The sequence below is a fragment of the Gammaproteobacteria bacterium genome, from assembly GCA_013816845.1.
Lineage (GTDB): Bacteria > Pseudomonadota > Gammaproteobacteria > DSM-16500 > DSM-16500 > Aquicella.
Map to the genome: position 1 here is coordinate 461,374 of JACDDU010000001.1, position 230,686 is coordinate 692,059.

Annotated in this window: 199 protein-coding genes and 7 tRNA genes (2 of these 206 running past the window's edge); 109 read left to right on the top strand and 97 right to left on the bottom strand. The window is 38.3% G+C overall.

Annotated elements, in window-relative coordinates:
• The 3 genes from smc to H0W64_02175 all read left to right on the top strand — a co-directional run.
• Positions 1-2,017, top strand: the 3' portion of a protein-coding gene (gene smc / locus H0W64_02165) for a chromosome segregation protein SMC (protein ID MBA3660510.1). 1,496 nt of this gene lie to the left of the window's left edge; the window shows 2,017 of its 3,513 coding nt (coding positions 1,497-3,513); the start codon falls outside the window, past its left edge; its stop codon occupies positions 2,015-2,017.
• Between the two features lie 8 nt (positions 2,018-2,025).
• Complete coding sequence (gene ligA / locus H0W64_02170) at positions 2,026-4,056, top strand: NAD-dependent DNA ligase LigA (GenBank protein ID MBA3660511.1); 2,031 nt, start codon at positions 2,026-2,028, stop codon at positions 4,054-4,056.
• Between the two features lie 79 nt (positions 4,057-4,135).
• Positions 4,136-5,500: a hypothetical protein gene (locus H0W64_02175; GenBank protein ID MBA3660512.1), complete on the top strand. Its 1,365-nt coding sequence runs from the start codon at positions 4,136-4,138 to the stop codon at positions 5,498-5,500.
• A gap of 116 nt (positions 5,501-5,616) precedes the next feature.
• On the opposite strand, the gene H0W64_02180 is transcribed toward H0W64_02175, so the two are convergent.
• Complete coding sequence (locus tag H0W64_02180; protein ID MBA3660513.1) at positions 5,617-7,314, bottom strand: bifunctional diguanylate cyclase/phosphodiesterase; 1,698 nt, start codon at positions 7,312-7,314, stop codon at positions 5,617-5,619.
• A gap of 30 nt (positions 7,315-7,344) precedes the next feature.
• Positions 7,345-8,844 (bottom strand): EAL domain-containing protein, encoded by a 1,500-nt coding sequence (locus H0W64_02185; GenBank protein MBA3660514.1) that lies wholly within the window; start codon positions 8,842-8,844, stop codon positions 7,345-7,347.
• Between the two features lie 289 nt (positions 8,845-9,133).
• On the opposite strand from H0W64_02185, the gene H0W64_02190 reads away from it, so the two are divergent.
• Complete coding sequence (locus H0W64_02190; GenBank protein MBA3660515.1) at positions 9,134-11,260, top strand: hypothetical protein; 2,127 nt, start codon at positions 9,134-9,136, stop codon at positions 11,258-11,260.
• Between the two features lie 16 nt (positions 11,261-11,276).
• Positions 11,277-13,241 carry a GGDEF domain-containing protein gene (locus H0W64_02195; protein ID MBA3660516.1) on the top strand — a complete coding sequence of 655 codons (1,965 nt, stop codon included), beginning with the start codon at positions 11,277-11,279 and terminating at the stop codon, positions 13,239-13,241.
• A 66-nt stretch (positions 13,242-13,307) separates the two neighbouring features.
• On the opposite strand, the gene udk is transcribed toward H0W64_02195, so the two are convergent.
• Entirely contained in the window at positions 13,308-13,976 is a 669-nt protein-coding gene (gene udk, locus H0W64_02200) for a uridine kinase (protein ID MBA3660517.1), read from the bottom strand.
• Complete coding sequence (locus H0W64_02205; GenBank protein ID MBA3660518.1) at positions 13,973-14,548, bottom strand: Smr/MutS family protein; 576 nt, start codon at positions 14,546-14,548, stop codon at positions 13,973-13,975. Before H0W64_02205 ends, udk begins: the two co-directional genes overlap by 4 nt.
• 178 nt (positions 14,549-14,726) lie before the next feature.
• Here H0W64_02205 and H0W64_02210 point away from each other — a divergent pair, with 178 nt between their 5' ends.
• From H0W64_02210 to H0W64_02230, 5 genes are read left to right on the top strand one after another with little or no spacing between them, the layout of a single operon-like run.
• Positions 14,727-15,614, top strand: coding sequence for an Hsp33 family molecular chaperone HslO (locus H0W64_02210; protein MBA3660519.1), 888 nt, complete (start codon positions 14,727-14,729; stop codon positions 15,612-15,614).
• Positions 15,615-15,622: 8 nt separating this feature from the next.
• Positions 15,623-16,678 (top strand): efflux RND transporter periplasmic adaptor subunit, encoded by a 1,056-nt coding sequence (locus H0W64_02215; protein ID MBA3660520.1) that lies wholly within the window; start codon positions 15,623-15,625, stop codon positions 16,676-16,678.
• Complete coding sequence (locus tag H0W64_02220) at positions 16,675-19,728, top strand: efflux RND transporter permease subunit (protein ID MBA3660521.1); 3,054 nt, start codon at positions 16,675-16,677, stop codon at positions 19,726-19,728. The genes H0W64_02215 and H0W64_02220 overlap by 4 nt, the downstream gene beginning before the upstream one ends.
• Before the next feature lie 2 nt (positions 19,729-19,730).
• Positions 19,731-20,288: a septation protein IspZ gene (locus H0W64_02225; protein ID MBA3660522.1), complete on the top strand. Its 558-nt coding sequence runs from the start codon at positions 19,731-19,733 to the stop codon at positions 20,286-20,288.
• Entirely contained in the window at positions 20,281-20,547 is a 267-nt protein-coding gene (locus H0W64_02230) for a BolA family transcriptional regulator (GenBank protein ID MBA3660523.1), read from the top strand. The genes H0W64_02225 and H0W64_02230 overlap by 8 nt, the downstream gene beginning before the upstream one ends.
• A gap of 1 nt (position 20,548) precedes the next feature.
• Here the strand turns inward: H0W64_02230 and prmB are convergent, their stop codons facing one another.
• Complete coding sequence (gene prmB, locus H0W64_02235; protein ID MBA3660524.1) at positions 20,549-21,463, bottom strand: 50S ribosomal protein L3 N(5)-glutamine methyltransferase; 915 nt, start codon at positions 21,461-21,463, stop codon at positions 20,549-20,551.
• A 141-nt stretch (positions 21,464-21,604) separates the two neighbouring features.
• On the opposite strand from prmB, the gene nagZ reads away from it, so the two are divergent.
• From nagZ to H0W64_02260, 5 genes are read left to right on the top strand one after another with little or no spacing between them, the layout of a single operon-like run.
• Positions 21,605-22,648, top strand: a complete 1,044-nt coding sequence (gene nagZ, locus H0W64_02240) for a beta-N-acetylhexosaminidase (protein MBA3660525.1) — start codon at positions 21,605-21,607, stop codon at positions 22,646-22,648.
• A gap of 26 nt (positions 22,649-22,674) precedes the next feature.
• Complete coding sequence (locus H0W64_02245) at positions 22,675-23,244, top strand: hypoxanthine-guanine phosphoribosyltransferase (GenBank protein ID MBA3660526.1); 570 nt, start codon at positions 22,675-22,677, stop codon at positions 23,242-23,244.
• Positions 23,245-23,263: 19 nt separating this feature from the next.
• Positions 23,264-24,058 carry a DUF1189 family protein gene (locus H0W64_02250; GenBank protein ID MBA3660527.1) on the top strand — a complete coding sequence of 265 codons (795 nt, stop codon included), beginning with the start codon at positions 23,264-23,266 and terminating at the stop codon, positions 24,056-24,058.
• 32 nt (positions 24,059-24,090) lie between these two features.
• Complete coding sequence (locus H0W64_02255) at positions 24,091-26,565, top strand: acyl-CoA dehydrogenase (GenBank protein MBA3660528.1); 2,475 nt, start codon at positions 24,091-24,093, stop codon at positions 26,563-26,565.
• The gene (locus tag H0W64_02260) at positions 26,528-28,627 is read left to right on the top strand and encodes a sulfatase-like hydrolase/transferase (GenBank protein MBA3660529.1); all 2,100 of its coding nucleotides are present in this window, start codon (positions 26,528-26,530) and stop codon (positions 28,625-28,627) included. Before H0W64_02255 ends, H0W64_02260 begins: the two co-directional genes overlap by 38 nt.
• Positions 28,628-28,907: 280 nt before the next feature.
• Here the strand turns inward: H0W64_02260 and H0W64_02265 are convergent, their stop codons facing one another.
• Positions 28,908-29,822 carry an alpha/beta hydrolase gene (locus H0W64_02265; protein MBA3660530.1) on the bottom strand — a complete coding sequence of 305 codons (915 nt, stop codon included), beginning with the start codon at positions 29,820-29,822 and terminating at the stop codon, positions 28,908-28,910.
• Positions 29,823-30,259: 437 nt separating this feature from the next.
• Here H0W64_02265 and H0W64_02270 point away from each other — a divergent pair, with 437 nt between their 5' ends.
• Together H0W64_02270 and H0W64_02275 are read left to right on the top strand one after the other, a co-directional pair.
• The gene (locus tag H0W64_02270; protein ID MBA3660531.1) at positions 30,260-30,589 is read left to right on the top strand and encodes a hypothetical protein; all 330 of its coding nucleotides are present in this window, start codon (positions 30,260-30,262) and stop codon (positions 30,587-30,589) included.
• Positions 30,590-30,836: 247 nt separating this feature from the next.
• Positions 30,837-31,307, top strand: a complete 471-nt coding sequence (locus tag H0W64_02275) for a hypothetical protein (GenBank protein MBA3660532.1) — start codon at positions 30,837-30,839, stop codon at positions 31,305-31,307.
• A gap of 401 nt (positions 31,308-31,708) precedes the next feature.
• On the opposite strand, the gene H0W64_02280 is transcribed toward H0W64_02275, so the two are convergent.
• Complete coding sequence (locus H0W64_02280; GenBank protein MBA3660533.1) at positions 31,709-32,236, bottom strand: hypothetical protein; 528 nt, start codon at positions 32,234-32,236, stop codon at positions 31,709-31,711.
• A gap of 409 nt (positions 32,237-32,645) precedes the next feature.
• On the opposite strand from H0W64_02280, the gene H0W64_02285 reads away from it, so the two are divergent.
• The 3 genes from H0W64_02285 to H0W64_02295 all read left to right on the top strand — a co-directional run bounded on the left by H0W64_02285 (position 32,646) and on the right by H0W64_02295 (position 34,464).
• Positions 32,646-33,425, top strand: a complete 780-nt coding sequence (locus H0W64_02285; protein MBA3660534.1) for a polysaccharide deacetylase family protein — start codon at positions 32,646-32,648, stop codon at positions 33,423-33,425.
• 213 nt (positions 33,426-33,638) lie between these two features.
• On the top strand, positions 33,639-34,001 hold the full coding sequence (locus tag H0W64_02290) for a hypothetical protein (protein MBA3660535.1): 363 nt from the start codon (positions 33,639-33,641) through the stop codon (positions 33,999-34,001).
• A 157-nt stretch (positions 34,002-34,158) separates the two neighbouring features.
• Positions 34,159-34,464 (top strand): hypothetical protein, encoded by a 306-nt coding sequence (locus tag H0W64_02295; GenBank protein MBA3660536.1) that lies wholly within the window; start codon positions 34,159-34,161, stop codon positions 34,462-34,464.
• Positions 34,465-34,776: 312 nt separating this feature from the next.
• Here H0W64_02295 and H0W64_02300 read toward each other — a convergent pair whose 3' ends face one another.
• A complete protein-coding gene (locus H0W64_02300) occupies positions 34,777-35,994 on the bottom strand; it encodes a hypothetical protein (protein MBA3660537.1) in 1,218 nt (405 codons plus the stop codon).
• A gap of 455 nt (positions 35,995-36,449) precedes the next feature.
• On the opposite strand from H0W64_02300, the gene H0W64_02305 reads away from it, so the two are divergent.
• The 4 genes from H0W64_02305 to H0W64_02320 all read left to right on the top strand — a co-directional run bounded on the left by H0W64_02305 (position 36,450) and on the right by H0W64_02320 (position 42,066).
• The gene (locus H0W64_02305) at positions 36,450-38,597 is read left to right on the top strand and encodes a hypothetical protein (GenBank protein MBA3660538.1); all 2,148 of its coding nucleotides are present in this window, start codon (positions 36,450-36,452) and stop codon (positions 38,595-38,597) included.
• A 167-nt stretch (positions 38,598-38,764) separates the two neighbouring features.
• Entirely contained in the window at positions 38,765-40,378 is a 1,614-nt protein-coding gene (locus H0W64_02310; protein ID MBA3660539.1) for a DUF1189 family protein, read from the top strand.
• Positions 40,379-40,509: 131 nt separating this feature from the next.
• A complete protein-coding gene (locus H0W64_02315) occupies positions 40,510-41,208 on the top strand; it encodes a hypothetical protein (GenBank protein MBA3660540.1) in 699 nt (232 codons plus the stop codon).
• 471 nt (positions 41,209-41,679) lie between these two features.
• Positions 41,680-42,066, top strand: coding sequence for a hypothetical protein (locus H0W64_02320; GenBank protein MBA3660541.1), 387 nt, complete (start codon positions 41,680-41,682; stop codon positions 42,064-42,066).
• 139 nt (positions 42,067-42,205) lie between these two features.
• On the opposite strand, the gene H0W64_02325 is transcribed toward H0W64_02320, so the two are convergent.
• The 5 genes from H0W64_02325 to H0W64_02345 all read right to left on the bottom strand — a co-directional run bounded on the left by H0W64_02325 (position 42,206) and on the right by H0W64_02345 (position 47,937).
• Positions 42,206-42,937, bottom strand: coding sequence for a L,D-transpeptidase (locus H0W64_02325; GenBank protein ID MBA3660542.1), 732 nt, complete (start codon positions 42,935-42,937; stop codon positions 42,206-42,208).
• 435 nt (positions 42,938-43,372) lie between these two features.
• Positions 43,373-44,356: a hypothetical protein gene (locus tag H0W64_02330; protein ID MBA3660543.1), complete on the bottom strand. Its 984-nt coding sequence runs from the start codon at positions 44,354-44,356 to the stop codon at positions 43,373-43,375.
• Positions 44,357-45,028: 672 nt separating this feature from the next.
• On the bottom strand, positions 45,029-45,469 hold the full coding sequence (locus H0W64_02335) for a hypothetical protein (protein MBA3660544.1): 441 nt from the start codon (positions 45,467-45,469) through the stop codon (positions 45,029-45,031).
• Between the two features lie 137 nt (positions 45,470-45,606).
• The gene (locus H0W64_02340) at positions 45,607-46,905 is read right to left on the bottom strand and encodes an NAD(P)/FAD-dependent oxidoreductase (protein ID MBA3660545.1); all 1,299 of its coding nucleotides are present in this window, start codon (positions 46,903-46,905) and stop codon (positions 45,607-45,609) included.
• Positions 46,906-46,983: 78 nt separating this feature from the next.
• A complete protein-coding gene (locus H0W64_02345) occupies positions 46,984-47,937 on the bottom strand; it encodes a hypothetical protein (GenBank protein ID MBA3660546.1) in 954 nt (317 codons plus the stop codon).
• 301 nt (positions 47,938-48,238) lie between these two features.
• Between H0W64_02345 and H0W64_02350 the strand changes: the two genes are divergently transcribed.
• Genes H0W64_02350 through H0W64_02360 form a run of 3 tightly spaced genes read left to right on the top strand, consistent with a single transcriptional unit; the run spans position 48,239 to position 54,055 of the window.
• The gene (locus tag H0W64_02350) at positions 48,239-50,677 is read left to right on the top strand and encodes an acyl-CoA dehydrogenase (GenBank protein ID MBA3660547.1); all 2,439 of its coding nucleotides are present in this window, start codon (positions 48,239-48,241) and stop codon (positions 50,675-50,677) included.
• A gap of 19 nt (positions 50,678-50,696) precedes the next feature.
• The gene (locus H0W64_02355) at positions 50,697-52,013 is read left to right on the top strand and encodes an acetyl-CoA C-acetyltransferase (GenBank protein ID MBA3660548.1); all 1,317 of its coding nucleotides are present in this window, start codon (positions 50,697-50,699) and stop codon (positions 52,011-52,013) included.
• Positions 52,010-54,055, top strand: coding sequence for an enoyl-CoA hydratase/isomerase family protein (locus H0W64_02360; protein ID MBA3660549.1), 2,046 nt, complete (start codon positions 52,010-52,012; stop codon positions 54,053-54,055). The genes H0W64_02355 and H0W64_02360 overlap by 4 nt, the downstream gene beginning before the upstream one ends.
• Positions 54,056-54,133: 78 nt before the next feature.
• Here H0W64_02360 and H0W64_02365 read toward each other — a convergent pair whose 3' ends face one another.
• A complete protein-coding gene (locus H0W64_02365) occupies positions 54,134-55,402 on the bottom strand; it encodes an MFS transporter (protein MBA3660550.1) in 1,269 nt (422 codons plus the stop codon).
• Between the two features lie 19 nt (positions 55,403-55,421).
• A complete protein-coding gene (locus H0W64_02370) occupies positions 55,422-55,979 on the bottom strand; it encodes a thioredoxin family protein (GenBank protein MBA3660551.1) in 558 nt (185 codons plus the stop codon).
• Between the two features lie 119 nt (positions 55,980-56,098).
• On the opposite strand from H0W64_02370, the gene H0W64_02375 reads away from it, so the two are divergent.
• Positions 56,099-57,454 carry an outer membrane protein transport protein gene (locus tag H0W64_02375; GenBank protein MBA3660552.1) on the top strand — a complete coding sequence of 452 codons (1,356 nt, stop codon included), beginning with the start codon at positions 56,099-56,101 and terminating at the stop codon, positions 57,452-57,454.
• Positions 57,455-57,528: 74 nt separating this feature from the next.
• On the opposite strand, the gene H0W64_02380 is transcribed toward H0W64_02375, so the two are convergent.
• From H0W64_02380 to H0W64_02390, 3 genes are all read right to left on the bottom strand, one after another.
• A complete protein-coding gene (locus H0W64_02380; GenBank protein MBA3660553.1) occupies positions 57,529-57,903 on the bottom strand; it encodes a hypothetical protein in 375 nt (124 codons plus the stop codon).
• Positions 57,904-57,977: 74 nt separating this feature from the next.
• The gene (locus H0W64_02385; protein MBA3660554.1) at positions 57,978-58,388 is read right to left on the bottom strand and encodes a hypothetical protein; all 411 of its coding nucleotides are present in this window, start codon (positions 58,386-58,388) and stop codon (positions 57,978-57,980) included.
• A gap of 40 nt (positions 58,389-58,428) precedes the next feature.
• Entirely contained in the window at positions 58,429-60,078 is a 1,650-nt protein-coding gene (locus tag H0W64_02390) for a LysM peptidoglycan-binding domain-containing protein (GenBank protein MBA3660555.1), read from the bottom strand.
• A 249-nt stretch (positions 60,079-60,327) separates the two neighbouring features.
• On the opposite strand from H0W64_02390, the gene H0W64_02395 reads away from it, so the two are divergent.
• The 20 genes from H0W64_02395 to H0W64_02490 all read left to right on the top strand — a co-directional run bounded on the left by H0W64_02395 (position 60,328) and on the right by H0W64_02490 (position 77,916).
• Positions 60,328-61,140, top strand: a complete 813-nt coding sequence (locus tag H0W64_02395) for a class I SAM-dependent methyltransferase (GenBank protein MBA3660556.1) — start codon at positions 60,328-60,330, stop codon at positions 61,138-61,140.
• A 6-nt stretch (positions 61,141-61,146) separates the two neighbouring features.
• Positions 61,147-61,596 (top strand): ribonuclease HI, encoded by a 450-nt coding sequence (gene rnhA, locus H0W64_02400; protein ID MBA3660557.1) that lies wholly within the window; start codon positions 61,147-61,149, stop codon positions 61,594-61,596.
• Entirely contained in the window at positions 61,596-62,321 is a 726-nt protein-coding gene (dnaQ, locus tag H0W64_02405) for a DNA polymerase III subunit epsilon (GenBank protein MBA3660558.1), read from the top strand. The genes rnhA and dnaQ overlap by 1 nt, the downstream gene beginning before the upstream one ends.
• 185 nt (positions 62,322-62,506) lie before the next feature.
• Positions 62,507-62,596, top strand: a tRNA-Ser gene (locus H0W64_02410).
• 28 nt (positions 62,597-62,624) lie between these two features.
• Entirely contained in the window at positions 62,625-63,278 is a 654-nt protein-coding gene (uvrY, locus tag H0W64_02415) for a UvrY/SirA/GacA family response regulator transcription factor (protein MBA3660559.1), read from the top strand.
• Positions 63,279-63,361: 83 nt separating this feature from the next.
• Complete coding sequence (uvrC, locus tag H0W64_02420) at positions 63,362-65,185, top strand: excinuclease ABC subunit UvrC (GenBank protein MBA3660560.1); 1,824 nt, start codon at positions 63,362-63,364, stop codon at positions 65,183-65,185.
• Between the two features lie 4 nt (positions 65,186-65,189).
• Complete coding sequence (gene pgsA / locus H0W64_02425; protein MBA3660561.1) at positions 65,190-65,801, top strand: CDP-diacylglycerol--glycerol-3-phosphate 3-phosphatidyltransferase; 612 nt, start codon at positions 65,190-65,192, stop codon at positions 65,799-65,801.
• Positions 65,802-66,063: 262 nt separating this feature from the next.
• Positions 66,064-66,139, top strand: a tRNA-Gly gene (locus tag H0W64_02430).
• 39 nt (positions 66,140-66,178) lie between these two features.
• Positions 66,179-66,249 (top strand) — tRNA-Cys (locus H0W64_02435).
• Positions 66,250-66,336: 87 nt separating this feature from the next.
• Positions 66,337-66,421: transfer RNA gene (locus H0W64_02440), tRNA-Leu, on the top strand.
• A gap of 65 nt (positions 66,422-66,486) precedes the next feature.
• Positions 66,487-66,822: a ferredoxin family protein gene (locus H0W64_02445; protein ID MBA3660562.1), complete on the top strand. Its 336-nt coding sequence runs from the start codon at positions 66,487-66,489 to the stop codon at positions 66,820-66,822.
• A gap of 46 nt (positions 66,823-66,868) precedes the next feature.
• A complete protein-coding gene (gene tsaB, locus H0W64_02450) occupies positions 66,869-67,606 on the top strand; it encodes a tRNA (adenosine(37)-N6)-threonylcarbamoyltransferase complex dimerization subunit type 1 TsaB (GenBank protein ID MBA3660563.1) in 738 nt (245 codons plus the stop codon).
• Positions 67,607-67,676: 70 nt separating this feature from the next.
• Positions 67,677-72,521 carry an NAD-glutamate dehydrogenase gene (locus H0W64_02455; GenBank protein ID MBA3660564.1) on the top strand — a complete coding sequence of 1,615 codons (4,845 nt, stop codon included), beginning with the start codon at positions 67,677-67,679 and terminating at the stop codon, positions 72,519-72,521.
• 10 nt (positions 72,522-72,531) lie between these two features.
• The gene (locus H0W64_02460; protein ID MBA3660565.1) at positions 72,532-73,422 is read left to right on the top strand and encodes a haloalkane dehalogenase; all 891 of its coding nucleotides are present in this window, start codon (positions 72,532-72,534) and stop codon (positions 73,420-73,422) included.
• A 47-nt stretch (positions 73,423-73,469) separates the two neighbouring features.
• On the top strand, positions 73,470-74,489 hold the full coding sequence (locus tag H0W64_02465; protein MBA3660566.1) for an aspartate-semialdehyde dehydrogenase: 1,020 nt from the start codon (positions 73,470-73,472) through the stop codon (positions 74,487-74,489).
• Positions 74,486-74,815 (top strand): hypothetical protein, encoded by a 330-nt coding sequence (locus H0W64_02470; protein MBA3660567.1) that lies wholly within the window; start codon positions 74,486-74,488, stop codon positions 74,813-74,815. Before H0W64_02465 ends, H0W64_02470 begins: the two co-directional genes overlap by 4 nt.
• A 93-nt stretch (positions 74,816-74,908) precedes the next feature.
• On the top strand, positions 74,909-75,685 hold the full coding sequence (gene truA / locus H0W64_02475) for a tRNA pseudouridine(38-40) synthase TruA (GenBank protein MBA3660568.1): 777 nt from the start codon (positions 74,909-74,911) through the stop codon (positions 75,683-75,685).
• Positions 75,686-75,740: 55 nt separating this feature from the next.
• Positions 75,741-76,610 (top strand): acetyl-CoA carboxylase carboxyltransferase subunit beta, encoded by an 870-nt coding sequence (locus tag H0W64_02480; protein ID MBA3660569.1) that lies wholly within the window; start codon positions 75,741-75,743, stop codon positions 76,608-76,610.
• Positions 76,611-76,657: 47 nt separating this feature from the next.
• Positions 76,658-77,503 (top strand): SPOR domain-containing protein, encoded by an 846-nt coding sequence (locus H0W64_02485; GenBank protein ID MBA3660570.1) that lies wholly within the window; start codon positions 76,658-76,660, stop codon positions 77,501-77,503.
• Positions 77,500-77,916: a YjbQ family protein gene (locus H0W64_02490; protein MBA3660571.1), complete on the top strand. Its 417-nt coding sequence runs from the start codon at positions 77,500-77,502 to the stop codon at positions 77,914-77,916. The genes H0W64_02485 and H0W64_02490 overlap by 4 nt, the downstream gene beginning before the upstream one ends.
• 42 nt (positions 77,917-77,958) lie before the next feature.
• Here H0W64_02490 and H0W64_02495 read toward each other — a convergent pair whose 3' ends face one another.
• Positions 77,959-78,648 (bottom strand): UDP-2,3-diacylglucosamine diphosphatase, encoded by a 690-nt coding sequence (locus H0W64_02495; protein MBA3660572.1) that lies wholly within the window; start codon positions 78,646-78,648, stop codon positions 77,959-77,961.
• Between the two features lie 138 nt (positions 78,649-78,786).
• Here H0W64_02495 and H0W64_02500 point away from each other — a divergent pair, with 138 nt between their 5' ends.
• The 10 genes from H0W64_02500 to H0W64_02545 all read left to right on the top strand — a co-directional run bounded on the left by H0W64_02500 (position 78,787) and on the right by H0W64_02545 (position 86,496).
• Positions 78,787-79,320, top strand: coding sequence for a hypothetical protein (locus H0W64_02500; GenBank protein ID MBA3660573.1), 534 nt, complete (start codon positions 78,787-78,789; stop codon positions 79,318-79,320).
• A gap of 148 nt (positions 79,321-79,468) precedes the next feature.
• Positions 79,469-80,140: an adenylate kinase gene (adk, locus tag H0W64_02505; GenBank protein MBA3660574.1), complete on the top strand. Its 672-nt coding sequence runs from the start codon at positions 79,469-79,471 to the stop codon at positions 80,138-80,140.
• 10 nt (positions 80,141-80,150) lie between these two features.
• On the top strand, positions 80,151-80,606 hold the full coding sequence (locus H0W64_02510; GenBank protein MBA3660575.1) for a DUF2147 domain-containing protein: 456 nt from the start codon (positions 80,151-80,153) through the stop codon (positions 80,604-80,606).
• A gap of 227 nt (positions 80,607-80,833) precedes the next feature.
• Positions 80,834-81,949 (top strand): ABC transporter permease, encoded by a 1,116-nt coding sequence (locus H0W64_02515; GenBank protein MBA3660576.1) that lies wholly within the window; start codon positions 80,834-80,836, stop codon positions 81,947-81,949.
• Entirely contained in the window at positions 81,946-82,740 is a 795-nt protein-coding gene (locus tag H0W64_02520) for an ATP-binding cassette domain-containing protein (protein ID MBA3660577.1), read from the top strand. The genes H0W64_02515 and H0W64_02520 overlap by 4 nt, the downstream gene beginning before the upstream one ends.
• Complete coding sequence (locus tag H0W64_02525; GenBank protein ID MBA3660578.1) at positions 82,730-83,554, top strand: MCE family protein; 825 nt, start codon at positions 82,730-82,732, stop codon at positions 83,552-83,554. Before H0W64_02520 ends, H0W64_02525 begins: the two co-directional genes overlap by 11 nt.
• Complete coding sequence (locus tag H0W64_02530) at positions 83,551-84,177, top strand: membrane integrity-associated transporter subunit PqiC (GenBank protein MBA3660579.1); 627 nt, start codon at positions 83,551-83,553, stop codon at positions 84,175-84,177. The genes H0W64_02525 and H0W64_02530 overlap by 4 nt, the downstream gene beginning before the upstream one ends.
• A gap of 132 nt (positions 84,178-84,309) precedes the next feature.
• The gene (locus tag H0W64_02535; GenBank protein ID MBA3660580.1) at positions 84,310-85,431 is read left to right on the top strand and encodes an SGNH/GDSL hydrolase family protein; all 1,122 of its coding nucleotides are present in this window, start codon (positions 84,310-84,312) and stop codon (positions 85,429-85,431) included.
• Between the two features lie 275 nt (positions 85,432-85,706).
• Positions 85,707-86,129, top strand: a complete 423-nt coding sequence (locus H0W64_02540; GenBank protein MBA3660581.1) for a hypothetical protein — start codon at positions 85,707-85,709, stop codon at positions 86,127-86,129.
• A gap of 127 nt (positions 86,130-86,256) precedes the next feature.
• Positions 86,257-86,496: a hypothetical protein gene (locus H0W64_02545; protein MBA3660582.1), complete on the top strand. Its 240-nt coding sequence runs from the start codon at positions 86,257-86,259 to the stop codon at positions 86,494-86,496.
• Positions 86,497-86,601: 105 nt separating this feature from the next.
• Here H0W64_02545 and H0W64_02550 read toward each other — a convergent pair whose 3' ends face one another.
• Positions 86,602-87,009 (bottom strand): hypothetical protein, encoded by a 408-nt coding sequence (locus tag H0W64_02550; protein ID MBA3660583.1) that lies wholly within the window; start codon positions 87,007-87,009, stop codon positions 86,602-86,604.
• 165 nt (positions 87,010-87,174) lie between these two features.
• On the opposite strand from H0W64_02550, the gene H0W64_02555 reads away from it, so the two are divergent.
• Positions 87,175-87,663 carry a hypothetical protein gene (locus H0W64_02555; GenBank protein ID MBA3660584.1) on the top strand — a complete coding sequence of 163 codons (489 nt, stop codon included), beginning with the start codon at positions 87,175-87,177 and terminating at the stop codon, positions 87,661-87,663.
• 13 nt (positions 87,664-87,676) lie between these two features.
• On the opposite strand, the gene H0W64_02560 is transcribed toward H0W64_02555, so the two are convergent.
• On the bottom strand, positions 87,677-88,807 hold the full coding sequence (locus H0W64_02560) for a hypothetical protein (protein ID MBA3660585.1): 1,131 nt from the start codon (positions 88,805-88,807) through the stop codon (positions 87,677-87,679).
• 232 nt (positions 88,808-89,039) lie between these two features.
• Here H0W64_02560 and H0W64_02565 point away from each other — a divergent pair, with 232 nt between their 5' ends.
• Together H0W64_02565 and H0W64_02570 are read left to right on the top strand one after the other, a co-directional pair.
• Positions 89,040-91,712, top strand: coding sequence for a PAS domain-containing sensor histidine kinase (locus H0W64_02565; GenBank protein MBA3660586.1), 2,673 nt, complete (start codon positions 89,040-89,042; stop codon positions 91,710-91,712).
• A gap of 107 nt (positions 91,713-91,819) precedes the next feature.
• Complete coding sequence (locus tag H0W64_02570) at positions 91,820-92,080, top strand: hypothetical protein (GenBank protein ID MBA3660587.1); 261 nt, start codon at positions 91,820-91,822, stop codon at positions 92,078-92,080.
• Positions 92,081-92,099: 19 nt separating this feature from the next.
• On the opposite strand, the gene H0W64_02575 is transcribed toward H0W64_02570, so the two are convergent.
• Positions 92,100-92,759, bottom strand: coding sequence for an endonuclease/exonuclease/phosphatase family protein (locus H0W64_02575; GenBank protein MBA3660588.1), 660 nt, complete (start codon positions 92,757-92,759; stop codon positions 92,100-92,102).
• Positions 92,760-93,074: 315 nt separating this feature from the next.
• Positions 93,075-93,662 carry a DUF4142 domain-containing protein gene (locus tag H0W64_02580; GenBank protein MBA3660589.1) on the bottom strand — a complete coding sequence of 196 codons (588 nt, stop codon included), beginning with the start codon at positions 93,660-93,662 and terminating at the stop codon, positions 93,075-93,077.
• Positions 93,663-93,974: 312 nt separating this feature from the next.
• On the opposite strand from H0W64_02580, the gene H0W64_02585 reads away from it, so the two are divergent.
• The gene (locus H0W64_02585; GenBank protein MBA3660590.1) at positions 93,975-94,733 is read left to right on the top strand and encodes a hypothetical protein; all 759 of its coding nucleotides are present in this window, start codon (positions 93,975-93,977) and stop codon (positions 94,731-94,733) included.
• Positions 94,734-95,093: 360 nt separating this feature from the next.
• A complete protein-coding gene (locus H0W64_02590; GenBank protein MBA3660591.1) occupies positions 95,094-97,253 on the top strand; it encodes a hypothetical protein in 2,160 nt (719 codons plus the stop codon).
• 485 nt (positions 97,254-97,738) lie between these two features.
• On the opposite strand, the gene H0W64_02595 is transcribed toward H0W64_02590, so the two are convergent.
• The 5 genes from H0W64_02595 to H0W64_02615 all read right to left on the bottom strand — a co-directional run bounded on the left by H0W64_02595 (position 97,739) and on the right by H0W64_02615 (position 100,482).
• Complete coding sequence (locus H0W64_02595) at positions 97,739-98,398, bottom strand: GNAT family N-acetyltransferase (protein ID MBA3660592.1); 660 nt, start codon at positions 98,396-98,398, stop codon at positions 97,739-97,741.
• A gap of 382 nt (positions 98,399-98,780) precedes the next feature.
• The gene (locus H0W64_02600) at positions 98,781-99,419 is read right to left on the bottom strand and encodes a hypothetical protein (GenBank protein ID MBA3660593.1); all 639 of its coding nucleotides are present in this window, start codon (positions 99,417-99,419) and stop codon (positions 98,781-98,783) included.
• A gap of 145 nt (positions 99,420-99,564) precedes the next feature.
• Complete coding sequence (locus H0W64_02605; protein MBA3660594.1) at positions 99,565-99,705, bottom strand: helix-turn-helix domain-containing protein; 141 nt, start codon at positions 99,703-99,705, stop codon at positions 99,565-99,567.
• 61 nt (positions 99,706-99,766) lie between these two features.
• On the bottom strand, positions 99,767-99,952 hold the full coding sequence (locus H0W64_02610) for a DUF190 domain-containing protein (GenBank protein MBA3660595.1): 186 nt from the start codon (positions 99,950-99,952) through the stop codon (positions 99,767-99,769).
• Positions 99,953-100,272: 320 nt separating this feature from the next.
• Positions 100,273-100,482, bottom strand: coding sequence for a hypothetical protein (locus H0W64_02615; protein MBA3660596.1), 210 nt, complete (start codon positions 100,480-100,482; stop codon positions 100,273-100,275).
• Positions 100,483-100,911: 429 nt separating this feature from the next.
• On the opposite strand from H0W64_02615, the gene H0W64_02620 reads away from it, so the two are divergent.
• Together H0W64_02620 and H0W64_02625 are read left to right on the top strand one after the other, a co-directional pair.
• Positions 100,912-102,192, top strand: coding sequence for a glycoside hydrolase family 16 protein (locus H0W64_02620; protein MBA3660597.1), 1,281 nt, complete (start codon positions 100,912-100,914; stop codon positions 102,190-102,192).
• Positions 102,193-103,218: 1,026 nt separating this feature from the next.
• Positions 103,219-104,250, top strand: coding sequence for an aldo/keto reductase (locus H0W64_02625; protein MBA3660598.1), 1,032 nt, complete (start codon positions 103,219-103,221; stop codon positions 104,248-104,250).
• Between the two features lie 41 nt (positions 104,251-104,291).
• Here the strand turns inward: H0W64_02625 and H0W64_02630 are convergent, their stop codons facing one another.
• The gene (locus tag H0W64_02630) at positions 104,292-105,791 is read right to left on the bottom strand and encodes an SH3 domain-containing protein (protein ID MBA3660599.1); all 1,500 of its coding nucleotides are present in this window, start codon (positions 105,789-105,791) and stop codon (positions 104,292-104,294) included.
• Positions 105,792-106,013: 222 nt separating this feature from the next.
• Here H0W64_02630 and H0W64_02635 point away from each other — a divergent pair, with 222 nt between their 5' ends.
• A complete protein-coding gene (locus tag H0W64_02635) occupies positions 106,014-106,910 on the top strand; it encodes a hypothetical protein (GenBank protein MBA3660600.1) in 897 nt (298 codons plus the stop codon).
• Here H0W64_02635 and idi read toward each other — a convergent pair.
• Both idi and H0W64_02645 read right to left on the bottom strand, forming a co-directional pair.
• The gene (idi, locus tag H0W64_02640) at positions 106,897-107,448 is read right to left on the bottom strand and encodes an isopentenyl-diphosphate Delta-isomerase (GenBank protein ID MBA3660601.1); all 552 of its coding nucleotides are present in this window, start codon (positions 107,446-107,448) and stop codon (positions 106,897-106,899) included. The genes H0W64_02635 and idi overlap by 14 nt on opposite strands.
• Positions 107,445-108,350, bottom strand: a complete 906-nt coding sequence (locus tag H0W64_02645; GenBank protein MBA3660602.1) for a hypothetical protein — start codon at positions 108,348-108,350, stop codon at positions 107,445-107,447. The genes idi and H0W64_02645 overlap by 4 nt, the downstream gene beginning before the upstream one ends.
• 55 nt (positions 108,351-108,405) lie before the next feature.
• Here H0W64_02645 and pgi point away from each other — a divergent pair, with 55 nt between their 5' ends.
• Entirely contained in the window at positions 108,406-110,052 is a 1,647-nt protein-coding gene (gene pgi / locus H0W64_02650; GenBank protein MBA3660603.1) for a glucose-6-phosphate isomerase, read from the top strand.
• Between the two features lie 32 nt (positions 110,053-110,084).
• On the opposite strand, the gene H0W64_02655 is transcribed toward pgi, so the two are convergent.
• The 16 genes from H0W64_02655 to H0W64_02730 all read right to left on the bottom strand — a co-directional run bounded on the left by H0W64_02655 (position 110,085) and on the right by H0W64_02730 (position 129,501).
• Positions 110,085-111,464, bottom strand: a complete 1,380-nt coding sequence (locus H0W64_02655) for an alkaline phosphatase family protein (GenBank protein ID MBA3660604.1) — start codon at positions 111,462-111,464, stop codon at positions 110,085-110,087.
• Between the two features lie 15 nt (positions 111,465-111,479).
• Entirely contained in the window at positions 111,480-112,703 is a 1,224-nt protein-coding gene (eboE, locus tag H0W64_02660; GenBank protein ID MBA3660605.1) for a metabolite traffic protein EboE, read from the bottom strand.
• Positions 112,700-113,923, bottom strand: coding sequence for a 3-dehydroquinate synthase (locus H0W64_02665; protein ID MBA3660606.1), 1,224 nt, complete (start codon positions 113,921-113,923; stop codon positions 112,700-112,702). Before H0W64_02665 ends, eboE begins: the two co-directional genes overlap by 4 nt.
• 152 nt (positions 113,924-114,075) lie before the next feature.
• Positions 114,076-114,978: a UbiA-like protein EboC gene (eboC, locus tag H0W64_02670; GenBank protein ID MBA3660607.1), complete on the bottom strand. Its 903-nt coding sequence runs from the start codon at positions 114,976-114,978 to the stop codon at positions 114,076-114,078.
• A 39-nt stretch (positions 114,979-115,017) separates the two neighbouring features.
• Positions 115,018-115,941, bottom strand: coding sequence for a TatD family hydrolase (locus H0W64_02675; GenBank protein ID MBA3660608.1), 924 nt, complete (start codon positions 115,939-115,941; stop codon positions 115,018-115,020).
• 29 nt (positions 115,942-115,970) lie between these two features.
• Complete coding sequence (locus H0W64_02680; protein ID MBA3660609.1) at positions 115,971-116,867, bottom strand: EboA domain-containing protein; 897 nt, start codon at positions 116,865-116,867, stop codon at positions 115,971-115,973.
• Between the two features lie 109 nt (positions 116,868-116,976).
• On the bottom strand, positions 116,977-118,455 hold the full coding sequence (locus H0W64_02685; protein ID MBA3660610.1) for an aspartate kinase: 1,479 nt from the start codon (positions 118,453-118,455) through the stop codon (positions 116,977-116,979).
• 11 nt (positions 118,456-118,466) lie between these two features.
• Positions 118,467-119,504, bottom strand: a complete 1,038-nt coding sequence (locus H0W64_02690; GenBank protein ID MBA3660611.1) for an aspartate-semialdehyde dehydrogenase — start codon at positions 119,502-119,504, stop codon at positions 118,467-118,469.
• A 409-nt stretch (positions 119,505-119,913) separates the two neighbouring features.
• Positions 119,914-120,981, bottom strand: coding sequence for a hypothetical protein (locus tag H0W64_02695; protein ID MBA3660612.1), 1,068 nt, complete (start codon positions 120,979-120,981; stop codon positions 119,914-119,916).
• 23 nt (positions 120,982-121,004) lie between these two features.
• Positions 121,005-121,421 carry a GAF domain-containing protein gene (locus H0W64_02700; GenBank protein MBA3660613.1) on the bottom strand — a complete coding sequence of 139 codons (417 nt, stop codon included), beginning with the start codon at positions 121,419-121,421 and terminating at the stop codon, positions 121,005-121,007.
• The gene (locus H0W64_02705) at positions 121,414-122,535 is read right to left on the bottom strand and encodes a hypothetical protein (GenBank protein ID MBA3660614.1); all 1,122 of its coding nucleotides are present in this window, start codon (positions 122,533-122,535) and stop codon (positions 121,414-121,416) included. Before H0W64_02705 ends, H0W64_02700 begins: the two co-directional genes overlap by 8 nt.
• Positions 122,528-122,968 carry a GAF domain-containing protein gene (locus H0W64_02710; GenBank protein ID MBA3660615.1) on the bottom strand — a complete coding sequence of 147 codons (441 nt, stop codon included), beginning with the start codon at positions 122,966-122,968 and terminating at the stop codon, positions 122,528-122,530. The genes H0W64_02705 and H0W64_02710 overlap by 8 nt, the downstream gene beginning before the upstream one ends.
• A complete protein-coding gene (locus H0W64_02715; protein ID MBA3660616.1) occupies positions 122,955-124,508 on the bottom strand; it encodes an MFS transporter in 1,554 nt (517 codons plus the stop codon). Before H0W64_02715 ends, H0W64_02710 begins: the two co-directional genes overlap by 14 nt.
• Positions 124,509-124,566: 58 nt before the next feature.
• The gene (locus H0W64_02720; protein ID MBA3660617.1) at positions 124,567-125,322 is read right to left on the bottom strand and encodes an SDR family oxidoreductase; all 756 of its coding nucleotides are present in this window, start codon (positions 125,320-125,322) and stop codon (positions 124,567-124,569) included.
• Between the two features lie 633 nt (positions 125,323-125,955).
• Entirely contained in the window at positions 125,956-128,349 is a 2,394-nt protein-coding gene (gene ppsA / locus H0W64_02725) for a phosphoenolpyruvate synthase (GenBank protein ID MBA3660618.1), read from the bottom strand.
• A 57-nt stretch (positions 128,350-128,406) separates the two neighbouring features.
• Positions 128,407-129,501 (bottom strand): hydroxymethylglutaryl-CoA synthase family protein, encoded by a 1,095-nt coding sequence (locus tag H0W64_02730; GenBank protein MBA3660619.1) that lies wholly within the window; start codon positions 129,499-129,501, stop codon positions 128,407-128,409.
• 356 nt (positions 129,502-129,857) lie between these two features.
• On the opposite strand from H0W64_02730, the gene H0W64_02735 reads away from it, so the two are divergent.
• Positions 129,858-131,153 carry a hydroxymethylglutaryl-CoA reductase, degradative gene (locus H0W64_02735; protein MBA3660620.1) on the top strand — a complete coding sequence of 432 codons (1,296 nt, stop codon included), beginning with the start codon at positions 129,858-129,860 and terminating at the stop codon, positions 131,151-131,153.
• 2 nt (positions 131,154-131,155) lie between these two features.
• Here the strand turns inward: H0W64_02735 and H0W64_02740 are convergent, their stop codons facing one another.
• From H0W64_02740 to H0W64_02755, 4 genes are all read right to left on the bottom strand, one after another.
• Positions 131,156-132,355, bottom strand: a complete 1,200-nt coding sequence (locus H0W64_02740) for a DEAD/DEAH box helicase (GenBank protein MBA3660621.1) — start codon at positions 132,353-132,355, stop codon at positions 131,156-131,158.
• A 181-nt stretch (positions 132,356-132,536) separates the two neighbouring features.
• Positions 132,537-134,984, bottom strand: a complete 2,448-nt coding sequence (locus H0W64_02745; GenBank protein MBA3660622.1) for a hypothetical protein — start codon at positions 134,982-134,984, stop codon at positions 132,537-132,539.
• Positions 134,985-135,182: 198 nt separating this feature from the next.
• Positions 135,183-135,542, bottom strand: a complete 360-nt coding sequence (locus H0W64_02750) for a DUF1304 domain-containing protein (GenBank protein MBA3660623.1) — start codon at positions 135,540-135,542, stop codon at positions 135,183-135,185.
• 27 nt (positions 135,543-135,569) lie between these two features.
• The gene (locus H0W64_02755) at positions 135,570-136,148 is read right to left on the bottom strand and encodes a hypothetical protein (protein MBA3660624.1); all 579 of its coding nucleotides are present in this window, start codon (positions 136,146-136,148) and stop codon (positions 135,570-135,572) included.
• A gap of 172 nt (positions 136,149-136,320) precedes the next feature.
• Between H0W64_02755 and H0W64_02760 the strand changes: the two genes are divergently transcribed.
• From H0W64_02760 to H0W64_02785, 6 genes are all read left to right on the top strand, one after another.
• Positions 136,321-136,545 (top strand): hypothetical protein, encoded by a 225-nt coding sequence (locus tag H0W64_02760; protein MBA3660625.1) that lies wholly within the window; start codon positions 136,321-136,323, stop codon positions 136,543-136,545.
• The gene (locus tag H0W64_02765; GenBank protein MBA3660626.1) at positions 136,545-137,864 is read left to right on the top strand and encodes a site-specific integrase; all 1,320 of its coding nucleotides are present in this window, start codon (positions 136,545-136,547) and stop codon (positions 137,862-137,864) included. Before H0W64_02760 ends, H0W64_02765 begins: the two co-directional genes overlap by 1 nt.
• A gap of 121 nt (positions 137,865-137,985) precedes the next feature.
• The gene (locus tag H0W64_02770) at positions 137,986-140,253 is read left to right on the top strand and encodes a hypothetical protein (protein ID MBA3660627.1); all 2,268 of its coding nucleotides are present in this window, start codon (positions 137,986-137,988) and stop codon (positions 140,251-140,253) included.
• Positions 140,254-140,263: 10 nt separating this feature from the next.
• Positions 140,264-140,914: a hypothetical protein gene (locus tag H0W64_02775; protein ID MBA3660628.1), complete on the top strand. Its 651-nt coding sequence runs from the start codon at positions 140,264-140,266 to the stop codon at positions 140,912-140,914.
• Positions 140,915-141,103: 189 nt separating this feature from the next.
• Positions 141,104-141,361: a hypothetical protein gene (locus tag H0W64_02780; GenBank protein MBA3660629.1), complete on the top strand. Its 258-nt coding sequence runs from the start codon at positions 141,104-141,106 to the stop codon at positions 141,359-141,361.
• A 98-nt stretch (positions 141,362-141,459) separates the two neighbouring features.
• Positions 141,460-141,873 carry a hypothetical protein gene (locus H0W64_02785; GenBank protein MBA3660630.1) on the top strand — a complete coding sequence of 138 codons (414 nt, stop codon included), beginning with the start codon at positions 141,460-141,462 and terminating at the stop codon, positions 141,871-141,873.
• 56 nt (positions 141,874-141,929) lie between these two features.
• Here H0W64_02785 and H0W64_02790 read toward each other — a convergent pair whose 3' ends face one another.
• Positions 141,930-143,003 carry a DNA-binding protein gene (locus tag H0W64_02790; protein MBA3660631.1) on the bottom strand — a complete coding sequence of 358 codons (1,074 nt, stop codon included), beginning with the start codon at positions 143,001-143,003 and terminating at the stop codon, positions 141,930-141,932.
• A gap of 177 nt (positions 143,004-143,180) precedes the next feature.
• Here H0W64_02790 and H0W64_02795 point away from each other — a divergent pair, with 177 nt between their 5' ends.
• From H0W64_02795 to H0W64_02805, 3 genes are all read left to right on the top strand, one after another.
• The gene (locus tag H0W64_02795) at positions 143,181-144,194 is read left to right on the top strand and encodes a tyrosine-type recombinase/integrase (protein ID MBA3660632.1); all 1,014 of its coding nucleotides are present in this window, start codon (positions 143,181-143,183) and stop codon (positions 144,192-144,194) included.
• A 233-nt stretch (positions 144,195-144,427) separates the two neighbouring features.
• Complete coding sequence (locus tag H0W64_02800) at positions 144,428-144,583, top strand: hypothetical protein (protein MBA3660633.1); 156 nt, start codon at positions 144,428-144,430, stop codon at positions 144,581-144,583.
• A 14-nt stretch (positions 144,584-144,597) separates the two neighbouring features.
• On the top strand, positions 144,598-145,161 hold the full coding sequence (locus H0W64_02805) for a disulfide bond formation protein B (protein ID MBA3660634.1): 564 nt from the start codon (positions 144,598-144,600) through the stop codon (positions 145,159-145,161).
• Positions 145,162-145,356: 195 nt separating this feature from the next.
• Here the strand turns inward: H0W64_02805 and H0W64_02810 are convergent, their stop codons facing one another.
• Genes H0W64_02810 through H0W64_02825 form a run of 4 tightly spaced genes read right to left on the bottom strand, consistent with a single transcriptional unit; the run spans position 145,357 to position 147,363 of the window.
• Positions 145,357-146,052, bottom strand: a complete 696-nt coding sequence (locus H0W64_02810) for a hypothetical protein (protein MBA3660635.1) — start codon at positions 146,050-146,052, stop codon at positions 145,357-145,359.
• Complete coding sequence (locus H0W64_02815) at positions 146,022-146,711, bottom strand: hypothetical protein (protein ID MBA3660636.1); 690 nt, start codon at positions 146,709-146,711, stop codon at positions 146,022-146,024. Before H0W64_02815 ends, H0W64_02810 begins: the two co-directional genes overlap by 31 nt.
• Positions 146,680-146,850, bottom strand: a complete 171-nt coding sequence (locus H0W64_02820; GenBank protein ID MBA3660637.1) for a hypothetical protein — start codon at positions 146,848-146,850, stop codon at positions 146,680-146,682. The genes H0W64_02815 and H0W64_02820 overlap by 32 nt, the downstream gene beginning before the upstream one ends.
• Positions 146,851-146,874: 24 nt before the next feature.
• The gene (locus H0W64_02825; GenBank protein ID MBA3660638.1) at positions 146,875-147,363 is read right to left on the bottom strand and encodes a hypothetical protein; all 489 of its coding nucleotides are present in this window, start codon (positions 147,361-147,363) and stop codon (positions 146,875-146,877) included.
• Between the two features lie 195 nt (positions 147,364-147,558).
• Between H0W64_02825 and H0W64_02830 the strand changes: the two genes are divergently transcribed.
• Together H0W64_02830 and H0W64_02835 are read left to right on the top strand one after the other, a co-directional pair.
• Positions 147,559-148,275: an SDR family oxidoreductase gene (locus H0W64_02830; GenBank protein ID MBA3660639.1), complete on the top strand. Its 717-nt coding sequence runs from the start codon at positions 147,559-147,561 to the stop codon at positions 148,273-148,275.
• 138 nt (positions 148,276-148,413) lie between these two features.
• Positions 148,414-149,145: a hypothetical protein gene (locus tag H0W64_02835; protein MBA3660640.1), complete on the top strand. Its 732-nt coding sequence runs from the start codon at positions 148,414-148,416 to the stop codon at positions 149,143-149,145.
• Between the two features lie 102 nt (positions 149,146-149,247).
• Here H0W64_02835 and rpsA read toward each other — a convergent pair whose 3' ends face one another.
• The 15 genes from rpsA to uvrB all read right to left on the bottom strand — a co-directional run bounded on the left by rpsA (position 149,248) and on the right by uvrB (position 166,116).
• Entirely contained in the window at positions 149,248-151,023 is a 1,776-nt protein-coding gene (gene rpsA / locus H0W64_02840; GenBank protein ID MBA3660641.1) for a 30S ribosomal protein S1, read from the bottom strand.
• Between the two features lie 53 nt (positions 151,024-151,076).
• Positions 151,077-151,811 carry a (d)CMP kinase gene (cmk, locus tag H0W64_02845; protein MBA3660642.1) on the bottom strand — a complete coding sequence of 245 codons (735 nt, stop codon included), beginning with the start codon at positions 151,809-151,811 and terminating at the stop codon, positions 151,077-151,079.
• Positions 151,808-154,354, bottom strand: a complete 2,547-nt coding sequence (gene gyrA, locus H0W64_02850) for a DNA gyrase subunit A (protein MBA3660643.1) — start codon at positions 154,352-154,354, stop codon at positions 151,808-151,810. Before gyrA ends, cmk begins: the two co-directional genes overlap by 4 nt.
• 171 nt (positions 154,355-154,525) lie before the next feature.
• Positions 154,526-156,190, bottom strand: coding sequence for an AMP-binding protein (locus H0W64_02855; GenBank protein MBA3660644.1), 1,665 nt, complete (start codon positions 156,188-156,190; stop codon positions 154,526-154,528).
• Between the two features lie 40 nt (positions 156,191-156,230).
• A tRNA-Pro gene (locus H0W64_02860) sits at positions 156,231-156,304 on the bottom strand.
• Positions 156,305-156,429: 125 nt separating this feature from the next.
• Positions 156,430-156,846, bottom strand: coding sequence for a MerR family transcriptional regulator (locus H0W64_02865; protein ID MBA3660645.1), 417 nt, complete (start codon positions 156,844-156,846; stop codon positions 156,430-156,432).
• Positions 156,797-157,126, bottom strand: a complete 330-nt coding sequence (locus H0W64_02870; GenBank protein MBA3660646.1) for an integration host factor subunit alpha — start codon at positions 157,124-157,126, stop codon at positions 156,797-156,799. Before H0W64_02870 ends, H0W64_02865 begins: the two co-directional genes overlap by 50 nt.
• A gap of 1 nt (position 157,127) precedes the next feature.
• Positions 157,128-159,503 (bottom strand): phenylalanine--tRNA ligase subunit beta, encoded by a 2,376-nt coding sequence (pheT, locus tag H0W64_02875; protein MBA3660647.1) that lies wholly within the window; start codon positions 159,501-159,503, stop codon positions 157,128-157,130.
• A gap of 25 nt (positions 159,504-159,528) precedes the next feature.
• Positions 159,529-160,542 (bottom strand): phenylalanine--tRNA ligase subunit alpha, encoded by a 1,014-nt coding sequence (pheS, locus tag H0W64_02880; GenBank protein ID MBA3660648.1) that lies wholly within the window; start codon positions 160,540-160,542, stop codon positions 159,529-159,531.
• Between the two features lie 176 nt (positions 160,543-160,718).
• Positions 160,719-161,093 carry a 50S ribosomal protein L20 gene (gene rplT / locus H0W64_02885; protein MBA3660649.1) on the bottom strand — a complete coding sequence of 125 codons (375 nt, stop codon included), beginning with the start codon at positions 161,091-161,093 and terminating at the stop codon, positions 160,719-160,721.
• Positions 161,094-161,144: 51 nt separating this feature from the next.
• Positions 161,145-161,342 (bottom strand): 50S ribosomal protein L35, encoded by a 198-nt coding sequence (rpmI, locus tag H0W64_02890; GenBank protein ID MBA3660650.1) that lies wholly within the window; start codon positions 161,340-161,342, stop codon positions 161,145-161,147.
• Positions 161,343-161,402: 60 nt separating this feature from the next.
• On the bottom strand, positions 161,403-161,921 hold the full coding sequence (infC, locus tag H0W64_02895) for a translation initiation factor IF-3 (GenBank protein MBA3660651.1): 519 nt from the start codon (positions 161,919-161,921) through the stop codon (positions 161,403-161,405).
• Between the two features lie 12 nt (positions 161,922-161,933).
• A complete protein-coding gene (thrS, locus tag H0W64_02900; protein ID MBA3660652.1) occupies positions 161,934-163,850 on the bottom strand; it encodes a threonine--tRNA ligase in 1,917 nt (638 codons plus the stop codon).
• An 81-nt stretch (positions 163,851-163,931) separates the two neighbouring features.
• Positions 163,932-164,003 (bottom strand) — tRNA-Val (locus H0W64_02905).
• Positions 164,004-164,103: 100 nt separating this feature from the next.
• Positions 164,104-166,116 (bottom strand): excinuclease ABC subunit UvrB, encoded by a 2,013-nt coding sequence (gene uvrB / locus H0W64_02910; protein ID MBA3660653.1) that lies wholly within the window; start codon positions 166,114-166,116, stop codon positions 164,104-164,106.
• 160 nt (positions 166,117-166,276) lie between these two features.
• On the opposite strand from uvrB, the gene H0W64_02915 reads away from it, so the two are divergent.
• From H0W64_02915 to H0W64_02935, 5 genes are all read left to right on the top strand, one after another.
• Positions 166,277-167,479 (top strand): pyridoxal phosphate-dependent aminotransferase, encoded by a 1,203-nt coding sequence (locus H0W64_02915; protein MBA3660654.1) that lies wholly within the window; start codon positions 166,277-166,279, stop codon positions 167,477-167,479.
• A 387-nt stretch (positions 167,480-167,866) separates the two neighbouring features.
• Positions 167,867-167,939: transfer RNA gene (locus H0W64_02920), tRNA-Asn, on the top strand.
• Between the two features lie 46 nt (positions 167,940-167,985).
• Entirely contained in the window at positions 167,986-168,858 is an 873-nt protein-coding gene (prpB, locus tag H0W64_02925; GenBank protein MBA3660655.1) for a methylisocitrate lyase, read from the top strand.
• Positions 168,855-169,976, top strand: coding sequence for a 2-methylcitrate synthase (gene prpC, locus H0W64_02930; GenBank protein MBA3660656.1), 1,122 nt, complete (start codon positions 168,855-168,857; stop codon positions 169,974-169,976). The genes prpB and prpC overlap by 4 nt, the downstream gene beginning before the upstream one ends.
• A gap of 1 nt (position 169,977) precedes the next feature.
• Positions 169,978-171,426 (top strand): bifunctional 2-methylcitrate dehydratase/aconitate hydratase, encoded by a 1,449-nt coding sequence (locus tag H0W64_02935; protein ID MBA3660657.1) that lies wholly within the window; start codon positions 169,978-169,980, stop codon positions 171,424-171,426.
• Positions 171,427-171,917: 491 nt separating this feature from the next.
• Here H0W64_02935 and H0W64_02940 read toward each other — a convergent pair whose 3' ends face one another.
• The 4 genes from H0W64_02940 to H0W64_02955 form a co-directional block, all read right to left on the bottom strand.
• Complete coding sequence (locus H0W64_02940; protein ID MBA3660658.1) at positions 171,918-172,538, bottom strand: hypothetical protein; 621 nt, start codon at positions 172,536-172,538, stop codon at positions 171,918-171,920.
• Positions 172,539-172,676: 138 nt separating this feature from the next.
• On the bottom strand, positions 172,677-173,306 hold the full coding sequence (locus tag H0W64_02945) for a CvpA family protein (protein ID MBA3660659.1): 630 nt from the start codon (positions 173,304-173,306) through the stop codon (positions 172,677-172,679).
• A gap of 69 nt (positions 173,307-173,375) precedes the next feature.
• On the bottom strand, positions 173,376-174,122 hold the full coding sequence (locus H0W64_02950; protein ID MBA3660660.1) for a glycerophosphodiester phosphodiesterase: 747 nt from the start codon (positions 174,120-174,122) through the stop codon (positions 173,376-173,378).
• A gap of 18 nt (positions 174,123-174,140) precedes the next feature.
• Positions 174,141-175,835 carry a hypothetical protein gene (locus tag H0W64_02955; GenBank protein MBA3660661.1) on the bottom strand — a complete coding sequence of 565 codons (1,695 nt, stop codon included), beginning with the start codon at positions 175,833-175,835 and terminating at the stop codon, positions 174,141-174,143.
• Between the two features lie 148 nt (positions 175,836-175,983).
• On the opposite strand from H0W64_02955, the gene mfd reads away from it, so the two are divergent.
• The 5 genes from mfd (at position 175,984) to H0W64_02980 (ending at position 186,928) form a co-directional block, all read left to right on the top strand.
• Positions 175,984-179,427, top strand: coding sequence for a transcription-repair coupling factor (gene mfd / locus H0W64_02960; protein MBA3660662.1), 3,444 nt, complete (start codon positions 175,984-175,986; stop codon positions 179,425-179,427).
• 85 nt (positions 179,428-179,512) lie between these two features.
• Positions 179,513-180,460 (top strand): DMT family transporter, encoded by a 948-nt coding sequence (locus H0W64_02965; protein MBA3660663.1) that lies wholly within the window; start codon positions 179,513-179,515, stop codon positions 180,458-180,460.
• A 1-nt stretch (position 180,461) separates the two neighbouring features.
• Positions 180,462-183,110 (top strand): PD-(D/E)XK nuclease family protein, encoded by a 2,649-nt coding sequence (locus H0W64_02970; protein MBA3660664.1) that lies wholly within the window; start codon positions 180,462-180,464, stop codon positions 183,108-183,110.
• Positions 183,107-186,484 carry a UvrD-helicase domain-containing protein gene (locus tag H0W64_02975; protein ID MBA3660665.1) on the top strand — a complete coding sequence of 1,126 codons (3,378 nt, stop codon included), beginning with the start codon at positions 183,107-183,109 and terminating at the stop codon, positions 186,482-186,484. The genes H0W64_02970 and H0W64_02975 overlap by 4 nt, the downstream gene beginning before the upstream one ends.
• Before the next feature lie 60 nt (positions 186,485-186,544).
• A complete protein-coding gene (locus H0W64_02980; protein ID MBA3660666.1) occupies positions 186,545-186,928 on the top strand; it encodes a hypothetical protein in 384 nt (127 codons plus the stop codon).
• Positions 186,929-187,087: 159 nt separating this feature from the next.
• Here H0W64_02980 and H0W64_02985 read toward each other — a convergent pair whose 3' ends face one another.
• The 5 genes from H0W64_02985 to serC all read right to left on the bottom strand — a co-directional run bounded on the left by H0W64_02985 (position 187,088) and on the right by serC (position 190,804).
• Positions 187,088-187,909, bottom strand: coding sequence for an NAD(P)-dependent oxidoreductase (locus H0W64_02985; GenBank protein ID MBA3660667.1), 822 nt, complete (start codon positions 187,907-187,909; stop codon positions 187,088-187,090).
• 71 nt (positions 187,910-187,980) lie between these two features.
• Positions 187,981-188,523, bottom strand: coding sequence for a hypothetical protein (locus H0W64_02990; GenBank protein ID MBA3660668.1), 543 nt, complete (start codon positions 188,521-188,523; stop codon positions 187,981-187,983).
• Complete coding sequence (locus H0W64_02995; GenBank protein ID MBA3660669.1) at positions 188,513-189,349, bottom strand: prepilin-type N-terminal cleavage/methylation domain-containing protein; 837 nt, start codon at positions 189,347-189,349, stop codon at positions 188,513-188,515. Before H0W64_02995 ends, H0W64_02990 begins: the two co-directional genes overlap by 11 nt.
• Positions 189,295-189,672 (bottom strand): prepilin-type N-terminal cleavage/methylation domain-containing protein, encoded by a 378-nt coding sequence (locus tag H0W64_03000; GenBank protein MBA3660670.1) that lies wholly within the window; start codon positions 189,670-189,672, stop codon positions 189,295-189,297. Before H0W64_03000 ends, H0W64_02995 begins: the two co-directional genes overlap by 55 nt.
• 43 nt (positions 189,673-189,715) lie before the next feature.
• Positions 189,716-190,804: a 3-phosphoserine/phosphohydroxythreonine transaminase gene (serC, locus tag H0W64_03005; protein MBA3660671.1), complete on the bottom strand. Its 1,089-nt coding sequence runs from the start codon at positions 190,802-190,804 to the stop codon at positions 189,716-189,718.
• Between the two features lie 88 nt (positions 190,805-190,892).
• Here serC and H0W64_03010 point away from each other — a divergent pair, with 88 nt between their 5' ends.
• Positions 190,893-191,522: an NAAT family transporter gene (locus H0W64_03010; GenBank protein MBA3660672.1), complete on the top strand. Its 630-nt coding sequence runs from the start codon at positions 190,893-190,895 to the stop codon at positions 191,520-191,522.
• Positions 191,523-191,531: 9 nt separating this feature from the next.
• On the opposite strand, the gene fumC is transcribed toward H0W64_03010, so the two are convergent.
• The 3 genes from fumC to H0W64_03025 are packed head-to-tail and all read right to left on the bottom strand — an operon-like array spanning position 191,532 to position 196,898.
• Positions 191,532-192,926 (bottom strand): class II fumarate hydratase, encoded by a 1,395-nt coding sequence (gene fumC, locus H0W64_03015; protein MBA3660673.1) that lies wholly within the window; start codon positions 192,924-192,926, stop codon positions 191,532-191,534.
• A 44-nt stretch (positions 192,927-192,970) separates the two neighbouring features.
• Complete coding sequence (gene pepN / locus H0W64_03020) at positions 192,971-195,634, bottom strand: aminopeptidase N (GenBank protein MBA3660674.1); 2,664 nt, start codon at positions 195,632-195,634, stop codon at positions 192,971-192,973.
• Positions 195,635-195,662: 28 nt separating this feature from the next.
• On the bottom strand, positions 195,663-196,898 hold the full coding sequence (locus H0W64_03025) for a hypothetical protein (protein ID MBA3660675.1): 1,236 nt from the start codon (positions 196,896-196,898) through the stop codon (positions 195,663-195,665).
• Positions 196,899-197,005: 107 nt separating this feature from the next.
• Here H0W64_03025 and ubiG point away from each other — a divergent pair, with 107 nt between their 5' ends.
• Both ubiG and gph read left to right on the top strand, forming a co-directional pair.
• Entirely contained in the window at positions 197,006-197,710 is a 705-nt protein-coding gene (gene ubiG / locus H0W64_03030) for a bifunctional 2-polyprenyl-6-hydroxyphenol methylase/3-demethylubiquinol 3-O-methyltransferase UbiG (protein MBA3660676.1), read from the top strand.
• 11 nt (positions 197,711-197,721) lie between these two features.
• Positions 197,722-198,375 carry a phosphoglycolate phosphatase gene (gene gph / locus H0W64_03035; GenBank protein ID MBA3660677.1) on the top strand — a complete coding sequence of 218 codons (654 nt, stop codon included), beginning with the start codon at positions 197,722-197,724 and terminating at the stop codon, positions 198,373-198,375.
• A 17-nt stretch (positions 198,376-198,392) separates the two neighbouring features.
• Here gph and pncA read toward each other — a convergent pair whose 3' ends face one another.
• Positions 198,393-199,013, bottom strand: a complete 621-nt coding sequence (gene pncA, locus H0W64_03040) for a bifunctional nicotinamidase/pyrazinamidase (GenBank protein MBA3660678.1) — start codon at positions 199,011-199,013, stop codon at positions 198,393-198,395.
• A gap of 126 nt (positions 199,014-199,139) precedes the next feature.
• On the opposite strand from pncA, the gene H0W64_03045 reads away from it, so the two are divergent.
• Both H0W64_03045 and H0W64_03050 read left to right on the top strand, forming a co-directional pair.
• Positions 199,140-200,033, top strand: a complete 894-nt coding sequence (locus tag H0W64_03045; GenBank protein ID MBA3660679.1) for a folate-binding protein YgfZ — start codon at positions 199,140-199,142, stop codon at positions 200,031-200,033.
• Positions 200,030-201,652, top strand: coding sequence for an NAD+ synthase (locus H0W64_03050; GenBank protein ID MBA3660680.1), 1,623 nt, complete (start codon positions 200,030-200,032; stop codon positions 201,650-201,652). The genes H0W64_03045 and H0W64_03050 overlap by 4 nt, the downstream gene beginning before the upstream one ends.
• A gap of 152 nt (positions 201,653-201,804) precedes the next feature.
• Here the strand turns inward: H0W64_03050 and H0W64_03055 are convergent, their stop codons facing one another.
• Positions 201,805-202,569 carry an outer membrane protein assembly factor BamD gene (locus H0W64_03055; protein ID MBA3660681.1) on the bottom strand — a complete coding sequence of 255 codons (765 nt, stop codon included), beginning with the start codon at positions 202,567-202,569 and terminating at the stop codon, positions 201,805-201,807.
• A gap of 101 nt (positions 202,570-202,670) precedes the next feature.
• Between H0W64_03055 and rluD the strand changes: the two genes are divergently transcribed.
• The 5 genes from rluD (at position 202,671) to H0W64_03080 (ending at position 208,907) form a co-directional block, all read left to right on the top strand.
• Entirely contained in the window at positions 202,671-203,654 is a 984-nt protein-coding gene (gene rluD, locus H0W64_03060) for a 23S rRNA pseudouridine(1911/1915/1917) synthase RluD (protein ID MBA3660682.1), read from the top strand.
• Positions 203,655-203,685: 31 nt separating this feature from the next.
• Positions 203,686-204,420, top strand: a complete 735-nt coding sequence (gene pgeF / locus H0W64_03065) for a peptidoglycan editing factor PgeF (GenBank protein ID MBA3660683.1) — start codon at positions 203,686-203,688, stop codon at positions 204,418-204,420.
• 70 nt (positions 204,421-204,490) lie between these two features.
• On the top strand, positions 204,491-205,858 hold the full coding sequence (locus H0W64_03070) for a Do family serine endopeptidase (GenBank protein MBA3660684.1): 1,368 nt from the start codon (positions 204,491-204,493) through the stop codon (positions 205,856-205,858).
• A gap of 135 nt (positions 205,859-205,993) precedes the next feature.
• Positions 205,994-207,433: an amino acid permease gene (locus tag H0W64_03075; protein MBA3660685.1), complete on the top strand. Its 1,440-nt coding sequence runs from the start codon at positions 205,994-205,996 to the stop codon at positions 207,431-207,433.
• A 232-nt stretch (positions 207,434-207,665) separates the two neighbouring features.
• On the top strand, positions 207,666-208,907 hold the full coding sequence (locus H0W64_03080; protein ID MBA3660686.1) for a hypothetical protein: 1,242 nt from the start codon (positions 207,666-207,668) through the stop codon (positions 208,905-208,907).
• Between the two features lie 6 nt (positions 208,908-208,913).
• Here the strand turns inward: H0W64_03080 and H0W64_03085 are convergent, their stop codons facing one another.
• From H0W64_03085 to H0W64_03105, 5 genes are read right to left on the bottom strand one after another with little or no spacing between them, the layout of a single operon-like run.
• Positions 208,914-209,228: an STAS domain-containing protein gene (locus H0W64_03085; GenBank protein MBA3660687.1), complete on the bottom strand. Its 315-nt coding sequence runs from the start codon at positions 209,226-209,228 to the stop codon at positions 208,914-208,916.
• 3 nt (positions 209,229-209,231) lie between these two features.
• The gene (locus tag H0W64_03090; protein ID MBA3660688.1) at positions 209,232-209,849 is read right to left on the bottom strand and encodes an ABC transporter substrate-binding protein; all 618 of its coding nucleotides are present in this window, start codon (positions 209,847-209,849) and stop codon (positions 209,232-209,234) included.
• On the bottom strand, positions 209,833-210,372 hold the full coding sequence (mlaD, locus tag H0W64_03095; protein MBA3660689.1) for an outer membrane lipid asymmetry maintenance protein MlaD: 540 nt from the start codon (positions 210,370-210,372) through the stop codon (positions 209,833-209,835). Before mlaD ends, H0W64_03090 begins: the two co-directional genes overlap by 17 nt.
• Positions 210,372-211,154 carry a lipid asymmetry maintenance ABC transporter permease subunit MlaE gene (gene mlaE, locus H0W64_03100; GenBank protein ID MBA3660690.1) on the bottom strand — a complete coding sequence of 261 codons (783 nt, stop codon included), beginning with the start codon at positions 211,152-211,154 and terminating at the stop codon, positions 210,372-210,374. Before mlaE ends, mlaD begins: the two co-directional genes overlap by 1 nt.
• Entirely contained in the window at positions 211,151-211,957 is an 807-nt protein-coding gene (locus H0W64_03105; GenBank protein ID MBA3660691.1) for an ABC transporter ATP-binding protein, read from the bottom strand. The genes mlaE and H0W64_03105 overlap by 4 nt, the downstream gene beginning before the upstream one ends.
• 255 nt (positions 211,958-212,212) lie before the next feature.
• Here H0W64_03105 and H0W64_03110 point away from each other — a divergent pair, with 255 nt between their 5' ends.
• From H0W64_03110 to H0W64_03140, 7 genes are all read left to right on the top strand, one after another.
• Complete coding sequence (locus tag H0W64_03110) at positions 212,213-213,184, top strand: KpsF/GutQ family sugar-phosphate isomerase (GenBank protein MBA3660692.1); 972 nt, start codon at positions 212,213-212,215, stop codon at positions 213,182-213,184.
• Positions 213,181-213,714 (top strand): HAD-IIIA family hydrolase, encoded by a 534-nt coding sequence (locus tag H0W64_03115; protein ID MBA3660693.1) that lies wholly within the window; start codon positions 213,181-213,183, stop codon positions 213,712-213,714. The genes H0W64_03110 and H0W64_03115 overlap by 4 nt, the downstream gene beginning before the upstream one ends.
• A gap of 5 nt (positions 213,715-213,719) precedes the next feature.
• Complete coding sequence (lptC, locus tag H0W64_03120) at positions 213,720-214,286, top strand: LPS export ABC transporter periplasmic protein LptC (protein ID MBA3660694.1); 567 nt, start codon at positions 213,720-213,722, stop codon at positions 214,284-214,286.
• Positions 214,270-214,773, top strand: a complete 504-nt coding sequence (gene lptA, locus H0W64_03125) for a lipopolysaccharide transport periplasmic protein LptA (protein ID MBA3660695.1) — start codon at positions 214,270-214,272, stop codon at positions 214,771-214,773. Before lptC ends, lptA begins: the two co-directional genes overlap by 17 nt.
• Before the next feature lie 5 nt (positions 214,774-214,778).
• Positions 214,779-215,504 carry an LPS export ABC transporter ATP-binding protein gene (gene lptB / locus H0W64_03130; GenBank protein MBA3660696.1) on the top strand — a complete coding sequence of 242 codons (726 nt, stop codon included), beginning with the start codon at positions 214,779-214,781 and terminating at the stop codon, positions 215,502-215,504.
• A gap of 17 nt (positions 215,505-215,521) precedes the next feature.
• Positions 215,522-215,788: an HPr family phosphocarrier protein gene (locus H0W64_03135; protein ID MBA3660697.1), complete on the top strand. Its 267-nt coding sequence runs from the start codon at positions 215,522-215,524 to the stop codon at positions 215,786-215,788.
• Between the two features lie 245 nt (positions 215,789-216,033).
• Positions 216,034-216,954, top strand: coding sequence for a hypothetical protein (locus H0W64_03140; protein ID MBA3660698.1), 921 nt, complete (start codon positions 216,034-216,036; stop codon positions 216,952-216,954).
• An 8-nt stretch (positions 216,955-216,962) separates the two neighbouring features.
• On the opposite strand, the gene H0W64_03145 is transcribed toward H0W64_03140, so the two are convergent.
• Genes H0W64_03145 through tldD form a run of 3 tightly spaced genes read right to left on the bottom strand, consistent with a single transcriptional unit; the run spans position 216,963 to position 220,949 of the window.
• Positions 216,963-218,114, bottom strand: coding sequence for a protein kinase family protein (locus H0W64_03145; protein ID MBA3660699.1), 1,152 nt, complete (start codon positions 218,112-218,114; stop codon positions 216,963-216,965).
• A gap of 15 nt (positions 218,115-218,129) precedes the next feature.
• A complete protein-coding gene (gene pmbA / locus H0W64_03150; GenBank protein ID MBA3660700.1) occupies positions 218,130-219,473 on the bottom strand; it encodes a metalloprotease PmbA in 1,344 nt (447 codons plus the stop codon).
• 30 nt (positions 219,474-219,503) lie between these two features.
• Positions 219,504-220,949, bottom strand: coding sequence for a metalloprotease TldD (tldD, locus tag H0W64_03155; GenBank protein MBA3660701.1), 1,446 nt, complete (start codon positions 220,947-220,949; stop codon positions 219,504-219,506).
• A 283-nt stretch (positions 220,950-221,232) separates the two neighbouring features.
• Between tldD and H0W64_03160 the strand changes: the two genes are divergently transcribed.
• On the top strand, positions 221,233-221,622 hold the full coding sequence (locus H0W64_03160) for a hypothetical protein (GenBank protein ID MBA3660702.1): 390 nt from the start codon (positions 221,233-221,235) through the stop codon (positions 221,620-221,622).
• Positions 221,623-221,811: 189 nt separating this feature from the next.
• Here H0W64_03160 and H0W64_03165 read toward each other — a convergent pair whose 3' ends face one another.
• Both H0W64_03165 and H0W64_03170 read right to left on the bottom strand, forming a co-directional pair.
• Positions 221,812-224,856: a mechanosensitive ion channel gene (locus tag H0W64_03165; GenBank protein MBA3660703.1), complete on the bottom strand. Its 3,045-nt coding sequence runs from the start codon at positions 224,854-224,856 to the stop codon at positions 221,812-221,814.
• Positions 224,834-226,072: an MFS transporter gene (locus tag H0W64_03170; GenBank protein MBA3660704.1), complete on the bottom strand. Its 1,239-nt coding sequence runs from the start codon at positions 226,070-226,072 to the stop codon at positions 224,834-224,836. Before H0W64_03170 ends, H0W64_03165 begins: the two co-directional genes overlap by 23 nt.
• 115 nt (positions 226,073-226,187) lie before the next feature.
• Here H0W64_03170 and H0W64_03175 point away from each other — a divergent pair, with 115 nt between their 5' ends.
• Positions 226,188-227,567, top strand: a complete 1,380-nt coding sequence (locus tag H0W64_03175) for an L-serine ammonia-lyase (protein MBA3660705.1) — start codon at positions 226,188-226,190, stop codon at positions 227,565-227,567.
• Between the two features lie 69 nt (positions 227,568-227,636).
• Here the strand turns inward: H0W64_03175 and pssA are convergent, their stop codons facing one another.
• Positions 227,637-228,404, bottom strand: a complete 768-nt coding sequence (pssA, locus tag H0W64_03180; protein ID MBA3660706.1) for a CDP-diacylglycerol--serine O-phosphatidyltransferase — start codon at positions 228,402-228,404, stop codon at positions 227,637-227,639.
• A gap of 18 nt (positions 228,405-228,422) precedes the next feature.
• Positions 228,423-229,391, bottom strand: a complete 969-nt coding sequence (locus H0W64_03185) for an RluA family pseudouridine synthase (GenBank protein ID MBA3660707.1) — start codon at positions 229,389-229,391, stop codon at positions 228,423-228,425.
• Positions 229,392-229,850: 459 nt separating this feature from the next.
• On the opposite strand from H0W64_03185, the gene H0W64_03190 reads away from it, so the two are divergent.
• On the top strand, positions 229,851-230,686 hold the start of the coding sequence (locus tag H0W64_03190; GenBank protein MBA3660708.1) for an Rne/Rng family ribonuclease. Its footprint extends 1,855 nt past the window's final position; the window shows 836 of its 2,691 coding nt (coding positions 1-836); its start codon is at positions 229,851-229,853; the stop codon falls past the right edge of the window.

Genomic DNA, 230,686 nt, shown 5'->3' on the forward strand with positions numbered 1-230,686 from the left:
TTTACAACAAACTGCACTAGGAAAACGCAACAATCCATCTCATGATTGGATCGTCGCGCATCAGTTAGATACTAAAAACCGGCTTGCTCAACATATTGAAGTAGAAAAAGGCTGGGAATTTGCTGTAGAAAAAGTTTTAGGTTCGCATTTACAAGCTGTCTGTGTTGATTCATTAGAAAATATTACCAATCATTTAGATGATTTTAAAAATGGCAACTTATGTGCGTACGTTCCTATTGAGGCACCTACATTCACTGAAGCAAAACCCAACAAGAGTGGTTTGCTTGCAACAAAAATAAAATCTGATTTGCCTGTTCAAACTTTGCTAGCTGGAGTTTACGCAGCAGAAACAATGGAAGAAGGCCTCGCCTTATGTGAAAAGTTAGAGGCTTTTGAATCTGTCATGACTAAGGACGGGATTTGGCTCAACCGTTCTTGGTTAAAAATTCTTAGGGAAGAAGATCCAGCCGTTGGTGTATTTCAGCGTGAACAAGAATTGAAACAATTGGCTCTACGAATTGAACAAATGCAAGTAACGCAAGAAGAGCTTGAAAAAAATATTAGTTTGCGTCGTGATCAACTTCAAAAACTTGAATTACAGCGAGATACTCTTACCCAAAGCCATAGTCAACAACAAGCAAAATCAGCACAACTCCTTGCGCAGCAGAAAATGAAACAAGAGAGAATCGCCGAGTTAAAACTTCAGTCGGAGCGGTTTTTACATGAACAAGATGATACGCATGCTCAATTACAGCAAACAGATACAGATCTTAAAATTGCGAAGAATGCTTGGCAATCTGCATTAACCCAATTGGAAGAGCAAACTGGAACCCGTGAAGCGTTAACCAAAGCAAAAGAAAACAGTCGACAATTATTTCAAAATTTACGCCAGGAAGTTAATCAAAATAAAGAACGAGTGCATGAATTTGATATCAAATTACAAACTTCACTTTCGCAGCAAGGAGGCTTGCAACAAAACATAACCCGGTTGCATGCGCATCTAGCTTCATTGAATGACCGTAAAATAACATTAAAAAGTGAACTTACTTCAATGCCGCCCCTTGAAACGATTAAAAAGTCGTTGACCCGTGCATTAGATAAACATGTGAGTATGGAAGTTGAATTAAATACTGCGCGTAGTGGGGTCGAAACATTGGACCAAGATTTTCGTCACTTGGAAGAAAAGCGTCAAATCATCGAGAAAGATATTAATAAAATTCGAACTTTATTAGAATCCTTACGTCTTGAGTGGCAAGGTTGGAAAGTGAAATCGGATACGATTTTAGAACAATTAAAAGAAACCGCCTTTAAATTAGAAGATATTTTAAAAGAGTTACCCCAAGATATTAAACCAGATGAATGGCAAATTAAGTTGGATCAAGTTGTCCAACGTATTGCGCGATTAGGGCCCATCAATTTAGTTGCCATTGATGAGTATGCAACTTGTCTTGAGCGTAAAGAATATCTAGATAGGCAAGTGGCAGATTTACAAGGTGCGCTTGCTACGTTAGATGAGGCCATTAGCAAAATTGATAAAGAAACCAAAATACGGTTTAAAGAAACTTTTGATAAAGTTAATGAACGTTTCCAGGAACTTTTTCCTACTGTTTTTGGTGGCGGTAAAGCCTCCTTAGAACTGACGAGTGATAATCTTCTTGAAGCGGGTGTCACAACCATGGCGACCCCACCTGGCAAACGTAATAGCACTATTTATTTGTTGTCGGGCGGTGAAAAATCTTTAACTGCAATCGCGCTTATTTTTTCTATCTTTCATTTAAATCCCGCACCCTTCTGTTTACTTGACGAAGTTGACGCAGCGCTTGATGACGCAAACGTTCTCCGGTTTACCCGTTTAGTTAAAACGATGGCGGATAAAACGCAATTTCTTTTTATTAGTCATAACAAATTGACTATCGAAATGGCAGAACACTTAATCGGGGTAACGATGAATGAGCCAGGCGTTTCTCGACTGGTTAGTGTCGATATTGAAAAGGCGATTAGTTTAGCAGGGTCTTAGAAGAGTGTATGAATAAAAAAAACTCTAATAACAAAGAAAATCCGCAAGTTAAAATCGCGGCACTTCAAGCCAAGATTAATGAGCACAATTATCAATACCATGTGCTTGCTAATCCGCTGATAAGCGATGCGCAATACGATGAACTTTTTGAACAATTAAAAGAACTCGAGGCACAATTTCCTGAATTTGTGACTTTTGATTCACCGACACAACGTGTGGGTGCTGCGCCCCTAAAAGCATTTAAGGAAGTGCAACACGATGTTCCCATGCTTTCGCTTGATAATGCTTTTACCGATCAACAAATTGAAGCATTTGATCAACGCATTAGAGAGAAATTACATTCGGAGCAATTGATCGAGTATATCTGTGAACCTAAACTCGATGGTGTTGCAATTAGCTTACGCTATATTCAGGGCGTGTTGTCCCAAGCCGCAACCCGAGGCGATGGATCCCGAGGCGAAGATGTTACTGAAAATATAAAGACCATTAAAATGGTTCCGTTGCGCTTACGGGGTAGCAATCTACCTGATGTATTAGATGTTCGTGGCGAAGTATATTTGCCGCTTAAAGGATTTGAGAAATTTAATGAAGCGGCACGTAAGCAAGGAGAAAAAGAATTTGCTAATCCGCGCAATGCAGCTGCTGGTAGTTTGCGACAATTAAATTCTAAAATTACCGCCCTGCGACCCTTAGAAATTTTTTTTTATGGGACGGGTCTTGTTCAGGCTGGAAAATTTCCTGAGCGACATAGTGATGTACTAAAGCAATTAGCTGATTGGGGATTACGGATTAATCCTTTAATTAAAGTGGTTCGTGGTTTTGAAGCTTGTTTGCAATTCTATCAAAAGATTTTAAAAACCCGCGTGACGCTGCCTTATGAAATTGATGGTGTCGTCTATAAAGTGAATCATCTCGCTCTACAAAAAAAATTAGGATTTGTAACGCGCGCACCGCGCTTTGCCATTGCGCATAAATTCCCCGCGGAAGAAGCTTTCACAACGATTACTGATGTTGAATTCCAAGTGGGTCGCACGGGTGCACTAACCCCGGTTGCACGCCTTACCCCTGTTCATGTACGTGGCGTTACAGTGAGCAATGCAACTTTACACAATATGGATGAAATAAACCGCAAGGATATTCATATTGGCGATACCGTCATCGTACGGCGTGCAGGTGATGTCATTCCAGAAGTTTTTGCTGTCATTAAGGATAAAAGACCACCCTCTGCTAAAAAAATTATAATGCCCCACCAGTGTCCAGTGTGTGGCTCTGCCATTGAACAAATCGCCGGCGAAGCGGTGGCAAGATGTAGCGGGGGATTGTTTTGTAGTGCGCAACGTAAGGAAGCCTTGCGTCATTTTGCTTCTCGACATGCTTTTGACATAGAAGGACTTGGCGAACGGTTAGTTGATCAATTAGTTGAAGCTAATTTGGCTCAAACGATTGCAGATCTTTATCATCTCAAGCTCGAGGATTTAATTAATTTAGATAGAATGGGGAAAAAATCTGCAGAAAATTTATTAAAGGAATTGGAGAGCAGTAAGTTAACCACATTTCCTCGCTTTTTATATGCTTTAGGAATTCGAGAAGTAGGTGTTGCAACCGCAAAGCAACTTGCTTTGCATTTTAATACCCTAGAAAATTTATTAGATGCATCCGTCGAGACTTTGCAAAATGTTTCTGATGTAGGCCCGATTGTCGCAGCTCACGTAGCGCATTTTTTTCATGAACCACATAATCGCAAAGTAATTCAACAACTTCTTGATGTTGGAGTCAACTGGCCCAAGCTTGAAAAACAAACTGATTTGCCTTTAACAAGCCAAACATTTGTTATCACCGGCACATTGATCTCTATGTCTCGTGACGAAGCCACCGAACGTTTAGAATCATTGGGTGCTAAGGTTGCCAATAGTGTTTCAAAAAAAACAAGTTATGTTATCGTCGGCTCCGATGCTGGCTCTAAACTAGAAAAAGCTAAAACATTAAACATTCCCTGCCTCGATGAAGAGAGTTTCCAAGATTTTATAAAAAACTTGTAATATGATATAATAACACACAATAAAAATTCTAATTTATTCAACACCTTCATAATAAAAATTAAAGTGGTGGGTTCATTTCATGCTCAGAAATCATTTCATTAGATATACGCCCGAGAAGATTGAGGAATCGAAAGCGGCATTGCAAGGGTACGCTGTTCAAGCTCAGCAATTAAAGTATGTTTTGCAAAGGCGAGGGGTGAACAGTGAGTTGTTTGCCCATTATAATGCACTTAAGCCCCCATTAGCGGTTGGGCCGTTAATCAAAAGTCTTCAAGATACTCGCTATACCTATTCAGGAACGAATAACTTACTGGAAATTTTGAAAGCAATTAATGAAGAAGCTCTTCATTTAAAACATCTCGAAGAAAACGCCACTGCTTTTCTTCAAAATTTATCTTTAACGCCGGACTCCGCGTCTCAATGTTACGAATCAAAAGCGAAAGCAGAAGCCGAAGTAAACAGCATAGCGGAAAGCATTAAGAAAAAGTTTATAAAGTATAGAGAAAATTATGTCGTAACTGATGATGAAATTTATCAGCATGTTTTTAACATTGAAGCAAGAATAGATTCTATTTCACGTCATCAGTCAAACCGTAATTGTGGCGTTGGGGATTATACTTTGCAAGAACGCTACGTTTTATTATGTGGTTATTTGTGGAGCCTCATGTATTTAATTCATAATGGCTCATTCAATGAAACCCAAAGTGCGTTTGAGGAAATGTATTTGGACTTGATTAGTCAAATTCATTTGCCGTTCAATTTCCGCTATTTACCCCATTTAACTTGCGCAGATTTTTTTAGAAATTTCAAAGACGATCCTAAACAATATTTAATCTTTAATCCCAATGATTTCTCAGAACAAAGAATTAATGATTACCAACAATCATTGAAAAAAATTCGCAATGAAATTCAAAAGAGTAACGAGGAAGATCTTCTCTGTCTTCAGGGGGAGTCCTTAGCTAATGCGATTGAACTTGAAAATAAACATACATTAAAGAAATTTGAATCTTTAAATCCTGCGCAAAAAAAACAGTTTGCTTTTCACTTAGCGTCATATACCACTATATTGAACCAAGCCACCCAAGCTTTGAAAGATAGAAATCCTGCAAGTCACATTTTCGGTAGTATTAGAGATTTAAATGGGCGCGGGGACGTTTCAGCTGCCGTTAAAGGTGCTGCGATAGGTTTTGGCGCATTACTACTGATTGGATTAGGCATTACTGTTTGTATTGGAACCTTTGGTGCAGCATCACCGGTCGGTTTAGCGGGCATGGGGTTAGGCGCACTCATTCTTTTAAAAGCTCTTGGTGTAACCAGTATTGTTAGTGGCTCCCTCTTATTAGTTCCAAGCATTTGTTTTTTTAAAAAGGCGCCTAATCAAGGCGTATATCGAGAGGCAAAATTATTCGAAGCGGCAAACAAAATGGTTACGCCTCGAGCTTAATTAAATAATACTGTCTAATTAATCTAATCCTCTAGAGGAATATTTATACCTACAAATAGAGAGAACTCTTTTACTTTTTCTTATTTATAAAGGTAGGAAAAGTTTGCAGGTTTTATTTACGCAATCACTTCACCTTCATGGTTATTTTTCTTAGTGAATTGGGTGATAATTTTACTTGCCGGCAGCGGTCGACTTAAAAAATAACCCTGGATAAGATCGCAATTACGTTCAGCAAGATATTGGATTTGTTCAATTGTTTCTACTCCTTCTGCGATGACTGCTAAATCGAGATTATGAGCCAAGGCTATAATGGCACTGGTAATCGCCATATCATTTTGATTGTGGGGAATACCTTTAATAAAAGTCTGATCTATTTTTAAAATACTCAAAGGAAATTGCTTTAAATAACTGAGTGATGTGTAACCTGTACCAAAATCATCGATTGAAATCCGCACGCCCATCCCATGAATAGCATTGAGTCGATTAACATTAGCTTGTATATTTTCCATTACTGCCGTTTCAGTAATTTCAATTTCTAACATTGTGGGATCAAGTTCGGATTCTTTTAACGCATCCTCAACCATTTTTACAACATCTTGATGATGAAATTGTTTGGGAGAAATATTGACAGAGACACTGATAGGATTGTACCCATTAAGTTGCCAGGAACGACAGGCTTTGCAAGCTTCGCGAAGTGCCCATTCGCCAATAGGAATAATTAGTCCCGTTTCTTCAGCAAAGGGAATGAAAGTTTCAGGACCCACGACGCCAAGTTCAGGATGATGCCACCGAATCAATGCTTCAACGGATCGAATAACGCCTTGTTCTAAATCCAGTTGGGGTTGGTAATAGAGTGTTAGCTCATTGTTTTTCAGTGCGTTCCGTAACGAAGATTCTAACTTAACATGCTCATAAGCGGCGAGAAACATTTCATGGCGATAAAATTGGTAAATCCCACCACCTTCGTGCTTAGCTTTATATAAAGCAATATCAGCATGATTTTGTAAGTCTTCTAAGGATTCACCATCATTTGGAAAAATAGCAACACCAATACTTGCAGAAAAATTGATAATTTCTCCATCAATGATAATTGAAGGTTTGCACACTTGAAGTAATTTTTCCGCAACAGGTCCTGCAAGTTTAGGATGATCAATGTCATTTAATAAAACAATAAATTCATCACCTGCCAGTCGGGTAATGGTATCACCCGCACGTAATGTATTCATAAAACGTTGACTAATTTCTTTTAAAATTAAATCACCGCGCACTTGACCTAGGCGTTCATTAATTTCTCGAAAGTGATCAATATCCACCAATAAAATAGCTAATACTTTACTGTGGCGTTCAGCGTGTTTGATCGCTTTATTTAGCAATTCATTAAAAAAAACACGGTTTGGAAAAGCTGTCAAAGGATCTTGATGGGAAGCAAGGGTAGGTGCTGAAAGATTATCTCTAATTTTAAAAGATTTTACCGACTCTCTCGTAGTGGTAGGTGATTGACGTTGAGATGAATCTATAATAACGGGATGATCTTCAGTGGAAGTCATTATTTTTGCAGGTAATATTTTATTTAAATCTTTTAAATCTTTTAAATCTTTTAAATCTTTTGTGAGTATTCGGGCTACGAGCCAAGCAACATAAGAAATTGCAATAGCTGAAAATAATTCTGCGATTAAAAAATAATTAAGAAGTAAAGCATCCCCTCGGTGTGCCGGTAAAAACCGTTGTAAAATAAAAAGTATGATAAACGAAGTTAAAGTAATTACGATTCCACTTGTTAAGACTAAAATCATAATTTTAGTTTTTAGGTGCATAAATTCTCTTAGACAACATCCTAGTTTAAATTAAAATAGTATGCCTTCTCTCAGTTTGACTAATTGATGGGTAATCGTATCGGCATCTTGAGGATGCCCCAAATAATAACCTTGCAAAATATCACAATCCTGAAGGGTTAAGTACTCGGCTTGATTGGCAGTTTCGACTCCCTCGGCTATCACTTCAAGCCCTAGATGATGAGCAAGGGAAATAAATGCGTTAGTAATAGCAGTATCATTTGGCGTATCTGGTGTGCCCTTAATAAAAAGTCGATCAATTTTCACTGCAGTAAGCGGAAAGTGTTTAAGTTGGCTAATAGAGGTATAGCCTGTGCCAAAATGGTCGAGCACAATTTTAACACCTAATCGATGAATGTCTGCCATAATTTTCCCAGCATTATCCGTATCAGACATAATTGTTGATTCATTAATCTCAAGTGTTAAATAAGAAGCTGTTAACAGTGAAATACGTAGTGCATGACGAATGAGTGGGACAAAGTTCGGGTGATAAAATTGTTTGGCAGAAATATTCACTCCAATATCAATGTGTTCATAGCCTTCATCTTGCCAATATTTATTAACCTTACATGCTTGCAGAATTGCCCATTCTGAGATTTTAACAATTAATCCAGTTTCTTCTGCTAATGTTATAATTTGCGCAGGAGGAACGTTGCCAAGGGTGGGGTGATTCCAACGTAATAAGGATTCAACACCTGTAATGCTTCCTGTTTTTACGCGAATTTGAGGTTGGTAATAAAGGGATAACTCATTTTTTTCTACAGCTTTTCGAAGCTCGTTTTGTAATTCCAAAAAAGTTTGTGCGAGTTGATTCAACTCGGCATCGTAAAATTGGAAACTGATGTTTGAATCGTTGCGAATTTTATCAATAGCAGAATTGGCTTTTTGTAAAAGTTCATCAACCTCTAGACCATCATGAGGATAAAGTGCAATGCCAATTTTAGCGCTTAGTTTTATATTGTGATGATTACGCTCAAATGGTGTTTTAAAAGTGTGTAAAATTTTTTGTGCGACTGAGCTTGCAAATTTTTCTTGACCAATATCACTAATTAAAATGATAAATTGATTTTTTGCGGGTTGCATTATAATATCTTCAGCACGCAAAGTCGCAAGAATACGTTTTAAAATTTGTGCATTCAAATCGACATTTTCTTCATGCAAACGTTCAATCTCAATTAATAAAACAGCATTTGATTTATTGTGGCGCTTTGCATAATTATTTGATTTACTAAATATTTCATTAAAGAAAAGTTGATCTGGCAGGAGGAGTTCTTGTTTTGATGCAACTTCGTTGTGTGGTGAAGGAGAGGCTTGTTGTATTGAATCTGCCTTGTTTTCCACAGGCTGCGATTGTTTTGCTGAAGTGAGTGTCCCAGTAGCCCAAAGCGTAAACAAAACACACAGGGGGGTCAGAATGGAAAGAAGGAGGGGCGAGTAGGCTTTTATGAGGATAATAATAAAACTTAACCACACAAGGCTTAAAAGAAAAATCTTGTCAGCCCGGATTCGCATTCTTCCTCCGATAAATCAACTACTTCCGGTTCTTTATTCAGCGAATGGTTGATGAGGTCTCATTCAGCATTAAAATTACCCATAAAATCATCATATCATGCTTCTTGCTACCCGCACATTAGCCAGATATATTAAAATTGTAACTTGATGAATCTAATACTTGAAGTAGGTGATTTTGGCTGACGAGGCGCAAAATAAATCAAGGGCTTATCGTTCCTGAATTTAAGTGCATTTAGAATAGTTAAATGTAATACCTCATTCAAGTATATTTATGGCGGATTAATTTTTTATGCGGAGAAAAGGACGATCTGATCTCAAAGATCCACCCATAAAAGGTCACGTCGAAGATTTTAAGATCTTGCTCCGTTATATTAATCATTTAGCTAATCATAAGCTTGGATACCCTGTCTCCTTACTCACTTACTTAGGTGTCGTTGATAATAAAATTTTAGGGATTGAACCTAACAGTTTAGCGAATGTTTTGTTAAACAATGTAGGTGATCCCTTTAAAGATTCTGAAACCTCACTGATGGAAGTTAAAAAGCATGAACGCGATCTTATTTCTATATTAGAAAGACATTATGGCTTAAAACCTCAAGGTGCTCGGGGCTATGTGACAACGGGTGGAACCGAAGGAAACTTTGCCGGTCTTTGGTGGTCCAAGCGCTTCCTCATTAATAGCGCTTTACCTAAGTTAATTAATTCTGATGATCAAATTAAAATCCAATTAAAGGAAGAATTAGATTTAACTGTAGCGTTGGGTAAAATATCCAAAACTGATCATAAATTAATAAATGAATACCTTCAAAAAATTATTGATTTAAAAAATACGGTCGCTTTAAAACGTAATACCGTACAACAGTTATTAACCCCCACGGTATTTTTCACTAAAGGTCACACCCATTATTCCATTCCTAAAATTTCAGAAATTTTACATTTAAATATTCGCCCGGTTGAAGCCAATAAAGATGGCTCAATGAATTTAGAAAGTTTTAAAAAGGAATTAATTTTAAATCGCGGTGCTTATCCTGAAAGTGCGATTGTTGTCATTGCAAACATTGGTACAACCATTACTGGTGCAATTGATGATGTTCCTGGAATTTATAAAATTCTGAGATCACTCCCTCATAAACCTTTTTTTACTATTCATCTTGATGGGGCACTCACTGGATTTGTTATGCCCGTTATCAAACCTTTTGGAGAGGTTGAGAATTATTTTGGGGCGATTGGTGTTAATACACTTGCGGTTTCTGCACATAAGTATCCAGGATTGTCGCAACCGTGTGGTATTCTTTTAGCACGAAAAGAATTTTTTGCGAAAGCGTTCGAAAAAAGTGAAAGAAGTATTGATTACGTCGGTAATATTCTTGATGTAACGATTACAGGTTCTCGATCGGGTTTGAATGTGCTGATGTTTTATAATGCGCTTCATAGTCTGGGACTTCATAAAGATCAGAAAAAACTTACAAGAATGGTACAAGAAAATCTTGCTCGCGCGCGTTATCTCTATCAAAGGTTAAAAGAAATTTATGGTGCAGATGAAGTTTATTATCCTTACCATTTTAATGTCATCTTCCCGCGGCCTTCGAATACGATTGCTAAAAAATATCAACTGATGCTGACTGGGGATCGCGCAACCATTTGCGTTTTAACGAATGTTACAAAGGAATTGATCGATCAATTTATTATTGATTTGCAACTTGATAAGGAGGTTTATATGAATAAGAAAGTACTCGACAAATCTGATTTAAGTATTGAAACCTTAACCCCAGCTCATGCTAAATCAACCACTGATTTATTAGTAAGAAGTTTCTGTGATAGTGAACCCATTACTAAATCGTTAAATATCGCTTATGAAGATTACGAGCCTTTTGTGAAAGAAGTTGTCCAAAAAGCCACGAAAGAAGGATTGAGTAAAGTAGCTGTAGATAAACAAAATCGTGTTATTGCGTGTACTATCGCTGAAGATTTGTCTGATCCCTTCATCCCCAAAATTGCACACTACCCCCGGTTACGTCCTGTTTTTGCGTTGATTGAAGAATTGTCTCGGCCCTTCACAGGTGGGAAAAAATTTCTAAAGGGTAAAATTGCTCATGTGTGGATTGCGGCAGTGGATCCTGAATTTCGTGGACAGCATCTATTTGTAGGGGTTGACATGGCGTGTATCGAAAATGCAGCACGCAAAGGTTATGATTTTGCCTATGCAGAATTTACCAATCCTGTAAGTGAAAACGTTACGCATCAATTCAGTGTTTTACAGTTATGTAACCGCATTAATCTCAAAGATTTCAAATTAGGTAATCAACAACCCTTTGAAGAAGTGGAAGGTGCGGCAACTTCATATGTTGCAGCGATTAGGCCTGGTGTTAAGCTTGATGCATTAGAACGCGTTTATACAATCGAAGAAGTTTATTAACCAGGACTAGGAAATAATGGATATAGATGTTGATCAAAGGCAAGTAACCCAGGATGAAAAGCTACAAATAACTCAGCAAGTCAAAGCTGAATTAGTTGATCATCTTTATGAGGGCTGCTTGCCGGGGACTATCAGTGGTGTCGTCATCAGCATTGCATTATTTCTAATTTATTATAAACAGGCTCAGACTTTCTGGCTTTTAGCCTGGCTTGCTTTTTTTAACCTCATGATGGTTGCTTTAACAGGGCTTTATTATTTATATATCCGTCATAAATCAATGTTGTCTTTACAAAATTGGGAATGGGCTTACGTAGGATTAATGGCAGGATGTGCGATTGCATGGGTTCCTGGTATTTTTTTACTTCCACAGGATTTTACGCGCCAATATTTAGCCCTTACTACATTTTTTTTAGCAACGACTGGTTATGCTACGGGATCGATCGGCCAATTTGGTTTGTGTGTTTTAACGCTCAACATCATGTTGCTTCCATTAATGGCATGGAGTTTTTATCAAGGGGGTCTTTTTTATAACATCATCGGTGTTTATTCTCTCATTTATATGGGATTTATGATTGGAATTAATTTACGAAGTACCCGATGGTTTAAAGAGTCTCTTAAGCTAAAATTGGAAAATACATTGGTTAGCTATCAAGCTAACCATGACTTATTAACTGACTTACCCAATCAACGTTTACTTCCTCAATATGTCGAATCAAGTATCGAATTTGTGCAAAAATCAAATCAGACTTTTGCCCTTGTTTGTTTTTCATTAAATCGAATGGAAGTCATAGAAGACAGTTTAGGTGCGCAAGCGGGTAACGCCATTATTCGCTCTGTATCTGATCGGCTTAGTTTACTTCTGCAGCAGTTACAAAAATCTCAGAATGCCCCGCGCGTTATTACAACAATTTCGCGCAAAGATACTTTCAATCTTGTATTTGTACCTATGGAAGAAAGTGAAGTGATGAAGTATGTAGAACAACTTTTTTCTATTTTAGCTGACCCTTTTTATTTAGAACAACGTAGTGTTCGGATGACTGCAAGTATTGGCATTAGTCTCTATCCAAAAGATGGGCTAAGTACCCAAGCCTTATTAATTAATGCAGATGCAGCCATGCTTTCTGCAAAACAGTTTGGTGGTAATCGTCTTGAGTTCTATCGTGAAGAAATTAATGCTCAATTACCGAAACAATTAGAGCTTGAATCAGATTTGCATACTGCGTTACAAAATAAAGAGTTTCAACTTAATTATCAGCCTCTTATCGATATTGAAACGCGGCAAATATATGGGATGGAAGCTTTAATACGTTGGCCACATGCAATTCATGGCTTTATTTCACCCATGCATTTTATTCCGATTGCCGAAGAAACAGGTCTTATTATTCCTATCGGTGAATGGGTGCTCCAAGAGGCTTGTTTCCAAACCAAACGCTGGCATGACATGGGTTTTAAAGGATTAAAAGTTGCAGTTAATTTAGCCGAAAAACAATTACGTCATGAAAGCATTATCGATACCATTAAACGTGCCATTTTATTAACAGGCATCGATCCACTTTGCCTGGAATTGGAAATCACTGAAACTGCAATTTTAGATGAGAAAGTCATTCCCATCATTCAGCAAATAAAATCGCTAGGTTTGTCGCTTGCGGTTGATGATTTTGGTACAGGCTATTCTGGCTTGAGTTACCTTAAACGTTTTTCAGTGGATAAACTTAAAATCGATCAATCTTTTATACGTGATATTCCTGATAATAATGACAGCATGACCATTGTCTCTGCAATCATTGCTATGGCAAAAGAGTTAAAATTGAAAACGCTTGCAGAAGGGGTTGAGACACTAGCGCAATTAGATTTTCTTACTATTAAAGGTTGCGATTTCGCACAAGGGTATTATTTTAGTAAACCGGTTCCTGCCAATCTTTTTACTGAGATCTTAGAAAAGCAAAAAAATGCCATGCGGAATATTGAAGCCGAAAAATAATGTTTACTTTGAAGGTAACGACATCTAAGAGGTAAGATAAAATCTTAGATGTCGTTTGAAGTTTATTTATCGCTTATCATCCACGGGTGGAATCGAGGCATTATTGCGGAGATCACCTAGTAATTCACGCATTTTTGCTTTAATCATATCGATGGCAATTCGGTTGCCGCCACCACGAGGAACTATGAGGTCTGCATAACGTTTAGAAGGATCAATAAATTGCAAGTACATCGGTCGGACTGTTTCTTCGTACTGCTTCAAAACTGAATCCAATGTCCGCCCGCGTTCTTTAATATCTCTTTTTAAGCGCCGAATTAAACAAATATCTAATGCGGTTTCCATAAAGATTCGGATATCCATTAATTCGCGTAACTGTTTTTCGACAAATAATAAGATACCTTCTAATACAATAATGGCATGTTGACCAATCCGTCTCGTTTCACGTTCACGTAAATGCATGGCATGATTGTAAATGGGAACTTCAACGGTTTTACCCATTTGCAATTCCATAAGATGTTGATAAAGCAGTTGATGGTCGATGGAGTCAGGATGGTCATAGTTAATTTGCGCGCGTTGTTCAAAGGGAATATTACTATGATCTTTGTAATAAGAATCCTCTGAAATAACGACGACTTGATCCGTGCCTAGCTCATTGACAATTGTATTTGCTAATAAACTTTTCCCCGAGGCAGAAGCGCCAGATATACCAATGATGATGGGACTTTTTCGATTCAAAATAAGTCTCCTTTATTTTTGTCGTTTTGTGTGTAAGATAATTGTTTTAATAAAACATAAATTGCACCACGGTTACCGTGTAATGGTGCAGCAGAGCAAAAAGCTAAAACATTTTGTATGTCACGTAGCCAGAGATTCAATTTATTCTTTAAAATCGGCTTTTGGCTATGATGGCCTTTGCCATGAATAATCAGCACTACTCTAATTTCTTGACTCAAACATTGTTTTAAAAAATGAATCACTGCATTCCGAGCTCCCTCAGAAGTTTCACCATGAAGGTCCAAAATTGCTTCCACATTATATTGACCTTTGCGTAATTTGCGAAGAAATTTATCAGCAATACCCGGCTGCTTGTAGGAAAGAAATGATTCGCTATCGACTTCAGCTAGGGAGGCTGTTTCATTTAAGACAAAATCATCATGAGGGTCTTGGGGGGTATTTAAGGGTTGCGTTCGCACTAATACTTTTTTGGGAGCAAGTTTTACTTTTTTTTGTGTTAAAGGTTTTGTACCAGCAACTGCTTGATAAAAAGCATCCAAATCTTCTTTTGTAATTTTAGTTTTTTTGGACATGAAAAATACAATCCATATCGCGCTCCGTCTGTTTAAAATATTCTACCTTTTACAGCTGGGAAAAGGTTAAAAAATCAACGTTTGAGATGGTAAAATCTTCGCTTTTTGCGTATCATTGTGCATCCCATCATGGGACGAAATTGCTTTAGATTACCCTAACCCTTGCGGAAATAAACTCATGAATAATAGCGATTTTATTCAAAGATTTTTATTTGAAACCTTACCCGTTCGTGGGGAATATATTTTTCTTCACCAATCCTATCAAACGATAATCGCCCAACATGAGTATCCCCCAGCGATTAAACGCTTACTTGGAGAAGCTTTAGCGATTAGTGGGATGTTAAGCGCTATCATTAAATTTGAAGGACGACTTACCGTACAATTTCAGGGAAAAGGTCCATTAAAGTTATTATTAGCGCAATCGGATCATCAATTTAATTTACGCGGGCTGGCGCAATGGAGCGAAGACCTTACTTATGAACAATTAATGCAATCGCTTCATGAAGGGATTCTCGTCGTTATGGTCGATCCGTTTAAAAGCCAAAATCGTCAGCAAGGTGTAGTGGAATGGCGTGGAAATTCATTGGCCGAGTCGATTGAACATTATTTTCGCGTTTCAGAACAACTTCCTACTACCATCCATTTAGCTGTGGATGACCAATCGGCCGCAGGATTTTTGTTACAACCTATACCTGGCAAACGCGATAAAATTATTTTAGAAGAGGAAGAAATCGATGCTTATCATCTTAAAGCCCAAAACCTCAATTTAAATCCGACAAGTCTACTTAAAGGTGATTTGCAAACTTTATTACCAAGTCTCTTTCCAGAAGATGAATTAAGAATTTTTGATAAACACGCTGTAGCTTTTAAATGCACCTGTTCAAGAGAACGTAGCGGCGAAGCAATCTATATTTTAGGCCGGGCGGAAGCAGAGGCAGAGTTGAAGGATAAGCAAGTTATTACTGTTACGTGTGATTTTTGTAATCAAGAATTTAATTTTGATCGTCATGATGTGGAATATATTTTTATCTCCCATGAAGAACCACCTAACGCAAACTTACATTAGTGCATCCTATGATAAAGTATAAAAAAATTTGTATCGTATTGTTTGGTTTGATAGCTTTGCTAGTTGTTTGGTTATATATAAATCATTCCGTAAAAGCTGCAAAAATTGAAAACCCATCTGTGTGGGTGTCAGCAGTGAAAGTAAAACCATCTCAATTGGAACGCAAAATAACAGCGGTTGGAACATTATTTACTCGGAGTGTAGAAATTACACCAGAAGTCGCGGGACATATTAATGCAATTTTATTTCAAGATGGTGTTGAAGTAAAAGCTGAAATGCCTTTATTTAAATTTGAGGATGCAATCTATCAATCTAAATACGAATTAGCTCAAGCTAAGTTTTCTTACAGTAAAAATAAATACGAGCGAATTAAAATACTGAGTACAAAAGGCATCGTATCAAAGCAAGCGTTGGATGAAGCTGAAGCTGAGTATAAAGAGAAAAAAGCTGATGCGGATGAGAGTCGCGTTATGCTTAGTAAAATTAAATTAACAGCACCTTTCGACGGTATATTGAGTCGAAGTAAAGTAAATATTGGTGAATTCGTTACCATCGGTCAAAGTTTAGTGACCCTTACTGATACAACCCATTTGCGTGTTGAATATCATGTACCTGAGACTTTCCTTCGTTATATTAAACCGGGTCAACCTGTCCAAATTACCACACCCGCCTTTCCTAATAAAAAATTTTTTGGAAAAGTTGCCTACATTGCTCCTACACTAAATTCAGATAATCGGTCTCTTTCCCTTTATGCGGAAATTGAGAATCCAAAGCATGAATTATTATCGGGGATGTTTGTGAATGTTGAACATTCATTAGGAAATAGTGAGCATATTTTATTGATTCCTGCGCGCAGTTTAGTACCAGGCTTAGAAGGCGAACAAGTGTTTAAAATTGTGGATCGAAAAGCCCAGCCTGTACCCGTTGAAGTCGGTACGCGACTTGCAGCTGAGATACAAATTGTCAAAGGATTAAGCGCAAATGATATTGTCATCACGGATGGGCAATTAAAAGTTAAAAAAGGTTTGCCCGTTGAATTCAAATTAGAAGACCGCACATCGTGAACTTACCTGGATTTTGTATTCACCGACCCGCTTTTACGATCGTCATTAGTCTCCTATTAATCATTGTTGGCGTGATTGGCTATATGAATTTGCCGATTCGCTGGATTCCGAGCGTCATCCCACCTGAGGTTAGTATTCAAACAGCGTATCCCGGGGCAAACGCTAAAATAGTTGAGAAAGATGTTACTAAAGTTATTGAAGAAATGTTATCAGGATTGAGTGGCGTTGAAACGCTTACTTCTGCAAGTCGTCAAGGCGAATCACAAATTTCAATTACCTTCAAACTTGGTAAAAATATGGATACAGTGGTGGAAGATGTGCGTAGTAGCATTGAACGAGTGCGAGGTATTTTACCACGAGAAGCGGAAAATCCCATTGTCCGCAAAGCCGATCCTGATAATCAACCCATTATGTATGTTTCATTTTTTAACCCAAATTATTCGCCCCGTGAACTTAGTGATTATGTTGAGAAATATATATTACCTTCATTTGAAACGATTGAGGGTGTAGGAAATGCGCCTTTGTACGGTAAACGAAATACTGCATTAAGGGTTGCACTCGATCCATTGAAAATGGCAAGTTCCAAAGTAAGTATTGAAGAAGTTAATCAAGCTTTACAAGAGCAAAGTCTTTCGTTGCCCACCGGTCAAATCAGAGGGATTGATCGCAATTATAGCGTTGTGCTTAATACCGCATTAAAAACTGAAGATGAATTCAATCATTTAATTATTCGCAAAAATCAAAATCAACTCGTTCGCTTAAGTGATATTGGTGATGCTAAGTTTGCGCCTGAAGATACTTATTCAGCTTTCCGTGTGATGACCAAACCTGCGCTTGCCATAGGGATAGTGCCGCAATCCACAGCAAATCCATTAGATGTTGAACAAAGAGTGCAAAAAACTTTAGCCGATCTTAAACGCAGCTTACCCGCGGGCATGATAATGAGTGTTGAATACAATCAAGCTGATTACATTCGTGCTTCAATTCATAGTGTTTACGAATCTTTTATTGAAGCAATACTTTTTGTTTGGATTGTTATTTTCGCTTTTTTATGCAGCTTTCGTGCCACCCTTATTCCTATTATCACCATTCCTGTGTGCTTAATTGCGTCATTTGCTTTTTTATATTTCTTGGGATTTTCCATTAATACTTTAACTCTCATGGCACTTGTACTTGCCATTGGACTTGTGGTTGATGACGCCATTGTGATGTTAGAAAATGTCAGTCGTCATATTGAAAATGGCTTGCCTGTTTTTCAAGCTGCGCTTATTGGTAGTAAAGAAATAATTTTTCCTATCATTGCTATGACGATTACGCTAACAGCTGTTTACGCGCCCATCGCTTTTACACCAGGCTTACTAGGTGTTCTATTTAGAGAATTCACTTTTACTTTAGCTGGTGCTGTATTAATTTCGGGTATTGTCGCGCTAACCCTATCTCCAATGATGTGTGCACGTTTTCTCAAAGCAACATCAGGGGCGCCGAGTCGCTATTCAGTTTGGCTGACAAAGGGTATGACTGGGTTACAGAATCGGTATAAATTACTTTTGCAACGGGTATTTGGTCGTCGCAAATGGGTCATGCTAGGACTCATCTTAACTCTAATTTCTGGATTTGGTTTATATCATTTTATTTCTGCTGAGTTATCCCCAGCTGAAGATATGAATGAAATTAACGTTTATGTCATGGCTCCTCGTAGCGCAAGCTTTGAGTATACGGACAGTTATGTTCGCCAACTTGAAGCGATATATTCAACTATGCCTGAAATAGAATCATTTTTTAGTCAGGGAGGCAGGTATTCGCCTTCCTTTGCTTATCAAGTTTTAAAATTGAAACCTAAAGGATTACGCACTAGAACCGCTGATGAAATTATTCATGCTATTACTTCGCAAGCAGACCGCATTACTGGCATTCGAATCAATGTATTTACACCGAAACCTGCGCTCGCTGAAATTGCGCAAGGTGATTCGGGCGATAATTTAGGTTTAGTGCTCATGACAACGAATGAGTACGCTGATTTACAAAAATCAACGCAACAAATTATGGAGCTCATTAGGCAAGACCTTGGTTTTGTGCATGTAGAAAATGGATTGAAGTGGGATACGGAGCAGTTTGAATTGAATATTGAAAGAGATAAAATTGCTGATTTAAATGTATCTCTCAATACAATTAATAACACCTTATCTACTTTAATCGCTGGAAAAAAAATTGGCAAGATCGATGATGCTAATATACTTGTACAAATGAAAGATAGCTTCCTCACTGATCCAAATTTATTTCAACAACTGTATGTGCGAAATTTACAAGGTAATATGATCGCGCTTTCTCAATTAGTATCAATTAAAGAAACAGTAACTTCGCAAGTTTTTCGGCATTACAATCGTCTACGTTCTGATACAATTGCTGTTACTTTAGCGCCGACGTTTAAATTAGCCGACGCTATTAAGAAATTAGAAACTATTGCTAAAGCTAATTTGCCGGATAGTATTAAGTTCAGTTTCACCGGAGAAGCCAAAAGTTTTCTAGAATCAAATGGGAAAGTCATCTTTACTTTTACGTTAGCCCTCATTTTTATTTATTTAGTTTTAGTTGCTCAGTTTGAAAGTTTCATCGATCCCTTTGTCATTCTGTTTACCGTTCCTTTTGCGGTCATTGGTGCATTTATAACCCTCAAATTATTTGGCGGTACGTTTAATATCTACAGCAACATAGGCTTAATCACGTTGATTGGGCTGGTTGCGAAGCACGGCATTTTAATCACTGATTTTGCAAATCGTTTGCGGAGAGAAGGGTATTCAATTAATGATGCAATCATACAATCTGCTATGCTACGAATTCGACCGATCCTCATGACGACTGCAGCCATGATTTTAGGTGCCATGCCACTTGCTTTTGCGTATGGTCCTGGCGCTGAGAGTAGACAGCAAATTGGCTTGGTGATTACAGGAGGATTGTTTTTTGGGACTGTTTTCTCCTTATTTGTGGTCCCCGTGATGTATACTTATTTTGCACCTTTTAGAAAAATATCTATCCTTAAAGAGCAGACTTAACTATGAAATTCCTTTATGACATTCTTCCGGTTTTTTTATTTTTCATCGCATTTAAATTCTATGATATTTACGTTGCGACAGTTGTGGGTATTATTGCAACGCTTCTGCAAGTTTTTATTACACGCCTCTGGCATGGGAAATGGGATAATAAAGAATTAATTACTTGTGGCGTCTTTATTATTTTTGGCGGCATGACGCTTTATTTTCATAATCCGATTTTTGTCAAATGGAAACCTACTATTGTATTTGGTATTTTTTCAATCGTAATTTTTGCTACCCAATTCATTACAGCGAAGCCTCTGATGCAACGGTTAATGGAGAATGCTTTAGGTGAAAAAGGCATCGTTCCACCTAAAGTTTGGTTGCGCATTAATTTAATTTGGAGTGCGTTTTTTCTTGGTATGGCTGCGTTGAATCTCTATATAGCTTACTACATGAGTAATGAAGCATGGGTTAATTTTAAATTTTATGGCATTTCTCTGGCGCTAATCGGTATTAGCGTTGTGCAAGCTGTTTATTTGATTCGTTTTACCTCAGAGACAGATAAAAACAATGGTTAATGCTGTCAATAAAAAAGAGCTCATCATCAAACGTTTGCAAGAAAAATTTTCTCCAGTCTTACTGGACGTGATTGATGAGAGTGATAAGCATATTGGACATGCTGGCCACCAAGGTGGCGGTCGGCATTTTGCTATTATCATTTCAAGCGAAAGTTTCATTGGATTGAATCGAGTTGATGTACATCGAAAAATTTATGCTTTATTTAATGATTTGATCCCAGATGAAATTCACGCACTACGCATTGTAATTAAGCGCTGATTCAATCTTGAGCGGCAAGAATTGTGCTGCATTCATTAAGCTGCTCTGCTGTTAATAACAAAACACCACCTTCGCTCTTTTCAAAGTCAATCCATGTGAAGGGGATATGACCAAAGTGTTCAGTCAGTGCGTTTTCAGCATTTCCAACCTCAATAATTAAAATACCATCTTTATGTAAGAAACTTTTGGCTTGCTGCAGAATTTGTAAAACGATGTCCAAGCCATTTTCTCCTGCCACTAAACCTAGTGTGGGTTCATGGTTGTATTCATGCGGAAGATTGGCCATCTCATCGTTCGTGACATAGGGCGGATTGCTAATAATGATGTCATATTTTTTTTGAGGTAAGGCGGTAAACAAATCTGACTCATATAGCTTGACTTGATTTTCTACATTGTGACGTAAGATATTAATTTTGGCGACAGCTAATGCATCTTTTGAAATATCACTGGCATCGACTTCTGTTTCTGGAAAATATTTAGCACAAGCAATGGCGATACAGCCTGATCCCGTACATAAATCTAAAATTTGATGTACATGATCCTGATCAATCCAAGGTGTAAAATGCTTTTCAATCAATTCAAATAATGAAGACCGGGGAATTAATACGCGTTCATCGACATAAAAAGGAAGATGAGCAAACCAAGCTTGATTTGTTAAATACGGAACGGGAATACGATCTTTAACCCGTTTTTCAATTAAGTTTTCTAATTTCTGTTGTTCTTGCTGAGTAAGATTGGCATTAAGAATAACAGGATTAATATCGGTGGGTAGATGCAAAGTATGGAGAACCAACGCAAGCGCTTCATCCCAAGCATTATCTGTACCGTGTCCATAGTATAATGTCGTTTCAGCAAAAAGCGTATTTGCAAAACGGATGTAATCAAGTATCGTTTTCAGTTGGTTATATTTCAGCATTAATAGTATCTTTTTTTTGCCATCATACCAGGGAGTTTTGATTGAGCGCTAGTGAAATCAAGTTTAGGCAGCATGCCGGATACTACATATCCATCGATAATGCGTTTATACTTGATATTTTTATTATCAAGATGGTTACGAATGGCTAATGCAACGTTAGGTAGTTTGATTATTGATATAGAAGGGGCAGTGCTATCGCCTGAAGAAAGGGAATTATTAGCTTATCCGCTTGTCGGCGGTTTAGTTTTATTTGCACGTAATTATGAATCGCGCGCCCAACTTCGCGCACTTTGTGCATCAATTAGGGCCATTCGAGCCCAACCCTTGCTCATTCTTGTTGATCAGGAAGGAGGACGAGTACAACGTTTTCAGGCTGAATTCACTAAACTTCCCGCTCTATATAAAATTGGACAACTTTTTAACGATGACCCGGTTAAAGCTCTCCACCTTGCTCATTTGGTCGGATGGGTGATGGCAGCAGAACTACTCGCTGCGGGTTTAGATCTTAGTTTGGCCCCCATCCTTGATCTTTATCATCCGGAAAGTAAGGCCATTGCTAATCGAGCATTCCATACAGACCCTCAAGTGGTTATTGTATTAACTCGCGAACTTATTAAAGGAATGAATCGAGCTGGCATGGCCGCTTGTGGTAAGCATTTTCCAGGTCATGGTGATATCTTACTGGATTCCCATGTGGCGATGCCTACCGATCCACGCAGCCTCGAAACACTTTTAAATCGAGATTTAAAGCCTTTCATTGCTTTAATCCAAGAAGACATTCCTGGTATTATGGCGGCGCATATTATCTATGAGGCTGTTGATTCAAAGCCGATTGGATTTTCCAGTGTTTGGCTAAAGGATATTTTACGCAAGCAACTGGGGTTTAAAGGACTAATTTTTAGCGATGATTTAAATATGGAAGGCGCTAATGTTTCCGATAACTATGCAGACCGTTTTCAAATTGCGCGCGCTGCAGGATGTGATTTTATTTTATTGTGTAATAATCGCCCCGGTGTCATTCAAATTTTGGATAACGTTAGAATTAAAGATCATCAAGTACAAAACCAATGGCAAATTTTACGCGGGAAGCCTCACCCGTCCTATAACGCTGCCGATCCTATTTGGCAAGCTTTAAATCAAGCTCAAAAAAAATTGGCTGAGTTTAGTGAACGTTCTCAACATTAATTTTAGGTAATAAGATGTTAAATATGATGACTCGACCCGATGAACTCCAAGCAATCTTAACCGAAGCTGAGTGTATTTATAGCTTTGATGAAATCAATGAAGCATTAGACCGCGTCGCCTCTGAAATTACGGAAGAATTAAAAGAGACGAAACCTTTAATTTTAAGTGTAATGACGGGGGGCTTGATTATGACGGGACACTTAGTGACTCGTCTCCATTTCCCTTTAGAAATTGATTATATTCACGCAACCCGTTATCGCGGCGCAACCCGAGGTGGTGACTTGCATTGGCTTGTTGAGCCAAGAATTGATTTGAAAAACCGAACAATTTTAATTATCGATGACATTATGGATGGTGGCTTGACCTTGTCTGCGATTGCCGATTATTGCGAACAAGCCAAAGCCAGTGCAATTTATAGTGCAGTGATGGTTAACAAACAGCGTATTCGTGAGCCCGGTGTGACTTTGGAACCCAATTTTGTGGGTGTCACAACACCAGATAAATTTTTATTTGGTTTTGGATTGGATTATCACGAATATTTACGCAATGTCCCCGGCATTTATGTGGTACCTGATCGTTTTTTAGATAAAAAATAATTCAAGCGCAAGGATAGCTATGAGTCACTTTAATGTTTTTCAAGCCCTTTATTTATCGTTTACTTCAAAAGCATTATATCGCGATGTAGCAAAACGGTGGGGGGCTAAAGTTTTTTTATATCTTCTTTTCTTAGTTGCTTTGTCTTGGGTTCCGTCTATTTTTCAAATGCAACAAGTTGGTAATGCCGCGTACAAACGTAATGCTGATCAAATTGTAAATCAAGTGCCTGTCATTACAGTCGCTAACGGTAAAATTAAGACGCCCGAAAATCGACCCTACCTTATTGTGGATCCTGAAAATAAACAAAATATTGCAGTCATTGATACTTCAGGTACTTATAAAACATTAGAACAAGCGAATGCTGGTATATTAATTACGGAAACGCAACTCATAAGTAAACCCCGGACCAATGAAACGCGCTTTTATCAACTTCCCGCCACGCTAAATATTACAGTTGTTCCTAAAACAATTAATCAATATGTGCAAACGTATTTGTGGGTTGTTTGGATTTTTTTATTTTTTATCTTCACTATTGGGAGTTACATTTATCATTTGGTGCAATCTCTCCTTTATGCGGTGCTAGGAAAAATTATGGCTAAGATTGCGCATGTTACGTTAACTTATGAAGAAATTCTGCAAATTACGCTTGTTGCAATTACACCAGCAATTATTCTTTCGACTGTATTTGATTTTTTTAATATCATCTTTAATTATCGCGCTTTATTTTTCTTTCTTTTAACGCTTGCTTATTTATATTTTGGAATTGCTGCAAATAAAACGAGTGCTGATAAAGTTTCAACGCCTAGCCCCTAACTCATCACTGCTATTATAATAAGGAAATATTTATGCTTGTCTGTGGTTGGATTCTTGCTTTTCTCATTGTTTGCGGCACACTCTCTTATCATCGTGCTTCCCTCATTATTTGGACGCTTTCTCTCATTACATTGCTAGGGATGGCATTTGCTTTTCACGGGGCAACACCCGCTTTAATTATCCTAACAGTTTTATTAGTTGCTATTTTATTACCGTTAAATCTAGTTCCTCTCCGAAGAAGATTGATTAGTAAACCATTGTTTAATTTCTATAAAAAAATTATGCCCTCGATGTCTCGTACAGAGCGAGAAGCCATTGGCGCAGGGACAGTTACTTGGGAAGGTGATTTATTTCGGGGTGATCCAGATTGGGATAAGTTGTTAGCGCTTACGCCGGCCAAACTTTCTACGGAGGAACAAGCTTTTATAGATGGCCCGGTTGATGAACTTTGTCGCATGATCGATGACTGGAAGATTACGCATAATGATGCGGACATGTCACCAGAAACCTGGCAATTTTTAAAAGACAATGGGTTCTTTGCGCTGATTATACCGAAAGCATTTGGTGGAAAAGAATTTTCAGCTTTTGCTCATTCGCAAATTATTGCAAAAATTAGTGGTCGTAGCGTGACAGTATCTTCGACAGTCGCTGTACCCAATTCTTTAGGACCGGCTGAATTACTTCTCCATTACGGCACAGAAAAACAAAAAAATTATTATCTTCCTCGTCTTGCACGCGGCGAAGAAATCCCTTGTTTTGCACTTACCTCACCGGAAGCTGGAAGTGATGCAGGCGCTATGACCGATTATGGCATTGTCTGTAAGCAAGTTTATGAGGGTGAAGAAACCATTGGTATTCGGTTAAATTGGGATAAACGCTACATTACACTCGCCCCCGTTGCAACGGTGATTGGTTTGGCATTTAAGCTTTACGATCCTGATCATTTAATCGGTTCAAAAGTTGATATTGGTATTACCTGTGCCTTGATTCCACGTGAGACCACTGGAGTCACCATTGGTCGACGGCATTTTCCTTTAAATACACCTTTTATGAATGGACCCATCAAAGGTAAAGATGTATTCATTCCACTGGATTGGATTATTGGCGGTGTTGCTAAAGTGGGTGCGGGCTGGAAAATGTTAATGGAATGTTTAGCGGCCGGACGTGCTATCTCTCTCCCCGCTAATGCAATTGGTGGGGCAAAAGTTCTAACCTATGCAACAGGTGCTTATGCACGCATTCGCAAACAATTCAATGTATCTATCGGAAAATTTGAGGGAATAGAAGAACCTCTCGCTCGGATTGCTGCTTATACTTATATTATGGATGCAGCAAGAACCTTTGCATCCGCAACCATTGATGCCGGAGAAAAACCTTCTGTCGCTTCTGCGATTGTTAAATATCATGTAACTGAAATGGGTCGCAAAATTGCTTGTGATGGAATGGATATTAGTGGTGGAAAAGGTATTTGCCTGGGTCCTAAAAATTATATTGGACGAGGTTATGAAGCTGCGCCTATTGCGATCACAGTTGAAGGGGCAAATATTTTGACGCGGAGTCTAATCATTTTTGGTCAAGGCGCAATGCGATGCCATCCTTATGTTTTAGCTGAATTAGAAGCTGGCAAAGATACCGATGCAAAAGCCGGCTTGATTAAATTTGATCGTGCCGTCATTAAGCATGTTGCTTATGGATTCAGTAATGTCGTTCGTAGCCTCTTCTTAGGCTTAACAAGCGCGATAATGGTACGTGCACCGCAAGGCAATACTAAAAGATACTACCAGCAAGCGACGCGTTTTAGTTCAGGTTTTGCTTTAATGACTGATGTTTCTATGCTTGTCTTAGGGGGTAATTTAAAACGGAGAGAAAGTATTTCTGGAAGGCTAGGGGATATTCTAAGCCATCTATACTTATTATCTGCAGTTTTAAAGCAATATGAAGTCCAAGGTCATCATAAAGAAGATTTCCCATTGATTGAGTATGCCAGTAAATATTGTCTGTTTCAGATCCAGGAAAGTTTTTCAGAGATTTTGCGTAACTTCCCCAATCGCATTTTTTCTGTTGTACTCCGCGGTTTGATTTTTCCTTGGGGAATGCGATTTGGAAAGCCCTCCGATCGGCTCAACCACAAAGTTGCCCAATTGATTATGGCGCCTACTGCAGCACGACAAAGATTATCGGAAGGCGCTTATTTAACGCCTCATAAAGAGAACGTGTTAGCAGAATTGCAAGACGCTCTACTTAAAACGATTGCAGTTGAAGACATTGAGAAATTAATTAAAACAGCCCACCATGATGGAAAGATAACAGGATATACTTTCCACCAGAACGTTCAATCCGCGTTAGAAAATCAAGTGATCAACCAAACGCAATATGATGCAGTGATGGAAGCTGAAGTTGCTCGCAAAAAAGTAATTGCGGTTGATGATTTTACGACTGAAGAATTAGCCCGAGTAAATAAACCTAAAGATGATGTTTACGCACAATCAAATGGTACGCACGGGTAGATCAATACGAGGGTTATTCTTTCCTCTTATTACATTAACCGTTTTTTGTATTTTGTTTGAGATAAGTTTTTTTATTCAATGTAATCAAACTTATCTCAACGATTTTAGTCTTATCTCTTCGAATCTGAATATTCCTTGGCGTGTTTTTCCTGACTATTTATTTTTTTTAATGGTTCAACTTGCTTTACACTTTTTGCTAGTCAGCATCATTTTGTTTTGTACCATAAGTATAGGAAAGCTATTTAATCTTCCTATTCATTTTGACTTTAAGTTAAGTATTGCACTTTTTATATGGTCTTGGCTGAACGTTCTGATTGCAAATCAATATTATTATCCCCATTCCAATTATGCTCATTTAATGGGAGTTTTCCTTACAACTGAAACCCGCGTGACCGTCGGTTTTTTATTATTTTCTGGAATAAGTTGCATTATTATTATTGCAAGTATGGTCTATTGGATTTGTACTTATCCTAAAACAATGCTCATTGCGAGTAGCGTGTGGATAGGGCTTTATCTAGCTTCAATCGCACCGATGCCGAAAAAGCCAGGTTTATTCACCCCACAATCTAATGTGATTATTGTTGGCATTGATTCCTTACGGCCTGATGTCGTTGGGTTTTTTGGCAGTGATACGCCTACAAAATTTATTGATCAATTTTTAACTGAGGCAACCGTTTTCAGTGAAGCCATCACACCCATTGCTCGAACCTTTCCTTCATGGATAAGCTTGCTTACTGGAAAATATCCCAAACAGTCAGGCATTCGTTTTAACCTCGCCAAGCTTGAATCATTAGATCTTAAAACGTTATTGCCTATACGCTTTCAAAAAGCAGGCTATGCCACGGTGTATGCAACAGATGAAACACGGTTTAGCAATATGGATAAAAGTTTAGGTTTTCAACATATTATTGCACCACCCATGGGTATTAATGATTTCATTTTGGGGAGCTTCAATGATTTTCCATTATCAAATCTGTTGCTCAATACGCAGCTTGGCGCATTCTTATTTCCTTATACTTATGCCAATCGGGGTGTGTTTTTCGCTTATGATCCCAATCAATTTTTAAAGCGTATTCAATCGGCTTTAGGAAAAATCAAGCAAAGACCCGTTTTTATCGCTGCTCATTTTTGCTTGCCGCATTATCCTTACCATTGGCGAGCTTTCTCTCCGGTCAAAACACCCTTACAACTTTACCAAACCAGCATTGCGCGTTTGGATTCTCAATTAGCCAATTTTTTTGAACTCCTTAAAGCTGAGGGTCTTTTAGAAAAAGCAGTAGTAGTTCTACTATCCGACCACGGTGAAGCTTTGATGCTCAATGGCGATCGCTTAACGGAAGAAAATTTATTTTCCACAACAAACGTACCCATGCCACATTTTTATCCGAGTGAAACTGACGAAACTGTTAATCAATCAGCAGGTCATGGAACTGATGTAATGGGATTAACTCAATATCATACGCTGCTTGCGATCCGCCAATATGGCGAGCCAACCATGCAGACTAAAAAGGATGTAACTGATGTTGTATCCCTGATAGATATTTACCCAACCTTGATTGAACTTGCCCAGCTTGAAGAAAAATCTTTTGAACATAATAGTAAATCGATGGCAGAGTCGAGTGAGGGCGTGTCATTAGCGGGTTATTTGAAGGGGAAGAACGTGATAGCCCCTTCTCGTCATATCTTCTTAGAGAGCGATTTTACTCCCGCAGCGATTAGAAGCCTGTACCCTGATATAAAAAAAGCAATTCTTGAAAGTTTAAATATTTACGAAGTAAATGTTAACTCCATGCGGTTAACAGTCAAGTCTTCCATGGCTGAGAAAATTATCTACAGCAAACAGTATGCCGATATTTACCAAAAATGGATGCTCGCTTTTTATCCCCAACCTAACGATTTTCATTTACCTATTCTGATTAATTTAGAATCGGGTCAATGGACACATGATTTATCCTCATCCTTGGCTAAATTGGCGCCAGTCAATCGAATGATTCGTGCGCTTAAAGATCACTACGGTACAGAAATTCGCTACGAAGAAGAAACAATTTTGTTCACAGATTAATTTCAAAAAGAAGTTGCATTTACCAATCACTATCGATTCAACGTCTTAGCGCAGATCATATCATTAAGCAATTGATTTTTAGAACAATTTTACTTGTGTGCATTAAATGGGCTTTTCGAGTAAACGCCCAGTTATATGGTATTTACACTAGTTTTCGATAGGTTACTCACAGACTTATCCACAGATTCTGTGAGTAACTTTTCCCTGTCGGGTTCGGCCAAATTGTGAATGATTGTTCCCGACTTATTTTTTGTTAATACGGCTAAGACTGAAATTCATTTTATATAGTGTTGAAAAATTCATCCGGCTTCTCAATAAATGGAAAATGCCCAGACTGAGATACCACAATTAATTTGGCATTAGGAATAGCTTTGGCAAGATCTTGTGCTGTCCATAAGGGAACGAAATCTTGTTCACCATGGATAATGGTCGTCGGTACGTTAAGTTTGTTTAACTGCGGTAATAGATTATCAAACATGTCTTGCATCATCAGTTGAGCGACTTTAAACCCACTCAATGATGATTCTACCGTTATATCCAACGTTAATTTTTCAGCATCTTCAGGTTTGTAAAAATAAACCGAGAACAGTTTGCGAGTTAAGGCAATAATTTGTTCAGCAGTTAATTTCTGCAGTTCATTATAATCACTTAAAGGTGCAATTTCGTTTTTGAAAGGTTCGATTCGCTGATTTAAAGCGTTTGCTGCAGCCATTTTTCCTGACAAATTTGCTGGCATGCTGTCGATGAGGATAAGTTTGGCAGCATGGTTTGGATATTTGATTGAGTAATTCAAGGCAAGCAAGCTGCCCCAAGAGTGACCGAGTAAAATAAATTGTTTAAAACCTAATGTTTTTCTTACAGTTTCGATATCATCAGTAAATTGTTGAAGGTTGATAACATCGCGATTCATTCCAGTTTCTAAAGATTTTCCAGAACCGCGTTGGTCATAAAAAATAACCTCATAATTTGCAGCAAGACTGAGTAGTTGGGGCTTGAAGTAACCGTGATCTAATCCGGAGCCAGGTCCGCCGTGCAATACGAGAATTGGCGTCCCTGAGCCATATTTCTCGTAATATAATTTCCCTTGCTTAACAGGAATATAACCAGAAGATTGGGGAGATAAAGCAAAGCTGTAAGATAGTAGTAGAGTGGATAAACAGAAAATCAATGTAAACTTTTTAAATAAGTCGCGCATAAAATCCATTTCCTTTATGTGATCATAAAACTCAACAAGGCTTGCATAATATCTGAGAGTTAGCCCAATTCAAAGTTCACATGACTTTCTTTAAAAAGTATAACTTAGCCATCATATGAGCGAGCCATTAACAGTGTAGGTATCTCAAGTTGAATAGGATCGTTGGGGCAGGCCTCAAAACTTACAATTAAGTTTCTGTAACGCGAAAGCTTTAACTTTGAGCGCCAATTTCCGTAAAGATATTTGTAATCCGTTAGGCTTTCCGTGCTGTCAATAACGATCGTCAATTTCAATTTAATCAATCGTTAGCCTAAAATTATAAGCTTACAACTAGCAAAGTTCTTACTGGCTCCAACCTTACGACAGGCGTTATTTTCACGCACTTTTAAAGCGCTATTAATTATTGTAGAATTCTCAACTCATATAAGGAAAAAATTATGCTTAAGCGATATATTGGTTTAATTGTCTTATTTACCTGTTCTTTCGCAGCTCATGCAGCTTTTCTTACTGTTCATAACCATACTGAATCCAGCCTGAGTTATGCTTCTGGCCTATGTTATCCCATCAAACCTTTTAGCGAAGAAAAAGTTCCCGTGCGGCATGAGGGTCATTTTTATACAAATTCTCACTGCAACGGTCCAATTGTTGCATCTCTCAATCTCAATGAAAAGTATGGGATTGAATCAATAAGAGTTTACGGGAAAAATATGACTTTTCAGGCTAATAGATTTGACTTAGTTATTACTCAACTTCAAGCGTCAACCTAATAACTTTGCCTGATACGGAGCAGCACTTTCCTATATTGTTACGGTTGTTGCTCCCCATCTTTCAAAAGAAAATTTGCTAACACATCTCGTTAACTCTTTATACGCTATACGTTTGAATAGATATTAAGACCGTTTCCTTGCAATTTATAAATTGAGATTAATATATAAAGTCAGGTATGCTCCTCATCTGTAAAAAATTATCAAAAAAAAAAATAAAAAATGAGACAATATGAGGAGCAATTATTTAATGAAAAGTAATTTTACGCTAGAGCAACTTCACCATGAGACAAGAGAATTAGCATTGCTTTTGGAAACCAGTACTCGACGTATTGAGACACCTAGTGCTAAAAACATGCGAACCTATGGTACACATCGGGCTCGTTGTCACCCTTTTAAATATGCTACATCATCCCCTCCGTCTCATGACCTGATTGATTTAGATTTCAAACATAAAGACAGCATGCTTGAAGCTATAATTAATACAGCGAAATATACTTACATGTTCTTAGATGCGCAGAAAGCAATGACTTTAATTGACCATGCTTTAATGACTTCTTTAGGGGAGCAAAAACCTAAACGATTCCATTTGTTTCATCTTAAAGTAGATCCAGCTGCGGAGCTGAAGTGTTTTAAGATTTTTCTTGAAAATTGTATTAAAGCTGACAACGATGCGATTGAAGCACAGCCAAGAGCAGCCCTATCCGGACGAAACAGTTAATTTGATTGTGCAGGGAACGGCATGCTTTGTTAACTTTTTAAAGTCGTATTCTTAATAGTGGATTAAGCATCATCCAATCGACTAAGTATTAGATTGAAGTTTGATACCCACCATGACAATTTTAATATTAAGTGAAGTGGCGGGTATTTACTTGTTAAAGACTCAAAAATAAGATTCTAAAAGCCGCGCTAAAACTTGTAGCGTAATCTTAGAAAAATAATCTATAAATGATTATAAAATTATTTTTTTGGAGCATTTATCTTTTCGGCTCTTTAGGCAAGGGTTTAGCTAACGCTATAAGCCTTTTACAATTTAAGATACCGCTTGCTTCTCATTGATTAGATAAAAATGTCATTTTAACCACTGCATCCATCTTAATCTCTAAATAAAGAAAATGAGTTTTACCGCCTTCTTGGTGAGGGTGGGATGGAAGAGGTTTTATATTCATTTTGGAATTGACTTAGTTGTTTTTTTAAATCGGCATTTTCTTTCTTAAGATCAGCTAGAGTTATCGACATTTCATCTTGCGACTTAGGGTCTAACTTATTTAAAATTTTTTCTAAGGTTCCTTCTACATTGATGTGCGGATTCCAGCCGCTACCACTACCGACATAATCTTTTGTTGTATAAGCTGCATTTAACCCAACAGCTTGTAAAATGGCAACATAGTCTTGTAGTTGTTTAACATAGATATCCTCATACTGTCGGTACTGAATTTTAGTTTTTTCTTTATTGTAGCCATTTGCATCGGATACAGCATGAAAAACCATCATTTTTTCAAAACTAATGACGAGCGAGTCGAAGTTAGGGTTTGAAAGACTGCGGTTAATATAAATACTTACCTCATTGTTGAGCCCCAGTCGATTTAAAATTAGCTCACGAATTTTATGCTTATCATTTTTCTTTATTCCTGAATGCTGTCCAAACATAAAAAAATTCCAACTTTTAATGGTTAATAATTAAGGTATGTCTTAGTCATACCTTGAAATCTTAAAAATTTATATACTATTATCGTCCAACAGTGTATCGCCTAAATCTAAAAGCGAAGAAGCCTCAGTTAAGCTTATTAAGTGGAACCCATATTTGCACTCTGTTAAAAATATTTAAGTACGCGGAACAAATTCTAATACAAGTTAAATAAAAAATCGTGTTAATTTTTTAATTCATGAGATATGGTTAACGTAGGAACGGAAGCCAAGGGAGAGGGGAAGGAGTTATTAAGTTGTAATGTACCAGCCAGAAAGTTTATAAAAACATACCGTGCAAAACGTTCTGGCTAAGCCTTACAACATATCAGATTGTTTGTTGGATAACTGTAATAATCACGGAGGATGTTAAATGTTAGTTTTCAAACGCTTTTGTGCTGGGCTAGTTTTTATGTTCACCGCTCTATTGGCATGTGTTACATGGGCGGAGCAAACAATTAACATTCCGATCCTCTGTTATCATAATTTAAATCCTACTGTACCCGGCAGTATGAACTTGAGCCCACAAAAATTTGAAAGCCAAATAAAGTGGTTGAAAGATAATGGTTATACAGTCGTTCCCCTAAAAGAGGTCGTAGACTATTTACAAGGTGCACGCCAAACATTACCTCCTAAATCCGTCGTCGTTACAGCTGATGATGGATGGCAATCTGTCTATACTTATATGTGGCCCATCATACGAAAATACAATATTCCCGTTACCTTGTTCATATATCCTCAAACAATTTCACAAGGTAAAAATGCGATGACGTGGGAGGAATTAAAAGAATTACAACGGACTGGTCTTTTTGATATACAAAGCCATACTTACTGGCACCCAAACTTTAAGAAGGAAAAGAAAAAGCGTTCTGGCAGTGCTTATGAGCAATTCGTATCCGATCAATTACAAACTTCAAAAAAAATATTAGAAGATAAACTCGGTATTAAAGTCACTTTATTAGCTTGGCCTTTTGGAATTTATGATCATTATTTAGAGCAAGCCTCATCCAAAGCTGGTTACGTAATGGCATTTAGTATCGATGCGCGCACAGCTAATCGAAGCTTTCGACCCATGGCACAACCCCGCTTTATGATTGTTGACGGTTTATCCATGAAAACCTTTACTACTATTATTCGGGGAGCAAGTAGCTAAATTGTGTGTATGGGGGCTTGAGGGCTCCCATTTATACCCTAGCTTATCGAATTGTAGCGAATTTCCTTCCGGAAGTTTCTTAACCTACAGGTATAGAATAAAATTACTATGCATGCTTTCTAGAATGGAGATTTTCTAACTTAAAAAAATTTGTACTTATTCCGCGCATAAGATATCTTAAGCACGCTCTATTTAATTACAAAGGAACTGTTCATGAAGCGTTACTTACATTTATTTAGCTTTCTTTTTTCTACATCTTTATCTATGCCCTTGTATGCTGAAGATTATAGTTTGTATCTGAAAAATCATACCGAACAAGTGATACGTATAGTTAGAACAAATGGATCTTATATCGTTTTACCCGCACAAGGCTTTCTCTTTAGTGCGCGATTCCGTGTGGGCTCTGAAGTTAGCAATTATATTAACGGGAAAAAAATATGTAGCTGGGTTATTTCAACGTCTAATCGTTGCAATAAAGTCATGGGTTTAAGCTACGGACCCAATGCACAGGGGATTATCGGTTGTAATGTGGAAACGTTACAACGTTCGCCATGTTATTCACAAAATTTAAAATAGTTGATCATTTTTGCGTTAGTTAGAAAAACGAAAGAATCTAAAATTTTTACGCAACATCAACACTATAAATTAAATTCTGCGGCGTAATCGTTTGAAACTAACTTTAAAAATTTCTTCAATAATAATATGTATTCATTTGTATTGTAAGGAGTAAGGTGTGGCTGGGTTTTTTAAAAGTAAAGTTAAGCGTCGAGTTGAAGATCAAGAAAGTATTGATCATTGTGAAGAGCAAACGAAATTATATGAAAACCTTGCGCGGGTAAGTTGTCGGTCAGCCAAAAGTTCTGATGTACCTGAAGAAAAGGCACAATGTAAAGACGATTCGAGCTGGTTACGTCACTCTATTCTTAATTGCAATAAATTAATAACACAAATAAGGAAAGAGGAATTAGACCGGGATCCCACGTTGGAGCATTATAACCTTGGTGATGGAATATTTACCCCAACCAAAGTTAGGTTATAACCCATGCACTAATCTTATTTTTGCTTTGAATTACCGAATTATCTCTCGACATAATTTATTGAAAAAGCAAACTTAATAAGCAAATTTTTTTTAGGTTCTTAGTAAGAGTAGCGGTAATAATTAAAACTTCATGCAAATGCAATGTAATAAATGCTGAAGAACCAGGGTTATGCGGCGAAAAAAGATTTTTTTTGCGGTATTTAGAAAAATTAACGCATAGCTTAATGAGAAGGAACGCTGATTATAAAGCACGTTTCTTGATGAAAAAGGCGGAGCTAAAACTCGCCTTTCTTTTTAACATCAATGCATGGGTTATAATTCAGTTTTTCTTCCTAAACCTGGGGTACGTATTTCTCGTTCTGCTAATATTTCATTTACCTCTTTAACACAAGCATGTTGCGGTTTACTGAGCACCTGCAAATTGTGAGATGTAAAATGCGTATAGTAGCGATAAATATCAGCAATCATGGTTTGTTTCTGGTTTGCTGGCAATTCGTCATAATTTTCTTTACCATAAAGCTCTTCTAATCGATGCTCGATATATTTTGAAAATTGCTTTAAGGTTTTAGCATCTCTGAGTGGAAAAATAATTCCATTCCACAAATCACAAATTACCGCGTTAGGATAAAGTTCCGCTAAGCCTTGAATATTGATATCTTTTTTGAAATTAATCTGCTTGTCCTTGCTGCTGTGCGGCAGCACAACGGCTAACGTGTGTCCTTCTTCACCTGCAATCTTTTGCGATAATATACCCATAGGCAAACCTTCAAAGGCTTTAACCTTTTTAATTTTTTGTAAAGCAATACGGGCCATTTCATCGCACATGCCGAGTATCACTTTTTGATTTGTTTCAGGGACATTAATCGTCATTAACTCATTGGTTGTTGCCATTTTAAGATGCATCATGCTGTAATGGTAAGCAATGACCCCTGTTTGCTCAGGTTTGCAATTTGCTCGATAGTAGGTCATCAATTTCTTTGCTTCCTCATCTAGAATTTCTCTTTCCTTTACCCGGGTTTCATCCAGATATGTTTTCTCTTTAGGACTGCAATGATTAGGTTTTTTTCCAGGCAAGGCTACGACATAGTCCATTTGTTTAATACTACGAGCTTGCACACCGTCAGTATCTTTATTGCATGTTTTATGGGTTGGAAAGGTTATCTTGTTAAGTTGACTGAGTAATTTATCAGTATCATCATTCGTTTGCACACTAGCAGCGCTTATTGTGTCAGTCAAATTTGCAAAAAATAATGTCGACATAAAAAGCGTCGTTTTTATACCCGGTTTCAAAAATTTTATTGGATGATGCGTATGGGATACTTCATCCTTGGGAAATGGATTATGCTGAAAATGCTCATGAATAGCTGACCGGGGGTCTGTTATAGATCGGGTTGCAATCCTGTTTGAGATTGCTCCAGTAGAATGAGACCGCTTAGATAAAAATTTAGAAGGTCTTTGGGCAGTATTTAATTCCCCTTTCAATCTATTTTGTTTTTCTTTATAACTTTTTCCCTGGTTCTCGTATGGCATTTATAAACCCTCAAAACGTGAAATTTTTTCATCGTATCATGCAATCCATTAAGACTTTATTAACACCTTTACGGAAGCTAGAACAGTAAGTTTAAATCTAATACTTTTCTCTTAATTCATATCCTAATTAAGATTCTGTTAAGTTTTAGTCGGAATTACCCAAATCATTTCATTCGTAAAATGGGTTACAATAAAATATAACGCAAGAACGACTCAAATCCATTCTAACGAGAGTTACAAAAAAGACTGATGTTTTAAGAGTTTCAATAATGATGCCGCGAGCCGTTCTACAATAAGTGCATGATTCATAATTTTACATTTTTTTGCATGATTAAGAGAGTCTTAAGGCACGTTTAATATTCTCACCTAGCTTATTTAAGTAAATTATAAAAACCGCATTAATATTATATTAATAAACTAATTCTATAATAATTAATATAAATCCGAGTCCTACAATGAATAATCGATTAGATCCTAAAGATGTTAAAAGCTTAACCCTACATCCCAGTTTAAGTCGGGAGGTTAATCGTCAGGTTATTATTCCAAAGCAGTTCCTTGGTGAACTCAAAGTTAGCTTGGAATCATTTATCGTGGGTGATGACAAGGTAATCGATGAATTGCTTCGAGCTAACGAATGTAATCCTGACTATTTTAACAATCTAAACCTAAACGTTGATAACCTGAACACCTGTGTGCAGATTAGAAATATTTTAAATCTATTTCTTATTTTAATTGATGAGAAATTTCAAATTTTTATTGCTCAAAGGAATGATCGAGAAAAAGTACAAAAAAATTATGCTACATTCTCTAAATCCATAGTTTTTCTTAAATGTTTCATTAAATTGTTTGACGAACTCGATAAAGTTGACCCCAGTGAATTGGATAGAATTGAAACATTACTTTTTAATTATCAACAAGCACGTCTATCTCTTTTAGAGATTAAAGAAAAAGATGCTATCGTCTTGACTGAAGAGAAGAATATATTAAAGCATATCGCGCGTTTGAGAGGTGAAATTGCAAAGATAGACCATACCTCTCCGTACTTACCCGCTGACCCTGATTTTTTTAATTCACTAAAAAATAAAGATCGAAGAGTGCGAAGTAGTCTCCTTCGCGGGCTTAAAGACTCTTTAGAAGCTGAAGCACAATATAAAAAACAAAGAATAAGTAATCAAGCCGCTTCCAAGCAATTAATCAATACCATTGAAATATTATTGCAGAAAAGTCTAGAAAATATTAAAAGGGAAAATATCACATTAAAAGATTATTTTTATCTAAGTACTTTAGATTACGCCATTTTAAATGACTTATTATCGATTTATGCTAAAGATCCTAATCCTACAATACTTCATCTTCTCGCTATATCCATCCCCAATGCCCATTTATACCAATTTGTGAACCAATTTGCTTCCCTGCAAGGAAGTAATACTTCACATTTATTACTTGCGATTCAGCAAACAGCCAACCTACCTACAAGACAGTATCATTTCCTAGCGCTTGTTTTTAAATATAATAATTTCGATAATCACTATTTAAACACTTTGCTAACATCAATATTTAGTAATGGCTTATTGAGCAACGCAAACCTCGCTGAAGATGACTTGGGGAAATTGGCTGATCTTTTCAAAAAAAGCGAATCAAATGCTCTTATTCAAAAAAATATCATCAGATTAATAACTTACCCAATAAGTTCCAAGCAGAGGATTAAAGCATTAATTACGTATGCTCAAAACTCAAATTCGCCGCTTGAGGATATTTCTTATATCCGAGCGCACCGGATAAAAGCGAGAAAAAGTGCAACTGACAAAAAGCAAAATTTAGATGGACTTCGATTAATACAAAAGGTTGAAAAAGACTGTGCTGATCGAGATGGAAGAAAGCGTCAGAATGATATTCAAAGAGAAAAAGTTAAACAGCAGAGACAGGCCATATTATTACGAGAGGAGGATCTTGCTAAGAGTATAAGGGAAATTTCATCCTCGCATCCCACTATTACGGATAGCAAGACAAATGCAAATATTGACCTAACCCAGAAGAATATTGATACCCCTCACGCACCATTAGACACAGTTGAAGAAATTTCCAGTTCAGATGATGTTACTAGACAAAGTGGAACTACTTTAAATGTTGAATCAATTAAGACAACTTTAGAAAACTACTTACATTCTAATACAGACTTAACGTATAGCTATTGCGCTCAACATATCCGTAATATTATGAAAGTTGATATGAGTAATAGTGACCGCTTAAAACTATTGCAGGAAATTTTTGTATCTGTTACTCATCGTGCGGACTCGGTTACTTCAGACGATGATCGTTCATTTAAATCAACTTCAAGCTTGTTCTTTAACCACAATATTTCTTCGCGCGACAAAAGACATGTTCGAGCCTTGAAACAATGTTATTACGATGTATTAATCAATATTCTCGAAGACAACAGTGTCGATGAAAACACTAAATCAAAACTGATTAAAGAAACGAAAAACAGTAAGAATATCATTAACTATAATTGGCGTTGTCTTTTATTTCAAACCAATTCCCGCAGTTCTTTGGATCGCTCCATTCATTATTTTCAACGGCAAGGTTTGGTACCAAAAAGTTAATCCTGTAAATTAAAGGCTTAAATATACCCTATTGAAACTTAGGCAAAGTATGAACCTTTGTGTTGTCATTGAACACTCCCTAGCCGTAACTGTACATTATTTGTTGCATTTATAATTTAATGAATTATAATATTTCAATTTCCGCCGCCCTGGGTCTTGCATTCCGAATGTCTAGTCAAAGAATTGTCAAATTTTTAATCATTACGCTTTGGTTCCTCATTGCCAGTACTGCTTTGGCATATGCCTATTTACAGCCTACATTACCTATAAATCTTTTGAATTATATGGCCAGTAATCCTCTCCGGCCCTATGCTTTATTTTGCCTTGCCTCTGTTTTATGCCTCTTAGCAGTAGCGTCGGTCGGAATATTCCGTAGCCAATGTTTTTATAAAAGAGTATTTACTATCGTAGTCTTGGTTTTGCCAATCATTCTATTGCTGCTAGGGGTACGTGCAGTGCCAGAATGGATTTCATTTTTTGATGATTTCACTATTATTTTATTGGGAATTATAGTCGGTCTTATCTACAGTGACCCAACCAATCAATTAGTAAAGCCTTCCCGCACAATCAATCTGGCTACGAATATAAATTTAAAAATTTTATCTTTTCTTACATTGCTAACATTTATCTTAAGCTTTGCTGTAAACGTTTATTCGGATCCCCTCCTGCCAACCATGTTTAAGGATTTCCTATCTAGTCAACCCATTCAGAATATTTACCTTGAAAGAATAGGTATGGTGAGTACCCTGCTATTTCCCTTTTCGCTTATTCTTTTATTTTTCCGTTTAAACATTGCTAGGTACCTTTTTATCCTTACGACATTTGGAATGCTTATGAGTGATTCGATGCCAGCTGATGCACTTTCGGGTTTAAGTTCATTGAGCGGGTACTTTCTCATTATTTTAATGGGGATATTAAGCGCCATTATTTGGAGCAAGCGCTTATCTCAACAATTTATATTTTTTAAGAAGAAAAGAAATTTTTTACGGACTTTCATTTTATCTTTTTATTCCAAAAGCTTTTATCGAGAAGTTGCATTTAAATGGAAAGGTTTTGGTCTATTTAATTTATTAATATTAGCAGGAATCAGTGCTTATTTTTCCTCAGATCATTTTATAGAAAACAATTCGGCTAAAAGAACATTAGTCAGTCTCAGTGCAGTAACGGATCAAATGCCTAATTTATATATTTATAAAAATAATCTTTCTATTAAAGAACCGGTTCCTTATTTTTTTTACGATAAAGATAAAAATATAGTCGCTATTATTGACACTTCAGGAAAATATAATACTTTAAGTGCGAATGACAAAGCGAAACTATTGATTACTAAGAACACTATTTTTATAAAGGATTCAATTGATTATAAGGTAAAGGCATTGCCTATCTCATTAAAACAGGCATACTTAACGATAAACAAAAACGAAGTTCAAGTTATGTTTGGATTTATCAAATTTATCACGTTAATGGTGTTTTTCTTTTTATTCCTAATTATAAAGTTTGTTATCTATTTATTATTAGTTTTATTAATTGCATGGTTAGGTGCTAGTGGTAGAAAGCTAAAGGTCTTGAAACTAGATTATAAAGCACGTGTTAGACTAATTATTCTTGCTTTCACTCCTGTTGCGCTTATCAATGGACTCACACAATTAATAGGCTGGCTTCCGATATTCATATTGTATTTTCCATTAATTATTGCAGTATATGTCATTTATTCCAAATTTATTGTCAAAACGATTTCAACAGAAGTAATGCAAAGGGCAAATCGACAGGCTCCTGTTTAGTCCATTTCTACCTATAAAAAATTTCAATACTAACTATAATTAAAGAATATTATTCAATTCTTTCTTTTATACGTATCTTTTCGGTTGTTCATTCTACTTTTAAAAATACAATAAATTGATAAGGATCAACAATGCAGGATAGACAATCAACTTCTACGATGCTCTCAGCGCTAGGCAAACATCCGGTACCTTTTTCAAACGGTGACACATCTTATTCTCCACAAACCGTAGCGGAGGGTCTCAAAAAAGCACACGGGGTGCACGCAACAATTAAAGGAACGATAATAGCTACCTTTAATGCGACGCATGCCAGTAAGCAATGGACGTGCCCTGTTTCTAAGGGAAACTTTAAGCCCGATGAAAAGAATGGCTATGCCCATCATCTTCATATGGGTACGACCCGAATTTGGAATGCCGATGGCAGCATTAATGAAGAAAGATGGGATAAATTTGTCGCGGCAGTTACTGCAGGGCAAGATGAAGCCAAAGAAAAAATTGTCACACTGAGTGCTTTAAAAAATTATTTGAAAGTTTGTTACGATCAAGATGAGCAAGATTTAAATTCTGGTAGAAACACACATGCACTTTTTTCATCTAAAAAGGTCCAAGGCTTTGCAGCAACTGCGGCGTGGGATGAGGTTTATGATAGGCTCACTTGTGGATGGAAGCCCATAAATAGTCAGTCTCTCGTGCTTGAACCTTATATTACTTTGTCATTAATCCGTTTGTTTTTTGAAGATTCTATTGTTGCTTTTAAAAAAGCAGAAGAAGGAGAGCTACCGATCCCTAAACCATATGTCGGTATTACGCCGATGGGTAAGCGTTCTTAAGCCAGTTTTTAGGGGATAGTTAAATAATTGTTAGCTTGAGAGGGGTTCGCAGTTGCGTGGACCCCTCATTTTTTGGTTAATGTTGCTGCGTCAAAGCTTTTTGCCGGATGAAAAGTTAGTGGAGGTTTAAAAAAATAATAGGGGTGATCCATTTCATGATTACCAATACAAGTCAAATGGCCCGCAAATGTATGATAGTGTTTTCAATTGTGAGCAGTTAAGTAACTCCTATCTTTGCAGCAGGGGACTTCAAAAACTCTCCAAACGCTGACCTTCCTATTTTTTCAGACGACCGTGCCCTAGATTGTCATTCATTTTTTGAATTCCACTTTTAAAAAGTTCTCGAAGCTGAAGCGATTATTTTCCTTTCATCCATGCTTTTCGGTAAATAAACAGCTTTACAAAAAAAAAATTATTCATAATAGTATTTTTAATGTAAAATCATATAACCGACAAGTAAGGAAGCTAGTCATGACTAAAGCAAACAGTAAGCACGCAATTGCCAAGGAAGACCAAGGCCTTGTCAAAAGCTTGAAAGATTTTTTGAAGTCTATTACCACCTCGACGCCTAAACGGCGGTCTAAATCAGCAGCAGCAAAAGCTAAGAAAGGTAAGAAAGCTAAAAATGCTAAAAAAGCTAAGGGTAGTAAAACAAAGTCTCTTACTAAAAAAGCATCTCCGCGTAAAAAGCAAAAAGCAAAATCTCGTAAAACGAATCAACGTAAAAAACTAACGTCAACAAGTGTTAAAACAAGTAAACGTAAAGCTAAATCGAAAGTGGCAAAAAAGGGAAGTGCTAAGCGGGGCGTAGCAAAGAAGCGCGGAAAAAGTAAAAAGAAAGCTGAAATAACACTCTAGTTCGCTATGGGTTGGTTTCCGTTAGGGAACCAACCTCCATTATAAAGTCATTGTATCTGCAAATCCTCGTATTACCATCCAGCCTAGTAATTGTTGTGCTTAACGTAGCTAAATTAACGTATGCATGATTAGGGCCACGTTAATAAGGTTTAACGATGACTTTCGTACCCTGTGTGGCAAAATTATGACGAAGCCAATAAGCATCCTCAACACTAATCCGAACACATCCGTGGCTCATATTGCGTCTTGCTAACTGGTTTGAGCCATGTAACCCTTGGTTGCCATTGAAGAACATACAATATGGCATGGGCGCCCCTCCGCGCGGCAAAGGATATCGACTTGATTTGCAGGCACGACTGCCGAGCGAGAAAATTCGAAAGCTACCCGAGCGAGTGCGGCATGAACGTCCTATGTCGGGGCACCAGTTGGCTCCTGCTGAAGCAATACCAGATCGCAATAATTGACCACTACTGCTATATGCAGCCCAGCTATGCGTATGCGGATCAACCACAATGAGTTTTTCCCCGGGGGAGGCAATACGGCGGGACATCCGTGATCGATCTGCCACTTGCATGTATTCATCTTCTTCTTGAAAGGATTCTTGCTGAGATACTTGTTTTGCTATACGGCGATGCGCTTTCCGGGGAGGTTCTTGTTGATAATGTTCATTGGCGAATTCTTCACTTGGGAAAGCTTTTTCTAATTCTGCACTAGCGTCTGCAGAAGAATAATAATCTTGATCCGCGTTATAGCTACTGACTGAATCATTAGAAAATTCATTTTCCCACTCGGCAGCAAAAACTGGTGGTGCAGCTATCGTAAGAAAGATAATACTGAGTGTACCGAAAGCTATTCTCTTAAGAATATCCATGACCACGCTCGTTTTATTTTTTATGATTTAATTATTTTACCGCATAAAAACAAAGCGATTTTGTATAAGAATTGGCAATCCCTTGACTAATCAAACTAAATAAAATTTTTCCTTATCCAAGTAATACATAAATGAATGCTGATTAAAGTAATTTTGCTGAAAAGAGGGTGAAGTGACAACCCCTTATAATTTGTTAAACACTTGAATCTTCATCTTTTCTTAAATACGTCAGTCTATTTCAATGTAATAGAGTTTTAACTCTTAATATTCATTAGTTATAAAATAAGCTGCAACCATTATTAATGCACGTAGTGATCATACCACCAGCAAGCCTTGTGTGATCTAAAGTGGCCTATCCTTGAAGGGAAGAGGTGCAATAATTTCTTTGGTCTTTATTGCCTACAGGGCATCACAACGCTTACCTTGAATCAATCATTAGGCAACGAGCTTTACATTATTGTTCACAGGAGGTTTCTCTAAAATTTCCTTTGCAGCATCTGCTTGTAAGTCACGCTGTAATCGCGCAGGATCATTAAAAATGACCGCAGCTGCCTCTCGATCAAGGTAATGACGGGCTAAGAGATTATACGCAGCTTTCTCATCAAACTGATCTTCAATGACAACAAACCCATTCTCAGACATGGCGCCTTCGCCATAATGCAATCCAAATCTTTTACTGAAATATTGCAAACTTATTTCTTGGGCACGAGCTTGATGTGAGACGGCAATGATTAAACCTAATTTTTTTATATCGTCGGCAGGCATCTTACTTAGCCAATGTTCAATTTTATTATTGAGTAGGGTTAATTCAATGGCACTCACTATTTTAATAGCTTTAAAAAGAAAAGGACGGACAGCAGTATAGTACGTGGTTAAATCTGATTGCGTCCATTTTGATTTACTTATAACTTTTTCCAAAAATTGTTGCGTCATATTTACAATCGTCGCACAAGTGAATTTAGCATCCGATGATAGGTGTAGAGAAGGCAACATGGCGCTTGCTTGTGCTACATGTTTACTCATAAGCTGTAATTCTTCTTTTATTTTATTATTTAAATGTCCGGGGGGTTGTTGGGTTAGGGTTAAAAAGATGTTAAATGCGCTATGCGCATAAGCTTTAATTTCTTGATATTCAGCAGGTGTAATTTCAACCGTCTCAGTTTTGCCTTTGTATTTTAAAATTAATATACCACCTAGATTTAAAATAATCGGTCGACCTCCCACAGTACCAAATGTACTTTTTATTTGATTAATCCGCTTTTCATAAGCGTGATGAAAATCACAGTTCACGAGTGCCAGGGGACCGGTCTTGGGTTGAAAAAAAGGAAATTCCGGGCAACTTAGTGGAGGTTGTAGGGTTTGCGCCTGTAAAGACTGTAAAAAACAACAAATAATTAAAGCCACTTTTAAAATACGCATGGGTAGCTCTCGTAAAAGAAAATTTATTTAAGGTAACCCTCAGCGTTTTACATAGCAATCTTCATATTTGTTTAATATTTACACTGTACACTGGAATGAGTAACGTGTCATGATGCAAATATTTGAAAATATTAATAAATATTATTCAGAGACCACGGAAATTGAGCGCTCAATAACTTTCCTACGTCTCATTTAATGAGATAAATAAATGAAGAAAACCGCCCATCAAATTAAGAAGATTTTAAAAAAACGAGCCAAAAACGGCATAGAGTTGAATATCATTAAACAAAAATTAATAGTATTAACTCGAAATCAATCCGCTCATGAAAGTCACGCGATTAAATTAATGAGCAAACCCAAAGGTACCACCTAAGTTACAATGCAAATCATTGTAACGAACTCTTTTAAGCGCTTTATTCATTAAATGCGAAATCTATTCAATCTTAGCCATTCAGCGGCCACCACAGACATAAGCCTATTAATTTATTGTCCTAAAGGTCTGCTTAAATAATTAAGATATAGCGCTCATTGCAATTGTTAAATCTTTTAATCATTACGATAAAACAACGCGAGTCATCTTTCTGTGGATCAATTCTATAAGTAAGCGGATGCGACACGAGCTGGGTCTTTGCAATCCCTTTTCTTTAACAATTAAAAAAATCCAACTAGATGTTAACGTTTAAACTTCATTGCAGTGAAATTTGGAAGTGCGTAACTGTCTTTATAAAATCCAACTGCCATAACATCTGCAGGGCCATAAGTGCAAAAGACAACCGTGTCGCTGAAGCGTGTAGCATAAGGTGCATTTATAGTGGTTGTTTGGTGTATAACTTCTTTTCCTCGCGCAATTATATTTGCCTCATTCGGAAAGCACACTTCAAGACCATATACAGAAACCACCCATGCATAATGGCTTGTAGAAAAAGCTGGTTTTGATGAGTTTGCTACATAGCCGGTGTCATTCCGTCCAGCTGTATCAATTTTGTTAGCAGCTTGTTGAATAGTGCTAACTGAGGGGCACGGTATTTTATCGTCACCAGCTCCTGCATAAGAAAAGGATGTTACGGCTAATAATAATAGAGCACTAAATTTTTGTATGATGCCTAAAAACATATTCACTCCGTATCTAATAAAAAAAATATACTGTCAAAGATGGTAAAGCGAGGAAAGTGTAACATTGGATAATAATGAAAAATATCATTTTGGAAAGTTATTTACCGAATCGACTTCGTGCATTTTAAACCAGGTTATTAATGTAATTTAAGCCTTGGCCTTGTTTTTTTGCTGAGCGCATTAGCCAAGGTGAGAAGAAGTGTGCGCCAACGACCATGTAAAACAGACTGATGCTGTTTGTAAAGATATCGATACAGTAATCGTGCGATGAAACCTTCAATCATTATATTGTCAGTGATCCTACCCATTAAATTTCCAATAACCTGATTTTGGCTTAGCGTAATTAAAGAACCATGGTCACGATAATAATAAACAGGGAGTGGTTTGTTCGTTAGATAAAGAGGAATAGTTTTCGCTAGAAAAATAGCTTGTTGATGCGCTGCTTGTGCTCGAGGTGGTACGAACTGATGTGAATTTTTTTGCGGACAACTTGCGCAATCGCCGAGCGCAAAAATATCTTTATCCACCGTCGTTTGTAATGTTGAATTAACTATTAATTGATTAATATAGTTGACGGCTAAACCATCCAAGTGACGTAAAAATTCAGGCGCTTTGATGCCTGCAGTCCAAACTTTAATGTTAGCTGGAATTAATTTTCCGGATACTGTCTCTATACTTTCAGCTGTAACCTTTGAAACTTTTTCATTTAATTCAACTTTAATTCCTAATCGTTCTAATTCTTTGAGTACCATGCTAGATAAACGTTCGGGTAAGGAAGGAAGTAAGCGATTAGCGGCTTCAATTAAAGTAAAAGAAATAGTTTGAAGGTTTAAATCGACTCCATAATGTTGAATCATATGGATGGCATGGTGTAATTCTGTTGCTAATTCAATCCCGGTTGCGCCACCGCCTACAATCGCAATATTAAATTTTTTATGCATAACTGTTTGATGGGATAAACTCATCAAGTTTTTTAGTAAATTTTGATGGAAAAAACGCGCTTGATCAGGATTGTCGAGGAAGATGCAATGATCTCTTACCCCTGGAATATTAAAATCATTGGCAACGCTTCCCACTGCCATTACTAAAACATCATAAGCAATTTCACGTTGAGGAATGTATCCTGTTTCTTCAGGCGTAAGAATTTGCGCCAATTCAATGGTTTTTATATCGCGGTTCAAACTTTGCATGGTGCCAAGCGAGAATTGAAAAAAATTATTGCTCGCACAATAAAGATAATCTAATTCATCCTCGGGTGAGATCGTTCCAGCTGCAATTTCGTGCAGCAAGGGTTTCCAAATGTGCGTAGGGGATGCGTCAATAAGTGTTACGGTCGCATTATTTTTCTTCCCTAGATGATGACCCAACAAAATTGCGAGCTCCAAGCCACCTGCGCCCCCTCCGACTATGACAATACTTGGAGTTTTGCTTTGCATCATCGTGGCATTCCTGCGGATTGAAGAAGGGGGTTATTTATAACAATGGCCATTGTAACCTAAACACCTCGTGTTTGGTCAACGTGCTAGAGTAGATCGCGGAGAATCAACTTGTCGTTTGGTGCCTTCTGGCATTGCAATTAATTTTTGAGCTTCAGCGATAACCCTTCTTGCTTTCAATTCCAATGGTCCTGGACGGAACAATAAAAAATCAATAAAGGTAGAAGTCCGAGTGATACCCATTACATTAGGGCCCATGAGAAAGCCGTTATGCAAGCTGTTAATAAAAGGTTTTTCACTTAAATTTATAAAACTAATAACAATCCCAATGGCGATACCAACGCTCAATCCTATCGCGCTAATTAATACCGCTCCAATTGCCCTTGCAAAATTGATGGGAGCTGAGGGGATACAGCAATTTTTCTTAAAAGTCATAATGGCATTAAAATCGTGTTCGTAACGATTGCCTGCAACTTTGCATTTTAATGCTCTCAGTAGCTTAACTGTTTCTGAGGCAATATTAGGTGCGTAAGAGACTTCGGAAATACCCTGCGGGGAATAGCCTTCTTTGGCAATCTTATTTACATCTACAATGAGCTCTGTATTCAACCATAATAGTGAATAAATGAAATTAAGTTTTTTGGAATTATTTTCTTTAGCAAGTAATGTAATTTCATCATGCAAATCTAAAAAGGTGCCCATAAGCTTGGTAAAATCTTCACAAGGGCATTTGCTAGAGTCGATTTTGATAAAGTTGGCATGGCTGAGGAAGCCCTGTCTGACAGAAGGATAGGATAAATCAAAAAGACTTTGTAACTCACTTTGCCAGAAAGTTATATGGTTGCAAATGAACGAATCATTAATATTAATAGTATCATTTTCAATTGCATTAATTCGCGCGCTCAGGCCTGTACATTCTGCTATACGTGATTGTATTAAACCATTAATCGTAGCTAATTTTACTGTTTCATTAGAAAGATTCTGGTTAATATGGGTACTTAATTCAGTCAGTGCGCGATGATTGGTTGTCATGTGTTGAATTTGTTATTTTAATGTAAGCCAAAGTATATCTTATTTTGATCAAAATTAAAACTAGACTGCCCCATTACCGGATCTAATGCACTCCACGCTAGAAATTGGAAAAGCTCAAAGGAGGCGAATTAATTTTAATCTAAGTTCATGACTTTTTTCTTTAAAATCGATAAAATACACTTTTTACACCCGCCCAAAAAAAACTACCCCTAGTCTAAATATGCCGTTATACTCTGGCCTCGAATGGCATCCGTTTCGTAAAAATAGCATATTAATTCGTTAGGAAAAGGAAGGTATGGATATGGCTAGTATCATTAGTGTATTTGTGATGCTGGGTCTGGTTTGCATTGCTGCATTTTATAAGCTCTCGGTAATTCGCTGGACCACCCTCATTGGTATTTCATTATTATTAGTTACAATTTTTTTAACGCCAGCTTGGCCTTTACTTATTATTTATTGGCTATTGTTTTTAGTGGCTGCGTTGTTTGCGAATTTGCACGAATTGCGCCAACGTCACATTGTAACGCCCGCTTTAAAACATCTTAAAGCGCAAATGCCTGCCATTAGTGATACTGAGCGAGAAGCCATTGAAGCAGGAAATACCTGGTGGGAAAAAGAACTTTTTTCTGGCGATCCCCAATGGCCGCAACTTTATAGTATTCCTAAACCAACCTTAAGTGACGAAGAAAAAAAATTCTTAGACACGCAAGTTGAACATCTTTGCTCGATTGTGAATGATTGGGAAATCGTTAATGACCTTCATGATTTACCCGCCAATGTGTGGGATTATCTAAAAAAAGAAAAATTCTTTGGCATGGCTATTCCCAAAGAATATGGTGGTTTAGGTTTTTCAGCGCTTGCGCACTCCACGATTGTGGTTAAAATTGCTTCGCGTAGTGTTAGTACTGCAGTCAATACTATGGTGCCAAATTCTTTAGGGCCTGCAGAATTACTCATTCATTATGGAACTGAAGCACAAAAGCAATATTATTTACCCAAGCTTGCGACGGGTGAAGAAATCCCTTGTTTCGCTCTAACTGCACCGGAAGCTGGCAGCGATGCGGGATCGATTCCAGATAGCGGCGTGGTGTGTAAAGGTATTTATAATAATGAAGAAGTTCTTGGGATCCGTTTAAGTTGGGATAAACGCTATATTACCTTGGCACCCGTTGCAACAGTATTGGGTCTTGCCATTCGTCTCAATGACCCGAACCACTTATTGGGTGATAAAGATGACATTGGCATTACACTCTGTTTAATCCCCACAAGTCATGAAGGGGTTGAAATAGGATCGCGACATTTTCCTTTACAACTTGCATTTATGAATGGTCCTACACGTGGTAAAGACGTTTTTATCCCATTAGATTGGATTATTGGTGGCGAAGAAATGGCGGGGCAAGGGTGGCGCATGTTAATGGAATGCCTTTCCATTGGTCGATCTATTTCCTTACCTGCGCTATCAACAGCTTGTGGTAAAATCACTTATCGTTATACGGGCGCATACGCCAAGGTCCGTCATCAATTTAATACTGCCATTGCCAACTTTGAAGGAATCGAAGAATCACTTAGTGATATTGCCGGCTATACTTATCTATTGGAAGCGGCGCGGATTATGACTGCTGGAGCAGTTGATCTTAAGGTCAAGCCTTCCATAGCCTCTGCTATCGCAAAGTATCATATGACAGAATTATCACGACATGTGGTCTCGCATGCAATGGATGTGCACGCCGGTCATATGATTCAAGCAGGTCCAAGAAACTTTCTTGCTAACGTTTACTTCGCGGTGCCGATCAGCATTACGGTTGAAGGTGCTAATATCCTTACCCGTAATCTCATTATTTTTGGCCAGGGTGCTATTCGTTGCCACCCTTACTTATTACGGGAAGTTGAATTAATCTCGGCGGAAGCACCAGATATTGCTGCCCTCGATAAAGTCTTGATGTCACACATTGGATTTTTTACCGATAATTTTATTCGCAATTTAGCTTACGGATTAACTGCGGGTAAATTCATTAATGCGTCTCAAGTCAAAAGCTCTGCTGTAAAAAAATATCAACGGCAATTGACCAGGATGAGTGCTGCTTTAGCTTTGTTAGCTGATATCAGCTTAATTTTATTAGGTGGAAGTTTGAAACGTCGTGAAAGAATTTCGGCACGCTTGGGCGATATATTAAGTCAGCTTTATTTAGGTTCTACAGTTTTAAAATATTTTCATGATCAAAATGAACCGCAATCAGATGTCCCTTATGTTTGCTGGGTTTTGCAAGATTGTTTGCAAAAAATTCAAGTTGCGATTGATGAATTATTAAATAATTATCCAAATCGTATTCTTGGTAAATTGTTACGTGCACTCGTATTTCCTTATGGTCAAGCTTATTATAAGCCGACAGATCAACAGGGTAAAAATTTATTACCAGCAATGCTCCATCCCTCTGAATTACGTGAGCGCCTCACCGCTTTTTGTTATAAGAGCAACAATCCAAATGAACTTACTGCGCGACTCGATCAAGCGCTTGAACTCATTACCCAAGTGGAACCGCTTTGGAAAAAATTAAATCAAGTTGTTAAAACAGGCTTGGTATCACGTCGTAGTTCATTTGCTCAGAAAATAGCAGCAGCAGAAACTGCTGGGATAATCACTGCAGATGAAAGCCGTATTTTAAGTGATTATGATCATTTGAAAGATGAAATTATCAAAGTAAACGAATTTTCATTCGATTTGAATACAGTGCTTGCCTAATGATAAGGAAGGAAATGCCATGATTGGAAATAATGCTTCGTTGATGCGTGATGTGTACATCGTGGATGGAGCGCGCACGCCATTTTTGAAAGCAAAAGGAAAACCAGGCCCTTTTTCTGCTTCTGATTTAGCAGTTAAAGCTGGAAGTGAATTGCTTAATCGACAAACATTTTCCCCAACGGACATCGAGGAAGTGGTCATTGGTTGTGTGATGCCAAGTCCGGATGAAGCCAACATTGGGCGGGTTATTGGTATTCGGTTAGGATGTGGAAAAGATGTTCCTGCATGGACTGTGCAACGTAATTGCGCATCAGGCATGCAAGCGCTCGATAGCGCAGCGAATGATATCGCAACGGGACGTTATGATTTAGTGCTAGCTGGTGGTACTGAGGCAATGAGTAAAGCACCGCTTCTTTATAATGATAACATGACAAATTGGTTAGCAGGACTTGCTAGCGCGCGAACCTTTAAAGACAAATTAAAACAATGGCTCCAATTTAGACCTTATTTTCTCAAACCGGTCATTGCTTTATTGAAAGGTTTGACTGACCCACTCGTAAATCTCACTATGGGGCAAACTGCGGAAAATCTAGCCTATCGTTTTAATATTACCCGCAAGGAAATGGATCAATTTTCATACGAAAGTCATCGACGTGCAGCTGCTGCACAAGATGAACAACATATGCCTGAACTTGAAACAGTTTTTACTAACAATGGCGAGGTTTTTTTAAATGATGATGGGATTCGTCGTGATAGTTCGGTAGAAAAATTAGCGACCTTAAAACCATTTTTTGATAAAAAATTTGGTGCCGTGACACCTGGTAATAGTTCCCAAATTTCCGATGGTGCAGCCATGGTGCTTTTAGCAAGTAAAGAAGCGGTGATCAAATATAATCTTCCAGTGATTGCACGAATAAGTGAAGTAACCTGGGCGGGTGTAGATCCTGCTGAAATGGGTCTTGGTCCAGTTTATGCGACAGATAAGTTATTGAAGAAACATAACTTGCGCATGGAAGATATTGATTATTGGGAAATCAATGAAGCCTTTGCGGCGCAAGTGTTAGGTTGCCTTGCTGCCTGGGAAAGTGATGAATACTGTCAAAAAAACTTAGGACGCTCTGAAGCATTAGGTAAAATCGATCGTACTAAATTAAATGTTGATGGTGGCGCAATTGCGCTCGGACATCCTGTGGGTGCGAGTGGTGCACGTATCGCATTACATTTAGCGGAAATTTTAAAACGACAAAATGCAAGGAAGGGGATTGCTACGATATGTATCGGTGGCGGTCAAGGGGGAGCCATGTTAATTGAAAATGTAACCGAGGTAGTACAATGAACTTATCACAAACTTACAAGCATTGGCGGTTAGAAACGGATGAAGATCAAATTTTGTGGCTCTATTTCGATAAGCAAAATGCATCAGTTAACACTATTGATCGTGCCGTCATGGAAGAGTTATCTAACATTGTGGATACACTGGCTCACGATACAACGCATAAAGCTGTTATTATTGCCTCGGGTAAGAAAAATGGTTTTATTGCGGGTGCCGATATTTCCCAATTCACAAAATTTAAAGATATTGATGAAGCTATTTTCGCATTAAGTTCTGGTCAGCATATTTTAAATAAACTAGAAGCTTTAAAAATGCCTACCATCGCTATGATTGATGGTTTTTGTTTAGGTGGCGGTATGGAACTCGCTTTAGCATGCCGTTATCGAGTAGCCGATGAAAGTGGCAAAACCCGCCTTGGGTTACCTGAAGTTAAATTAGGAATTCATCCAGGTTGGGGTGGCACAGTGCGTATGCCAAAGTTGATTGGGGCTATGCAAGGTCTCAACATGATATTATCTGGCCATACGATCAGTGGAAAAGCAGCTGCGAAATTAGGGCTGGTAGATGTTGCAGTACCAAGACGACAATTAGTTCACGCTGCTAAATATTATGCACTTAATAAACCTGCTCCTCATCAAGCAACCACACTGCAAGCGTTAAGCAATAAAAAATTATCGCGACAAATGATTGCGCCCTTCTTAAGAAAAAAATTAAATGAAAAAATTAGTCCGCTTCATTATCCCGCACCTTTTCATGCTTTAGATAATTGGGAGCATGTTGGCGTTGAAGGTGATGCAGCTTATGAAAGAGAAGCAAAAAGCTGTGGCAAATTATTTTTTAGTGATACAGCGCAAAATCTTGTTCGTGTGTTCTTTTTGCAAGAAAAATTAAAAGGCCTTGCCAAAGACGTTAAATCAAAAGCAAAACATATTCATGTTATTGGTGCGGGCACTATGGGTGGTGACATTGCCGCATGGTGTGCCATGCAAGGTTTAACGGTAACCTTACAAGATTTAGAGCCACGTTTTATCTCACCTGCTATTAAGCGAGCCCATGCGTTATATAAAGATAAATTAAAAGATAAGCACTTGGTTCAGCAGGCGATGGATAGGCTTATTCCTGATGTAAAAGGAAATGGTGTTTACAAAGCGGATATTATCATCGAAGCAGTTGTTGAAGATTTAGCGATAAAGCAAAAAATGTTTCGTGATATTGAATTAAAAGCTAAGCCATCAGCGATTTTGGCGACTAATACTTCAAGTATCCCACTCGATGAAATCAATACTGTTTTAAATAATCCCGAGCGTTTAGTTGGTATTCATTTCTTTAATCCTGTTTCGAAAATGTTGCTGGTTGAAGTGGTAAAAGGTGAAGCAACTAGCCCTGAAATTCTTGCGCAAGCGATTAGCTTTGTACGCAAAATAGACCGGTTACCTTTGCCAGTTAAAAGCAGTCCTGGGTTTTTAGTTAATCGAATTTTAATGCCTTATTTACTTGAAAGCATGAATTTAATAAACGAAGGCGTTCCCATGACAGCAATTGATAAAGCCATGACTCAATTTGGTATGCCGATGGGTCCGATTACACTTGCTGATACTGTTGGGCTTGATGTGTGTTTATCCGTTGCTAAACACTTAGGCAAATATTTCGATGCACCCATTCCACCTAAGCTTATTGAAATGGTTGAACAACGAAAGTTAGGCCGTAAAACAGGTGAAGGTTTTTATAAATACGATAAACGTGGTAAACCGATTAAACCTGAACAAAGCTATGATCGACCTTTGGAAGATATTTCGGATCGCTTAGTTTTGCGGATGTTAAATGAAGCATTTGCTTGTTTACGTGAAGGTGTGGTGGAAAATGATGATTTACTCGATGCAGGTATGATTTTTGGCACAGGATTCGCACCATTCCGTGGCGGTCCTATTCATTATGCTAAAACTCAAGGTGTGCAAGAGTTATATCAACAATTCGTTAAACAACAACAAGCTCGCGGTGAAAAACCTGAAGAAGTATCCAATTGGGAAACGACTTCAGCAGCGTAAGTTACCCAAAAATAAAAATCCCAGTTTTACTGGGATTTTTTTTAACTTCATCTTAATTTAGCAACTCATTAATTTTTTCTATTCGGTAGTTAAATTAATTCCCTTCGTTTCTTTGACAAAAAATAGACTTACCAAAAGTGTAATGCCAGCACAGATAGCAATATAAAGAGCAGGTGCAATAAGAAGATTGGTTTTGAAGAATAACCATTCAGAAATAAAAGGGACCGTTCCACCTAGTAAACCATTCCCCAAGTTGTATCCAAAAGAAACCCCTGTGTAACGCGCTGGCGGAGGAAAGTTTTCTACGATGGCAACGGAAGTCGTTCCTTGTTCTAAAGAACTTGCAAAGGTAAAGATAACCAGGGTAAAAATAATCAAAATTGAGCTGCTAAAGTTTAAAAGGTAGAATCCGGGCACAATAATTAAAAAAATAAAAGTTGCATTAAAGACTAGCATTTTTTTTCGGCCGAATTTATCACATAGCAATCCTGCTAAGGGTATCAAAATAATCATCAGTAAAATGAGGCAAGACATTAAGATAGAAATATGACGTATCGATAAAGTAAACTGTTGTCGTAAATAAAGTGGCAGAAAGATAAAACAAAAATAATAAAAAGTCGTACCCATGCAAACAAGCCCCAATGTTCTTAATAATTGAGGAAGGTTATATTTGAAAACAGTTTTAATCGGATTCTGAGTTAATAAATTCTCAGCACGTAAATATTTGAATACGCTAGTTTCCTTGAGATTCAAGCGATAATAATAAATAAATAAACCCAGCAATCCACTAAGCACATAAGGAATGCGCCATCCCCAATCATCTAATGTTACTGGTGTAAAAAGGGTGGTCGTAATAATACCAACAATCGCAGCAAGTAAAATACCAATGTTTGATCCCATGCTTGCACAAGCTGTAATAGCGGCACGATATTGGGTAGGCGCAGTTTCTGCTAAATAAATTAAGTTGCCGCTGTACTCCCCACCAATACTAATACCTTGCAGCATACGAATGATGATAAGCAATGTTGGCGCGAAAATGCCAATTTGATCATATGTGGGTAAAAAACCAATAAGTAGTGTGGGTAAAGTAATCATTAAAATAGATAAGCGGAGTGTTTTAGCGCGTCCCGTGCGATCGCCCAAATAGCCAAAAATTAACGCGCCAATAGGTCTACATAAAAATCCTACGGCAAAGACGCCAAATGTCGCAATCATTCCAGCTTTTTGATCATAAACTGGAAAGAAAAGTCGGCCAAATAGAGCAGAAAAAATAGTGAATAAGCCAAAATCATACCATTCAAGTACATTGCCAATACTACTACTGACAATCGTATTGGTATATTTCATGATGGCAAGATGAACTCCATTACGTTTTCCATTTAATGTTGCAACCAAGGCTTGCTTTTTGGTCCGGGTTGATAGGTTCATGGTGAAGCAAACTATCTAGTGCTTGTGTTAAATCCCGACCTGTAACCGGTTTGCCATTTCCTGGGGTTGCATCATCAAAACGTCCTCGATAAACACAATTTAATTCGCCATCAAAAATATAAAAGTCAGGAGTGCAAGCAGCCCGGTAAGCTTTCGCAGTTGCTTGCGTTTCATCGTATAGATAGGGAAATGAAAAGGATTTTGTTTGCGCTTCATGCTGCATAAGTTGAGGGGAGTCTGCGGGATATTTTGTGACATCGTTTGAGTTGATTGCAATAAATACAATGTCATGTTTTTGATAATGTTTAGCCACTTCAATTAACTTTGCTTGAATATGTTTAACATAAGGGCAGTGATTACTAAGAAACATAATAACTGTACCTATGGTTGATTTTAAATTTTGCAAAGATAAAGTTTGTTGGGACACGGTATCAAACAAGGTAAAATCGGGCGCTTTTGAGCCCAAAGGAATCATCGTTGAGGGTGTTTCCGCCATGATAGTGGTCTCGATTGTATTGGTTGTTTTGTTATTCAAATACGGTATCCTTATAAGTCTTTTAATTCAAGCAGATTAACGCGCTTGAATGCTTACTAAGTTTTAGGAGAGGACGTTAAATGAAAGGTTTCACAATGGCCCGAAGCATGATGGTCCTATGCGCATCTGGTTTATTAGGCATATCCAACCAGACATTGGCATCAGCGTTCCAACTATGGGAACAAGATGGTGCAAGTATCGGTAATTATCACGCAGGTTATGCAGCTCTCGGTGCCGATGCAAGTATTGCTTTTTACAACCCTGCCGGAATAATGCGAATTAAAAATCAACAGCTTGTCCTTGGTACTGCAATCATTCCTGCAAACTTTAAGTTTCAGGGCCAAGTTATGGTTGTTGAGCCACCTTTTTCACAAACTTTTTCAAATGTAACGGCTCAAGGTGGCACGTTTAATGTTATCCCCAATTTGCATTATGTTGCACCCATTGGCGAGCGCGTTGGCTTTGGGTTTAGTATTACGGTTCCTTTTGGATTGAAAACAAGTTATGGCAGAACGACACCTTTACGTTATGCAGCAACTCTAACCTCAATTCAAGCGATCGATTTCAGTCCGGCACTTGCTTTACAAGTTACAGATAAAGCATCGCTCGGCGCGGGATTTGATATACAGCGTGTTAGTGCTGAATTTGATAATGTGGGTATTTTATTATTTATTCCAGATTCTAATACTGAGAGTACTAACAAGGCTACGGGAACAGGATACGGCTATCACCTCGGGGGCATGTATGAATTCTCTCCTCAAACGCGTGTGGGGTTAAGTTATCATTCCAAAGTTGCTCATCATTTAAGTGGAACGAGTAAATTTGTAGGTCCAGTTGCTGATGCATTAAATGGCGGAACGCTAGAGTCGGGGCGAGCTACCACTGGCTTTACATTGCCTGCATATACTGCGCTTAGTGGGTACCACAGAGTTCATCCTCAAGCTGCCGTAATGGGAACGGTTATCTATACACAGTGGAATACAATTCAGAATTTAACCTTAAACAACATCGCAGGCGCCATTGCTTTACCACCGCCTGATCTTATTGCACCAAGCACTTCAATCTCAGTCACGATTCCTCAACATTTTCGTAATACTTGGAATTTTTCCGTGGGTGCTGATTATTATCCAACCGATCGCTTCACGCTACGAGGTGGTATTGGTTACGATCAAACTCCTGTTCGAAATGCTTACCGCAATGTTCAGTTACCTGACAATGATCGTTTTATAGTTGCTATTGGTGGTCATTTCCAAGCAAGCAAAACAGTAGGTTTTGATTTGGGATGGTCGCACTTATTCGTAAGTGGCGTGACAGTTGCGCCGCCACCGCAAGCGACAGGGGGGCAAACAGTGATAACTTCTGGTCGTGTGACGGGAGGTGCTGATGTGTATGGTTTGCAAATGATTTGGAATTTTGACCAACCGGTTGAGGTTTAATTAATACCCCATGCGAAACAATTTTTTTGGTTAATTTCGCATGGGGTGACCGTAGAACGGAAAATTGATGAACTCTATTTTCCACCCATTATATTAACTTCTTTGCCGCTGCCTGATACTGTAAAGACTTTTTGATGATTGTTAACACTGCTTACACCCGTTTTAGAGTCTACGGTTACAGTCGCAATTTTACTTCCGCTACAAGACTTATTCATATAAACCCAGACTTCACATTTTTTTGGGCAATATAAATCAAAAATGGCTTGAGGTATGGTAAGTGAGGAATCGGGGTTTAAGATACCTTTAGAGCCTGCGATAGAAGAGCAAGGGCTCATATTGGTTTTTGCCGTCCCATAGCTTTTGGTTTTATTGTTAATAACGAGTTCTGCAAAGCCACTGATCGGAAGCATCGCAATAATTGCCGTAGCAATAAGTTTTTTTGTGTTCATAAATACCTTGTTATAAATTATTAAAAAAGTTGAAGTTCCTAAGCGTGATAGAGGCACTCTTAGGAACTGAGTTGTTATTTCTTTGAAGCGAGCTGCTCAACGCGGATGCTAAAAGCAGTCCATGTTACTTTGTAAGGCACATCTTTCGCTATACCAACTTGTTTAATACCAGTTTTTACGCTTAAGGTAACGGTAGCTGCAATAGGACCGGTGCAGTCGTTCGTCATGTAAACATCAGCTTTGCAATTATCTAAATTTTTCATGCAAGCCATGCGAAGTTGTAAGTCTTTAACAATTTTTGTAGTTCTTGCTTTCGTTATTCCATCCTTCCCCATGATGGTGGTAGAGCAATATCCTTTGTTAATCACCGAGGTCGAATCTTTATCAGTATTGTTAACAATAATTAAGTCACCAGCATGTGCAAACACAGGAACACAGAGTGAAGCAATCAATAGCGTACTGAGTAGGGTTTTCTTTAACGACATACCTAACTTCCTTTTTTTAAAAAAAATAAAGAAGTTGATTCTAACTAGGTAAAGAAATTGGTACTACTATTTTTTCACCTTCTTGCAAAGAATTGTCATCAATAAAATTAACAATTCTTAATGCGGAAGCAGAAGTATGAAATTTTTGAGCGATTTTTGCAATCGTATCACCGCGTCTTACTACATAAAGGGTGTCACCCCGCGTAATTTTTTTGTTGGCATTAGGCTGAGATAACGTTTTGCTTGCATGCGTAGGAATAATAAGTTGTTTGCCAGTTTTAATATCACTGCTTTTTAGTTTATTAACTGCTAATAAAAAATCAGGATGTATTTTGAACCGTTGCGCAACACTACGAAGCGTATCATTTGAACGAATCATGTAAACCGTATCGCCGGGCTGCAAGCTGTAATTTATTTTTTTTAGATTAATTTTGGAAACTATCGTATTGCTTGCGGTTACAATAGGTGAAATTAATTGTTTCAAGTGTGTTGGACGAGAAGCATTTTTCTTATTATTTGCAAGGAGTTCCATAATTGGAACCATAGCTTTCGTATCGCTCAAGGTATTAGGAATTAATAAATTAGTATCAGGATATATTGTATTACTTACGAGGTGATTTAGCTTACGCACATCGATCATGTTTGTATTAAATTTTTTTGCAACCGTGGCTAAGGTATCTGAACTTTTAACTTTATAATGAAACCATTTAACTTGAGTATTGAGCGGGGATCTCGCTAAATTTTCTGAAAACTGTTCGACATTTTCAATAGGCAGTACAAGTTTATAAGGACCTTTTGCAGTAGTGCTATGACTAAAACCGGGATTTAGTTCCATTAAGTTTTTAAAAGACAGCCCCGCAAGATTAGAAGCATAATTTAAATTAATTTGTCGGCCTATTTCAATTTGTGCAAGGTAAGGTGCGTTTTTGACTGGAGGAAAATAAAGTGGGTAAATATCAGGGCGACTTATAATTGCAGCTAAGGCTAATAGACTTGGCACATAATCGCGTGTTTGTTGCGCTACGGGTAGCGACCAAAAATCAGTGCGTCTTCCGTCTCGAATATTTCGCTTAATAGCAGAAAGTACATTTCCTTCACCTGTATTGTATGCAGCGATAGCAAGCAACCAATTGCCTTCAAAAAAGTTTTGCAAGTAAGCTAAATAATTGAGGGCACCGCGTGTCGAAGCAATAATATCGCGACGTCCGTCATACCATGCGCTTTGTTTAACACCGAATCCTGTTGCAGTCCCGGGCATTAATTGCCAAAGCCCTGCGGCGCCAACGCTTGATAAAGAAAAAGGATTGTAACCACTTTCAATAATGGGTAATAAAACAATTTCAGCAGGAAGATGTTTTTTCTTTACTTGGTGCAAAATATAATAAAGGTAAGGTGCAGCTCGCGTTGCAGATCTGAGTAAATAATCCTGATTATTCATGAACCATTCAATGCGCTCTTGAACCTGGGGATTATCCTCATAATGCGGCAAGCTAAACTCATCGCGTAACACTTCCCATATGTTGTCAGCGTGATGAAAACGTGAAAGGTCTTCTGCTATTTTTTGTTTGTGCAAGGAAGAAAGGTGCACGTCTGTTTGATAAGTTTGTATGCCTTCACGATTAAGCGCGGATAGGCTATAAGCGTTTGCGCTGATTAAAGTAATAAGTAGAAATTGTATAATCCATTTCATGACTTGCATCTAGTTTTATCGCATCATAAAAGAAAATAATCCAATAAAGATATGCACCTGTTTCCTTTTAACGTTGATTCGCATTCTGTGCGTAGGTTATACAAAATTGCTTAATGTTCAGATGAAGCTGACCCGCGTTAGGCTTGATCAGAATCTAGATAACTTGTCCCGTAGATAGTACTGATTAATCACTGTACGTCAAGATTTGATGTGCTATAGTATCAAAATTAATCAGGAGGCTGAAAGGATTTGGCACACGGTTATTATGCACTACAGCATTTTAATCAATGGTTATTGAGAGATTTTTTAGGCGCGCGCGTTATTGATGCAGAGAAACAACGCCTAACTGTCATGCTTGACCACCATTATGGTAAACATGCGCTTCTGATAGGTGTTCCAAAAGAGCGAGACCTCCTGCACGCAACGCACCTTCCATGCAACACCTTGATGAGTCCTTTTTTTTCTCAGGAACCCCATATCCTTTCGGTTGAAAGTGGTTTGCAGGAATTACCCATCTACAGTGGCAGTATTGATTTAGTTTTACTTCCCCATACTCTCGAATTTTTAGATAACCCTCGCCAGCTTCTTGCAGAGGCTTGTCGTATTGTAAAGCCAGAAGGTTTACTGGTAATAGCTGGTTTTAATCCCATCAGTATGTGGGGGATCAAAAAGATGCTAGTGAACAAATTTGCTGCAAAAGGACCGCGTAAACACCATAATTCTATGCCATGGAACGGAAATTTTATTAAAGCAAGCGATGTAATCCGCTGGCTAAAGCTTTCTGACTTTATTATTGAACAACATCAAACCGTTTTGTTTCGACCCCCTACAACGCATGAACCGTTATTTCAAAAATTAAAATTTTTAGAATCTTTTGGTAGAATTTGTTTTCCCCGATGGGGCGCCATTTATTTGCTAGTAGCTCGTGCAAAAGTCATTCCACTCACTCCTATCAAAATGAAGTGGAAGCAAAAATTCGGTTCAATTGGTATATCAACAAGCATTCCGAGTCATGTTAGACTGCTGCGTCCTGTAGACTTACCCGAACGCACGGATAATTAGTACGCAATGAAACATGTTTATATTTATACAGACGGAGCTTGTCGTGGAAATCCCGGTCCGGGCGGGTGGGGTGCGCTATTGCGTTATGGTGAACACGAAAAAAGAATTTATGGTGCGGAATCTGCGACAACAAATAATCGTATGGAATTAATGGCAGCTATTCAGGCACTCGCTGCCTTAAAACAAAAATGTAAGATTGAACTTTACACCGACTCACAGTATGTCCAAAAAGGCATTACCCAGTGGCTAACGCAGTGGAAGGCACGTGGTTGGAAGCGAGCTGATAAAAAAAGTGTGAAGAATGCCGATCTTTGGCAATCTCTAGATCACGAAGTAAAGCGCCACGAAGTCACATGGCACTGGGTTAAAGGTCACAGTGGGCATGTTGAAAATGAGTTGGCGGACCAATTGGCCAATCTCGCTATTGATGAATTAAAGGCGAAAAGGAAAGTTTGATGCTACGACAAATTGTTTTAGATACGGAAACCACGGGACTGCGTGTTGAAGATGGGCATCGTATCATCGAGGTAGGATGTGTTGAGCTCATTGATCGGAAACTAACCGGTAAGCACTTTCATTATTACTTCAATCCCGAAAGAGATATTGAAGCAGGAGCGGTAGCGGTTCACGGGATTACAACCGCTTTTTTACGTGACAAGCCCGTCTTTTCAACACTGGCCGATGATTTTGTTAAATTTATAACCGGTGCTGAACTTATTATTCACAATGCGCCTTTTGATTTATCTTTCATTGATGCTGAATTGCAGTTAGCACAACTTGCCTGTAAGGTGCTGGACTATTGTCAAGTGATTGATACACTACAACTCGCAAGATCGCTTCACGCGGGACAACGCAATAGTTTAGATGCATTGTGCAAACGTTATCACATTGACAATTCTAAGCGCGAAATGCATGGTGCGCTATTAGATGCAAACTTGCTTGCCCAAGTTTATTTAGCGATGACTGGCGGACAAGGTAGTTTTTTTGAATCGTTTAACGAAGCAAAAACATTATCGAACCGTAATCATGTTACGGATAACAATTTAGGGCGAAAATTTAATCTTATTGTACAAAATGCGGATGCAGAAGAATTAGAATTACATCAGCTTTATTTAGAGAACATGAAAAAGTTAAACAAATGTATTTGGTTGGAAAACAATGAAGATGAGGTTTTAAGTTGAGAGTACGTTACACAAAACATAGTGTGAATTAATCGTAACTTTAAAGGTCAATTAGTACAACTTGCCAACAATCTCATGCCAAGCTTTAGAAGAAGATGCATTACATGATCATAGTGATGTAGACGTTTTTTTAAAATAACGTTACTATTCTGTGCTTGCGATTTGACCACCCAAGAAGACATTTTGGAGAGATGGCTGAGCGGTCGAAAGCGGCGGTCTTGAAAACCGTTGAGTCCTTACGGGCTCCGGGGGTTCGAATCCCTCTCTCTCCGCCAAATTTACGCCGAATTTTAGGGGACTGCATTGATAAAAGTTCTGCTAGTAGATGATCATGAACTTGTGCGTATGGGAATTAAACGTCTGTTACAAGACGTTCAGGGAATGAAAGTAGTAGGCGAAACAGGCACAGGTGAGGAAGCGGTTCTATTAGCAAAAGAATTAGTACCAGATGTAGTTGTAATGGATGTGCACATGCCGGGCATTGGTGGTCTTGAAGCAACTCGTAAAATGATTCGACATAACCCCGATATAAAAATTCTTGCTTTAACTATATATGCCGATGAACCTTATCCATCTCGTTTATTGCAGGCAGGTGCTTCAGGGTACATTACCAAGGGTTGTGATCCTGAAGAAATGATTCGTGCTATCAGAACGATTCATTCTGGGCAACGTTACATTAGCCCAGGCATTGCTCAACAAATTGCAATTAAACGGTTCACCAAAGGAGAAGAGTCCCCCTTGGATGTATTGTCTGAGCGTGAATTGCAAATTATGCTGATGATTACACAGGGGCAAAAAGTCCAAGATATTTCAAAAAAATTATGCTTATCGCCTAAAACCGTAAATAGTTATCGTTACCGCATTTTTGATAAGTTAGGTATCGATAGCGATGTGGAACTGACGCTGATGGCAATGCGTCTCGGTATGATTGAGGGAGCAAAAGCTGAGCACGAGTAAGTTTAAGCTTTGATTTTCAGGCGTTTTATCAAGACAAGGTAAAAACCGATATAATAAAATAAATTCCTGTGAACCGACCTACCATGCTTAATATTAAGATTTTTCTATCAAATCTTTCTCACCATCCTGGTGTTTACCAAATGCTTGGTGAAAGCGGGGAGGTTTTATATGTCGGAAAGGCAAAAAATCTAAAAAAAAGAATATCCAGTTATTTTACTAAAAATAGTACTGATTTGAAAACAGCTTCTTTAATTAAACAAATTAAAGATATCGATATCACGGTTACTTACAGTGAAAATGAAGCGGTTTTACTAGAATGCAATTTAATAAAAAAACATCGACCTCGCTATAATGTTTTATTACGTGATGACAAAAGTTACCCTTACATTTTGATTAGTATTGATCACCCGTTCCCTCGTATTGATTTATATCGGGGGGCTCGTCGTAAAGGGGGGTTATATTTTGGGCCTTATCCGAGTGCTGGTTCTGTGCGCGAAACAATCAGTTTACTACAAAAAATATTTGGAATTAGAACCTGTCGCGATAATCATTTTGATGCGCGAAGTCGGCCCTGTTTACTCTATCAAATTGGCAGGTGCACAGGAGCTTGCGCGGGACTCATAACCAAAGAAGAGTATGACAAAAATTTGCAGCTTGCGATTCTCTTTTTAGAAGGTAAATCAGATATTGTTATTGAACAGCTTCAAGTGCAAATGGAAGGTGCTGCAAAAGGTTTAGATTTCGAAACGGCGGCTCATATTCGAGATCGAATTAAACGATTGCGTTCTATTCAAGAGCGTCAGTATATCAATGTTACCGATGGAAATGCTGACGTTATAGGCATGGCGGTCCAAGCCGGAATTATTTGTGTTCAGCTTTTATCAATTCGTGGGGGACAAATTTTAGGAAGTCGATCTTATTTTCCCACGGTGCCTAGTCATGCAACGCATGCTGAAATTATCACGGCTTTTATAACGCAACATTATTTAAGCCATCCTTCGCATATCGATGCTATCCCAAAAGAAATTATTGTCGAAGAAGCTATTCTTGATAAAAAAATGCTAGAAAATGTTTTGAGTGATTTTGCTAAACAAAAAGTCGTGGTTTTAAATCCTGCGCGCGGAGAAAAGCATAAGTGGATTCAAATGGCTGCTAAAACTGCAGAACAAACTTTATCGGCTCATGTTGTAAGTAAAACAAATATGGAAGATCGACTTCGTGCTCTACAGGCAGCGTTACATTTAGCGAAGCTACCAGAACGCATTGAGTGTTTTGATATCAGTCATAGTTCGGGCGAGGCGACTGTGGCATCGTGTGTGGTCTTTAACCAAGAAGGTCCTTTAAAGCGAGATTATCGGCGTTTTAATATAAAAAACATTATTCCCGGTGATGATGTTGCAGCGATGCGTCAAGTTCTCGAAAGACGTTTTAAGCGCTTGCAAAAAGATGCTGTAGCGATGCCTGAAGTGGTATTGATCGATGGCGGGGTCGCCCAACGCCGTGTGGCGCAAGAGATATTGCAAAGTTTAAACATCACCGGTTTAAAAGTTATAGGTGTCTCAAAAGGACCGGACCGTAAACCAGGATTTGAAACATTAATTACTGATGAAGGGCCTAGACACTTGCCCGCAGATTCCATAGCGCTCCATTTAATTCAGCAGATTCGAGATGAAGCGCATCGATTTGCTATCACTGGCCACCGTAATAAACGAGATAAGACCCGACGGCAATCAACACTTGAACTTATACCAGGAATCGGAGCGAAACGACGTCGTGAATTGTTACGTTATTTTGGTGGTATTCAGGGCCTAGCTCATGCTAGTCTTGATGAGTTGACAAAGGTACCCGGTATTAACCGCTCGTTAGCAGAACGAATATTTGCAACTTTACATGATACGATCCCATGATCAAATGTTTAATTGGCCAAACATACTTACATTAATTCGTATTTCCGTTATCCCTTTGCTCGTTGTTTTCTTCTATCTACCCGTCTGGTGGGCCCATTTGTCAGCAGCTATTGTCTTTGCCATCGCCTCGATTACAGATTGGTTGGATGGCTATTTAGCTCGTTATTTAAAACAGTCGACTAAACTGGGTGCTTTTTTGGATCCCGTTGCAGATAAGTTAATGGTTTGTATCTCCTTAGTGCTCATTATTGCAGAACCTACGTTCCAGTTCGTCAATCTCAACGCTGCCGTTATTTCGATTCCTAGTGCTTTGATCACCATACCCGCAGCTGTGATTGTGGCTCGTGAGATAATCGTATCTGCATTGCGAGAATGGATGGCTGAAATTGGTAAGCGTGCCAAAGTTGCTGTGTCACCTTTGGGTAAAATTAAAACTGCCGTTCAAATGCTTGCTTTAGTCGTAATGCTCTACTGTGATAATACGTCCAGCGCAACCTTAATCTTTATTGGCTACGTCTTATTGTATGCAGCAGCTGTACTAACCATTTGGTCTATGCTGATGTACCTTAAAGCCGCTTGGATCCAAGTTAAGTCCGATCGGTCCTTTTTGTATTAACCGTTCATAAACTTTTCCTATTTTTTCCGCCTATAGAACGAAAATTGCCCAGGCCATTTCTTAACCTTGAAACACATGCAATTAAAGCGCAGCCAAATCCTAAGCTTTTAAAGTTTGTTAAAAGTTGTACTTAACGCATTTGCGGAATAAATATCTACAAGTTATTAAATTATATTTATAAATTGCTTGACTTCACGGGCTTGCGGGATAGAATTACACCGCAATGAAAGTGTGGTTGGAAGTACAAATAATTTAGGATTTTGCGGGAATAGCTCAGTTGGTAGAGCACAACCTTGCCAAGGTTGGGGTCGCGAGTTCGAGTCTCGTTTCCCGCTCCAAAAATTGTTTAAGCCTCAGTAATCTGAGGTTTTTTATTTGGCTGGGTGGCAGAGTGGTTATGCAGCGGCCTGCAAAGCCGTGGACGCCGGTTCGATTCCGACCCCAGCCTGCTTAGATACTTTAAAGATGGATAAAAGCTTTTAAAGATCAAGTTTAGTTTTAGCAAAATCACGTGTTGAGAAGTGTAACTGAAAATGCCCGGGTGGCGGAACTGGTAGACGCAAGGGACTTAAAATCCCTCGGGATCTAATCTCGTGCCGGTTCGATTCCGGCCCCGGGCATTTCTGATAATCTGTTCGTTACTCGACAAAATGACATTGACTGCCTTTGAGAGTAAACTATTGCCATGACTTTTGTGGTAACAGAGAAATGCATACGCTGCAAATATACGGATTGTGTAGAAGTATGCCCTGTAGATTGCTTCTACGAAGGTCCAAATTTTCTTGTCATTAATCCCACGGAATGTATTGATTGTGCTCTATGCGAGCCAGAATGCCCCGTCAATGCGATTTATTCTGAAGATGACCTTCCTGAGCCCTATCAATTCTATTTAGAAATAAATACTGAGTTAGCTGAGAAATGGCCTAATATTACTCGCATTAAAGAAGCGCCGCCGGATGCAGACGAGTGGAAAGATGTTGACGAAAAAATTCAATATTTAGAAAAAGAATGGCCAAAATAAAGTATCCCAAGTACCCTCATTGACCCAACATCGATTGAGACTATCAGTGAATATTCTTGCCTTTGATACAGCATATTCGGGTTGTACAGTTGCACTCCAATTTAATCAGCGCATCGCCTCACGCTTTGAAGATACAACATCTCAGCAGACCCATTACATTTTACCTTTGATTGAAGAATTATTGGCAGAAGTTGGCGCAAGTATTGCCGACCTTGATTTCATCGCCTATGGTCGCGGACCGGGCCGGTTCACCGGGGTGCGTATTGCTAATGCGCTCGCGCAGGGTCTAGCCTATGCACATCATAAACCGCTCATTCCTATATCATCCCTTGCCGTTCTCGCGCAATCAGCCGCCATAAAGCACGGCTGGCCCTGTATCGTCACAGCGGTAGACGCTCGAATGGGGCAAATTTATCTAGCTTGTTTCGAAGTTAATCATACAGGGATGGTAGAATTACGTGGACAAGAAGAAGTGTATAATCTAAAAGAGAATCAAAAATTGCATGATCAATTAGGCTCTACAATGCTTGCAAACCGACAAGTGGTAAAAAATTTTACAGATCTTTCGATTACTTCAGCAGTTGGGACAACATCGTTCTGGGGTGTTGGCGATGGATGGTTAATTAAAGATCCCAATTTGGTAAGCTTAATGACAAGTCCACCTATAGAAATAGCGGCGAATATGACTACGTCTCCGGAAGGCTTGTTATTGCTAGCGGAGCGCCAATGGCGACAGGAAGGAGGGGTTGCAGCGCATCAGGCATTCCCTAACTATCTTCGTTGAAGCATTGAACTTAATCGCGCTAAACTTTTTAGGTTATAGATAAACATAACAAAGCCAAAGAGGCAGTAATATGTCGGGTGTAAGTCATGGTGAAACGCAAAATATTATTAATCAATTAAATGCTTATATTAAAAACCATGCGCCCAGCAAAATAGCTGATTTGCTCATTGTTTTTGCTACTCATTACTTCTCTTCCAGTGCACCCGAAGATTTGCGCGAGCATTCTATAGCACATTTATACGGAATCTTGCTCTCCCATTGGCAGTTGATTTATCAACGCGAACCAGGAGAAACGAAAGTCAGGATATTCAATCCAGATAAAGTTAAGGATGGATTTTTTTCGCGTCATACCGTCATTCAAATTTCGCACGATGACATTCCTTTTCTGGTTGACTCAAGTCGTATGGCAATTAACAGCCACGGCTATCAAATCCATTTCATCATGCATTTTGGTGGCTTGAAAGTTAAGCGAGACGATAATTTTTGTATTCGCGAAATGATGCCGCAGGGCTACAAAGGGCAAGATGTTACCACCGAAGCGCCTATCTATATAGAAATTGATAGGCTGTCTGATGAAGTTGAAATGGAAAATTTAAAGAATGATATTCTGCGGGTTTTAGGTGACGTTCGGGTCGCAGTTGCAGATTGGCGCAAAATGGTTGCAAGAGTAGAAGACTGCTTACATGAATTAGAAAAAAATCCTCCCCGCCTTGAAGCAGAAGAGTTAGTTGAGTCCCGTGATTTTTTGCGTTGGCTCATTTCAAATAATTTTACCTTCTTGGGAGCGCGCGATTATAAACTGATTGGAAATGGTACGAACCGAGCCCTACAAATTATTCCTGGATCGGGGCTAGGTGTTTTGCGTGATGAAACCCTCACTCCCACATCTAAAAGCTATGCCGAATTACCGCCGCAAGCTCGTAAAATGGCGTTATCAAAAAATATTTTAATCATTGCAAAAACTAATACAACCTCAAGTGTTCATCGTCAAGCTTATACTGACTATATTGGTGTAAAACGTTTTAATGAAAAGGGTGAGTTAATTGGAGAAAGACGTTTCATCGGTCTTTATACTTCAACTGCCTACAATTCAAGTCCACGCCATATTCCATTCTTGAGACATAAGGTCGATAAAATTTTAGAAGACTTGAGTTTCCCCACGGATAGTCATGATGGTAAGGAAGCTGTCCATATTTTAGAAACTTTACCTCGTGATGATTTATTTCAAGCGTCGATTGAAGATTTAGTTGATTTAACTCGCGGTATTATTCAACTTAAAGAACGAAAACGCATTCGTTTACTCGTGCGCAGGGACGCCTTTTACCGATATTTTTCTTGCCTCGTATTTGTTCCCCGGGAAATATTTACAACAGAACTTGCTTTTGCGATGCAAACTATTTTAATAGAATCATTTAACGGACTGGAAAGTACTTTCACTACTTATTTCTCTGATTCAGTTTTAGCACGTATTCATTTTCAAGTTCGCGTAAACCCCAAATCTCCCATTGAATATAATGTCGGCCAGATTGAAAAAAAATTAATTCAAGTTGCACGCTCCTGGTCTGAGGATTTGAAAGATCACTTAGTGGAAAAATTTGGTGAGGCTATAGGACTAAAAACTTTTAATAAATATTATAAAGCTTTCCCGACGAGCTTTACCGAATACTATACGACGCCGGATGCATTAGATGATATTGATCGCATGGATACCTTGTCAAAAGAATATCCCTTGACAATGCTGTTTTCTCAATCTGATGACCTTAAAAAATTAAGTTTAAAATTATTTCATGCTGAACAGACGATTGTTTTATCTGACGTACTTCCTATTTTAGAAAACATGGGTTTGCGTATTATTGGTGAACGACCTCATGAAATTAAATTGAAAAGTGGCGAAAGAATTTGGATAAACGATTTTGATATGACTTATGGCAGCAACAAAGCATTAGATATCAATAACATTAAAGACAATTTTCAAGAAGCATTTGCTAAAATTTGGTTCGGACAAGCTGAGAACGACGGCTTTAACCGACTTGTGTTGGAATCTAACTTAACATGGCAAGAAACTGCAATGTTACGTGCTTATACGAAGTATCTTCGTCAAACAGGCTTTACCTTTAGTCAGAATTATATTGAACAAGCCTTAATTAACAATGCTGAAATTACACGCTTATTAGTACAACTCTTTACGCTTCGTTTTGATCCTGCAACGATTAATCACCGGCAGATAGGTCAAAAAGAAATAATCACGAATATTGAACAATTACTGGATGCAGTTTTAAGTTTAGATGAAGATCGCATTTTACGTCGGATTCTTGAAGTAATCCAAGCAACATTGCGTACTAATTATTATCAGCGCAATCACAGGAAGGAAGCCAAGGACTATATATCTTTTAAATTTAATCCTAATGCTATTTCGGATCTACCCTTACCCAGGCCGAAATACGAAATTTTTGTTTACTCACCTCTCGTTGAAGGTGTGCATTTACGGGCTGGCAAAGTTGCACGCGGTGGCTTGCGTTGGTCTGATCGGAAGGAAGATTTTCGCACTGAAGTATTAGGGTTAATGAAAGCGCAGCAAGTCAAAAATACCGTGATTGTTCCTGAAGGGGCTAAAGGTGGCTTCGTAGTCAAGCAAGCGTTAACCCCTGAAATTACCCGAGATGATTATATGAAAGTTGCCATCGGGTGCTATTCAACTTTTATCAGAGGTTTGCTCGATGTCACAGATAATATTAAAGAAGGGCAAATTATTCCGCCTGAAAATGTGATCCGATATGACGAAGATGACCCTTACCTTGTTGTTGCAGCAGATAAAGGGACGGCTACTTTTTCTGATATCGCCAATTCTATTGCGCAAGAGTATGGTTTTTGGCTCGATGATGCTTTTGCATCGGGTGGATCGGCAGGTTACGATCATAAAAAAATGGGTATTACCTCAAGAGGTGTTTGGGTTTCAGTACAACGTCATTTCCGCGAATTAGGAATTGACCCGGAAAAAGATAATTTCACTGTTGTGGGTATTGGAGATATGGGCGGCGATGTGTTTGGCAACGGCATGCTTTTGTCAAAACATATCAAATTAATTGCGGCTTTTAACCACATGCATATTTTTTTAGATCCAGATCCCGATCCGACGATTAGCTATGATGAGCGATTGCGCTTGTTCAATTTACCTCGCTCCAGTTGGATTGATTATGATCCCAAATTAATTTCGGAAGGGGGCGGCGTTTTTAATCGAGCAGCTAAATCAATCAAGCTAACTCCTGAGATTAAGCATATTCTTAATACCAAAAAAGATAGCATGGTGCCGAACGAACTTATTCGCGCCCTTCTAAGGATACCTGTCGATCTCATTTGGAATGGAGGTATCGGTACCTTCATTAAAGCAAGCACCGAAACTCATTTAGATGTGGGCGATCGTACCAATGATGCAATTCGTTTAGATGCTACCGAAATTAACGCACGTGTTATTGCGGAAGGGGGTAATTTAGGCGTAACACAATTAGCTCGCATCGAATATTCTTTGCAAGGTGGTATCGTCAATACTGATTTTATAGATAATTCCGCAGGCGTTGATTGCTCAGACCATGAAGTTAATATCAAAATTCTTTTGAATCGTCTTATCGCCGAGGGTCGTATGACTCGCGAGCAGCGTAATAAGTTATTAGAAACAATGACGGCTGAAGTTGCTTCCTTGGTATTGAATGACAATTATGAACAAACACAAATGTTGTCACTAGAAGCATCCGTTGCCCAGCAAACGATGGATTTATTCCGTCAGTACATGAACGATTTAGAAAAAAAAGAGCGCCTCGATCGAAAATTAGAATATCTACCTGATGATAAAATGCTCCTTGAACGTAAAGCGAATAATAAACCTTTAACGCGTCCTGAAATTGCTATGTTATTGGCTTATTCCAAAATGTTTTTGAAGCAAGATTTACTAACTTCCAGCTTACCTGAAGATCCTTATTTCAATCGTTATTTGGTTGTTGCTTTTCCAAAAGCCTTGCGTGGTAAATATTCAAATGAAATGAAAGAACATAGTCTGCGGCGTGAAATTATTGCCACGCAACTTTGCAAAAGTATAACCGATCGAATGGGCATTAATTTTATTGAACGCTTGCAGCGTGAAAGCGGTGCCTCAGTTGAATTTATTATTCGTGCCTTTGTTATTGCTGAAAACATTTATAATATGGAAGAGATCTGGCAGCAAATTAATTTACTCGATTATCAAGTTGACCCCATCATTCAATATCGTATGATGTTGCAAATTTATTATTTAATCCGTCGCTCGACGCGTTGGTTTCTACGCAACCGCAAACCGAATATCAATATTGAACAAACTATCGCTGATTTTTCCCTCCATATCACCGAACTCATTACTCAACTTCCTCATTTGTTAGATGTACCCGATAAGGAAGCTTACCAAGCCGCCATTCATTATTTCACTGAACAAGGGGTGCCGGATAAATTGGCCCGAGGCGTCGCCAGCTGCGGTACATTATTTACTTCGCTTGATATTGTTGATGCAGCGCAAGAATATGAATTGAATTTAGCAGAAGTTGCGAAAACTTATTATATGCTAGGCAACCGATTGGAGCTTAATGGCCTGCGGGATTTAATGGGTTCTTACATCGTTGAAAATCAGTGGGATGAACTCGCACGAGCTGGTTTTCGTGATGACCTCGACCGAATTCAACGTATTTTAAGTGCCAAAGTGCTAAAGCTTAAAAGTAATGAAGCTAAAGGTAAAGGGATTGCGGAACGTATAGATTTATGGATGGGAAAGCATCCTTTTTTTGTTGACCGTTGGCAGAAATTGCTTGCTGATATCAAGTCAAGTGATATGGTAGGATTTGTTGCATACTCAGTCGCACTTCGAGAATTGTTTGATTTCGCCCAAGCAGCATAAGGATAGGCTCATGGCAAACCCGCAGAACTCAGAAAAACTTTCTTACCCTTCTAAATATGTAAATGTGCTTAACTCGCAAATTCACTATATTGAAGACGGTGTTGGGGACCCCATTCTTTTATTACATGGTGTCCCGACTTCTAGTTATATATGGCGTAATATTATTCCGCATCTTGCACCACTCGGTCGCTGCATCGCTCCCGACTTAATTGGTTTCGGTCGTTCGGGCAAGCCTGATATAGAGTATTCCATTTTTGATCATATTAAATATATTGAAGAATTTATTAAAGTGATGGGTTTGAAGCGAATAACTGTAATTATGCATGGTTGGGGAAGTGTAATTGGACTTGATTATGCTATGCGCCATGAGAGTAACTGCAAAGGGTTAGTTTTTTACGAAGCTTTTTTACGCGCAGCGGATAGCCAGGATATTTCCTTACCTTTTCAAGAGCAATTAATGTCGTTGGGCGTTGAAGAGGAAATGCCTGAGATGATGATAGACGGCGTATCTTTTATTGATAAAATTCTTCCTCAAAATGCGATGCGCACGCTCTCTGAGGTTGAAATGCAAAACTATCGAGAACCTTTTTTGCAAGGGAACGCGAAACCGATTGTTCAATATCTTCGTGATCTACCCAGAGGAAATGGTGAGGGAAAGGTAGAGCAATTAATTGTGAATTATTCAAAAAAATTAATTCAGTCCAAACTGCCAAAACTTTTTCTCTATACCATTCCTGGTTTTGTTACGACCATTGCCACAGTGATGTGGGCTAAAGAAAACTTACCCAATCTAGAAGTCGCTGATCTTGGCGAAGAATTACACCTTGCCCAAGAGAGTAATCCTGAACTTTTAGGGGAAACGATTAGCGTATGGCTGCAAAGCGTGGAACAAACTAAATAAAAATTTGATCGATGATTTATTTCTCCAACTGAGGTGAGCAAAGTATTATGTCTTGTTCAATTGCAATTGTAGGAGCGACGGGTTTAGTTGGTACGACTCTGCTTCAATTATTAGAAGAACGATCTTTTCCTATAAAAAAAATTTACTTACTGGCAAGTGAAAAATCATCTGGCAAATACCTTTCATTTCGCAATGAATCAATCTTACTTCAAGATTTAGACACTTTTGATTTTACTCAAACGCAACTTGCTTTTTTTTGTGTGAGTAATGCTTTAGCTGAGAAATATGCACCAATTGCGGGTGCTGCTGGCAGTGTGGTTATTGATAAGAGTTATTTTTACAGGAATGACCCTGAAGTTCCCTTAATTATTCCCGAAGTGAATTTACAAGATTTACCTCCTTTCAGAAAAAAAAATATTATTGCCAGTCCAAATTGTAATACCATTCCTGTAGCCGTCGGGTTAAAACCCATTTATGACGCCGTTGGTATTTCGCGTATCAATATATCTACCTATCAATCCGTTTCAGGCACGGGAAAAGATGCTATTAACGAATTGATGGCGCAAACCCAGCAAATTTTAAATCATCAACCCATCTATCCTAAAGTCTATGCTCAGCAAATTGCCTTTAATGTATTGCCTCATATTGATGATTTTTTAGAGAATGGTTATACCCGCGAAGAAATGAAAATTGTTTGGGAAATGCAAAAGATTTTTAACGATAATAATTTAGCGATTAATCCTACAGCTGTGCGTGTTCCGGTGGTCTGTGGGCATGCAGCATCCGTTCACATTGAAACAAAAGATAAAATGACTGCAACGCAAGCGAAACGTCTCCTTTCACAATCACCAGGTATCAAAATGATGCCCGAAACTCACGATTATCCAACACCAGCAGTTGACGCTGCTGGAAAAGATTCAGTTTACATTGGTAGAATTCGTGAAGATATTTCTCATGAAAAAGGCTTAAACTTATGGATTGTTGCAGATAATTTAAGGAAAGGTGCCGCATTAAATGCCCTGCAAATCGCAGAATATTTACTTCAAGAAAAGTTGGTAACAGCATGATTTATTTTATTATTAATTTTTATTTACCTCTTTTATTCGCTATTTTCATGGGAGCTGTCAGTATTTTAGGGCTAGGGTTATATTTGCTTCAACACATCAAGATTAACTATAATCGCGCTAGACAGGATACGCTTGAAGGGGAACTTAATAACCAAGACTTCCATGCAATCGCGGGCGAAGACGTTTTTGCGACTAAATTAGACTTAGCACGTGCTTTCATTGAGACCGGCAAAAGAGATAGCGCGAAGCAAATATTAGATAATGTCGTGAAACAAGGTAATCGTATACAACAACAAGAAGCAACTAATTTGCTCAATCAATTTTAATTTGAAACTCAAGTGTAATCTTGATTGATGCAAGCGGGATCAAGGCTACTACAATAATAAAAATTTTTCTTTGAGTTTAAACTTCATATGGCTATGCGCATTGCGTTGGGAATTGAATATAATGGGAGTGGTTTTTACGGTTGGCAAGTTCAACAAGACTTAGTAACGGTTCAGCGTACCCTGGAATTGGCGCTTGCTAAAATTGCTAACGAACCTGTTTTATTACATTGTGCGGGACGGACTGATTCTAACGTTCATGCTACCTCTCAAGTTGTGCATTTTGATACGCAAGCTAAGCGTCATATCGATGCTTGGATCTGGGGAACGAATTCCCATTTACCTGCGGCTATTGCAGTACGTTGGGCCAAAGCTGTTGATTATCAATTTCATGCGCGATTTAGTGCAACTTCAAGACGTTACCGCTACATCATTTATAACCATCCCATTCGAAGCGCAACATTAGCCAATCGCGTTGCCTGGCATTATTACCCGCTCGATGTCGAACCTATGCGCTTAGCAGGATCCTACTTATTAGGGGAACAAGATTTCAGTTCTTTTCGATCATCTAAGTGTGGTTCCAAAACGCCTAAACGCAATATTACTGATTTTAGTATTGCGCGCACGAATGATTTTATTTTATTAGAGATTGAAGCCAATGCTTTTTTGCATCATATGGTGCGCAATATTGCTGGTGTTTTAATGAAAATTGGACGGGGAGAGAAAGATCCTTCCTGGATGAAGGAAGTGATAGAAGCTAGAAATAGACGTTTAGCGGCAGATACAGCAGCGGCGGAAGGTTTATATCTCATTAATGTAGCCTATCCAGAAAAGTATCAATTTCCTCTCAACCCGACACCTTTTTTGTTATAATCTGGGCAACTTTAATGCGAACAAATGTAAAAATTTAATTATAAATGAGCAGCTTATGAATTGGTTTAAAAAGTTACTTCCCTCTCGAATTCGAACAGGCGGCAGTAGTAAGAAAGGGGTGCCAGAAGGTTTGTGGTCCAAATGCGATAACTGTAACTCAGTTCTTTACCGTTCTGAACTCGAACGAAATCTAGAAGTTTGCCCAAAATGCGATTTTCATATTCGAATTTCAGCCCGCAAACGTATTGAATACTTTTTAGATGAAACCGGTGAAACCTTTGAGATAGGTTCCGAAGTTCTACCGCACGATAGGTTAAAATTTAAAGATTTAAAAAAATATAAAGATCGTATTATGACGGCACAACGTGAAACAGGTGAGACTGAAGCGTTAGTCGTGATGAGTGGCGTGCTTTATAAAATGCCTGTTATCGTTTGTGCATTCGAATATGCTTTTATCGGTGGTTCAATGGGTGCAGCTGTTGGGGAACGATTTGTCCAAGGAGTCAATGCAGCTATTCAAAACCGATCACCTCTCATTTGTTTTTCTGCAAGTGGGGGGGCGCGCATGCAAGAAGCTCTGATTTCACTTATGCAAATGGCGAAGGTGAGTGCAGCTTTAGCCTTGCTTTCGGAAGCCAACATTCCCTACATTTCAGTTCTTACTGATCCCACCATGGGCGGCGTTTCTGCAAGTCTTGCAATGCTTGGCGACATTATTATTGCTGAACCTAATGCATTAATTGGTTTTGCAGGTCCAAGGGTTATTGAGCAAACCGTACGTGAAACCTTACCAGAAGGATTTCAGCGTAGCGAATTTTTGTTAGAACATGGTGCAATCGATATGATTTTACATCGTAATGACATGCGTCCTTCTGTGGCGAGAATTATTGCGAAATTGACGAAACAAAAAATAACTGCTACATAGGAAATGGATTTTTTTGCCACTCATTTACTAAAAGGTTTGACGTCAACATGGAAAGTAAAACGAAAAACAGAATTTTAGGCTTATCGATTTTCTTTAGCATCCTTGTTTTATTACTTATTTTTTTTCAGGCTGGCAAGGACGCACCAGGAGAGCCCACTATTTTAAAGGCGCCGCCTTTCCCTGCAAATACCCATCAAGTTACTGATGAGAATACTTCCTATTCTCCTGATACAGCGGGTGTCACTAGCGATCAAACAGTTCAAGAAGCTAATGCCTTACCAGACGAAAAACTTCCCGAATCTCTACCAGGTGCATTTGGTGCATTAAGACCTAGTGTTATTAATGATCCTCAAATGAGTCAAGAGGCAACGAAACCTATACCTGATGAACAAGATGAAGAATTTTCTCCTAAATTAACTATGAACCAGAGCAATAAAGAGATTAGTAAGCAAGATACGAAAGCATCTCCCGCCTTAACTTCGGAAGAAGAGGTAACGATTGAAAAACCAGTTCCAACCAAACCTAAATCTTTTCGACCTATTAAAAGTCGTCCCCGCTTAGCAGAAAAAACTACGCCGTTGCAGCCTATCAATATAAAAAACTTCGCAAAAATTGATGAGGATGGATTATTTAAATTAAAAAATTCTGCTTGGGTGATTCAAATGGGTAGCTTTAAAAGTAAAAATAATGCTGTAAAGCTTGTGAATCAATTGCGAGAGAAAGGTTTTAAAGCTTTCATCCAGCAAGTGGATACCAGTATTGGTAATAGCACACGTGTTTTTGTTGGGCCCGAAACCAAACATGCTGATGCACGTGCAGTTGCGCATAAATTGGAAAATCAAATGCATCTTCATGGGATCGTCATTAGTTATAAACCCTTAGCGCAATCATGATTTTTCAATCCCAATTACAAGTTATAACGCCAGGTCGTCGCATTGTAGATATAACGAAAGATATTGCGAAAGTGATTGCTGAATGTGAGGTTACCACGGGGTTGTGTAACGTTTTTCTTCATCATACCAGTGCATCACTAATTTTGTGTGAAAATGCAGATCCTTTAGTCCAGCAAGATTTAGAAACCTTTATGCAACGTCTGGTTCCTGATGGCGATCCACTTTATCAACATGTAGAAGAAGGTCCAGATGATATGCCTGCGCATGTTCGGGCAATTTTGACTTCCAATTCTCTTACTATACCTATCACAGGGAAAAAGTTAGCATTAGGTACCTGGCAGGGAGTATATATTTGGGAACATCGCATTAAGTCTTACACCCGTAGGTTAACTGTAACGGTGCAAGGTAGCTAGGATGATGATGGTAGGCATGCTGATACGTGCTTACCATTTACATTAAAACTCAATTAAAGCCCTCTTTCCCTTAACGTCCCATACCAAGGCATTTCCTTTTTTATGCCATGCTCCTAAAACAATACGTGTGATTTTTTTATTTTGAATGCGCAAAGGGTGAATGTTAGGTTGATGAGTGTGGCCATGAATTAAGTATTCTACTTGATATTTTTTTATGACCCCTTCCACAGCTTGGGATGTTACATCCATGGTCGTCAGTTTTGTTGACTGAGTGTGCTGCTGACTTTTATGCCGAATATTGTTAGCAAGTTTGCGTCGTAAACTTAGAGGTAGTCGTCCGAAAAACCATTGAATAATGGGCGATCGAAAGAATTTACGTGCACGCAAATAAGCAATATCATCGGTACATAAAGTATCGCCGTGCATTAATAAAACTGATGTACCAAAAAGTTTTATAGGGTGTTCATCATCTAAAAGTTCGCAACCTGTTTGACGTAAAAAAACTTTTCCTATTAAAAAATCGCGGTTTCCACGCTGAAAATAAATACGCATACCTTTTGTGGTAGCGGTCTTTAGAGCTTCGATTATTTTTTCGTGGAAAGGGTGGTGATCATCGTCGCCTATCCAGGCTTCAAATAAATCCCCCAGAATAAACAATTTGCACACACCGAGTTGAGGTGCATTTTGCAGAAGTTTGAGAAACTTTTGATTAATCTCAAGTGTTTCCGGCATGAGATGAAGATCGGAGATAAACAGGACTTTTGTAGGGTAAGACATAAGGGCTATATGATAGCAGATTTTTAATGATTTTACATCCGGTTTATCTTCATATCTATGATCTATAATTAGAATTATACGCAGGAGATTTCCATGAACCTACTGACTGGCGGAACCACAATTGGTCTATGGCATCATGTGATTAAACAGGCTGAAGATCAATGTTCAGTTACCTTAAAGCAAGAGTTGGAGGCATACCTCGTTTCCCTCTTAGCGCGTTATATTGATAAGCCTGAGATGGCTAAGCAAATCTTTGCTACGGCTTTTCTTGAAGCTATCAATCAGCGTGATCGCATGCGCCATATATCGCTACAAAATGTCGGAGACGGTTGCTTGCTCTTTGCCGGACTTTTCCCTCAAGCAGCAGAACGTCGTCAGGCTAAAGTAAGCTATTTTGTCGACGTTGGCCGTTCAGCCTATGCCAATATTTCGCATGCCAGTGATGATATCTATAATATGCTGGCCATGGACTTTGTCGTGCTTATGGACGTCCTCCAATCGATTCAAAACCCTGACTTAATGCCTCTTGAGGCTTATGAACAATGGAATGATGTAGGCAGCCAGCGGGCCTTTAAAATGCTTAAAGCCTATACCCGAGCCATTCCTTTTCGACATTTAAAAAGATAGCTTTAATTTTGCCCAACTTACGCACCTTTCATTGAGTTCAACCTCTAGACTCACTAAAATACCTTTCTCCACTGCCTGCAAAAGGTGAAATTTCCACTGCGAGTGATGGAGAAAGTGTATCTATTTTTAAGAAGAGGAGCACGGCTCAATGTATTTAATCTTGCTTGGCGCGCCAGGTGCAGGTAAGGGAACCCAAGCCCAATTTATTAAAGCGCAATATCAAATACCTCAAATTTCTACTGGGGATATTTTTCGCGCGGCCATCAAAGATGAATCACCGCTCGGTCGCGAAGTTAAGACGCTAGTTGATAGCGGTCAGTTGGTGCCTGATAATCTTGTTATTCAACTGGTGTTGGATCGTATCAAGCAACCTGATTGCAAAAATGGTTTTTTACTCGATGGGTTTCCTCGCACTTTAAAACAAGCTGAGGCACTCCATGACGCAACCCCCATTGATTATGTTATTGATATTGATGTTCCCCATGATGAAATTATTAAACGCTTAACAGGACGTCGCATTCATCCAGGTTCAGGCAGAATTTATCATACCGAATATCAACCGCCGCAAGTGGAAGGTATTGATGATGTAACGGGGGAGCCCCTCATTCAGCGATTGGACGACACAGAAGAAACTGTATGTAAGCGACTGCAAATCTATGAAGCGCAAACCGCACCACTTAAATCTTTTTATCAACATCACTTAAACACATTGCAAAAACATAACCCAGTGTATGTTCGAATCGATGGTACCAAACCTAAGGATGAGATAAAAAATAATATTTCTTCAATATTAGATCACAAGGAAGCCCAAAATGAATAAATTTAAATGGATTGGCGTTTTGTCTTACTTATTAGCTACAGGTTTATACGCGAACGATGCAATTAATCCAACGGGCTATTGGAAAACAATTGATGACGTTACCGGAAAGCCAAAAGCTATTGTGGAGATTCTAACCGAAGCAGATTCAACCTTAGTCGGTAAAGTTTTAAAAATTTTTCCGCAGCAAGGACAACCGCAAATTGAGGTGTGCCGAGCTTGTGAAGGAAAGAAACATAACCAACGAATCGTGGGCTTAACTGTCATAGAAAAATTAAAACCAAGTCCTGAAAAAAATAATGAATGGTTAAATGGTGAAATTTTAGATCCAAAAAACGGTAAAGTTTATCACTGTAACATTCGCTTAACTGATAATGGTCAGAAGCTCCAAGTACGGGGTTATCTCGGACTACCTCTATTTGGGCGTACGCAAACCTGGATTAAGGTTAAAGAGCCTGCTATTAGTTAAGGTCATCCTGATGCGTTGCAGGGTAGCGTTGAGTAATGATCCTGCAACGATTTATTCCTAGGCGTTTCTTGTGACTTAAAGCTTAGATTGTTGTTCACCCCGAGTTATGACGTGCATAGCAATTCAAAACTTGCAAGTAAGCACCAGAAGTTAATACAGGTGACAGTGGATTTGCATTCCCTTATTATCCAGGTAATACTGGGCGATTACTGGTAATTATTAAGCCTATGCAGCCACCTAGCCAAAATAAATTCGATGAGCAAAAAAAAATATTTTTTTGCGAAGGTGATTGGGATGTGAGTCATCTCCCGCGTCTCAAAACAAGTCTAAATCAAATCCCTACAAAAATTGAAAGCCTCACTATCAATGGTCAAAATATCAAAAAAATGGATAGTGCCGGGGCCTGGCTTTTAGATAAATGGCAAAAAAAACGCAAAACTCAAGGCGTAGAAATTAAGTTACAAGACTTTGCTGAAGATCATCAAGCATTAATTGCGATGATCGATAAAAATTTAAAAGATGAAGTGAAGTTAGCTAAACCCAAACCCAAAAATTTCTTTTATTTCGTGGGTCAGTTCACGGTAGAACAATCTCGAGAACTTTATCAATATCTTGGTTTTATAGGATTACTTTTTTACGAGGGGTTGAGAATAGTCCGAAAACCCCATCGTTTTCGTGTAAATGCAGTTTCGAGTGTAATTTATAGAACTGGCGTCCAAGCGTTGCCTATTATTGCGCTTTTGTCATTTATGATTGGAGTTGTCATCACTTATCAATTAGGGGTGCAGCTTCGCAATTATGGTGCTAATGCGTTCATAGTCGACTTGGTCGGCATTGCAGTGCTCCGAGAATTTGGTCCTCTTTTGACAGCAATAATGGTTGCCGGCAGAACGGGTTCTGCGTTTACAGCGCAACTTGGCATGATGAAAATCAATCAAGAAATTGATGCCTTAAATACGATGGGAGTAACGCCTGCAGAATTACTATTGCTACCCCGCATTTTAGGACTTTTTATTGCCTTACCCCTCCTTACGGTCTGGGCCGACGTTTTTGGTGTTATGGGCGGTATGGCCATGGCGCATGGCATGATGGATGTTACCTGGTATGAATTTTTGCATCGTTTTCCGCATGCAGTAAAGTTAAAAAATCTACTAATCGGCTTAGGTAAGGCGCCTGTTTTCGCCATCATCATAGCAACCATTGGTTGCTTTCAAGGCATGCGTGTTAAGGGTAGCGCAGATAGTGTTGGCCAGAATACAACACGCAGTGTCGTACTTTCCATCTTCTTTATCATTGTTGCAGATGCTGTCTTCTCAATTGTTTTTAGTATCATGAAATTATGAATATGAATACTGATCCAATCATTGAAATCAAAGATATGAAAACGAAGCTAGGCGGCGAGTGGGTTCATAAAAATATTAACCTAACCGTTAATCGCGGTGAAGTGTTAGCGATTGTTGGTGGAAGTGGGTCGGGTAAGACGACTCTATTACGAGAAATGCTTGCGCTGACAAAACCCACTTCAGGCAGTATCAAAGTCTTTGGTCAAGAAATAACGCAAGCGTCACCTAAAACTCTTTTAGCTATTCAGAAGCGATGGGGTACACTTTTCCAGCAAAGCGCTTTGTTCAGCTCGCTTACCCTTGAAGAAAATGTCGCTTTCCCCTTAAAAGAGCATACGAATCTTGATCAACAAACGATTGCTGACCTCGCTTTTTTAAAAATTATGTTAGCCGGTTTACCACAAGAAGCGGGTTTAAAGTTTCCTGCGGAATTATCAGGTGGTATGCAAAAAAGAGCAGGGCTTGCTCGAGCACTCGTGCTCGATCCTGAAATTGTATTTTTAGATGAACCTACCTCCGGTCTTGATCCTGTAACTGCAGCAGGTTTTGATCAGCTTATTGCCGATTTACAAAGTTCTATGGGATTAACGATTGTGATGGTTACGCATGATATTGATAGCTTATGGCGTATTGCCAATCGGGTTGCTTTTTTAGGAGAAGGTGTTGTGTTAGATGTGGACACAATGCCAAAATTGATGAAAAATCCAAATCCAATGATTCAAGCATTTTTTAATGGTCCGCGTGGTCGTGCGGCAGCAGAGAGCCAACAAGGAACAAACCATGGAAACTAATGCAAATTATACTATGACGGGGATTTTTGTTTTATCCTTGTTAATCGCAATCATTTTTCTAATTATCTGGCTATCTTCCGGTTTTGCTTTTCAAGGCTACAAAATCTATAAAGTTTATATGAAAGAATCAGTTTCAGGACTCAATGTCGATTCACCTGTAGAGTTTAATGGTGTCGGAGTAGGTACAGTCAAAAGTATTGAAATTAATAATGAGAATCCGGAACTTGTTGAATTACTCTTAAATGTCAGTAAAGATGCGCCAGTTTCGCAAGGAACTGAAGCAACTCTGAATTCTCGAGGCTTGACTGGAATGACTTACGTAGCGCTTAAGGACAAAAGTAATGATTTACGTCCTTTGCGACCGAACCGGGGTGAAGAATATCCTATTATTAAAACTTCTCCCTCCTTGTTTTTGCGCCTGGATGCGGCTTTAAGTCAGCTCACTGAAAACATGAAAACCGTTGCTTCTTCCGTGCAGTCTCTACTCGATAAAGATAATTTACATTCGATTAAGGAAATACTAATTAACCTCGACAATCTTTCTCGGGGTCTTGCTAGCAATAATCAACGCCTAACCACTATTATGGAAAATACCGCTATTGCGACCCAAGAATTAAGGCCTTTATTGCGAGCAAGTATTACTACAATGCGGGCATTGGAAAATCAAATTTTACCCACTACAACCCGTTTACTTTTTAATATCGATAATATTACACGCACGCTTTCTGAAGTAACTAGTGAGGTTAGGCAAAACCCATCCGTTCTCCTTCGCGGTTCAGAAAAACCCATTTTAGGACCAGGTGAAACAAGATGAAAATGATGACCAACTTGTTAGCAGTCTCAAAATATATTTCTTTAGCAATAGGATGTTTAGCAATTTCCTCTTGCTCTGTATTCTCTCCCGTCAAATTAAAACCAGATCGTACTTATATTATCGATAGTGAACCTGCCGCGGTCGTTAAAAAAAGAAAGCGAAATGTTACTTTGTTGGTAATGAAACCTGACACTGTTTCAGCATACGACACCAAGGAAATGGCTTACACAAGGAAACCTTTCGAAGTTAATTTTTATACCCAAAGTCACTGGGTCGAAAGGCCAGAAGAAATGTTGCAACCTTTAATTGTAGATACGCTTCAGCGTACGCATTATTTTCATGCCATTGTTTCTCCACCGTTTAGTGGGCGTTATAATTATATTTTGAATACGCAAATTTTAAAATTGGAGCAAGACTTTACTCAAACACCCGCTATTCTTAAATTTTACATTAGAACCCAACTTACTAAAGCGTCGAGTAATAGAATTTTAAATATTTCGGTATATAAAATAGAACAACCCATACAAGCTTGCTCTGCTTATAGCGGTGTGATTGCTGCAAATATTGCGACAGTTCGTTTTTTAAGGGCCCTTTCCATGCAAACCATTCGGACTTTAAACTAGCATGCTTTACATATAAAAGCTTTAACTTACATTGTACTTTGCTATTGAAACTATGTGATTAAAAAAAATAGTTTACTCAACCCCAAGGGATGAGGTAGAAATGACGCAAGACAATTGGACGTTGAGGGCTTTATGCAAAGCAGAAAAAAATTATTATTTTTTTTATTCATAATTTCTCAATCATTTTTTCCTCAGCAACTTTGGGCGGGCTCAGGGACGCCTTTCAAGCAAATTGTTTTCTTTGGTGATAGTTTAACTGATAATGGCAATCTCTATTGGTATGATTGGGGTGTGTTACCAAAATCTCCGCCTTACTTTCATGGAAGATTTTCAAATGGTATCGTCTGGAGTGAGTTAGTAAGTCAATATTACCATGATAAAAATGCTACGCCTTCAGTTAACTTCGCTTTTGGTGGGGAAACAGTTTTATATCATGGCCCCATGAGTGGATATCTTCCTTATAATTTAAACTGGTCACTCAAGAGCTATCTGGTAAGAACGGCGTGGCAAGATCGTACGAATGCTCTATATATCATTTGGATTGGCGCCAACGATTATCTCCCTGGTAAGATTGAGCTAGACAAAGTTACAACTGATGTCGTTAAAACCATTAAAGGTGTTGTAGAGTCCTTGATTAATCGTGGTGGGAAAAATTTTATTATTATTAATTTACCTAATCTAGCAAAAACACCCTATGGTAAAAGTAGTCCCATTGCAGAAACTTTGCAATGGGTTTCAATGTTACATAATCTTAAACTCGATCTGGCTGTTGCAGAAATTGAAGCTGGTTATAAGCACGTTAATATTCAACTTTTCAGTATTAATAAACTTTTTGATAATATCTTGAAGCATACTGATGCTGTAAATAAAAAATATCACACTCAGATTAATAATATTCATGAAGCATGTTGGCAAGGGCCGTATTCTTTTAGGGATCAACAGGATGACAGCAAACTATTAGAACAAGAACTTTACCAGCATTTTAAGGTGCATTATAAATTAAATAAAATGAATGAAGTAAATTCTAAGATTTCAAATAAGTTTAATGCGCAAAGCCTTGCCCATTTCGTTGCAACATCGCCTGCCCTTTTAGAAGCGTATCGCGTCGCAGAAGATGCGGAAAATATAACTCCATGCACCAATCCCCATGAATATTTATTCTGGGATCAAGTGCATGTTACGTCGCAAGTTCATAAAATGCTTGCGCTTCACGCGATAGAATTTATTGAGAATCATTTTAATCAAGCTCAATAAATCAAAATTTGTAATTTGATATTCTTATTGCTAATTTAAAAAACAAGAAAAAATATAGCGCTTTCTTGAACAGGTTGAACTTGAAATTATTTTGATATACCATGGCTAGGTGAATTCACTTCTTAAAATATCTCGACTGCAAATTTGATCTTTGTTACAACGAATCAAATCAATTGTGTCGCTAGCTTTTATTTAAATCAACAGCGTTCATAACGCTCGAAAACATTCATCAATTAGTTTTAATCAATGATACATTTATTTTAATGGGAGTTTTTATGAAATTTAAAAAAGTAAGTATGAAATTTTTATTCGCAGCTATTGCAGCTTCTGCTTGTTACTTTCCAATTGCTGAAGCTTTTCCAGTCAAGAGTCTTGCTCAAACTTGTGAGTTAGGTAGCACGTGTCCAGTCCCAGGCAATGATGGTGGCCAAACCGTGTATAAGGTAACACCTTCTTCCGGTCTTAATTACGTATGCGAAGTGAAATCAGATGCTGGTAGTTTGAAATTCAGTATTACGCCAGGAAAAGATTTTAAAATGACCCATGGCGGTGGTTTGTATAATGCCAATCCATCTGCAAAAGTAGAAATCAACGGTCGTTTTGAAAATCCAAATAACCAGGATGATACCGGTGAAATTCGCATCACTAAAATGCCATTATCAGCTGATGGAAACGTGACGTGTTACGTTAAAAAGTAATCGACTTTAGATCAATATCCATACTAGAGTAGATACGTCAAAATTTGGCTCTGCATTTCTTGCAGGGCCAAATAAATACTAAGAATTAGTATTCATAAAAAGCAAAGGAGAAAGAGTATGAGTATGAATGGTTATAGTTCAAGCAATGGAAACGGTGGTTATAGTTCAAGTACTGGCGGAATTAGTGATGGCGGTAGTTACAGTTCAAGCAGCAGTTACCCATCAACAACCAGTCCTGGGTATAGTAGCTCTCAACCTTCAACAAATTTTCCAACAAACAATCAATCAATTAACTATAGTAATACTCAAAACCCAGCCAATATGTGGAGTTCTCACCGACGTCATCGTGTCGTTATTAATCCTGTAGATTGCTGCGTGCCGACGCACAATAAGTGCTTTAAATAGATTTTGAACAAAATAATCAAGTTTATTAAATAATGGCGAGTCCAACTCGCCATTATTCATATCAAGCTTAGTTACACAAATCTGTATCTGTATTAATTCTGTAGCTTCCTGGTGTGCCATATACCGTTACAATTGCTAGACGGCAAACGTTGGCATTAAAAAAGGTACCACGGTATGGGTCTTGTAAAACAAGTAAAGTACTCCATACGTTAGGATTGGTGTTATAAATGTGATCGTTAAACCCTGGATTAATTAAATCATTAATTGGACTATTTGGAACCACTGCATAAATATGACTTGTTGATGCATTAATTACGGTAATATCTGTTGGTGGGTGCAAGGAAGCTTTAATTGCGGCGGTAGCTTGCGGACGTTGGCTGCTGTAGTAGTTGCTTAACATGTCAGAGCTAGCAAAAGCAACAGATGCAGTGAACAAGCTCATTAAGGCTGTAGCACATAACTGAATTTTTCTCATAGTCCTTTCCTTTTTTTAAAGTAAGTGAGAGTCTGCCTTGAAAAAGTACTTAAATTCCATTTAGCGAATGATTATACTGATTCTTCAAGAGGGCGCAATCATGTTTTAGAGCGAGGCGTACTCATCGCTTTTACCTCAAGGATAATTATTTTTTAAGGAGCTCGGATGGCTGGCGCGAGTAAGTGGATTAAAAATGAGGCAATTAAAGTTTTGCCTGCCATTATTTACTTCTGTATAGCATTTAATTTAGTTCACTTTAGCGTTGGACTTTTATTAGCTTCCTATGACATTCGTTATTTTTCTTATTTAGAAATGACTATTGCAGCTTTAGTTGTCGGAAAAATTATTGTTATCGTTGAAAAATTTCCTTTTATTGATGCCTTTCCAGATAAACCGCTTATCTATAATATTTTTTGGAAAACATTTATTTATGTTTCTGCTGTATTAATTTTTCGAATTGTAGATAATTCAATACGTCTATTACTTGATCATCGTGCCAATGAAATAGGAAAGATTTTGCTTATTAAACTTTCTTCCCCAGTTTTTTGGTCAACACAAATCGGTGTAAGCATTTTTTTTGTTTTTTATATCATTTTTACGGAAATTTCAAACGCAATCGGTAATAAAAAAATGTGGCGTCTCCTATTTGGTTAACTTACCGGTTTAACTATATTACAGTGCACATATTATATCGATTTTGATCGTGATGCTCAGGGTGCTGTAGTAAGCAACTTTCTAATAAGGGTTTGCCAAGCTTGGCTAATTCAGGTTTGTAAGGAACGCCATATTTTTCATAAATAGCATGAATAAAACATTCATAAGTATCATGGTCTTTTTTATTGCTAAACATGTAGTTAACATGATTTGCATTTTCAAGCTTTAAAAGATAAACGTCATTCTTTCCTTTTGCATTTAACTCATAGGCTAATTTTTCCGTGCTTGCGCAAGGAACAATCCTATCCTTTTTAGATGTAATAAAAACGACAGGAATGTTTTCTGGAAATGATAGAACACTTTTTGCAGGTGAGGGACCATCGTTATGATATTGGGTAAACATACCAAGCGCTCTCCCTAAAAGTTGTGACGCTGTGTGAGAGGGTACCCAGTTTGCTATCACTTCTTCAACGGAAGAGAAACATCCCTCTAAAATCACGAGATGAACATTATCATATTTATATTTTGCGAAAGCATTGATGGTGGTCGCAGCACCACGAGACGGACCAAATAATATAATTTTGTAATCGGGATCAGGATGAAGTTTTATTAAAGCTTGGTATTTAGCGTAGTGGGACTCCATGTCGGTTTCTTGACCAAGACTAGTCTGATATATGTTATATGCCATAGCCTTCAGTGCTTCTGGCGCACTGGCAGGAGGCATGCTGTCAGCCTGTACTTTAATTCCTTGACACCAATTAACAAGACGAGATGCAGCACTTGTAATGAATTGAACAGGATTAAGATATGAATAGTAGTGCTGATAAGTTGTAGGATTAGCATTTTTAATTTCTACGCTATCATAAGAATCGAGGAGGATATCAATTGGTTTTAAATCTCGCCATTCACAAGAGACGAGCTGGCCTGACGTTGTCCTATATTTATTCGATGTATATTTAGCGCCTTGATATTCACTGTTAAATAATGCAGGAAAAAATAAAGAACAAAACTTTCCTGAGGGGGCAGAAGGGGTCGCAATCAAAGTGGGATCAGCTTCTGAGCTCAAAGAAGCAGGGAGCGGTGGTGCTAAAGTTTTCATAGTGGCTAAGATTGATTCAGTTGAGTCTGTTTCATTTTGTTGCATAACAATCCTTAATTAATAATTTTATATAAAATTACCCCAAAATTAAAAGCGCACAAAAAATTTGTTTGCAAACTATAACGCTAAGCTAATGACTATTAACTTAATTTAAAATAACCACGGTTAGGAAAGTAAATATTCTTTATAATTAGGTATGTAGCCTAAATATTCTGAGAAAAATTGTAAAGGTATCTGTTAAAACATTCTGGCTAATAAGGAAATAGCAAGGAACTTCATGGCCGCCACTAAGTACCTTTCCATAACTTTTGCCATTCTTACACTGTTGCTTGGCTGCTCAGTTATGCTTGGGACTGTGTTACACATCCCCGCTATGGTTCAAGTCATACCAGGTTTTGTCGGAATGGTTTTCAATTCCGCACTATTATTTATCTTAGTCGGCATAGCCATACTAGTAGGCAATGTATTTTTATTACAGAAAGTTAAAATAATTTTACAAGTTATCGGCTTATTTGTATTTTCTTACGCCCTATTAAGTTTGAGCCAAGATATTTTTGCCTACGACGCTCAGATTGATCATTGGCTTATTGATCCATGGATTCGCGATCCCAATCCTTCGCCCGGAAGGATGGCACCTAATACAACCATTGCTTTCATGCTGGCAGGATTAACGATCTTTTTCTTACCCACCCACGAAAATAAATTGATTCAAATACTTTTACCCCTATTTACTTTTTTTATTCTTCTCATCTCGCTCATTAGTATTCTAATTTATAGTTTAAAACTAGAATATATTTTTAGCTGGTATCATTTCACTAGAATGGCTGTGCATACTGCCGCCGGTTTATTATTTGTCAGTATAGGACTTTGGACGCTGATTCTTCAAAATCCTATGTTGGTTAAATATTATTTTGGTAGAGAAGATAAAAAAATTATTTTTTTATCTGGGATAGTTTTTATTATTCTTACGCTAATTACTGGATTTAGTAGTATCGCAGTTATTACATATTCTAATTTTGATTTTATTCATCAAGCACTTCAAAATACATTAGAAAGCAAAGTTGATATTTTCGAAGATGAAATTGATGAGATTCAACAAGACGTTAATGAAACGATTAACGATGAAAATTTCCATAAACTTATTATGCATGCCCAACGGGCTAATGCTCAAAATGCTAAGGAATATTTTTCGCTGATTTTTGTTAATGATGAATTAACGTTGAAACTTGTAGATCCTAAACAAGTGGTTTTATATGAGCAAGGTCAATTTATCCCATCATTTGTTCTTTCTTTACCAATAATAAATGCAGAGCCTACCTCCCTGATTTGGCAAAATGGTTTTTATCTTCGCTTCACTCGTTCGGTATTTTCAAAAGAGCACAAGCTTATCGCAACTTTAATTGGCGAAAAGTCGTTGAATTCATTAAACCAACTTTATACAGATTATCGATTGCTGGGTAAAACTGGTGAAAATATGATTTGTGGTAGAGATACTTTATATAACATAGCCTGTTTCCCAACCCGGTTAAATCCTCAAATTATTTCTTTTCCTAGCAGCAATAATTTCCTACCGCTTACAAAGGCTTTGCAAGGTCCAGTGGGATCGGAAAATGCTCTTGATTATCGTAGACACTCGGTCGTGACCTCCTACAAACCTACTAAAACAGGATTAACGTTTATTACAAAAATGGATACGCAAGAAATTTACAAACCCGTTGCCGATCTTTTAGTGATGATTATTCCCGCGGCTATGTTTTTAATATTATTAGGATTGGGATTATTAGGTTGGCTGGTTTCTCCCTTAGTGAAAAAAGTTATTCAATCCGAGCAAGAAGCGATAGAAAGGAAAATAGAATTACAAGAATCACAAGATCGTTACAGCGTAGCTGTTGATAGTAGTAATACAGGTCTTTGGGATTGGGGAATAAAAACTGACACGTTTTTTGCTTCGCCATTATTTAAAGCTATGCTTGGTTTTGACGAAAAATACACCTTTGACCATTTATCTAATTTTATGGAGCTTATACACCCTGATGATCTGGAATCACTATCTGCATTATTTAGTGATCCTAAACCAAGTAAGCTAGGGTTTAATATTGAGTATCGGTTAAAAAACAGCAGAGCAGAATATGGGTGGTATCAAACAATTGGTCAATATATTTTAAATGTTAATCATCAACCCATTCGCATGGCTGGTTCCTTATTAGATATTACGGAACGTAAAAGAGTGCAAAATTTAAAAAATGAATTCGTTTCTGTAGTAAGTCATGAATTACGTACGCCACTTACGTCAATTCATGGCGCTCTTTCTCTCATATTGAGTGGTACCTTTGGCAACTTTTCTGAAAAAGCACACCAGTTACTCGTGATTGCGAATAGCAATAGTGATCGATTATTAAATCTTATTTCAGATATTCTTGATATTGAAAAAATCGAAGCGGGTAAAGCTGAACTTAAATTGCAGCCTATCAACATAAATAAAATAATTCAAGAATCAATTACCGCAACCCGTATGTATGCTGAAAAATTTAAAATAACCGTAATTCTCACGACCACCGTGCCTCATGCTAAAGTCCGAGCAGATAAAGTACGTTTAATGCAAGTTTTGGTAAATTTAATTTCGAATGCTGTTAAATTTTCCCCTCCCAATGATAAGGTTGAAATCAGCATTGCTTTAAAAAATGATTTTATTCATGTCGAAGTTAAAGATTATGGGTTGGGCGTTTCCCAAAAATTTTCTAAACATATCTTTGAAAAATTTTCGCAAGCGGATAGTTCGACCACGCGTAAAGTAAGTGGAACCGGTTTAGGTCTCAGCATTAGTAAAGAATTGATTGCAGCGATGGGAGGTACCATTGGGTTTTTTAATAACCCAACAAAAGGTGCAACTTTTTATTTTACCTTGCCAGTATGGCATGATAAGCACGAGAAACATAATGAGATGCTATGATTTTTGTACTTATTAAAAATTGTGTGGAAGGAACCTATTAAAAATTTGAAAAAATTATTTGGCATCAGGTAAGATTAAAGAAGTCATTTATTACATATGGATATTTTATGTTTAAACAATCAAACCTTGGCATTAATCAACCTAAACTAACTTCCAGTCAAAAATTAACCAGCCTATTAACGAAGCCTGTAGTATCTACCATCACAACTGCGACCGAAGTGGGGGATCATCTACAAAAAGATTTGAAAAGTTTTGCTGTGCATGCCGGTTTTTTTGTAGGGTCTCTTTACGGACTTAGCAATCGCAAAACGGCACCATTGTTAAATTCAGAAATTGAAAATCCGAGGGACAATCCATTTACGTTATAGAAAATTCAGATTGATAAGGTTAGGTTATTTTTAAACATACTTCAATGGCGATGTGGTCCGATAAAGATTTCCATTTTCGATTAGTTAAGCGAACTGCACTACTTGATAAAAAACCTCGGCAATAGATGCGATCAAGTTGTAAAACAGGGGCCCAAGCAGGATAGGTTTTTGCATAGGCACCATGATGATGTAGAAAAGCTTCATGCAATCCAAGTTGGTTAATTAAAGGTTCAGTCGCATGTTTACGCCAATCATTAAAATCTCCACCCAGTATCAAGGGCTCATGCTGAGGAATATTATGATTGATATAGTCTACGATAATTTTTAATTGTTTATGCCTGTCTTTTTTTAATAATCCTAAATGAACACAAAGTAAATGAAGATTTTTATTGTGAGAAAGGGCGGCAGTTGCATGCAACAAGCCTCGATGTTCATATGCTCCCATGGAAATATCGGTATTGTGTGAGGAGATTAGAGGGAATTTACTCAAAATAGCATTGCCATGATGCCCTTTTGGATAAACTGCATTTTTTCCATAAGTAACATGGGGCCAAATTTCTTCTGCTAAAAATTCAAATTGATTTCCTTTCGATTCTTGTAGAAAGATAATATCTGGATGAAGTAATTCAATTTCCTGACGTAAATTCTTTAACGTAGATTTGGGTGTGAGCCAACCCACGCCTTTATGAATATTGAAACTGAGTATTCTTATTTCTTCGCTCAGAAACTTGCTCCCTAAAACCTAGATTCTATTACTTAGTATATAACATTTATCCCATGAAGTATGGTCAGTAATCGATTGAATTATATGAAATTTAATGAATGCAAGTCACCTAATCTTATAGGTTAAAAATATATTCTCAATCAATCGCAATGAAAATTCAAAACCTACAGGTGGTGAGTATGACGAAATATAAGTGGGATAAATGGATTAACAAATTTGAAATTAAAAGTGCACCTATAAGTGCACTTTTAAAGTTAAGGGTAATAACTACTAGGACATAGAGTTTAATTTTTTCTGTATTGCAATGCCTCTTTGCAAATGTTCACTAACATGATGGCGAGTTACTTTGATTAGTCTTTCAAGTTTTGGGTTGTTAGTATTTTTTAATAAAACATTATTAATATGATTTAATGCTTCTTGATGACCTTTAATCATATCTTCGATATAAGAATTTTGAAATTGCTTAGTGTTATCTAAAGATTTTAAGTTAGCTAAAACTTTTTCTCCTTCTTGCTGGAGCGAAACTGCAGCTTCAGATTTAAAAGGTTGTTCTTTCAATTGTCGGCTTGTTTTAATTGTATCGTGTAAACCTTGTGTATGTTGCTTATAAAGCCAATGAGCATAATTTTGCACCATTGGATTTACTTTTTTGGTAGCAACTTCTTTAGCGGCTGCAATTTCATTTTGATTTAAAACGACAAGCCAGCCTAAGATTTCCCGATTTTTTTCAACATTTGCATTTTGTTGGGCGTTATGTTGCACATTAACGTTATTATTATAATTTTCAGTCTCAGCAAAAGCTGGTGACATTGAAAGAGTAGAGCAGAGTAGCGATAGTAACAAAAATTGATGTTTCATGAAAATTCCTTTTAAAAATTTAATGAACGGTGTCGTTGCCCAACATAAATGCTGAGTGATAGTAGTTTAAAACTGTCTACTCAATAAATCAAAAGTTAAGATAGTATTTTGAAGAGATAATTTGAAAAGCGTAATGTAGTATGTATTAGTCATTTTTTGTTAAAACTTTATTGCATCAAAATGCTTAAAAATTAGCCACATTCTGAAAAATTCATTTTAATACAAAAAAAACTAAGTATAATTCTTAATTGTGGAAGAGAGGTTCCTTCCATCACTCACTACTATTTTAAAACTTAATAAGCCACTTAAATAATGACTTCAGCAAGAGACACCTCAACTTCTGACCCATTGCTTTACGGAATATTTAACTTATCAAAAATCGAAGCTATTCTAAAAAAACCCATTCCATTTAATTGCACCTCGTCCATCCGGAATCTTGAGCCTTGTAAAAAAGAGATTATCCCCGCAAGCATGATTGATAAATTTCTTGAAGAAATTTCGGAAACAGAAACGAGCTTTAAAGTTGTTCGGTTTTTATTGAAAGTTGATAATACGCTTTTATTTGCTAAAGAAGGGTATCCCTGTGGAGAAATTCCTGCTCATTTTCAAATGGCAAATTTAGACATCCGAAAGGCATTTTGTCTTTCAGCGGGTAATGCTTTTTTTGATGATAAAAATACCCTTTACAAAATAAACCACCAAAGTGGAGATTTCAGACCTGACTTTAATTCATTGGGTCTAGCATTATCTGCGTTTAAAAGTAATCGTATTAAATTAAATTCAACAATCCGCATTAATGAATTGAATAAGCATGGCTGTACCATTAAATCATATCAATTAGCTTCCAACTTAATCGATGAAAATATTATTGCTGAAGCCAATAAAAAAAATCTGACCCCATTGAGTACGTCTAATAATATTCATTCACCCCAATCAAAAAAAGATAAAAAAGGATCGAGTTTGAAATTATCCAATTTTTGGCAAAAAGCGCCCCTCGAAGGGGATGGTTCTGTGAAAAATTCCACAGAATTTGAGCCAGTCATTACACCGCAACTATCCATCGTACGTTAGCAATTATTTTAAATATTTTGATCAAAATATTTAAGACGACACAGTTGAGCTTTGGTGCAGAAGCATCAGAATCCTGGTGATGGAAGCTGCGCTAGCGTGGATAAATTCCCTTATGTCGTTGGGATTAGATTTTGGATGAGTAGGGTGTATATCTATTCATTGCATAGTATTTATGTTAATCACATTAAGTTAGAAGCTTGATTGTAGTGTTAAATTTACTTATAACCTCACTTTTCCCCCGCTCATTTGATATGACCAAAGCCAGCCTAGATAATTCCCAATTAATTATTTGACTTAATCAATTCTTAAGGATGACTCGTTTACAATGACAATCTTTATAAGAATAACTAGGTAAATAGTATGTTTAGATTACCCTATACTCCTCCTGTACGTCAGGAAGACAATAATCGCAACGATAATAATGCAGTTAATCATGGGACTGATTTTATTAAGCGAACTGAAGAATTATACAACCGAATCAAATCACATTTGCCTAGTCCCTCACTTCGATTATTAACCAGGGATGAATTGAATGCTAAGTTAGCGAAATTGCCTAATGCTAAACAAGTTTTGCTATTTACCTTGATTTCATTTCCACCCGCGCTCGAAGGTATTGGTAAGGGTGCTCTCAGTTTAACTAAATGGTTAGATGCGGGTGAATCATTTGGTTTGTTTGAGCCCAATCCAGAATTTCTAAAAAGTCCTGAAAAAATTATTCCGCTTGCCGTTATTTCATCCACTTTAGCTTTAGCAGTTTATCTAGCAAGTACTCATGAAAATTATGAACATGTGCGGTCTGAAAGACAAAACTCGTTATTGGGGCAACAAGCTGAAGAACATCCACAATTACGTTATAAAGATTTAAAAAATGTAATAATAAAAAAATCCAAAAATGCTTTGCAAGTGATGCATATGTATCCGGGTCATATTGTTGTTGTCACAGGTAAAAGTGGGGCCGAAGTATTTTTTATTATTACGAGTTTTGCCTGGTTGATGAATCAACTGGGACATTTATTTAAACACAATCCTATGTACTATTATTCTACAATTGGTCTTGGTGCTTTTATCGGTGCTGAAGGGCTTTTTACCGAAGGTCCTGCGATGCTTAAGTTTTCTAATCGTGGCTATGCAATTAATTCCTATACTGATCATATCCATAATCGGTTTAATAAAGCGTTGGTCACTGGAGCTGTTAATACCGCAGCCCTAACTACATCGCTTGTGGCCTTAGTTTTAGCCATGGCAGAGAGTTATGAATCGGTTGAATATATTTTAGAACAATTGAAAGTTAAAAAAGATATTGCCATGGCTATATCATGGTTTGGTGCATTACCGGTCGGTTTATCATTTGCCGTGGTACACCATCTTGTCAATAACTGCACCATCAAGGAATTTTATGCATCTCACGTGCGACAATTAACACAAGATGGCACTAAAGCTTACTTTAAAAATAATTTTAATTTAAGCAAAGAATTGCGTGGGAAAAAAGGATTTGGAAATATCTTGAGTTGGTTTGTAGCTTTAAATTATTTTGTTATTGGGCTTGGTGCAATTGACTCGCTTGTATATCAAATGAATTTAAATAGGCCAACACCTGTTGAAACTGATCCTAAAGAAGAGTATGAAGCGAATGATATTCCTTTATATATTCGCTTACCCATCTATGTACCGTTAGCAGCATTATTTAGCATGGGGATGTATGCTGTACATTCGAGACAGTTAATGAAATTTCTTAAGTGTCAACTGAACAGTGATAATCCCCGTTATCAAGGAGAACCACCAGCTCACCAAGGCGTAACTAATTATACCGCTCCTAAAATCTCTAGAGATGCGCTTCATCTTTTACTCGTATTTCTTGCTAAAGCAAGCATCAATTTATTCTATTCACCTAACGCTTATGAATATGTCAAAGATGCACAAGATATCAAAAACAGTAATTGGGATGGCTTTGCGGTCGGGACGACTTCCTTGTTATGTTATATTTTTATGCGCCAGTATTCTTCATTGCAAAGCGTTGCCCAGTTTAAAGCCCTGACCAATGCAAGCATTCAAAATGAAAGTAATGAAATTATCAATTTGCCAGCTAGGGAATCAGTCCAAGAAGTAGTGCCAGATACAAACAGAAGTGTCATACCGAGTTATATACCACGCCATAAGCGCGATTTAGTAATTAATTGTTTGTTATTATACGGCGCTATGCATTTACTTACGGTTGGATTGCAATATGGAATAAAAAATGTGGTTCTACATAACACTTCTCCTACTGAAATGAGTGATCGTAATGCCATTGATCAATTGCTGACAGCTGTCATCGTTGCGTTTGCATCTTTGTTTATCTTGCAAGCCATGTTGAAATCCGCTCAGGCAGTCCGTTCTGGTTTTAATTTCTTCAAGACTAATGGGGAACGTTCCTCACAATCTGGAAATCATCAACGCGTAGAGATCATACCTGAGGGGGAGGAGGATTTCTTTGTAGGACAACCACAACCCGATGAACGGTCCACGTTATTGAATAAATAAAGATAGCATTATAGAGGTGAGTGAACCTCGCACCTCTATACAGTGCTGTTTTAGTCTAAAAGATATTATCGATTAAGAAAGCATATACAAACAGTAAATCGGATAAGCTCAATAATCGGTCTAGAGAAACTGAGGGTAATTGATATCCAAGGATATTTTGACTGAAGTGCTATATTCATTATTTCACTAATCGTTAAAATTCAAGATAGGGCAGAATCGCAGGCGAAGTAATCCTGGATGGCGACTATATACTACTTGTAGGGCAAAAGGGGTGCTGATGTGTCTGATTTGAAAATCACCGCCCTAATTATTCCTGTAATTCCTATTACAGGAAGTAGCTTGGATCTGGGAGGGGTGGTTTCAAGTAATAAATGCACACAGTAATTTCGCTGCTTTATCCCAAATTAATCCGTACATGATTTTCTTGAAAATTAGAGATTAGTTTAAGAATTTTCTGTTACCAATTATATATGCTTTAAATATTATCAAATCTTATTGTTATTTAAGTGTGGCTGCTTAATTTCTTCCATTTTTGCGGGTTCTTTTGGTAACTCTTTTCTTAATTCATCTGTTCCCATAAAAAAGACTTGTCTATTATGGCCATATTTAACTTCTTCGCGTATTGGCTTCATACCCACACTTTTTAGTATCCTAACGGAAGCTTCATTGTCAGGGCGCGCAGTAGCAGTAATGGAAGTAAAATCTTTTCCTTTTACTTGATAATCTTGTCGGATGAGTTCAGGTGCATATTCGTTAACAACTGCTGAAACAGCTTCCTTACCATAACCATGACCCCAAGTTGATTTATCAAAAACATAAGCTATTTCTGCTTGTCCAGGTTCATCACCATATCCTAAAACAACATGTCCTATAAAGTTGTCATCGTCATTTTTAGAAATACTAAGCGAACTGAAAGGATCATTAGCATTCCAGCGTTCAACCCATGTTCCAACACGATTTTTTGTGTAATCAAAATCCCATGCTTTACCATCACCAAATTTTGTCATGACATCAGGATTACCCAAGAGATTGGCGTAATCATACAGATATGCAGTTGTGACTGACTCAATGTATAACCTTTCTGTTTCTAGGTTGACATGAAGTTCACCCGTAGTTTTATTTTTTTTAAATGTTAAATTAGGCATCGTTAGTCCATATTAGAAGTTTGTTATTAATATCTTTAATGACAGTTATATTAAATTCAAAATGACAGATGGATCAGTTTTCAATATTAACTCTGGAGTCGTGCTTTTCAAACATAATTGATTGTAGGTATTTATCTAGCTTATTAAGCATTGATCGGATTCTAAGCAACTTAGCCCATGGCGTGAAGTCTGACGACCTTTCCTTTGGAGCTGCATCATGATTTTTCTAAAAGGTATGCCCTAAAGTATTACTGGCAGCACTATCTTTCGTTCAAGTTTACTCGTAGTGCTCTTCTCCCAAGGACGCGTAAGCATCAGTACAATAAGATTCAGCATTCAGTTTTTTACTGTTTTTTCATGATAAGCGAATTCCGTACCGTTCCTAAAGCGGAGCAAAATGTATGTTTCTTTTTTCGGCAAGTTTAAGTTCTAAATTTGATGCATCACTATTAAAGGAAGCAGTGTATTTTCCTCGTATATTTTTTATATAAATTTTACCACCTATTTTTTTTTCATCGATAAACCATTCCCTTATATAATAATCGCCCTGTAAATATGCGTTTAATAAATAATTCAGTTCGGATTGATTAAGACTATTTGAACCCATACCATTCTCAGAATCATATTCTAAATAATAATGATTTCCTAAAATCATTCCAAAGAGAATTTGATCGCCCATACGAAATTTGATGGGCAGCGATTTATTATTTATTGGGATTATATGTATCTCGAGATGAGAATCATATGCTGTTTCTATAATTTTTTTAGTTACGGATTTTAATTTGTTTCTGTGTAAATCTATCCACTGCAAAATGAGTTGTTCGATCTTTTCTTGAGTCAGCACACCCTGCTCTTTTTCTGATTGCTCAATCGTTTTTGAGAATAGCGTAGATGCTAAAGCTATAAAGCATAAGATTGGTAAGAATACTACACTAAAGATTAAAGATATTGTCCGACCCATAAAGCGATAAATTGATATAAAATTTGGATTCCGGATTAAATTTTCTAAAACACTTCGCATAGTCAAAATTCTTTTAAATAAAGATGCATATTTTATCCTATATGAGTTACGTTGTAAATTAATTATACAATCAATGCTTTAGGAATATCTCTTAGAAGCTTGGCTACCTTGCTCTATCAGCTTTGGCTTATTCATTGCATCATTTCTAAATGTTAAAGCACAAGAGCTGTGCTGTGGGCACTCTCTCTATATTGCGTTTCAATTCACGACTGATCGTTGATTCATGCACGCCGGTTTCTTTGGCAAGGGCGCGTTGCGTGTACCCTGCTTTCCAAAAAGCTAAAATCTGGCATCTTTATAGATAATCTAAATGTTTGCATCCCATTTCAAGCAATTCCATTTGAAAATTAAATAGGCAGAACTATACTGATTCTACCAATAATAAATAAACAAAACTTGCGCTGATCACTTAGATCTAAGGATTCAATTATTAATGGCAAATCAAGAGAAAGCCCAACGAGTGAGGATGTATGGTTTCTAGATTCACCAAAACCGCTAATATCGCGAACAACACTAATGCCACGAACTTTCACATCATGTTTCAGATAATCAATTATCTTTTTAGTAAATGAGACGATTCAGTTATATAAATCTTTACCATTAAAATAACCACAGTTATCATAGGTTCCTTCCCCCAAATACACCCAACCAAGTTGCTGCAATACAGACTACTGTGCTAAGTAAAACATTCATTAATCAACTTAACCAATTTCCACTTTCAAACCAATTGATTGTTTCGATTAAAGAGAAGAAAAGGTCGTGTATCTACCCAGCAATCCAATTAACAATAATGCTCGAAGTTGTGAACCAAAGCTGTCAAAACGCTCCAGAGTGAGTAAAAATAATAGGCCCATTATGAAACATCACTGACATTTACGACCAATGTTCCATAAAGTATGTCTGTATTTTGTCGTGCATCAGGGATTAAGCTATCTACCTTTTCATATGGGCGAAATTTTTTATTGCTACCTGAATATGCAGATAGAGAAAATAATATATTTGCGCCAATTAAAATTAATAACTGGCCATGTGGTGTATTTACCGTTTGAAAATAGGTCTCCATGAAATAGCCAAACTGATTCAGTTATTAGGATTGTCACCTGCTTAAGCTACGTCATGGAAAAGCAGCGGTTTGTTGTGCCAAGTGCTAATCATTGACATCAAATGGTCATTACCGAGACGCAGTTAAATGGATTATTAGCGGGATTAAACTTTGAAATAATGGAAGATTTTACGGAAATAGAATACGACAAAATATTTTAAAAAATGTGGTAATTTATGCTGTATTTGTTGCGATGCGCGCATGAAATAAATACTGCATATTAAGAAAAATCAAAAGAAGAATTATTGGCGCTCTTGTTGGAAAAGGATAGCTAAGTTAATTCTCTAACAGAGTTAGAAGGAATTTAATTGGTACCTTAGAACCCAGATGTTGCTATCTTTTCCTTGAGCAAGTACATTACAAAATTCTGTATCTATCGAGGGAACGATTATGAAAATTCAGATTAAGCAATTAACATTGCTACTATTTAGTATTGTAGGCAGTACCCAAATCCAAGCTGCACCATGTCCTTTCAACAATAAAATTAGTTGTACGGTAGTAAAAGATATTCTAAACGATAGAGCCGCAAATGGTTTGCGTTATTATGCACCTACAAATTATGATCACCGTAAATCCGGTGAAATAAATGTGTTCGATGCAAGCTTAGTTCAGTCTTATACTGATGGCGTTAATGCCCCGGGACAATTGAAATTAACAGCCAAACGTATCAACGCTGGTTTCTTCAAGTCCGGTGAAATTATGACGCGGCATAACTTAGATCAACCACCTTATAATGCCCCCACGAAAAGCGTTCAATTCACCACAAAAGATATTAAGCATGGGTACTTTGAAGCAAAAGTAAAATTACCAAAATGCGACACGAGTGATGACGGCCTTTGTCAAAGAGGTGCGGCGCCACAATCTTACACCCGAGGTTTATGGCCTTCCGTTTGGTTATTACCAACAAAGGATACCCCATGGCCAAGTAATGGTGAAATTGACATTTTTGAAGCTTACAAAAAATCTGAAGGAATCAATGTCGGTACAGCTGCATTACATTTTAATGGTAACGATCCCCGATGTGGTGGCAACGATTGCAAAGGCATAGGTATGCATTTACCTAATGCGATAACCACTGACCCCTTGTATTCTACGTTTCACACTTGGGGATTCGAATGGGAGCCTGATCCTAAAAGCACGCGCGGCGGTGTGATCATGACAGGTTATTTTGACAATAAAAAACAATGGGGTCCCCTGCGCACCGAAACTTTACCAGGAGATGGTCCAGCTGCTATGGCGCGAGGTTTTAGCGATCCCAATGGTGGGTTTTATTTAATCACGGCGGTAGCTGTCGGGGGGCCTTATGCAGGTGCAACGAACCCACATTTACAAACTGCGAGTATGTATGTGCAAAGCATCAAAGCTTATTCAGTCTGGGGCAATACTCCCCCACCTCCTCCGGGAACTTGCTTAGCACCCACTAAGATCAATGCACAGGTATCTAAGGATAAAAAGAAGGTCGTTCTAACTTGGCAGGAACCTGCTAACTCTGATCCAATTTCAGGCTATCAAGTTAGTGACTGGTTAAATCGAGTTATTTGGACAGGAACAACAAGAAAGTTTATTGATAGAACTTTACCTGGGCGCCCTGGAGATTATGTTTATTTTCTCTATTCTAATTGTTCTGGAAAGCTCTCACAAAGCGTTAAGTATGATGTAAACATCAAGTAAAGCATCAATGAATCAATTGTCATGCTGGCTTGTACAACGCGAGAAGCAATCCCATAGACGGGATTGCTTTTGGCCAGTTGGTCTCTGAAACAATCTGGTTCCACCCTCGTTCTATCTAACCTGAATGCTTAGCACTTTCCAGGGCTTCGTTGCGACATGTTTCGCGTATCTTCTTGTAGGTTTAATTTGGGTTATTCATCAAACCAATTTCAAAATCATTTAAGTATCGAATCACATTTATAATAGAGACTAAATTTTATTTTTTTAAAAAATTCATTAGTTACGTTTTAAATAAGGTGGCAGCATGACTGAACTTGCTTTGAAACATTTTCTTGAAACGCACTGCTTATTGATTTCATCCTGTGCATCTCCCTCATGAATGGTAAATAACATCCATCATGAATGTTCTCGTCCCGAAAAAAACCGACACTCACTAAGCGACAATTTTTGCTTCAAAATAAACTGGGCTTTAATAACCAAGCCTAGAATGAAAACATTTTCAATTGTAATACCCAATAATCTAATAAATGTATCACTATTTTTTCTACTTTATATCACATCATAATACTATCTGAAATTTTCTAATTTTAGACGACCTTCAATACCTAATTTTTATTAGCTCGAAGATATATTGTTGACTAATGTGATCAAGATTGTTGAGCTTGCTATTAATGTAAAAATATCTTACATAGAATCCCTTTACAGATTAGAAAAAAACTTTTTACTTGGGTCGCAGAGATTGAAGAGAGAGGGCTTAACGAAATAAGAAAAATACCTGGGTATCATGATGAGTCAAAAGGTAAATTGAATTTATACTTATCGAAGAGGTAACACCGCATGACTATCTTATGTGAAAAAACGTGAGCATCGCTTGCTTAACATTGCTTTTAAAAGCGTCTGCCGTCCTGGAAAGTTTTAAAGAATAATTTGTATGGATCGTGAGGGTCAGTGCTGCAATTGTTTTAATTCTTGATGAGAATTAGCATACAATTAACATCATCTAAACCAACTTCAAGGTGGAACGTAATGGAATATCGACAACTGGGTTACTCAGGGCTGCAAGTGCCTGTTTTGAGTTTCGGCACAGGTACTTTTGGTGGACGGGGTGATTTTTTTAAAGCCTGGGGTTCTACCGATGTAAAGGAAGCGACGCGACTTGTTGATATTTGTTTAGAGGCAGGCGTCAATATGTTTGATACCGCAGATATTTATTCTGATGGTCTTGCTGAAGAAGTGCTGGGAGCAGCGCTTCAAGGGCGACGTGATAAGACGCTTATTTCTACCAAAACAACTTTCCGTTTTGGGAAAGGTCCCAATGATGTAGGTTCTTCGCGTTATCACATCATCGAAGCGTGTGAGGGAAGTTTGAAACGCTTAGGTACAGATTACATTGATCTTTATCAAATGCATGGTTTTGACGCTAAGACACCGGTCGAAGAAACTTTAAGTGCACTTGATAATCTTATCCAAAGTGGCAAGGTACGTTACATTGGATGTTCAAATTTTTCAGGTTGGCATTTAATGAAATCGTTAGCCGTTTCGGAAAAATATGGTTTAGGTCGCTATGTGGCTTATCAAGGTTATTATTCTTTAATCGGTCGAGATTATGAGTGGGAACTTATGCCGCTTGCTGTAGATCAACAAGTAGGTTTAGTTGTCTGGAGTCCGCTTGGATGGGGTCGGTTAACAGGAAAAATTCGCCGTAGTCAACCGATGCCAAAAGTAAGTCGTTTACATGCAACGGCTGAAATGGGACCCCCCGTTCCTGATGAATATCTTTTTGAGGTTATTGATGTGATGGATCAAATCGCAGAAGAAACTGGAAAAACAATTCCACAAATTGCAATTAATTGGTTGTTGCAAAGACCAACTGTTGCCAATGTTATCATTGGTGCAAGAGATGAAACGCAACTTCGCCAAAATCTAGGTGCACTGGGATGGCATTTAACGCCGCAACATATGGAAAAGCTTAATGCTGTGACTAAGCGGACGCCCATTTATCCCTACTGGCATCAGAATAGTTTTAGTGAGCGTAACCCCGCCCCGGTTCAAGACTAAGTTGTTACTCCCATCACCTGAAGCAGGAAGCCCCTGCTTCATTATGGTGTCATAAAATTACTTGGGAACATTAGTGATTTGATATCGAAAAATTTCTGTATTAATTGCGCATTGGCATTAGGAACTTCACTTAGGTAAGAAAGTTGAAAAAATTTGCCACTCGCAGGCGATGCGAGCGTTGTATCTTCGGGGTATTTAAGCAGCATAGGAAAGAGCACTGACTGACCTATAACTGCACGTCGTGTTGAAGGCGTTGGGTGGAGACCCCACATATTTTGATAAGTCATCGCCATAAGCGATTGGTGATCATAAGGATTTGGATAATTGCCAACATAAAGCACCACATGGCCGCCCAAATACACCAATGTTAAAAACTTTTCGCCATTTTCCATGAGATAAGCTAGGCGTTTTTCTGTAGTAGCAAAAGTCATGTCCACTATTTTTCCTTGGGTTACTTGGTCGGAAGAATGGCGTGGTATCCAAATGCCAAAGGGTGTTAATAAGCTTTTAAGTTCCGCCGAACAATCATTGTATAAATATATACTGCCCCAACCATAAGGCCGATTAATTAGCGTTTTCATAATCAGTGCAAAATGTTTTGGTGTAGCTGCTAAAGGCATGATTACTGCTTGACTCGGGGAAACTACAGCATTTTTAATAATTGCATTCCCATCAGTATCTTTAACGGGAACCATGAGCTTCATGCCCTTTGCAGTATCCACTGGAAATACTGAACCTACATAAGATTGCAATAATAACTTACCTTTGTTATCGACCAGACTCGTTGCTGTTTCGATAATGGCTGCCAGCTTATTTTTAGCGGCAAGTGTCCATGTATTAACAAAATAAGAATTAGTCCTTGCAATACCAAGACTTTTAACCCAACCGATAAAATCCGGTGTAACGACTAACGCCCACGCGCGATCTCGCGTTTCTCCAACAATATACACTGGGGTGCCGGCCCATAAAGATGACATTTGTAAATTATCAAAAGGAAAACCTTCACCGGCCAATTTGAAAGAGTAAAAATGCACATCATCGGTAGGTAGCGCGCGAGCATGGAGATTATCAATAGCTATGCCACGATTCCCATCTTGATAAATAAGGTTATCAAATTGTGCGAGGTTAATGTTTTTGCTAATTTTATCAATCCAAGCTTGGCTGTAAGGCCGGTAATTTTCTCCATAACCTATTTCACTATCGGATTTACCGGTGTTGCTAAAATTTATTAACAAATTTTGTTCGTTCGTTTTTAAATCATTGGGAGAAGCATAATGTAAAATCTGATTAACATACTCAGGGTTCCATGGTGATGTAGAACCAAAATAACGATCGATATAAATAGCAAGACGTTTTTGTTGCGAGTTGGCAGTGAGTAATTCTTTTTCGTAATCAGCATCATTGGGTTTGAACCAATTCGATAGCGTTTGATCATAATGATCCAGTGAAAATAGGCTGATACGATCTTCACTTGCGTACGTTGCGAGAGGCAAAAACAAAATAAGACCCATCGAAATTAATTTTCTTTTTAATGTATTCATGATTTTTTACCTGAGGGCACATGTCGATCAAATTATTTGAGTAAATTTTTACATGGGCGGTTCAAAAATTGAGCAGGCTATTATAGCAAAATATAAATAAAAGCGGGAGATTTGGGACGACGGTGAATGGTAAGCAATTTAAATAATATTAATCAATAAGTTACAATATAATCTTTAGGTCGCTTCGATGGTCTATACTAAAAAAATAAAGGAGAAAAATCAGTGATTGAAACCCCATTCCATACTTCGGCACACGCTAAATGCATCCTTGCTGGCGAGCATGCGGTTTTAAGCGGTTGCCCTGCCCTTGTTGCCCCGATCGTCCAAATGTCCATGTCACTTAGTTTTCAGCCTTCTGAGCTCCCCTTAGAGCTTGTTTGCAGGACACCTTATGAAGATACTTTTCGATTGTTTTTTTGGAATACGTTTATGAGCGGGTTGCAGCTACTTAAGAAAAATAAATGGGAAATAAAAGGAAAATTTGATTTAGAAAATAATATACAAATGGGGGCAGGAGTGGGTTTCTCTTCCGCCTTATGTGTGGCGATTACTCGTTTTTTTATTTGGTCTCAATGGCTAGAAGAAGATAAATTATTTGAATTCGCTCGAAAACTCGAAAATATATTTCATGGACAAAGCAGCGGACTAGATATCGCTGGTGCTATTGCTAATCATATTGTTCATTTTGAAAAGTCGGGCGAGATCCATGAAATTCAAACCAATTGGCAACCCCTCTTCTATCTTTCTTATTCTGGATACGGAAAAAATACGAGTGAAGCTGTGAATCATGTTAAAAAAATTAGACACAATAATCCCGATGTTGCAAAAGCAATTGATGAGGAAATGCGCCAGAGCGTACTTATGATAGAAGAAAGCTTAAAGATGGGTGCGGATCGAGGCTTACCTTTATTGCAAGCAGCTATTGATCATGCCAATCATTGCTTCGAATCGTGGAATTTAATACCGCCTGAATTACAAAAGCATATTGATGAGTTGCATCAGTTAGGTGCGATCGCGGTCAAGCCAACAGGTGCAGGGATAGGCGGATATGTATTAAGTCTTTGGGATAAAACACCACCCACTCAATCTAAAATCGAGCTTGTTTCTATCTTCGAATAAGCTTTGCAGGATATTCCTGTATAGCAATCGTTAGCGCTTGCTGCAACCAAGGGGTATACATTTTCTGTCGCGTTGACAAGCCGCGTTCCAACTGAGGAATGGTAACCCATTTGTAACTTTCAACTTCATTAGGGTTAATATTAATTTTATCATTATTATAATCCCCAACAAAAACATGATCGATTTCATTTTCAGTCATGCCATTGTTAAACTTAGCGATATAATGAAATTTATCTAAATATTTAAGTTTGGCATGTATGCCCATTTCATCGAATAAGCGCCTTTCTGCGGACTGTTTAATTTTTTCTTTTGGATGAGGATGAGAACAGCAAGTATTAGTCCAGAGTCCCCCACCATGATATTTTGCTTTGCTACGTTGCTGTAATAAAACTTCAAGCCTATGGTTGCGAATGCGAAAAATAAAAACAGAAAAAGCACGATGAAGCATGCCGAAACGGTGTGCAGTTAATTTTTCGATAAAACCTAATTTTTTATCTTGGGGGTTAACCAAAATAATTTGTTCTGCTTGTTTATTCATATCGACATCGCCTTTACTTCTAAACCATGGGCAGCATCCTTACCATATTGAATGATATGGAGCTGTTTTTTTTGCAACCACGTTAAAATTTTATTGAGATGTTGTTCGTCAAATAAAATTAAAATAATATCCGCTCCCATTGCGCCGCATCCTTTGCTGGCAAGAATTTCAGGCAGCTTAGCAAGGTCATTAAGAATTGCAAGTGTTCGGCTCGCAACGAGATTTCTTTGTTTTAAAGCTTCACCATATTGATTGATACTCTCAATAAAGCCTTGCGCTTTATTTTCCTCTAAACTCTCTATACCCTGTTTAACAATTCGTTTTAAAACTTCATCATCCCCTTGATAATTTAATTGCTGCAAATGCGTATGGGTTGCAAGTTTATCATGGGTGTGGATGAGACAATATTGTAATGTTTCAAAAGGCCAAGCGAAGGTTTGGTGATATTTACTTTGGCTGTCAAAGTAACAAACTTTACCATGCAATTGCGCAATGACATCTGCACCGCTCGGTGGGGTACCGCTTCCTTCCCAAGCAACTTGCAAATATTTTTTCAACATTTCAGTATCATTTATTTTCTGATCAAGAATATGATTTTTTAAGGCAAAGACCATAACAAATTGGGCGCTCGACGCACCCAAACCACCCAGGCCCTGGTAAGGGTCTTGGAATGTAATGTGATAACTATGATAAAAAATGTCCGATTTAATGAGTTTTCCAGCTGGGCTATCAGCATGAATTTCTAATGCGCTCGCATGGTTTTCGTCGGCGTGTTGCGAAGCATACAATTCAAAGCGCGGATTCGTTGTGAGGATAAGACCTGGTCCACCGCGGAGAACAATATATTCCCCTAATAAGAATGTCTTGCTTGGAACACTAAGTTGCAATGAGATATACTGCAAGCCAGCTCCTTTTTAAGAAAATTAAACCTCTACTTTAATTAATTATAATCCAAAAATGACTAAAATAACTGAACTTACACCCTGGATTTCCCTAGTTGCACATCAAAAAGAAATAGCCTCGCATTCGATGCGAGACTGGTTTAATCGCGATTCTAAGCGCTTTGAGCGTTTTTCTTTACGAGTTGGCGACATTCTAGTGGATTACTCTCGTAATCGTATAGATGAAAATACGATAAATCTCTTTATTGAACTCGGGTTAGCCCTTGATTTAGAAGCCAAAATTAAAAGTCTTTTTGCGGGTGATGCAATTAATTTTACTGAAAAACAACCGGCTTTGCATCCAGCCTTACGTGATTTAAGTAATAAATCGTTAACATTAAACGGGCAGAATATTAGTACCGAAATTGCAACCGTTAAAAACAACATCGCCTTTTTTGTTGATAAAATATTATCAGGTGAATGGAAGGGTTCAACGGGAAAAGCTATTCAAACTATCGTCAATCTTGGCATTGGCGGTTCGTATCTTGGGCCGCTCATGACTACTGAAGCCTTGGCAGATTTTAGCCATGGAAATTTACACAGTTATTTTCTTTCAGGTGTCGATGACGCTTACTTACATGATGTCCTCAATCAAATTGATCCTGAAACAACGCTGTTTATTATTTCCTCCAAATCATTTTCAACGATTGAAACCCTCACGAATGCTAAATCCATTCGTCATTGGTTGAAAACAAAATTAGGTGACCGTGATCTCAAACAACATTTTATCGCTATCACTGCAAATTCTAAAAAAGCGATTGAATTTGGTATTGAGTCATCCCATATTTTTCCAATATGGAATTGGGTTGGCGGTCGTTACTCCATTTGGTCGGCAATTGGCTTGCCGCTAGCGCTTATGATTGGCAATGAAAATTTTAAGGAATTTTTAGCAGGTGCTGATGAAATGGATCAGCATTTTCGTAGCGCACCCTTAGGAAAAAATCTTCCGTTTATCCTGGCTCTTTTAGATATTTGGTACATAAATTTTTTTGGTGCAACAGCTAAGGCAATAGCTCCTTATGGGTATCGATTGCGACATTTTGTTTCTTATTTACAGCAAGCTGAAATGGAAAGTAATGGTAAAAGTGTAACGTTGAAAGGTGAGCACGTTCAGTATACAACTAGCACCGTTATTTTTGGTCAAGAAGGCTGTGATGGACAGCATGCCTATCATCAATTGCTGCATCAAGGCACTCAAATGATTCCTGTTGATTTTATAATAATAGGAAAAAATCATTATCATGAGACGGCAAACCATCATGATATTTTAATGGCAAGTTGTTTAAGCCAGGCTCAAGCGCTCATGCGTGGTAAAACTATTAAGGAAGCTAAAGAAGAATTATTAGCATCGCATCATACAGATGAAGAAGCAGAAGCTTTAGCACCCCATCATATGATTCCAGGAAATAAACCAAGTAATATTTTATTAATTGACGAGCTGACACCAAAAAACCTAGGCGCTTTAATTGCACTCTATGAGCATAAAATTTTTGTTGAAAGTGTTATCTGGAATATTAATGCTTTTGATCAATTTGGTGTTGAGCTAGGCAAGCAACTATTGCCTAAAATTTTAAACTTATTACAAAATGAAGACCAAAGTATTTCAACGGATTGTGCAACAACTGCTTTAATTGCTTATTATCAGAAATTAAAATCTAGATGAAAGTAATTCTTTAAAAGAATATTCAGTCAAGGTTATTCATTCTTTAAATGATCGAGAATAATATCGAAAACTTCAACCGCTTCAATATTATTTTTAGATAATAAATTACTTTGTTTGGAAATAAGGAGCGGCCCTTCTTGATCTGTATCAGGGTAACGGCCGTGTGATCCTTTTACTAATGTTGCATCGAGAGGGATGACATCAAGCAGATAACGAAAACCTAACTTTTTCTTAAGAAGTTTAAGCATTACTTTAAGTTTGATCGCTTTGATTTTTGGATCGACAAAAAGTTCCGCAGGGTCATAACCCGGCTTGCGATGAATATCCACAGTGCGCGCAAAATCGGGTGCTTTGTTTTCATCTAACCAGTAATAGTAAGTAAACCAAGATTTAGCATCGGCTACGGCAATTAATTCACCTGACCGAGGATGGTTCAAGTGATGCTTTACTTTATCTTCTTCACCAAACACCGACTCAATACCCGGAACCGATTCTAATAATTTTTTAACTTCTTCAAGTTTACTCAAGTCATTCACGTAAACGTGTGCTAATTGATGATCGACTACTGCAAATGCTGCAGAAGCACCTGCATCCAGTAATTCACCACCCTGTTCTTCGCGAACTTCAAGGTAGCCATGTTGACGTAAAACTCTATTAATATCGATCGGTTGGCTGACATTGGTAATGCCATACTCTGAGAGCACAATAACTTGCGTATCTCTTGCTTCATAGAATGTAATTAAGTCTTCACATACTTTATCTATTTCCTGAAGGTTCTTCGCAACGACACTTGCGTCATCAGGGCCCACGCGTTGTAAATCATAATCTAAATGAGGTAAATAAATTAAGGTCAAGGTACTTGGACGTAGTTTTTCTACTTCCATAGCAGCTTTCGCAATCCAGTCTGAAGATTTAATCGATGTTTTCGGTCCCCAAAAATCAAATAAAGGAAATGTGCCAAGTTTAGATTGTAAAATATTGCGTAACTCTGCTGGGTAGGTATAACAATCAGAAAATTTTTTGCCATCTGCAGCATAAATGGGTCGGGGTGTTGCGGAAGTGTCAGCCGTTAAATACATGTTGTACCACCAAAACATATTGGAACAACTAAAAGTAGGATCCATTTCCTTGGCGACGTCCCAAATCTTGGGAGCTGTGATTAACTTATTAGATTGGCGCCAAAATTTAACTTCACATTCATCCCGAAAATACCAACCATTGCCAACAATGCCATGTTCGCTTGGCCACTTTCCAGTGACATAACAAGTTTGAACAGAACAAGTTACAGCAGGAAGCGCGGGCTTAATGTAGGTTACCTTCCCAGCCTTCGTCCATTGCGAAAGAAAAGGCATATTCTCACCAATAAGTGAGTGAGTTAATCCTACAACATTAATAACAAGGGTTTTTTTCATTACTTATTCATCCGTTTAAAATTGCTGCATAATCCATTTGTATTCTCTCTCAATCGAAGCATTAATATCTAGCTGTAACGCTTTCGGTAGTACTTCCCAAGTATATGTTTCTATTTCTAAATGACTTGCGGCTTTATTTTCTTGTAAGAGTTTGAATACTTTTATTATATCACTTTGAGTTGATTCTAATTCATGGTATTGCTCTAAAAAAATGGGCACATGAAAATGAGTGCGCAATTCTTGCATAGCTTGATCCTTATCTTTCAAACGATTGGTAAGATAAGCATGATTTAAGTCAGCATAATGAGCAAGTTTACCGTCGGCGTTTTTTTGAATAATTTGGTGCAAATAAACTGGATCAATAAATTGTGATAAGGATTGAAGTGCTGCATCACGACGCTTAGGATCTTTTTCTAAATTGCATTTGAGTGCCGCACTGACTTGAACTTTGCCAATTAGAATTCCTGCTTTCTTTAATTTTTCAAAAACTACGGCAGCATCTTCGTACTCGACCGACGAATGACAAATGTCATAGCAAATTTGTACATGGCGTCGAATGTGTTCCTCAGCTTCAGTGAGTGAAATATTCATTAATTTAGCAAGATTTTTCCCACCGATAGGAATGAGCCAATTGCTAAAAAAATCTATCGCTTCATCGACGGTTTCTATTAAACAATCAGGTTCAGGTTCTATATCAATGTGAATTAATTTTCCCGAATCTTGATATTGAAGGGCCATACTTTTAACTATTTCACTTAAATACAAACTGGATTGGTTGTACACTTCTTTGGTGCTTTTTGCATTTAACCATGGCTTGTATGATAAAGGTGAAGTAGAGAAACCACTTTCTCCACCGGGCGGTGTTAATTCTTCCAGCACTTTTAATAATCGAAAACTATAATCCCGACGTGTGACTTGGGTCCAATCCGGAGCATAGACTTGCTCTTTCACACGTTGATCATGAAATTGTCCATAAGGAAAACCATTAATCGTCATCACATAAAGTTGATGCTCATTGAGCCACGATTTAAAATGGTCTAATTCGTAATGATGTAAGAGATCAACAGCTGCTTGGTTTGATAAACGTAAACCAATACCAAATTTTTTATCAGGTGCGAGATGTGATTTTAATTGGGGAACATGGGTTTTCAGTGCTGTGAACACTTCATCCCATGTTTCCCCGCGATGAATATTAGAACAGTATGTTAAATCAAAAAATCCCTTCTGATCTATAATCATAACTCTCCTAGGGCTTTTGTGTTTTTAGTTTTGGATTCAGTTTTTTCACCGTAACGATCTTTTAGAATGTCAATTGCACGACGATAAGCTTGAAAATCGACAGAGTGAACCTCAATGCCCTTCCCTATTTTATCGAGCAACATAATGGTAAGCTCGCCCCCTAAATGCTCACGAAATTCTGTCAATCCTCTAAAGATACTCTCGTTAGATTCAGGATCCTCCGTAATTGCTGATAACTCTGGAACATATAGATTGAGTCCTAGTCCTTCTAAGGTTTCTAAAACTTGCTTCCATTCTTTTGCAGTTAACAATCCAATTAAATGGGAATATGTCGTGTCTAACGCTACACCAATTGCAACCGCTTCACCGTGATGCAATCGATAGTTGGTTAGTTGTTCTAATTTATGCGCGGCCCAGTGACCGAAATCTAAGGGGCGTGATGATCCTAATTCAAACGGGTCGCCTGCCGTGCCGATATGAAGCATGTGTAATTCGGCTGATCGCCAGATAATTTCTTGCATAGCAACTGGATCTTTTTCATAACGAATTTTTTCTTTGTTTTCTCTAATAAATTGAAAGAGACTTGCGTCTTTAATGAGAGAGACTTTGACCGCTTCTGCTAATCCAGATAACCAATCTCGCACTTCTAAGCTTTTCAAAAACTGAAAATCGTTAATGACAGCATAAGGTGGAGCGAATGTACCAATCCAGTTTTTCTTACCAAAATGGTTAACGCCGTTTTTTACACCAACACCCGAGTCATCTTGTGACAAGACAGTCGTTGGCATTCGTATACAACGTATACCGCGATGGGCAGTTGCTGCAACAAAACCAACAGCATCTAGTAAAGCACCACCACCAATAGCAATGATATAAGAATGGCGACAAATACGATCGTCATTGATGTGTTGATAAATTTCTTCAAGGACTTTTGGATCATTTTTAATGGGCTCACCACCTGTGACTCTTAGCGGTGGCTCGCACAATGTGAGTACATCGCTATGTGCCTTCATGTACGCATCAATTTGATCCATCAATTGGGGTTGCGTTTGGGCAATGCGCTCATCGATGACAATCAAAATTTTAGCGGGACCTTTGGCTTGTTTTTTAACAACAGAAGTTAAGATGGTGTTATCTAGCTCAAAGACGCCTTCGGTAAAATAGGCTTCGTAATTGTAATTAACTGCAAAGGATTGGTTCAGGACTTTGATAAGCTTCATATGCCACCTTTTTTATGATTAATGTATAAATTAAACTCAATATAGTTAAAGTATAGACAAGCTTTGACCAATAAGTGTTAAGAGTTTTTTTATATAAAAATCAAAAAGATAAGTGAAAAATGGCATTTAAAGCTTTAAGAAGGGAGTCTTCTTTAAGAGATAACAAAACGACGTGATAAGAGCATTGCAGGGATGATTAGAGCTACCATAAAAACGCCATACCAAATCCCAGCGAAGCCCGCGGCAATTCCTGCGTCCAAAATGACCCAAGAAAGAATACCTGCTACAACGGCTGTTTTAACCCGTTCAGGGCTGGGTGTCAAAATGGCTTTAAAAAGGGTGAAGAAGGAAAAAAATATAAATAACAGATAAAAGGGTAAAGATGAATAGAAAGCGTAATTAGGAAAATAGCCCAATGCGCACGCTAAGATGAGTGCAATGCAGTACAAGAGCAACCCTGCGATTAATAGTGCACGGGAGCTTCCCAAAACTTCACCTTTGCTTACTAAAGTAACCCCTGAGATAAAAAATAGTGGAATAAACATAAGTACCCAGTAAATTTCGAGATGCGTTTGACTGATACTTAGTCCTAACAACAAATTTCCACATCGACATAGCGCCATACTGAGAGGGCCAAGCCACAGAGAATCTTTACTTAAAAAATTATAATTAAGGATGAGTAATAGAATAATTACTGCGATGAAGCCACTTATGGGCGATGCAATAAATGCCGCGGCTATACCAATGACTAAGAATGAAATAGCTGAAAGGGTAGCGCTGCGTAAACTAATAATTCCTTTCGGGATAGGTCGTTCGGGACGTTCAATTTTATCCAACTCGACGTCTGCAATATCATTTAAAACAATACCGCCACTGTATAAACCAGCGGTTGCAATTAAGAGTAAGCAAAGTGACATCAGAAAGTTGGGTAAGAGTTCTGGATGATTAAAAATAATAGGGATTGCGGCAACACCAAAACCTGCGAAGATATCTGCAAAAGAAGTAATAATATTCGCAGGTCTAATAAGAGACAAATAAGCATTTAACTTGGTCATATGTCTCTATACCACCTTTAAAATAAAATCTGAAGTTTACTAAGTCACAACGTTACTATCACTTATATAATCCAAACCTGACGTTTGGCCACGCAATACAGAGTTCCCTTGGAATAAAGCTCTGTCATCCACTTCAGAGGGATGGGTCCAATCCTCTTCTTTCATTTTGCCGCTTTGTCCGTAGGCAGTCAGGGCGTTTTGATAACATACTTGCCTCACTTGTTCAATGGGAACGCCCCGTTCCAACATGAGTTGCGACGTTTTATAAACAGAAAGAACATCACTGCAACCCCAATCCGCGGAACTATCAACCATAATATGGTCGGTGCCGTAGGTTTTTAAAATTTCAATCATTCGTTCATTACCCATTTTGGTTTTAGGATAGATGGTAAACGCGGCCCAAAAACCTCGGTCTAAAACCTCTTTTGCTGTTTCTTCATTGTTGTGATCAATAATGACTTTGTTAGGATCAATGCCGTGCTCAATGCAAATTTCCATACTACGAATAGTTCCTTGTTTCTTATCGCGATGTGGAGTATGAACATTGACAACCATGTCTAATTCTTTGGCGATATCCAATTGCCTACGATAATATTTCTCTTCTAAAGCTGTTTGATCATCTAAGCCAATTTCACCAATTGCAACCACGCCTTCTTTACATGCGTATAATGGAATAAGTTCCATTACTTCTTCGGCCAAAGCTTCGTTATTTGCTTCTTTCGCATTTAAACCAATTGCACAATAGTGGCGAATGCCAAATTGACCTGCACGGAATCTTTCCCAACCAATGAGACTACTAAAATAATCTTGGAAAGAACCCACAGTAGTTCGAGGCTGTCCCAACCAAAATGCAGGTTCAATGATTGCGACAACGCCTGCTTTGTTCAGTTTAACCAAATCATCAGTTGTACGGGACGTCATATGAATGTGGGGATCAATTAGCATCATTTTTTTATCTACCATGACAATCTCCTGGTATTCTTCAATTAATTTTAATCAATTAAAGCTTTTTCAAAAGCTTGGCCTTTTTGAATATCACTCTGCATTTCTTTATTTCTTGCAGCATGTTGATCAAGAAGTTTTTTAGCTTCAGGTAACTGACTGCAATTTAATGCGAGTAGAGCGCCATCACGTAAGATGTCACGCTTGTCATCTAGAAAGCTTTTGAGTAAGCCAATGCTTTCTGCATCTGATGAAAAACCAATAAGGCTCCAAAGCTCGGGTCGAATTTTCCGGTTAGCTGCATAACGTTCTTCTGCAGTATTCATTAAAGCTTTAGCAAGTTGAGGATTAGCTCTACGCTTGAGTCCAATGATTTGCTCAACTTTGCTATCCACATGCAGTGTTTTTAATACAACTTGGTTCCAACCAATTTCATCGAAGAAATCAGCCGGATAAGGATTATTTAAGGCGATGGCATCAAAAACAGAAAGCATATTACTGCGAATACCATTGGTTGCATGTAATAAGAAATCGTTGGGATTGGGGAATAGAGGTAAAGCTTGATAAAGCGTTATCAATTCATTTACATCTGCTGCAGCAAAAATTTTATCGAGTGCCTTTTTGAAGTCTTGGCCTCGGTGCTTTGCAAAATTTAATAGTAAATAGGTGCGAGCTAACTGTGCAGAAGACCAGCCCGAAGGGTGCCAATTTTTACGAAGGGTGGAGAATTGTTTCAAATCATTTTCAGATAAAGGAAGGACATCACTATCAAAATATCGCGGAATTGAACTAAAGGTCATGAAAAGCGGTGCATCAGAATTTGCCGATATAATTTTCTTTTCACTTTCTTTAAGCCAGTTAATCGAAGCTTCCGGCGCATTTTTTTCTAGCCATTTACTAAGCAAAGTAATGGATAAATCTAAGTCGGCTTGGTTGGTTACTTCCATAATGATCCCTTCAAGTCATGATTACATTACAATTTTTGTAAACCACCTATTCCCTCTTCTAGCTATTTTACTACTTTTTTTAAATATTGGGGGGCTCTGCTCCCCTTATTTATTTATATAACTTTGCATTTTTTTTGTCCTGCATAGATTTTGTTTCATTTCTAGAGCCGGTTAAGGCCTCACTTGCAACTTTGTTGGGTTGTTCTACACCAAAAATTGCTTTATGAATAATCTCTAAGGCTTTTAAACTTTTGTGTGAATCGACAATATAGGATAAATTGCATTTACTGGTACCATGCACTATCCCTTTCAAGACAATATTATTTTGATGTAAGCCAATAAAAATAGATCCTAGTTTATCCAGTGCTTGCTTAACTTCTTCGCCAATTAAAATAATAATCGCTTGTTCATTATTTTTTTCTATACTAAGAAAATTTTTATTAAATTCATGAATGAATTCGTGAGCTACCATTTGCTGAATTTTTTCAATATCTTTTTCTAGAATAGCAAAACAAGCTTCATCAGCTGTTGAAGTTTGGGTAACAAAAATATAATGAACTTCTGCTGCCTGTAAAATATTAAATAAACGTTTGGTAATATCTTTCATGCAAACTTGTTTTGAGGAAAGCGAAATAAAAACTAAGTCATGCATTAAAGAGACGTTTTTTATAGTTTTTTTCTCGGTATAAGATGAAATCAAAGTACCTTGATCAACCGGATTAAGTGTATTTTTAACCCAGATAGGAATTTGTTTTTCTATTACTTCTGGTTTTAATAAAGCGTTTAACACTTTACCATCATATAAAGAAATTTCTCTGGCTTCATCATAAGATAAACGTGGTTGTTTAATGGTGTTATCAATTAACTTCGGATTAGCACTATGGACTCCTGATACATCGCTAAAGATATGAATTTCTGCAACGTTTAGTGCCGCTGCTATAATTTCAGCTGTATAATTAGAACCATCTCGGCCGAGCGTTGTTACTTGATGATCATCCGTTAAACCTATAAATCCTGTAACAATGGGTATAATATCCGGCTGCTGTTTAAATAATGCTGAAAAATAATGTTGAATAGCTATTTCGCTTTCTTCAAATAAAACTTGAGCCTTAGTAAAGTGATGATCGGTCTTAATAAACTGCCGAGCGTCGACATAACACGCAGGCCTTTGCGTATTTAGGAAGGTTGCAAAAATTCCAGCTGACAATCTTTCGCCAAAACTTACCACTAAGTCACAAGCGTGAGCATGATTATCATGTAATATGCTAATGCTATCTAATATTTTTTCCAATTCTTGTAAAAGTGAATCCAAATTATTAAGCGCCTCAGGCGTGACCTTGCTATCTAATAATTCATTTAATAAATTATGATGACGTGTTGCAATCATTTTGACGAGGGCATGATATTGAGTTTTATTGGCCGAGGCGAGTTTTGCGCATTCTATTAATTGATCCGTGACCCCACGTAAAGCTGAAACGACAATAACAAGTTCATCTTGTTCAGCATATTGATTAATTATAGTTGCAACTTGTCGCATACGATCAGCTGTTGCAACAGAGGAACCACCAAATTTAAGAACTCTTTTCATATATATCGTACCTAAAAATAATCGTTAATGAGCAATTCTGCGATTTGAATCGAATTCAACGCTGCTCCTTTGCGAATATTGTCAGCAACAATCCACATGTTTAAGCCGCGAGGATGGGAAATATCTTCACGAATACGCCCCACGAAAACAGCATCTTGTCCTTCTGCATCGCCTGCTGCTGTGGGGTAAGTGTTGTGAAATCCATCGTCCATCACTACCACCCCGTTGGCTTTTTCAAGAAGATCACGTGCATCTTTCGCTGAAATTTTATCGTGTGTTTCAATGTGAACAGCTTCTGAGTGACCAAAAAAAACTGGGACACGTACTGTGGTTGGATTAACTAAGATATGATTATCTGCAAATATTTTTTGGGTTTCCCATATCATCTTCATTTCTTCACGGGTATAACCGTTTTCTTGAAAAGCATCGATGTGAGGAAGAATATTAAAAGCGATTTGATGAGGATAAACTTCACTTTTAATATGATCGTGATTACCTTGTAGAATTACTTCAGACTGTTTTAATAATTCCATGATAGCTTTTCGGCCTGATCCTGAAACAGATTGATAAGTTGCGACATTAACTCTCTCTATTCCAACAGCATCGTAAATGGGTTTAAGCGCTACCACCATTTGAATGGTCGAGCAATTAGGGTTCGCAATAATACGAGTGTTCTTCCACTCCATTAAAGCTTCAGGATTAACTTCTGGAACAACCAAAGGAACATCATGTTGATAACGAAATTGAGACGTATTATCGATGACCACGCAACCTGCATCCACAGCGATAGGTACGTAAGCCTCGGAAATATGAGCACCGGCTGAGAATAAAGCGAATTGTACTTTGCTAAAATCAAATTTAGCTAAATCGACAATTTCAATTTTTGTATTTTTAAACTTTAAAGTTAAGCCAAGAGATTGTTCGCTGGCTAAAAGATATAAGTGACGCACAGGAAAATTACGTTCTTCTAATAGCTGAATTAAGACATTACCTACAACGCCTGTTGCCCCAACAATTGCTATATCATAATGTTTATGTTTATTTCCCATTAGCTTCTCATGCTTATTTATATTTTGTGTAATGGTCTCTTATTAATTAAGTATATCTCCTCAAATATAATTTCATGGGATTTTTGGTTAAAAACTTTTAACTCACATCATTTTTAAGCTTTAATTAATTCATAGTATTAGAGTTTTTAATTTGTAAGAAATAATGAAATAGATGAAAACGCTTAATTATCTTATTAATCCGTAACGTAGTATTTATCCTTCAACTTAGCGCTCTGTAACAACATGATTTAATATTATTTTCAAATTCGCATGATAAACGAAAGGAGTGGAAGGTTAGATTATAAGGGAATGTGGGTTGGTTGGTACTAACGATTAGCAAGATCAACATTAGCTCTAGTTAAATAGATCCAGTTAAATCTTGATGAGGTTTTGAAGGTCTTTTAAGTCCTTATTTAAGATTTTTAAAGTCCAAAACATAAATATCTTTATTCCAAACCTGTCCTAAGTCGTTTTCATTGTTGCACTGAAAATCATACCCAAAGAGTATATACATTTTTTTATCGACGACAGTTGAACCTGCACGTTTATGTTTTGGTAAAATCACACCGTCTGCAGTCAGTGGAGACCAAACCTTGGTTGCTAAATTAAATTGCCATAATTCATCATTTGCATTTTCTGGAAAAGGAGAGCCACAACCTTTAACACTTCTTTCTTTAATATCGCCACCTTGCAATAATAAAGAATTGTCAATGATAGCCATAGAGCCTTGAACACGTGCGGGCGTAACATTATTTTCTGGAGAAGGCGTAATATCAGTCCAAGTTTTAGTCTTAATATCGTATTGCCATGTATCATTCGTAATACTAAAACCTTTTTTTCCAATACCTTCACCACCGTATAAATAGAGTTTTCCGTTCCACGCTTTTGTATCGTTATAACAGGTATATCGTCCAGTAGGTGCATTGATTGAATTGTCTTCACCTAATTGAGTCCACGTATTATTTTGTAAATCGTAAACCCACAAATCGTTAAGCATATGCGTGAAGTCTTTCACGCCACCAAAAACATACATAAGGTTATTATCTAACCAGACACTGGCACCACCTCGACCTTGTGGGCCTTCATTAGCGGGCTGAATTTGCGTCCAAGTATTTTGGTCAGGAGAATAAGCCCATAAATCATCAAATGTCACAAGGTTCGAAAAACTCTTACCATAATGCACACCGCCAAATAATAAAATTCGATTATTATTGGCATCAGCTATCAACGTTGAAAAAGCTCGGGGCTTGGGTGAGGCACCTCTTGTAGAAATATTTTCCCACGTATTTTCTTTTATATTAAATCGATTTAAATCATCATAAAATGTATCAACGCTTGTTTTAAAATCGTCTTTCACGCCACCAAAAACATAAATGTAATTGTTTAGCGTTGCAACAGAAGGCATTGAACGCTCTGCAGGAGTAGGTCCCGAAACGTTTAATTTTTTTACCTGAAATTGCGAAGTTAAAGTTTGCATATTCAAAGCCTTCCTTTTGCTATCTATAATTTATTAGCTAAATCATTTGCAATTTTTACTAAATCTTTAATTTCTTCTTCAGTAAATTCACGTTCATTTACTGTTGCAATACCGATTGTTCCAATAACTTCATCGCCTTTAAAGATCGGTGCACTTAACATACCTCCGAGGCCCAATGTTTTAGCGGCTGGTCTTACAAAGCCAGGCGTTTCTGCTGATAGGTTTTTAATTGCGATTGGTTTTTTAGTAAGTGCAGTGGTGCCCGATATTCCTTTTCCTATAGGAATGATACTTGTAGCCTCAATCAAGGATTGGGGCAATCCTTTCGTATAAGCAACTATATGGAGACAATTGTCAGATGGATCGATCTTATGAATCATCCCTGCATTAGCAGAAAATTTTTCAACAGTTTCTGTTAAAATTTGGTCATAATCATTCATTGTTAGTCTCACTTTCAAATTGAGGAGTAAAGGAAAAAACATCATGGTTCCAGATTTGTCCTGGGCCTATATCGTTTTCACATTGAAAATCATAACCTAAAAACACATACATTTTATCTTTTACTGCAACCCCCCGAGTGCGTTTAATTCGAGGTAAAGGTTCCCCGGTTGTTTGAAGCTTTGACCATTGATTCTTTACCAAATCTAATTGCCAAAATTCATGGTCCGGACTTTGGGGGAAAGGTGCGCCACAACCCAGGTTCGCTCTCTCTTCGTCATCAACATCGCCACCTTGCGCAAAAAAGAAGTCCCCAATTAAGGCAGCAGCGCCTTGATTACGCGCAGGTATCATATTGTGAGTTGCAGATGTAATGTTGGTCCATTTGTTGGACTGTATGTCATATTCCCAAGTATCATCCATGATGCCAAATGCTTTTTTTCCATCACCCTCACCGCCATACATAATCAATTTACCACGCCAAGCTTTTACATCATTGTAAGCTGTATATCTGCCAGGTGGCGATCCAAGCTGTTTATTGGGAATAAGTTCTGTCCATTGATTATTTTTTAAATCGTAAGCCCACATATCGTTAAGCATTTCAGTGTTACTTTGAACACCGCCAAAAACATACAACATTGATCCATCGAGCCACATACTCACCCCACCCCGTTCGCAAGGCGCATGTTGACCTGGAGGCAATAAGGTCCAAACATTTTCATGAGGTAAATAAGCCCACAAATCATTAAATGTTGCTATATCTTTAAATCCAATGCCGTAATGAAATCCACCAAAAACAAATAATCTATTAGTGTCTTTATCTCCTACCGCTGCGATGCATGCCCGTGGTGAAGGAGTAGGTCCTTGTACTTGAATCGAATGCCAAACGTTACTTTGCGTATCAAACTGATGTAAATCATTATAGAAAATATCAGCACCCCGACTGAAGTCATCATTAACGCCACCAAAAATGTAAACATGATGTTTTATGCTTGCTGCTGCAGGTAATGAACGCGAAGATGGACCCGAACCTGAAGTGATTAGTTTCTTAACAATTACATCTTTAGTTTTGTATACATCGCGCATTGGTTTCACTTCATTCCATTCATCAACCATAGGTGATCTTACTTTTAACGAGTTTATTAGCAAGATTTTTACCGATCGTTATTAATTCATTAGCTTCTTGTTCAGTAAATTTTCGTGCATTGAAGCAGCCAATTCCCAAAGTACCGATAACATTATGGGAATTAAAAATGGGAACAGAGATCATGCCGCCAATACCTATATTTCTTTCTGCAGGAACAATTATTTTTGAAGGGTTGACGGATAAGTTACCGAAAATAACAGGCTTTTGGTTTTTTGCAGTGAGTGCTGCAATGGTACCTTTGTCTATATGAATTATTTTAGTGGCTTCAACGAGAGCGGCAGGGAATTCACCAATATAAGTAATTAAATGAAGACTGTGGTCATGTTGCTCTAACCTATGAATCATTCCCACATCAGCAGAAAATTGTGAGAGGATATCGGATAGAGTTTTATTCCAATCCATGAAAATCCTTTTCATCTATTCTTAATTGTTTAAAAATTCCCAAAATAAGCAATAAGGTAATAAATAAGAAAAAAGAACAAATATAATGCCCAATACTATATGCTAACGTGTAAATTAGACTAGCATGATGATGCAACGAAGTCAATTCGTTGGCACTCAGCGATACATCTTTAACCATTTGATTTTGAAGTAAATTTTCCAATTTAAGCACAGAGAAAGTAGGATAGTTTTTTTGATTGGCAGTGAGAAATTTTGTTAATAAATAATGATTACTTCCAACGATAATCGTGGTTAAGATTGCTAAACTCATACTGGTGCTAATCTGCCTGACTGCATTTAATAGACCTGAGGCAGTCCCTCTTCGTTTTAATTCAATTGAGGATAAAGCTGCTGTATTCATTGGCGATTGAATAAAAGGCGCGCCAACACTAAAACAAATTATTCCGGGTAGTAAAAACCAATAATTCTGATAAACAGCAAAGATAGCTTTCCACAATAATCCTAATATGACTAAAAGCAAGCCGGTAATAACAGGCGTGCGATAACCGTATAAATCATAAATTTTTCCTGCAATAGGAGAAGCAAGCATTAAAAATATTATATTAGGTAAAAATGCAAAACCAGCCACAGCTGGTTGTAAGCCAAGTATATTCTGATAAAAAATAGCATCAAAAATAAAAATGGCAGGTGCAATAGACATGCCGATCGACAAAATAGTGGTTGAGAGAAATAATTTATTTCGGAAAACACTAATGTCAATAAAAGGGGAATCACTATGGCGTTCTAAAACATAATAGATTACAAAAAAAATTGCAGAGATCAACATCAATACCATGAAATTGAAAAGCGTAATATTGCTACTTTCCATAATCGCATAAACAAGTATGCTAGAAGCAAGAGTCAAAGTAATTAATGCAGCCCAATCAATTTTCTCTTTAGCGTTAGAGTGAGCAAGAGGTTCAAAAAAATAATATACAATCAATAAGCTTAAACAAGACAAGGGTAAGTTGAGCCAAAATATCATTCGCCAGCTAAAGAACTGAATCAGCAAGCCTCCTAACATCAATGCAAAGGTTAAAAAAAAGAAAGCACTTCCTACATAAATACCCATGGCCTTCCCTTTCTCATCAGGGCCAAAAATATTGATGATAATAACAACTGAATTGGGAATCATTAGTGCTGCTCCCAAACCTTGGATAACACGACTCGCAATTAACCAGCCTATATTAGGTGCAATTGCACAAGCAATGGAGGCGAAGAGAAAAATAATAAGACCCATAACAAAAATACGATGATGTTGATAAATGTCGCCTAATCTCCCTGCAATGGTTAAGAATACCGCAAGGGTTAGCAAGTAGGCATTCATAATCCATTGCAATAAGATGGGAGATATGTGAAAAATATTTTGTATTTTAGGTAATGCAATGGCTACAGCAGTTTGATCAATAAAAGTCATGCCTAGACTAATTGACATAGCCATAAGCATGAACCATTTTTTATATTGAGAAACAGTGTTTAATGGCGTTGATAGTGAAGGCACACACTCATCCTAAGTTAGATGGAGATTGCTATCAAACTAATTTAGAGCATTAACAAATCTAAATGCTTTGTCCGCCATCAACAGGTAAGGCAATCCCGGTAATATAATTGGCACTATCACCGCATAGCCATACTACAGCATTTGCAACTTCTTCTGCTTGAGCTACGCGTTGCATGGGAATACGTTGTTTAATCATCGCTTGAAAATCAAGCCCGGCAGCCATTTTCTGTAATTTTTCAGAATCAATCGGGCCCGGGCAAATAGCTATTACACGAATGTTATCCGCAGCTACAGCTTTAGCAACTGATTGGGTTAATCCCACAATGGCATATTTACTAGCGCCATATACAGGTGTCATTTTTTCTGCACGAATACCAGAAAGCGAGGCAATGTTAATAATAACGCCTGATTTTTGAGCTTTCATGATACGAAGCTCTTCTTTCATGCAAAATGCAACGCCTTTGGCATTCGTATCCATCACTTTATCCCAGTCCGCTTCAAGATAATTATCTAATAGAGTCATCGGGCCTGAGAACCCTGCATTATTAACCGCAATATCAAGTCGTCCAAATTGATCTTGAATAGCTTTCATTAATTTTTCAATATCCTGGACACTAGAAACATCAGCTTGAATAAAGATGCTTTGATGCCCCTGCTTTTCAATTTCTTTTACAGCTGCATTACCTTCGTCAATCCGTCTCGATGCAATAACAACCTGAGCACCTGATTTAGCCAAACCTAAAGCAATTGCTAAACCAAGTCCTGAACTTCCCCCCGTGACCAGGGCAACTTTATTTGCTAATGGAGTCTCCATGCTTAATTATCCCTTTATAAGTAATGGTTGCCCTTCGTCGCATTTAACTTGTTTAATCTAAAAAACGATCTTATCTAAGTAGTTATTAATTTAATTTAAAGTTGAATATTTTTACTTAAAATATACTTTTATAAAATTTTACTCTTCATCATTATGATCCCAAATAACGAGAAGGGTTCAGATTACTACCTTCTTGTGTCATATCAGGTGTAGCTATTCAGTACTGAATGTACTTTTGCTTAAATTCAATAAACAATGTTATTTATTATATAATACTAGTAAGGTCAAACCTATTCAAATTAACGATTTAAAATGTGGATTCTAATAATAAAAATGGTTTTGGTTATGTTCGTGTTTATTTGTTTAAGGCATGACGTCATTAAAACCTTCTTACAGAAAATAAACATGATTTTCCCGAACTTAATTCAGATCGAACTTGAAAATTTACTTTAATTAATTCCAGTATGATAATGAAAAGATAATCACCCGAGATTTTCAATTTATTAAAAGTAGTAAAACAATCATTCACCATCTTGGAGTTTGGCAATTTCGCCGCGACCTTTCGGCTTCCGTTATTACAAAACAAATCACAAGATCAGAATCAAGGCGTTATCTTAGAATTCTCTAAAAAAATTAGTCAAGCTCTTTAACTTTGACAAGTTTTTTCTTATTAAAACATTTTTTATCTATCATGAGCCATGTTTCAACAATGGTATCAGGATTGAGCGATATATTTTGAATGCCCTCATTTACCAACCATTCTGCGAAATCGGGATGATCCGATGGTCCTTGTCCACAAATGCCAATATATTTTCCTTGCTTCAAACATTCACTGATGGCGAGATGCAATAATATTTTAATGGCTTCATTACGTTCATCAAATAATGAGGCAACTAAATTCGAGTCGCGATCTAAGCCAAGTGTTAATTGTGTTAAATCATTAGAGCCAATAGAAAATCCATCTACATGTTTTAAAAATTCTTTTGCTAGTAAGACATTGGAAGGAATTTCACACATCATATAAACTTTCAAATTGTTTTTACCACGTTTTAAACCATGCTTTTCCATGATCTCTAAAACTTGCTTCAATTCTTCAATGGTTCGGACAAATGGAATCATGATCTGTGCGTTTGTTAATCCCATTTGGTCCCGTACACGGGTAAATGCTAGACATTCTAATGCAAAGCATTCAGTAAAATTTTTGTCTTTATAACGCGAAGCACCCCGATATCCGATCATGGGATTTTCTTCATTGGGTTCAAATAAATCTCCACCTAAAAGATTAGCGTATTCATTTGATTTAAAATCCGAGAAACGAAATATCACTTGTTTTGGATAAAAAGCCGCAGCAATGGTAGATATACCTTCACGTAGTTTTTCAATATAAAATTCTTTTGGACTAGCATAAGCTTGGGTTTTTTTATCAACTTCTTCTTGGAGTTTCTTTGGAAGAAAATTAAAGTTTAAAAGTGTGTTGGGATGAATGCCAATCGTATTGCTGATAATAAACTCCAAACGTGCTAAACCTACCCCATGGTTAGGTAGGAATCGTGTAGTAAATGCGTTATCCGGGTTCCCTAAGTTGATACAGAGTTTTAAAGGCAAATCAGGCATCTTATCAATAGAGATTTTTTTAACTTGAAAAGGAACTAAACCCTTATAAACGTAGCCTACTTGTCCACCCGCACACGATACCGTTATAGCTGATCCTTCTTTAATGCGTTTTGTGGCATTGCTACAGCCAATGACGGCAGGTATCCCTAACTCTCTCGCAATGATAGCTGCATGACAAGTACGCCCACCACGATTGGTTACAATGGCACTGGCACGTTTCATGATGGGTTCCCAATCAGGATTAGTCATATTGGTAACTAAAACTTCGCCCGTTTTAAAAACATGCATATTTTTTGGATCTAAAATAATTTTAGCGTTACCTTGGCCGATACGTTGGCCGACACTTTGTCCTTTCGTTATAATTTTAGTTTTCTTTTCAAGATAATACCGTTCAATAATATTCTCTTCTTGGGCATTACTTCGAACGGTTTCATGACGCGCTTGTAAAATGAAAATTTCGCCGGTTATGCCATCTTTGGCCCACTCTATATCCATAGGCTTACCATAATGTTTTTCAATAATTAATGCTTGTTGGGCTAAGTGCTTAACGTCATTATCGTCAAGACAAAATCGTAAGCGATCAGCTTCTTTAACTGCTACAGTTTTAATCGTTTTACGTAAACTTTTTTCTTGTGTATAAATCATTTTAATGACTTTAGTTCCCAAACGTCGTTGCAGAATGGCTGAGCGATTTGCTTCAAGCAATGGCTTGGAAATAAAAAACTCATCAGGATTGACATGGCCTTGAACGATGGCTTCACCTAATCCATAAGAGGCAGAGAGGAGAATAACTTGATCAAAACCTGATTCAGTATCTAAGGTAAACATGACGCCGCTTACCCCCTTATCACTCCGAATCATGGGTTGAATACCGGCTGATATAGCAACGTCACATAAGTCAAAGCCTTGATGGGAACGATAAGTAATAGCACGCGCAGAAAACAAAGAAGCAAAAACCATTTTTATAGCTAGTAAAACATTTTTATAACCTTTGATATTCAAAAACGTTTCTTGCTGACCAGCAAATGAGGCAACAGCCAAATCTTCGGTAGTTGCAGATGATCTTACTGCTACCGTAGGGTTATTCAATTTGCTATATGCAATTTCAATTTGTTCTTCAAGGGCTTTAGGAAAAGGCGTTTCTAAAATCATACGCTGAATTTGTTTAGCGGTTTTTTCTAAAGCAGCTATATCATTTACTTTAAGTTGTGCACAAGCTTTCGTTATTTTTTTATCCAAACCACCGTGACTAAGAAATTCACGATACGCATCGATAGTAGTTGCGAAACCGTCAGGAACTTTGATGCCTAAGGAAGTTAGAAATTGAATCATTTCACCGAGCGAGGCGTTTTTTCCACCAACTAATTTAACATGAGAAGAATTGACTGCATTAAGGTTAACAATATATTGCATTAATAATCATCCTAATGTCTAAAGATTGTGATGAAAATGCATTTAAATCTACTCATTTTATTTATGAGTTAATTCTGCATTTCGCATTTGGTTGTAACGCTTACCATCCACTTCTTGTCGCTCGGACAAATCTTTCTCTATATCTTGCGCCCAAGCTCCTTTCTCGGCAAGCGGCCCGGCCTTTAAGGTTAATAGCTCTGCACCAAAACCTGATCCATACGAAAAGGCCGTAATTTTTTTACCCCGCTTAAGTCCGCATAATGCATTAGCCACTGCAATCCAAAGACTTGCAGTGTAAGCATTACCACATTGACGATTCCATTCCATGGTCGGTTCAATTTTTAGCGAATAAATTTTTTCAGTTTTTTGTTCATCCCACCCTAAAGCTTGGCAGGCAGCAAAAAATGCTTTTTTAACCATCTTTGGAAAAGGCGTATGGAAACACAGAGCCTGAAATTCATTAATTACTTTTTCAGGTTCTCGGCCAGCAATCATGGCACGAAAACATTGAGTAGCCGCTTTTTGATAACAAGTCAGACTGAGAGGACCTTCGACATGAGGAAAACGTTCTCCTTCAGGGCGCCAAAAATCAAACGCAGGTTCACTCCAAGGAAAAGAAATAGGGTCAATTTCAGCGATTAAAGGTTCATCGATGATCATAGCTACTGCACCTGCCCCTTGGGTTGGTTCACCGGGATCTCCTTGTTCATAGAGCGCAATGTCAGCTGCAATAACGAGTGCTGCTTTATCTCTGGCAACGCCTGATAGTTTCCATTCGAGTGCTTGTCGTACCGCAAGTGTGCCGCCATAACATGCGTGCTTCACTTCGTAAGATCGCACTGCTCCCTTTAAACCGAGGTTGTCAGCAACCCACGCACTCAAGGGACGGCTCATATCTTTAGCGCTTTCGGTGCCAACTGCGATAATCGCAATTTGATTTAAATCACCTTCCCAGCGAGAGAGTGCTCGTCTTGCAGCCTCGGTTGCAAGTTCAACAATACCGAAGTTATCTTGGCAGAGGGAAATTTTTTTGCATCCTAAACCGACGGTATATTTGTTGGGATCGACATTTCTAATCCTAGCAAGTTCTTCAACTGGCATGAATAAACTCGGTATGTGAATGCCGATTGAAGCGATGCCTTTTTTATTCATATCAAATTCCTCGATTGGTTTTAGCTTTTTTAAAACACATAATAAAAATATAGCATTTTTATAAAACATTTTAATTTCGCTACATTTTAATATATTCATAATATTCACTAGGTTAAAAAGAGGGCGCGAATCACATTTTGAAAAGTTCAATAGAAAGCTACGCTTAGCATTCGAAAGTTTTTATCATTATTGATGAATAAATGTGACTTGCATTTATATTATTGAGAATGACTGACTAAATTCGTAATTAAGTGTTTCTATCTGAGCTAATATTTCCTGTTTAGATTTGAATTATAATTATCATACATAAAAAGAATTCATAAAATTATAAAACAACGAGCGAGGGATCATGCCCCATGGAAGTTCATAATCGAATCATAGAATTAACTGCAGGCTTTTCAAAACTTTCCCGTGAAGATCGTGAAAATCGTTTAATTAAAATGGGTTTTTTGACACGAGAAGATCTTGAGACTTTAAATCATGATGTGTTAAGTGCAGATCTCGCTAATAATTTGATTGAAAATGTTATCGGTTTTATTCAGCTTCCGTTAGGTGTTGCTGTCAATTTCGTTATCGACGGGCGAGATTACATTATTCCTATGGCTGTTGAAGAAACATCGATTGTAGCTAGCGCAAGCAAAACTGCAAAGTGGATCCGCGATCAGGGCGAACTGACCACTAAAAACTTGGGTGAATTTGGTATTGGACAAATTCAACTCCCCCGAGTGAAAGATTTCACGGAAGTAAGGAAAAAAATTGAAGCTAATAAAGACCATTTAATCGATATGGTCAATGAATCTGTGGCTCAAGGGATTGTTAAAAGAGGCGGTGGTGTGCGTGATATTACCATCCGTCGCATACCACGCGGTGATGGCTTAATGATGGCGATTATTCATGTCATGGTCGATACACGTGATGCCATGGGTGCAAACATTATTAATCAAGTGTGTGAATTTCTACGAAAACCCATAGAAGAGTTAACTCAAGAAAAAGTTGGCATGTGTATTCTCTCAAATTTAGCTGATACCAAACTAACTCAGGCTAATGTTATTATCCGAAACATTGATCCTGAATTAGGAAATGCTATTGAAGAGGGGTCCTTGTTTGCCCAAATGGATCCTTATCGAGCTGCTACCAATAATAAAGGCGTATTGAATGCAATCGATCCTGTGTTGATTGCAACAGGGAATGATTGGCGAGCGGTGGAAGCAGGAATTCATGCTTATGCTGGCTACTCTGGTCAATATAGTTCTATTACCCGTTGGTATATGAAGGATAACAATTTGCATGGTGTCATGGAGGCCCCGATTGTTGTAGGCACCGTGGGTGGCGTTACGCAACTCCATCCTGCTACTAAAATTTGTTTGCGCATGCTCAATTTACAAAACTCAGGGGAGCTTGCGCGTGTCCTTGCAGCGGTAGGATTAGTTCAAAACTTAGCAGCGTTAAAAGCGTTAGTCACAGATGGCATCAGTAAAGGACACATGAAATTACACCTGTCCAATTTAGCCTTAGCTTCCGATGCGACTCAAAGTGAATTATCAGAACTTAAAGCGCAGTTGGCGCGTCGTTTGGAGAATCAAAAACATGTCACTGGTAAAGATGTTAAAGAAATTCTTCAAGCATTAAGAAGCTCTACACTGACAAAATAATTTTATTTTTCTCTGACAGGTTTTTTGTGGAAACGTTGCTGCGGAATAGCGCCGAGTTTGCCCCGAGACGGGCCAATAGCTTTATAATTAAAATCAGGCAAAATGCGTTGCTCTAATTTTTTGCCAAGAACGCGTTCGATACCACGCACTTCTGCGTTATCTTCCGGGGTAATTAAAGTATAGGCATCCCCAACTTTTTCTGCGCGACCCGTACGACCAATACGATGGATGTAAGCTTCAATAGTGCTCGGTATATCGTAATTAATAACATGCGAAATTCGGCTAACATCAATACCGCGAGAGGCAATATCGGTTGCAACTAAAATTTGTAACGAACCATCGCGAAAGCCATTCATCGCAAATTGACGTTTATTTTGTGATAAATTTCCTTGCAAGGATGCTGCGCGAAACCCGGCGTCAATTAAACGCTGTGCAACTTTCTTTGCGGTATGCTTAGTTCGCGTAAAGACAAGTACTGAATCAGTATCCGTGTCTTTTAAAATTTTAATTAATAACTCACTCTTTAAATGTTTTTCAACAGGGAAAAAAACTTGTTCAACGGAAGTTGCAGGCGCACTGTGACCAATTTTAACCGTCACGGGATGGTGTAAGATATCGTGAGCAAGGTCATGAATCGCTGGCGGCATTGTCGCTGAAAAAAGTAAGGTTTGACGTTTTTTAGGCATGAAACGTAAAATTTTTCGAATGTCTGGCAAGAAACCCATATCGAACATTTGGTCAGCTTCATCTAAAACTAAAAATTCTACTTTTGATAAGTTAACGGTTCTTTGCTCAATATGATCTAAGAGTCGTCCAGGGCAGGCAACAACAATTTCTACACCGCGTTCTAAGCTTTTGAATTGGGGTTTAATATTGACGCCGCCATAAAGGGTGACGCTATGTAATCCGGTACCTTTACTTAATTCGATAATGGCATCGTGGATTTGCTGTGCTAACTCACGAGTCGGCGCGATGATCAAAGCCCGAATGGACGCTCGCGTTCCGCTTTGTAAGAGACGCTGGAGAATAGGAAGGGCAAAAGCCGCTGTTTTACCGGTGCCCGTTTGGGCTAACCCCATTACATCCTTTCCTTCCAAGATCGAAGGAATTGTTTGGTTTTGAATGGGTGTAGGCGATTCGTACCCTAAGGCTTTAATGTTAGATACGATGCGTGGATCAAAATTAAAGGAGCTAAAATTCACTAAATACGTCCTGACTAATATAAGGGCTAAGCAATAGTCTTGGGCCAAAGAAGACGCATTCTAACACTTACGGGAGAAAAATACATAGAATTTGCTATTAATTTATTCGTTTAATTAAGAAAAGAATGAGCGTCGATTTGACGCTCAATACGTTAAATAGAAGGATTCAATAGCCCTGATTTTAGGGGCTATTTGCTTCCGTCTTTCCAGGATTTCTAAATGAAGATGAAGAACGCAATTTTTTCTCAGCGTGACTGTCTTGAAAAGTGCTTGAAGTAAGCGTGCTTCCACTTCTCACAAAAAGTTTAAAATTATCAGGACCATCAACATCCTTAGATTTACTTTTCTGAAGGTGTGAGTGGTTTTTTTGGTCTTTTGGTTTTGATCTAAACCAACTAAATAATGATTTATTTTTCTTTACTTCTTTTTGCATTAAATCAACTGGTTTTGAATTATTGTTATTATTATCACTTAATAAAATAAGGTCACCACCTTGTTTGGTGTTAGGTTTATCAAAATTACCTGAAAAGCGAATCTTACTAGGCTTTCTTTGTAAATCTTTAGAGTAATCCTCAGCATCGCTTTTCAATGTTTCAAGGTTCACACCCGTTGCATTCATTTTGGATTGACTGGTAGCTCTTGATAAGGAACCATTTTGTCGCGCACTTGCCGTTCTGGATAATGTTGGTTGATTAGCACGTGGAAGGCTTTCTAACATATCATCTCTAGTGGATGTATCCGCATTAAACTTCTTCATTGACAGGGTCCTCTCAACAACTACCGGCGGTAAAGTTGGACGTAAGGGTGAAGTTGCCGGTCCAGATGCAGAAGATTGCAAATTTCTATTTACTGATGAAGACTTCTTTTTTTGATTTGAATACTGCTTAGCTTGGGCATAAACAACATCCATAATTTTAGCAATTTGGTTATATTCTTGTGATTCTTCAACAGTCCTAAAATGAAGTTTAACTTCATTTCCCTTTGAATCTAAAGCTTTACCTCGAACCTCTTCCACATACATGTCAAGATCGGATGCGTCATAGTGAGTGATTTCTTTTTTGGGTGCGGCTTTAACTTTAATAATAGTTCTTTCCATGATCAGCTCATTTAAGCTGCGCATGACGTTTGGCGGAGTGTTTAGATTGTATCGGGCAGCGGCTTTTTGTTGTATATCATATATTTTTTTGGAATCCCGAACAAATAAAAGCTCAACATTTATCTCCTGATTTTCTTTTGAAAAAATAAAGTCTCTAGAAAGTAGGTTTATCAAAGGAATGTAATGCGTGTCTGCACTAATGCGTTGATGATAATTTTTAAAATTTTGTGTAGGTGATAATGTTTCATTAATTTCTTCTAAGGAAGCACACGATTTTTCATGTAAGCAATTATAGTTAGATCCAAATAGTGGAATTAAACAATTACTGTTAAATACATTTAGTAAAGTTATCGCGCCAAAATAATTTTTATTTTTATAGCAATGATCTAAGACCATAGCCCATCTATTTAAAATTAAAAGACGTTTGTTTAAATGGGGCTCAGAAAGTATGTTTACCGTAGCGAACTGGATTAAGTCATTGTAATAATCCGTCGTCTTTTGGAAGGAAGGACTGGTTGCATTCATTTTTTTCAATTGTTTCTTACGTAAAATTAATATTACTATTTCTTCAATTAGCTTTACTAATAAAGCGGGGTCATCCTGATTACAGCATAGGAGAACTTCATCAGTTAAAGCAGTTGGAATTAATTTATTAAAGCTTGCTGTAACTTTGGCATATCGCTGGGGGGTTTTATCATCCAGTAAATTAAATAGCAAGATCTGTAAATCAGTCTGACTATAGTCGGAAAGATTTTCATTCTTTGGTATTAATTTGTCCTCAATAAATTGCTGAGTCAGCTGTAAAAAAGTTGGATGACTATAGCACGCCATCGTATCCAAAGTGAGGGTTCCCTCTCGTCTAGCGCTTAGAATTAATTGTAATTGTTCTAGCTCGATTGAATTTTCTTTGGGGGAATCAGGTAAAAAATGTCCTTGGTAAAGGCTACTCGCAAGCAGCGCCTTAATTGATCGACGAAATTTTTCTTCGGCGTTCAGAAGAGGATCACAAGTAATTTGTAATATCTGTATTATTTCTTTTTGAGTTGCCGACCGGGGTATATTTTTTTTAGAAAATAACATTTTATTTTTTTCGGGTAAAAGCTGAAATAGATCTATCACTGCAAAATGTTTTATTTCATCTAATGTTTTACCGTGGTAGGCCTCAAGCATGATTTGAAATAAAGCTATTAATTCTAAATCGCTTTGTGCGTGTTGTTCGTTTTCGATATTAACAAACAAGGTTGCCATTCTTGCATTTAAAAGTTCACTATAAATATTAATGGCCTGGACGTATAGTTTTATAATTTCGTTTCTATTTTTTTCTGATGAATTAATTATCAAAGTTTCTAATTCACTAAACCAAGTATCTGATGGGCCGATACCGTTAAGATATTCTCTTAAAATTTGAACTTTTTGGGCCTCTGATATAGTCTCGTCCTGGTGGAGATCGCCCAATAATTCCTTTTCTGCTGCCAGGAACATGTCTTTTACAGGGTTTGAGCCATTAGGAACATTATTGTTGTTACTTAACATATTTAGGAACCTTCAATAACTAAGTGTTGCAACTACGATATAACAGTTACATTAATTAAATATTAATAGATAAAGGAAAAGGATAGTGAGTGTTAAGCTAATAATAAATAGCAAACTTTAGGCATGTCTAAAAAAGAATTTATTAAATTAGAATTAAAGAAAAGGTCGTTAAACTTATTGGAGCGTAAAAATGACACCTTAAGTCATGCTCAAGCTTAGCAAGGCAAGAATAAATGCTGCGGGTAGTGCTTGAATAATGAATATTCTCACGCTAACAGTGAACCCACCAAAAATACCCGCAAGTAAAACACAAGTTAAAAAGAAAAATTTTAAATGTAACCCTTCCAGCGGATTAGCAACTAAACTCCATAACAAACCTGCCGTTAAAAATAAATTATAAAGGCCTTGATTAGCTGCGAGCGGTGCAGAGCGCTTAGCAAAGGCTTGATCGAGTTTAAAGATTTTTAATCCTAAGGGTTTTTGCCATAAAAATACTTCTAAAATAAAAAACCACAGATGCAGTAGTGCTATTAAGAAAATACCACTATTTAAAATCATTTTTGCTCTCTCCTATATATATTGTCATTAAAGTCCTAAGCGTTGATCACCATTGACTTTCAAAGTACTAGATTGGGTCACAATGTTACCTAGCAAACTTGCAACTTTTGAATTATAAGCCTTAGTGCCATATTTATTAGTTTGATGTAGTTTAGCTCTTTCAACTAATTCAGCTAAACTTTTTGAGCTTAAAAGGTTTTCTAAAATCTCTTTTGCAGCATTTCTTGAGGTTAAAGTAGGACTGAACAATCGAGAGAGATTGGATTTTTTTAAAGTGTTAATCTCACTCTCGATCACTTTTAGCTCAGAAGCTAGCGATACTTTGAAATCCTGAAGGAGATCCGCTTGTATTTTATGGTCACGGAGGCGTTTACTTTCCTCAATGGCTTTTCTAGCTTCATGACGCGCCTTAATAGCTTCGAATTGTTTTAATTGTTCATATTTTTGATGATTTGTGGGTTTTGTACCGAGATGCGAGAAATAGTGATAAGTATCTGTGGTCAAGTTTTTAGTTTCATCGGCGATGAAATTGCTGCCATTTTTAACAGTCGTCGTGACATCATTTTTTACTTTGGTTATTAATTTACCTGCTACCCAGCTGAACATAAATTCTCCTCTCAACTGTTATTTGGGATTGAAACGGAAGATGTAAATGTATTTTTTTTATTAAGATAGATTTAAAAAAATATACTTCAGATTTACGCCTTCAGCAATATCATTTCATAATTTTAATCAGTTATAATATGAAGGTTATGACCCTTACAAAGAAGATTGGCACATGGAATTGAAAAAAACTTTACTCTTCTTTTTTTTCTTGCTTGCCCCCCACGTAGCTTTCGCCGAATATGATGCTAAGTGTTTAGCGGAGTGTTTTGGCACGGGACATGATTGTTATTTTTGCAATTACATTTGTTATCATGACTATTATACTCGGCCCGTTAAACCTTATCCTTATCCTGAGCAGCGGCCCTGTGATCTCGAAAATTTAGGACGCTTATATTAATGGCATCGCCTAAACTATCGCCCCGCCCTTTTTTTGATACGTTAGAAAATTTGGTAGAACAATATCGCGCTTGTGTTGCTACTTCACCGCAAAGCGTTATTACTGCTTGGTTAACCCATTGTTGTGTTGAATCAGATATTTTAATGCCTGATTTTGCTGTACGAGATTATCAACAGGTTTTAAATTTTCTGTATAGCTATCGCGGCAGCATGGATACTTTTAATGCTTATCGACGGGAATTAGAACGTTTGATCCAGTGGTGTTGGTTTATTCAGTATAAATCCCTATTAGAAATGAAACGAGCGGATGTAGAAGCATTTATTGAGTTTAGTCAAAAACCTCCAACGACTTGGATTGGCACTAAAACAGTTGCAAAATTTATTGATTTCCAAGGCTTGCGGCAAGTCAATTTGGAATGGCGTCCTTTTATTGTGAAAGTATCAAAAAAATCATTTCAAGAAGGCGCGCGCGCGAAACGACGTGACTATCAATTATCTTCAGAAGGAATAAGGCAAATATTTGCAATTTTAAGCAGTTTTTATAATTACTTATTACAAGAAGAGCAAATCGAATATAACCCCATTTTACAGATACGGCAAAAAAGTAAATTTATTCGTAAAAACCAAACGCTTCCTACGGTTAGACGTCTTTCAGTTCTGCAATGGGAAGCCGTAATTCAAACTGCAACGGATCTTGCAGATCGTAACCCGCTTCTTCACGAGCGAACCTTATTTATCATTCAAACACTTTATTCTATGTATTTACGTATATCAGAACTCTCTGCGAGCACGCGTTGGGTGCCGCTCATGAGCCATTTTTTCCGGGACGCAAATGGTGACTGGTGGTTTAAAACCGTGGGTAAAGGTAACAAAATGCGACAAATTGCAGTCAGCCCTGGCATGCTGCAAGCACTAAAGCGATGGCGTAACTATCTGCAATTACCGCCCTTTCCTTCACCTGATGAACATATCCCGCTCATCCCAAAGAATAGAGGCAAGGGTCCGATTAGTAGTACCCGAGCATTACGTATCATTGTTCAGATTTGTTTTGATCAAGCGATAACTAAACTTCGGCGTGAAGGAAAAGCCGAGGAAGCCGATATTTTACTTTCTGTGACGGTACATTGGTTGCGACACACCGGTATTTCAGATGATGTAAAAATTCGTCCCCGGGAACATGTCAGAGATGATGCTGGACATAGTTCCAGTGCTATTACTGATCGTTATATCGATGTTGAACTGAAAGAACGCGCTGATACGGCAAAGAAAAAAGGTATGGCCAAGCCTACCTCTACGATCCGCGAGGTCCCTACTACGTAATCAACTAATTAATGTATAAATCTATTTGCAATATGCTATTATTTTTTCTTTCAATCTTTCCTCACTTTGTATTTCAATCACCCATTCAGGGTCGAGTCTTTTTTAAAAGGAGATTTTCAGCATGAAAAAGACAGGGATCGTTTTACTCAGTTTTATATTATTTTGGTTCAGTACACCTATTTCATGGGCGGATTCAAATCAAACTCTTAAAGCCTTTTCTTCACCCGCTGTTAAATTTACTTTGAATCACGAAATTCTAACCATGACTAATACTGGCCGTGAAAATATTAATCTAGCGAATGCAACTTTATCTTTTTACTATGCAGGGGAAATCCGTGCAGTAATGAGTAAAGCGTTTAAGTCTACTCCTACCCTGAAAAAACAAAATTTTGCTTTCCAACCTCACAGCGAAGGAAACTTTTATTCATTGTATTTAAAGGAGATAGATCCTGCAGTATTAACCCCGCAGGCTTCAGTACAATTAAAATTTGCAACAGACCGGCGCGATACTCTGCATGGTATCCAATTAAATACGATTGCGCGGGTGCCCGTTCCGGTTAAAGTAACGCAAGAAAATGTGAATTGGGTTCAAACTATTTCGATCTGCAATAATACTACAAAAGCAATTCCGCTTAAGGATATTGAATTTACCTTTAACTATGCCATCGCCATGCCGACCAATATCTGGGGTCAACCCTGGGTTAGTTGGCGCCTTGCAAGTCAACAAGGAACGCAAGTTACTTTGTTAGGTGGAACAACGTGGACGCCTGATCTTCAGCCCGATCCAAATTGCAGCAAGCCTTTGACCATTCAATTTAACGCTTCGCCAAGTAGCCCAAGCCCAGTTGGGCCTTTTGTCTTTAAAGCTGAAGGTGGAACGCCGGTTGAAATGGGAAGTTTGACGGTCAAATTGCCAGCGGCTCCCAAAGCAGGACTTAATAATCCTACAGTTACAGTGCAAGGCATGGGAATTAACACGCAACAAATCGTTACTTGGGGTGGACAATGGCAACTTAATAACTTAGCTCCCGGTTCCTACACCGTGAGCGCTTCTGCTGTCGACAATGGCTCTGATTTTTTTCATGCAGCGCCCCTAACGGTTACGGTTATTGCCCAAGCGACTTCGCAAGCACTTTTACAATATACTGCGGTACCAAGTGGCAATGTAACAATCACCCTGACTAATTCACCACAGAGCACCGTACCGGTCACATTCGCTGGTAACAAATATAACTTCCAAAAAAATATGAGTTCAGGGGTTGCAATTAACTTACCTAACGATACTTATAAAGTAACTAGTGTGATTCCAGGCTTTACTGCAACAATTACCCCTAATCCACTCATTGTTCCAAGTAACACCACGCTCAACATTGCATATCAGTCGACTACTGTGATTACAACGCCACGTTTTGTCGGTTACTTTCAATCGTGGTCTCCTGATTCACAAACTGCAGATGGCACCAAAACCAATCTTGCTAATCTACCTGAATATGTCAATGTGGTTAATCTTGCGTTTATAAAACCAGATGCCATTTATACGAAAGGTAGTTTAAGTTTAGCGAACACTGGCTTGCAATTTAATTATAGTGGTACGGTTTTAAAGCAAGCGATCACATCATTACATCAACGTCATCCTGCTACAAAAATATTGGTTGCAATTGGGGGCGCAAGTTACTTGAAATGGGATAGTTTAAATGCGAAAGCGATTGCGGATTTCGTTGGCGATTTTGGTTTAGATGGCGTTGATATTGATTATGAGCCTTCAGTAACGGGATGCGCAGTTGGAACAGATAATCGTATTCATTGTCAGATCGATGCGGCCTTTGAAGGTTTTGTGAAATCCTTAAGAACCCTGTTGCCCCGTCCTTTTTGGGTTACGGTAACGGGTTATAGTGTTGCAGCCTATGGTGAAGACCAATGGAAAACTGCGCTACCGCAAAGTCAATTCACCGGTATGATGCTACCTCTATTCCGCTCTGCTACTTCGAGAGATATTGATTTGGTTAATATTATGTCTTATGACGCGGGAACCACATATGACCCCGTTCAAGCATTAAATGCTTATGCCAATTACTTCACGGGTCAAATCAGTATGGGTGTTGAAGTTCCCCCCGAGGCTTGGGGTGGCAATGTAACAACACTTTGTAGAGTGATACAACTAAGCGAAGCAGTAAAAGCTAAAGCGACAGCGCGTAACGTATCTCCCGCTATGATGTTATGGTCATTGCAAAAAGCGGTCGTTGGAACACCTACGCCCGGTAATCCGAGTGCGCAAATGATGGCGACAACGATTTGCACTTATTTAGGATTAATTAATTGCAATCAGCCCCTGCTTATTAATGGTAATCCTTTAGCGTCAGCGTCAATATTAAAATTAAATTGTCAGTAAAACTCTTAAAATGCTGGCGGAATTCCCGCCAGCATTTGGTATTAATGTTATGACACTCATCCTTAGTTTAACTTATGATACAAGCTATATTTTCTTTCTTAGTCTTTTTAACCGATTTAAACAAGGCGGATTTATTGATCAAGTAGGTAGAGAAGCTGAACCAAAAAAAATAGGGAACGCTTCAATTTTTTATTCTGTTCTTTCCCACTCGGCAATTTTTGCTTACGTTCATACACCACATTCATCCAAACAATATCAACCCTTTCTTTCTTATTGCATTGAAAATCTTTTATCAGAAGTGCGCTCAGATAAGTTGGTTGCGTTTATCAATTCAGAACTACAGGTAGAACAACAATACGATATTGTATTGGCCATTGCGCTATACTTAAAATCTTATGAATTCAGCAGTGCTAACGATAAATCTAAACAATTGCAGCGGTTAATCCACTTCATACCACAGATCGTGTCAATCCTCTACAGGTGGGAAAAAACGCTTGCGATTTTGCCCAGTGATGGTGCGAAATTATTTATGGAAATTTTAAACCATACTAGTAATCAAAATTTATTAAGCATCATAGACAATTCCGAGCAATTAGAACAAATTTTTAAATGTTTTCATTTTCTTACCGAAAAGGAACAAAGTAAATTAAATTCCTATTAGACCATGGTGCAAATCCTAATATTCCAAATTTTAGCGGTGCTACCCCATTTATCATTGCTGCTAATCGCGGGCTGCTCGCGATCTGGCAGATGGCATTGACACGCTCTTAACCGCCAGTAAAAATTGCCCAAAAACTGTCTTCGAATTTCGTGCATTAATTAAAGCAGCGGGCTTAAAGATTGAAACTACGTGGTTGCTAATCATGGATATCACAATCCCAAAGAGGGTAGCTTTAGCTTTTTTGAAATAGTCTCAGGAAAATTAAATTCAAACACAATTCAAAGGGGTGATTTTTTCTGTGGCCATTTTACTACAGTCAACGAAAACGATGAGCTAACAGCTGATCAGCGCTTGTCAACCAAGCTGCTGGTTGAGGCCTTTGCTTGGGATGTGGATAAAGAATTATTTAATTTTTATGATCAGCGGACGCAGATCATGCATGGCTAACTGCTGTTAAAGCAACCTATGATTATATAGCCATTGATCATCTCATCAAAGTCGGCATCATTGATGAAGAATTTGCCAGTCATGTTTTGAGTATTGATATGACTACTAACCCTGTTTTTTCATCGGCAAGATGTAATTTGCTAAAATATATTCCTAATACCTGGACAAGTCATTGGCAGAACGAATTTATTCAGCACCTTAAATTTGCTAACAATGGCCCCGCTAAAGAATTATTAACTCACCTCACAAATCCATCACACACCCTTTCATATCAGCAACATAAAGCGGCAAAGTTTTTAATGCAATGTCGTGACAAATTAAAAAGTGTAGCCAACGTTGAAAAAATGTTTTTACTACTGGCCCAACGTCGTGAGGAAATTAAATCTTCTGAAAGATCGAAAAATCCCTTCGGTCAAATTCTTGAACCAGGTTTTCGGGTTATTTTTCCAGAAACTGATATAACATCTGTCCCAGGTAAATTGATGTTAACGGATGCTTGTGAAGTTAAATGAGAAATAACCCGGATTGAACAATGAAGTAAAATCCGGGTGGGGAAAGCATTCATTCGCTATTTAGGACGTCCCGCAGCGATGGTCTGAAATGCAGTAAGTTGCCCTTGAAGTTGCGCTTTCTCTTGGATCAGTTTTAATTTTTCCTGAGTCAACGTTTCGGTTTTATTTTTTAATGAATTTGACTCTATCTTTATACTTTCATGACGTTCTGTAAGCATATAAATTTGACTTTGCAGTTGGTTGGCCGAATCTCTAAATTCCTCAAGTTTCTTTTCTGATGCATTGTATTGCTCTTGGAGAACGGTTAACGAATGAGTTGTTTTATCTAATTCTTTTTGAACTGCTGAACACTGTTGACCCACCTGCTCTAACTTTTTGACTAAGCCATCATGTATTATTTGTAAATGATTTTTTTCGTTTCTTTCATTTTCAATAAGATTTTGTAGATTTATATTCTTATCTCTTAACGCATTGCATTCCTGTTGTATAGTTTTAATGGTTCCCTCAGCGGTTTGAATTTGTTGACGGTAACGTTCTTCGTCTTGAGCTTTCTGAGTACGCGTTGCTTCACGAAAGTGCTCCAAATTTTCTTGAGCAATTTTATGTAAACGTCCTAATTCAGTAATGCGAATTTGCTTCTCTTCTACTTGATCTACTAAGGCTGAATTAGTTGCTGCAATGGATGCAATTTCTTTTTGGTGCTGAGTAACGATTTTTTCCAGCTCGCTTTTGGTTTGAGTCAACGCGTCTCTTTCCTGGCAAACCTCATGATATTGTTTGCGGGATTGCTTATTTTCATGGTCTAGCTGCTCCGCTGCGGCCTGAAGGTCCGCAATCGTAACGTCAGCAGTTTGTTGGATGGCAGCGATAGCGTCCTCAGCATGCCCCAATACGCGTTGCCATAATCCTTTCATCAGCGCTATTAATTCTTCCGGTAGATTTTCCTTGGAAGCAAGTAGGCTAATGTTGGATTGGTTTTCTTTCCACTCTCGCACATGGTTAGCAATCGTAGTGCTGCTTCCCGTGCCTAGGATTAAGCGGATTTGTTCAATGGTGGGATTTTTTCCTTGCCCGATAAGTTGGTTTGCAGCTTCTGCAACGTCATTAAAAGTTACGCCTGGACGAGCCATACTTAATTTCCTTATTTATACTTAATTACGTAATACATAATTTAACGTTATTAGTATCTATATACAATGATTATATTAATTATTTAATATTTCGATAAGTAACCTTATCGATAATTTGATAAATTAATGTTACGATTCTTTTCGTAATAAAAGCCTTAAAGATGGAATTAATAATTTATGGAAAATTTAAAAAATTTGGTTATTCTTGAAACTGAACCTAGCCTACTACCTAAATCGGGTGTCGCAAAATCCGTAAGTATTCCGCCTTTATCAACGGATACTTATATCAGTGCGGCAACCAGTGAAAATACGCGTAAGGCTTATCGCAGTGACATTCGTCATTTTGAAGCATGGCAGGGGCGATTGCCCGCCACGACTGAAATGATCATGCGCTATTTACAAGATTACGCAGCGACGTTAAACCCACGGACTCTTTCCCGTCGTATTATTGCTCTGCGGAATTGGCATGCCTACCAGGGATTTCCAGACCCTACCAATCACCCTTCTATCGTAAAAATGCTGAAAGGTATTCTTCGTTTTCATGGCAAACCAAAGCAAAAAGCGCGCCCATTAATACCTTCTGAACTTGCCCAAATTATTAAATATTTAAGTCGATTTAAAACGCCCGTGGCAGTGCGCGACAAAGCGCTTCTATTGGTTGGTTTTTTTGGTGCATTGAGACGCAGTGAATTAATTGCCATTTGTTTTGAAGCTATAAAATGGGAAAAAAGTGGCATAGAAATTCTATTGCCTGTTTCCAAAACTGACCAAATTCATACTGGTCAGTATTGTGCGATCCCTATAGGTCCCGAAAATCTTTGCCCTGTTAAAGCTTTAGAAGAGTGGCTCGCTTTAATGAATATTACCAAGGGGCCAATATTTAGAAGAGTTACAGCAAACGGTACATTAGGACAGGATGCTTTGAGTCCTTTATCGGTTAACCATATTATTAAAATTCGCGCGCAAGCAGCTGGCATTGAAAAGGCCAATCAATTTAGTAGCCATAGCCTGAGAAGAGGCCTTGCAACGAGTGCTGCAAGAGCAGGCTCACCACTTCAAGCCATTATGCGCGCGGGACGATGGAAACAAACAAATACTGTCATGGAATATATCGAAGCAAGTGAGCGTTTTAGCGATAATGCAGCTTCAAATGTGATGGAAAAATGGGTAGATAAGGGCACAGACTCTTAATGATGTTTTCCGTTAAAATTGTAAGGGATTAAGTACACTTTAATTTCTTAAGATTTAAGTAAGTAACTTATAGGAAAGATTAACCCCGTCACTAATCAATAATGACTTATTATGACGGGCTTTAAAGTTTATTTGCAGGGGTGTGACTGTCGCAGCAATCACCGTAAACTCCATTTACAAATTAATTCTAGTCGGTCAATATGATGAATAACAGATAAAAAGGATTATTCTGTATGATTCCTTTAATTTTCCTCATGTTATTTTGCGCAATTTTAGCTGCTTTTTTTGATGCGCGTCGTTACAGCTTAATTTTTTTTATCGTAAGTTATATTCTTTCTACCTTTTGGTTTATGCATCACACGACACAAACAATCGGCTTATCCCTCTAGGAAGGAATTGCGTAATGAAAATTAAATTTGAATTTTTATTTAATATAATTGAAGTGGGTGCAATAGGAATGATTCTTCTTCTAGCCTTAACTTTCCAACTTTATTTAAAAGAATTACCCTGCCCGCTTTGCTTACTGCAACGTGTAGGTTTTGTCATGATGATATATGGCCTTTTACTTAATTTAAAATATGGTTACCGGCCCAGTCATTATTCAATTGTTTTAATCAGTGGTTTGTTTACAGCCTCTGTTGCGCTAAGACAAGTGGCTTTGCACATTATTCCTGGTACAGGTTCCTACGGCAGCCCGGTTTTTGGTCTGCATTTATATACTTGGTCATTCATTATTTCTATGACGATTGTTTTTGTAACGAGCCTTATGTTGGCTTTAGATCGACAATATTACCAAACAACCGATGCTTCATTTTTACATCGTGGTATTACCGGGTTAATTTTTTTAATCATTGGTCTGATTGTTATGGGAAATTTCGTCACTACGCTACTCGAGTGTGGCCTTACCGCTTGTCCCGATAATCCTACCGTTTATAAATTACTAACTTCAACCCTCAAATTTTTATAAACATCAAATGATGACACAAATAAAATATTCTGGTTCATTAATAAATATGTAAAATTTACTAACTTAATTGCTTAGCGGCAACGGGAGATAGAATAATTATATCCCGATAATCGTTACCCCTTTAACATGATTTCGAGATGCTGGTGGATAACTCCTGGTTATGCAAGAAAATTAATCATAAGTATCAGCGCAATCCTAATGATCAGAAAAAAAACTATCCAGTAATTCTTGACGTGCTGTATGAATTGCTAATTTCAATGATTCGGCAACATTAGGATAATTAGGTGGTTGGTCCCACGTTCCATTAATTGGCATGGTAATGGCAGTTTGCTGACGCCACATAACGGTTTTATCCTTACCGTTAATTAATTCACCCGTCATGACGCAATAGGATTTGGGAGCGGAAGTTGGGATGATGGAATAATAATTGCGTTGTACGCCAAGCGCCGTTAATTTAATAATAAGTAGCTGATCGCCATTTAGGCTAGTGACAAAGTCGTTATACTTTTTTGCCTCTAATTCTAAATTTTGATCCGTATGGGGCTTAGATAAGATGTTTCGTGCTTTTAACTTGGCAGTAAAATTTTCTGGTAACGCGTAATACCAAGTTAAATCATTTCTTTCTAAATATTTATTTAGCTTCCGATTCATTGTTCTATTGATTGCATAATCTAATAATCCTTGATTGCCAACTTGATAGACTTGCGGAATGGGAGCTTTAGTTATTGCAACAATGACCTTCCTGTCTTTCTTTTTCCAAAATTCATTGGTCAGTTGAACGTTTTTAGGTGCACTTATGCAGGCTGTTAATAATAAAAATCCTAGGATTAAAAAAAGACAGCGCGAAAGTTTATGAAAGATTATCTGTGTCGTTTGTTTTGAATTTGCCATTGTTCAATCCCATTTATTATTTTTTGTAATAATTTATGTGAAACATCTTTTTGTTGTGCTTTAAAATCACCAATGTATTTTTCATCGCTCCCATCATTGTTTTGCACAAAGTAAGAGCGTTTAAAAAGGGATTTTTTTCCCATTAAAATTTCCAATTCAACCGTTAATACAATTTGATGAGAGTATGGAATAACGCGTGTTGATTTAAAAAAGATACTGATGATGATGGACCGAGATGATAAAGAATTTGGGTTAGTTGTTATTTCTGTACTATGAAAAACATTATTTTGATTTAAAATGGTTTTCAAAGAAGTAATGAAGACAGCTTGTTGAGCTTTACCGAAAGAATATGAAAATTTGCCTGGATTTCTTTTTCTTTGTTCTGTGTCAATGGCTTGTACAATCAAAGCACTCAAAAGATCAGAGTTAACTGGAATATATTGGGCTTCAGTTGTTGTATGTAGAATACCTGGTTTCCAATATAGATAAGACTTTTCTGGAACATGGAAATTAATAGGTTGATTATATTCTAGAGGGCCCATAATTTGCTCTGCCATCGGCGAACAGGCTGTTACTAATAAAATCAGTAACCCACCTCCAATTAAGCTTGCTAATTTAATTACTAAGTTAAACAATGGGACTGCTAATTTCTTCTTCAAAAGATTGATCCACAATTAATTGTTTTTGTTCTAATGCTAACTGCTTCCAAGTTGGTTCAGGAATACCACGAAAGTTTCGTTCGTAAGCGCAACCACTTACTAACAATACAAAAAATGAGATTAATACATTTTTAATCATGAATTAATTCACCTTCATTAATCCTTAAACATTGGTTTGATCATGTATTATTCGAGTTCTGGCACCATACATGATGAGCACGGGTTGGTTGATTGCAAATTGAAGTCCCGAAGATTGAACGATAGAAATCATTTGATTATTATCGAGCTTAATGATGTATTCATAACCTTGATGATGTTGTACCCTTTTTTCCACAGCGTTTCCGGTTACGCCGCCAACAATAGCGCCGCCTACTGCACCGATGATTGCGGTTTGCACGTTATGTCCAATCATTGAGCCAGCTGCAGCACCAGCGGTTACACCTGCGACGCCGCCTACATTACTGTTATTATCAATGCTAACCAATCGCTTGGAAACAACAACTCCTTTTTTAACCCGACTTACCACGCCGACTTCTGAGCCTTCATAAGTATCAGGAGAAATATTTTGCGCGCAACCGAAGAGGCCCGAAAAGAGTGATAAAAGTAGGATAAAACCTAAGGGAGATAGACTTTGGATTAATTTAAAATTCATAATGACTTAACACTCCTCTTGGACCTTCATTCTTAACTTAAATTTTAAACGGCATGGTATGCTTTTTTTGAGAGATTCTCTAGCGTTAAAGTAGATTATACCCCCATAACAGGATTGATTATTGCCTTTTAATGCCAAGTCTATGTAGCAATTCAAGACATTCCAACTTATCCTAAGTGAATAGGAGGGAGAATGATGGAGAAGAAATCGCTTGTTGTTATCACGGGTGCGAGCCAAGGGATTGGCAAAGCTTTAGCTCTTTCTTTTGCAAAAGAAGGTCACCCTCTACTGTTAATATCTCGTCAAATGCAACCTTTGCCCGACCTTAATCAACATAATGTGATGTATGAACAAGTCGATGTCATCGATTTCAATGCTTTGAAAAATTCAATCAATAGAGCGGAAGAAACTTATGGTAAAACTGAATGTTTAATTAATAATGCAGGTTTTATGAATGTAGGCGAATTCCGAGATTTGCCCATTGAAAAGTGCGCTTATGAATTTGATGTGCTGGTAAAAGGTGTGATGAATGGAATTAAGTGTGTCCTTCCCGACATGTCAGCAAGAAAAACAGGAACGATTATAAATATTAGTTCCATAGATGATCGTCGCGTCAATGAACAAACTGTCGTTTATGATGCGAGTAAACATGCAGTTCGCATTCTTGCAGAGGCGCTTCAAAAGGCTGAGGCAAAAAATGGTATAAGAGTCATGAATATTGCTCCTGGATTGATAAGAACCAATATTCATGAAAAAATGGGGATTAGTTTTGAAAAGTATGCTGAAATTTTAGGTAACCCTGACTTTATTGAGCCTCACGAATTAGCTGAAATCATAATGTTTTGTTATAAATTACCGCAGCGAATTTGTATTCGGGATATTGTTATCATGCCCACAAATTGTTCTTATTAACGGGTGGCGCACTTTTTGATTGCCTCAATTAATCTTTGTAAGGCAATGCAATGTAATTAAGGTTTAAACAACTCGACATTTTTAAAATCATTGCGTGCACTCATTACTTTTCATTAAAAAATATGTTAGTGAATTTACTTGAACTTCAATCAATTACTAAATGATGGATTTGCCTTTTTAAAACTGAATAATTACGCAGCTCTAGCAAGCTTACAAAATTTAGTTAAGCAATTTTTACAATTCGAACCAACCCATTGGCATCTCCACGTTAATTCTCAAGATAAACATCATCAATTAATTGTTGAGCTTAGCAATCGCATTGCTGAAAGTAATGGTCTTCTTCACCTTACGCGTGAACATCTTCCTATCCTTATAGAGCTCTGCGGTCCTGATATTGATGTGCAGAAGGTTCCTGATTTAAGAATTACACGACCATTGCAAAAAAAAGATATCGTCAATTGGCATCGCGATACTTTTTATGAGGGATCACCATGGCAATTAAATCTTTGGCTACCCATCTTTGAGTTGTCTAAAGGCGCCGGGTTACTTTTAATTCCAGGGTCTCATCGCCTGCCTTCATTGAATATAAGAAAAAACCTCAACACTCAACATCCTAGCGATATGGTAGATGATGCCATCTCGGACATTAAGCTTGAGCAAGTACAACTTATAACACCAAGTGTAGGAGAGGCTGTTCTATTTTTTGGTTGCGCTATTCATCGAGCGGTCAACATATCAAAAGATACACGTCTAAGTATAGATATCAGATTTCGCAGCGCCCAAATTTCTGATCGTGAAAATGAATTTTATCGGCCACTTTGTCGCGGCTTAATGGGAACATGTGTAAGTGATTTTCTGCAAAATGATTGAGAGTGAACAGTAGGAAGGTTAATTATTTATTAGCATGATGAACTAAGGTGGAAATATAAAAGAATAGCCGAGTTAATGATTAACTCGGCTATCAGATAGAACTTACTTTGTCTCTTCTTCCCTGTCTTCATTATTATTAATATTTTTGAATAAATCCCCAAGAGTGGTTTTCAAGGGTGATGAATCTGAGGATTTTTTCTTCTTAACAGTTGTTGAAGAACTTGAAGCTGCTTTAGCAGTTTTTACTGATTTTTTAGCAGTAGGAGCTGCGGCTTTACTACTGGTCGCTGTACTACCAGTTGTGGCTTCTTTTGTTTTGAGAGAAAGATTGATTGCATGGATCTTACGATCTGTGCCGACAACTTTAGCCTCCACAGAATCGCCCACTTGGTATTTAGTGCGGACATCATCTATTTTTTCCGCGGCAATTTCTGCGCCACGAAGCACACCACGAATACCACTTTCCAGTTCCAGGATCGCTTGTTTTTGATCAACTTCAATAACTTGACCAACTACAACAGAGCCTTTTTCATGTGCGGCTAAATAATTTGCTAATGGATCTTCAGCTAATTGTTTCAAGCCCAATGCAATTCTTTCGCGCTCAACATCAATAGCTAAGATGATAGCTTCAAGTTCATCACCTTTCTGATATTTACGTAATGTTTCTTGGGCATCAACTTCGCTCCAAGCAATGTCAGAAAGATAAATTAAACCATCAATACCGCCTTCTAATTCAAGGAAAATACCAAAGTCAGTGATTGATTTAATTTTGCCTTTTACATGCTCGCTCTTCTGATGATTTTCAGCAAAAGCAGCCCATGGATTAGAAGTACATTGTTTAATGCCTAATGAAATGCGACGACGCTCAGCATCGACATCAAGAACCATAACATCAACTTCTTCACTTAAGTGAATAACTTTATTTGGATTAACGTTTTTATTGGTCCAATCCATTTCGGATACGTGAACTAAACCTTCAATTCCTTCTTCGATTTCAACAAAGCAGCCGTAATCGGTAATGTTGGTAACACGTCCAGAAATCTTTGCACCAACCGGATAACGCTGGCTAATATCTAACCAAGGATCACCGCCTAATTGTTTTAAGCCAAGTGACACACGAACATTTTCTCTGTCGATTTTCAATACTTTAACTTTGATTTCATCGCCAATATTTAAAATTTCACTTGGATGCTTAATACGCTTCCAAGACATATCAGTAATGTGAAGCAAGCCATCAACGCCACCTAAATCAATAAATGCGCCGTAATCGGTGAGATTTTTAACCACACCTTTAACTTCATCACCTTCATTAATATTTTCAAGAACCGCGGCACGTTCAACATTGCTTTCGGCTTCAAGAACAGCGCGACGAGAAACAACAATATTATTACGCTTTGGATCCACTTTAATGACTTTAAATTCGAATTCTTTACCTTCAAATGCTTCTGGATCGCGGATTGGTTTAACATCCACTAAAGAGCCAGGCAAGAAAGCGCGTACTTTGCTAATTTCAACAGTGAAGCCACCTTTTACGCGACCCACGATGACACCACGAATAGTTTCTTTTGCTTCGTATGCTTTTTCGAGATGAGACCAGGATTCTAGTCGTTTGGCTCGTTCACGCGATAAGCGTGTGCTACCAAATCCATCTTCCAATACTTCTAGCGCAACTTTGACTTCATCCCCTACTTTAATTTCGATTTTGCCACTTTCATCGTAAAATTGTTCGGTAGGTATATAAGATTCGGATTTTAAGCCAGCATCGACAATGACGTATTTGTCATCAATATGCTCTACGGTTGCGTTAATAATAGCGCCGGGAAGCATCGGCGTATCTGTTAGACTTTGTTCAAATAATTGAGCAAAAGATTCACTCATGGTTTGTTTCACTCGTTAACCCCAAAAAACTCAAAAACGGTAAATTCATAATCTTACTCTGCTACTACTTGGTCGTACTCAATCCTTTGGTAAGTAGTAACAGGAAAGGCCTTTTTTCGTTTGATCTCAAATAGAATACGTTCAACAACTTGTGCAACCGTTAAACCATCCGTATTAATGCAAACAGCATCTTCGGCGGGTCGTAGTGGCGCAATAACTCGTTCTTGATCGCGTTTGTCACGCTCACGTAGTTCCAAAATGAGGTCGCCTAGGGTAACACTAATGCCCAGTTCCTTCAACTGGTTATAGCGTCTAAGGCCACGCTCTTCGGCACTTGCTAAAAGGAAGAATTTAATTTCTGCATCCGGGAAAACTACCGTCCCCATGTCGCGGCCGTCCGCCACCAAGCCCGGAGCTTCACGAAAAACACGTTGGCGACTTAAAAGAGATGCACGAACCGCAGGTAATGCACCAATGACAGAAGCAACATTTCCCATGTGTTCCGTGCGAATAGTTTTGGTGACGTCTTCACCTTCGAGAATGATGCGGGGTAAATTATTTTCTTGGGCAATGAATTGAACATCAAGGTGCTCTGCTAAAACTTCTAAAGCTTTTTCATTATCTAAGGCTACCCCATGAGTTTGCGCAGCTAGGGCTAACACCCGATATAAAGCACCGCTATCTAAAAATTTCCATCCTAATCGCTTTGCCAATAACTGACTTACAGTTCCTTTTCCTGTACCGCTCGCCCCGTCAATCGTAATGACGGGGTCTCTCTGATGGATCATCCGTTTTCTTCTCCTTTGATATTGGCAATACGCTCAAGGCTAACGAGTTGCTCACTATCACCCAGTTGAATAAGTTTAACGCCTTGGGTATTTCGGCCAATGACTGAAATTTCAGCAACCGGAACACGAACCAATGTTCCCTTATTACTGATTAGCATCACTTCATCTTCTTGATTTACCTGGAGCGCACCAACCACTTGACCATTTCGCTCGTTAACATGGATAGAAATAACACCCTGACCGCCACGGCCGCTTAACCGGTATTCTTCTAAAGCAGTACGTTTTCCAAAGCCATTCTCAGTCGCGGTTAAGATATCACCTTCACGAGAAACAATGAGAGACACAACCTTTTGATCAGGTTGAAGTTTAACGCCGCGTACGCCTGCAGCTTGTCGACCCATGCGTCGCACTTTGGTTTCAGAAAACCGTACTACTTTTCCTGTATTAGTAAACAGCATCAAATCATGGGTGCCATCAGTTATATCTGCTTGTACTAAACAGTCATTTTCTTGTAGTGCAATTGCAATAATGCCAGAAGCTCGTGGACGCGAAAAATCGCTAAGCGAAACTTTTTTCACTAAACCTAACGAGGTTGCCATGACTACAAATTGATTTTGTAAATATTCTCTTACCGGTAAGAAGGCATTTACTTTTTCACCTTCTACTAAAGGTAAGATATTAACAATGGGTCGACCGCGAGCTGTGCGATTAGCTTGAGGGAGTTGATACACTTTAAGCCAATATACTTTTCCGAGGCTGGTAAAGCATAGAACAGTATCATGTGTTCGTGCTGCGATGAGATATTCGACAAAATCTTCTTCCTTCATGGTCGTTGAAGATTTTCCACGACCACCACGATGTTGGGCTTGATACACGGTTTGAAGTTGTGTTTTAACATAACCTTCATGCGAAAGTGTAACGACAACTTCTTCATCTGGAATGAGATCTTCCATAAGCATAACACCTTCATCACTATCAATGATTTGGGTGCGCCGTTCATCGCCAAAATCGCTTTTAATTAATAATAAATCTTCACGAATGACATGCATCAAAGAAGCTGGATTTTCCAAAATTTCAGCAAGTTTTGCGATTAATTCTTTAAGCGTTTGATGTTCAGAAACTATTTTATCTTGTTCAAGTCCTGTCAATCGATGCAGACGCATGTCAAGAATAGCTTGAGCTTGTTCAGGCGATAAACGGTAGCTTTCTCCTGATAAACCATAAAGCTGAGTGCGATGCGTTACTGAATTTTGTTCACCCGCACGCGTCAGGATTTCAACTGTTTTAGCTACAGGCCATGCTTGACCCATTAATAGCGTTTTAGCTTCACTTGAATCTCTAGCTTGTTTGATTAGCGTAATCATTGGATCAATATTCGTTAAAGCAACCGCTAAACCTTCTAAAATATGAACGCGATCTTGAGCTTTTTTAAGCTCAAAAACCGTGCGTCTTGTTACCACTTCACGACGATGGCGGATGAAAGCTTCAAGGAATTCTTTAAGGTTAAGTATTTTTGGCTGCCCATCTGCCAAAGCCACCATGTTGAGGCCAAAGACAGTTTGGAGTTGGGTATGAACAAATAAATTATTTAAAATAACGTCTGTATTTTCGCCCCGACGAAGCTCAACAACAACTCTCATTCCTTGCTTATCAGACTCATCACGTAATGCTGAAATGCCTTCAATTTTTTTATCTTTAACAAGTTCGGCAATTCGTTCTACTAAACGTGCTTTGTTGACTTGGTAAGGAAGCTCGGTAACGATGATGCGTTCTTTGCTTGTTTTTTCGTCAATTTCAATGTGAGTTTTAGCCCGAACCACTGCCCTGCCGCGACCGGTATGATAAGCTTCACGAATACCATTCCTGCCTTGAATCATGGCGGCTGTTGGAAAATCGGGGCCAGGAATAAATTCCATAAGCTCATTAATAGTCGTTTCAGGATTATCGATGAGTGCCACACAGGCATTAATGACTTCAGTCAGGTTGTGAGGCGGGATGTTAGTCGCCATCCCAACTGCAATACCTGAAGAACCATTAATTAGAAGGTTGGGCACTCGAGTGGGAAGTACGGAAGGGATCATTTCCGTTTCATCATAATTCGCTACAAAATCGACGGTTTCTTTTTCGATATCGGCTAATAAAGCATGCGCAATACGAGACATTCTGATTTCAGTGTAACGCATGGCCGCAGCTGCATCGCCATCAACTGATCCGAAATTCCCTTGACCATCAACCAGTAGATATCGTAGAGAGAAAGGTTGGGCCATACGAACAATCGTATCGTAAACCGCTGTATCGCTGTGAGGGTGATACTTACCGATAACGTCACCGACGATGCGCGCAGATTTTTTATAAGGCTTGTTGTAATCATTGCCCAATTCATGCATAGCAAACAATACCCTTCGATGGACGGGTTTCAAGCCATCCCTGACATCAGGTAAAGCCCGCCCAATAATGACGCTCATTGCATAGGCAAGATAGGATTTTTTTAGCTCACTTTCGACGCTAATTTTCTGAATTTCTTTTGCAACTGAATTATCCATAGGAGTGTTTTTTAGGTGGCTTAAAAAGGCGAAATTATAGCATGTTTGATGAAGAGATGACAGGAATAAGGTGACAAAAAATAATGCTTGCGAAGATTTTCTAAGTGCAGAATCTGGCAACCTACCTTGAGTAGGCTTCTACAATTTAGTCAGAACCAACTCGCCAAGGCATTACTTCTTGTCACGGAGGGCGCGACGTAAAATTTTCCCTACATTTGTTTTGGGTAGCTCATCACGAAATTCAATTTGCTTTGGAACTTTGTACGGTGTCAAATATTGTCTTGCATATTGAAGAATAGAAGCTTCGGTCAACTGAGGATCATCTTTGACAATAAAAGCTTTAACGGTTTCACCTGAATTTTCATTAGGCACGCCAACAACTGCTACTTCCCTGATGCCGGGTACTTTCATTAATACATCTTCAATTTCATTTGGATAGACATTAAAACCTGAAACCAGAATCATATCTTTTTTGCGTTCTAACAAACGTACAAAACCTTGTGCGTTTATTTCAGCGATATCACCGGTAAGAAGCCAGTCATCATGAAAGACTCGCTTAGTTTCTGCTTCATTTTGCCAATATCCCCGCATAACCTGTGGACCACGCACAGCGATTTCACCAGGAGTGTTAAGTCCGACTTCATTCCCCTCTTCGTCAAAAAGACTAATTTCTGTGGATGAAACGGGTAAACCAATCGTTCCATTGTAGGTGGTAATCGTGGTTGGATTGATGGTTACGCAAGGAGACGTTTCGGTTAATCCGTACGCTTCTAAAATATGACATCGTGTTACATTTTGCCATTTTTCAGCTACAACTTTCTGTACAGACATCCCCCCACCTAGAGTCAATCGTAATGCACTGAAGTCAACTTCGGGAAACGCACTATTTTTTAACAAAGCATTAAATAAAGTATTAACACCCGTTATCACAGTAAATTTGAATTTCTTTAAATCCTTAATCATGCTTTTTATATCACGAGGATTAGTAATTAAAACATTTAAGCCACCAATCTTAGAGAAAAAAAGACAGTTCGCAGTTAAAGAGAAAATATGGTACATCGGCAATGCGGTAATAATAATATCTTTACCTTCAGTAATTAATGAGCCGAACCACGCATCCGCTTGTTGTATATTAGCAATCAAATTACGATGGGTTAAAATTGCGCCTTTCGAGATCCCAGTCGTCCCTCCAGTATATTGTAAAAAAGCAATATCACTGTTGGTGATGGGCACAGGATTGACCTGTAATTTCTTCCCCAGCTCCAAAGCTTTTTTAAAGTGAATGGTATGAGGAATGGACCAAGCTGGTATTTGTTTGTAAATATACTTTAAAACAAAATTGATAATGAAAGATTTTGCAAAAGGAAAAAGATCACCGATTTTGGTAATAATAATATTTTTAATGTTAGGGGTCTTAATTCGTGCTTTTTCCACGGTATGAGCAAAATTTTCTAAAACTAAAATAGTTGTTGCGCCGGAATTATCCAACTGAAATGCTAATTCTTCAGCTGTGTAGAGCGGGTTAACATTGACAACAACGAGACCTATTGATAACGCTCCGAACAATGCGATGGGATATTGAAGAACATTCGGAAGCATGATCGCAAACCGATCACCTTTTTTTAATTTTAATTCTTGTTGGAGATAAGCTGCGAAGTCATTAGCTTTCTCTTCAAGTTCTTTATAAGTTAGTGTAACACCCATATTATAGAAAGCAGGCCGTGAGGCATGTTTGTGACAACTTTCTTTGAAAATTTCTATTAGAGATTGATAAGCATCTGGATCAATTTCACTTGGCACTTGCGGCGGATAACTTTTTAACCAAATCTTTTCCACGCTTAATTCCTTGCGCTATAGTTTCTAAATCAAACATTAATCGGGACGGCCGGATTTGAACCGGCGACCACTTGCGCCCCATGCAAGTACGCTACCAGGCTGCGCCACGCCCCGAAAAGATCTGAAGAAAAAGCTGAGGCAAAATTTTCAATTGCGGAAGGGATCTTACACTCAAAGCCTTTCAATGATCAATGATTCGATTAATAGATTTAAAATTTTTAACTATAAAACAGGTGAAGTTATGAGAAAGAAGTTTTAATTTCGAGATTGTCTAAAACTGTTTCAAGTTCAGAAATAATCTTTTTAACCATCGCATCAAGTTTCACAGACTGACTAGCGGGATCACTTGTGTTCGAAAGCTGGGCGCGTGCACCCTCAATAGTAAAGCCGTCTTCATAAAGTAATTTTTTAATTTGACGAACAAGTAGAATATCTTGCGCTTGATAGTAGCGACGATTGCCGCGACGTTTAACTGGTCTTAACTGGGTAAATTCTTGTTCCCAATACCGTAAAACATAGGTCTTAACCGCGCAAAGTTGTCCGACTTCGCTAATGGTAAAATAGCGTTTATCAGGAATAGCCGGCAAATCTTGATCGCAATTTTTTTTACGCTTCACCTTGCTCAACGGGCGTTCCTTGATTTTCTTTCCCTGCATATTTTTCTACACGTGCTTTAAGCTTTTGTCCAGTATGAAAAGTTACAACACGACGTGCTGTGACTGGAACTTCTTCACCGGTACGGGGATTTCTCCCTGGACGTTCTTTTTTATCGTGTAAAGTAAAATTACCATAACCTGATAATTTGACTTGTTTCCCAGAAATTAAAGCATCGCTGATATATTGAAAAAACAACTCGACAATTTCTTTTGCTTCTCGGTTAGTTAAACCAATTTCTTCATCTAAGTGTTTCGCAAGATCCGCTTTGGTTAGCGTCATATCAACTCCTTAGCTCTGCTCCTGTTTGCCCTCGCAACGCTATTATTACGCGCTCCACTAGCTCTGCTACTTCATCGTCCACTAAAGTACGATGAGGATGTTGAAGGATTAGCGCCAATGCGATGCTTTTAAAACCCGGCGAAATCCCCTTCCCTTGGTAGACGTCGAAGATAAAAACCTCTTTTAACCAATCACCTGCGACTAACTTTATTGTATCCTGAATCTTCGCCGCCGGTATAGCTTGATTTACGATCAGGGCAAGGTCTCGTCTGATTTCTGGAAATTTAGAAATGTCTTCAAATTGACTATTCTTGCGATAATTGATCAAGGAAAGGTTGATTTCAGCTAAATAAACCGTCTCGGTGAGTCCAAGCTTATCTTTGAGCGAAGGGTGAATGGCGCCCAGAATACCGATTTTTTGACCTTGCCAAACTATGGCGGCTGTTTGCCCAGGATGTAAGGCGGGATGCGCTTCACTAATATAATGAATAGATTCGCCGTGTGTGTAATTTTTTATCAAAATTTCAATCGATCCCTTTAAGTCGTAGAAATCGACGGGTCTATTTTGTGCCCCCCATTGAATCGGGTCTGCAGAGCCTCCGACTATCAAACCAAGCTTTAAAACTTCTGTCGTATTCTTATCTTCGAGGTAGCAAGCACCAATTTCAAATAAGTGGATATGATCTTGCTGACGGCTGCGATTATAAATGTAAGATTGAATCAAACCCGGCCATAAATTCGAACGCATGACTGTCATATCTGCACTAATCGGATTTAAAATTGTTTTCAGGGTGGCGTTCGGATCAAGAATGTTTTGGAGGTCGGCTTCAACAAAGCTATAAGAAATAATTTCGTGAAAACCTAAAATAGCTAAACTTTTTCTGAGTGGTGACCAATCTTTTTCGTTAAATTGATGATGGGTTGCATATAATACTGATTGAGGAATTCGCGCTTCAATATTTTCATAGCCATAAAGCCTTGCGATTTCTTCTATTAAATCTTCTGGTATTAATAAATCCGGTCGGTAAGAAGGGATGGCAACTTGCCAACCGCTATCATTACTTTGCACTTTAAAATCTAAACGCTTAAAAATATTGTCTACAACAACCCGAGGAATGTCTTTACCTAAAACCGCATTGAGATGATGATGCTGAAGGTCAATTAGAACCAAGGAGGGTAAATAACTTTCTGTTTGTTGGACGATAACTGGCGATGCTTCTCCGCCAGCAATTTCTAGAATTAAAGCGGTTGCTCTCTCAAGCGCTTCGATTTGAATATTAGAATCAATACCGCGTTCAAAACGATAGGATGATTCAGAATTAAGATGATAAAACTGACGCTGTCTCGCCACAATCTGCGGGGGAAAATAAGCACTTTCAAGTAGAATGTCTTGAGTAGTTAAAGTAACGCTCGAAGCCATACCACCCATGACACCGGCGATGGCGACAGGTGCTTGGTGATCGGCAATGACAAGTGTTTCATCATCTAAAGTTTGTTCAGAGTCATCCAGTAATTTTATCTTTTCACCCTGCTTAGCAAAGCGAACTTCAATACCCCCATTGATTTTTTCAAAATCGAAGGCATGCATGGGTTGCCCCATTTCTAACATGACATAGTTTGTGACATCAACAATAGGATGAATTGATCTAAATCCACTACGACGTAGACGCTCTGCTAACCATACTGGCGTTTGTTTGGGCGGCTTCACATTGCGTAGGATGCGTCCTGCATAGCGGGGACAAGCTGCCGGTGCTAAAATCTTTAAATTAAAGTTTTCGGAAAGCATCGACTTAACGATACTTTCCGAAAAAGGTTTCACTGTTGTTTCAGTTAAAGCTGCGATTTCTCTGGCTATACCTTTGATACTGAGACAATCACCCCGATTGGGTGTAATTGATAAATCAAAAATATAATCTTCTAATTTTAAATATTCTTTAACAGAAACCCCTACTTCTGAATCAAATGGAAATTCAATAATGGCTTCATTATTATCAGTTAAATTTAACTCCGCTGCTGAAAGCAACATACCTGAAGAAGTTATACCGCGAATCTCTGATTTTAAAATCTCCGTGCCATTCGGTAGGCAGGCACCAATTTTTGCAACAGCGACGTAAAGGTTTGGGGAAGCATTTTCAGCGCCACAAACAATTTGTAACGTTTCTGACTTGTCAATTTCAACCTGGCAAATCTTTAAATTATCTGCTTGTGGGTGCTTTTCAAGCGATAAAATTTTGCCAACGATAATATGCTCTGATAAGTTGATGAGTGGGTCTATACTTTCAACTTCAATGCCACCCATCGTTAAAATATTCGCGAGTTGCTCGCGGGATAATGCTGGGTTAACCCATTCTCGTAACCAATTTTCGCTACATTTCATATTAATTTCTTTTCAAGAAAGTTGTTTAAAATTGACTTAAAAAACGAACATCGTTTTCAAATAATGAGCGTAAGTCTTTTATGCCATATTTAAGTAATGTTAAACGATCAATACCAACGCCGAATGCAAATCCTTTAAAACGTTTGCTATCTATGTCCACAGATTTTAAAACGTTGGGGTGGACCATGCCGCATCCTAACACTTCAAGAAAGCCCGTTTGCTTGCAAATTCTGCAACCTTTACCTACGCAGTTTAAACAACCGATATCAACTTCGGCTGAAGGTTCGGTAAAAGGGAAATATGAAGGACGCAATCTAATTTTGATATCGGCACCAAAAAATTCTTGCAGAAAGTAAGTTAAAACGCCTTTTAAATCGGCAAAAGAAAGCGTTTCTGAAACCATCAAACATTCAAGTTGATGAAACATGGGCGTGTGGGTTATATCAAAGTCACGACGATAAACACGACCCATAGCCACTACTTTTAAAGGCGGTTTAAGCTTTTTCATGGCATGAATTTGCACAGGTGACATTTGACTACGAAGCAATAAACCATCATCGAAATAAAAAGTATCTTGCATCGCGCGAGCTGGATGTAAAGGAGGAATATTGAGGGCAGTAAAATTATAAAAATCTTCCTCAATTTCAGGTCCTTCCATAAAATTAAAACCCATCCGGCCAAAAATCTCGCGTAGCGTATCAAACGTTTTAATTAACGGATGAATGCTACCCTGGCCTTGTGTTCTCCCGGGTAACGTTATATCGATGGTTTCGCTATCCAACTGGATTTTAATTTGTTTGGCTTTTAAAATTTCGTGACGCGCTTCAAGGGCCTGGGCAATCGATACTTTAACATCGTTAACCTTTTGGCCAGCAGCAGGTCTTTCTTCTGGCGGGAGTTGCCCCAGTGTTTTCATATATTCAGTAAGGTAACTCTTCTTACCCAAATATTTTACGCGACAATCATCAAGTACCTTTAAATCTTCGGCTGCTTCAATAGCAGCTTTGGCTTGCAAAAAAATTTCTTCAAGAGATTGCATGCTGAACCAACCTGATAAGGATAATTATTTTTAGCATTATTAACGTCATTGTAATATAGCGTAATCATCGCGATTAACACCACAGTGAAACGTGAAAAGCATACAGTTCAAGAAAGCTAAATGCCGTCTATTCTTGGAATAGACGGCATTTTTGTTAGCATTGAATAAAGAGGATACTAAGCTGCAGCGCTTACGCTACCAAGATTTAATTTGGCTTGCTCAACGAGGGTACTGAATGCTGCTTTATCGTGTACCGCCATATCCGCTAATATTTTTCTATCAAGGGTAATAGAGGCTTTTTTCAAGCCATGCATAAATTCACCATAGGTCAAACCATGCGAGCGAGCTGCTGCATTAACCCGGGTAATCCAAAGCGCACGAAATTCTCTTTTTCTATTACGACGATCGCGGTAGGCATATTGAGCTGCTTTAATGACTGCTTGTTTAGCCACACGGAAAACGCGGCTGCGTGCGCCATAATAACCTTTCGCTTTTGCTAACACTTTTTTGTGTTTAGCTCTTGCAGTAACGCCACGTTTAACTCTTGGCATAGGATATTTCCTCTTCTATTTAAAACGACTAACTAAATTAGTTAATAAAATTTATGCAAATGGTAACATTTGTTCAATACGACCTAAATCCTCATCTCTTACATGAAATCCGTTACGCATATGACGCTTACGTTTCGTCGATTTTTTGGTAAGAATGTGGTTTCGGTTAGCGCTACGGCACTTAAATCCACCATTTCCGGTGGCACGAAAGCGCTTGCCCGCTCCGCGATTTGACTTCAACTTTGGCATGAACTTTCTCCGCTAAACACTTGTAAATTATAATTATACGCGAGTAGCTGCGCAATTCCTTTATTTCTTTTTTGGCCCCAAAATCATCACAATTTGGCGACCTTCAAACTTAGGATGTTGCTCGACTACTCCATAGTCTACGAGCTCGAGGACCATTCTTTGCAACATTTGCATCCCCAGTTCAGGGTGGGTCATCTCTCGGCCACGGAACCGTACGGTGATTTTGGCCTTGTCCCCCTGCTCTAAAAACTTAATAACATTCCGAAGCTTAACTTGATAATCTGCCTCTTCAGTACCAGGTCTGATTTTTACTTCTTTAACTTGGATTAGTTTTTGTTTCTTTCTTGCAGAAGCTTTTCGCTTACTCAACTGAAACTTATATTTACCGTAATCCATGATACGACACACGGGTGGCTTTGCTTCAGGAGATACTTCAACAAGGTCAAGACCCCTTTCCTCCGAAATTTTTCGCGCATCGAGGGTGGATACGACTCCAAGCTGTTGGCCTTCTGCATCTATAAGACGAACCTCATGAGTTCGGATTTCTTCATTAACCCGAGGTTTTTTTTCTGTACTAATCCTATCATCCTCCTATTTTGTTCGGCCACGCTTGGCGATTTGGGTTTTTAGCAAATCAATCAACTGGTTCGTTGTCATTTTGCCTAAATCCGCACCATCCTGTGTTCTAACAGAAATTGTGTCAGATTCCACCTCACGGTCACCTATGACTAAAAGATAGGGAACGTGATCAAGCGTGTGCTCGCGGATTTTAAAGCCGATTTTCTCATTTCTCAAGTCTGATTTTACTCTAAAACCATGTTTTTTCAGTATGGCTACAATTTCCTGGGTATATTCTGCTTGGTTATCGGTAATATTCATAGCCATAATTTGCACGGGAGCCAACCAGACTGGTAATTTTCCTGCATATTGCTCTAATAAGATCCCAATAAAGCGTTCCATCGAACCTAAAATGGCTCGATGTAGCATCGCTGGGACCTTTTTACTCCCATCTTCTGCGATGTAGCTTGCTTCAAGTCGAGCTGGCATCGAGTAATCGAGTTGTAAGGTGCCACACTGCCACATTCTGCCAATACAATCTTTTAAGTGAAATTCAATTTTGGGACCATAAAATGCTCCTTCCTTGGGCCGGATTTCAAAATCCAAATTTAAACCTTTCAAAGCATCCGCCAGAGCACCTTCTGCAAAATCCCAAAGTTCATCACTGCCCATTCGCTTATCCGGCCGTGCGGCCAGGCGAATGGTAATGTCATCAAACCCAAAATCTTGATAGACATCCATTAAAAGTTTAATGAAGTTGGAAGCTTCTATCTGGATTTGCTCATCGGTGCAAAAAATATGAGCGTCATCTTGCACAAGTTGTCTAACCCGCATCAAGCCATGCATGGAACCCGATAATTCATTGCGATGTAATGTGCCGTATTCCGCTAAGCGCATCGGCAAGTCACGATAGCTACGCAAGCCCTGTTTGAAAATTAAGATATGACAAGGACAGTTCATGGGCTTGACTGCATATTGGCGATCATCTGAGGAAAGGGTAAACATCTCTTCGTTAAAATTGCCCCAATGTCCCGATTTTTTCCACAATTCTAAGTCGACAATTTGCGGTGTTGAAACTTCTTGATAACCACTCATTAAAAGACGGTCAGAAATGTAACGTTTAATTTCTTGATAAATTAGCCAACCCTTTTCATGCCAGAAAATCATTCCTGGCGCTTCTTCTTGTATGTGGAATAGATCCATTTGTTTGGCTATTTTACGATGATCGCGTTTTTCAGCTTCTTCCAAATTCTTTAAATATTCATCAAGCGCTTTTTTATTTGGCCAAGCTGTGCCGTAAATACGTTGCAACATTTCGTTATTAGAATCACCACGCCAATATGCGCCGGAAACTTTCATTAACTTAAATGCTTTAATCATGCCGGTGCGCGGAACGTGTGGACCTCGACAAAGATCAGCAAAACCATCTTGCTTATAAATGGTTAAAGTTTCATTACCGGGGATATCTTGAATGATTTTGACCTTGTAGTGCTCCCCAATCCCCTCGAAATAAGCAATAGCTTCATCTCTGGAAACAACTTCTCTTGATACCGTGTAGTTTTCGTCTACGATTTCTTGCATTTTAACTTCAATGTTATTCAAGTCTTCTGTGGAAAAGGGACGATCATAAGAAAAATCATAATAGAAACCATTTTCAATGACAGGACCAATGGTGACTTGGGCTTTCGGAAATAAAATTTTCACGGCTTGGGCTAAAAGATGTGCCGCAGAATGGCGAATGATTTCTAAACCTGCAGGGTCACGGTCTGTAATAATTCGAACTTTTGCATCGGCGTTAACGATAAAAAAAGTATCAACAAGTTTCCCACCTACTTCTCCAGCAAGGGCCGCTTTGGCTAATCCGCTACCAATGCTTAAAGCAATGTCATAAACGCTAACAGGTTGCTCAAATTGTTTTTGGGTGCCATCGGGCAAGGTAATGGTCGGCATAAGTTTTCGATTTCGTATCAATGTTTCATACTTTCTAAAATACAAAATCCCACTACAAAATGTTGTAAGGGATTATAAGTGTAGGCACGAGTGGGATCGAACCACCGACCACCACCATGTCAAGGTGATGCTCTACCACTGAGCTACGTGCCTGTTAATGGGCTTTTATGCCCCAAAAAATATCGGGTAAAGATACCTGGTTGCCGTATGTTTCGCAAGCAATAAGTTGATGAATAGCAATCATTTTCATAGATTAGCGGGCCAGAGAATTTTCTTTCAAAGATTTAATGACATCACGTAAACGAGCTGCTTCTTCGAATTCTAGATTATGAGCATGAGCATACATTTTATTTTCTAGTTTGGTAATTTTCGCAGACGCAGCCTCAGGCGTTAGATTTGCAATATCATACTCTTCATCCTTTAGCTTCCCTTTTGGAAATAATCGTCCTCTCACCCTATTTTCTGAATAAGCGCCTTCCATGACATCATGCACTGCCTTCTTTACACTTGTGGGTGTGATCCCATGCTTTTCATTATAAATTTTTTGTTTGTCGCGACGACGACTCGTTTCAGACATGGCTCTTTCCATCGAGCCAGTGATGCGATCAGCATATAAAATAGCTTTGCCTTTAAAATGACGGGCAGCACGACCAATTGTTTGTATCAATGAAGTTTCCGAGCGAAGAAACCCTTCTTTATCAGCGTCTAAGATGGCTACCAATGAGACTTCCGGCAAGTCCAATCCTTCCCGTAATAAATTAATACCAACGAGCACATCGAAATGCCCAAGCCGCAATCCGCGGATAATTTCGACACGTTCAACCGTTCCAATATCAGAATGAAGATACCTTACTTTAATATGGTGTTCATCCAAGTATTCAGTTAAATCTTCAGCTAAGCGTTTGGTTAAAGTAGTAACCAAAACCCGACTTTTTTCTGCAATACGCTTATTAATTTCTGATAGTAAATCGTCAACTTGTGTTTTTGCAGGCTTCACTTCTATTTCGGGATCAATAAGGCCCGTTGGACGAACGACTTGCTCGGCGATGACATCGGAGCGCTCAAGCTCGAAAGCAGTGGGCGTTGCTGAGACATAGATCGTTTGCGGAGCGCGTTCGCTAAATTCTTCAAATTGTAAGGGTCGATTATCAAGCGCGGATGGCAAACGAAAGCCATATTCCACTAACGTTTCTTTCCGAGATCGATCGCCCCGATACATGCCATGAAGTTGCGGAATCGTTACGTGCGATTCATCAATAAAGAGCAAGGCATCTTTAGGTAGATAATCAAAAAGTGTCGGTGGCGGCTCGCCCGGCGCTCGGCCAGATAAGTAGCGGGAGTAATTTTCTATACCGTTGCAATAACCTAGTTCTTGCATCAGTTCTAAATCATAAATAGTGCGTTGTTCAAGACGTTGAGCTTCAACTAATTTATTAGTATTATGAAGCACTTCCAATCGTTCTCGTAAGTCCATTCTAATATGATCAATCGCCTTAATAATAGTGCTGCGCTGCGTAACATAATGGGACTTAGGATAGATAGTTAATCGAGGAACCCGTCTTAAAATCTCGCCTGTTAGGGGGTCAAAATAGGATAAATTTTCGATTTCATCGCCTAACAGTTCTATTCGCACTGCTTCCATATCCGATTCAGCAGGATAGACATCAATAACATCACCGCGCACACGGTAGTTTGCCCGATGCAAATCCATGTCATTACGGGTGTATTGAAGCTCTGATAATCGCCGCAAAATAAAACGTTGATCAACTTTATCGCCTCGATCTAAGTGCATGACCATACTTAAATACATGCGAGGATCACCCAAGCCATAAATCGCAGAAACGGTTGCAACAATAATAGAATCATTGCGCTCTAAAAGCGCTTTGGTTGCAGAAAGCCGCATTTGCTCAATGTGATCATTGATCGATGCATCTTTGGCAATATAAGTATCAGATGAGGGAACGTAAGCTTCTGGCTGATAATAATCGTAATAGGATACAAAATATTCCACTGAATTTTTAGGGAAAAACTCTTTCATTTCTCCATAAAGCTGGGCCGCAAGTGTTTTATTCGGCGCTAAGATTAAAGTTGGACGTTGAATAGCTTTAATGACATTGGCCATCGTAAATGTTTTGCCGGATCCCGTAACCCCAAGCAAAGTCTGATACGCCAATCCACTTTGAATTCCTTCAATTAATTGGCGAATAGCTTGGGGCTGATCACCGGCGGGGGTAAATTCAGCATGTAATTCAAATTGTTGAGTCATAGGTATGATCGGTAGCAGAAGCTCGTTAATTTAACTATAATCTGGGTTATCAAATGATACGCAAAAAATACATTGCATAAGAACATACGACGCATCATATCATATTTTTAGCGTGTAATTAACCAGCCACACTTAGTCAAAATATAGCGAGTTAATCACCATGAACGACCGAGCATTGCAGTTATCCGAGCGCATTACCCTCATCAAACCATCTCCGACTTTAGCAGTTTCTGCTCGGGCTGAAGAACTCAAAAGCACAGGCGTCGACATTCTCAATCTGAGCGTGGGCGAACCTGATTTTGATACACCGGATCACATTAGAGAAGCTGCTATTAAAGCACTCAATGAAGGGCATACGCGTTATACGGCTGTCGATGGTATTAGACCCTTAAAGCAAGCCATTGCGGAAAAATTTGCGCGTGATAATCAGTTGAATTATACCCTTAATCAAATTTTAGTTTCGTGTGGCGCAAAACATAGCATCTTTAATGCATTTACCGCGATTCTTAATCCGGGTGATGAAGTGATCATTCCCGCACCCTATTGGGTTTCCTATCCGGATATTGTCAAAATGACGGGCGGCATCCCGGTTATCGTTCAATCTGATTTTGCAAATGCTTTTAAACTGACCCCAGAAAATTTGAAATCCGCAATGACAGAAAAAACAAGAGCCTTTGTTATTAATAGTCCTTCAAACCCAAGTGGCATGGCTTACAGTCTGGATGAATTAAAAAAACTGGCTGAAGTATTAATTGAATACCCGGATGTGTTGATCGTGACAGATGATATTTATGAACATTCACTTTGGCGACACTTACCCTTTGCAAATATTTTAAATGCGTGTCCCGAGCTTTACGAGCGTTGCATCGTAGTGAATGGTGTTTCTAAAACTTATGCGATGACAGGATTTCGCATCGGCTATGCAGCGGGCAATGCAAAAATTATTGCTGCTATGAAGAAAGTACAATCCCAAAGTACCTCTAATCCCACAAGTATTTCTCAATATGCCGCCTTAGCAGCGCTTACCGGCGATCAAGCTTGCGTTAAAACGATGACGCAGGCATTTAAAGAGCGGCATGATTTTATCTATGCAGCACTCAAGGATTTTCCGGGCTTTGAATGTTTACCTTCCGATGGAACTTTTTATAGCTTTCCCTCAATCCAAAAAATATTAAGTAAAACAGGCTTGCAGGATGATATACAATTTTCCGAGTATTTGTTAAATGAGGCACGTGTAGCGGTGATTCCAGGCAGCGCATTTGGTATGGAAGGATACATTCGCATTAGTTATGCGGCGCCTTTCGAAACCTTGACGCAAGCGGTAGAACGTATCCGTACTGCTTTACAGAAGCTGTTTACTTAATCAATATCCATAAACAAACAGCGGCCCTTGATTTCTCGCGGACCGCTGCTGTTCCTCATCTCACCTTTATTGTTCTTATAAGTGGCAATGACGAGGGTACACCTCTTGCCAAGGAATAAAGTTGATGCGGATATATTATTTTTAGTTCCATTGAATAATTTAATAATCTGTTTTTCCCTTTCTGGCTATTGTGTCATCATATTATTAATGTAATATTAACAGCGCACAGATATTTGTTTAGTTTGTAATCGACACTAGATTTCTTCTCTAAAAAGCACCTTAAAGTATGCTGAGTTCAAATAAAGCGCTAAGGGCCTATAAAAACAGTAAATTTTTATTGACGGACTAGAAAACCAATATTAGTATTCACCTCACTTAATGCTACATTCCCCGGTAGCTCAGTCGGTAGAGCAAGTGACTGTTAATCACTGGGTCGGCGGTTCGAGCCCGTCCCGGGGAGAAAATCTGCAACATTCCGCAAGTTTCCACATCAATGGAGCGTCACAATGAAGCGAGGGTTACGCGATGCGCTGGCTCAGGAAAACCCATTACAAATTGTAGGAACAATTAATGCTTACATGGCATTAATGGCAGAGCGTGCAGGTTTTCAAGCAATCTATCTATCAGGCGCAGGCGTTGCTAATGCATCTTACGGATTCCCAGATCTGGGAATAACTAATCTTACCGATGTTGCTGAAGATGTTCGCCGCATTACCTACGCATGTGATTTACCGCTATTAGTTGATATTGATACAGGGTGGGGGACAGCGTTAAATATTGCTCGCGCTATTAAAACAATGATTAGAAGTGGCGCTGCGGGTATTCATATTGAAGATCAAGTACAAGCTAAGCGCTGTGGTCATCGCCCCGGTAAAGCGCTCGTTTCACCTGAAGAAATGTGTGACCGTATAAAAGCTTGTGTGGATGCAAAAGATGACCCCAAGTTTGTCATCATGGCGAGAACCGACGCCCTTGCTAACGAAGGATTGGCCCAAACTATTGAGCGTATTCAGCAATATATTGAAGCCGGTGCCGAAATGATTTTCTTTGAAGGTGTTACTGATTTATCCCAATATCAAGCTGTCACAGAAAAATGTAAAGTTCCCATCTTAGCTAATATGACTGAGTTTGGGCTAACCCCTCTTTATGCTAAGGAAGACTTGCAAAAAGCCGGCGTTGAGCTCATCCTTTACCCCCTCTCCGCTTTCCGTGCCATGTGCGCGAGCGCCCATCAAGTTTATAAAACAATCCGTCAAGACGGCACGCAAAAAAGTTTATTAAAAGAAATGCAAACCCGTCAGGAGCTTTACGAGGTCCTGGATTATCATCGTTATGAACAACATTTAAATGAATTATTCGCACAAGGAAAAGGTAAATGACTGCAAAAACTGGCGGGTTAGAAGGTGTTATTGTTGGTGATACAGCCATATGCACCGTCGGGAAAGAAGGCGTTGGGCTGACTTATCGTGGCTACGATATCCATGATCTTGCCACCTATTCTTCTTTCGAAGAAGTAGCTTATTTGCTCCTTTACGACAAACTACCCTCTTTATCGGAATTAAACGCTTACCGCGATAAATTAGTAAAACTAAGACGGCTTCCTAACGAGTTAAAATTAATATTAGAAACAATGCCAGGCTCAGCGCATCCTATGGAAGTTTTGCGCACAAGTGTATCGATGCTAGGCACATTGGAAGCGGAATCTGCTAATTACAATGATCATGATATTGCTAACCGCTTAATTGCTTGTGTTCCCAGCATGTTACTTTATTGGTATCAATTCCATCGAAACAATACACGTCTTGAAACTTGGGTTGCAGAAGAGCCAACAGTAGCTGGCTACTTTATGTATTTATTATTAGGTAAAAAACCAACTGACGAAGTTCGCCGCGCTATGGATGTCTCACTCATTCTTTATGCAGAACATGAACTCAATGCCTCAACCTTTGCAGCGCGTGTCACAGCATCAACAGGATCAGATTTTTACTCAGCTATTGTTTCTGCCATTGGAACTTTACGCGGTCCTTTACATGGCGGCGCCAACGAAGAAGCAATGCGTTTAATCAGTATGTTCAAAACACCTGATCAAGCTGAAGCCGGCGTCAAAGAAATGCTAGCTAAAAAAGAAAAAATAATGGGATTTGGCCATCGTGTTTATAAAAACTCTGACCCACGCTCCGATATCATTAAGGAGTGGTCGAGAAAATTATCTTTAACAGCACGTGATGGTTACCTCTTCGCTATTTCTGAACGCATTGAAAAAGTAATGTGGGAAGAGAAAAAGTTATTTCCTAATTTAGATTTTTATAGCGCAACAGCCTATCATTTTTGTGGGGTACCCACTTTATTGTTTACGCCTATTTTTGTCATGGCCCGCCTCAGTGGGTGGAGTGCTCATATTTTTGAACAACGTGCCAACAACAGATTGATTCGGCCCGAAGCAGAATATACGGGTCCTACAAAACGATCTTACACCCCTATTGAACAACGAGGCTGAAATGGCTTTACATACAGTGGATAGCAATATCCGCCCTGAGATGGATGAAGTATTACTTACAATTGCTGAATATACGGCCAATAGCACGATTAAGAGCGAGCTTGCTTACCAAACAGCTTCTTTTAGTTTAATGGATGCACTGGGCTGCGCACTTATGGCCTTAGAATTTCCCGCTTGTACAAAGTTACTAGGACCCATCGTGCCAGGAACCATTGTACCTCTTGGCGCTCGAGTACCAGGGACAGACTATTGCCTGGACCCCATTCTTGCAGCATTCAATATTGGCACCTTAGTTCGTTGGCTTGATTTTAATGATACTTGGCTTGCAGCAGAATGGGGTCACCCTTCTGATAACTTAGGTGCAATTTTAGCACTCACTGATTATCTCAGCCGAACCAAACGAGCTGCAAATAAAAAACCTTTAGTCGTGCGAGATATTTTGACCGCCATGATTAAAGCTCATGAAATTCAAGGTATCTTAGCACTGGAAAATGGTTTTAATCGTCTCGGATTTGATCACGTTCTTTTGGTAAGAATTGCATCCACTGCCGTTGCAACATCTTTATTAGGTGGCACAGTAGAACAAATTGCTAATGCACTCTCGCACGCTTTCATTGATGGCGCAGCTTTAAGAACTTATCGTCATGCTCCCAACACGGGAAGTCGAAAATCTTGGGCTGCAGGCGATGCAACCAGTCGGGCCACCCGACTTGCTTGGCTCACAATGCAAGGTGAAATGGGTTATCAAAGTGCACTCACTGCAAAAAAATGGGGATTTTATGATGTTGTCATGCAAGGAAATCCTCTCAAGCTGAATCATTCATTTGGTAGTTATGTCATGGAAAATATTTTATTTAAAATATCTTTTCCAGCAGAATTCCATGCGCAAACTGCTGTTGAGTGTGCAGTAGTTTTGCATCCTCAAATTAAGGATCGTTTGCATGAGATTGAAAAAATCGTCTTAAACACTCAAGAATCGGCAGTCAGAATTATTAGTAAATCGGGGCCGCTCCATAACCCTGCTGATCGAGATCATTGTTTACAATACATGGTAGCTGTCGGACTTCTAGAAGGTGATCTTAATGCTAAGCATTATGAAAATGCCTTTGCTTATCACCGTAAAGAAATTGATGAGCTTAGAAATAAAATGATTGTTGAAGAAGAACCGCGCTTTTCACAAGAGTATTTACATCCCGATAAACGCTCGATTGCTAATGCGATTCAAATCTTTTTTAAAGATGGCACGAAAACTGAGAAAGTTACCATTGAATACCCAATTGGCCATCGACGCCGTAGAGAAGAAGGAATTCCCCTCTTGTTCAGAAAATTTGAAGGAAGTGCGCAGAAGCATCTTTCATCTGAAAAAGTTACGATGCTGCTCGATCTCTTTCACAATCAAGCAAAACTCGAAGCTACCCCAGCTGATGAATTCATTGAATTATTTTGTTAAATTCTGCCAATGGTGATGCCCCGAAAGCGCTATTAAGGGGCATCCTTCAAGTTAAGATTCCTCTTTCGAGTACTTTTTACCACGTTGCTTCTGATTTCAGACTAACGCGAGATTAATCGTTTTAATAAAGCTACAGTTACTCTGTAACTAAATTTGTTACGCTTGCTCGTGTAACAGCTTCTCTTAATGAATAATCATTCGCAGAATGAAGAAAAAAGTCTCAAAGTCTCAACGTTGTTTCTTTGTCTTTAAAGTTTTTAAGTTTATGATTTAATGCGTTTGATTCTTTCACTAACCTTCGCGCACTTTTGCAGCATCCCTTCAATAAAATTTGCTAATCTTCATTTATTGCACCATCCTCGATCATTATTTTTGCCGCTCCATTCAGTGAGCGGCAATGTAGAATTTTATTCTCTTAAGTTAGCGGTTTTGCCACTCTCCCTAGCTTCTCTCAAGGGGAGAGTTCATCTGTACCCATCACGACTATTTACTTATCTTTTTGCAAATACACTTGCAGCCATAGCATTATCATCAATATCTAAATCCATATCACTATTAGATTTATGTTTAAATAAATGTAAGTGAAATTGCAGACATTTTCGTCTAGCTATTTCTTTCGCGTAGGTATGCTTATGTTCGGCTAGCATATTCATGCAAGAAGATTCATTATTGGTTCTTTTCAATTCTTTTTTCGCAAATTGATATCCCTTTTCAAATCCGTATTTCATAGCAAGTGCGATTGTCACTTCTCCTGCTTGTCCGTCTGTAAAAAATAGGTTTGGGAAATTAAATTTGTCTCGGATGAGAGCCCTATGTTCTTTTGAGATATAGTAGAAGGCGTTAATAGCTAGTATTACATTTTCAGCTAAAAAACCGTCTTTAATTCTATAAATATTGCCAAAAAAGTCTTTTGAGTTTAAAAAATTTTTGATTAGTCTATCAGTACCAAATCTCGATAGAATTTTCTCAGCACCTTGATCCTTACAATAGATATTTAATTCAAAAGCATTAGATACGTCTTGGTGTAAAATAAACTTATTTATATCTGCATTTTTATTTTCATTAACAAATGTTAAAAACTGATTTTCTGATTTCGCTAATAACCACGGCATAACAAATCACTCCGGAATTGAAACAGGCATCAATATATGGAATTATAATTCATATGCAAGTAACACCACGCAGCCGTGATTGCCTCCCTCGAAGCAAAGCGAGGCAAGAGGAGTCCCGGGTGTACCCTTCCCTTTCTCTTATTGTTTTAAATAACCACCATAGGTATCGGTTAAATCTTTAAGGGTCGACGTTGCACCTTGAAATGTTTCACCAAACTTTGCTTTTAAGTTAGCTAAACTAGGCGACACAACGCCCCCTAGCCAAACCACAGAAGGTTGGTAAGCTGCGACAAGTTTGGATTGTTGCCACCAAGCTTCAGCTGATAAAGGGGTCATTTGCACTAGAAAAATTAGCACTAAGTTTATGATATAACCCCGTATGAGCCCGAAAACACCACCAAACAAACGATTTCCTATTCCAAGAACCCCGGCTTGAAAAGCAGCATTCGCAAAATACCCAATGATCGATCCCACCAATACGGTTCCTGCGAATAATAAGCCAAAACTTAAGCCCAATGCTAAGTATGATACGGGCTGGGTGGTATTCATACCAATCGAGGTTGAGGCTTGAGTTACTACATTTTGCACCGTGGGAGAACTGGTGAAAGCCTGCGCAAGTGGATTAGAAAAGACAATGGCAACGATAAACGCTGCAATAAGAGTGATTAAAGAAATAATTTCTCGGACAAAACCGCGGGCTAAGCCCGTTAAAATTGAGAAAAAGAAGATAATGAGGATTATGTAATCGACCCAATTCAAATCAGACATGATTCACCCTTTAGTAACTTATTCGCACGACTGAACGATATAAATAGATTAAATAGTATATCAAATTGTTTAAGTAAGTGAGGCTATTATTATATCTGGAACATCCGTGAACACAGCATCAACCCCCCAACTAAAGAGCATTTGTGCCCGAGCAGGATGGTTCACGGTATAGCAGAATAGTTGTTTATTCATAGCTTTGATGATCTCCGCAGTATTTTGAGTAATGATTTCATCGTTAACATGAATTGAGACGGGGTGTAACCAGGCACAAATTTCTTGCCAATCGGGCAGCCATTCATGCAAGAGCAATCCCACTAAAACTTGTGGGTAAAATTGTCTAATACACTTTAATGCTTCCAAGGAGAAACTAGAAAACAGAAAGGTGTTTTCTGAGCTGTCTAAATAAGGTTGCATGATTTCCATGACATTTTTTACTTGTTCTGCTTCTTGACCCGGTAGCGCTTTAATTTCAATGTTCGCATTCATTTGCCGCGTTGCTAGAAAATGAAGCAATTCTTTAAGGGTAGGAATGCGTTCGTTTAAAAAAGCGGGATTGAACCACCCTCCCGCATCAAGCAATTTTAAATGAGAATAGGGATGAGTAAAAACAGGTCCCGTACCGTTCGTTGTTCGGTCTAAAAGATCATCATGAAAAATAACAGGTTCGCCACATGCGGCTTGCACCACATCACATTCAATCCATTTAATGCCAAGGGCTGCTGCTTTTTCAAATGCAGCAAGTGTATTCTCAGGAGCAAGCGCACTTGCACCACGATGAGCGATGACAGGCGGTGTCACTTTAAGCATGAGTGTCACGAGCAACCCCTTGTATCGTTAACCTTGTGAAGGCGTTGAACTATGATTTTTAATTTCAACTTTTTCTGTGGGTGCTAATTTTGATCCTGACTGTCCCTTAAAAAAAAGTGGTAAAATGTTAACTGAGAAATGTGATTTTTTTTCTAGAGGTTGGGGTTCTTGTGGTACTGAAATGAGGTTCGCTTCTGGCGATTTAAATTGATCCCAAGCTACGCAAAAACCAAAAGAACTGCTACCACTAAATAATCCGCCAGCGCCCCCTAAAAGAGCAAGTGATAAAGGATTTATCACACCCATTAAGAACATGATGGCTGTTGTTGCACCTGCTCCAACGCACGCGCTTAATCCTACTTTGATCCCATAATGATTCAAAAAAGACTTAATAAAATCAAGATCAGTATCTGCATGCTTCGCTAATATTTCTTGAACTTGATCTATGACATTATCAACTTGTTTGAGCATGTCTTTAGCAGTTTTTATGCTTGATCTTAAACTACGTTGCAATAATTCTGTCGCATCGCCAAATTTTTTATATTGCAACATATGTGATTTAATATTTCTAATATCACCAAAATTGTTAAAGTAAAAAGTGATGAGGTCATTGAGCATTTTCCCAACATCATTAAGTTCATTTTGAATTTCATCGGATATTTTCTGTTGTTTATGATTATGAAGATCAATTAACATATGCTGAGCTTTAAATAATTGTTTAAATTCATTTTCTGCTGTATGAGATGATTCAGGCTTAATAAAACCCTGTGAAAATAAAATATTACGAAAAGCATCAACTTCATTATAAAGAATAAATAATTTATCACGACGATTTTGCAGATCTGCATCAGCATCTTTAAGCTCATCAAACTTTGCCTGAGTCGTTTTGATCATTGCTTTAAAGGAGGAGTTTAATTGAACTTTAATATTTTCTAGTAAAACAATAACCGCTTTTAATTCTAGCTGACATGCTTTAAGGGTTTTAGAGTCATTATCTTTGCGCGCTGATTCAAGTTTGATAATAATTTTATTAATATCTTCAATCGTAATTAAATTTTTAAGTATTTCTAAGAGTTCTTTGTCGGACTGATAGGGTTTATTAAGATTTAAATCTCGAGTATCTATTTGATATCCATGCTTAATAATGGTTTCAACCATAGTATTGAGTGAGCCATTCAAAACATTCAAAGATTCTTGAAAAGGAGGCAGAGTCACTTTCAAACTATGCTGTTGTAATGCTTCATCCTCTGTCTTTGCTTCGCTTAATTTCTCTATGAAAAGAGATGACGAGACATTATCTAAAAACTGCATCATTAGGTAGTGATATTTCGTTAAAACTTCACACCCATAGATAACCCGCGACATTAAGGCTTTAAAGTTTTTAAGAGTCTCTTGATGAGAAGCAATGTTTTTTTTCTGAGAATTAAAATATTCTTCAAGGCGCTGATCGAGATTGTTTTTTATATTACAGTAGTAAACTTTAATTTCCTGAAGATTATCAAATTGAATAGCGCCACTTAGTTCATTGATCCACAAATCATCAAAGAAATTTAAAAGGTCAAGGTTGATACCTCTTGGCTGGGAAGTACCGTCGCGCAAAATTTCATCAACGGAAAATCTTATTCGCTTCAATATCAATTCTATTCTTTTATCTATTAATTTAGCTTCACTTAATTCAAATGTAGGAAACTGGCGTATACCACTCACTCGATTAGTTGTCATGCTCCACCTCCGTGGCTTTTAAGCCTTTCATTATTATGAATCTAATAGAACATTTTTATCTACTTCCCATTCTAGATTCAACTGCTAAAATACACCCCTCAATTCGCATGCAACGATTTGCATAAAATTAAGGCAGCACAATACACTTATGCAGCAACCTGATCTTAACTTTCCACCCCTTCCCAGCCCATTAGCCGAAGTTGTTCGTTGGCAAAATCTTCATGGCGCGAGCGTTAGCCTTGCAATTAGTAATGCACTAAAGGAAGTTGACCGACCCGTACTTATTATTGTCCCAGACAGTCTCAGTGCAGCCCGATTATCGGATGAATTGCATTTTTTTCAGGATGAAAAAATGCAAACGACGCTTTTTCCCGATTGGGAAACTCTACCCTATGATCATTTTTCACCCCATCAAGACATCATTTCAGATCGGCTCTCTGCACTTTACCTACTTCCGAATCTAAAGAAAGGTGCGTTGATCACAACCGTTTCGACCTTGATGCAAAAACTTCCGCCTCGAGATTTTTTAGTTCGCCATAGCTTTATCTTGAAAACTGGCGAAATTTTAAATTTAGATATATTTAGCACTAAACTCGCAAAAGCCGGCTATCGTCATGTCAGTCAGGTTCGAGAGCATGGTGAGTTTGCCATTCGCGGATCAATTATTGACTTATTTCCTATGGGAAGTAAGCACCCCTTTCGCATTGACTTATTTGATAATGAAGTAGACTCCATTCGAATTTTTTCTTCGGAGACGCAACGTTCACTTGAAAAGATCAATGCCATTCAATTACTTCCTGCGAAAGAATTTCCTTTAACCGATGAGGCGATCGATTACTTTCGCCAAAGTTTTCGAAATGCCTTCAGTGGCAACCCTTTACATTGTTCGCTTTATCAGGACATAACCGAAGGCATTTACTCACCTGGCATTGAATATTATTTACCTTTATTTTTTGAAAAAACCGAGCGGCTTTTTGATTATTTACCTGAAAAAGCATTGATTATCGTCGTTGAAAATATCAAAACGCAGGCTAACGATTTTTGGCAAGAAGTTACAAGCCGCTACGAACAAGGTCTACCTAACAAAAGCAGGCCTCTCCTTCTCCCAGAAAAATTATTTCTTTCGCCAGAGGAAATTAATAAAGCCTTAGCTAGTTACGATCGTATCGAAATTAATTCAAGCGAGAAAAAAAATAATTTTAACTTTGCAACTGCGCCTGCTATTGATTTACCCATCAATTATCAAGCCCAAAATCCTTTAGCGGCACTCGACAATTTTATTAAAACTTACAAAGGTAAAATTTTATTTTGTGCTGAATCAACCGGTCGTCGTGAAGTATTGTTGCAGTTATTTCGCAACATTGACCTCCATCCTAAATATTTAACGGATTGGAATGATTTTTTAGCTACTTCTGAAAAATACTCCATGGTCATCGCCCAGCTGGAAGACGGGTTTTCCTCTATACACCCAGATTTTACGATCCTTACGGAAAAGGCTTTCTACGGCGCTCGCGTCATGCAACGCCGCTTAAGAAAAAAAACCACGCAAGATCCTGATGCCATTATTAAAGATTTAACTGAACTAAAAGTTGGTGACCCAGTCGTTCATATTGATCATGGCGTCGGTCGTTATTTAGGTTTGCAAACTTTAACAGTTGGTGAACAGCTTGCTGAATTTTTGACTTTAGAATATCAGGGTGGGGATAAATTATATGTTCCAATCGCATCATTACACTTCATTTCGAGGTATACAGGTGCAGACCTTGAACATACGCCGATTAATAAATTAGGTACTGACCATTGGAATAAAGCTAAACGGAAAGCTGCCGAAAAAATTCGTGATGTGGCAGTGGAACTATTGGATTTGTATGCGAAAAGAGCATCGCGACCTGGGCTTGCTTTAACCATGCCAGAAGAACAATACGCGGCTTTTTCATCCGCTTTTCCTTTTGAAGAAACGCCAGACCAACTACAAGCCATTGATCAAGTGTTTAAAGATATGACGTCAACTCGACCGATGGATCGCGTCATTTGTGGCGATGTTGGATTTGGCAAAACAGAAGTAGCATTGCGTGCAGCTTTTCTAGCAGTGCAAAATAATAAACAAGTTGCCATTCTAGTTCCAACCACCTTACTCGCCCAACAACATTTTCAAAACTTTCAAGATCGATTTGCAGATTGGCCTATTCAAGTTGAAATGTTATCGCGGTTCCGGACAGGAAAGGAACAAGAGATTATTTTAACGCGGCTTAAAGAAGGTAAAGTTGATATTGTCATTGGCACGCATAAATTATTGCAACAAGATATTGTCTTTAAGTCTTTAGGCTTAATCATTATTGATGAAGAACATCGATTCGGTGTTAAGCAGAAAGAGAAATTGAAATCATTACGCACCATTGCAGATATACTGACACTGACTGCCACCCCTATCCCACGTACGCTTAACATGGCTCTTGCTGGCATACGCGATTTATCCATCATTGCAACGCCGCCCGCAAAAAGGTTATCTGTTAAAACCTTTGTCCATGAATACCAAAAACATATTGTTCAAGAAGCGGTTCAGCGGGAAATTTTACGCGGAGGGCAGGTTTATTTTTTACATAATGATATTTCCACTATTAACAAAAAAGCTGAAGAAATCAAAAGTCTTGTAGGTGAAGCGCGCGTGACCATAGCACATGGTCAAATGCATGAGCGTGAATTAGAAAGAATCATGTCAGATTTTTATCACCGCCGTTATAATGTTTTGGTGTGCTCAACCATCATTGAAAGTGGCATTGATATACCGACTGCTAATACTATCATTATCAATCGTGCCGACAAATTCGGCTTGGCACAACTTCATCAATTACGCGGACGGGTAGGACGTTCTCATCATCAAGCTTATGCTTATCTACTCACCCCACCCCGCTCATCAATTACAAAGGATGCAGAAAAAAGATTAGATGTCATCACCGCCTATGATGACTTAGGCATTGGCTTTACCCTTGCCACGCATGATTTAGAAATTCGCGGGGCAGGAGAATTATTAGGTGCTTCTCAAAGCGGTAATATGCAAGAAATTGGTTTTACGCTCTACATGGATTTGCTCTCACGTGCAGTTGATGCACTTAAAGCAGGCCGAGAACCAGAATTAGATTATTCATTTGTACACCATGTCACTGAAGTTGATCTGCATATTCCGGCTTTAATACCAGAAACCTACCTTGGTGATGTAGAACTTCGCCTTCAATTTTATAAACGCATCGCCAGCGCGAAAAGCGATCGGGAGCTTGATGAAATTCAAATTGAAATGATTGATCGATTTGGATTAACACCTACGTATTTGAAAAACTTATTTGCAATTGCTTTACTTAAATTAAAAGCGCAGCAGCTTAACATTATGAAAGTTGAATTAAATGCCCATGCGGGGAAAATTGAATTTGGTAATGAACCTAAAGTTAATCCAGAAACCATTATTAAATTGATTCAAAGCGAATATGGAATGTATAAATTGGATGGTCCAACCCGACTTAAATTAACTTTAGGCGACCATCAAGTTGAAGAGAGAATAACCTTAGCGAACGCCATTTTAAGCAAATTGGGTGAGTAAGGTAATGTAATCCAAACTTTAAAATGCAGCTGAAAGACGCTTTACTAGCATACACTCTACAATTTAACAGCGGCTATCACTTACCATGAAATTTAACACAACATACGTTACTCGATTTAGTGATTTAACCTTATTGATTACCTTAGGGATTATCTGGGGCACTGGCTATTCTATTGCACGATATGCAACAACCCACGGTGTATCACCCTTAGGTTATAGCTTTTGGCAATCGCTGGGGCCTGCATTATTAATTAGTGCTTTTGCGTTCCAGCAAAAATCTTCAGGACAAATGAGTTTTTCAATTCTCTTTTACTATATCATTTGCGGAATGACAGCGATTGCTATTCCTAATACGACCATGTATTTTGCAGCACCGCATCTACCGGCAAGCATTCTCGCCATGGTTGTTAATACCGTTCCAGTTATGGTTTATCCGCTTGCATTGATTGCCGGATTAGAAACATTCAGTTGGCAACGTTGCGCGGGAGTAAGCTTCGCAATTTTAGCTTTAACACTAATTATTTTACCAACAAGTAGCTTACCTACTCCTACCATGATCCCCTGGGTATTATTTAGCCTTATCACACCGCTCTCCTTTGCAATGTGTTCAATCTTCATTGCCAAAGTTCGCATTCCTCAGCAAAACTCACGGGTCCTCGCAGCTGGCATGTTAATTGCTTCAACTTTATTACTATTACCTTTAGTCATGAGTACAAATAGTTTTTATTTGATCCATTACCCTTTAACTTTTCCGGATTGGATTATCCTCCTAGAAATTATACTATCCAGCTTAGGGTATATTCTTTATTTCAAACTCATCAAAAAGGCAGGTCCAGTATACTACAGCCTTGTTGACAGTATCGTCGTGATTACTGGTATTTTTTGGGGATATGTTATTTTTGGAGAGCAACTGAATGCTTGGACTTTTTTAGTCGCGCTTTTTATTCTCATCGCCTTATTATTGGTAACTCAACAACAACGCCGAGAAAAATTAACTTCTAGCGTTTATAACAAAGCAACAACCACTATTTAACATGGATGTCATCACTATTACTTACGAATCTTTATTTGAACGTCTTAACGTTCATACCATTGTGCTTACGCCTAATCGACGCTTAGCAGCAACCCTTCAGAAACTTTATCAAGATTATCAGTATCAGCAAGGTCTAACTTGGTGGGAAACACGTGATATTTTACCCTTATTAAGCTGGCTTGAACGGTTGTGGAAAGATTATACCGCCAACTCTATGAGTTCAACAGAACGCTTACTCAGCGCAGCTCAAGAGCATTTACTCTGGGAAAAAATAATCAAAGAAGATGCTTACCACGATTTATTGCAAGTGACTGAAACTGCCGAATTAGTGCAAAAAGCCTGGGGACTGGTGGAGGGGTGGCAAGTTAATATCGACTTACCACTTTTCAATGAGACCGATGATTATCAAGCGTTGCAAAGCTTTTTTAAAAATTTTCAGCAAGTATGTGAAACGAATCATTGGCTTTCATCTGCAAGTCTTGCCACCAAAATTCTAACTATTATTGAAAACCATCCCATTCAACTCCCTCAACAAATATTTCTTATTGGGTTTAACGAAATCTCTCCGCAATGGCAGACCTTATTAACGTATTGCACCAAACAAGGCTGTGCCATTGAATCCGTTTACTTGATTCAACCCGAAGCTATATGTCAACGTATCAGCTTTTCTGATGCGGAAGATGAAATACTGCATATGGCACGATTTGCCAAATCACGTTGGCAAGAAAACCCGAGAGCGAAAATTGGCTGCGTTGTACCAACTCTCGATAAAGACCGAGATCGGATAAAGCAAATTTTTAGTGAGGTTTTTGCTGACTATTCAGCTGTGAGTGCTTTTAACATTTCAGCAGGGAAACCACTCACACAATACCCTGTCATACATGCGGGTCTTACCTTTTTATCATTAACGCAAAATAAAATAGATCATGAAACATTGCATTATCTACTTTTCTCACCCTTTATAGGTGAGGCGGAAGTTGAGCGATTTGGACGGGCTCAACTTGATAAATATTTAAGAGAACGCAATCTCCAGCAATTAAATTTAAGAGCAGAGGTTTGCAATCAAAATTCAATTTTAATGCGCTATGCACCCAAACTTGGGCAACGACTCATTGTTTTTTTTGACGCTTTTGAAAAACTCCAATACAACCTTACCGTAAGCGAATGGATGAGCGAATTTAATAATTTATTAAATCTACTCGGTTGGCCAGGTGAGCGAAGTTTAATGAGTGAAGAGTATCAAACGGTAGAAAATTGGTTACATTTAATATCAGAACTTAAAGCATTGGATTATGTGACTGAAAAATTATCTGCTTACAGTGCGTTACAGCATTTATATCAAGCTACGGGGTCGCAAGCATTTCAACCGCAGTCACCTGAGGCTGCTATCCAAGTGTTAGGATTGTTAGAAGCAGCTGGTTTACCTTTTGATTTTTTATGGATTGCAGGATTGCACGATTTATCATGGCCGCCACAACCCCAGCCCAATCCTTTTTTACCACGCCGTCTCCAACGCGAAATGAAAATGCCTCATGCAGATGCAGAAAGAGAGTTGCAATATTGCCGAAACTTAACAGGGCAATTTAAACAAAGCGCTAAAAATATTATTTTTAGCCATCCTGAACACGATAAAGAGTTGGAGCTTCAACCCAGTCCTCTCATTCAGGATGTGCAAGTGTTGACAATCGAAGATTTAAATTTACAGCCTTTCCAATCCTTCAATGCGGTAATTTATCAACGCCAATCTTTAGAAAAAATTATTGATACAGAAGGACCTATTATTACACCGGATGAAAAAATTTATGGTGGAACGAGTGTACTAAAATTTCAAGCGATGTGTCCATTTCGCGCTTTTGCGACATGGCGATTACATGCGCATGAGCTAGATCAACCTAGATTAGGGTTACGCGCGAAAGACCGCGGCTCAATTTTACATCAAGTTCTTGCCAACCTGTGGGGAAAATTACAGAATCACCATACGTTAATTTCAATTAAAGCTTCTGAATTGAGTGAATTGATTCAATCGAGTATTGACACTGCATTAATTAAAACGGCTCAACATCATAGCGAACGCCAATTTTATTTAAAGTTAGAAGCTAAAAGATTACATAAGTTAATTCTTGATTGGTTAGAAATAGAAAAAAAACGTCAACCTTTTAAAGTGATACTCAATGAGCAAGCTACGGAAATTAAAATTAACCAACTTACTTTATCGCTTCGTATTGACCGTGTTGATGAATTAGAAGATGGTCGCAAACTTGTCATTGATTATAAAACGGGTCAACAGAATGAAATTAAACATTGGTTTAGTGAGCGTCCTCATGATCCGCAACTGCCACTTTATTCGCTTCTTGATCCAGAAAATACGATTGGTATTACTTTTGCTGAAGTCATACCCGGTTCTCATCGCTTCAAAGGCGTAAGTCATGAAATGTTGGAGATAAAAGGGATTAAAAAAATTTCTGAACTCAATATTAATTCTGAGATAACTTGGCCTATTCAACTAGAACAATGGGACGCGGTTTTTAAGAAATTAAGTGATGATTTTGCCAAGGGTTGGGCTACGCTTGATCCTAAAGAAGGATCCAAAACTTGTCTGTGGTGTGCGTTAAAACCATTTTGTAGAATTGCGGAAGAACAAAACCTATGATTGAAACCACTCTTATTGAACAAGATCAGCAAGCGAGACGTCAAGCGCTTGATACAAATCAATCATTCATTGTTGAAGCACCCGCCGGTTCGGGTAAAACTGAGCTTTTAATCCAACGTTTTTTAGCTTTGCTTAATACGGTTGATTCACCGGAAGAAATCCTTGCCATTACCTTTACAAAAAAAGCTGCAAATGAAATGCGGACGCGTATTATTCATGCTTTAAAGTTGGCAAATGAGCAAGAACCCCATGAATCCCATAAAAAACTAACTTGGCAACTTGCCAGGAGTGTGCAAGCTCGCGATGCTGCCAAAGGTTGGCATTTAAGCGCTAATCCTAATCAATTACGCGTACAGACTATCGATGCGCTTTGTGCTTTTCTAACCCAACAATTACCGCTCTTATCTCAGTTTGGTGCAAAGCCCGCTATTTCTGATTATCCCATTCAACTATATAGACAGGCCGTAGAGGAAATTTTAAAACATTTAGAAGGTGATTTTGAATGGTCTCTCTCCATTTCTACCCTATTACTACATCTTGATAATGATATGAATAAATTGAACGACCTCTTAATGACGCTACTATCAAAAAGAGATCAATGGCTTCCCTATATTCACTTAAACACCACAGAAGATGAAATTAAAGAGCAATTAGAAAGACACTTAAGTTGCTTAATAACAGAAAATCTTAAACAACTTGCTGAAACGATTCCCATTCAGCATCAAAATGAATTAGTGGAGATAGCGCGGTTTGCTGCATCAAATTTATCGTTAAATCATCCTGATGCCCCTTTAGTATCATGCGCGAGCTTACAAGCATTGCCCTCCCCTTCAGTTGAAGGCAAAACCGCTTGGATAGGACTTGCTAATTTACTCTTAACTAAGAGCCTAACCTGGCGAAAAAGATTAGATAGTGAAATTGGCTTTCCACCTCTCGCACAATTTAAAAATACCGAAGAAAAAAAATTACATCAACATTTTCGGGATCGACTTAAATTTTTGATTGAAAGTTTGTCGACAGAAGAACAGTTACACGCAGCATTAAGTACGCTTGCTTACTTACCAGACGCGAAGCTCTCAATACAGCAATGGGAAATTTTAAAAGCCCTATTCCAAGTTTTGAAAATTGCAGTCGCTCAATTACGTTTAACCTTCAAGCAAAATGGACAAATTGATTTTATTGAAAATACCCAAGCAGCGCTATTAGCTTTAGGCACACCGGATCAGCCCACCGATTTAGCTTTGGCACTGGATTATCAAATTAAACATATCTTAATTGATGAATTTCAAGATACTTCACTCACACAATATCAACTCTTACAAAAATTAATCATGGGATGGGAAGATCACGATGGTCGAACATTGTTTGTAGTGGGTGATCCCATGCAATCTATTTACCGATTTCGTGAAGCAGAAGTTGGTTTGTTTTTAAAAATGTTAAAACAAGGAATCGGTAATCTACAATTGCATCCGCTTGCGCTCACCGTTAATTTTCGCTCCTTACCTGAAATTGTTTCTTGGAATAATAAACATTTTAAAACAATATTTCCGGCTTTTAATGAAATTGCTACAGGCGCTGTTGCGTACACTCCAAGTGTAAAGTTAATTCAACATTATGACACTGAAGGGATCGTGAGTATTAAAGGCTTTACTGACGTTGACGCTAAACTGCAGGGCATAGATATTGCAAGCCTTGTTGCGAAAACTAAAGAAGATTATCCTCAGGAAAGTATTGCTATTTTAGTTAGATCCCGTTCACATTTAGAAAAGATAATACCTGAATTAAAAAAACTTAGTATTCCATTTCAAGCATTAGAAATTGATCCTCTCTCTTCACGTCAATGTATTCAAGATTTACTGTCACTGACTTGTGCATTGCTGCATCCCGCTGATCGAATAGCTTGGCTTTCCATTTTACGAGCTCCCTGGTGCGGATTAACGCTCCGTGATTTATTTGTTCTTAGCAATCAATCACCTCACGCGATACTTTATGAAAATTTACAAAATCAAACGCTTATCAATAAAATGACTGAGGATGGAAAGCAGAGAGTTAGTCAATTGATGGCAGTCTTAACACCACAGCTGCAAAACCGTGATCGTTTTAATTTACGTTGTTTCATTGAAGAAACCTGGCAAAAGTTAGGTGGGCCTGCCACACTCAATGAATACGCAAACATTGATCTTGTCAAAACTTATTTCCAACTTCTTGAAAATTTCAATCAACATACATTACTACTTAATGTTGATTTTTTACGAGATAAGATCAATACGCTTTATGCTTCTGCACAAGTTAAAGATCCACATTGTTTGCAAATTATGACTATTCATTCTGCAAAAGGTTTAGAATTTGATACTGTTATTGTGCCCCACCTGGAACGTAAAATTCCTTATGATAACAAAGGTCTTTTTGCATGGATGGAATATCCCCTATCGCAAGGTAACTCTGCTTTATTATTGGCACCCATTCACGCAACGGGGGAAAAAACTGATTTAATTTACGATTTTATTTCGCGACAACAACGTTTCAAAGCAGATTACGAAGTTAATCGATTACTTTACGTAGCGGTCACACGCGCTAAAAAACGACTTCACTTGTTTTTTAATGCATCAAAAAATGAAGCGGATGAATATAATATTGAGCCAAGAACTTTTCTTGAAAAATTATGGCCTAGTTTTAAAAATCAAACGCACACTATTATGCATTCTCTCGAATTACCTCCCGCCCTTAAAGCCATTGAAAATGACCGAATGTTGACCCGCCTTACTGCAAATTGGTTAAACCCTTTATCCTTTAATACGCCTGTGCAAGCTTATGTCCATCAAGCTAGCACCGGATTTACTTTGCCAAGCTCAGTTATACGCGTTATAGGTATTATTACTCATCAAATTTTGCAGCAAATGTCGATGCATGGCATGACGTGGTGGAATAATGAAACGCAAGCAACCCAACAAGCTTATTTACATCATCACTTATTTCAAAATCATATCTCCCCCCAGGAAATCATTGAAGCAACACCTGTCCTGATCATGATTGTTTCGAATATTTTGAAAGATGAACGCGCAAAATGGTTACTGCAAGCCCATCAAGAAGCGCGATCTGAATGGGCACTTAGTCATTTCACCCAAGGTCAAATAAAAAGATCGATCATTGACAGGACATTTGTTGAAAATGGTATTCGTTGGATTATTGATTATAAAACTTCAACGATGCATGAAATCGAATTAGATGAGTTTTTACAAAATGAAAAAGATAAATATAACGAAAAAATGACCAGTTATGCTGAGGTTATTCGACAATTTGATACACGTCCTATTCAATTTGGCTTGTACTTTCCTTTAATACCTGCTTGGCATACATGGCATAATAAAGAGTAATGTAGTTGAATCAGCTATTCATTTAATTTTAAAAATGATATTGAAATAATGGAGAAAATAATGCAAATAAGCCAAATCTTATTAATGACCTTACTTACGTCTATTAGTTTAAATTCTAATGCTGTAACCGTGCGTAACGCTCATGTCCCTTTCAATTATGAAGTGATTCAAAGTGGAAAAAAATTCAATGCCGATTATCGTATTGAACCCAACCAAATTATTGAATGTTTTGAAAATGGAATACGTATAACAAACCAAGCAGTATTAAGTTGGACTTATACCAAAATTCGACACGAAAGCCATCTCCCCGCACAATTAAAAATCAATACAACATTGCAAGGGGAATTGGCTGATCCTCAAGGCACACTGACAATTGGTAATGTGAATGGAAAAGATGATGTGGTAGTTAGCTGTGTTTATAAGTCAGGAAATGAAAATTCATAATCATTAGGGTATTTTTAGCATCTTAAGTGAGTGAAAGTTTGGTGAAGCATGGATTGTCGTGATTGTCCTTTAAACTTACCAATGTGCTAACAAAAATCAATCGTAACCAAGGGATGCGCAGCGTAAAGGAGAAAACGTGCAACGCATCCCACGCTTTTGCTAATCGATAAAAATATCTGGGTAAAGTGGCACTAAGGAATGCATCGCGTATTGTTTAAAGTTAGTGACGCCATGTTCCTTTAACACTTCTTCATCGATGAAAAAATTTCCGGTAACTTTACGACTGTTACTTGTTAAGATTGCGTGCGCAGCATCTGCGACTATTGCTGGCTTGCGGCTGGCATGATAAACAATTTTTGGAAAATTATTTGCAATTGCAGCAGTTGCGATTATTGTTTTTGGCCATAAAGAATTGACGGCAATTCCATCGGATTTGAATTCTTCTGCCATTCCTAATGTGCACATACTCATTCCATATTTTGACATAGTATAGGCTACGTGTTTTTTAAACCATTTAGGATTCATATTAAGGGGTGGAGACAAATTGAGGATATGCGGGTTAGAGGATTTTTTAAGATGCGGCGCACAAAGTTTCGAACACATGAATGTGGCGCGAACGTTCACAGAAAAAATAAGATCGAATCGCTTCATGGGAATATCTGAAGTCGAACTCATATTTATAGCACTAGCATTATTGACTAAAATATCGATACCGCCATAAGTTTCAATCGTTTTATTGATTGCATCTGCAACGTTTTCTTCAGAGCGGACATCGACAATTAAAGGCAGCGCAGCACCACCCGCCTCTTCAATCTCTTTTGCCACCGTATAAATTGTGCCCTCTAAAGTGGGATGCGGCTCTGCAGTTTTGGCAGCTACAACAATTTTAGCGCCATCTCGTGCACAACGTAGAGCAATTTCTCGACCAATCCCACGACTACCACCGGTTATAAATATTACTTTATTTTTCAAATCACTCATTAGACTATCCTTGATGATCAAGCCACTTTTAAACGCCTACTCTATTTTGGTAAATAAAAATAATCAAGCTATTATTCGCCTTCCCAATCAATTGTTTTTAGCGATTGAAGTCCTTCATCTAGCGTATCAATATTTTTCTTACACTGTGATACAACTGGGCTTTTAACAGCAAATGTCGCTTGAAAAAGCTGGTTGGTTTTTAACAAGCCTTTTGCAACAATCATTAAATTTAAGCGATAGTATTGTGTGGCTAAATTATTAATTGTCGCACAATCATTGATACCAAGGTTTTCAATAAAAAAATAATAATTAAAATTAGCTCTACTTTTATTGCAACGCAATTGTTTCCAGAAATGAATACTGGTTTCACTTAAAGCCTTATCTGTCATTAAAGAAAATGAGCAATTTTGCTGAAAGCTCTGGATATGACTTCCGATTTGCCGAAGCAGCGATTGAGACTCCAATTTAATTTTGTCGCTCAACAATTCTTGAATATTTGTTTTAACCAAACTATAGCTTGATTGATAGACACGCACACTAAGTGTAGAAAAAATAACTAAAAAAAATAAAGTTAAATAAAGAATAAATCCTTGCTCTTTATGCTTATAAAACACGATCAATCGCTACATAACGTTTAACCTTTTTTTTAAAGAATTCAGAAAACGTCAATTCGATCATGACACCTTGAATTAGCTGTGTTTTTAAATTCAAATCAGGATCGAAATCAATTTGATCAATACCACCAACAAGTTCATGCTGTCTTTTATGAATTAAATTCTCTCTAAAAAGTGCAAATTTTCTTTGATATTGGTTTGGTGCAGAAACTTTTTTAAGCAAATAGCGTTCTTTTACCAAATGACTAATTTGTGCGCCAGCTTTAAAGGGATAGATTAACGGTGTATTTAAATAAATAATTTGCTTAAATTTAAATTTGCTAACGTTTTTAACGGTAAAAATGTTAGCTGATTCGCAATCAGAGATAATTAAAATATCGCGTGGTTTAATTGATATACCGTGATCTATTGTCAACGTTTTTCCACCTTCAACACCATGTATCAACGTCGCTGTTTTATGTTGCATGTAACTAACGGTTAGCGAATGAGGGGTTAGGACTAATTGATTTTCAAAATTGAAAGTAGATGATGCTTGATTTGCAAGGGGGAAGTTTTTTGTTAGCTTTGCACAGCCAATATAACCTGATTTTTTTATCGCACTCATTAAAATTGACACTGCCTGCTCTGCATTAATTTGCAACTGATGATAGGCTATTTGTAAACGATAACTTTTGAGCGTATGGACATAAATTTCCATTAAGATTGAATAGATAAGCAAACTGACAGTGAGTGCGACCATCGTCTCGATTAAAGTAAATCCAGCTGTAGCTATTATTTTAGTGAAACTTGAAGGCAACCTTGTGCTTTTTGATGGTTGATCTTGCATATACTTTCTGTTGGATTTCCCCATTTAACTGTAAAAATATAGTTAGGATAAACTCCTTTAACCTCTCCCTCGCCGTGAGGAAGCGCCAATTTAACTTCGTTTTGCCAGTGTTGAATTGATTTGCTGCAAGCTAATTTACAAATTTGTGCTTGATCGACAATAGACATTAATTCTTGTCTTGCGACAAAAATAAAAAAAGAATGCTTTGCAATGCGTAAAGAAATAAGTTGCATTACATCTGTCCCAATAAAAATGAAAGTAAGCAATATTAAGCTTACTAACACTTCAACCAAGGTTAGGCCGTTTTTATTTGCAAATGACATTGATGAAATTTAAATAATGGATAAAACTGAAATGAAATCTTTTTTACCCATTTTTGCTTGCAAAGTCAATCATAAAATCGACGAGCAAATCAATGGCTTCTTCAGGCATGGCATTGTAAATGCTTGCACGCACGCCTCCACTGACGCGATGTCCTTTCAAATTAAATAAAGACAGTTTACTTGCTTCTTCTAAAAATTTATCAGTCAACGATTCATCGCGTAGATAAAACATAACGTTCATCATTGACCGACACGAAGGATGGACTCGGCAATCATAAAATTCAGGCATTCGGTCAATCAAACTATAAAGTTTTTCTGCTTTACGTTTGTTTATTTTATAAAAGGCTTCAACGCCACCTTTGGATTTCATCCATGCAAACATTAAACCTGCCATATACCAGGCATAAGTTGGCGGCGTGTTGTAGAGGGAGTGATGTTCGGACTGTAATTTATAATTATAAAGAGAAGGGGTGTATGCCCTGGGATCTTGAATTAACTTTTCGTTAATAATAACAACCGTCAGTCCAGCTTGACTTATATTCTTTTGAGCTCCAGCGTAAATGATGCCGTAGTCGGTTACATTAATCGGTCTCGATAAAATCATCGAAGTCATATCAGCTACAAGTGGTACGCCGCGAGTGTCCGGAATAAATTGAAATTCCACGCCATCAATCGTTTCATTTGGGGTGTAGTGAACATAGGCTGCCTCTGGATTTAGAGACCAATTTTCCATGGCGGGAATTGCAAGTAAGCCATCTTGCTTGATTGTCTTCGCAGCAATGTTAACTTCGCCATATCGGGCAGCTTCAGCTATTGCCTTTTTCGACCAAACCCCTGTATCGGTATAATCGGCTTGGTTTTTGGAGCGAAGGAGATTTAAAGGAACCATGGCAAATTGGGTGGAGGCCCCGCCTCCTAAAAACAACACTTTATAATTCGCAGGAATATTCATTAATTCGCGCAAATCTGCTTCACTTTGTTCGGCAATTTCCTTAAATTCATGTCCCCGATGGCCAATTTCCATAATGGACATACCCGTGCCATGCCAATCCAGCATTTCTGACTGCGCTTGCTCCAGCACTTCATTTGGCAACATTGCTGGTCCTGCCCCGAAATTAAATACTCTCTTCATGATGCTCTCGGCTGTCCAAAATCGTATATCCTAGCAATTCCAGGATACGTTCGCTATCATGGAAGGTAAAAAAGAGGAAAGTTCATCCATGACGTATGCTGATACAGTTAAATTTATGGTCGCTATGATTATCATGATGAACCCTCTTGGTTCACTTTCCATCTTTCTTCAATTGACCAGTCAATTCCCTTCCCTTCATCAACGGAAAACTGCCATAAAGTGCGGGCTGGCAATAACCATTATTATGGTCATTGCCATTTGGATCGGCGGGCAACTATTAGAATTAATGGGCATCACCATTGCATCCTTCCGCTTCGCGGGGGGCACCATTTTATTTTTAACAGGGTTATCAATGCTGCAATCGCGGGAAAGCCCCCTCAATTATACCCCCGAAGATGATGCTGCGGCTTACGAGCGGACGTCAGTCGCAATTGTCCCTTTAGCTCTGCCCATCATTATGGGACCCGGCGCAATTAGCACGCTTGTGATTGCCTCAAATGATTACCCCAATCTCTTTCACAAAGCTTGGCTTTCGATTCTTTGCATTCTTCTCGCATCAATCATGATGGCAATTTTATTTTACGGTAATATCATTGCGCGAATGCTTGGCGAATCCGTGATGAAGGTCATCACGCGGATTATGGGAATGATTATTATGGCTATTGCCGTTGGCATGATTGCCAACGGCTTAGTGGGATTAATTCCGGCGCTACGTTAGCGTTGCAATTTACTTCGGCCCCAGCATCGTTTCGGGTTTAACTAAGTCTTTAAATTCCTTTTCATTCAAATAACCTAATTCAAGGCAGGATTCCAATAAGGTCGTACCTTCATGCCAAGCTTTATGAGCAATTTCAGCTGCTTTATCATAGCCAATTTTGGGGGCCAGCGCTGTAACCAGCATCAGTGAATTCCTCAGAGATTGTTCAATGGCTTTAGTGTTAGCTTCCAACCCTTGAATACAATATTTATTAAACATTCGGCATGAATCGGTAAGCAACCGTACTGAATTCATAAAGTCGTGCACAATCACGGGCTTAAATACATTCAGTTCAAAATTACCTTGTGAATCAGCAAAACCAATGGCTGCATCGTGACCCATCACTTGCACACAAACCATTGTGAGTGCTTCTGCCTGGGTAGGATTAACTTTTCCTGGCATGATGGAGGAACCAGGTTCATTTGCAGGGAGTGTCAATTCGCCAAGACCTGCGCGTGGACCTGAACCAAGCCATCGAATGTCATTGGCAATTTTCATCAGTGCACAAGCAAGTGTTTTTATTGCACCGTGCGAAAAAACCATTGCGTCATGCGCCGCAAGACTTGCGAATTTATTCGGCGCCGTAACAAAAGGTAATTCAGTTAAAGCGGCTATTTTTTCAGCTACTTTTTCTGCAAAATTCGCCGGAGCATTGAGCCCGGTTCCAACCGCAGTTCCACCGAGAGCGAGCTCATACAAACCGGGAAGCGTTGAATTTATATTTTTAATAGCTGCATCTAATTGAGCAACATAGCCAGAAAATTCCTGACCCAATGTTAAAGGAACAGCATCTTGTAAATGCGTGCGTCCGGTTTTAATGATATGAGCAAATTGTTTTTGTTTGTCTGCTAATCCATCGCGTAATTCTTTTACGGCCGGTAAAAGCTGATGAATGATCGTAAAGGCTGCCGCGATATGCATTGCTGTTGGAAAAGTATCATTTGAAGATTGGGAGAGATTAACATGATCATTGGGATGCAAAACTTTTTTAGTATCAATTTTCCCTGTAACAGATTCTGTTGCACGATTACTAATAACCTCATTAACATTCATGTTGGTTTGCGTGCCACTGCCAGTCTGCCAAACATGCAAGGGGAAGTGAGCATTTAACTGACCTGCAATAATTTCATCTGCAACACCGCTGATAAGCTTCGCTTTATCTTGCGCCAAAACACCCAATTCTTGATTGGTCAAAGCTGCAGCCTTTTTTAGTATACCAAATGCCCAAATAAGTTCTGTCGGCATAACATCATGACCGATTGCGAAATGCTCAAGCGAACGTTGCGTTTGTGCGCCCCAATAAACATCGGCGGGAACCGAAACATTTCCCATACTATCCGATTCAATACGAGTTGAATTAGGCATAACTACCTCATTGATTAGCTTATTTAAGCTGGTTTAATTTTTAATTAGAATTCTAAGCTTTTAGTTACCAACTCATATAAATCCGATGAGGGTTTATCAGTAAGTAGCAGTTCGAGTTGGTTTCGCATTAACACCTGGCGATCTTTATCATATCGTTTCCACATAGTCAAAGGTTTAACCATACGAGCAGCGACTTGAGGGTTAATTTTGTCTAATTGATGCACGATATCGCGTAAAAAGGCATAGCCTTCGCCGTTTTCAGCATGAAAATGGATCGCATTACGATAACCAAATGTTCCGATGAGAGCGTAAACTTTGTTCGGATTTTTAATATCAAAAGCTGGATGCCGAGTTAATTTCTTAACTTGCTGTAACGCATTAGGTAATTTTGTTCCTGCCTGCACACCAAGCCACTTATCTACAACCAAGGCATCATGTTTCCAAGTGTCATAGAACTGATCTAAAGCTTGCTCACGTAAGGGTGATTGCATACTGGTCAGCGCCGTTAAGGCAGCTTGTGTATCAGTCATATTGACTTCTAAAGCGTCAGTAAATTGTTGCATGACCAACTCTGCATGCGCAGGAAGTAATGCCAAATAAGCCAGACATCGATTCTTAAATTGACGCTTGCCCATTTCCTCCAGTGTAAAATCAGATTGACCTTCTTTATGAAACATTTTGTAGGTAGCAAGAAATTGATCTTGTAATTGTTCAGCAATCGTTTTGAGAACATATTCCCGTACTTGATGAATTGCAACAACATCCACTGTTTGCATTTGCTCACCAATATACTTTTCTGAAGGTAGCGTTAACATTTCTGATAATAGAAAATAATCTTTTTTATTTTCTTGAATGAGTTGCTGCATCGCTTCGATTAGAGCTCGCGGCACCTCTAAAGCATTCTGCTGTTGTACATCACGAATTAAGTTCTGCATGACGCGAAGCATATATTTTTGTCCTGCTTCGTATCGATTAAAGGGATCCGTATCAAATTTGAAAAGGAATAATAAATCTTCATCGGCATAAGGATAATTTAGTACAACTGGGGCAGAGAAATTTCTTAGTAACGATGGAATGGGACGAGAAGGAACATTTTTAAATTGGAAACTTTGCGATGCCTTACTTAGTTTTAAAACTTTTTCTACTTCTATTTGATCATCACCCGTGTCTAACAAAATTTCTTTGCCAGCATGATCAAACAAACTCATGCGAATTGGAATTAACATGGGCTCTTTATCAGATTGACCTGGTGTTGCAGGACAGGATTGGTTAATCGTCAACGTATAAACTTGCTGCGCAGTGTCATAATCATCTGCAATAGTAACGAGGGGAGTGCCTGCTTGACTGTACCAAAGACGAAATTGGTTTAAATCAATTCCTGAAACATCTTCCATCGTTTTAATGTAATCTTCAATGGTAACTGCTTGACCATCGTGTCTTGCGAAGTAGAGATCCATTCCTTTACGAAAATAAACAGGCCCTACAATCGCTTTCAACATACGATGCACTTCAGCACCCTTGTTGTAAACTGTTGAAGTATAAAAATTATTGATTTCAATATAAGAGTCGGGACGAACAGGATGAGCTAAGGGACCTGCATCTTCTGAAAATTGCGTTTCACGTAATGCTCTCACTTCCTGAATTCTGATTACGCCGGGTGAGAACAAATCTTCAGAAAAACTTTGATCACGGAAGATCGTCAACCCCTCTTTAAGGCTCAGTTGAAACCAATCCCGACATGTCACTCTGTTACCTGACCAGTTATGAAAATATTCATGGCCTACAACTGAAGTAATATGCATATAGTCTTCATCAGTTGCTGTTTCAGGTTTAGCCAAAACATATTTCGTGTTGAAAATATTGAGTCCTTTATTTTCCATCGCACCCATGTTGAAATCGCCAATGGCAACAATCATATAAATATCTAAATCATATTCACGTCCATATACTTTCTCATCCCAACGCATTGCTTCTTTTAGAGAAAAAATAGCGTGGGATACTTGATCGGCATAGCCTTTCTCAACATAAACTTTTATAGCAATTTCTTGTTCCGACTGCGTTATAAAAGTATCAGAAACTACATCAAAATCACCTGCGACTAAAGCGAATAGATAAGATGGTTTACGAAAAGGATCTTCCCATTTAACCCAATGACGTCGCTCTTCGGTAAAGCCTTCGCCAATAGGATTACCGTTAGAAAGCAAGTAAGGAAATTGTTTAGGGTCAGCAATAATGGTGGTCGTAAAACGCGTTAAGATATCAGGCTGGTCAATAAAATAAGTGATGCGCCGAAATCCTTCAGCTTCACATTGCGTGCAGTAAGTATTTTGTGATCGATACAAACCGCTTAATGCAGTATTTTTTTGTGGAAAAATTTTCACGGTGATGTCTAAAGAAAAATTATCGGGGACATTTTTAACGATGAGATACGTATCACTTACTTCATATTGTTGGGGTGTAAGATCAATACCATCCAACTTAATTGATTCTAAAATTAACTCCTCTCCATTAAGAACTAATTGTTTAGAGAGATTACGGCTTTGACGATTATGACGGACCCGCATATGCGAAGTTACATAAGTAAAGTCTTCCTGCAAGTCAAATTGCAAATGTATTTCATCAATTAAATATGCAGGGATTTCATAGTCTTTTAAATAAATTGTTTTCGGTGAAGATTTTGTGGCTTCTACAATGAGAGGTTCTGACATCATCTATCTCCAAAAACAACTGAATGAATTAGCGTGCTGGCGCTGCTGTCGTCGTGGATGAAGTTGGCCGGCCCGCTTGCGTATTTTGAGCGGGCGCAACAGCGTTGGGTTGGTTATTCATTGCAGGTGATCCTGCTCTTGATTGATTACTGTTATTCAAGATTTGGGTTGGTGGGATACCCTGTCCATTTGTAGATGGATTCTGAATACCCGTAGGTCGATTGGGCATAATTGAAGGTTGATTAAGATTGCTTGTTGGTGGGGAGGTACCTGGGATAGTTGGAGCCCCGATCATGGGACTACCTCCTGTGGGAACACCTTGATTCACGACTGGGCCACTTCGAGGTACGCCCTGATTAACCACAGATTGAGATGGAATACCTTGATTGATTACATTGCCGGTTTGAGGAATGCCTTGATTTACTACCCCCCCCGTCTGAGGAATACCTTGGTTCACCACCGTGTTAGCTTGAGGAACACCCTGATTTATAAAAGTGCCGTTGCGTGGGAGGGGTTGACTGATACCAGAACCTGTTTGAGGAACGCCTTGGTTTACGGCATTCGTCTGGGGAACGCCTTGGTTTACAATACCGCCTGTTTGCGGGATACCTTGGTTGATGACACCACTTGTTTGCGGAATACCTTGGTTGATAACACCGCCCGTTTGCGGTATGCCCTGATAGTTCCCGACATTAGGATTGTTTTGCATGTTCCCTTGCTGTAAAGCCGGGACAAAAGGTTGGTTGCCGGCGGGAGTCATATTTGGAACTTTTCCACCTAGGTCTCCTCCCTGGTTTTGCGTTTGAACCGGAGAGCCTGTCAACGCAGGTCCGCCGATGGGCGTTTGAGGCAATGCATTAGGTTGACCAGGAACGGGGTTGATTGGAGCCGGTGGGGCCAACATCTTCAGATTCCCCCCCTGATCAATGACTGTACCCCGTGTTGGGACGGTTGGCGTTGTTGTTTGGATCGGGTTGGAAAATGAAGTCTGTGGCGAGTTTATGGAAATAGCTGGAACATTTCCGATCGGTTGATTGACAACCGTGGAGGGATTAACCATCGGCGACCCCGCAGTTACAGCAGTTGATCCTGCAGACACAGAAGGATTAATAGTAGTGGGTTGTGTGACGATAGTTTGCGTTTGACTATTAACCCCACCGTTATCAGGAGAATAAACGCCCGCGGTGGATGTGGCCTGACCATAGCTGGTTGCTGATGTTATACTCGTGATCAGCATGCACACCGTAACGGTTTTTCGATTCATATCAAATTTCCTTTCAGTTATGATGCACGTGATTAAGTAAATGATAAACTTATTCATATCTTTGAGTAAATTGAATTTTTTGCCAATAAGACGAACGAGAGACGGAAATGACCCAAAATTCAGATGGTGTAGAAATTGCTAAATTTTCGCAGATGGCAAGAAGCTGGTGGGACCCAGAAGGTGACCTTAAGACTTTACATCAAATTAACCCACTAAGATTAGGTTATATATTAGAAAAAATAAATGTCTCTAATTTGGATATCGTGGATGTAGGTTGCGGGGGCGGCATTTTATCAGAAGCACTTGCCGCAGCTGGCGCTAAAGTTACCGGTATTGATATGGGTCGAGATGTTATTGAAGTGGCTAAACTTCATCAATTTGAAAGTAAAAGTTCAGTCAAGTACCTCCAAATTGATGCTGACCTTTTTGCCGAAACTCATGCAGGTCAATTCGATGTCGTAACATGCCTTGAATTATTAGAGCATGTGCCAGATCCTGCAGCGATGATTGCAGCTTGTAGTAAATTATTAAAACCTACCGGGCATTTATTTTTTTCCACCCTAAACCGGAATTTAAAATCCTATATCTTTGCCATTCTTGGTGCTGAATATTTTTTAAAACTATTACCTAAAAATACCCATGACTACGCAAAATTCATTCGCCCCAGTGAGCTAGGTGAGTTTTTACGGAAAGCAGATATGACATTGCAAGAATTAAAAGGTATTCACTATAATCCGTTTACGAGTAAATTTAAACTGACCCATGATATAGCAGTGAATTATTTAGGATATGCCACAAAAAATTTAAAGTGAGTGATTTCTAAATGAATACCAACCCCAAAGCAATTTTATTTGATTTAGATGGGACTTTATTAGATACAGCCCCAGATTTATGTTTTGCACTAAACGCTTTAAGAAAAGAATTTGGCTTAACAGAAATTAGCCTTGATGAAATCAAACCGTTTGTTGGACGCGGTGCCAAAAAAATGGTGAGCCACGTTTTAGGGCTTGCCGAAAATGATCCGGACATAATGAAATTGCGAGAAAAATTTCTTTCTTTATACGACCAAAATATTGCCGAACGGACACGCTTTTTTCCGCAAATGGAACAAGTTATTAATCACTTAGAATTAAACCAAATTCCTTGGGGCATAGTAACCAACAAACTAACTTATCATACGCATCGCTTATTAAAAGCATTAGATATTTTCAAACGAACTGCTTGTATCATTTGTGGTGATACTTTGGCGCATGCTAAGCCTCATCCCCTGCCTATTCTGCATGCCTGTCATTTATTGAAAATCAGCCCGCCAGATTGTTTATATGTGGGCGATGCGGCAACTGATGTTGCCGCATCGAAGGCTGCAGGAACGCATGCGATTGTTGCCTTGTACGGTTATTTAGATGGCGAAGATCCACACCTTTGGCAAGCGGATTATTACATTAATGAACCTTTGGAATTACTGTCTTGGTTTTGAAAATATTGATTTGATTTTTAAATCTCAGCCATTTTAATCAGTTGAATACCCGCTAATTGCAATTCTCTTAAGGCGTTTTCGATGTCACCTGGATTTAACTCTACTCCTCGACAAGCATCGCTAATCAGTACAACATGAAACCCTAAATGAACTGCATCCAATGCTGAATATTTTACGCAATAATCTGTGGCGAGACCCATCATGTAAATTGTTTGGATACCGAGATCATTTAGTAGATGAGCCAACCCAGTCGAACGTTGGTGAGCATTGTCAAAAAATGCGCTGTAGCTATCTAGCGTTCTATCTGTTCCTTTATAAACAATATATTTAATTTTTTTTTGATTTAAATCTGCATGGAGTGCGGCCCCCCGCGATTGTTGAACGCAATGAACAGGCCATATAATCTGGTCCAATCCCTCGAGTTTCACAATGTCCCCAATTTTGGAACCGGGGTTATTGATGACAAAGCTTGAATGATCGCTTGGATGCCAATCTTGGGTAGCAATGATCACATCAAACTTCGATTGTAACTGGTTAGCAAGGGGGATAATTTCATCGGCCAGAGGAACAGCAAGATTTCCGCCTTTGCAAAAATCATTTTGTAAATCAATCAATAGTAGTGCACAGTTTTTTTGCATCTCCACCTCCTCCCTTTAAGCAGCCCCACGATAACGTGGCTTTTATCCAAGCGCAATAACATCCATAGCAGAATGAAGCCATTTTCTTTATGATAGACACCACACTGTTTCATTTCAGGTGAGAGGATGAATCGACAAGACGATAACAAAAAACGAGAATCGACCGTACGCTTAAACTTTTTAACGACACTAAGTATTCAAGGGAAAGAGGTCAGTCGATTTCTGCAAGGTCAGCTAACTTGCGATGTGCTGCAGTTAGAAAATAATCACGGTCATTTTGGTGCCCACTGTACACCACAAGGCCGGGTTATCTTTTTATTTTATATTTTTAAAGAAAGTGATGAATTTTATTTATTATTACCCAAAGTCATGGCACCGATTGCAATACAAGCCTTAAAAAAATACGCAGCTTTTTATGCTGCAGATATTACAATTGTTGATAAGTTTATGATTTATGGTGTCTCCGGTCATCTTTTACTTGTTCATCCTCATCTTATTCGGATACCCATTGATTCCAATCGCTTTATCTACCTATCCTCGCTTAGCCAAGAACAAGCCTTATTAGAAAAATTGTTCAGCGAAAAAACTGAGATTAAAGAAACGGATTGGCATTTACTCAATCTTGAAGCATGCATTCCATCAATTTATCCAGAAACAAGTCGTCAGTTTTTACCCCATGAAATTAATTTGCAACATTTAACTGCCCTTAGTTTTTCCAAGGGTTGCTACACAGGCCAAGAAATTATTGCTCGCATGCATTATCGTGGAAAATTAAAAATGCAACTTTACCAAGCGGTCATCCCAGATTGTACAGAGGTAAAACATGGTATACCTGTACATGCTGTGGTAAATGAAAAAGCTATTGTAGTTGGAAATATTGTAGATAGCGTAATTCAGAAAGAGCATTCATTATATGCCTTATTCACACTTAATAAAAATTATATCAAAGAGCCTTTGTTTATTTTAATTGATCACCCGGTTTATTTAAATTTGATTACAGAAAGAGATTTGAATCCATGAGTGACACTCTAAAAATTGTTCTTGCTCAACTTAACTTAAAAGTTGGTGACCTTCATTATAATTTAAAAAAACATGAACAAGCAGCACTTACTGCAAGAGATGAATTGCATGCTGACATAATCGTTTTTTCTGAATTAAGCTTAACGGGTTATTCACCTGAAGATTTATTATTTCGACCCGCCTTCATACAAGCAACAGAAGATGCTCTTCGTCAGCTTCTCGCAACCATCACAGGTATTCACTGTGTAGTAGGACATCCACAAAAAATAAAAGACAAATTATTTAACGCATGTACAGTTTTTTACAATGGACAAATTCTCGGTGTCTACCAGAAGCAAGTTTTACCTAATTATAGTATATTCGATGAATATCGCTATTTTTCTCCCGGTTCAAAATTTTGTATAGTTGAAATAAAAAATATTCCCATTGGCTTATGCATTTGTGAAGACTTATGGGTCAATGAACCCGTTAAACAAGCATGCCAGAACGGAGCTCGACTTATTCTTTCTCCGAACGCTTCACCTTTTGAATTAAATAAACCACAACGACGGCTTGCAACTATCCGTGCCCGAGCACAAGATAATAAAGTTCCGATACTTTATGCCAATCAAGTGGGCGGACAAGATGAATTAATTTTTGATGGCGGCAGCATGGCGATTGATGCAACGGGCACGTTGTTTGAATCCGCTTCTTTTTTTCAAGAAGCACTTTTACCCATCACTTTCACACTGCCAACCTTACATCATCAAAATAACGACGCGATAGATAAAAATTTATCAATGGATGCGGCTGTGTATCAAGCCTTGGTGTTAGGCGTTAAAGATTATGTTGAAAAAAATAATTTCAAAGATGTTTTGATTGGGTTGTCAGGCGGCATTGATTCAGCCCTAACAACCACCATTGCCGTTGACGCATTGGGACCTCATCGTGTACGTGGTATTCTTATGCCATCTCGTTTTACTGCAGAGATCAGCAATCAAGACGCACTACTACTTGCAAAAAATTTAGGGATTGAAACTCAAACTATTTCAATTGAACCCACCTACGAGCAATTTCTAGCTACACTTGCAACCCATTTCCAAAATCATCCAAAAGATGCAACGGAAGAAAATATCCAAGCGCGCATTCGCGCAATTATTTTAATGGCTTTTTCTAATAAATTTGGCTCCCTTGTTTTATCCACAGGAAATCGAAGCGAACTTGCTGTGGGATATTGTACTTTATATGGTGACATGGCCGGGGGTTTTGCTGTTTTAAAAGATATTCCAAAAACTTTAGTCTATCAACTCACGCATTTCCGTAATCAACTTAATGACGTAATCCCAGAGCGGATTATAACGCGACCGCCAACAGCTGAACTTGCTTTTAATCAACGAGACGAAGATAGCCTGCCACCCTATCCAATTCTGGATGAAATCTTAAAGCTTTACTTGAACCATGAAAAAAGTATCGCAGAAATTATTGCTGCAGGATTTAATGAAAGCGAGGTCAATAAGGTTGTCAATTTGATTCGTAAAAACGAATATAAACGCCGACAAGCAGCCATCGGGCCCCGCATTAATTACAAAGCATTTGGACGTGATCGACGTTACCCTGTAGTAAATGGCTATAAGGGATAATGAATCGAAAGTTATTTCAATTTTATCCTATCCAAATTATTAATGTTTTAAGCGGTATCGTCTGAAGGATAGAAATATAAAAAAAGAAAATGTTAATATAAAAAATGGGATTTGACTATTAATATCAATGCTTAGTCAAATCCCACTTCAAATTAATTTACTGTCACTTTGCGATTTGGATAATTATATTGCATTACTAGTAAAGTATCTTGCTCTTGTTTACTTAACCCCAACTTATGATAAGACTTAATCATTAAATCTAATGCATCAACTACTGCGGGTGCGCCTTGATAATGAGCTACCACTTCACTTGCACGATTAGCAGCAGCTAAATAAGCTTTTCGATTGTAATAGTATTGTGCAACTTGTAAGTCATGGTTTGCTAAAACGTTACGCAAATAAATGAGATATTGATGCGCTGAAGGAGTGTAGCGACTATTTGGGAAACTTCTCACTAATTCATTAAAGTCATTATAAGCTTTTTGAATTTGGGTTAAATCACGTGTGGCAAGATCAACCACAAAAACGCGTTCGAGAATACCTAAGTTTTGATAATAATCAGCAATACCGCGCATATAATAGGCGTAATCAACGTGTGGATTAGCTGGATGTAAGCGAATAAACCGATCAGCCGCTGCGATTGATAATGCATAATCTTCTTTCATGTAATAAGCATAAATCAAGTAAAGCTGAGCGTATTCAGTTTCCGGTCCATATGGATACTGAACATCTAATGCTTCAAAGCGTTTAACTGCTTCACTATAATTATTATCTTTGAGCGCCGTACGACCCTTTTCGTAAATTTGCTGTTGGGTTTCACCTTTATAGTTTTCCGAAGGTTCGTTGGGGGTTGCACATGCTGCAAGTAATAATAGGGGGAAAATACTTACAAGCAGCAGCTTAATAAAAGTTTTCATAAAACGCATTCCAATACAGTCCTGTGACTTAAAAATAAAAGAGGCACTTTTCTAATGTAAAGTGGGTGCATTGTAAACTAAATTCTGTCATCATTCATGCAATGAATCAGCCAAAAAAAAAAATAGAACAGCAGTTCATTATCCCTTCTGAATTTGCGACCCTTCGCCTTGACCAAGCGCTTGCCAAGCTGCTGACGGATTATTCTCGTGTCCAAATAAAAACCTGGATTGATGCGGGAAATATCTTACTCAACAATCAATTAGCTAAAGCTAAAACAAAGCTTCGAGGTGGAGAAGCGGTTTCACTCAAGGCGGAATTTGAGGCACAAGCCGATTGGGAAGCTGAAGCGATTCCACTTCCTATTCTTTACGAAGATGAAGCTATTATCATCATTGATAAACCCGCGGGCATGGTTGTGCACCCTGGCACTGGGAATCAATCGCATACGATGTTAAACGCTTTACTCCATCATGCACCGCAGCTTGCCTTACTGCCGCGCGTGGGGATTTTACATCGACTTGATAAAAACACGTCTGGTTTATTGTTAGTCGCTAAAAACCATGCTTCTCATAAGTTTTTATCAGGTCAGTTAAAAAAGCGCTTAATTGGTCGCGAGTACCAAACCATTGTCAATGGACTTTTCATTAGCGGTGGAACCGTTTCAGCTCCCATTGGCCGCCACCCTACTAAACGCCAGCAAATGGCTGTGGTTCCTTTGTCGCTGGGCAAAGAAGCGATTACGCATTACCGCGTCATGGAAAAGTATCGATCGCATACAAGACTTAAAATTACTTTAGAAACAGGACGTACCCATCAAATACGCGTTCATATGCATCATTTACGTCATAGTGTGGTTGGTGATCCAACTTATGCAGGACGCTTGCAGTTTGCTAAAGGATTGACGGAAGAATTAAAAAATGAAATTAAACTTTTTAAACGTCAAGCACTCCATGCCTATCGTTTAACATTCATACATCCTGATACAGAATTGGAAGTAAGCTTTGAAAGTAAAATCCCGTCCGATTTTCAGCAACTTATTACCGCCTTAAAAAAAGACAATCAACAAAAGACTTCCCGTCACTAAAATTTATATGATATAAAAAATCAACTTTTAATTGATAGAAAATGACATGAAGTTTATTCAACCCACCTGGCCTGCTCCGGCTCATATTAAAGCGTATACAACAACTCGTTCCAGCTGGGGTACGCATTATCATCCAGCAGATGATGCAGAAAAAAACTTGGCTTACTTGGAAGACCATAAAAAACTAAAAGCGCTACTTGAACTTCCCAATGATCCTATTTGGATTTCTCAAACGCATAGCACAACTGCTATTACTGCAACGGGTGTGCATAAAAACACGGTTGCTGATGCCTCTCTCACCACAGAAAAAAATCAAGTTTGTGTTGTCATGACTGCAGACTGCTTACCCATTCTTGTGACGACGACAGATGGAAGTCATGTGGCTGCTATTCATGCCGGTTGGCGTGGCTTATCAAAAGGAATTGTAGAAAATACTTTAAGCCAAATGTCCTGCGACAAGGAAAAGCTTTTAATTTGGCTAGGGCCTGCTATTGGACCTTCGCATTTTGAAGTTGGAGAGGATGTCTATTCAGCTTTTGTTAGCCAGAATTCGCAAGCCGCCAAAGGTTTTCAATCTCTTTCCACCGGTAAATACTTAGCCAATTTATATGCGCTCGCTAAAATCCGTTTAAATCAGCTTGGTGTAAACCATATTTATGGCGGTGATTTTTGTACCTATACCCAATCTGACTTGTTTTTTTCCTATCGTCGCGATCAAGGGCATGTCGGTCGAATGGCAAGTCTAATTTGGATTGCGGAAGATTAATCAAAATATGCTACACTAACCCACTTTATTTGTGCCTATAAATCATCCGAATTTGCGAGGATCGTGTAAAATGAACTTGCTACACTATTGCAGAAAATCTCTGTCTTTTCTCTTTATCTTGCTGTTTTGTAATGTGAATTTTGCAAGCGTGCCTGTTGATCCAACCCTCGCCCCCATGCTGCAAGCGGTCATGCCGGCAGTGGTAAATATCAGAGCACAAATTAAAATTACTGACATTAGTACGTTGCAGGAAATGCAAAAACAACGTGGGACAAAGCCTGCGGATGAAAAAGATGGTCCAGTGCCAACCACCTATACGTCGGTCGGCTCAGGCGTTATCATCGACGTCAACAATGGCTATATTCTTACGAATGCTCATGTGATTAGTGATGCTCAAACCGTGACGGTTAATTTGTCTGATGGAAGACATTTTACTGCAAAAATAATTGGTATTGATAAACCTTCCGATGTTGCATTAATTCAAATCAAAAGTAAAAATTTAACCGCTTTAAATTTTGCTGATTCCAACAAATTGAAAGTTGGGGATTTTGTTGCAGCCATTGGTAATCCTTTTGGTCTAGGTCAAACTGTAACATCTGGTATCGTAAGTGCTTTAGGCAGAACGACACTTGGTATTGAGAACTATGAAAACTTTATTCAAACCGACGCCCCAATTAACCCAGGTAATTCTGGCGGCGCCTTAATTAATACTCAAGGACAACTTGTTGGAATTAACACGGCGAATCTTACGCCAAATCGTGGAAGTGTTGGCATCGGCTTTGCAATTCCAGCCAATATGGTTAAAAGCGTCATGCAACAGCTTATGCAGCACGGAAATGTAAAACGCGGCTTGTTAGGCATTATTGCCCAAGATTTAACGCCCGAGTTAGCTTCAGCATTTAAATTGGAATCCTCAAAAGGTGCCGTTATTGCTCTTGTACTACCGCACTCCCCAGCAAGCCAAGCTGGTCTAAAAATTGGTGACATTATCGTTGCTGTTGAAGGATTAGCTGTAAAAAATGCGAGTGATGTTATTAATACGGTGGGCTTCTTAAGAGTTGATTCAAAAGCAAACTTTGATTTGGTCCGCAATGGTAAACGTATCAATACGAATATCATATTAACTGATCCAAAAAAACGTAAAACCGATCTTGATCAAATGGATCCTTTTTTAAATGGCGTCGGTTTAAAAGATTTCACCCTCTTAAGTCCGATTCACGGCAGTATTGAAGGCGTGCTAGTGGTTGCAGTCGAACAAGACAGCCCAGCTTGGGAGTTTGATTTGCGCGCAGGGGATGTCATCACTTCAGTCAATCAGCAAAGTATAAAAAATATTACCGATCTCAAAAAGCTTACCGCTACTTCGAATAAAACATTATTACTCAATGTCATCCGTGGACCTGTCGGTATATTTTTAGTTATGAATAAAGAAGTATAACGAGAAAGTCTAATCTCAAGGATCACTTTAACGTAGAAGATAAAGCTAAATAAAATAGCTTAAAATCAAACACTTTAAGGTGATCTTAATCTAATCTTCGTATGATAGTTTATTGTGACTTGCGGATAATTGACGATGTCAACCATTGCAAAACTAAATACTTTTGCTCTAACTCTCTTAATAACTGGTGCAATTGATAGTATCCGTAACTTACCCGCCTCTGCTCTATTTGGTAGTTCACTGATATTCTTTTTTATTTTTGCAGCAATTGTCTTCCTCATTCCTACCGCTCTTATCTCAGCCGAATTAACAGCAAATGTTGATGAAGGAGGAATTTATCAATGGGGACGTCTGGCCTTTGGAGAACGAATTGGTTTCTTGGCGGTATGGTTACAGTGGGTCAACAATGTGGTTTGGTTCCCTACTATTTTATCTTTCATTGCAGGGACGGCAGCTTATCTCGTTGATCCTGCACTTGCTCAAAATAAATATTATTTAGTTGCTGTTATTTTATCAACATTTTGGCTTTTAACGCTCATAAACTTAAAAGGCATTCGCATGTCTTCAAAATTTACGAGTTTTTGCGCGATAACGGGTCTTATCATTCCTGTCGGCCTGATTATTATCTTACTTTTAGTTTGGTTATACATGGGTAAGCCCATTCAAATTCAATTTACTGCGCAAAGCATTTTACCAAATTTTCAAAATACGGATAATTGGATTTCCCTCACAGCTATCATGCTAGGATTTGCAGGTATGGAATTAGCGACGGTTCATATTAAAGATGTTAAAAACCCTCGCCAAACTTTTCCTCGCGCCCTCGCCATTTCCACCTTCATTATTCTCATAACAATGATGTTAGGCTCACTTGCGATCGCCATGGTACTGCCTAACAATCAAATTAATTTAGTCAATGGAACCATCCAAACCTTTTCCTATTTTTTGTCTGTTTATGGTTTAAGTTGGATAACACCTATCCTCACGGTTTTATTAGTGATTGGAAGTCTAGGCGGTATTGTAAGCTGGGTCATTTCTCCCGTAAAAGGAATGGCACAAGCAGCCCATAATGGCTTTCTTCCAGCCGTCTTTAAGAAAGAAAATGCACACGGTGTACCGCAAAACTTATTACTCCTCCAAGCCTGTCTCGTCAGCATTGTCTGCATGGCATTCTTATTCTTACCGAGTGTTAATGGTTCCTATTGGTTATTAACCGCATTGAGCACACAATTATATATATGCATGTATGTTTTAATGTTTGTCACTGCACTACGGTTAAAAGTTAAAAAGAAATATCAATTACAGCACGGTACATTTGCTGTACCGGGTAAAAATATTGGTTTTTGGAGTGTATGTTTGCTCGGATTATTTGGTTGCCTGATTACATTGATTGTCGGATTTTTACCGCCAACTACGCTCAATATTGGTAGTAAACTTTACTACGAAATCCTCTTTTGCTCTGGGATGTTAATCATGATCATGCCCGTTGTTTTCTTCTTTTGGTATGAACGACGTTATAATGGGCCCAGGGGTAAACTTATTACTACGACTTTGGTACTAGACCAAGAGCAGCCGTAAATTGCTAACTCTTTATTTAATGAGTGTTTTTCCCCCTGGAAAGCGCTCTGTTATACAGGTTTAATCCGAAGGAATTAATCATAAATATGACCTATTCGGTGCTTACTAAAGAACATTTTATTTTAGAATCGAGTAGTATCATTTTTATTTTGGTAAATTTATCCTTAACATTTCATTAATTTAAACCCTTTATACTACTTGCTTGATTCGAATTAGAATGGGTGGTATAGCAATGGCAAACTCACGTCAAGATCTTAATCAATCCTCAATTGAACAAGAACTGCATGAGCAACTAAGTAATCCAGATGTTACTGGGAAGTTTATTAAATTTTTACTTGATACACAAAGTTACTCTGATGCTTTTCGTTTACTTCGATCCTATCGATATACGATTCCTCAAATTCACCAAATTCTATTCCATAGATATAATACTCATGCCATCGAGGCGATTAAATTAATTGAAGTCAATCCATTTTTAATAACACAACTTACCGTAAATGAACTTATTCAAATAGCTCTTTCTTCCACTCAAGCCAAGCAAACTATTTCGTTAATTATTAAAGACAATACATATCTAAAATTAAAGGAATATTTTAATCAAGAAGAAGCATTAGTAATTTTATGCAATCGTCGCGCACCGAAACTAGTAGAAGCTCTATTGAAGAATTATTGCGATTTAAAGATGCATTTTAATCATCAGGAAATTGTAAAGATGGCTTTAAATAGGCATGGTTTTAATATTGTAGTGGCTATGGTAGGATGTCTGCCCCTAATAAAAAATAAATTAAAAACACCGCAAGAATTATCTGCTTCCCTAATAAATAAATATACGGCTGCAGAAAAACTAAAAAAATTCAGCGCAGGAATTATTAAGGCGAATAATAACAATTTAGAGAAAAAAGATGATCTCCATAAAATTTCAAGTAAAGAAAAAGCAAGAAATCCTTTATTAAAAAAAATTAAATTGAACTCAGATAACAATAATAACAATAACAACAATAACAACAATAACAACAATAACAACAATAACAACAATAACAACAATAACAACAATAACAACAATAACAACAATAACAACAATAACAACAACAATAACAACTCTAGACCGGATGAACGAAAGCCATCTCAATTATACTTTGGAAACCAAGAGACTTCAGTAAGTTCTTTATCAGAAGAAATGCATCCAAACCAACTACATTTTTATGCAGCCCCAGATTGTTCACTCTATTCTTTTTTTGGAGAAGACAATAGTAACGAAAATCAAACGCGTAATAATTTAAAAAGAAAAGCGGATAATACTGTTGAAGATAACACTAATAATAATAATTCATACACTGATGACTTGTTTAATAATTTTTTTGGCTTGGGAGCTAGTAGCTCGCCTCTCGACGCTACTGAAATGCTAAATATTCAAGACCCTGAGAAATTAAGAGAATCTACTTCTCAAAGCCTCGATAAAAATAGAAAACCGTAATCTTGTTCATCCGCTTGCCGCAGAACATGAAAGCAACATTGCTTTCATGTCTGCAGTTTCAGCTAAGACAAGTAAATGATCCGGAATATGATTGATTTGAATTTTTTTCTTTTGAGCTTGCGTTTCTTTCATTAACTCAATAAGTAATGCAATACCAGCACTATTGCTTGCTTCTACACCGGCTAAATCAATCTGCCACACTTCTTTCCGGGCTAGAGACTTGCAGATACGGTCGAATAGTTGGAGCACGTTATCAAAGTCTATTCGACCGGCAAGTTTAACAATATTATTCTTTATTTTGAATTGCTCTTCCGCAAACATCGTTTAACTTCTACCTTGATTATGACCAGACATTCGATTTAATAATTGATTCATATTACCTTGCGCCAAAATATCTGCAAATTGTGAACGGAAACTTTCTAACATGCTAACGCCTTCAATAGACATATCATACAGTTTCCATTGCCCCCCTGAATTAATCATGCGATAGGTCACACGTATCGGTTGCGTTTCGGAACTTACAATTTCACTATTCACTTCAACGGTTTTTCCACCCGCACTTCGTGTTGGAAAAATACGTATCGTTTGATCACGGTAAGAAGTCAATGCTGAAGCGTAGGTACGAATAAGTGTGGTCGTAAATTCATGTTGAAATTGTTTTCGCTGTTCTGGTGTTGCACTATTCCAAATGGATGGCGAAATAACACGTTTAGACATTGCTTCTAAATCAGCATAGGGAACAATATATTTATATGCCAAGTTATAAACCACTTGGGGCTTCGTTTTTAAAGTTGCTTTATTAGATTTAAGACCAGCAATCATATGGTCTGCGATACCTTGCAACACCGACTGGGGGCTGGATTGAGCTTGCAAGACGCTCGTAAATAAAAGGGTTAAGCAAAGTAAAAAGTAACTATAAAATTTTTTATTTTTTAACATCATTTTTCTCCTCAGTATTAGTTTGACTTTCGGTGGCAGAAGACGGTGCTTCTACTTTATCGCTTGATCCACTCCCAACTTTATAAATCAGTTGTCCAATTAACTTTTCCAAAACCATAGCCGAATGAGTGAACTGTATCTCACTCCCTTCTTTTAGAAAGGTTTGGTTATACATCGGTGAAATAGCAACATAATTATCCCCAAGCAAACCAGCGGTAAAAATACCTGCGGAGGAATCATCCGGAATATCATTGTATTGACTTGCAATACGTAATGACACATCGGCTTTAAAAGTTTGATGGTTGAGTTTAATATTATCTACTTCTCCAATTTGTACCCCACCAATTTTCACCGGTGCGCGTACTTTTAACCCCCCAATGTCATCAAATGAAGCTTTAATAAGATAGGTTTTAACAGGAAACAATTGTGTTAAGCCGCTCACTTTAAAAGCAAGCAAACTTAACGTGATAAACATTAATAAAATAAATAAACCTACTAAAATTTCAATCAAACGCTGAGATAGCATTACCATCCCCCTATCATTGTTGCAGTTAAGACAAAGTCTAATGCAAGTATTACTAAAGAAGCGTAAACAACAGATCGCGTCGTTGCAGTTGCAATTCCGGCCGAAGTTGGTATTGCTTCATAACCTTGCGTGACGGCAATCCATGTGACAGCAATTCCAAATACCATGCTTTTTATAATACCGTTTAATACATCTAAGCGAAAATCAACTGCAGTTTGCATGTTAGACCAAAAAATTCCAGAGTCTAAACCTAACCATCTTACACCAACAAGATAGGCACCATAAATTGCAGTCATATTAAAAATAATCGTAAGCATAGGTAGCGAAATAAAACCTGCCCACAATCGTGGAGAAATAACACGGCGCAGAGGATCGACAGCCATCATTTCCATACTCGAAAGTTGCTCTGTAGCTTTCATTAAACCAATTTCTGCAGTCAAGGCAGTCCCGGCACGTCCAGCAAAAAGAATCGCAGCAACCACAGGGCCTAACTCTCTCGTTACGCTCAGTGCAACTAAAGGTCCCAATTGGGCAGCTGCGCCAAATTTTGCGAGCGTATGGTAACCCTGCAAGGCAAGAACCATTCCGATAAACAAAGCGGAAATAACAATAATGAGTAGAGACAATACGCCCTCAGAGTAAATTTGCTGCATCACAAGCGGAAAATTTTTTCGTAAGCGCGGTGGAGAAATAACAACACGCGCTAATAACAAACCGGCACGTCCTAATTGTTGTAAGGTTAAAAGGCTGGCTTGACCCAAGGATGCTAATTGATAAATCATAATGCTCCTTGAAATAATTCTTTTGCGAGCGGGGGAGCAGGATAATCAAAAGGCACCGGACCGTCAGGTAATCCTCTTACAAATTGTTGGAGCAAAGGAGAGGTGCTCGTTAAAATTGATTCAGGTGTACCTTCGCCAATTATTTTTTTATCAGAAATGATATAAACGTAATCAGCAATCGTTAACGTTTCTTGAACATCATGTGAAACAATAATGCTCGTGAGCTGCAATGCTTTGTTTAAGGTATGAATAAGTTCAACAATCACACCCATCGAAATAGGATCTTGACCCGTAAAAGGTTCATCATACATCATAAATTCCGGATCGAGCGCGACTGCACGGGCTAAAGCTACCCGCCTTGCCATACCGCCTGATAATTCACTGGGCATGCTTTGACTCACGCCCCGCAAACCCACCATTTGCAATTTCATCAACACCAAGGTATGAATCATTGATTCGGATAAATGGGTATGTTCACGCAATGGAAAAGCAACATTTTCAAAAACATTAAGATGTGTAAACAAACCACTCGCTTGAAAAAGCATACCCATGCGTTTACGTAATTGATAAAGCTCTGCACGCGATAATCGATGAATGATTTGTCCTGCGACCTTCACTTCACCCGATGTTGGCGTGAGTTGACCACCAATAAGACGTAACAAAGTTGTTTTACCGGTACCACTGGGCCCCATGATGGCAGTAATCTTTCCCCTTGGGATGGTGATGTTTATCTTTTCATAAACAACTTTGCCGCTAGCGTGCTTAAAAGTTAAGTCTTTAATTTCGACTAAGTGTTCAGACATCAATTTTATTTCCTAATTTGCCCCATTTTGCGTGAAATTTATTCAGTCAGCAATGAAAACCTGTAATACGACCCCGCCCTACTCATAAGCATAGCTTTATACAAGGAGTATCATAAGTGCCTCTAAGGCTTAGTTACGTCAATCCCAGTTACTTATCTTGTTCAGGAAGGTAACCAGGGCTAATATACATTCCAAGTCATCCTATTGCGGTGGCCCCTAAAAAGTATAAAAATGTTTCACTTACTAAGGCAACTTATGGATATTGAAAAGATTTGCGAGCTAGGACGTGCCGTCATTGAAACGGAAGCGAATATGATTCGTAGTTTATTAACACGAATCGATCAAAACTTTGCCAAAGCTTGCGGTTATTTACATGATTGTACTGGCAGAATAGCCGTCATGGGGGTTGGGAAATCTGGACATGTTTGTCGAAAAATAGCAGCTACTTTCGCAAGCACTGGAAGCCCGGCATTCTTTATTCATCCCAGTGAAGCGAAACACGGTGACATTGGTATGATCACCCGAAACGATGTTTTGATTGCCTTATCTAATTCAGGTGAATCAGAAGAAATTATTTCTATCTTACCTTTCATTAAGCGTTTAGCCATTCCCTTGATTGCTTTGACGGGAAAACCTCACTCAACGTTAGCGCAAGCCGCAACGATTAACATTAATGTCGGCATTGAGAAAGAAGCCTGTCCTTTAGGTCTTGCGCCGACTTCTAGTACGACAGCTGCTTTAGTCATGGGTGATGCGCTTGCAATGACATTACTTGAAAAACGTGGATTTACGAAGAATGACTTTGCACTTTCTCATCCTGGTGGGACCTTAGGCCGAAGATTGTTATTAAGAGTTGAAGAAATTATGCATCAAGAAGATGCCATGCCTGTCATCTCCAAAGAAGCCTCTTTAAAAGAAGCGTTAGTTGAAATGACCCAAAAGAAATTAGGAATGACCACTGTAATTGATGAAGGTGGAAAACTATTAGGGGTATTTACCGATGGTGATGTGAGACGTGCTTTTGATAAAAATTCGGATATTCATTTAACCAAAATTTTTCAAGTCATGACAAAAAATCCAAAAACAATTGCTAAATCTTTATTAGCCGCAGAAGCCCTCACCATCATGGAATCCTTTAAAATTACATCGCTCGTCATTACTAATGAAACTGAACATCCTATTGGCATCCTTCATATCCACGATATTTTACGTGCAGGAGTCATATAATGTTGGTGCAAGAAAGGGCGGCTGCTATTCGTTTACTCATTATTGATATTGATGGGGTCTTAACTTCCGGCCTGATTTACTATGGTAGCAATCAATTAGAAATAAAAGCTTTTCATGTTCATGATGGGTTGGGATTAAAGTTGATCCAAAAATCAGGAATCCAAGTTGGCGTCATTACGGCAAAAAAATCAGAAGCCGTGACGCGACGTTTGAATGATTTAGGAATTGAACATGCTTATTGTGGTTATGAAGACAAACGTCCAGCCTACGAGGATATAAAAAAACGTTTGCAATTAAGTGATGAAGAGATAGCTTATATGGGTGATGACTTGCCTGATTTACCTATTTTAATGCGCGTGCATCTCGCACTCACTGTTCCGCAAGCGCATGAACTTGTTAAACAACATGCGCATTACATTACAAAGAAAAATGCTGGTAATGGCGCAGTCCGAGAAGCTTGCGAACTCATTATGAAAGCACAACTAACTTATGACCATTTGATAAAAACTTACCTCCATTCACCATCATGAAACAAATGATTTATAAAAATGCACTTTTACTTTTTTTCTCACTCTTAGTTATTTCCATAGCGCTATGGACAACTATTTTAAGTTTAAAGCGAAAAACCCCCGTTACACTTTCTAAGGTTTCAAAACCCGACGCTTACATGGAAAATGTTATTGCTCAAATTATGGATAAACAGGGTAAGTTAAAAATGAAAATTGTAACTCCCAAAGTTGTCTATTACAGTGATAAAAATATTTCGCACTTAACCACGCCAACTATTACCCTTTACCGACGATCAACTTGGCCTTGGTATATTTCTTCTAAAACAGCAGAAGCAATAGATGGAATTGAAAGAATTAATTTTTACGAAGATGTCGCGATTCAACACCCAGCTGATCAATCCAATCCAGCAACTCTCATTAACACAACCACCTTAGTCGTCTTTCCAAATAAACAGATTGCACAAACTGAGGCTGCCATTACATTTTGCCAACCGAATTTAAAGGTGACAGCGAAAGGTATGTTTGCGGATATGGACAAAGGAAGTATCAAATTGTTAGCAGAAACTCGAGGAGAATATGCACCTACGCCTTAACTGGATTTATTATATTTTAATCACAGTCTGTTTTCACAGTTCAGTAACCGCTGCGCTGCAACTCGATAGCAAAGAAAAAGTTTTTATCGTAGCGGATACGACAACTTATAATTACAAAACAGGCGTTAAAATTTTTCTTGGTAATGTTAAGGTTGATCAAGGCACAACTCACCTTACCGCAGACAAAGTTATTACAAAAGATAATGAGCGTCATCAACTTGAAGAGTTATTAGCTTTTGGTGTGTTGCAGTCGGCTCATTATTGGACGCTCCCCAAAATTGGAGATACTGAGTTACATTCCTATGCAAAGACTATCAAATTTCACCCACTCTTAGCTAATGTAACGTTAGAACAAGATGTAGTCGTCATTCAAGGCGAAAATAGTTTCAAAGGACAGTTGATCCATTATAATATGGACGATCAAACTATCACGGTTCCCGCATCAAAAAATGCCCGAGCTGAACTTGTCTATACTCCTGAAAAATAAATAAAATGCCTAATACCTTACATGCAAAGCAACTTAATAAACATTATAAATCACGCGAAGTTGTAAAAGATGTCTCCTTGAAAATTAATCGAGGGGAAGTCGTTGGTTTACTTGGCCCCAATGGAGCAGGAAAAACCACTTCTTTTTATATGATGGTTGGCCTCATCCCAACAGATGGGGGTCAAATTTTTTTAGATGATAAAGATATCACAAAGCTTCCTGTTCACATGCGTGCTCAATATGGAATAAGTTATTTACCGCAAGAGGCGTCTATTTTTCGTAAGCTGACGGTCTACCAAAATATTATGGCGATTTTGGAATTACGCCCCTTAAATAAAGCTGAACGTATTCAAATTCTCGAACATTTGCTTGATGAATTTCGTTTACACCATATCAGAGATACGCTTGGCCTAAGTTTATCAGGTGGCGAAAGAAGACGCGTTGAAATTGCACGTGCCTTAGCCACCGATCCCAAATTTATTTTATTAGATGAACCTTTTGCTGGAATCGATCCTATTTCAATTGTCGATGTTAAACGAATCATTAATCATCTACGTAAACGCCAAATTGGTATTTTAATTACAGATCATAATGTGCGAGATACCCTTACCATTTGCGAGCGCGCATACATTGTTAATCAAGGTGAAATTTTGTGTGAAGGAAATCCAGCAACGATATTAATGAATGAAGAAGTTCGTGCTGTTTACTTAGGCGACGATTTTAATTTATAAAACTATAAGAGAGAATCATGATAAAACAATCCATTACCATTCAAAATAAACTAGGCATTCATACGCGTGCAGCAGCCAAACTTGTTGATATCGCAAAACGTTTTGAAAGTAAAATTGAACTGTCTCATCGTGATCGAGTCGTAGACTGTAAAAGTATTATGGGTGTTATTACGCTAGGAGCACAAAAAGACAATATTGTTGATTTTATTATTACAGGAAATGATGAAGAAGAAGCTTGCGCGCAAATCACAAAATTAATAAATGATAAATTCGGCGAAGATTAAGAAGCCAATCTAACCTATTCTCGCATTTTTTACTGTAGGAGAAAAGCAATCCCTAGATCTTTGATTCCTTCCCATTAAGGAACCTCATTCTCCTTTTAAGCCTCTTTTCTCTCTTTTTTATATTGTGTGCTTTTATTTCAATTTATTGAATAATAATGATATTTTAGAAATAGTTTGTCTTAAATATGTTATTTTGGTAAAATTTAGCTCTATTTTTATACAGCATTTCGTTGCGAGGAACCATTATGTTTTTGCGTAATTTACTTAAACCCGTCTCCCATCAAGTCGAGCCCGACCAGGCACAAGGCTACGTATTTCGTTCCGATGGAAGATCCTTTCAGCAACTTGAGAAAGATGGTGGTTTTAGCGTTAAGAATAGTAAAAATAATAATATTCAATTACATGTTCTTAATATGAGTAGCAATTACGTTTCAACCAGCATGTCGCGCTCTCAAGCACGTCACTTTTGCCGACCCTTTCATCTCGACTGGCAAACACAACAATATCATTTTGGGAATTTCCTCTATGCTATACGTCATCCCGAAATTTATGTCGAACCGCGGATGTCAATTCCTTATACCTTATTATCCCCAGAAAGTACGGGCATGATTCCAGTGTTAAGTGAAAATGAAATTTCTTCAGTCGGTCCTATTCCGCTTGCAGATATTGAACAAGCTTCGCAATTTATATCAACCCCAGGACTTGGGTATCCACATTTTAAGATTGGCGAAACAATTAAAAATCCGCACTTTCAGAAACATGCTCGCGACTGGAGTATTGCTGTTAGAACTGCATGCCCTGATGAAGAAGCATTTTTTAATTTAACCGACGAAAGTTTAATGAAGGGATATGAGGATACACACAACGCTTATCGATTTATTACTTTAAATGAAGCTAAAGAGGCTTGTGCTGCATTAGCCCAAACTGCGAAAGGTTACGATAAGCAAACAACAACTTCAGAGGATCCAGCACCTTACTTCTTTGCAACAGGCGTGCCCGCAAAATTCAGCACAAAAGAAACCGTCCCTTTCATTATTAAATGTTACGAAGAATTTTCAGCAGCTAATCATTATGTAAAGAAAAATCCGCACACATTTTTTGTTAACAATGCAGTAAGTAACGAGATTTCAGCTTCACCCAAAAAGAACCCTTCGTACCAATTATAAATGTCTACCTAAGGTGTTACCCCTCGCAAAACATCCTCTACTAAAAGTAGGGGATGTTGAAGGGTGTCTTGTATAATTTGCTTTAACTTCATCTCATCTAAAGGATCTGAATCATAGATACCCTTACAAAATTGCAATGCATCGAGCGATGTACATCTTAGCTTTGGATTAGGATCCATCATTCGCTCAACCAGTTTTACAAGGGCTGCCTCATACGCATTCAATTCATGTTTAATTTGACTAATTTTAATGCTTTCTTCATCTTCATTCAGTTCTAGCAAGTAAATATCTGGAAATAAAAAACAACTTACTAATCCCATGCCATACATATCGCGGCTAAAAAAATCGCCATGTACAGCATCCGTGTAAGCCCTGTTTAGTCGAAAAAATTGATGCGTATCTTTTTTATGAGAAGTGCCAAAATCAATGAGCCGGAGTGATCCAATTTTGTCATTTAAAATAAAATTATCCGGTTTGATATCACTATGGATACGATAGTTTTCATGCAGAATATTAAGATCAGTGAGTCCACTGGCAAGCCATTGGAACCGTGTTCGCACCGAGGAATTTAAAAGCTCGTTTTGAGTATAAGTATTTAATGGCTTTCCCTGCTGCCACTTAGAGACAATAAAATATCTTTCGTGATTCGTAAAATAATAAGCTTCACGATTTAATAAACGATTATATTTTACCTCACGTTTTGCTTCCGGTTCCGCCAAGTGCGCATACATTTGCCGTAATTTTTTGATAGCAAAACTACATTCCGTGGTCTGATTATTTATATAGCCTTTTTTTACAATACCAAAACCACCACAATCATAATTCTTTTGCTCATTATGTTCTGCAAAAAAATGTAAGTGATTATCTAATAAAAATTCAGATTTATATTTTTTAACATCATCACGACTTTTTTTCTCAAGACTGGATTTGGTAACAATGGGCAATTTAATCGTAATGCGATGTAAAGCTTCCGCAAAAGCGGTTTCGCTTAACAATTGATATTGAATTAAATTTTGAACAATCGCTAACAACCTTTTGGTGTTATGTTTAGAGAGCGCAAGTAAAGTCTGCTGATTCGTTGCGCTTAGTGTAAATTTTTCTTGATGCAGTAAATTTAATAAAGGTTCAATATATTTATTATTATTTTGTTTTTCTTCCATATTGCATCCAATGTTTTAGTTTCCTGCAATCATCATCTCTTCAATTAATAGTGATCCTGTGCGGATATTACCACGCAAATCAACGTCATTACCTACCGTTACAATATTAGTAAACATATTTTTGAGATTGCCCGCAATGGTAACTTCATGAACCGGAAATTGTATTTCACCATTCTCGACCCAAAACCCTGCGGCGCCGCGTGAATAATCACCTGTTAACAAATTAACACCCTGGCCCATTAACTCAGTGACGACCAATCCCCTTCCCATGTTTTTTAAAAGTTGTTCAAACGATTGATCACTCGTTGAAATAATTAAATTATGAACGCCACCGCTATTGCCCGTGGTTTCCATACCCAGCTTTCTAGCAGAGTAAACACCCATTGAATATTGAGTAAGTATGCCATCTTTAATAAAATGATTTTGGCGTGTTGCAACGCCATCATCATCGAAAGGCGCGCTTCCCAGACCATGGGGTAAATGAGGTTCTTCTCTAATTTGCATGAAGGCTGGAAAAATTGGTTTGCCCAACATATCTAGCAAGAAAGAAGCATGACGGTATAAATTTCCGCCCTGAATCGCTGACATAAAATGTCCGAAAATACTGCGTGCATCCTCGGGAATAAAAATAACTGGCGCTTTTGTCGTCTTGATAGATCGGGCACCTAAACGCTTTACTGTTCTATCGGCCGCTTCCTTAGCAATAGTTTTTACACTCGCTAATTTTCTGGGGTCTGATGCAAGGGTGTAGCTATAATCGCGCTGCATTTGATCACCCTTTTTTGCAACCAACACACAGGCCATCTCATGGTGTGTCACAGGAAAGTACCCTAAAAAATCATGACTATTGCCATAGATATGAAAAGATTCCATTGACCCCACTTTGGATTCTTCAGCAAGCATAATGCGCTTATCACATGCCAATGCTTCACGCTCAATTTCACACGCGAGCTCAATGGCTTTCTCTACGGTAATTTCCCAAGGCGATGCAAGTTCTAATTTTGGGTAATCAAAAGCAAGTAAATTCTTTTCAGCAATACCCGCAGCGGGATCGGGATCAGTAAATTTTGCGATATGGCAAGCAGCAGAAACAGCCGCATGGATCGCTGTCTCCGAAATATCCGATAAGCTCGCAGATCCAGAGCGTTTATCAAAATAGACCGTTACGTCAATCGCTTTGTCATGATGATATTCAATTGTTTCAACTGCGCCATTGGTTGCAGAGACAGTAAAACCTTTTTGCATATCAACTGAAACTTCAGCTTCATTTGCGCCGAGTCTTTTTGCTTCTTGCAGAATGATTTTCGCAACATTAATTAATTCATTGTGATCTGTAGATTTTTTTTCTACTAAACTCATATGACAAACCTATATTATGTTCCATTTAAATTAAGCAGTTTTGGTACCACCGACTGTCAATTCATCAATTTTTAAAGTTGGTTGACCTACACCCACCGGTACGCTTTGTCCATCCTTACCACATACACCAATACCTGTATCAAGTTTTAAATCATTACCCACCATGGAAATACGATTTAATACATCAACACCATTACCAATCAGGGTTGCCCCTTTGACTGGTGTTGTGATTTTGCCATTTTCAATGAGATAGGCTTCACTCGCTGAAAAGACAAATTTACCAGAGGTGATATCAACTTGACCGCCACCAAAATTAACAGCATAAATTCCCTTTTCAACCGATGCTATAATTTCTTCCGGGGGCGTTTTACCGGCTAACATGTAAGTGTTCGTCATGCGCGGAATCGGTAGATGGGAATAAGATTCACGCCGACCATTCCCCGTTGAGGCAACCCCCATAAGCCGTGCATTTCGCTTATCCATCATGTAGCCACGCAAAATACCATTTTCAATAAGGACGTTGTTTTGCGTTGGAATGCCCTCATCATCAATATTGAGTGAGCCGCGACGGTTCGGTAAGGTTCCATTATCAACGACAGTACAAACTTCACTCGCAACTTTTTGGCCAATACGATCGCTATAGACTGAAATACCTTTACGATTAAAATCACCTTCTAAGCCATGCCCAACCGCTTCGTGTAATAAAACACCTGGCCAGCCTGGCCCTAAAACAACTGGCATGGGGCCTGCTGGTGCATCGAGGGCTTCTAAATTCACCAGTGCTTGGCGTAACGCTTCGTCCGCGAATTGAAATGCTAAATTATCTGTCACAAAATGTTGATAATCAAAACGCCCCCCACCGCCTGCGTAACCTGACTCTCGCCGACCATTATCCAAAACAATAAGTTGAATATTGAATCGCACGAGCGGACGAACATCGGCGGCCAAATGACCATCACTCGCATAAACCAAAATTGTTTCGTATTCTGCAGCAAGTGATAAATTCACTTGGATAATGCGTGGATCTTTATCACGAATGTAGCGATCAATTTGGGCCAGTAAGGATACTTTTTCTTTTTCACTTAGAGAATGCAAAGGGTTAACGGGCAAATATAAGTGATGCCCCGGTAATTTATGCCAAGCTTGAACTGATGCTTCCCCACCCTGCTTTGCAATACTACGAGCGGCAGTTGCAGCTGTTGAAAGCGCAGGTAACAAAATATCATCAGCGTAGGCAAATCCGGTTTTCTCGCCGCTCATCGCGCGAACTCCAACCCCGCGATCGATGTCAAAGCTACCCCCTTTGATGATGCTATCTTCCATCACCCAGGATTCTGAATAAGTCGATTGGAAATATAAATCAGCATAATCAATTTGCTGACCGCCCAATTGTTGAATCACATTTTGCAAATGACGCTCAGTTAAACCACCTGGATCGAGTAAATCTTGCTGGGCACGTTTTAGAACATCAGTCATAAGGTATTTGTCTCTCTTAGTAGAAGTAGATAAGGCTCGCTTCCATTTGGCTAACCTACCTCTATTATATAGGGTACTTGCAGCTTGGACATTTTTAAATAGATTCAACAGGATAAAAAAAGAAATTCATCATCCAGTTCAAATAGATAAGTTTAGGGGTTGAGTTCTACAATGTACATGAAATTTATGTTTTTTTTGAGAATACTGCTAGTGACGTAAGGACAAATTTTTAAGATAATGACACAAGCTTTGTTATTAACCAGATTAAATACAAGGATGCGCCATGCGACTTATTTCTTTTATTGTGTTAACGATTGTTTCGACTACCCTCCTTAATGGTTGCATGGTAAAAAATTCGTCAACCCATACCACCAAGCATTTTATAAACCAACAAAATGTTACGGCCATGACAAAACAAAAGTACCCGCCGAAAAACCCTTCTCACGTAAAATTTTATTCAGGCGCCGAACGACCCCAAACACCTTATCGCGTCATTGGGGTCGCAACTGTTTCTAAATACAATTTAATCGGAAAACCACGGAATGAAGAAATTGTTAATGACATGATGAAAAAATTAGCCGCTTCGATTGGCGGGGACGCTTTAATTAACTTTAACCATAAAGATGAAATCATTCGAGCGAATGTCATTCAATTCCGACGAATCCTACTTTAGTTAGGTTTTGAGTTCTAACAGGGTCTATATAAATCCAAATAGCTTGCTTAGACCGAAACCAGCTGAGTAACATTATTATCTTGCAGGCGACACAGTTGAGCTTGGGTACAGAAGTTATCCTCGCGAGTAAGGCTATCAAGCTTTTTCGACCCTATCTGAGCATTAACCTACTTAGATTTAATACCTGATTTAATTCCGGGTATTAGCGGGATTCTCATCTAAAGTAATGAGAGGAAGGTGCTGCTCACTTCGTAAAAATATTTCATGTTGCGGGTAAGGCGCTTTGATGCCGTGTTTAGCAAAAGCATCCCAAATATCCATCAATACGGCAGAGATAACACTCACACGTGACTTAACTTGACGGATGTTGACGTAGAAACGCATTTCGAATTCCATCAAAGTGTCACTCATTTCTTTTAATAACACTTCCGGCATAGGGTCAATTAAAATTTCTTTATGGCCTGCCAATACATTCTGAATGATAACTTTAACTTCGTGAGGATTATCATACCGACTAATTTTCACATGGACGATGCTGCGCACAATGTTATCCATTGCAGTCCAATTAGTAAATGACTTATTGAATACTTCAGCATTGGGCACCAACAACTCCATATGATCCCAAGTTCTAATTGTAACTGCACGACCCCCAATGTGAGTAACCTCCCCTTCATATCCGCTGATATTCACAATATCGCCAACCCGCAAAGGTCGCTCAAACAACAATAGAAATCCCGAAGCAAAATTATTGGCAAGATCACGCAAACCCAAACCGATACCAAATGCAAACATACCAGCGACGACAGTTAAAGCGCTTAAGTCAATTCCCAACACACGTAAACAAATAAACAGACCTAAAATTACCACGCAATATTGGCTCAAAATGGCAATGCTATTTCGAATACCCATATCTTTTGTGCGTGACAATAACATGCGATAAACAAATTCACGGGTCCACTTTGCTGTCCAATAAAAAATTGAAACAACGACAAATAATTCAATAATATTAAGTGGGGTAATGACAGTATTTGCTACACTAACCAACTGATATTGCAATAAGCGTGTTAATCGCTCAACGATAGGTGACTGCTTATCCCAACCATATAATAAAAATAAAACTGCCCATGCGGTTAGAAAGAGTGTAATTCTTAATACTTTATCTAACGGTTTTAAGAAAGCCTCGGTCCACAACCAACCGTTATTAACGTACTGAATCATCATGCGAGAAAGTTGTTCCATCGCATCAGATAGAAAACCGCGGACTACGAGATAACCAATTAAGACGACTAAAAAAACCCCTTCATACCACGACATCGTTAAGACCAAATTAACGAACCCTAATAAACCGATGACGGAATTGGCAAGTAAGATAGCAGGAACAAGCATGCCAACTAAACGAATACTTTTTTCAAGATAAGGATGTCGCGATTCCATGTTAGATAAAATTAAACTCGGAATCACATCCGATGAACGCATTAATAAAATTGAAATAACCATTAGTAATAATAAAAATAAATGATTACAAAGTGCTTTCAATTCATAAATAAGCGGTAATTGATGAACAAAAACAGTGAGAGACGTAATCATCCCCCCGACAACAATCACCCAACGTAAACGATGGTATAAACGAACATCATGGCCCGCTGAATGATGTGTCGTTTCAACCAAACTAATTCTAGCGAGGGAAAGTAGCGCCTTACAGGCAAGCCAGACTAAGGCCATGTAAATTACAAAGAGATAATTCGCTATAGGTAACTTAAAGAAATACAAAATACCAATGGCATTAGCTAGAACCATGAGATCAACGAAATTGCGCTGAACAAGTTGCAAACTTAACCATTTAGAATTGATTTGATCCTTCCAAACCGTTTGACGTTCTTGAAGAAAATTCAAACCAGTTTTGACTACAATAAAGATAGCAAACCAAAATATTTCAGCCAGCGCAAATAAACTCCAAGCTAAGACCCCACTCCCCTGTACTGCTTTGCCAAGGTTGGTTGATAAACTTTTAATAACTTGGAAAGAAAGAGCGGGAAGTAGCAACATTTCTTTACCTAAATCGACAAAGGTTTTTAACCCAAGCGTAGGTAATCCCTGCCGAGCAGACAATTCAATTTGCAATGCTTCATCTAGCGTCTTACGGAAAGAAAGTAAAGTTTCTTTCAACTTCACAAGCGTCAAGTCCGAGGATTTATATTGTCGATTTAACAGAGATAATTTACTTAAATAGACTTTGAAAGTTACATCAATCGATTTTTTTTGCGCTAAATCATCGATATGTTTAGCTAAAACCTGGGTACGGGATTTTAATACTTTATCCAGACGATCAATCTGCTTTGATAAAGTTTGCATTTGATTGCTAATTTCATTTAATAAACTAATCGAATTACTCTTAGTGACAGCCAATTTCATTTGTTGAATTTGATCTTTATATCGCGCTAGCAAAGATTGCACGTAGGCAAAACTTGCTTGTTCGTTAGCATAATAAATATCGCGTTCAAGCGCTGAGTATTCCGACTTTGATTGAACCGGATCAACTTTGCTAAGCTTGCCATACAGCGCATTTAATTGCTGCAGCCAATGATTTTGTAATTGCTGATATGCTAATTCATCTTTAACTTGCTGTTGTTTTATATGGACTAAACGTTTTGTTTTTAACAAAATAGTCAATTGATTAAAGCGGTCATTACGCAAATTCAATATATTATTAACAGCTTTTTGTAATTCTTGTAAAAGCGTAACTCGATTCTTTTCAAATTTTAATAATGTTAATTGGTAATTCAAATCCAAACGGTATTCATTGAGTGTCGAAGCTTCATTAGGGGCAGTTTTAAGGCCAAATATATTTAAAATATTAAGTTGATTTTCAATTTCTTGGATATTTTTTTCCAACCAATTACTTGTCTGCTGTGAATCAATCAACTCGATATTAATACTATCTAAATTTGACTGCGTCACAATGATATCTAAGGATGCTTTATCAAGTAAATTTTTGCTGGCTTTTTCTAAGGCTAATTGCGAAAATTTTTCGTTTAACTGTAAGCTTTCTAATTCTACTTTCGCTTGATTAAGGCGATTATTAAGGAGACTGATTTGCTCCTTAACCAATTGAACACGATCAATGGAGAGCGATGCTGGGGATGCAGTCTCTGCATGGACGCTGCAAACAGAGAAACTCACGATCAGAAAAAGTAAAACTGTAATCCAAATTCTATTTGGTAGAAAATTGCGCATGGTATAGCACTCTATCTTTTAATAAAATGAGCATAAGAATGCCAGGGAAACACATTACAAAGGCCCAAAGGAATAATTGAATCCAACCAAAATTCTCGACGATCACTGCAGCAACCGGCCCCAAAAAAACACGACCTAAAGAAAAAATTGCGGTTAGTAATGCATACTGCGCTGCTGTATAACGGTGATTACAAATGGACATGAGATAAGCAAAAAAAGCTGCTGTACTTAAGCCACTGCAAAAATTCTCAACGAAAATGGCGAATGCCATGATCCCTACTACTTTTCCCGTAAGGGCTAACACAACGAACATAAGATTGGAAAAAGCTTGGGCTAAACCAAATACCAGTAAACCGCGGTAAATATCCCAGCGCAATAATAAAATGCCACCCACAAATCCACCTAAAATAGTAGCAATAATACCCATAAACTTATACGCGAATGCTATTTCAGATAATGAAAAACCAAGACCATTAATTAAAAAATTAGTCATGAGCGAAAGCGCTAAAGCGTCACCAAATTTATAGAGCACGACAAATAACAAAAGAATAATAATTTTATCGCGTTGAAATAAATCTTTAATGCCAGCAACGAAAGTTTTTTCTAATGATTGAGAAACATATTCTTTTGGCTGAGGTGCAAACCATGTTGGTATCATGGTAAATAATATGAGGCAGCCCATGAATTGATAAGTTAGTCGCCAGCCCCATTGATCTGCAATGATCAGCGCTAATCCTCCCGCAACGAGTAATGCAATGCGATAAGAAAGAACAAAGTAAGAAGCACCCAATCCCATTTCTTGCGGTTGTAAAATATCGGTACGATAGGCATCAATGGCTATATCTTGCGTTGCCGAAAGAAATACGACAAAGAAGGCTATCGTCATCATTAAGTTAATTTGCGTTGAAGGTTGCATGCCAGCCATTAAAAATAAAGTAAAGGCCGTGCCTAACTGAGTGATGAGAATCCATCCTCGCCGCTTACCTAACGATTTAAATCCAAAATGATCCAAAAGAGGCGCCCACAAAAACTTAAGGGTATAAGGGATACCCAGGAGTGATAACGCACCAATGAGATGGATGTTAATATGCGATTCGCTGAGCCATGCTTGTAACGTTGAGCTCGTTAATGCAAAAGGTAACCCGGATGTAAATCCAAGAATCAGCACCATCATAAGCCTGGGATTGGCTAAGCTTTTTGAGGAGAGCGAAAACATAGTATAAAATCACAAGCCATAGAAAAAAATTGTATGAAATTTTAACATTATAAGGTGGTTTTGCACAGTCCATTCTTAATGGACTTAGTCAATCATCAATCTAAACGGGGTGTTTGTGATTAGTTTATTTGAATTATTTTCCATTGGTATTGGGCCATCAAGCTCACACACTGTGGGTCCGATGAAAGCTGCAAATGCTTTCGTGACATTATTGAAGGACCAGCATCAGCTCAATTTATGCACAAAAATTACCGTTGAATTATTTGGCTCACTTGCTTTAACAGGCATCGGTCATGCAACAGACAAAGCTGTCTTATTAGGATTAGAAGGTTTCTCACCCGCAACGATTAATCCCGATCAAATCCCTGACTTACTTGCGCGCATTTCTTTACAGAAACAACTTAACTTATTACAAGAATATAAAATTCATTTTGATCGTAGCACCGATCTTATTTTTCGATCGCATGAAACTTTACCCTATCATGCTAATGCATTACGATTTACAGCACATAGAGAACAAGGCGAAATACTTTATTCAGCAACGTATTTCTCTGTTGGTGGTGGATTCATTCTTCATGAAGATGAAATTAACCTCGCGCATATTATTACTGATATAACTGAAACAGTGCCCTACCCTTTTCATTCTGCAAAAAAATTGCTAGATCAATGTATTGCACATGGCTTAACCATCGCGGAGCTCATGCTTGCTAATGAATGTCACTTACGTAGTGAGAATGAGGTTAAAACAAAAATCTTAGAAATTGCCGACACCATGCTCGCGTGTATAGATCGGGGTTGCCAAGTAAAAGGCATTTTACCTGGGGGATTAAATATTCCACGTCGTGCGCACAATTTATTACTTAAATTACAACAAAAAGGCTTACCTTCCTCGCATGAGCAAACTTCGAGTCTTGAGTGGCTTAATTTATTTGCCATTGCTGTTAATGAAGAAAACGCAGCCGGCGGTCGAGTAGTCACAGCGCCCACCAATGGGGCGGCCGGAATTATCCCTGCGATTTGGGCTTATTATTTGCGATTTTATCCGCATGCTAAACGAGAAGATGCTATCGAATTTTTCCTTACAGCAGGGGCTATCGCTATTCTCTATAAGAAAGGCGCTTCAATTTCAGGCGCAGAAGTGGGGTGCCAAGGGGAAGTCGGTGTTGCTTGTTCAATGGCTGCGGGGGCATTAACCGCATTATTAAAAGGGGATCTTCATCAGATTGAAAACGCTGCAGAAATTGCAATGGAGCACCACCTCGGCTTAACTTGCGATCCGATTATGGGCTTGGTCCAAATTCCCTGCATCGAACGAAACGCGATGGGTGCGATGAAAGCGGTTAATGCAAGTAAGCTCGCACTTTTAGGTGATGGAAGCCATTATGTTTCATTAGATAAAGTAATTGCAACGATGAAACAAACTGGCATGGATATGATGTCTATTTACAAAGAAACCTCGCTCGGTGGGCTTGCGGTAAACTTACCGGAATGTTGAAGGTATGAGACTTAGCACTGGCTATTTCTGGTGAGCACGCAGCACCAGGACAGCCCACCAAACACATTCTTATCGCTTGATCGGCGCCTCTCGCTTTATCTTTCGCATGCGCCGCAGCTTCCATAAGGTAATGAGCGGTCCTGAAATAATATAAATGGAAAAAATTCCAAATAACATTTCAGCCGGTTGCATTGCAATTGCAACAAAAAGAAAAAGGGTAACCACCACTGTAATAAAAGGAACTCGCCCTTTAAAATCAAAAGCTTTGAAGCTGTAATATCGAATAGTACTCACCATTAACGCAGCCACAAGGATAGTTAGAATAGCCATCCCCATTGCAAAGAAAGGTCCAGAAATTCCATAATTTGCACCGAGCCACACGGTGCTTGCAATCATTCCGGCTGAAGAGGTTGAAGAGAACCCTTGAAAATATTCTTTATCGCTCGCTTGGGTATTGAAACGCGCAAGTCGCAATGCAGCAGCCGCGGTATACAAGAAGGCAACGAGCCAACCCAACTTCCCCAAGGTATATAAAGACCAACTATAGATGACTAAAGCAGGGGCAATTCCAAATCCAACCATATCCGCCAAACTATCATATTGCGCACCAAAATCACTTTGTGTATTTGTTAAACGCGCTACACGGCCATCCAAACCATCTGCAATCATCGCAACAAAAATAGCCATGGCGGAAGATTCAAAGTGACCTTTCATAGCAGCCACAATTGCATAAAAACCTGCAAATAAAGCGGCAGTTGTCAGCAAATTGGGTAGGAGATAAATCCCGCGCTGCGGGGAGCTCGCAAGTTGCTTGGACGGATTAGTCTGTTCAGTCATCGATCACCTCGTTGAACTCTACGTCAATCTTTTAAGCGCAGAGAGGGCTTCTTCTAATTCAGGATCAAGTGGGGCTTGTACTCTAATCTCTTGATTCAATGAAGGCAAAGTAAATTCTATCACTCTTGCGTGTAAAAACATTCTCTTTAAGCCTATTTTTTGTACAAATTTATTAAACTCGCTTTCTCCATAACGATCATCACCTGCAATAGGATGGCCTGAATGGGCTGCATGCACGCGAATTTGGTGGGTTCTTCCGGTAAAGAGCGTTGCTTCTACCAATTGACACCCGGGAAAGTTTTGTAAAACCTTAAAGTGGGTCAAAGCAGATTTCCCTTCGCCTGTAACTTCAACCACATGTCGACCGCCTTGGCGATAATGCTTTTCAAGTGGAAAATCTACTTCCAATTGATTTTCATTCCATTCCCCTTTCGTTAGAGCCCAATATTTCTTTATCATTTTGCCTTCGCGTAATAACGTATGAATCTCTTTCAGAATGCCTCTTTTCTTCGCAAGAATGAGACACCCTGATGTTTCTGAATCGAGACGATGCGCTAATTCGAGATGCGGCAGTTTCGTATAATGAAATTTCAATGTTTCTATGATACCGAGTCGAACCGTATTTCCTGCGTGCACCGACATATGCGGGGGCTTGTTTAGAATTAAAAGATTTTTATCCTCATACAGAACACTATCAATTAACTTTTGGGTGGTCGCTGCAGCCGGCGGTTTTAATTTGCCGGCTTCTTCTAAATAGAGAGGCGGCAAACGTATGGAATCACCCACTGCCAGACGATAATCGGGCCCAATTCTTTTTTTATTTACTCTAATTTCTCCTTTCCGAAGCAATCGATAAAGATGTGTTTTTGGCAAACCTTTAAGCATTCTGATCAAATAATTATCAATACGCTGGCCAATAAAATCATTTTCGACGTTCACAATACGAACTTGACCTTTTTTCTGAAGCTTTTTTGGTGCTAAGGGCATGGGCTTAACCTGGTTTTTAATTGATATAAAATCAAGATATTGGTAACATTACCGTACTTAAAAGAGTATGAAATGATTATATGTTAGACTGAATCATGCAACCTGCCTTTATAATTTTTTTTAAAGAAAGCAATTATAAAGGCAGGTTCTTTTTGATGTGAATATTTTAATAACGTGCGAGCAGCACTAATAGATGAGAAAATTTTATAGAATTTGCGCATCAATGCAACTAGGCGAAAGAATTCTTACGGTTTGACCAGATAAGAATTTCTTTAATGGTTTGATTGAAATGTACCAATTTAAAACTAATTGCGAACGCGGTGAGGCTACGAATCCATACAGACTTTAAACACTTTACTCGTATGTTGAGACGCCGCGCGACCCAATAGACAGGGCAACAGCCGCTCTTCTATAAATTAATGCTCATCCCTCGTGCTGGCACACTATCGGGATGATTTTATGAACAGAATGTTAATTAACGCGACTCACAAAGATGAGGAGTTGCGTATTGCTTTGGCTACGGGCCAATTTTTGTATGACCTTATTATTGAGTCAACTTCGCGAGAACAAAAACAATCTAATATTTATAAAGGCAAAGTAACTCGCATTGAGCCTAGTTTAGAAGCAGCCTTTGTTGATTATGGTGAAGAACGACATGGCTTCTTACCTTTAAAAGAAGTATCGCGCTCTTGTTTCAGAAATGATTACCGAGAAACTAATCGCAGACCAAGCATTATAGAAGTGCTTGAAGAAGGGCAAGAGCTGATTGTCCAAGTTGAGAAAGAAGAGCGCGGCAATAAAGGGGCTGCGCTTACTACCTTTATTACCCTCCCTGGTTGCTATCTCGTGTTAATGCCTAATAATCCGCGCGCAGGCGGGGTGTCACGACGTATTGAAGGTGATGAACGAGATGAACTTCACGATGTATTAAGTGCATTGCAAGTTCCAGATGGTATGGGTTTAATTATTCGAACTGCCGGTGGTGGTCGATCTCAAGAAGAATTGCAATGGGATTTAGAAATACTGTTAAGGCTCTGGGACGTGGTACAGCAAGCAGCCAGCGAGCGTTCTGCATCATTTCTTATTTACCAAGAAGGTAATGCGGTTATTCGTGCATTACGAGATTATTTACGCAAAGATATCGATGAAATTTTAATTGATCATCCGGATGTTTATCAAGATGTTGTAAATCATCTCAAACTTATTCGTCCTGATTTTGTAAATCGCGTGAAGCTTTATAAAGACCCAACCCCCCTCTTTACCCGCTTTCAAATTGAAAGTCAGATTGAATCTGC

Excerpts from the sequence above, each read along its gene's own strand:
- ligA (MBA3660511.1), top strand. The coding sequence starts at position 2,026 with ATGAATAAAAAAAACTCTAATAACAAAGAAAATCCGCAAGTTAAAATC.
- H0W64_02175 (MBA3660512.1), top strand. The coding sequence starts at position 4,136 with ATGCTCAGAAATCATTTCATTAGATATACGCCCGAGAAGATTGAGGAA.
- H0W64_02180 (MBA3660513.1), bottom strand. The coding sequence starts at position 7,314 with ATGCACCTAAAAACTAAAATTATGATTTTAGTCTTAACAAGTGGAATC.
- H0W64_02185 (MBA3660514.1), bottom strand. The coding sequence starts at position 8,844 with ATGCGAATCCGGGCTGACAAGATTTTTCTTTTAAGCCTTGTGTGGTTA.
- H0W64_02190 (MBA3660515.1), top strand. The coding sequence starts at position 9,134 with ATGCGGAGAAAAGGACGATCTGATCTCAAAGATCCACCCATAAAAGGT.
- H0W64_02195 (MBA3660516.1), top strand. The coding sequence starts at position 11,277 with ATGGATATAGATGTTGATCAAAGGCAAGTAACCCAGGATGAAAAGCTA.
- H0W64_02205 (MBA3660518.1), bottom strand. The coding sequence starts at position 14,548 with ATGTCCAAAAAAACTAAAATTACAAAAGAAGATTTGGATGCTTTTTAT.
- H0W64_02210 (MBA3660519.1), top strand. The coding sequence starts at position 14,727 with ATGAATAATAGCGATTTTATTCAAAGATTTTTATTTGAAACCTTACCC.
- H0W64_02215 (MBA3660520.1), top strand. The coding sequence starts at position 15,623 with ATGATAAAGTATAAAAAAATTTGTATCGTATTGTTTGGTTTGATAGCT.
- H0W64_02225 (MBA3660522.1), top strand. The coding sequence starts at position 19,731 with ATGAAATTCCTTTATGACATTCTTCCGGTTTTTTTATTTTTCATCGCA.
- H0W64_02230 (MBA3660523.1), top strand. The coding sequence starts at position 20,281 with ATGGTTAATGCTGTCAATAAAAAAGAGCTCATCATCAAACGTTTGCAA.
- prmB (MBA3660524.1), bottom strand. The coding sequence starts at position 21,463 with ATGCTGAAATATAACCAACTGAAAACGATACTTGATTACATCCGTTTT.
- nagZ (MBA3660525.1), top strand. The coding sequence starts at position 21,605 with ATGGCTAATGCAACGTTAGGTAGTTTGATTATTGATATAGAAGGGGCA.
- H0W64_02245 (MBA3660526.1), top strand. The coding sequence starts at position 22,675 with ATGACTCGACCCGATGAACTCCAAGCAATCTTAACCGAAGCTGAGTGT.
- H0W64_02250 (MBA3660527.1), top strand. The coding sequence starts at position 23,264 with ATGAGTCACTTTAATGTTTTTCAAGCCCTTTATTTATCGTTTACTTCA.
- H0W64_02255 (MBA3660528.1), top strand. The coding sequence starts at position 24,091 with ATGCTTGTCTGTGGTTGGATTCTTGCTTTTCTCATTGTTTGCGGCACA.
- H0W64_02260 (MBA3660529.1), top strand. The coding sequence starts at position 26,528 with ATGATGTTTACGCACAATCAAATGGTACGCACGGGTAGATCAATACGA.
- H0W64_02265 (MBA3660530.1), bottom strand. The coding sequence starts at position 29,822 with ATGCGCGACTTATTTAAAAAGTTTACATTGATTTTCTGTTTATCCACT.
- H0W64_02270 (MBA3660531.1), top strand. The coding sequence starts at position 30,260 with ATGCTTAAGCGATATATTGGTTTAATTGTCTTATTTACCTGTTCTTTC.
- H0W64_02275 (MBA3660532.1), top strand. The coding sequence starts at position 30,837 with ATGAAAAGTAATTTTACGCTAGAGCAACTTCACCATGAGACAAGAGAA.
- H0W64_02280 (MBA3660533.1), bottom strand. The coding sequence starts at position 32,236 with ATGTTTGGACAGCATTCAGGAATAAAGAAAAATGATAAGCATAAAATT.
- H0W64_02285 (MBA3660534.1), top strand. The coding sequence starts at position 32,646 with ATGTTAGTTTTCAAACGCTTTTGTGCTGGGCTAGTTTTTATGTTCACC.
- H0W64_02290 (MBA3660535.1), top strand. The coding sequence starts at position 33,639 with ATGAAGCGTTACTTACATTTATTTAGCTTTCTTTTTTCTACATCTTTA.
- H0W64_02300 (MBA3660537.1), bottom strand. The coding sequence starts at position 35,994 with ATGCCATACGAGAACCAGGGAAAAAGTTATAAAGAAAAACAAAATAGA.
- H0W64_02305 (MBA3660538.1), top strand. The coding sequence starts at position 36,450 with ATGAATAATCGATTAGATCCTAAAGATGTTAAAAGCTTAACCCTACAT.
- H0W64_02310 (MBA3660539.1), top strand. The coding sequence starts at position 38,765 with ATGTCTAGTCAAAGAATTGTCAAATTTTTAATCATTACGCTTTGGTTC.
- H0W64_02315 (MBA3660540.1), top strand. The coding sequence starts at position 40,510 with ATGCAGGATAGACAATCAACTTCTACGATGCTCTCAGCGCTAGGCAAA.
- H0W64_02320 (MBA3660541.1), top strand. The coding sequence starts at position 41,680 with ATGACTAAAGCAAACAGTAAGCACGCAATTGCCAAGGAAGACCAAGGC.
- H0W64_02325 (MBA3660542.1), bottom strand. The coding sequence starts at position 42,937 with ATGGATATTCTTAAGAGAATAGCTTTCGGTACACTCAGTATTATCTTT.
- H0W64_02330 (MBA3660543.1), bottom strand. The coding sequence starts at position 44,356 with ATGCGTATTTTAAAAGTGGCTTTAATTATTTGTTGTTTTTTACAGTCT.
- H0W64_02335 (MBA3660544.1), bottom strand. The coding sequence starts at position 45,469 with ATGTTTTTAGGCATCATACAAAAATTTAGTGCTCTATTATTATTAGCC.
- H0W64_02340 (MBA3660545.1), bottom strand. The coding sequence starts at position 46,905 with ATGCAAAGCAAAACTCCAAGTATTGTCATAGTCGGAGGGGGCGCAGGT.
- H0W64_02345 (MBA3660546.1), bottom strand. The coding sequence starts at position 47,937 with ATGACAACCAATCATCGCGCACTGACTGAATTAAGTACCCATATTAAC.
- H0W64_02350 (MBA3660547.1), top strand. The coding sequence starts at position 48,239 with ATGGCTAGTATCATTAGTGTATTTGTGATGCTGGGTCTGGTTTGCATT.
- H0W64_02355 (MBA3660548.1), top strand. The coding sequence starts at position 50,697 with ATGATTGGAAATAATGCTTCGTTGATGCGTGATGTGTACATCGTGGAT.
- H0W64_02360 (MBA3660549.1), top strand. The coding sequence starts at position 52,010 with ATGAACTTATCACAAACTTACAAGCATTGGCGGTTAGAAACGGATGAA.
- H0W64_02365 (MBA3660550.1), bottom strand. The coding sequence starts at position 55,402 with ATGAAATATACCAATACGATTGTCAGTAGTAGTATTGGCAATGTACTT.
- H0W64_02370 (MBA3660551.1), bottom strand. The coding sequence starts at position 55,979 with ATGGCGGAAACACCCTCAACGATGATTCCTTTGGGCTCAAAAGCGCCC.
- H0W64_02375 (MBA3660552.1), top strand. The coding sequence starts at position 56,099 with ATGAAAGGTTTCACAATGGCCCGAAGCATGATGGTCCTATGCGCATCT.
- H0W64_02380 (MBA3660553.1), bottom strand. The coding sequence starts at position 57,903 with ATGAACACAAAAAAACTTATTGCTACGGCAATTATTGCGATGCTTCCG.
- H0W64_02385 (MBA3660554.1), bottom strand. The coding sequence starts at position 58,388 with ATGTCGTTAAAGAAAACCCTACTCAGTACGCTATTGATTGCTTCACTC.
- H0W64_02390 (MBA3660555.1), bottom strand. The coding sequence starts at position 60,078 with ATGAAATGGATTATACAATTTCTACTTATTACTTTAATCAGCGCAAAC.
- rnhA (MBA3660557.1), top strand. The coding sequence starts at position 61,147 with ATGAAACATGTTTATATTTATACAGACGGAGCTTGTCGTGGAAATCCC.
- dnaQ (MBA3660558.1), top strand. The coding sequence starts at position 61,596 with ATGCTACGACAAATTGTTTTAGATACGGAAACCACGGGACTGCGTGTT.
- uvrC (MBA3660560.1), top strand. The coding sequence starts at position 63,362 with ATGCTTAATATTAAGATTTTTCTATCAAATCTTTCTCACCATCCTGGT.
- pgsA (MBA3660561.1), top strand. The coding sequence starts at position 65,190 with ATGTTTAATTGGCCAAACATACTTACATTAATTCGTATTTCCGTTATC.
- H0W64_02445 (MBA3660562.1), top strand. The coding sequence starts at position 66,487 with ATGACTTTTGTGGTAACAGAGAAATGCATACGCTGCAAATATACGGAT.
- H0W64_02455 (MBA3660564.1), top strand. The coding sequence starts at position 67,677 with ATGTCGGGTGTAAGTCATGGTGAAACGCAAAATATTATTAATCAATTA.
- H0W64_02460 (MBA3660565.1), top strand. The coding sequence starts at position 72,532 with ATGGCAAACCCGCAGAACTCAGAAAAACTTTCTTACCCTTCTAAATAT.
- H0W64_02465 (MBA3660566.1), top strand. The coding sequence starts at position 73,470 with ATGTCTTGTTCAATTGCAATTGTAGGAGCGACGGGTTTAGTTGGTACG.
- H0W64_02470 (MBA3660567.1), top strand. The coding sequence starts at position 74,486 with ATGATTTATTTTATTATTAATTTTTATTTACCTCTTTTATTCGCTATT.
- truA (MBA3660568.1), top strand. The coding sequence starts at position 74,909 with ATGCGCATTGCGTTGGGAATTGAATATAATGGGAGTGGTTTTTACGGT.
- H0W64_02480 (MBA3660569.1), top strand. The coding sequence starts at position 75,741 with ATGAATTGGTTTAAAAAGTTACTTCCCTCTCGAATTCGAACAGGCGGC.
- H0W64_02485 (MBA3660570.1), top strand. The coding sequence starts at position 76,658 with ATGGAAAGTAAAACGAAAAACAGAATTTTAGGCTTATCGATTTTCTTT.
- H0W64_02490 (MBA3660571.1), top strand. The coding sequence starts at position 77,500 with ATGATTTTTCAATCCCAATTACAAGTTATAACGCCAGGTCGTCGCATT.
- H0W64_02495 (MBA3660572.1), bottom strand. The coding sequence starts at position 78,648 with ATGCCGGAAACACTTGAGATTAATCAAAAGTTTCTCAAACTTCTGCAA.
- H0W64_02500 (MBA3660573.1), top strand. The coding sequence starts at position 78,787 with ATGAACCTACTGACTGGCGGAACCACAATTGGTCTATGGCATCATGTG.
- adk (MBA3660574.1), top strand. The coding sequence starts at position 79,469 with ATGTATTTAATCTTGCTTGGCGCGCCAGGTGCAGGTAAGGGAACCCAA.
- H0W64_02515 (MBA3660576.1), top strand. The coding sequence starts at position 80,834 with ATGCAGCCACCTAGCCAAAATAAATTCGATGAGCAAAAAAAAATATTT.
- H0W64_02520 (MBA3660577.1), top strand. The coding sequence starts at position 81,946 with ATGAATATGAATACTGATCCAATCATTGAAATCAAAGATATGAAAACG.
- H0W64_02525 (MBA3660578.1), top strand. The coding sequence starts at position 82,730 with ATGGAAACTAATGCAAATTATACTATGACGGGGATTTTTGTTTTATCC.
- H0W64_02530 (MBA3660579.1), top strand. The coding sequence starts at position 83,551 with ATGAAAATGATGACCAACTTGTTAGCAGTCTCAAAATATATTTCTTTA.
- H0W64_02535 (MBA3660580.1), top strand. The coding sequence starts at position 84,310 with ATGCAAAGCAGAAAAAAATTATTATTTTTTTTATTCATAATTTCTCAA.
- H0W64_02540 (MBA3660581.1), top strand. The coding sequence starts at position 85,707 with ATGAAATTTAAAAAAGTAAGTATGAAATTTTTATTCGCAGCTATTGCA.
- H0W64_02545 (MBA3660582.1), top strand. The coding sequence starts at position 86,257 with ATGGTTATAGTTCAAGCAATGGAAACGGTGGTTATAGTTCAAGTACTG.
- H0W64_02550 (MBA3660583.1), bottom strand. The coding sequence starts at position 87,009 with ATGAGAAAAATTCAGTTATGTGCTACAGCCTTAATGAGCTTGTTCACT.
- H0W64_02555 (MBA3660584.1), top strand. The coding sequence starts at position 87,175 with ATGGCTGGCGCGAGTAAGTGGATTAAAAATGAGGCAATTAAAGTTTTG.
- H0W64_02560 (MBA3660585.1), bottom strand. The coding sequence starts at position 88,807 with ATGCAACAAAATGAAACAGACTCAACTGAATCAATCTTAGCCACTATG.
- H0W64_02565 (MBA3660586.1), top strand. The coding sequence starts at position 89,040 with ATGGCCGCCACTAAGTACCTTTCCATAACTTTTGCCATTCTTACACTG.
- H0W64_02570 (MBA3660587.1), top strand. The coding sequence starts at position 91,820 with ATGTTTAAACAATCAAACCTTGGCATTAATCAACCTAAACTAACTTCC.
- H0W64_02580 (MBA3660589.1), bottom strand. The coding sequence starts at position 93,662 with ATGAAACATCAATTTTTGTTACTATCGCTACTCTGCTCTACTCTTTCA.
- H0W64_02585 (MBA3660590.1), top strand. The coding sequence starts at position 93,975 with ATGACTTCAGCAAGAGACACCTCAACTTCTGACCCATTGCTTTACGGA.
- H0W64_02590 (MBA3660591.1), top strand. The coding sequence starts at position 95,094 with ATGTTTAGATTACCCTATACTCCTCCTGTACGTCAGGAAGACAATAAT.
- H0W64_02595 (MBA3660592.1), bottom strand. The coding sequence starts at position 98,398 with ATGCCTAATTTAACATTTAAAAAAAATAAAACTACGGGTGAACTTCAT.
- H0W64_02600 (MBA3660593.1), bottom strand. The coding sequence starts at position 99,419 with ATGCGAAGTGTTTTAGAAAATTTAATCCGGAATCCAAATTTTATATCA.
- H0W64_02615 (MBA3660596.1), bottom strand. The coding sequence starts at position 100,482 with ATGGAGACCTATTTTCAAACGGTAAATACACCACATGGCCAGTTATTA.
- H0W64_02620 (MBA3660597.1), top strand. The coding sequence starts at position 100,912 with ATGAAAATTCAGATTAAGCAATTAACATTGCTACTATTTAGTATTGTA.
- H0W64_02625 (MBA3660598.1), top strand. The coding sequence starts at position 103,219 with ATGGAATATCGACAACTGGGTTACTCAGGGCTGCAAGTGCCTGTTTTG.
- H0W64_02630 (MBA3660599.1), bottom strand. The coding sequence starts at position 105,791 with ATGAATACATTAAAAAGAAAATTAATTTCGATGGGTCTTATTTTGTTT.
- idi (MBA3660601.1), bottom strand. The coding sequence starts at position 107,448 with ATGAATAAACAAGCAGAACAAATTATTTTGGTTAACCCCCAAGATAAA.
- pgi (MBA3660603.1), top strand. The coding sequence starts at position 108,406 with ATGACTAAAATAACTGAACTTACACCCTGGATTTCCCTAGTTGCACAT.
- H0W64_02655 (MBA3660604.1), bottom strand. The coding sequence starts at position 111,464 with ATGAAAAAAACCCTTGTTATTAATGTTGTAGGATTAACTCACTCACTT.
- eboE (MBA3660605.1), bottom strand. The coding sequence starts at position 112,703 with ATGATTATAGATCAGAAGGGATTTTTTGATTTAACATACTGTTCTAAT.
- H0W64_02665 (MBA3660606.1), bottom strand. The coding sequence starts at position 113,923 with ATGAAGCTTATCAAAGTCCTGAACCAATCCTTTGCAGTTAATTACAAT.
- eboC (MBA3660607.1), bottom strand. The coding sequence starts at position 114,978 with ATGACCAAGTTAAATGCTTATTTGTCTCTTATTAGACCTGCGAATATT.
- H0W64_02675 (MBA3660608.1), bottom strand. The coding sequence starts at position 115,941 with ATGGTAGATAAAAAAATGATGCTAATTGATCCCCACATTCATATGACG.
- H0W64_02680 (MBA3660609.1), bottom strand. The coding sequence starts at position 116,867 with ATGGAAGTAACCAACCAAGCCGACTTAGATTTATCCATTACTTTGCTT.
- H0W64_02685 (MBA3660610.1), bottom strand. The coding sequence starts at position 118,455 with ATGAAAAGAGTTCTTAAATTTGGTGGTTCCTCTGTTGCAACAGCTGAT.
- H0W64_02690 (MBA3660611.1), bottom strand. The coding sequence starts at position 119,504 with ATGGGAAATAAACATAAACATTATGATATAGCAATTGTTGGGGCAACA.
- H0W64_02695 (MBA3660612.1), bottom strand. The coding sequence starts at position 120,981 with ATGCAAACTTTAACTTCGCAATTTCAGGTAAAAAAATTAAACGTTTCG.
- H0W64_02700 (MBA3660613.1), bottom strand. The coding sequence starts at position 121,421 with ATGAATGATTATGACCAAATTTTAACAGAAACTGTTGAAAAATTTTCT.
- H0W64_02705 (MBA3660614.1), bottom strand. The coding sequence starts at position 122,535 with ATGGTTGATGAATGGAATGAAGTGAAACCAATGCGCGATGTATACAAA.
- H0W64_02710 (MBA3660615.1), bottom strand. The coding sequence starts at position 122,968 with ATGGATTGGAATAAAACTCTATCCGATATCCTCTCACAATTTTCTGCT.
- H0W64_02720 (MBA3660617.1), bottom strand. The coding sequence starts at position 125,322 with ATGGAGACTCCATTAGCAAATAAAGTTGCCCTGGTCACGGGGGGAAGT.
- ppsA (MBA3660618.1), bottom strand. The coding sequence starts at position 128,349 with ATGCAATATATTGTTAACCTTAATGCAGTCAATTCTTCTCATGTTAAA.
- H0W64_02730 (MBA3660619.1), bottom strand. The coding sequence starts at position 129,501 with ATGAATAAAAAAGGCATCGCTTCAATCGGCATTCACATACCGAGTTTA.
- H0W64_02735 (MBA3660620.1), top strand. The coding sequence starts at position 129,858 with ATGGAAGTTCATAATCGAATCATAGAATTAACTGCAGGCTTTTCAAAA.
- H0W64_02745 (MBA3660622.1), bottom strand. The coding sequence starts at position 134,984 with ATGTTAAGTAACAACAATAATGTTCCTAATGGCTCAAACCCTGTAAAA.
- H0W64_02750 (MBA3660623.1), bottom strand. The coding sequence starts at position 135,542 with ATGATTTTAAATAGTGGTATTTTCTTAATAGCACTACTGCATCTGTGG.
- H0W64_02755 (MBA3660624.1), bottom strand. The coding sequence starts at position 136,148 with ATGTTCAGCTGGGTAGCAGGTAAATTAATAACCAAAGTAAAAAATGAT.
- H0W64_02760 (MBA3660625.1), top strand. The coding sequence starts at position 136,321 with ATGGAATTGAAAAAAACTTTACTCTTCTTTTTTTTCTTGCTTGCCCCC.
- H0W64_02765 (MBA3660626.1), top strand. The coding sequence starts at position 136,545 with ATGGCATCGCCTAAACTATCGCCCCGCCCTTTTTTTGATACGTTAGAA.
- H0W64_02770 (MBA3660627.1), top strand. The coding sequence starts at position 137,986 with ATGAAAAAGACAGGGATCGTTTTACTCAGTTTTATATTATTTTGGTTC.
- H0W64_02775 (MBA3660628.1), top strand. The coding sequence starts at position 140,264 with ATGCTGGCGGAATTCCCGCCAGCATTTGGTATTAATGTTATGACACTC.
- H0W64_02785 (MBA3660630.1), top strand. The coding sequence starts at position 141,460 with ATGACTACTAACCCTGTTTTTTCATCGGCAAGATGTAATTTGCTAAAA.
- H0W64_02790 (MBA3660631.1), bottom strand. The coding sequence starts at position 143,003 with ATGGCTCGTCCAGGCGTAACTTTTAATGACGTTGCAGAAGCTGCAAAC.
- H0W64_02795 (MBA3660632.1), top strand. The coding sequence starts at position 143,181 with ATGGAAAATTTAAAAAATTTGGTTATTCTTGAAACTGAACCTAGCCTA.
- H0W64_02800 (MBA3660633.1), top strand. The coding sequence starts at position 144,428 with ATGATTCCTTTAATTTTCCTCATGTTATTTTGCGCAATTTTAGCTGCT.
- H0W64_02805 (MBA3660634.1), top strand. The coding sequence starts at position 144,598 with ATGAAAATTAAATTTGAATTTTTATTTAATATAATTGAAGTGGGTGCA.
- H0W64_02810 (MBA3660635.1), bottom strand. The coding sequence starts at position 146,052 with ATGGCAAATTCAAAACAAACGACACAGATAATCTTTCATAAACTTTCG.
- H0W64_02820 (MBA3660637.1), bottom strand. The coding sequence starts at position 146,850 with ATGATTAAAAATGTATTAATCTCATTTTTTGTATTGTTAGTAAGTGGT.
- H0W64_02825 (MBA3660638.1), bottom strand. The coding sequence starts at position 147,363 with ATGAATTTTAAATTAATCCAAAGTCTATCTCCCTTAGGTTTTATCCTA.
- H0W64_02830 (MBA3660639.1), top strand. The coding sequence starts at position 147,559 with ATGGAGAAGAAATCGCTTGTTGTTATCACGGGTGCGAGCCAAGGGATT.
- rpsA (MBA3660641.1), bottom strand. The coding sequence starts at position 151,023 with ATGAGTGAATCTTTTGCTCAATTATTTGAACAAAGTCTAACAGATACG.
- cmk (MBA3660642.1), bottom strand. The coding sequence starts at position 151,811 with ATGATCCATCAGAGAGACCCCGTCATTACGATTGACGGGGCGAGCGGT.
- gyrA (MBA3660643.1), bottom strand. The coding sequence starts at position 154,354 with ATGGATAATTCAGTTGCAAAAGAAATTCAGAAAATTAGCGTCGAAAGT.
- H0W64_02865 (MBA3660645.1), bottom strand. The coding sequence starts at position 156,846 with ATGCAGGGAAAGAAAATCAAGGAACGCCCGTTGAGCAAGGTGAAGCGT.
- H0W64_02870 (MBA3660646.1), bottom strand. The coding sequence starts at position 157,126 with ATGACGCTAACCAAAGCGGATCTTGCGAAACACTTAGATGAAGAAATT.
- pheT (MBA3660647.1), bottom strand. The coding sequence starts at position 159,503 with ATGAAATGTAGCGAAAATTGGTTACGAGAATGGGTTAACCCAGCATTA.
- pheS (MBA3660648.1), bottom strand. The coding sequence starts at position 160,542 with ATGCAATCTCTTGAAGAAATTTTTTTGCAAGCCAAAGCTGCTATTGAA.
- rplT (MBA3660649.1), bottom strand. The coding sequence starts at position 161,093 with ATGCCAAGAGTTAAACGTGGCGTTACTGCAAGAGCTAAACACAAAAAA.
- rpmI (MBA3660650.1), bottom strand. The coding sequence starts at position 161,342 with ATGCCAAAGTTGAAGTCAAATCGCGGAGCGGGCAAGCGCTTTCGTGCC.
- thrS (MBA3660652.1), bottom strand. The coding sequence starts at position 163,850 with ATGCCGACCATTACCTTGCCCGATGGCACCCAAAAACAATTTGAGCAA.
- uvrB (MBA3660653.1), bottom strand. The coding sequence starts at position 166,116 with ATGACTCAACAATTTGAATTACATGCTGAATTTACCCCCGCCGGTGAT.
- H0W64_02915 (MBA3660654.1), top strand. The coding sequence starts at position 166,277 with ATGAACGACCGAGCATTGCAGTTATCCGAGCGCATTACCCTCATCAAA.
- prpB (MBA3660655.1), top strand. The coding sequence starts at position 167,986 with ATGAAGCGAGGGTTACGCGATGCGCTGGCTCAGGAAAACCCATTACAA.
- prpC (MBA3660656.1), top strand. The coding sequence starts at position 168,855 with ATGACTGCAAAAACTGGCGGGTTAGAAGGTGTTATTGTTGGTGATACA.
- H0W64_02935 (MBA3660657.1), top strand. The coding sequence starts at position 169,978 with ATGGCTTTACATACAGTGGATAGCAATATCCGCCCTGAGATGGATGAA.
- H0W64_02940 (MBA3660658.1), bottom strand. The coding sequence starts at position 172,538 with ATGCCGTGGTTATTAGCGAAATCAGAAAATCAGTTTTTAACATTTGTT.
- H0W64_02945 (MBA3660659.1), bottom strand. The coding sequence starts at position 173,306 with ATGTCTGATTTGAATTGGGTCGATTACATAATCCTCATTATCTTCTTT.
- H0W64_02955 (MBA3660661.1), bottom strand. The coding sequence starts at position 175,835 with ATGACAACTAATCGAGTGAGTGGTATACGCCAGTTTCCTACATTTGAA.
- mfd (MBA3660662.1), top strand. The coding sequence starts at position 175,984 with ATGCAGCAACCTGATCTTAACTTTCCACCCCTTCCCAGCCCATTAGCC.
- H0W64_02965 (MBA3660663.1), top strand. The coding sequence starts at position 179,513 with ATGAAATTTAACACAACATACGTTACTCGATTTAGTGATTTAACCTTA.
- H0W64_02970 (MBA3660664.1), top strand. The coding sequence starts at position 180,462 with ATGGATGTCATCACTATTACTTACGAATCTTTATTTGAACGTCTTAAC.
- H0W64_02975 (MBA3660665.1), top strand. The coding sequence starts at position 183,107 with ATGATTGAAACCACTCTTATTGAACAAGATCAGCAAGCGAGACGTCAA.
- H0W64_02980 (MBA3660666.1), top strand. The coding sequence starts at position 186,545 with ATGCAAATAAGCCAAATCTTATTAATGACCTTACTTACGTCTATTAGT.
- H0W64_02985 (MBA3660667.1), bottom strand. The coding sequence starts at position 187,909 with ATGAGTGATTTGAAAAATAAAGTAATATTTATAACCGGTGGTAGTCGT.
- H0W64_02995 (MBA3660669.1), bottom strand. The coding sequence starts at position 189,349 with ATGCAAGATCAACCATCAAAAAGCACAAGGTTGCCTTCAAGTTTCACT.
- H0W64_03000 (MBA3660670.1), bottom strand. The coding sequence starts at position 189,672 with ATGTCATTTGCAAATAAAAACGGCCTAACCTTGGTTGAAGTGTTAGTA.
- serC (MBA3660671.1), bottom strand. The coding sequence starts at position 190,804 with ATGAAGAGAGTATTTAATTTCGGGGCAGGACCAGCAATGTTGCCAAAT.
- H0W64_03010 (MBA3660672.1), top strand. The coding sequence starts at position 190,893 with ATGACGTATGCTGATACAGTTAAATTTATGGTCGCTATGATTATCATG.
- fumC (MBA3660673.1), bottom strand. The coding sequence starts at position 192,926 with ATGCCTAATTCAACTCGTATTGAATCGGATAGTATGGGAAATGTTTCG.
- pepN (MBA3660674.1), bottom strand. The coding sequence starts at position 195,634 with ATGTCAGAACCTCTCATTGTAGAAGCCACAAAATCTTCACCGAAAACA.
- H0W64_03025 (MBA3660675.1), bottom strand. The coding sequence starts at position 196,898 with ATGAATCGAAAAACCGTTACGGTGTGCATGCTGATCACGAGTATAACA.
- ubiG (MBA3660676.1), top strand. The coding sequence starts at position 197,006 with ATGACCCAAAATTCAGATGGTGTAGAAATTGCTAAATTTTCGCAGATG.
- gph (MBA3660677.1), top strand. The coding sequence starts at position 197,722 with ATGAATACCAACCCCAAAGCAATTTTATTTGATTTAGATGGGACTTTA.
- pncA (MBA3660678.1), bottom strand. The coding sequence starts at position 199,013 with ATGCAAAAAAACTGTGCACTACTATTGATTGATTTACAAAATGATTTT.
- H0W64_03045 (MBA3660679.1), top strand. The coding sequence starts at position 199,140 with ATGAATCGACAAGACGATAACAAAAAACGAGAATCGACCGTACGCTTA.
- H0W64_03050 (MBA3660680.1), top strand. The coding sequence starts at position 200,030 with ATGAGTGACACTCTAAAAATTGTTCTTGCTCAACTTAACTTAAAAGTT.
- H0W64_03055 (MBA3660681.1), bottom strand. The coding sequence starts at position 202,569 with ATGAAAACTTTTATTAAGCTGCTGCTTGTAAGTATTTTCCCCCTATTA.
- rluD (MBA3660682.1), top strand. The coding sequence starts at position 202,671 with ATGAATCAGCCAAAAAAAAAAATAGAACAGCAGTTCATTATCCCTTCT.
- H0W64_03070 (MBA3660684.1), top strand. The coding sequence starts at position 204,491 with ATGAACTTGCTACACTATTGCAGAAAATCTCTGTCTTTTCTCTTTATC.
- H0W64_03075 (MBA3660685.1), top strand. The coding sequence starts at position 205,994 with ATGTCAACCATTGCAAAACTAAATACTTTTGCTCTAACTCTCTTAATA.
- H0W64_03080 (MBA3660686.1), top strand. The coding sequence starts at position 207,666 with ATGGCAAACTCACGTCAAGATCTTAATCAATCCTCAATTGAACAAGAA.
- H0W64_03085 (MBA3660687.1), bottom strand. The coding sequence starts at position 209,228 with ATGTTTGCGGAAGAGCAATTCAAAATAAAGAATAATATTGTTAAACTT.
- H0W64_03090 (MBA3660688.1), bottom strand. The coding sequence starts at position 209,849 with ATGATGTTAAAAAATAAAAAATTTTATAGTTACTTTTTACTTTGCTTA.
- mlaD (MBA3660689.1), bottom strand. The coding sequence starts at position 210,372 with ATGCTATCTCAGCGTTTGATTGAAATTTTAGTAGGTTTATTTATTTTA.
- mlaE (MBA3660690.1), bottom strand. The coding sequence starts at position 211,154 with ATGATTTATCAATTAGCATCCTTGGGTCAAGCCAGCCTTTTAACCTTA.
- H0W64_03105 (MBA3660691.1), bottom strand. The coding sequence starts at position 211,957 with ATGTCTGAACACTTAGTCGAAATTAAAGACTTAACTTTTAAGCACGCT.
- H0W64_03110 (MBA3660692.1), top strand. The coding sequence starts at position 212,213 with ATGGATATTGAAAAGATTTGCGAGCTAGGACGTGCCGTCATTGAAACG.
- lptC (MBA3660694.1), top strand. The coding sequence starts at position 213,720 with ATGATTTATAAAAATGCACTTTTACTTTTTTTCTCACTCTTAGTTATT.
- lptA (MBA3660695.1), top strand. The coding sequence starts at position 214,270 with ATGCACCTACGCCTTAACTGGATTTATTATATTTTAATCACAGTCTGT.
- lptB (MBA3660696.1), top strand. The coding sequence starts at position 214,779 with ATGCCTAATACCTTACATGCAAAGCAACTTAATAAACATTATAAATCA.
- H0W64_03135 (MBA3660697.1), top strand. The coding sequence starts at position 215,522 with ATGATAAAACAATCCATTACCATTCAAAATAAACTAGGCATTCATACG.
- H0W64_03140 (MBA3660698.1), top strand. The coding sequence starts at position 216,034 with ATGTTTTTGCGTAATTTACTTAAACCCGTCTCCCATCAAGTCGAGCCC.
- H0W64_03145 (MBA3660699.1), bottom strand. The coding sequence starts at position 218,114 with ATGGAAGAAAAACAAAATAATAATAAATATATTGAACCTTTATTAAAT.
- pmbA (MBA3660700.1), bottom strand. The coding sequence starts at position 219,473 with ATGAGTTTAGTAGAAAAAAAATCTACAGATCACAATGAATTAATTAAT.
- tldD (MBA3660701.1), bottom strand. The coding sequence starts at position 220,949 with ATGACTGATGTTCTAAAACGTGCCCAGCAAGATTTACTCGATCCAGGT.
- H0W64_03160 (MBA3660702.1), top strand. The coding sequence starts at position 221,233 with ATGCGACTTATTTCTTTTATTGTGTTAACGATTGTTTCGACTACCCTC.
- H0W64_03165 (MBA3660703.1), bottom strand. The coding sequence starts at position 224,856 with ATGCGCAATTTTCTACCAAATAGAATTTGGATTACAGTTTTACTTTTT.
- H0W64_03170 (MBA3660704.1), bottom strand. The coding sequence starts at position 226,072 with ATGTTTTCGCTCTCCTCAAAAAGCTTAGCCAATCCCAGGCTTATGATG.
- pssA (MBA3660706.1), bottom strand. The coding sequence starts at position 228,404 with ATGACTGAACAGACTAATCCGTCCAAGCAACTTGCGAGCTCCCCGCAG.
- H0W64_03185 (MBA3660707.1), bottom strand. The coding sequence starts at position 229,391 with ATGCCCTTAGCACCAAAAAAGCTTCAGAAAAAAGGTCAAGTTCGTATT.